General features: G+C 45.2%; 224 protein-coding genes, 3 pseudogenes and 1 riboswitch (2 of these 228 running past the window's edge). Of the genes and pseudogenes, 169 read left to right on the top strand and 58 right to left on the bottom strand.

What is annotated here, in order from left to right; all coding sequences use genetic code 11:
• Positions 1-107 carry the final stretch of a GNAT family N-acetyltransferase gene (locus tag V5G21_RS08070; protein ID WP_011248734.1) on the top strand. It extends 718 nt beyond the left edge of the window, so the window shows 107 of its 825 coding nt (coding positions 719-825); its start codon lies off the left edge, out of view; the stop codon is at positions 105-107.
• 273 nt (positions 108-380) lie between these two features.
• Here V5G21_RS08070 and V5G21_RS08065 read toward each other — a convergent pair whose 3' ends face one another.
• Complete coding sequence (locus V5G21_RS08065) at positions 381-2,507, bottom strand: transglycosylase domain-containing protein (RefSeq protein ID WP_011248733.1); 2,127 nt, start codon at positions 2,505-2,507, stop codon at positions 381-383.
• Between the two features lie 159 nt (positions 2,508-2,666).
• Between V5G21_RS08065 and speE the strand changes: the two genes are divergently transcribed.
• The 5 genes from speE to V5G21_RS08040 all read left to right on the top strand — a co-directional run bounded on the left by speE (position 2,667) and on the right by V5G21_RS08040 (position 7,292).
• A complete protein-coding gene (gene speE, locus V5G21_RS08060; protein WP_011248732.1) occupies positions 2,667-3,494 on the top strand; it encodes a spermidine synthase in 828 nt (275 codons plus the stop codon).
• Between the two features lie 11 nt (positions 3,495-3,505).
• On the top strand, positions 3,506-4,384 hold the full coding sequence (speB, locus tag V5G21_RS08055; protein ID WP_011248731.1) for an agmatinase: 879 nt from the start codon (positions 3,506-3,508) through the stop codon (positions 4,382-4,384).
• 115 nt (positions 4,385-4,499) lie between these two features.
• Positions 4,500-4,931 carry a DUF1934 domain-containing protein gene (locus V5G21_RS08050; RefSeq protein ID WP_011248730.1) on the top strand — a complete coding sequence of 144 codons (432 nt, stop codon included), beginning with the start codon at positions 4,500-4,502 and terminating at the stop codon, positions 4,929-4,931.
• A gap of 211 nt (positions 4,932-5,142) precedes the next feature.
• Entirely contained in the window at positions 5,143-6,813 is a 1,671-nt protein-coding gene (gene argS, locus V5G21_RS08045) for an arginine--tRNA ligase (protein ID WP_095316613.1), read from the top strand.
• Between the two features lie 2 nt (positions 6,814-6,815).
• On the top strand, positions 6,816-7,292 hold the full coding sequence (locus V5G21_RS08040) for a DUF456 domain-containing protein (RefSeq protein ID WP_011248728.1): 477 nt from the start codon (positions 6,816-6,818) through the stop codon (positions 7,290-7,292).
• Between the two features lie 112 nt (positions 7,293-7,404).
• On the opposite strand, the gene cls is transcribed toward V5G21_RS08040, so the two are convergent.
• A complete protein-coding gene (cls, locus tag V5G21_RS08035; RefSeq protein ID WP_063609736.1) occupies positions 7,405-8,601 on the bottom strand; it encodes a cardiolipin synthase in 1,197 nt (398 codons plus the stop codon).
• Positions 8,602-8,787: 186 nt separating this feature from the next.
• On the opposite strand from cls, the gene V5G21_RS08030 reads away from it, so the two are divergent.
• The 7 genes from V5G21_RS08030 to V5G21_RS08000 all read left to right on the top strand — a co-directional run bounded on the left by V5G21_RS08030 (position 8,788) and on the right by V5G21_RS08000 (position 17,376).
• Positions 8,788-10,869, top strand: a complete 2,082-nt coding sequence (locus V5G21_RS08030) for a (Fe-S)-binding protein (RefSeq protein WP_063609737.1) — start codon at positions 8,788-8,790, stop codon at positions 10,867-10,869.
• An 83-nt stretch (positions 10,870-10,952) separates the two neighbouring features.
• Positions 10,953-12,137, top strand: coding sequence for an acetyl-CoA C-acetyltransferase (locus V5G21_RS08025; protein WP_095254581.1), 1,185 nt, complete (start codon positions 10,953-10,955; stop codon positions 12,135-12,137).
• Positions 12,134-12,985, top strand: a complete 852-nt coding sequence (locus tag V5G21_RS08020; protein ID WP_095316612.1) for a 3-hydroxybutyryl-CoA dehydrogenase — start codon at positions 12,134-12,136, stop codon at positions 12,983-12,985. The genes V5G21_RS08025 and V5G21_RS08020 overlap by 4 nt, the downstream gene beginning before the upstream one ends.
• A complete protein-coding gene (locus V5G21_RS08015; RefSeq protein ID WP_063609740.1) occupies positions 12,978-14,120 on the top strand; it encodes an acyl-CoA dehydrogenase in 1,143 nt (380 codons plus the stop codon). The genes V5G21_RS08020 and V5G21_RS08015 overlap by 8 nt, the downstream gene beginning before the upstream one ends.
• A 69-nt stretch (positions 14,121-14,189) precedes the next feature.
• Entirely contained in the window at positions 14,190-14,816 is a 627-nt protein-coding gene (locus V5G21_RS08010) for a TetR/AcrR family transcriptional regulator (protein WP_095326598.1), read from the top strand.
• Positions 14,817-15,058: 242 nt separating this feature from the next.
• The gene (rpoE, locus tag V5G21_RS08005) at positions 15,059-15,565 is read left to right on the top strand and encodes a DNA-directed RNA polymerase subunit delta (protein WP_304527033.1); all 507 of its coding nucleotides are present in this window, start codon (positions 15,059-15,061) and stop codon (positions 15,563-15,565) included.
• Between the two features lie 206 nt (positions 15,566-15,771).
• Positions 15,772-17,376 (top strand): CTP synthase, encoded by a 1,605-nt coding sequence (locus V5G21_RS08000; protein WP_073304447.1) that lies wholly within the window; start codon positions 15,772-15,774, stop codon positions 17,374-17,376.
• Between the two features lie 113 nt (positions 17,377-17,489).
• Here V5G21_RS08000 and V5G21_RS07995 read toward each other — a convergent pair whose 3' ends face one another.
• Positions 17,490-18,008 (bottom strand): DUF2529 domain-containing protein, encoded by a 519-nt coding sequence (locus V5G21_RS07995; protein WP_338465454.1) that lies wholly within the window; start codon positions 18,006-18,008, stop codon positions 17,490-17,492.
• 159 nt (positions 18,009-18,167) lie between these two features.
• Here V5G21_RS07995 and V5G21_RS07990 point away from each other — a divergent pair, with 159 nt between their 5' ends.
• The 9 genes from V5G21_RS07990 to V5G21_RS07950 all read left to right on the top strand — a co-directional run bounded on the left by V5G21_RS07990 (position 18,168) and on the right by V5G21_RS07950 (position 25,805).
• On the top strand, positions 18,168-18,530 hold the full coding sequence (locus tag V5G21_RS07990) for a response regulator (RefSeq protein ID WP_011248718.1): 363 nt from the start codon (positions 18,168-18,170) through the stop codon (positions 18,528-18,530).
• Between the two features lie 234 nt (positions 18,531-18,764).
• The gene (gene fba / locus V5G21_RS07985) at positions 18,765-19,628 is read left to right on the top strand and encodes a class II fructose-1,6-bisphosphate aldolase (RefSeq protein WP_011248717.1); all 864 of its coding nucleotides are present in this window, start codon (positions 18,765-18,767) and stop codon (positions 19,626-19,628) included.
• 146 nt (positions 19,629-19,774) lie between these two features.
• Positions 19,775-20,425: a fructose-6-phosphate aldolase gene (gene fsa, locus V5G21_RS07980; protein ID WP_011248716.1), complete on the top strand. Its 651-nt coding sequence runs from the start codon at positions 19,775-19,777 to the stop codon at positions 20,423-20,425.
• Positions 20,426-20,509: 84 nt separating this feature from the next.
• Complete coding sequence (locus V5G21_RS07975) at positions 20,510-21,796, top strand: UDP-N-acetylglucosamine 1-carboxyvinyltransferase (RefSeq protein ID WP_011248715.1); 1,287 nt, start codon at positions 20,510-20,512, stop codon at positions 21,794-21,796.
• A gap of 32 nt (positions 21,797-21,828) precedes the next feature.
• Positions 21,829-22,794: a class II fructose-bisphosphatase gene (glpX, locus tag V5G21_RS07970; protein WP_073304449.1), complete on the top strand. Its 966-nt coding sequence runs from the start codon at positions 21,829-21,831 to the stop codon at positions 22,792-22,794.
• 220 nt (positions 22,795-23,014) lie between these two features.
• Complete coding sequence (rho, locus tag V5G21_RS07965) at positions 23,015-24,283, top strand: transcription termination factor Rho (protein ID WP_011248713.1); 1,269 nt, start codon at positions 23,015-23,017, stop codon at positions 24,281-24,283.
• 102 nt (positions 24,284-24,385) lie between these two features.
• On the top strand, positions 24,386-24,628 hold the full coding sequence (locus V5G21_RS07960; RefSeq protein ID WP_011248712.1) for a type B 50S ribosomal protein L31: 243 nt from the start codon (positions 24,386-24,388) through the stop codon (positions 24,626-24,628).
• Positions 24,629-24,688: 60 nt separating this feature from the next.
• Entirely contained in the window at positions 24,689-25,267 is a 579-nt protein-coding gene (locus V5G21_RS07955; protein ID WP_011248711.1) for a thymidine kinase, read from the top strand.
• Between the two features lie 115 nt (positions 25,268-25,382).
• Positions 25,383-25,805 carry a hypothetical protein gene (locus tag V5G21_RS07950; RefSeq protein WP_011248710.1) on the top strand — a complete coding sequence of 141 codons (423 nt, stop codon included), beginning with the start codon at positions 25,383-25,385 and terminating at the stop codon, positions 25,803-25,805.
• Positions 25,806-25,972: 167 nt separating this feature from the next.
• Here the strand turns inward: V5G21_RS07950 and V5G21_RS07945 are convergent, their stop codons facing one another.
• A complete protein-coding gene (locus V5G21_RS07945; RefSeq protein WP_095236344.1) occupies positions 25,973-27,292 on the bottom strand; it encodes an FAD-dependent oxidoreductase in 1,320 nt (439 codons plus the stop codon).
• A gap of 177 nt (positions 27,293-27,469) precedes the next feature.
• Between V5G21_RS07945 and prfA the strand changes: the two genes are divergently transcribed.
• From prfA to upp, 13 genes are all read left to right on the top strand, one after another.
• Positions 27,470-28,540, top strand: coding sequence for a peptide chain release factor 1 (prfA, locus tag V5G21_RS07940; RefSeq protein WP_011248708.1), 1,071 nt, complete (start codon positions 27,470-27,472; stop codon positions 28,538-28,540).
• Positions 28,540-29,406 carry a peptide chain release factor N(5)-glutamine methyltransferase gene (prmC, locus tag V5G21_RS07935; RefSeq protein WP_095254573.1) on the top strand — a complete coding sequence of 289 codons (867 nt, stop codon included), beginning with the start codon at positions 28,540-28,542 and terminating at the stop codon, positions 29,404-29,406. Before prfA ends, prmC begins: the two co-directional genes overlap by 1 nt.
• An 85-nt stretch (positions 29,407-29,491) precedes the next feature.
• Positions 29,492-30,121, top strand: a complete 630-nt coding sequence (spoIIR, locus tag V5G21_RS07930) for a stage II sporulation protein R (protein WP_011248706.1) — start codon at positions 29,492-29,494, stop codon at positions 30,119-30,121.
• Positions 30,122-30,175: 54 nt separating this feature from the next.
• Positions 30,176-30,625, top strand: a complete 450-nt coding sequence (locus tag V5G21_RS07925; protein WP_011248705.1) for a hypothetical protein — start codon at positions 30,176-30,178, stop codon at positions 30,623-30,625.
• 286 nt (positions 30,626-30,911) lie between these two features.
• A complete protein-coding gene (locus V5G21_RS07920; RefSeq protein WP_212929934.1) occupies positions 30,912-31,874 on the top strand; it encodes an L-threonylcarbamoyladenylate synthase in 963 nt (320 codons plus the stop codon).
• Between the two features lie 97 nt (positions 31,875-31,971).
• Positions 31,972-32,781, top strand: coding sequence for a ribonuclease E inhibitor RraB (locus V5G21_RS07915; protein ID WP_212929899.1), 810 nt, complete (start codon positions 31,972-31,974; stop codon positions 32,779-32,781).
• A 138-nt stretch (positions 32,782-32,919) separates the two neighbouring features.
• Complete coding sequence (locus tag V5G21_RS07910; protein WP_212929900.1) at positions 32,920-33,462, top strand: manganese efflux pump MntP family protein; 543 nt, start codon at positions 32,920-32,922, stop codon at positions 33,460-33,462.
• Positions 33,463-33,576: 114 nt separating this feature from the next.
• On the top strand, positions 33,577-34,008 hold the full coding sequence (locus V5G21_RS07905) for a low molecular weight protein arginine phosphatase (RefSeq protein ID WP_011248701.1): 432 nt from the start codon (positions 33,577-33,579) through the stop codon (positions 34,006-34,008).
• 11 nt (positions 34,009-34,019) lie between these two features.
• Positions 34,020-35,333 (top strand): methyl-accepting chemotaxis protein, encoded by a 1,314-nt coding sequence (locus V5G21_RS07900; protein ID WP_073304455.1) that lies wholly within the window; start codon positions 34,020-34,022, stop codon positions 35,331-35,333.
• 51 nt (positions 35,334-35,384) lie between these two features.
• Positions 35,385-35,834, top strand: a complete 450-nt coding sequence (gene rpiB, locus V5G21_RS07895) for a ribose 5-phosphate isomerase B (protein ID WP_063609281.1) — start codon at positions 35,385-35,387, stop codon at positions 35,832-35,834.
• Positions 35,831-36,376: a TIGR01440 family protein gene (locus tag V5G21_RS07890; protein WP_212929901.1), complete on the top strand. Its 546-nt coding sequence runs from the start codon at positions 35,831-35,833 to the stop codon at positions 36,374-36,376. The genes rpiB and V5G21_RS07890 overlap by 4 nt, the downstream gene beginning before the upstream one ends.
• Positions 36,377-36,605: 229 nt before the next feature.
• A complete protein-coding gene (glyA, locus tag V5G21_RS07885; protein WP_212929902.1) occupies positions 36,606-37,859 on the top strand; it encodes a serine hydroxymethyltransferase in 1,254 nt (417 codons plus the stop codon).
• A gap of 273 nt (positions 37,860-38,132) precedes the next feature.
• On the top strand, positions 38,133-38,762 hold the full coding sequence (gene upp / locus V5G21_RS07880) for a uracil phosphoribosyltransferase (protein WP_073304459.1): 630 nt from the start codon (positions 38,133-38,135) through the stop codon (positions 38,760-38,762).
• A gap of 21 nt (positions 38,763-38,783) precedes the next feature.
• On the opposite strand, the gene V5G21_RS07875 is transcribed toward upp, so the two are convergent.
• Positions 38,784-39,257 (bottom strand): GNAT family N-acetyltransferase, encoded by a 474-nt coding sequence (locus V5G21_RS07875; RefSeq protein WP_011248695.1) that lies wholly within the window; start codon positions 39,255-39,257, stop codon positions 38,784-38,786.
• Between the two features lie 189 nt (positions 39,258-39,446).
• On the opposite strand from V5G21_RS07875, the gene V5G21_RS07870 reads away from it, so the two are divergent.
• The 27 genes from V5G21_RS07870 (at position 39,447) to V5G21_RS07745 (ending at position 63,280) form a co-directional block, all read left to right on the top strand.
• Complete coding sequence (locus V5G21_RS07870; RefSeq protein ID WP_011248694.1) at positions 39,447-41,726, top strand: S8 family serine peptidase; 2,280 nt, start codon at positions 39,447-39,449, stop codon at positions 41,724-41,726.
• A gap of 358 nt (positions 41,727-42,084) precedes the next feature.
• Positions 42,085-42,309: an AtpZ/AtpI family protein gene (locus V5G21_RS07865; RefSeq protein ID WP_011248693.1), complete on the top strand. Its 225-nt coding sequence runs from the start codon at positions 42,085-42,087 to the stop codon at positions 42,307-42,309.
• A gap of 32 nt (positions 42,310-42,341) precedes the next feature.
• On the top strand, positions 42,342-42,707 hold the full coding sequence (locus V5G21_RS21420; protein WP_254120690.1) for an ATP synthase subunit I: 366 nt from the start codon (positions 42,342-42,344) through the stop codon (positions 42,705-42,707).
• Between the two features lie 39 nt (positions 42,708-42,746).
• Complete coding sequence (atpB, locus tag V5G21_RS07860) at positions 42,747-43,430, top strand: F0F1 ATP synthase subunit A (RefSeq protein ID WP_035205957.1); 684 nt, start codon at positions 42,747-42,749, stop codon at positions 43,428-43,430.
• Positions 43,431-43,502: 72 nt separating this feature from the next.
• Complete coding sequence (atpE, locus tag V5G21_RS07855) at positions 43,503-43,718, top strand: F0F1 ATP synthase subunit C (RefSeq protein ID WP_011248690.1); 216 nt, start codon at positions 43,503-43,505, stop codon at positions 43,716-43,718.
• 106 nt (positions 43,719-43,824) lie between these two features.
• On the top strand, positions 43,825-44,310 hold the full coding sequence (gene atpF, locus V5G21_RS07850) for a F0F1 ATP synthase subunit B (protein WP_011248689.1): 486 nt from the start codon (positions 43,825-43,827) through the stop codon (positions 44,308-44,310).
• Positions 44,307-44,852, top strand: a complete 546-nt coding sequence (locus V5G21_RS07845) for a F0F1 ATP synthase subunit delta (protein ID WP_011248688.1) — start codon at positions 44,307-44,309, stop codon at positions 44,850-44,852. The genes atpF and V5G21_RS07845 overlap by 4 nt, the downstream gene beginning before the upstream one ends.
• Before the next feature lie 34 nt (positions 44,853-44,886).
• Positions 44,887-46,401 carry a F0F1 ATP synthase subunit alpha gene (gene atpA / locus V5G21_RS07840; RefSeq protein ID WP_011248687.1) on the top strand — a complete coding sequence of 505 codons (1,515 nt, stop codon included), beginning with the start codon at positions 44,887-44,889 and terminating at the stop codon, positions 46,399-46,401.
• A gap of 33 nt (positions 46,402-46,434) precedes the next feature.
• Positions 46,435-47,301, top strand: coding sequence for an ATP synthase F1 subunit gamma (gene atpG, locus V5G21_RS07835; protein ID WP_011248686.1), 867 nt, complete (start codon positions 46,435-46,437; stop codon positions 47,299-47,301).
• A gap of 31 nt (positions 47,302-47,332) precedes the next feature.
• On the top strand, positions 47,333-48,745 hold the full coding sequence (atpD, locus tag V5G21_RS07830; RefSeq protein ID WP_011248685.1) for a F0F1 ATP synthase subunit beta: 1,413 nt from the start codon (positions 47,333-47,335) through the stop codon (positions 48,743-48,745).
• 68 nt (positions 48,746-48,813) lie between these two features.
• Positions 48,814-49,215, top strand: coding sequence for a F0F1 ATP synthase subunit epsilon (locus V5G21_RS07825; RefSeq protein ID WP_011248684.1), 402 nt, complete (start codon positions 48,814-48,816; stop codon positions 49,213-49,215).
• A gap of 363 nt (positions 49,216-49,578) precedes the next feature.
• Positions 49,579-49,770, top strand: coding sequence for a DUF1146 family protein (locus V5G21_RS07820; RefSeq protein WP_235360786.1), 192 nt, complete (start codon positions 49,579-49,581; stop codon positions 49,768-49,770).
• A gap of 91 nt (positions 49,771-49,861) precedes the next feature.
• Positions 49,862-50,620, top strand: a complete 759-nt coding sequence (locus V5G21_RS07815) for a YwmB family TATA-box binding protein (protein ID WP_011248682.1) — start codon at positions 49,862-49,864, stop codon at positions 50,618-50,620.
• Positions 50,621-50,661: 41 nt separating this feature from the next.
• Positions 50,662-51,960 carry a UDP-N-acetylglucosamine 1-carboxyvinyltransferase gene (murA, locus tag V5G21_RS07810; protein WP_011248681.1) on the top strand — a complete coding sequence of 433 codons (1,299 nt, stop codon included), beginning with the start codon at positions 50,662-50,664 and terminating at the stop codon, positions 51,958-51,960.
• A gap of 166 nt (positions 51,961-52,126) precedes the next feature.
• Positions 52,127-53,167, top strand: a complete 1,041-nt coding sequence (spoIID, locus tag V5G21_RS07805; protein ID WP_095254554.1) for a stage II sporulation protein D — start codon at positions 52,127-52,129, stop codon at positions 53,165-53,167.
• A 176-nt stretch (positions 53,168-53,343) separates the two neighbouring features.
• Complete coding sequence (locus V5G21_RS07800) at positions 53,344-54,204, top strand: M23 family metallopeptidase (protein ID WP_011248679.1); 861 nt, start codon at positions 53,344-53,346, stop codon at positions 54,202-54,204.
• Positions 54,205-54,320: 116 nt separating this feature from the next.
• A riboswitch (guanidine-I (ykkC/yxkD leader) is annotated at positions 54,321-54,417 on the top strand.
• A 52-nt stretch (positions 54,418-54,469) separates the two neighbouring features.
• A complete protein-coding gene (locus V5G21_RS07795; RefSeq protein WP_011248678.1) occupies positions 54,470-54,817 on the top strand; it encodes a DMT family transporter in 348 nt (115 codons plus the stop codon).
• A gap of 1 nt (position 54,818) precedes the next feature.
• Positions 54,819-55,133: a DMT family transporter gene (locus V5G21_RS07790; RefSeq protein ID WP_011248677.1), complete on the top strand. Its 315-nt coding sequence runs from the start codon at positions 54,819-54,821 to the stop codon at positions 55,131-55,133.
• 179 nt (positions 55,134-55,312) lie between these two features.
• Positions 55,313-55,600, top strand: coding sequence for a sporulation transcriptional regulator SpoIIID (gene spoIIID / locus V5G21_RS07785; RefSeq protein WP_011248676.1), 288 nt, complete (start codon positions 55,313-55,315; stop codon positions 55,598-55,600).
• A gap of 170 nt (positions 55,601-55,770) precedes the next feature.
• On the top strand, positions 55,771-56,775 hold the full coding sequence (locus tag V5G21_RS07780; protein ID WP_011248675.1) for a rod shape-determining protein: 1,005 nt from the start codon (positions 55,771-55,773) through the stop codon (positions 56,773-56,775).
• A gap of 12 nt (positions 56,776-56,787) precedes the next feature.
• Positions 56,788-57,585, top strand: a complete 798-nt coding sequence (locus V5G21_RS07775; RefSeq protein WP_011248674.1) for a flagellar hook-basal body protein — start codon at positions 56,788-56,790, stop codon at positions 57,583-57,585.
• A 13-nt stretch (positions 57,586-57,598) separates the two neighbouring features.
• On the top strand, positions 57,599-58,387 hold the full coding sequence (locus V5G21_RS07770; protein ID WP_035205900.1) for a flagellar hook-basal body protein: 789 nt from the start codon (positions 57,599-57,601) through the stop codon (positions 58,385-58,387).
• A 21-nt stretch (positions 58,388-58,408) separates the two neighbouring features.
• Positions 58,409-58,771: a DNA-directed RNA polymerase subunit beta gene (locus V5G21_RS07765; RefSeq protein WP_011248672.1), complete on the top strand. Its 363-nt coding sequence runs from the start codon at positions 58,409-58,411 to the stop codon at positions 58,769-58,771.
• A 75-nt stretch (positions 58,772-58,846) separates the two neighbouring features.
• Entirely contained in the window at positions 58,847-60,361 is a 1,515-nt protein-coding gene (locus V5G21_RS07760; protein ID WP_035205963.1) for a spore germination protein, read from the top strand.
• 15 nt (positions 60,362-60,376) lie between these two features.
• Positions 60,377-61,477: a GerAB/ArcD/ProY family transporter gene (locus V5G21_RS07755; RefSeq protein WP_082111935.1), complete on the top strand. Its 1,101-nt coding sequence runs from the start codon at positions 60,377-60,379 to the stop codon at positions 61,475-61,477.
• Positions 61,470-62,546, top strand: a complete 1,077-nt coding sequence (locus V5G21_RS07750; RefSeq protein WP_011248669.1) for a Ger(x)C family spore germination protein — start codon at positions 61,470-61,472, stop codon at positions 62,544-62,546. Before V5G21_RS07755 ends, V5G21_RS07750 begins: the two co-directional genes overlap by 8 nt.
• 110 nt (positions 62,547-62,656) lie before the next feature.
• Positions 62,657-63,280 carry an FMN-dependent NADH-azoreductase gene (locus tag V5G21_RS07745; RefSeq protein ID WP_011248668.1) on the top strand — a complete coding sequence of 208 codons (624 nt, stop codon included), beginning with the start codon at positions 62,657-62,659 and terminating at the stop codon, positions 63,278-63,280.
• Between the two features lie 75 nt (positions 63,281-63,355).
• On the opposite strand, the gene V5G21_RS07740 is transcribed toward V5G21_RS07745, so the two are convergent.
• Complete coding sequence (locus V5G21_RS07740; protein ID WP_011248667.1) at positions 63,356-64,114, bottom strand: alpha/beta hydrolase; 759 nt, start codon at positions 64,112-64,114, stop codon at positions 63,356-63,358.
• A 123-nt stretch (positions 64,115-64,237) separates the two neighbouring features.
• On the opposite strand from V5G21_RS07740, the gene fabZ reads away from it, so the two are divergent.
• The 3 genes from fabZ to V5G21_RS07725 all read left to right on the top strand — a co-directional run bounded on the left by fabZ (position 64,238) and on the right by V5G21_RS07725 (position 68,156).
• A complete protein-coding gene (fabZ, locus tag V5G21_RS07735) occupies positions 64,238-64,666 on the top strand; it encodes a 3-hydroxyacyl-ACP dehydratase FabZ (RefSeq protein ID WP_011248666.1) in 429 nt (142 codons plus the stop codon).
• 174 nt (positions 64,667-64,840) lie between these two features.
• Entirely contained in the window at positions 64,841-67,507 is a 2,667-nt protein-coding gene (locus V5G21_RS07730) for a YhgE/Pip domain-containing protein (RefSeq protein WP_251225828.1), read from the top strand.
• Positions 67,508-67,616: 109 nt separating this feature from the next.
• A complete protein-coding gene (locus V5G21_RS07725) occupies positions 67,617-68,156 on the top strand; it encodes a GNAT family protein (protein WP_338465451.1) in 540 nt (179 codons plus the stop codon).
• On the opposite strand, the gene V5G21_RS07720 is transcribed toward V5G21_RS07725, so the two are convergent.
• Both V5G21_RS07720 and V5G21_RS07715 read right to left on the bottom strand, forming a co-directional pair.
• Positions 68,143-68,634, bottom strand: a complete 492-nt coding sequence (locus V5G21_RS07720; protein ID WP_251225829.1) for a DinB family protein — start codon at positions 68,632-68,634, stop codon at positions 68,143-68,145. The two genes, V5G21_RS07725 and V5G21_RS07720, sit on opposite strands and share 14 nt — an antisense overlap.
• A gap of 80 nt (positions 68,635-68,714) precedes the next feature.
• Positions 68,715-69,527 (bottom strand): arylamine N-acetyltransferase, encoded by an 813-nt coding sequence (locus tag V5G21_RS07715; protein WP_011248662.1) that lies wholly within the window; start codon positions 69,525-69,527, stop codon positions 68,715-68,717.
• Between the two features lie 339 nt (positions 69,528-69,866).
• On the opposite strand from V5G21_RS07715, the gene V5G21_RS07710 reads away from it, so the two are divergent.
• Positions 69,867-71,120, top strand: a complete 1,254-nt coding sequence (locus V5G21_RS07710) for a peptidoglycan-binding protein (RefSeq protein ID WP_011248661.1) — start codon at positions 69,867-69,869, stop codon at positions 71,118-71,120.
• A 146-nt stretch (positions 71,121-71,266) separates the two neighbouring features.
• A complete protein-coding gene (locus tag V5G21_RS07705) occupies positions 71,267-72,511 on the top strand; it encodes a DNA polymerase IV (protein WP_011248660.1) in 1,245 nt (414 codons plus the stop codon).
• 57 nt (positions 72,512-72,568) lie between these two features.
• On the opposite strand, the gene V5G21_RS07700 is transcribed toward V5G21_RS07705, so the two are convergent.
• The 4 genes from V5G21_RS07700 to galE form a co-directional block, all read right to left on the bottom strand.
• Entirely contained in the window at positions 72,569-73,795 is a 1,227-nt protein-coding gene (locus V5G21_RS07700) for a hypothetical protein (RefSeq protein WP_073304463.1), read from the bottom strand.
• A gap of 71 nt (positions 73,796-73,866) precedes the next feature.
• Positions 73,867-74,139: a GNAT family N-acetyltransferase gene (locus V5G21_RS07695; RefSeq protein ID WP_011248658.1), complete on the bottom strand. Its 273-nt coding sequence runs from the start codon at positions 74,137-74,139 to the stop codon at positions 73,867-73,869.
• Positions 74,140-74,162: 23 nt separating this feature from the next.
• Entirely contained in the window at positions 74,163-75,080 is a 918-nt protein-coding gene (locus tag V5G21_RS07690) for an LCP family protein (protein ID WP_035206001.1), read from the bottom strand.
• A 316-nt stretch (positions 75,081-75,396) separates the two neighbouring features.
• Positions 75,397-76,413 carry a UDP-glucose 4-epimerase GalE gene (gene galE / locus V5G21_RS07685; protein WP_011248656.1) on the bottom strand — a complete coding sequence of 339 codons (1,017 nt, stop codon included), beginning with the start codon at positions 76,411-76,413 and terminating at the stop codon, positions 75,397-75,399.
• Between the two features lie 145 nt (positions 76,414-76,558).
• On the opposite strand from galE, the gene V5G21_RS07680 reads away from it, so the two are divergent.
• The 3 genes from V5G21_RS07680 (at position 76,559) to V5G21_RS07670 (ending at position 79,678) form a co-directional block, all read left to right on the top strand.
• Positions 76,559-77,818: an FtsW/RodA/SpoVE family cell cycle protein gene (locus V5G21_RS07680; protein WP_035205980.1), complete on the top strand. Its 1,260-nt coding sequence runs from the start codon at positions 76,559-76,561 to the stop codon at positions 77,816-77,818.
• Positions 77,819-78,569: 751 nt separating this feature from the next.
• Positions 78,570-79,007: an HIT family protein gene (locus V5G21_RS07675; RefSeq protein ID WP_035205982.1), complete on the top strand. Its 438-nt coding sequence runs from the start codon at positions 78,570-78,572 to the stop codon at positions 79,005-79,007.
• A 200-nt stretch (positions 79,008-79,207) separates the two neighbouring features.
• Positions 79,208-79,678 carry a nucleoside deaminase gene (locus tag V5G21_RS07670; protein ID WP_011248653.1) on the top strand — a complete coding sequence of 157 codons (471 nt, stop codon included), beginning with the start codon at positions 79,208-79,210 and terminating at the stop codon, positions 79,676-79,678.
• A gap of 263 nt (positions 79,679-79,941) precedes the next feature.
• On the opposite strand, the gene V5G21_RS07665 is transcribed toward V5G21_RS07670, so the two are convergent.
• Positions 79,942-80,430, bottom strand: a complete 489-nt coding sequence (locus V5G21_RS07665) for a tetratricopeptide repeat protein (RefSeq protein WP_035205984.1) — start codon at positions 80,428-80,430, stop codon at positions 79,942-79,944.
• Between the two features lie 30 nt (positions 80,431-80,460).
• Positions 80,461-81,384, bottom strand: coding sequence for an LCP family protein (locus V5G21_RS07660; protein ID WP_035205986.1), 924 nt, complete (start codon positions 81,382-81,384; stop codon positions 80,461-80,463).
• Between the two features lie 297 nt (positions 81,385-81,681).
• On the opposite strand from V5G21_RS07660, the gene V5G21_RS07655 reads away from it, so the two are divergent.
• From V5G21_RS07655 to V5G21_RS07645, 3 genes are all read left to right on the top strand, one after another.
• On the top strand, positions 81,682-82,383 hold the full coding sequence (locus V5G21_RS07655; protein ID WP_011248650.1) for a YveK family protein: 702 nt from the start codon (positions 81,682-81,684) through the stop codon (positions 82,381-82,383).
• 21 nt (positions 82,384-82,404) lie between these two features.
• Positions 82,405-83,100, top strand: coding sequence for a CpsD/CapB family tyrosine-protein kinase (locus V5G21_RS07650; protein WP_011248649.1), 696 nt, complete (start codon positions 82,405-82,407; stop codon positions 83,098-83,100).
• Positions 83,101-83,163: 63 nt separating this feature from the next.
• The gene (locus V5G21_RS07645; RefSeq protein WP_011248648.1) at positions 83,164-83,934 is read left to right on the top strand and encodes a tyrosine-protein phosphatase; all 771 of its coding nucleotides are present in this window, start codon (positions 83,164-83,166) and stop codon (positions 83,932-83,934) included.
• A gap of 449 nt (positions 83,935-84,383) precedes the next feature.
• Here V5G21_RS07645 and V5G21_RS07640 read toward each other — a convergent pair whose 3' ends face one another.
• The 5 genes from V5G21_RS07640 to V5G21_RS07620 all read right to left on the bottom strand — a co-directional run bounded on the left by V5G21_RS07640 (position 84,384) and on the right by V5G21_RS07620 (position 89,596).
• Positions 84,384-84,833: a hypothetical protein gene (locus tag V5G21_RS07640; protein ID WP_095236368.1), complete on the bottom strand. Its 450-nt coding sequence runs from the start codon at positions 84,831-84,833 to the stop codon at positions 84,384-84,386.
• Entirely contained in the window at positions 84,834-85,628 is a 795-nt protein-coding gene (locus tag V5G21_RS07635; protein WP_095254537.1) for a DUF3100 domain-containing protein, read from the bottom strand.
• Between the two features lie 57 nt (positions 85,629-85,685).
• A complete protein-coding gene (locus V5G21_RS07630) occupies positions 85,686-86,537 on the bottom strand; it encodes an NAD(P)-dependent oxidoreductase (protein WP_095254535.1) in 852 nt (283 codons plus the stop codon).
• 9 nt (positions 86,538-86,546) lie between these two features.
• Complete coding sequence (locus V5G21_RS07625; protein ID WP_212929910.1) at positions 86,547-87,998, bottom strand: aldehyde dehydrogenase family protein; 1,452 nt, start codon at positions 87,996-87,998, stop codon at positions 86,547-86,549.
• Between the two features lie 83 nt (positions 87,999-88,081).
• A complete protein-coding gene (locus tag V5G21_RS07620; RefSeq protein WP_035205997.1) occupies positions 88,082-89,596 on the bottom strand; it encodes a helix-turn-helix domain-containing protein in 1,515 nt (504 codons plus the stop codon).
• A gap of 233 nt (positions 89,597-89,829) precedes the next feature.
• On the opposite strand from V5G21_RS07620, the gene V5G21_RS07615 reads away from it, so the two are divergent.
• The 11 genes from V5G21_RS07615 to V5G21_RS07565 all read left to right on the top strand — a co-directional run bounded on the left by V5G21_RS07615 (position 89,830) and on the right by V5G21_RS07565 (position 99,888).
• Positions 89,830-90,939, top strand: coding sequence for a modification methylase CeqI (locus V5G21_RS07615; protein ID WP_338465450.1), 1,110 nt, complete (start codon positions 89,830-89,832; stop codon positions 90,937-90,939).
• Positions 90,936-91,058 (top strand): hypothetical protein, encoded by a 123-nt coding sequence (locus V5G21_RS07610; RefSeq protein WP_257006153.1) that lies wholly within the window; start codon positions 90,936-90,938, stop codon positions 91,056-91,058. Before V5G21_RS07615 ends, V5G21_RS07610 begins: the two co-directional genes overlap by 4 nt.
• 58 nt (positions 91,059-91,116) lie before the next feature.
• Positions 91,117-91,239, top strand: a complete 123-nt coding sequence (locus V5G21_RS07605) for a hypothetical protein (protein ID WP_338465449.1) — start codon at positions 91,117-91,119, stop codon at positions 91,237-91,239.
• Positions 91,240-91,840: 601 nt separating this feature from the next.
• Positions 91,841-92,836 (top strand): hypothetical protein, encoded by a 996-nt coding sequence (locus V5G21_RS07600; RefSeq protein WP_338465448.1) that lies wholly within the window; start codon positions 91,841-91,843, stop codon positions 92,834-92,836.
• A 146-nt stretch (positions 92,837-92,982) separates the two neighbouring features.
• A complete protein-coding gene (locus V5G21_RS07595; protein WP_179290702.1) occupies positions 92,983-93,138 on the top strand; it encodes a hypothetical protein in 156 nt (51 codons plus the stop codon).
• Between the two features lie 302 nt (positions 93,139-93,440).
• The gene (locus V5G21_RS07590; protein ID WP_035206138.1) at positions 93,441-94,874 is read left to right on the top strand and encodes a 6-phospho-beta-glucosidase; all 1,434 of its coding nucleotides are present in this window, start codon (positions 93,441-93,443) and stop codon (positions 94,872-94,874) included.
• A gap of 257 nt (positions 94,875-95,131) precedes the next feature.
• Positions 95,132-95,959, top strand: coding sequence for a BglG family transcription antiterminator LicT (gene licT / locus V5G21_RS07585; protein WP_095236373.1), 828 nt, complete (start codon positions 95,132-95,134; stop codon positions 95,957-95,959).
• A gap of 132 nt (positions 95,960-96,091) precedes the next feature.
• Complete coding sequence (locus V5G21_RS07580; RefSeq protein WP_035206139.1) at positions 96,092-97,978, top strand: beta-glucoside-specific PTS transporter subunit IIABC; 1,887 nt, start codon at positions 96,092-96,094, stop codon at positions 97,976-97,978.
• Positions 97,979-98,278: 300 nt separating this feature from the next.
• A complete protein-coding gene (locus V5G21_RS07575) occupies positions 98,279-98,707 on the top strand; it encodes an Rrf2 family transcriptional regulator (RefSeq protein ID WP_035206143.1) in 429 nt (142 codons plus the stop codon).
• 63 nt (positions 98,708-98,770) lie between these two features.
• On the top strand, positions 98,771-99,412 hold the full coding sequence (locus tag V5G21_RS07570; protein WP_035206144.1) for an NAD(P)-dependent oxidoreductase: 642 nt from the start codon (positions 98,771-98,773) through the stop codon (positions 99,410-99,412).
• A 59-nt stretch (positions 99,413-99,471) separates the two neighbouring features.
• Positions 99,472-99,888, top strand: a complete 417-nt coding sequence (locus tag V5G21_RS07565) for a gamma-glutamylcyclotransferase family protein (protein WP_011248621.1) — start codon at positions 99,472-99,474, stop codon at positions 99,886-99,888.
• Positions 99,889-99,979: 91 nt separating this feature from the next.
• On the opposite strand, the gene V5G21_RS07560 is transcribed toward V5G21_RS07565, so the two are convergent.
• From V5G21_RS07560 to V5G21_RS07535, 6 genes are all read right to left on the bottom strand, one after another.
• The gene (locus V5G21_RS07560) at positions 99,980-101,332 is read right to left on the bottom strand and encodes an aminotransferase (protein ID WP_302467584.1); all 1,353 of its coding nucleotides are present in this window, start codon (positions 101,330-101,332) and stop codon (positions 99,980-99,982) included.
• Complete coding sequence (locus V5G21_RS07555; RefSeq protein WP_035206146.1) at positions 101,329-102,573, bottom strand: Zn-dependent hydrolase; 1,245 nt, start codon at positions 102,571-102,573, stop codon at positions 101,329-101,331. Before V5G21_RS07555 ends, V5G21_RS07560 begins: the two co-directional genes overlap by 4 nt.
• Positions 102,560-102,808: a hypothetical protein gene (locus tag V5G21_RS07550; RefSeq protein ID WP_035206148.1), complete on the bottom strand. Its 249-nt coding sequence runs from the start codon at positions 102,806-102,808 to the stop codon at positions 102,560-102,562. The genes V5G21_RS07555 and V5G21_RS07550 overlap by 14 nt, the downstream gene beginning before the upstream one ends.
• 63 nt (positions 102,809-102,871) lie before the next feature.
• Complete coding sequence (hydA, locus tag V5G21_RS07545) at positions 102,872-104,287, bottom strand: dihydropyrimidinase (RefSeq protein WP_035206149.1); 1,416 nt, start codon at positions 104,285-104,287, stop codon at positions 102,872-102,874.
• A gap of 50 nt (positions 104,288-104,337) precedes the next feature.
• On the bottom strand, positions 104,338-105,597 hold the full coding sequence (gene preA / locus V5G21_RS07540; RefSeq protein WP_035206150.1) for an NAD-dependent dihydropyrimidine dehydrogenase subunit PreA: 1,260 nt from the start codon (positions 105,595-105,597) through the stop codon (positions 104,338-104,340).
• A gap of 11 nt (positions 105,598-105,608) precedes the next feature.
• Positions 105,609-106,955: an NAD(P)-dependent oxidoreductase gene (locus tag V5G21_RS07535; RefSeq protein WP_011248615.1), complete on the bottom strand. Its 1,347-nt coding sequence runs from the start codon at positions 106,953-106,955 to the stop codon at positions 105,609-105,611.
• Positions 106,956-107,189: 234 nt separating this feature from the next.
• Between V5G21_RS07535 and V5G21_RS07530 the strand changes: the two genes are divergently transcribed.
• A complete protein-coding gene (locus tag V5G21_RS07530; protein WP_035206151.1) occupies positions 107,190-107,702 on the top strand; it encodes a hypothetical protein in 513 nt (170 codons plus the stop codon).
• A 330-nt stretch (positions 107,703-108,032) separates the two neighbouring features.
• Here the strand turns inward: V5G21_RS07530 and V5G21_RS21415 are convergent, their stop codons facing one another.
• A complete protein-coding gene (locus V5G21_RS21415; protein WP_367576454.1) occupies positions 108,033-108,092 on the bottom strand; it encodes a putative holin-like toxin in 60 nt (19 codons plus the stop codon).
• A gap of 294 nt (positions 108,093-108,386) precedes the next feature.
• Positions 108,387-110,828, bottom strand: coding sequence for an excinuclease ABC subunit UvrA (gene uvrA / locus V5G21_RS07525; protein WP_035206152.1), 2,442 nt, complete (start codon positions 110,826-110,828; stop codon positions 108,387-108,389).
• Positions 110,829-111,042: 214 nt separating this feature from the next.
• Here uvrA and V5G21_RS07520 point away from each other — a divergent pair, with 214 nt between their 5' ends.
• Positions 111,043-111,774 (top strand): MerR family transcriptional regulator, encoded by a 732-nt coding sequence (locus V5G21_RS07520; RefSeq protein WP_035206154.1) that lies wholly within the window; start codon positions 111,043-111,045, stop codon positions 111,772-111,774.
• A 141-nt stretch (positions 111,775-111,915) separates the two neighbouring features.
• Here V5G21_RS07520 and V5G21_RS07515 read toward each other — a convergent pair whose 3' ends face one another.
• From V5G21_RS07515 to V5G21_RS07505, 3 genes are read right to left on the bottom strand one after another with little or no spacing between them, the layout of a single operon-like run.
• The gene (locus V5G21_RS07515) at positions 111,916-112,782 is read right to left on the bottom strand and encodes a carbohydrate ABC transporter permease (protein WP_011248612.1); all 867 of its coding nucleotides are present in this window, start codon (positions 112,780-112,782) and stop codon (positions 111,916-111,918) included.
• Between the two features lie 17 nt (positions 112,783-112,799).
• Positions 112,800-113,744, bottom strand: coding sequence for a carbohydrate ABC transporter permease (locus V5G21_RS07510; RefSeq protein ID WP_211182984.1), 945 nt, complete (start codon positions 113,742-113,744; stop codon positions 112,800-112,802).
• 6 nt (positions 113,745-113,750) lie between these two features.
• Entirely contained in the window at positions 113,751-115,079 is a 1,329-nt protein-coding gene (locus tag V5G21_RS07505; RefSeq protein ID WP_035206156.1) for an ABC transporter substrate-binding protein, read from the bottom strand.
• Between the two features lie 266 nt (positions 115,080-115,345).
• Between V5G21_RS07505 and pxpB the strand changes: the two genes are divergently transcribed.
• From pxpB to V5G21_RS07485, 4 genes are all read left to right on the top strand, one after another.
• The gene (pxpB, locus tag V5G21_RS07500; RefSeq protein WP_011248609.1) at positions 115,346-116,071 is read left to right on the top strand and encodes a 5-oxoprolinase subunit PxpB; all 726 of its coding nucleotides are present in this window, start codon (positions 115,346-115,348) and stop codon (positions 116,069-116,071) included.
• A complete protein-coding gene (locus V5G21_RS07495) occupies positions 116,068-117,084 on the top strand; it encodes a biotin-dependent carboxyltransferase family protein (RefSeq protein WP_035206158.1) in 1,017 nt (338 codons plus the stop codon). Before pxpB ends, V5G21_RS07495 begins: the two co-directional genes overlap by 4 nt.
• A 91-nt stretch (positions 117,085-117,175) precedes the next feature.
• Positions 117,176-118,387 (top strand): NRAMP family divalent metal transporter, encoded by a 1,212-nt coding sequence (locus V5G21_RS07490; RefSeq protein WP_035206159.1) that lies wholly within the window; start codon positions 117,176-117,178, stop codon positions 118,385-118,387.
• A 13-nt stretch (positions 118,388-118,400) separates the two neighbouring features.
• Positions 118,401-119,162, top strand: coding sequence for a LamB/YcsF family protein (locus V5G21_RS07485; protein ID WP_035206160.1), 762 nt, complete (start codon positions 118,401-118,403; stop codon positions 119,160-119,162).
• A 203-nt stretch (positions 119,163-119,365) separates the two neighbouring features.
• Here the strand turns inward: V5G21_RS07485 and V5G21_RS07480 are convergent, their stop codons facing one another.
• Positions 119,366-119,734, bottom strand: coding sequence for a MerR family transcriptional regulator (locus V5G21_RS07480; protein ID WP_212929919.1), 369 nt, complete (start codon positions 119,732-119,734; stop codon positions 119,366-119,368).
• A gap of 108 nt (positions 119,735-119,842) precedes the next feature.
• Here V5G21_RS07480 and V5G21_RS07475 point away from each other — a divergent pair, with 108 nt between their 5' ends.
• The 5 genes from V5G21_RS07475 to V5G21_RS07455 all read left to right on the top strand — a co-directional run bounded on the left by V5G21_RS07475 (position 119,843) and on the right by V5G21_RS07455 (position 125,844).
• Positions 119,843-120,481, top strand: coding sequence for a nitroreductase family protein (locus tag V5G21_RS07475; protein ID WP_212929920.1), 639 nt, complete (start codon positions 119,843-119,845; stop codon positions 120,479-120,481).
• A 266-nt stretch (positions 120,482-120,747) separates the two neighbouring features.
• Positions 120,748-121,755, top strand: a complete 1,008-nt coding sequence (locus V5G21_RS07470) for a LacI family DNA-binding transcriptional regulator (RefSeq protein ID WP_011248602.1) — start codon at positions 120,748-120,750, stop codon at positions 121,753-121,755.
• A gap of 116 nt (positions 121,756-121,871) precedes the next feature.
• Positions 121,872-123,368 (top strand): glycoside hydrolase family 32 protein, encoded by a 1,497-nt coding sequence (locus tag V5G21_RS07465; protein ID WP_011248601.1) that lies wholly within the window; start codon positions 121,872-121,874, stop codon positions 123,366-123,368.
• Position 123,369: 1 nt separating this feature from the next.
• Entirely contained in the window at positions 123,370-124,773 is a 1,404-nt protein-coding gene (locus tag V5G21_RS07460) for a sucrose-specific PTS transporter subunit IIBC (protein WP_011248600.1), read from the top strand.
• 147 nt (positions 124,774-124,920) lie between these two features.
• Positions 124,921-125,844, top strand: a complete 924-nt coding sequence (locus V5G21_RS07455; RefSeq protein WP_011248599.1) for an ArsR/SmtB family transcription factor — start codon at positions 124,921-124,923, stop codon at positions 125,842-125,844.
• A 114-nt stretch (positions 125,845-125,958) separates the two neighbouring features.
• Here the strand turns inward: V5G21_RS07455 and V5G21_RS07450 are convergent, their stop codons facing one another.
• Positions 125,959-126,675, bottom strand: coding sequence for a 3-ketoacyl-ACP reductase (locus V5G21_RS07450; RefSeq protein WP_011248598.1), 717 nt, complete (start codon positions 126,673-126,675; stop codon positions 125,959-125,961).
• A 217-nt stretch (positions 126,676-126,892) separates the two neighbouring features.
• Between V5G21_RS07450 and V5G21_RS07445 the strand changes: the two genes are divergently transcribed.
• From V5G21_RS07445 to V5G21_RS07420, 6 genes are all read left to right on the top strand, one after another.
• Positions 126,893-128,242 (top strand): TRAP transporter large permease subunit, encoded by a 1,350-nt coding sequence (locus tag V5G21_RS07445; protein WP_011248597.1) that lies wholly within the window; start codon positions 126,893-126,895, stop codon positions 128,240-128,242.
• A 10-nt stretch (positions 128,243-128,252) separates the two neighbouring features.
• Complete coding sequence (locus V5G21_RS07440) at positions 128,253-128,486, top strand: hypothetical protein (protein ID WP_011248596.1); 234 nt, start codon at positions 128,253-128,255, stop codon at positions 128,484-128,486.
• Between the two features lies 1 nt (position 128,487).
• Positions 128,488-129,126, top strand: coding sequence for an S-adenosylmethionine--2-demethylmenaquinone methyltransferase (locus V5G21_RS07435; RefSeq protein WP_011248595.1), 639 nt, complete (start codon positions 128,488-128,490; stop codon positions 129,124-129,126).
• Between the two features lie 120 nt (positions 129,127-129,246).
• The gene (locus V5G21_RS07430) at positions 129,247-130,110 is read left to right on the top strand and encodes a MurR/RpiR family transcriptional regulator (RefSeq protein ID WP_035206169.1); all 864 of its coding nucleotides are present in this window, start codon (positions 129,247-129,249) and stop codon (positions 130,108-130,110) included.
• 27 nt (positions 130,111-130,137) lie between these two features.
• Complete coding sequence (locus V5G21_RS07425; protein WP_035206170.1) at positions 130,138-131,010, top strand: NAD(P)-dependent oxidoreductase; 873 nt, start codon at positions 130,138-130,140, stop codon at positions 131,008-131,010.
• Between the two features lie 264 nt (positions 131,011-131,274).
• On the top strand, positions 131,275-133,026 hold the full coding sequence (locus V5G21_RS07420) for a glycoside hydrolase family 2 protein (protein ID WP_011248592.1): 1,752 nt from the start codon (positions 131,275-131,277) through the stop codon (positions 133,024-133,026).
• Between the two features lie 95 nt (positions 133,027-133,121).
• Here the strand turns inward: V5G21_RS07420 and V5G21_RS07415 are convergent, their stop codons facing one another.
• Both V5G21_RS07415 and V5G21_RS07410 read right to left on the bottom strand, forming a co-directional pair.
• Positions 133,122-133,580: an ASCH domain-containing protein gene (locus V5G21_RS07415; protein ID WP_011248591.1), complete on the bottom strand. Its 459-nt coding sequence runs from the start codon at positions 133,578-133,580 to the stop codon at positions 133,122-133,124.
• A gap of 38 nt (positions 133,581-133,618) precedes the next feature.
• Entirely contained in the window at positions 133,619-134,080 is a 462-nt protein-coding gene (locus V5G21_RS07410) for an Rrf2 family transcriptional regulator (RefSeq protein WP_011248590.1), read from the bottom strand.
• Between the two features lie 218 nt (positions 134,081-134,298).
• Here V5G21_RS07410 and V5G21_RS07405 point away from each other — a divergent pair, with 218 nt between their 5' ends.
• The 14 genes from V5G21_RS07405 (at position 134,299) to pucE (ending at position 149,396) form a co-directional block, all read left to right on the top strand.
• Complete coding sequence (locus V5G21_RS07405) at positions 134,299-134,703, top strand: HIT family protein (RefSeq protein WP_011248589.1); 405 nt, start codon at positions 134,299-134,301, stop codon at positions 134,701-134,703.
• A 107-nt stretch (positions 134,704-134,810) separates the two neighbouring features.
• Positions 134,811-135,803 (top strand): ABC transporter substrate-binding protein, encoded by a 993-nt coding sequence (locus V5G21_RS07400; protein ID WP_011248588.1) that lies wholly within the window; start codon positions 134,811-134,813, stop codon positions 135,801-135,803.
• Positions 135,804-135,865: 62 nt separating this feature from the next.
• Entirely contained in the window at positions 135,866-137,794 is a 1,929-nt protein-coding gene (gene fhuB, locus V5G21_RS07395; protein WP_244153292.1) for a Fe(3+)-hydroxamate ABC transporter permease FhuB, read from the top strand.
• Positions 137,795-138,191: 397 nt separating this feature from the next.
• Entirely contained in the window at positions 138,192-138,956 is a 765-nt protein-coding gene (locus V5G21_RS07390; protein ID WP_095316496.1) for an ABC transporter ATP-binding protein, read from the top strand.
• 4 nt (positions 138,957-138,960) lie between these two features.
• A complete protein-coding gene (locus V5G21_RS07385; RefSeq protein WP_011248585.1) occupies positions 138,961-139,830 on the top strand; it encodes an ABC transporter permease in 870 nt (289 codons plus the stop codon).
• Between the two features lie 30 nt (positions 139,831-139,860).
• Complete coding sequence (locus V5G21_RS07380; RefSeq protein ID WP_179289621.1) at positions 139,861-140,904, top strand: ABC transporter substrate-binding protein; 1,044 nt, start codon at positions 139,861-139,863, stop codon at positions 140,902-140,904.
• A gap of 474 nt (positions 140,905-141,378) precedes the next feature.
• On the top strand, positions 141,379-142,173 hold the full coding sequence (locus V5G21_RS07375) for an ABC transporter ATP-binding protein (RefSeq protein WP_095236407.1): 795 nt from the start codon (positions 141,379-141,381) through the stop codon (positions 142,171-142,173).
• The gene (locus V5G21_RS07370) at positions 142,173-143,036 is read left to right on the top strand and encodes an ABC transporter permease (RefSeq protein WP_035206179.1); all 864 of its coding nucleotides are present in this window, start codon (positions 142,173-142,175) and stop codon (positions 143,034-143,036) included. The genes V5G21_RS07375 and V5G21_RS07370 overlap by 1 nt, the downstream gene beginning before the upstream one ends.
• Before the next feature lie 19 nt (positions 143,037-143,055).
• Positions 143,056-144,036: an ABC transporter substrate-binding protein gene (locus V5G21_RS07365; RefSeq protein ID WP_095236408.1), complete on the top strand. Its 981-nt coding sequence runs from the start codon at positions 143,056-143,058 to the stop codon at positions 144,034-144,036.
• A 148-nt stretch (positions 144,037-144,184) separates the two neighbouring features.
• Entirely contained in the window at positions 144,185-145,189 is a 1,005-nt protein-coding gene (locus tag V5G21_RS07360; protein WP_095326632.1) for an XdhC family protein, read from the top strand.
• Complete coding sequence (pucB, locus tag V5G21_RS07355; RefSeq protein ID WP_073304510.1) at positions 145,186-145,800, top strand: xanthine dehydrogenase accessory protein PucB; 615 nt, start codon at positions 145,186-145,188, stop codon at positions 145,798-145,800. Before V5G21_RS07360 ends, pucB begins: the two co-directional genes overlap by 4 nt.
• On the top strand, positions 145,767-146,660 hold the full coding sequence (gene pucC / locus V5G21_RS07350) for a xanthine dehydrogenase subunit C (RefSeq protein ID WP_095326633.1): 894 nt from the start codon (positions 145,767-145,769) through the stop codon (positions 146,658-146,660). Before pucB ends, pucC begins: the two co-directional genes overlap by 34 nt.
• Positions 146,635-148,884: a xanthine dehydrogenase subunit D gene (gene pucD, locus V5G21_RS07345; RefSeq protein WP_095326634.1), complete on the top strand. Its 2,250-nt coding sequence runs from the start codon at positions 146,635-146,637 to the stop codon at positions 148,882-148,884. Before pucC ends, pucD begins: the two co-directional genes overlap by 26 nt.
• Complete coding sequence (gene pucE, locus V5G21_RS07340; protein ID WP_035206188.1) at positions 148,851-149,396, top strand: xanthine dehydrogenase subunit E; 546 nt, start codon at positions 148,851-148,853, stop codon at positions 149,394-149,396. Before pucD ends, pucE begins: the two co-directional genes overlap by 34 nt.
• Before the next feature lie 234 nt (positions 149,397-149,630).
• Here pucE and V5G21_RS07335 read toward each other — a convergent pair whose 3' ends face one another.
• Positions 149,631-150,872, bottom strand: a complete 1,242-nt coding sequence (locus V5G21_RS07335) for a pyridoxal-phosphate-dependent aminotransferase family protein (protein ID WP_035206189.1) — start codon at positions 150,870-150,872, stop codon at positions 149,631-149,633.
• A gap of 36 nt (positions 150,873-150,908) precedes the next feature.
• Positions 150,909-152,141: a Zn-dependent hydrolase gene (locus V5G21_RS07330; protein ID WP_095294294.1), complete on the bottom strand. Its 1,233-nt coding sequence runs from the start codon at positions 152,139-152,141 to the stop codon at positions 150,909-150,911.
• 172 nt (positions 152,142-152,313) lie between these two features.
• On the opposite strand from V5G21_RS07330, the gene V5G21_RS07325 reads away from it, so the two are divergent.
• From V5G21_RS07325 to V5G21_RS07295, 7 genes and pseudogenes are all read left to right on the top strand, one after another.
• A complete protein-coding gene (locus V5G21_RS07325; protein WP_095254480.1) occupies positions 152,314-153,978 on the top strand; it encodes a PucR family transcriptional regulator in 1,665 nt (554 codons plus the stop codon).
• Between the two features lie 83 nt (positions 153,979-154,061).
• A pseudogene (gene pucL / locus V5G21_RS07320) lies at positions 154,062-155,551 on the top strand (factor-independent urate hydroxylase).
• Positions 155,548-155,886 carry a hydroxyisourate hydrolase gene (gene uraH, locus V5G21_RS07315; RefSeq protein WP_011248570.1) on the top strand — a complete coding sequence of 113 codons (339 nt, stop codon included), beginning with the start codon at positions 155,548-155,550 and terminating at the stop codon, positions 155,884-155,886. Before pucL ends, uraH begins: the two are co-directional and overlap by 4 nt.
• Positions 155,887-156,301: 415 nt before the next feature.
• Positions 156,302-157,753, top strand: a complete 1,452-nt coding sequence (locus V5G21_RS07310; protein ID WP_338465445.1) for a YfcC family protein — start codon at positions 156,302-156,304, stop codon at positions 157,751-157,753.
• A 22-nt stretch (positions 157,754-157,775) separates the two neighbouring features.
• Positions 157,776-159,134, top strand: a complete 1,359-nt coding sequence (gene allB / locus V5G21_RS07305; RefSeq protein ID WP_338465444.1) for an allantoinase AllB — start codon at positions 157,776-157,778, stop codon at positions 159,132-159,134.
• Between the two features lie 2 nt (positions 159,135-159,136).
• Positions 159,137-160,297 carry an amidase gene (locus V5G21_RS07300; RefSeq protein WP_304527075.1) on the top strand — a complete coding sequence of 387 codons (1,161 nt, stop codon included), beginning with the start codon at positions 159,137-159,139 and terminating at the stop codon, positions 160,295-160,297.
• A 229-nt stretch (positions 160,298-160,526) separates the two neighbouring features.
• On the top strand, positions 160,527-161,273 hold the full coding sequence (locus V5G21_RS07295) for a DUF2071 domain-containing protein (RefSeq protein ID WP_338465443.1): 747 nt from the start codon (positions 160,527-160,529) through the stop codon (positions 161,271-161,273).
• A 207-nt stretch (positions 161,274-161,480) separates the two neighbouring features.
• Here V5G21_RS07295 and V5G21_RS07290 read toward each other — a convergent pair whose 3' ends face one another.
• Together V5G21_RS07290 and V5G21_RS07285 are read right to left on the bottom strand one after the other, a co-directional pair.
• Positions 161,481-161,855, bottom strand: a complete 375-nt coding sequence (locus V5G21_RS07290; protein ID WP_035206198.1) for a DUF2512 family protein — start codon at positions 161,853-161,855, stop codon at positions 161,481-161,483.
• Between the two features lie 36 nt (positions 161,856-161,891).
• Positions 161,892-162,407, bottom strand: a complete 516-nt coding sequence (locus tag V5G21_RS07285; protein WP_338465441.1) for a DUF3231 family protein — start codon at positions 162,405-162,407, stop codon at positions 161,892-161,894.
• Between the two features lie 334 nt (positions 162,408-162,741).
• Between V5G21_RS07285 and V5G21_RS07280 the strand changes: the two genes are divergently transcribed.
• Positions 162,742-163,947, top strand: a complete 1,206-nt coding sequence (locus tag V5G21_RS07280; protein WP_011248563.1) for a prolyl oligopeptidase family serine peptidase — start codon at positions 162,742-162,744, stop codon at positions 163,945-163,947.
• A gap of 177 nt (positions 163,948-164,124) precedes the next feature.
• A complete protein-coding gene (locus tag V5G21_RS07275; RefSeq protein WP_073304529.1) occupies positions 164,125-166,068 on the top strand; it encodes an elongation factor G in 1,944 nt (647 codons plus the stop codon).
• A gap of 461 nt (positions 166,069-166,529) precedes the next feature.
• Here the strand turns inward: V5G21_RS07275 and V5G21_RS07270 are convergent, their stop codons facing one another.
• Positions 166,530-167,492, bottom strand: a complete 963-nt coding sequence (locus tag V5G21_RS07270; protein WP_338465440.1) for an SDR family oxidoreductase — start codon at positions 167,490-167,492, stop codon at positions 166,530-166,532.
• Between the two features lie 245 nt (positions 167,493-167,737).
• On the opposite strand from V5G21_RS07270, the gene V5G21_RS07265 reads away from it, so the two are divergent.
• From V5G21_RS07265 to V5G21_RS07245, 5 genes are all read left to right on the top strand, one after another.
• On the top strand, positions 167,738-168,511 hold the full coding sequence (locus tag V5G21_RS07265; protein WP_073304533.1) for an alpha/beta fold hydrolase: 774 nt from the start codon (positions 167,738-167,740) through the stop codon (positions 168,509-168,511).
• 138 nt (positions 168,512-168,649) lie between these two features.
• Positions 168,650-169,162: a GNAT family N-acetyltransferase gene (locus tag V5G21_RS07260; protein WP_035206209.1), complete on the top strand. Its 513-nt coding sequence runs from the start codon at positions 168,650-168,652 to the stop codon at positions 169,160-169,162.
• A gap of 208 nt (positions 169,163-169,370) precedes the next feature.
• A complete protein-coding gene (locus V5G21_RS07255; protein WP_011248558.1) occupies positions 169,371-170,195 on the top strand; it encodes a purine-nucleoside phosphorylase in 825 nt (274 codons plus the stop codon).
• Between the two features lie 275 nt (positions 170,196-170,470).
• Entirely contained in the window at positions 170,471-171,433 is a 963-nt protein-coding gene (locus V5G21_RS07250) for a helix-turn-helix transcriptional regulator (RefSeq protein ID WP_338465439.1), read from the top strand.
• 74 nt (positions 171,434-171,507) lie between these two features.
• Positions 171,508-172,137 carry a type 1 glutamine amidotransferase family protein gene (locus V5G21_RS07245; protein WP_338465438.1) on the top strand — a complete coding sequence of 210 codons (630 nt, stop codon included), beginning with the start codon at positions 171,508-171,510 and terminating at the stop codon, positions 172,135-172,137.
• A 387-nt stretch (positions 172,138-172,524) separates the two neighbouring features.
• Here the strand turns inward: V5G21_RS07245 and V5G21_RS07240 are convergent, their stop codons facing one another.
• Genes V5G21_RS07240 through V5G21_RS07225 form a run of 4 tightly spaced genes read right to left on the bottom strand, consistent with a single transcriptional unit; the run spans position 172,525 to position 175,888 of the window.
• Positions 172,525-173,268, bottom strand: coding sequence for an ATP-binding cassette domain-containing protein (locus tag V5G21_RS07240; protein WP_011248555.1), 744 nt, complete (start codon positions 173,266-173,268; stop codon positions 172,525-172,527).
• 12 nt (positions 173,269-173,280) lie between these two features.
• Entirely contained in the window at positions 173,281-174,048 is a 768-nt protein-coding gene (locus V5G21_RS07235; protein ID WP_011248554.1) for an ABC transporter permease subunit, read from the bottom strand.
• Between the two features lie 15 nt (positions 174,049-174,063).
• A complete protein-coding gene (locus V5G21_RS07230) occupies positions 174,064-175,062 on the bottom strand; it encodes an aliphatic sulfonate ABC transporter substrate-binding protein (protein WP_035206214.1) in 999 nt (332 codons plus the stop codon).
• Positions 175,055-175,888, bottom strand: coding sequence for a VOC family protein (locus tag V5G21_RS07225; protein WP_338465437.1), 834 nt, complete (start codon positions 175,886-175,888; stop codon positions 175,055-175,057). The genes V5G21_RS07230 and V5G21_RS07225 overlap by 8 nt, the downstream gene beginning before the upstream one ends.
• 419 nt (positions 175,889-176,307) lie before the next feature.
• On the opposite strand from V5G21_RS07225, the gene V5G21_RS07220 reads away from it, so the two are divergent.
• Positions 176,308-177,132, top strand: coding sequence for an isocitrate lyase/phosphoenolpyruvate mutase family protein (locus V5G21_RS07220; protein ID WP_338465436.1), 825 nt, complete (start codon positions 176,308-176,310; stop codon positions 177,130-177,132).
• Positions 177,133-177,154: 22 nt separating this feature from the next.
• Here the strand turns inward: V5G21_RS07220 and V5G21_RS07215 are convergent, their stop codons facing one another.
• The 3 genes from V5G21_RS07215 to V5G21_RS07205 form a co-directional block, all read right to left on the bottom strand.
• Positions 177,155-177,793 carry an SdpI family protein gene (locus tag V5G21_RS07215; protein ID WP_011248550.1) on the bottom strand — a complete coding sequence of 213 codons (639 nt, stop codon included), beginning with the start codon at positions 177,791-177,793 and terminating at the stop codon, positions 177,155-177,157.
• Positions 177,790-178,062, bottom strand: coding sequence for an autorepressor SdpR family transcription factor (locus V5G21_RS07210; RefSeq protein ID WP_011248549.1), 273 nt, complete (start codon positions 178,060-178,062; stop codon positions 177,790-177,792). The genes V5G21_RS07215 and V5G21_RS07210 overlap by 4 nt, the downstream gene beginning before the upstream one ends.
• A gap of 160 nt (positions 178,063-178,222) precedes the next feature.
• Positions 178,223-179,125 carry a LysR family transcriptional regulator gene (locus V5G21_RS07205; protein ID WP_073304537.1) on the bottom strand — a complete coding sequence of 301 codons (903 nt, stop codon included), beginning with the start codon at positions 179,123-179,125 and terminating at the stop codon, positions 178,223-178,225.
• 120 nt (positions 179,126-179,245) lie between these two features.
• Between V5G21_RS07205 and V5G21_RS07200 the strand changes: the two genes are divergently transcribed.
• A complete protein-coding gene (locus V5G21_RS07200; protein WP_011248547.1) occupies positions 179,246-179,908 on the top strand; it encodes an O-methyltransferase in 663 nt (220 codons plus the stop codon).
• Between the two features lie 137 nt (positions 179,909-180,045).
• Here V5G21_RS07200 and V5G21_RS07195 read toward each other — a convergent pair whose 3' ends face one another.
• On the bottom strand, positions 180,046-181,503 hold the full coding sequence (locus V5G21_RS07195) for an alanine/glycine:cation symporter family protein (protein WP_011248546.1): 1,458 nt from the start codon (positions 181,501-181,503) through the stop codon (positions 180,046-180,048).
• A gap of 249 nt (positions 181,504-181,752) precedes the next feature.
• Between V5G21_RS07195 and V5G21_RS07190 the strand changes: the two genes are divergently transcribed.
• From V5G21_RS07190 to V5G21_RS07155, 8 genes are all read left to right on the top strand, one after another.
• Positions 181,753-182,496, top strand: a complete 744-nt coding sequence (locus tag V5G21_RS07190; protein WP_035206217.1) for an SDR family NAD(P)-dependent oxidoreductase — start codon at positions 181,753-181,755, stop codon at positions 182,494-182,496.
• A 325-nt stretch (positions 182,497-182,821) separates the two neighbouring features.
• Positions 182,822-183,295: a PH domain-containing protein gene (locus V5G21_RS07185; protein ID WP_011248544.1), complete on the top strand. Its 474-nt coding sequence runs from the start codon at positions 182,822-182,824 to the stop codon at positions 183,293-183,295.
• A 165-nt stretch (positions 183,296-183,460) separates the two neighbouring features.
• Complete coding sequence (locus tag V5G21_RS07180; RefSeq protein WP_035206219.1) at positions 183,461-184,060, top strand: TetR/AcrR family transcriptional regulator; 600 nt, start codon at positions 183,461-183,463, stop codon at positions 184,058-184,060.
• A 197-nt stretch (positions 184,061-184,257) separates the two neighbouring features.
• Positions 184,258-185,298, top strand: coding sequence for an NADH:flavin oxidoreductase (locus V5G21_RS07175; RefSeq protein ID WP_035206220.1), 1,041 nt, complete (start codon positions 184,258-184,260; stop codon positions 185,296-185,298).
• A gap of 511 nt (positions 185,299-185,809) precedes the next feature.
• Positions 185,810-187,234, top strand: coding sequence for a spore germination protein (locus V5G21_RS07170; RefSeq protein WP_011248541.1), 1,425 nt, complete (start codon positions 185,810-185,812; stop codon positions 187,232-187,234).
• Between the two features lie 7 nt (positions 187,235-187,241).
• Positions 187,242-188,345, top strand: a complete 1,104-nt coding sequence (locus tag V5G21_RS07165) for a GerAB/ArcD/ProY family transporter (protein ID WP_011248540.1) — start codon at positions 187,242-187,244, stop codon at positions 188,343-188,345.
• Positions 188,342-189,466 (top strand): Ger(x)C family spore germination protein, encoded by a 1,125-nt coding sequence (locus tag V5G21_RS07160; RefSeq protein ID WP_011248539.1) that lies wholly within the window; start codon positions 188,342-188,344, stop codon positions 189,464-189,466. The genes V5G21_RS07165 and V5G21_RS07160 overlap by 4 nt, the downstream gene beginning before the upstream one ends.
• Positions 189,467-189,699: 233 nt before the next feature.
• Entirely contained in the window at positions 189,700-190,800 is a 1,101-nt protein-coding gene (locus tag V5G21_RS07155) for a tetratricopeptide repeat protein (RefSeq protein ID WP_095317105.1), read from the top strand.
• Positions 190,801-191,467: 667 nt separating this feature from the next.
• On the opposite strand, the gene hag is transcribed toward V5G21_RS07155, so the two are convergent.
• Positions 191,468-192,376 carry a flagellin Hag gene (gene hag, locus V5G21_RS07150; protein WP_011248537.1) on the bottom strand — a complete coding sequence of 303 codons (909 nt, stop codon included), beginning with the start codon at positions 192,374-192,376 and terminating at the stop codon, positions 191,468-191,470.
• A 704-nt stretch (positions 192,377-193,080) separates the two neighbouring features.
• Here hag and galU point away from each other — a divergent pair.
• From galU to V5G21_RS07090, 12 genes and pseudogenes are all read left to right on the top strand, one after another.
• Complete coding sequence (gene galU, locus V5G21_RS07145; protein ID WP_011248536.1) at positions 193,081-193,962, top strand: UTP--glucose-1-phosphate uridylyltransferase GalU; 882 nt, start codon at positions 193,081-193,083, stop codon at positions 193,960-193,962.
• Between the two features lie 20 nt (positions 193,963-193,982).
• A complete protein-coding gene (locus V5G21_RS07140; protein WP_338465435.1) occupies positions 193,983-194,657 on the top strand; it encodes a sugar transferase in 675 nt (224 codons plus the stop codon).
• Positions 194,658-194,711: 54 nt separating this feature from the next.
• Entirely contained in the window at positions 194,712-195,944 is a 1,233-nt protein-coding gene (locus tag V5G21_RS07135) for an oligosaccharide flippase family protein (protein WP_338465434.1), read from the top strand.
• 357 nt (positions 195,945-196,301) lie between these two features.
• A pseudogene (locus tag V5G21_RS21410) lies at positions 196,302-196,472 on the top strand (hypothetical protein); the annotation flags it as partial.
• Positions 196,473-196,492: 20 nt separating this feature from the next.
• Positions 196,493-197,710, top strand: coding sequence for an O-antigen ligase family protein (locus V5G21_RS07125; protein WP_338465431.1), 1,218 nt, complete (start codon positions 196,493-196,495; stop codon positions 197,708-197,710).
• Positions 197,703-198,173: a PssD/Cps14F family polysaccharide biosynthesis glycosyltransferase gene (pssD, locus tag V5G21_RS07120; RefSeq protein WP_338465430.1), complete on the top strand. Its 471-nt coding sequence runs from the start codon at positions 197,703-197,705 to the stop codon at positions 198,171-198,173. The genes V5G21_RS07125 and pssD overlap by 8 nt, the downstream gene beginning before the upstream one ends.
• Positions 198,170-198,655 carry a glycosyltransferase gene (locus V5G21_RS07115; protein WP_338465428.1) on the top strand — a complete coding sequence of 162 codons (486 nt, stop codon included), beginning with the start codon at positions 198,170-198,172 and terminating at the stop codon, positions 198,653-198,655. The genes pssD and V5G21_RS07115 overlap by 4 nt, the downstream gene beginning before the upstream one ends.
• Positions 198,655-199,659: a hypothetical protein gene (locus V5G21_RS07110; protein ID WP_338465427.1), complete on the top strand. Its 1,005-nt coding sequence runs from the start codon at positions 198,655-198,657 to the stop codon at positions 199,657-199,659. Before V5G21_RS07115 ends, V5G21_RS07110 begins: the two co-directional genes overlap by 1 nt.
• Before the next feature lie 4 nt (positions 199,660-199,663).
• Entirely contained in the window at positions 199,664-201,046 is a 1,383-nt protein-coding gene (locus V5G21_RS07105; protein ID WP_338465426.1) for a sugar phosphate nucleotidyltransferase, read from the top strand.
• Between the two features lie 18 nt (positions 201,047-201,064).
• Entirely contained in the window at positions 201,065-202,390 is a 1,326-nt protein-coding gene (locus V5G21_RS07100) for a UDP-glucose/GDP-mannose dehydrogenase family protein (RefSeq protein ID WP_338465425.1), read from the top strand.
• Positions 202,391-202,483: 93 nt separating this feature from the next.
• Positions 202,484-202,795 carry a DUF3784 domain-containing protein gene (locus V5G21_RS07095; protein WP_011248523.1) on the top strand — a complete coding sequence of 104 codons (312 nt, stop codon included), beginning with the start codon at positions 202,484-202,486 and terminating at the stop codon, positions 202,793-202,795.
• A gap of 248 nt (positions 202,796-203,043) precedes the next feature.
• Positions 203,044-203,250, top strand: coding sequence for a hypothetical protein (locus V5G21_RS07090; RefSeq protein ID WP_011248522.1), 207 nt, complete (start codon positions 203,044-203,046; stop codon positions 203,248-203,250).
• 147 nt (positions 203,251-203,397) lie between these two features.
• On the opposite strand, the gene V5G21_RS07085 is transcribed toward V5G21_RS07090, so the two are convergent.
• Both V5G21_RS07085 and V5G21_RS07080 read right to left on the bottom strand, forming a co-directional pair.
• Entirely contained in the window at positions 203,398-204,012 is a 615-nt protein-coding gene (locus tag V5G21_RS07085; RefSeq protein WP_011248521.1) for a DJ-1/PfpI family protein, read from the bottom strand.
• A gap of 267 nt (positions 204,013-204,279) precedes the next feature.
• Complete coding sequence (locus tag V5G21_RS07080) at positions 204,280-204,873, bottom strand: NAD(P)H oxidoreductase (protein WP_011248520.1); 594 nt, start codon at positions 204,871-204,873, stop codon at positions 204,280-204,282.
• A 214-nt stretch (positions 204,874-205,087) separates the two neighbouring features.
• On the opposite strand from V5G21_RS07080, the gene V5G21_RS07075 reads away from it, so the two are divergent.
• The 7 genes from V5G21_RS07075 to V5G21_RS07045 all read left to right on the top strand — a co-directional run bounded on the left by V5G21_RS07075 (position 205,088) and on the right by V5G21_RS07045 (position 211,164).
• Positions 205,088-205,474, top strand: coding sequence for a winged helix-turn-helix transcriptional regulator (locus tag V5G21_RS07075; protein ID WP_011248519.1), 387 nt, complete (start codon positions 205,088-205,090; stop codon positions 205,472-205,474).
• Positions 205,475-205,923: 449 nt separating this feature from the next.
• Positions 205,924-206,307: a YwqH-like family protein gene (locus V5G21_RS07070; RefSeq protein ID WP_011248518.1), complete on the top strand. Its 384-nt coding sequence runs from the start codon at positions 205,924-205,926 to the stop codon at positions 206,305-206,307.
• On the top strand, positions 206,300-206,572 hold the full coding sequence (locus tag V5G21_RS07065) for a YwqI/YxiC family protein (protein WP_011248517.1): 273 nt from the start codon (positions 206,300-206,302) through the stop codon (positions 206,570-206,572). Before V5G21_RS07070 ends, V5G21_RS07065 begins: the two co-directional genes overlap by 8 nt.
• A 144-nt stretch (positions 206,573-206,716) precedes the next feature.
• Positions 206,717-208,546 carry an LXG domain-containing protein gene (locus tag V5G21_RS07060; protein WP_011248516.1) on the top strand — a complete coding sequence of 610 codons (1,830 nt, stop codon included), beginning with the start codon at positions 206,717-206,719 and terminating at the stop codon, positions 208,544-208,546.
• Positions 208,547-208,972: 426 nt separating this feature from the next.
• On the top strand, positions 208,973-209,407 hold the full coding sequence (locus V5G21_RS07055; RefSeq protein ID WP_142237530.1) for a hypothetical protein: 435 nt from the start codon (positions 208,973-208,975) through the stop codon (positions 209,405-209,407).
• Between the two features lie 69 nt (positions 209,408-209,476).
• Positions 209,477-210,355: a DUF6612 family protein gene (locus V5G21_RS07050; RefSeq protein ID WP_011248514.1), complete on the top strand. Its 879-nt coding sequence runs from the start codon at positions 209,477-209,479 to the stop codon at positions 210,353-210,355.
• A 155-nt stretch (positions 210,356-210,510) separates the two neighbouring features.
• A complete protein-coding gene (locus tag V5G21_RS07045; RefSeq protein WP_095317121.1) occupies positions 210,511-211,164 on the top strand; it encodes a hypothetical protein in 654 nt (217 codons plus the stop codon).
• Positions 211,165-211,458: 294 nt separating this feature from the next.
• Here the strand turns inward: V5G21_RS07045 and V5G21_RS07040 are convergent, their stop codons facing one another.
• From V5G21_RS07040 to V5G21_RS07030, 3 genes are all read right to left on the bottom strand, one after another.
• Entirely contained in the window at positions 211,459-212,967 is a 1,509-nt protein-coding gene (locus tag V5G21_RS07040) for a PH domain-containing protein (protein ID WP_011248512.1), read from the bottom strand.
• The gene (locus tag V5G21_RS07035) at positions 212,967-213,458 is read right to left on the bottom strand and encodes a PH domain-containing protein (protein ID WP_011248511.1); all 492 of its coding nucleotides are present in this window, start codon (positions 213,456-213,458) and stop codon (positions 212,967-212,969) included. Before V5G21_RS07035 ends, V5G21_RS07040 begins: the two co-directional genes overlap by 1 nt.
• Positions 213,459-213,879: 421 nt before the next feature.
• Positions 213,880-214,695, bottom strand: a complete 816-nt coding sequence (locus V5G21_RS07030) for a CPBP family intramembrane glutamic endopeptidase (RefSeq protein ID WP_011248510.1) — start codon at positions 214,693-214,695, stop codon at positions 213,880-213,882.
• A 143-nt stretch (positions 214,696-214,838) separates the two neighbouring features.
• Between V5G21_RS07030 and V5G21_RS21405 the strand changes: the two are divergent.
• Positions 214,839-214,948, top strand: a pseudogene (locus V5G21_RS21405) (IS3 family transposase); the annotation flags it as partial.
• Between the two features lie 934 nt (positions 214,949-215,882).
• Here V5G21_RS21405 and V5G21_RS07025 read toward each other — a convergent pair.
• From V5G21_RS07025 to V5G21_RS07010, 4 genes are read right to left on the bottom strand one after another with little or no spacing between them, the layout of a single operon-like run.
• Entirely contained in the window at positions 215,883-217,199 is a 1,317-nt protein-coding gene (locus tag V5G21_RS07025) for a 6-phospho-beta-glucosidase (protein WP_011248507.1), read from the bottom strand.
• A complete protein-coding gene (locus tag V5G21_RS07020; RefSeq protein WP_011248506.1) occupies positions 217,192-217,497 on the bottom strand; it encodes a hypothetical protein in 306 nt (101 codons plus the stop codon). The genes V5G21_RS07025 and V5G21_RS07020 overlap by 8 nt, the downstream gene beginning before the upstream one ends.
• 58 nt (positions 217,498-217,555) lie before the next feature.
• A complete protein-coding gene (locus V5G21_RS07015) occupies positions 217,556-218,824 on the bottom strand; it encodes a PTS sugar transporter subunit IIC (protein WP_095316519.1) in 1,269 nt (422 codons plus the stop codon).
• A gap of 24 nt (positions 218,825-218,848) precedes the next feature.
• Positions 218,849-219,157 carry a PTS sugar transporter subunit IIB gene (locus V5G21_RS07010; protein WP_011248504.1) on the bottom strand — a complete coding sequence of 103 codons (309 nt, stop codon included), beginning with the start codon at positions 219,155-219,157 and terminating at the stop codon, positions 218,849-218,851.
• 186 nt (positions 219,158-219,343) lie between these two features.
• Here V5G21_RS07010 and V5G21_RS07005 point away from each other — a divergent pair, with 186 nt between their 5' ends.
• Genes V5G21_RS07005 through V5G21_RS06995 form a run of 3 tightly spaced genes read left to right on the top strand, consistent with a single transcriptional unit; the run spans position 219,344 to position 221,672 of the window.
• Positions 219,344-219,682, top strand: coding sequence for a PTS lactose/cellobiose transporter subunit IIA (locus V5G21_RS07005; RefSeq protein ID WP_011248503.1), 339 nt, complete (start codon positions 219,344-219,346; stop codon positions 219,680-219,682).
• A 3-nt stretch (positions 219,683-219,685) separates the two neighbouring features.
• Complete coding sequence (locus tag V5G21_RS07000; RefSeq protein ID WP_095293848.1) at positions 219,686-220,771, top strand: DUF871 domain-containing protein; 1,086 nt, start codon at positions 219,686-219,688, stop codon at positions 220,769-220,771.
• A gap of 4 nt (positions 220,772-220,775) precedes the next feature.
• Positions 220,776-221,672, top strand: a complete 897-nt coding sequence (locus V5G21_RS06995; protein ID WP_338465424.1) for an N-acetylglucosamine kinase — start codon at positions 220,776-220,778, stop codon at positions 221,670-221,672.
• Positions 221,673-222,366: 694 nt separating this feature from the next.
• On the opposite strand, the gene V5G21_RS06990 is transcribed toward V5G21_RS06995, so the two are convergent.
• Entirely contained in the window at positions 222,367-223,242 is an 876-nt protein-coding gene (locus V5G21_RS06990; protein WP_035202484.1) for a LysR family transcriptional regulator, read from the bottom strand.
• A 526-nt stretch (positions 223,243-223,768) separates the two neighbouring features.
• On the opposite strand from V5G21_RS06990, the gene V5G21_RS06985 reads away from it, so the two are divergent.
• The 7 genes from V5G21_RS06985 to V5G21_RS06955 form a co-directional block, all read left to right on the top strand.
• Positions 223,769-223,915 carry a hypothetical protein gene (locus tag V5G21_RS06985; protein WP_179288204.1) on the top strand — a complete coding sequence of 49 codons (147 nt, stop codon included), beginning with the start codon at positions 223,769-223,771 and terminating at the stop codon, positions 223,913-223,915.
• Between the two features lie 53 nt (positions 223,916-223,968).
• Complete coding sequence (locus V5G21_RS06980) at positions 223,969-225,549, top strand: ABC transporter substrate-binding protein (protein WP_051881135.1); 1,581 nt, start codon at positions 223,969-223,971, stop codon at positions 225,547-225,549.
• A gap of 70 nt (positions 225,550-225,619) precedes the next feature.
• Entirely contained in the window at positions 225,620-226,537 is a 918-nt protein-coding gene (locus V5G21_RS06975; protein ID WP_011248498.1) for an ABC transporter permease, read from the top strand.
• An 11-nt stretch (positions 226,538-226,548) separates the two neighbouring features.
• Positions 226,549-227,472, top strand: coding sequence for an ABC transporter permease (locus V5G21_RS06970; RefSeq protein WP_011248497.1), 924 nt, complete (start codon positions 226,549-226,551; stop codon positions 227,470-227,472).
• Between the two features lie 43 nt (positions 227,473-227,515).
• Entirely contained in the window at positions 227,516-228,508 is a 993-nt protein-coding gene (locus V5G21_RS06965; RefSeq protein WP_011248496.1) for an ABC transporter ATP-binding protein, read from the top strand.
• Entirely contained in the window at positions 228,505-229,539 is a 1,035-nt protein-coding gene (locus tag V5G21_RS06960; protein WP_011248495.1) for an ABC transporter ATP-binding protein, read from the top strand. Before V5G21_RS06965 ends, V5G21_RS06960 begins: the two co-directional genes overlap by 4 nt.
• Before the next feature lie 50 nt (positions 229,540-229,589).
• Positions 229,590-230,686: the 5' portion of a M20/M25/M40 family metallo-hydrolase gene (locus tag V5G21_RS06955; RefSeq protein ID WP_095293852.1), read on the top strand. It continues 115 nt past the right edge of the window; only the first 1,097 of its 1,212 coding nucleotides appear in the window; the start codon lies at positions 229,590-229,592; its stop codon lies off the right edge, out of view.

The raw sequence follows: 230,686 nt of genomic DNA, 5'->3' as shown, positions 1-230,686 counted from the left end.
AAACGGTATGGCTGGATGTCGTTTGCACGAACGAAGCGGCTCTAACGTTGTATCATACATGCGGTTTTACTGAGGTCGGTTCCCAAACATACTATACATTAAAATAGATTGGCGCAAATGGTCGTAGCTGCGAGCGTTTGTCGATGCCCTCACTCAGACTGATAGAAGCTGAGAGCTGCACAAACGTGCAGCTCCCAGACTGTAGACAAACGCTCGCATACTTCGTCGTTTACCTCACTCATATGCTCATGAACCCCCGTTCTATTCGCATCTTCCCTCGGCTGCACTCCTCGTCTGACAAGCGTTTTCTATCAGTCTGAGGGCGGTTATCGACTTTGTCGACAACCTCAGAGCTGCACAAACGTGCAGCTTCTTTTCGCTTATTCAGTGGCGGGACTCTCTTCACCTTCATCAAGAATGGTTGGCCCAGAGGGATCACTCGGGTCACCGTCTTCAATGCTAAACCATTTAAAGAAACGTTTGAAAAAGCCTGGATCTTTCGTTTCTGGCTCTTCTTGTAAGTCTTCGGCTGCCTCTGGCTCAGCGCAAGTATTTACAGGAGCAGTTCCTGCTAAAAAGTAAGTCGTGCGGCCATTAGGACAGGCGTCGCTCGTTAACAACCCAGTGTGGGGGTCAATGTCAACGGCTTCAACCCCTGGCGGTTCTTTAAACGGAAGCTTTAGTTCATTGGCCATCGCTGCTTCCATAAAGTCCGCCCAAATCCGTTTCGAGATTTGCCCTTCAACCGATTGATTGATGTCTTTGTCTTTATCAAAACCAACCCACACAGCAGTAACAAGCTGTGGTGTATAGCCAACCATCCAGCTGTCCCGAGGTGTTGATCCAGATTTTCCGGCTGTCGGGTGCGTTAGCTGTGCGGCTACGCTTGCACCGGTAACCGATGTGTAGCTGTTTAGCGCCGGTTCAAATACGCCGCGCAACATGTCGGTCAGCACAAAGGCTGTATCTTCACGGAGGACTTGGCGGACAGGCGGTTTTTGTTCGTAGACTTTGTTTCCCTCGCCGTCACGCACTTGGCGTATGAATACCGGTTCCCGTTGTTTTCCTCCGTCGGCTAAAGCCGCGTAAGCATTGGCGATATCGAGGACGGTGACAGGTTGTGCCCCTAAAGCAAGGGAAGGGCGGTTTTCAAATGTACCGAGTCCCAGTTTTTCAGAGACATTTACTAGTTCGTCTGTCCCAATAGACAAATGCGTTTTCATCGCATAAATATTGTCTGAGTAAGCGATGGCTTCAAGCATTGTAATAAAATCATTGGCGTAAATGTCGTTGTAGTTACTCGGAGCGTAGTCTTCTCGGCCATCATCATAGGAAAAGGATGTCGCTTCACTTAAAAACGTCGATACGGGCGTAAAACCGTTCTCGAGTGCAGCGTAATACAAAAAGGGTTTAATGGTCGACCCAGGGTTGCGCATGGCCTGTGTAGCGCGGTTATAGGAACTTTCATTGTAATCTGTGCCGCCGACAAGCGCCTTTACTTCCCCATTGCGTGGGTCCATGGCGATCAGGGCGACTTGCAGCCCGTTGTCGGGCATATGCTTTTCGACCAAATCTTCGGCCTGTTGCTGCAAGGCGGGATCAAGCGTCGTCTCAATGATCAGTCCACCTGTGTCAACGGCCGCTTCGTCCATTTGCGCTTCATTGTGTAGCAGCGCTTTAACATGGTCTTGAAAATAAGGCGCGATTTCTTCTTCCTCTTTATCAGCTTCGTCCGCAAAAACCAGTTTTTCCGCTTTTGCTTTGTCTGCTTCTGCCTCCTCAATCATGCCTTCCCCAACCATGCTATCCAAAATCAGCTCTTGCCTGCTTTTCGCTTTTTCGAGATCATTCAATGGCGAATAGTAGCTTGGTCCTTTCGGAATGCCTGCAAGCATTGCCGCTTCTGCCAATGACACGTCTTTTGCCGATTTCCCAAAGAAATGCTGTGCAGCTGCTTCAACTCCATAGGCGCCATGCCCATAATAGACGGTGTTTAAGTAACCAGCTAAAATCTCGTCTTTTGAAAAATTCATCTCCAAACGGAGTGCGTAAAGCAGCTCATTCCATTTCCGCATATAGGTTTTTTCGTGGCTCAAATAAAGGTTACGTGCGTATTGTTGCGTAATGGTGCTCGCCCCTTGTGCTTTTGAGCCAGATTGCAAATTGGCAAGGAGCGCTCCGCCGATTCGTTTAAGGTCAAAGCCGTAATGGGAGTAAAACTTTCGGTCTTCAATCGCGATTGTTGCTTGCAACAAATAAGGTGACATTTCTGTTAGCGGGAGAGAAAAGCGGTTTTGACCGGCTTCTTCTTTCCCCATAACCGTTCCGTCTGCCGCCAAAAACTGTGTTGTTTGCACGGCGTCAATTGGTGGGGGGCCTTGCATGCGCGTATAAGATAATAATAGAATAATGCCTAACGCGATGACGATAAGAGAAAGCAACAAAAGCCGCCAAATAAGCCTGATTTTGCGAAAGCGTTTCCGCTTTTTGCGCGTAACTGTCTGCATGACTTTTCATCCTTTCCCCGGCAACTTGTTTAGTATACAGTTTGGGAAAAAAGCGGTTTTTTTAAACCTTGTTGTCTTTGCAATTCGTAACGCATCCGCTATACTTGCTTTGGGCGTAAGGAAAATCATATGCCTAGCGAGATATGAGAGGTGACAAGCATGGAGTTTTGGTTTACAGAAAAACAAACAGAACGATTTGGCATTACGATGAAGATAAAACGGACGCTTCACACGGAGAAGACAGACTTCCAACAGCTTGATATGGTGGAAACGGAAGAGTTTGGCAACATGTTGCTTCTTGACGGCATGGTAATGACGACAGAAAAGGATGAATTTGTTTACCATGAAATGGTGACACATGTCCCTTTATTCACGCACCCGAACCCGAAGCATGTCCTTGTAGTAGGTGGCGGCGACGGCGGGGCGATCCGAGAAATTCTTAAGCATCCTTCTGTTGAAAAAGCGACGTTGGTCGATATTGATGGGAAGGTCATTGAATACTCGAAAACCTATTTGCCGACAATTGCCTGTGCTTTAGAAGATGAACGTGTTGACGTGAAAGTCGCTGACGGGTTTATGCATATCGCCCAATCAGCAAATGAGTATGACGTGATTATGGTCGATTCGACGGAGCCTGTCGGACCAGCTGCTAAACTGTTTGAGCGTGGGTTTTATGAAGGGATTTCCAAAGCGTTAAAAGAAGATGGCATTTTTGTTGCGCAAACGGATAACCCATGGTTCCATCAGGAACTAGTGTCTAATGTGTACAAAGACGTAAAAGAGATCTTTCCGATTACCCGTTTGTACACCGCCAATATTCCTACCTACCCAAGCGGCATGTGGACGTTTACGATCGGTTCTAAAAAACACGATCCTCTTGCTGTAGAAGCAACGCGCTTTCATGATGTCCAAACGAAATATTATACGCCAGACATCCACCGTGCCGCGTTTGTGCTGCCGAAATTCGTCCAGGACTTACTTAAATAGGAGGCTTTTACATGCGATTTGACGAGGCATACTCAGGCAAAGTGTTTATTATGAGCCGCGCCAGTTATGAAGAGGCAGATGCCGTCATTTACGGCATGCCGATGGACTGGACCGTTTCCTTTCGTCCAGGTTCCCGTTTTGGCCCGGCGCGGATCCGTGAAGCTTCCTTAGGGCTTGAAGAATACAGCCCCTATGCCGACAAGCATTTGGAAGAAATCAACTATTTTGATGCAGGCGACATTCCTTTGCCATTTGGCAATGCAGCGCGAAGCCTAGACATTGTGGAGGAATACGTTGATTCCCTTTTAGCAGATGGCAAGTTCCCTCTAGGCCTGGGCGGCGAACATTTGCTGTCATGGCCGATTTTTAAAGCGATGTATCGGAAATATCCCGACTTAGCGATCATCCATATTGATGCCCATGCTGACTTGCGCGAACAATATGAAGGCGAGGCGCTATCCCATTCTACGCCGATTCGCAAAGCGTGTGAGCTAATTGGAGCCGAGAACGTTTATTCATTTGGCATCCGCTCAGGCATGCGTGAGGAATTTGCTTACGCAAAGGAAGCAGGTATGCATCTCTATAAATTTGACGTGGCAGAGCCGTTAAAAAACGTGCTGCCCCATCTATCAGGGCGGCCCGTTTACATTACGATTGACATTGATGTATTGGATCCGGCACACGCGCCTGGCACAGGCACAGCCGAAGCTGGGGGGATTACGTCAAAAGAGCTGCTCGAAGCGCAAATGCTGCTCTCCCAAGCAGACATTCAAATTGTAGGCGCTGATCTCGTGGAAGTAGCACCAGCTTATGATCCGACTGAGCAAACAGCCATTGCTGCCAGCAAGTTTGTGCGTGAGATGCTTCTCGGTTGGGTGCATAAAAGATAAAGAAACAAGAGATGCAGATTGCACCCCGTCCCTAAACCCAGTAAAATAGGAAAAAGAACGCGCTTCGCGGATTTGTGTGCGGCTAGCAGATCATATAGAATGGATGTTTTGATGAATGAAGCGAAAAGTGAAAATCTCTTTTCAAACTACAACATTTATACAAGGGCAACAGCCGGATGCGTTCTCGTTTGATACGGAAGGCGACCTTTATATAAAAGGGAGTGCCTCGTATTTGCGCTTTAAAGAAACACATGCCCATAAACAGGATGTATTTTCAACGATGAAATGGGACGGCCGCGAGCTCATGCTAATCCGGCAAGGGACGATCATTATGCGGCAAAGTTTTCTTGCAAAAGAAGAAACGTATGGACGGTATGTCACGCCTGAAGCTTCATGGGAAACAAAAGCGCGGACAGATACATTGCTTGTGCAGCTGCCGACAGGAGCTAAACAAAAGGGCAGAATTTATGTGCGCTACCAATTCTTCTTGCAAGGTCAGCTAACGGGAGAGCATGAAATCCGATTGGCAGTCGAACGAATCGAATAGGTCAGAACAGGATAATACAAGGAATGTGCCAATCATCCTTGTATTTTTTTGCTCTGAAAGGCAGAAGCCCTTGAAGCTCGTTGCCTGATTCGGCTAAACTACGGATAGACAAGTCGGTTTCAGCCATTTTCTAATCCATAGCGACAAACGTGGATGGGGAGCACTTGATGGAATGAATACCAATTAGAGACAAATAAGGAGCCTATGAAGAATGAACCATATGGAACGCAAAAAAGAACAGTTGCGCGTGGAAGTGCGCCGTGCCGTTTTACAGGCGGAACTTGCTACAGAATCAGAAGTGCCGTCTGTCCTTTTGGAAGCGCCAAAGGACAAAGCGCATGGCGACTTTGCCACGAATATCGCCATGCAGCTTGCGCGAATCGCTAAAAAGGCGCCGCGGGCTATTGCAGAAGAGCTAGTGGCCAACTTTGACCGTAAACAGGCAGGCATTGAAAAAATCGAAATCGCTGGCCCTGGCTTTATTAACTTTTTTTTGGATAATGGCTATTTGCGTGAGTTGATCCCGCAAGTCCTCACTGAAAAGGATGACTACGGCAGCAGTGACGTGGGGCAAGGCGAGAAAGTGTTAATTGAATTTGTGTCAGCCAATCCGACAGGAGACTTGCATTTAGGCCACGCCCGTGGGGCTGCAGTCGGCGACACAATCGCCAATATTATGGATAAAGCCGGCTACAAAGTGTCACGGGAGTATTACATTAATGACGCAGGCAACCAAATCGAAAACTTGGCAGCTTCTTTAAATGCCCGCTATTTACAAGTGCTCGGAGAAGACCAACCAATGCCGGAAGACGGTTACCACGGCCAAGACATTATTGATATTGCCAAGCAGCTTGTCGACGAAGCGGGCGATCAATATCGCCAACTCGATGAAAAAGAGCGGTTAGCATTCATGCGCGACTATGGCTTGAAAAAAGAGCTTGAAAAAATTAAACAAGATTTAAACGCATACCGCGTTGAATTCGACAAATGGTTTTCTGAGACGTCTCTTTATGAATCGGGGCAAGTCGAGCGGGGGTTGCAAGTCCTTAAAGATAAAAATGAAACATACGAAAAGGACGGGGCGACATGGCTACGCTCAACTGCTTATGGCGATGACAAAGACCGGGTGCTTGTGAAACAAGACGGCACGTATACGTACTTAACGCCAGACATTTCGTACCATCTTGATAAATTTGACCGTGGGCATGACCGTTTAATTGATGTGCTAGGTGCCGACCATCACGGGTACATTCCAAGAATGCGGGCGGCAATTCAAGCGCTCGGTTATGATCCGGCTCGGTTTAACGTACAAATTATCCAAATGGTAAGCCTGTTCCAAGGCGGCGAAAAAGTCAAAATGAGCAAGCGCACGGGCAAAGCGGTGACGTTGCGTGAATTGATGGAAGAGGTTGGCGTTGATGCGACACGGTATTTCTTTGCGATGCGTAGCCCAGATACTCATCTTGATTTCGATATGGACTTAGCTGTGTCAAAGTCAAATGAAAACCCTGTTTATTACATTCAATACGCACATGCACGGGTATGCAGCATTCTTCGCCAAGGAGAAGAGCTAGGCATCCCTTATAGTGCAAACACGGATTTGTCGCCGATAGCAAGCGAAAAAGAATATGAGTTGCTAAAAGCAATTGGCGAGTTTCCTGGTGCTGTGGCAGAAGCTGCAACAAAGCAAATTCCACAGCGCATTGCTAATTATGCCTATGATTTGGCGCAAGCGCTCCACAGTTTTTATAATGTGACGCGCGTCATTGATACAGAAAACAAGGACTTGTCTGCAGCGCGTTTGGCATTGATGAAAGCGACGCAAATGACTATTAAAAATGCGCTCACCCTGCTAGGGGTGGAAGCGCCAGAGAAGATGTAGCCATGGATACATTATGGTGGCTGGTGATTGCCGTTTTTTTCATTGCCAGTTTTGTTGGTTTAATCGTACCGATTATTCCCTCTGTCCTCGTGTTATGGGGCGGTTTTCTCGTCTATGTGTTTGCTTTAGAGGGCAGCTTGAGCGTTGTGTTTTGGGTAGGCATGGCAGTGCTTACTGTGTTCTTGCTTGTCGTTGACTTGCTTGCCAACATGGCGTTCGTCAAGCGGACAGGCGGTTCTAAATGGGGGGAACGGGCAGCGTTGGTCGGCGTTATTGTTGGTGCATTTGTTGTTCCGCCGTTCGGTTTGATCATCGTCCCGTTTGTGCTTGTTCTCATAGCCGAACTCTTGCAAAAGCAGCCGTTTGAAAAGGCAGTACGAATCGCATTCGCCTCTTTTCTCGCTTTTATAAGCGGCACGCTTGCTAAAGCGGTTGTCCAAATTGTAATGATTGCCTGGTTTTTGATTGAAGTACTCTAGCAGCTGGGCCAAAAGAAAGAGTGGCAACCACCTTGTATGGTGGTTGCCACTCTTTTTCGATTATGGTTGGCTCGTTTTATCCTAGGGCGTACGTTACTGTTCAAACGTGCGGTCACAGCAATGGTGAAAGGGGGGCTGCGGTAACTTCTTTCACACGGTCAAGGAGTGGGCGCTTCTGGAGCTGTTCGATTGTAACAGTCATGGAAGCGTGCATATCAGCATGGAGCACAGCGAGGACTGTTTCAATAAATGTCTGGTCATGGGTTAAGCATGACATTTCATCGTTTAGATGAAAACTGCGTTTATCGATATTCGGCGTCCCCACTAAACATGTAGATTGATCGGCTACTACCGCTTTAACATGATAAAATCCTCGATAATAGTGGTAGACAAGCACACCTGCCTGTAGCGCTTCAATTACATAAGGAGTGGCCCCATGCTTAACAAGGGGATGATCTGCTTTTTCAGGGAGGATTAAGGAAACGAAGACGCCTCTTTGCGCCACGTCAATGATGGCATCCATTACGGCCCGTGTCGGGATAAAATAAGGGCTGCCGATGATTAAGCTGTTTTTAGCGCTACGAATAAGCTTAAGCAGTGTTTGTTCAAACTCCGTCCCTTGTGTGCTTATAAACTGCAATGTTTGGCTACCCGCTTGTAAGACTGGGAAAAACGATCTTCGTTCAATATGTTTGCCAGTCGCCGCTTCAAAGTCAGCCAAAAATTGTGTTTGAATGGCACGGCTGCCTTCACCCGTTATACGGACATGAAAATCGCGCCAAAAGCCAAAAAAGGGATTGCGCCCTAAATATTCATCGCCGACGTTATAGCCGCCTAAGTAGCTTGTATGACCGTCGATGATAGCAAGCTTGCGGTGGTTGCGGCGGTTCCAGGAAAAGAAAAACCATGGGCCGCGCACTTTCGCTGCCATTTCCACATCAACGCCGGCAGCCCGTAATTGCTTTTTTGTCCCACGTTGGAGCTTGCAGCCAAATTGGTCAATGAGTAAGCGTACGTCTACCCCTGTTTCTGCTTTAGCGATCAGTTCATCTACCATTCGTTTTCCGATATAATCATCGCGAAAAATATAAAACTGAATATGAATGTGTTTATTTGCCTTGCGGATGTCTTCAAGAAGCCTATCGATAAAGTCTTCACCATTTGTGATCAATTCAATCTTGCTTGCAAGAGGGCCTGTTGAAGTGGCTTGCGATTTTTTCCGAAGTGCTCTGAGGCCCAGTTTGTAATCGAAATAAAGCCAAACGCCAATCACAACCACTAAGGCGAGAATCGTAATGAGGATATTCATAAAAGACCTCCTGGCAACAAGTATTGTCTATAGCTTTTCCTGAATTAGGGTGGTCATGCAAAAGAAAAAAAGTTCATCTGACTGAATGCTCATTCATAAAGATTGTGTTATACTACGCTTAAGAATAGGCGGTAAAGTCGTTTTCCGCACAATAGCTTAAATAGAATATACAAAGGAGGGGTCTTTATGGGCGGTATTAGTACGGGATTGCTTGTAGCAAATTGGATATTGTTCATTTTTGTAACCGGTTACGCCGTTTATTTGTTTGCTTCCCTTGTTGTCACGCGTATTCGTTTTATACAGCTTGGCCAAAAAGCAGAGTTTGATAAAACGATGAAGGAACGGCTTAAGGCCGTTTGGATCAACGCATTTGGTCATAAGAAGCTTATGAAAGACAAAAAAAGCGGCATCATCCATTTCATGTTCTTTTATGGTTTTTTGCTCGTGCAAATCGGAGCGATTGATCTGATTTGGAAAGGGTTAAACCCTGGCAGCCATTTGCCTTTTGGCGCTCTTTACCCGTATTTCACTCTGTTTCAGGAAATCATCGTTGCGATGATTTTAGTAGCGGTTGTTTGGGCTTTTTACAGGCGCTACATGGAAAAGCTCGTCCGCTTAAAACGAGGTTGGAAGGCAGGGCTCGTCCTTATATTTATTGGCGGCTTAATGGTATCAAAGACGCTGGCAAAAGGGTTTGAAATCGTGTGGCACGGAAAAAGCTTGACAGCGTTTGAGCCCCTTGCTTCAGCAGTAGCGTTCTTGGCTAGCTGGCTTCCTACTGGCGCGGCTGCTAGTTTATTTTTCATATGTTGGTGGGCCCATCTGTTGTTTTTATTAAGCTTCCTTGTTTATGTGCCACAATCGAAGCACGCCCATTTAATTGCAGGACCGGCCAATGTCTTTTTAGGGCGCACACACAAAGTCGGGCGCCTTGCGAAAATAGATTTTGAACAGGAGGACGCCGAAGAATTTGGCGTTGGCAAAATTGAAGATTTTAACCAAAAGCAGTTGCTTGATTTGTACGCTTGTGTGGAATGCGGGCGCTGCACCAATATGTGCCCTGCGACAGGCACTGGGAAGATGCTGTCGCCGATGGACTTGTTGTTGCGCATGCGTGACCATTTAACCGAAAAAGGGGCGGCGATCACATCAAGGACGCCGTGGATGCCTGCGTATGCTTTTGCCAATACTCGTGCAAATACGCTGGCAACTGAAAGCGCTCAAGAAGCCGCAGCAGGTTACGATGTGCGTCTAATTGGCGATGTCATTACTGAAGAAGAGATTTGGGCGTGCACGACATGCCGGAATTGTGAAGACCAATGTCCAGTCATGAATGAACACGTTGACAAAATTATCGACTTGCGCCGTTATCTTGTGCTCACAGAAGGAAAAATGGACCCTGAAGCACAGCGAGCGATGCAAAACATTGAACGCCAAGGAAATCCGTGGGGCATTAGTCGAAAAGAACGGGAAAACTGGCGTGATGGCCGTGAGGATATTGAAGTGCCGACCGTAAAGGAATTAAGCAAAAAAGGGGAGACGTTTGAGTATCTGTTCTTTGCTGGTTCAATGGGTGCCTATGACAACCGCAGCCAGAAAATTGCCCAGTCTTTTGCAAAACTTTTAAATGTAGCCGGTGTTTCTTTTGCAATCATTGGCAATAAGGAGAAAAATTCAGGCGATACACCGAGGCGCCTTGGGAACGAGTTTTTGTTCCAAGAACTTGCAAGCGCTAACATTGAACTGTTTAAAAAACATGACGTCAAAAAAATCGTAACGATTGATCCTCACGCATACAATACATTCAAGAATGAATACCCAGAATTCGGCTTGGATGGTGTCGAAATTTATCATCATACCGAACTTCTTGCCAAATTGTTGCAGGAAAATAAATTGACGCCGACGAAAGAAGTGAATGAAACCGTTGTCTTTCACGATTCGTGTTATTTAGGACGTTACAACGATATCTACGATCCGCCACGGGAAATTCTAAAACAAATTCCTGGCGTACGTATTGTTGAAATGGAACGCAACCGTGAGTCAGGCATGTGTTGCGGCGCTGGCGGAGGGATGATGTGGATGGAAGAAGACAAAGGACAACGGGTAAATGTCGCTCGTACAGAGCAAGCGCTTGCTGTTGCTCCGTCTGTCATTGGCAGCGCCTGTCCATATTGTTTGACGATGCTTAGCGACGGCACAAAGTCCCTTGAAAAAGAAGACCAAGTGCTCACACTTGATGTGGCAGAATTATTGGAGCGGGCTATTTAAGGATAAAAACGAACAAGAGGAGCGAAAGCAAATCTTGTTCAAAAATAAAAATGAGCGAGCGTTCGCTCAGGAGGGTGAGCAACATGAAAACAGCTATTGTCAGTGGAGCGAGGACGCCAATTGGAAAAATGGGAGGCGTGCTTTCACCATTAAAAGCCGCCGAACTTGGTGGCATTGTGTTAGAAGAGGCATTGAAACGGGCGCAAGTGAATGCAGAAACAGTCGATGAAGTCATTATGGGGCAAGTGTTGCAAGCAGGGGCTGGCCAGCTTCCATCGAGGCAAGCAGCACATGCGGCCGGCATTCCATGGCGTGCAAAAACCGAAACGATCAACAAAGTATGTGCTTCTGGCATGAGGGCGGTAACCCTTGGCGACTTGTCTATTCGCGCAGGCGAAGCGAGCACAGTTCTCGCTGGTGGAATGGAGTCGATGTCGAATGCTCCTTATTATATGAAGAAAGCACGATTTGGGGCACGAATGGGCGATACGACGTTGCTTGATGGAATGATTTATGATGGGCTGACCTGTTCGTTTAACGATGTGCATATGGGCGTGTATGGGAATAGGACGGCAAACGAACTAAGCATTAGCCGCGAGGAACAGGATCGCTGGGCTGCTAGGAGTCAAGAACGTGCTGTCGCAGCAATTGAAAGCGGTATCATTAATGAAGAGATTGTTTCTGTTTCGGTAAAAGGCAGAAAAGGGGAAACCGTTCTTGTTCGTCAAGACGAGGCGCCGCGCAAAGGAACGACCGTTGATAGCCTTGCTCAACTTAAGCCGGTTTTTGGGAAAGAGGGAACGATTACGGCAGGCAATGCCCCAGGCGTCAATGACGGTGCCTGTGCATTGCTATTAATGGAAGCTGCACAAGCAGAGAAACAAGGCAAGCCAATTTTGGCAACGATTGAAGCCCATCACCGCCTTGCCGTCGAACCATGGGACTTTCCGAAAACACCAGGCCTGGTTATAAGCGAATTATTGGAGAAAACAAAGTTAACTGTTGCGGATATAAGCCGGTTCGAAATCAATGAGGCGTTTGCAGCAGTGGCTTTAGCAAGCAACCAAATAGCTGGATTAGATGAAGAGAAAGTCAATGTCAACGGAGGCGCGGTTGCTTATGGGCACCCAATTGGCGCAAGTGGCGCTCGAATCTTGCTAACGCTTGCTTATGAATTGAAGCGCAGCGGGGGCGGTTATGGGATAGCTTCGATTTGCAGCGGCGGTGGCCAAGGCGATGCCGTATTGTTACATGTGAAAGGGGAATGAGCATGAAAACGTTGATGGTCATTGGCGCCGGGCAAATGGGAGCGGGTATTGCCGAAGTGTTTGCTGCCAAAGGGTTTAACGTGCTCCTGCATGACCGGGAGCTTGAGCTGGCTGAAAAAGGGAAAGCTGGGATCAAGCAAAGGCTCGAACGTTTAGTAGCAAAGGGATATACCGAAGAGCAAGATGTACAACAGACACTGACGCGAATCAAACCAATCGCCGATATTGCTGCATGTGCCGATGCTGAGTTGGTCATTGAAGTAGCAACGGAAAACATGGAAACGAAAAAACACCTATTTAAACGTGCAGACGCTCATGCCCGAGAAGGGGCAATTCTTGCCAGCAATACTTCTTCATTATCGATCACTGAATTGGCAAGCGTTACGAAAAGACCGGAGCATGTTATTGGTATGCATTTTATGAATCCAGTGCCGCGCATGAGGCTAGTAGAAATTATCCGCGGCTTGCAAACATCAGACGCCGTCTATCAACAAGTGCTGGAGCTGACAGAGGCATTAGAGAAAGTCGCTGTCACGTCGCAAGATTATCCAGGGTTTATTGCAAACCGGATTTTAATGCCGATGATTAACGAAGCGATATACACCCTTTATGAAGGCGTTGCTTCTGCAGAAGACATTGATACCGTGATGAAGCTTGGCATGAACCATCCAATGGGCCCGCTTACACTTGCTGATTTTATTGGCCTTGACACATGTTTGGCGATTATGGAAGTACTCCACCAAGGCTTCGGCGACAGCAAATACCGGCCTTGTCCATTGTTGCGTCAATATGTGCAAGCAGGCTGGCTAGGTCGAAAAACGAAAAGGGGGTTTTTCGTGTATGAATAGCCTTCTATTCTCGGAAGAGCAGCAAATGATGCAGAAAATGGTACGTGAATTCTCCAATGACGTCATTGCCCCCGTCGTCGAAGAAATGGAAGAGTCACAATTGTTTCCACGGGATGTACTCAAGCAAATGGGGGAGCTTGGGCTAATGGGTGTTCCTGTGCCTGAAGAGTTTGGCGGCACGGGAATGGACTTTGTTTCTTATATTATAGCCGTACATGAAGTATCTAAAGTTAGTGCAGCAATTGGCTTAATTATGAGCGTTCACACATCCGTAGGAACGATGCCGATCGTAGCGTATGGGACAGAAACACAAAAAAAGGCATATGTTCCAAAGCTTGCTACAGCAGAAGCGATTGGTGCTTTTTGTTTGACTGAACCAAATGCAGGTAGTGATGCGAGGGCGCTGCAAACTCGTGCAGTCAAAAAAGGCGAAGGATATGTGCTTAATGGTTCGAAAGTATTTATTACAAATGGCGGTGAAGCAGACACATACCTTGTCTTTGCTGTCACCGATGCTGACAAGGGGGCTAAAGGCATTTCTTGTTTTATCGTTGAGGCTGGCACCCCAGGCTTAATTGTCGGCAAAAAAGAACGGAAGCTCGGCTTGGCAGGTTCGACAACGACTGAAATCATTTTTGAAGATTGCGAAGTTCCACAAACACAAATGCTTGGCGAAGAGGGGCAAGGGCTAAAAATTGCCTTGAGCAACTTAAATGCAGGGCGAATCGGCATTGCCGCCCAAGCGCTTGGCATCGCTGAGGCGGCCCTTGAGGCGGCTTGCACGTATGCCAATGAACGAAAGCAATTTGGCAAAAAGCTCCTTAACCATCAAGGCTTGGCGTTTAAATTGGCGGATATGGCTACAGAAACAGAGGCGGCAAAGCAATTAACCTATGCAGCGGCTCGACTTAAAGAGGCAGGAACGCCATGCGCGAAAGAAGCGTCAATGGCAAAGCTATTTGCTTCGCGGACGGCTATGGATGTAGCGACAAAGGCGGTTCAAGTCTTTGGTGGCTACGGGTATATGAAGGAGTATCCAGTAGAACGTTATTTTCGAGATGCAAAGGCGTGTGAAATTTACGAAGGAACAAGCGAAATCCAGCAAATGGTTATAGCTAGGCAATTCGAAAAGTAGCCTAGTTCTCAGGAAGGGCAGATGGTATGATAGGAGGAAGACGAGTATGCACCGGGGAGTAGGTTAAATATGTCGAAAAAATTTGTGCCATCAATGGTAAAAGACCAGCAGTTAATTAAAAAAAGACGCGAACAAATTATTAAAGGCGCTGTCCGTCTCTTTATCGCAAAAGGGTTTCACCGGACAACGACAAGGGAAATTGCCAAGGAATCGGGCTTTAGCATCGGCACGTTGTATGAATACATTGGAACGAAGGAAGATGTTCTTTACCTTGTGTGTGATGCCATTTATGATGAAGTGACAGAACGTGTCCGCACGCAACTTCATACAACTGGAACGGCGCTAGAACGTTTAATTACGGCAATCCGCGCTTATTTTGCCGTCGTTGATGACATGCAAGAAGAAGTGCTTGTGATGTATCAAGAAACAAAGTCGTTGCCAAAAGAAACATTGCCTTACGTCCTAAAAAAAGAGCTAGAAATGGTTGAAATCATGACGGAGCTCATAGCTGAATGCGTAAGTGAAGGCGAACTTAACATTTCCGAAAATGAAAGCCGCCAACTTTCCCATAACATTTTAGTAATGGGGCAGATGTGGACGTTCAGGCGCTGGGCTGTGCAAAAAAGCCAAACGATCGAAGCCTATACAAATCAGCAAATTAAGCAACTGCTCGGCGCTTATCTCGTTAAGCGGTAGCGCACGACGACGGATGCGAGCGTTTGCCTACAGTCTGATGCCGCCATCATAGACGTGGCGGCTTTTTACTCGTTCATTCTATTCTGCTCGATTTGCTCTATTCTTCTCCTATCCATAAGATTGGCGCTAGCATTAACAGGGAAATATGTTTATAATGGGACGTATGATTTTAACTACGAATGGCTTACAATAAAAGTAGCGTGATTAAATTGGGTAAATGTGGAAAGGACGTGTAGACTTTGGTGGATTTGCAATCCTTGACAAAAGAAGAGTTGAACGAAATGTCAATGGTAGAAGCCGCTTTTATTGTAATGGCAAACAAGCGGCAGCCTTTTAACTTTTATGATCTCCTTGAAGAAGTCGCTAAGCTAAAAGGAATATCAGAAGCAGAAATGGATGAGCGGATTTCATTCTTATATACAGATTTAAACCTGGACGGGCGCTTTTTAACGCTTGGCGATAACACGTGGGGTTTGCGCTCTTGGTATCCTCATGAACAAGCGGAAGAGGAAATTACACACTCTGCTAAACCAGCCAAACGTCGCAAATCAGGCGATGACGACGGGGAGGAAGAGTACGACCTTGTCGACGAGCTTGAAGAGGATGAGTTTGAAGACTTGGAAGATGAACTGGACGAGTTGGCTGATGAAGAGGACCAGGATGGCGAACGGGATGACTATGACGAGAAAGATGATGCGCTGCCAGGATTTGACGAGGAAGACGGTCAAACGCTTGATGAGGAAGATTAATAGTAGAACTTGACTTCTTGATCTGTTATCGGTAAAATCATTTTTGGGCTTCACATGAGCGTAGATAATGAACATGAATACAAACAAAAGGGGCGCCCCAGCCATGCTGGGTGAGGTGCCGCTTTTGTTTTTTTTATGATATAGCAAAACGGACAGAAGAGCAGACATCGTAAGCATCCCCTGACAAATTCAAAGGAGGAGTCAATATGGCAGCGAAGTATATATTTGTGACAGGCGGAGTCGTATCATCACTTGGAAAAGGGATTACGGCAGCATCACTTGGCCGGCTTTTGAAAAACCGCGGCTTAAAAGTGACCATCCAGAAATTTGACCCATACATTAACGTCGACCCTGGGACGATGAGCCCTTACCAGCACGGGGAAGTTTTTGTTACTGACGACGGTGCCGAGACGGACCTCGATCTAGGCCATTATGAGCGCTTTATTGATATTAATTTAAGCCAGAATTCAAATATTACAACAGGACGCGTGTATTCGACTGTTTTGAAAAAAGAACGCCGTGGCGATTATCTTGGCGGAACAGTTCAAGTTATTCCCCATGTTACCAATGAAATTAAAGAGCGTGTTTTCCGGGCAGGACGGGAAACAGGGGCGGACGTTGTAATTACGGAAATAGGCGGGACCGTTGGCGATATTGAAAGTCTGCCTTTCTTAGAAGCGATTCGCCAAATTAAAAGCGATGTCGGTATGGAAAATGTCTTGTATTTGCATTGTACGTTGATTCCTTACTTAAAAGCAGCGGGGGAAATGAAGTCAAAACCGACGCAGCACTCGGTTAAAGAGTTACGTTCCCTCGGGATTCAACCGAATGTCATTGTCGTTCGTACAGAACGGAAAGTGCCGCAAGATATGAAGGACAAAATTGCCTTATTTTGCGACATCAAAAAGGAAGCTGTCATCGAAGCATGGGATGCTGACACCCTTTATCAAGTGCCCCTTGATTTGCAAGCGCAAAACCTTGACCAAATTGTTTGCGACCATTTGCAGCTAAACTGCCCTGAAGCAAACATGACGGAGTGGAAAGAACTTGTTAACCGGGTGAGTCATCTTTCTGAAAAAGTACGTATTGCGATTGTCGGAAAATACGTCGAGCTTCAAGATGCCTACTTGTCGGTTGCCGAGGCATTGCGCCATGCAGGTTATCATGTCGATGCCGATATTGACATTGATTGGGTGTATGCAGAGCAAGTAAATGATGAAAATGTCGACGAGCTATTAAATAAAGCAGACGGCATTCTCGTGCCAGGGGGTTTCGGTGATCGCGGCATTGAAGGGAAAATTACTGCTATTCGTTATGCCAGGGAAAATAAAGTTCCGTTTCTCGGCATTTGCCTTGGCATGCAGCTTGCTTCTGTGGAGTTTGCGCGTACGGTCCTCGGTTTGAAAGGGGCCAACTCTGCTGAAATAAATCCACAAACGCCTTACCCAATCATCGATTTGTTGCCAGAGCAAAAAGACGTTGAAGACTTGGGCGGTACACTTCGTTTAGGGCTGTACCCTTGCAAACTCCAAGAAGGGACTGCAGCCCGTGCAGCGTATGGCGAAGAAGTCGTTTACGAACGCCACCGCCACCGCTATGAGTTTAACAATGAATATCGGGAACAAATGGAGAAAGCAGGTTTCGTCTTTTCAGGGACAAGCCCTGACGGACGTTTAGTGGAAGTGATCGAGGTGACGGACCATCCGTTCTTTGTGGCGAGCCAATTCCATCCGGAATTTGTTTCCCGCCCAACTCGTCCGCAACCGCTCTTCCGTGAATTTGTTCGTAACGCACTTGCAGCACAAGCTTAGTCATCTCGTTGACCGTTGGTGAGCGAGGAAATGGCTGACATATACGAGAGTGTTTGTCTACAATAGGAGGATTGGCCATGCGGCCAATCCTCTTTTTTTATGGAATGCGCGAGTCAGCAGTATTCTTCAAGAATGTCATGGATAACAAACTTTAGCCCATGGTAGAGGTAAAGGCCCGCAATGACCCCTGGATGACCGATACGTTTTCCCGTTTCATCAGGAACGAGCCCCCCTTTAACACCCGTATCAAGAAACAAATGAGGCGGAGCAAGGCTTGCTGTGCTGGAGGCGTGGCGTGAGGAAACGACAACAGCGGCTATTCCAGCTTGTTCGCAGGCTTTGAGAGCTGCTTGCACACCCTCATGGTTGAGGCTTGGCGCAAACAGCAGACACCGATCTTGTCCAGACAGCGTGCCTTCTTTAGGGAAAGGAGCGGTCCCGGGCATCGATTCATATCCTGTAAAAGCAGCCAATTCGATTGCTTCCATTTCCGCAAACCCCTTTATATAAACGTTCCCTTGTGCGATAATGGCTTGTGCAAGCAGGCGCCCGGCGTCTTCAAGGTGCTCCTCTTGCGTTTCATTGATTGATTTGATTAAGCCGAAAAGCTGTGTGGAGAATATTTTCAGCATGAAAGCCTCCTAATTTTAGAGCATACGTTGTTCGTGCTTTTGTTTTCATTTTATTGACCAATTTCGCAGATTGCAAATAAATTAGAGGGAAAAGCGCGAAATAACGCGAATCATTAACAAAAAAGAAGAATTCTCAGAAACCAATGAAGGGGGCATAGTATGAGTCATAAAGTGCTTATAGTTGATGATCAATTCGGGATACGTGTATTACTGACAGAAGTATTGCAAAAAGATGGATACGAAATGTTTCAAGCTGCGAGCGGGAAAGAAGCGTTGGCGATCCAAGAGGAAGAGGAAATCGACATTGTCTTGTTAGATATGAAAATTCCAGGAATGGACGGTATTGAAATTTTAAAGAAACTAAAAGAAAAGCAACCAGGGATTAAAGTCATTATGATGACAGCATATGGTGAACTAAATTTAGTAAACGAAGCGATGGATCATGGCGCGGTGAGCTACATGGCTAAACCATTTGACATTCAAGAAGTCCGGGCAACGATTCGGGACAATCTTCAAGCCTAGGAACGTTTGTATTGGTATCGCTTACTTTTAAAAACCATTTCTTTCTTAAGTCAATTTTAAAGAACTTATGCTATAATGGAGGCGACCTAAGGATTGCGGCATAGGCGTGGGCTTGATTTTGGCCCGTTTTTATTGGCCAGAATACATAACTTCTTCCGGAAGAGGTTAGCTTAGAAAGAGAATGCTTTATATGATTTGACCACCCCTATGCAGACGAATTTAAGGAGGACAACCATGCCTTTAGTATCTATGAAAGAAATGCTAAACAAAGCAAAAGCAGAAAAGTATGCGGTCGGGCAGTTTAATGTGAACAACCTAGAATTTACGCAAGCGATTTTGCAGGCGGCAGAAGAGGAAAAATCACCAGTCATTCTTGGTGTATCTGAAGGGGCTGCTCGTTACATGGGCGGTTTTAAAACTGTCGTTGGATTGGCGAAGAATTTAATGGAAGAATACAACGTAACCGTGCCTGTTGCTATTCACCTTGACCACGGTTCAAGCTTTGAAAAATGCGTGGAAGCGATTCATGCTGGCTTTACGTCTGTCATGATCGATGGTTCTCATTACCCATTGGAAGAAAATATCGCCCTTACGCAAAAAGTAGTGGACGTTGCCCACGCCCTTGGCGTATCGGTTGAAGCAGAACTTGGCCGAATTGGCGGCCAGGAAGATGACTTGGTTGTCGACGATGCAGAAGCTGCTTATGCCATTCCAGAAGAGTGTAAAGAGCTTGTTGAAGCAACAGGCGTAGATTGCTTCGCGCCTGCACTTGGCTCTGTCCACGGCCCTTACAAAGGCGAACCAAACCTTGGATTTGACCATATGAAGAAAATTGACAGCCTCGTTGGCATTCCTCTTGTCCTTCACGGCGGCACAGGCATTCCAACAAAAGACATTCAAAAGGCGATTGAGTTTGGCCACGCCAAAATCAACGTGAACACGGAAAACCAAATCGCTTCTGCCAACGCAGTCCGGGAAACGCTTGACGCCAAACCGGAACTGTATGATCCGCGTAAATACCTTGGCCCAGCTAGGGACGCCATTAAAGCAACGGTCATTGGCAAGATGAGAGAATTTGGTTCTTCGAACAAAGCGTAAACAATTCGAATAAAAGCAGTCGCAGGGACTGCTTTTATTCTCATTTTTGATTGTAACCGTTTTTTTTTATTATGACCCGGCCAAATCATCCACTACTTAGCACATAAAATGAGTATGATTGCTTTTAATAAGGAGGCTTTACCAAGATGAAATTCTTCGTAGATACAGCAAATATAAATGAAATTAAGGAAGCAAATGAACTTGGTATTTTAGATGGAGTAACGACCAACCCTTCACTTGTCGCAAAGGAAGGCGTTGATTTCCATGAGCGCATTGCCGAAATTGCAAAGCTCGTTCCAGGAAGCGTTAGCGCAGAAGTCATCTCCTTGGATGCGGAAGGCATGATTGAAGAAGGGAAAACGCTTGCCGCCATTTCAGAAAATATTACGGTTAAAGTGCCGATGACAGTGGACGGCTTAAAGGCGGTAAAAGCATTTGCTGAACTAGGCATTAAAACGAATGTAACGTTGATTTTTTCAGTGCCACAAGCTTTGCTTGCAGCCCGTGCTGGCGCTACATACGTTTCGCCATTTTTAGGGCGTTTAGACGACATCGGCCACGATGGGTTGCAGTTAATCTCTGATATTGCTGACATCTTTTCAACTCACGGGCTGCCAACGCAAATTATTGCTGCATCTGTTCGCCACCCTGTCCATGTGAGCGAAGCTGCAAAACGTGGTGCCCATATTGCGACTATTCCATTGAACGTCATTAAACAGTTGACAGGGCATCCCCTTACAGATAAAGGGATTGAAAAGTTTCTTGCGGATTGGAACAAAGAGAATGTCGAAAAATAAGGAAACTCGTACTTTTTTAGCGGACTCTGGCTATACTGGATAAAGATATGCGCGTTTGATCCAGTGAAAAAGGAAGGGATTGCAATGCAAAAGCTTTTGATTGAAGGCGGCCATACATTAGAAGGCACGGTGTCGATCAGCGGTGCTAAAAACAGCGCTGTAGCCCTTATACCTGCGGCGATATTGGCAGACAGCGCGGTTGTCATTGATAACTTACCGGTCATTTCAGATGTAGACTTATTGGCAGAGCTTCTTCGCGAAATTGGCGGGGACGTTGATTTAGGCAATCAAACAATGACCATACATCCAGAAAAGATGGTAGCGATGCCGCTTCCTAATGGCAGAGTAAAAAAGCTGCGAGCTTCGTATTACTTAATGGGTGCGATGCTCGGCAAATTCAAAAAAGCCGTTATTGGCTTACCGGGCGGTTGCAATTTAGGCCCGAGGCCGATTGACCAGCACATTAAAGGATTTGAGGCCCTTGGCGCACAAGTAACGAATGAGCAAGGCGCGATTTATTTGCGTGCTAATGAGCTTCGAGGCGCAAAAATTTATTTGGACGTCGTCAGCGTGGGGGCGACGATTAACATCATGCTTGCTGCCGTTCGGGCGAAGGGCCGAACGATCATTGAAAACGCGGCAAAGGAACCGGAAATTATTGATGTGGCGACGCTGCTTACGAGTATGGGAGCGAAAATAAAAGGGGCAGGGACCAATGTGATTCGAATTGACGGTGTCGATCATTTGCAAGGATGCCGCCACTCGATCATTCCTGACCGGATTGAAGCAGGGACGTACATGATTATGGCGGCGGCCATGGGCCGGCGTGTCCACATTGACAATGTGATCCCGACGCATCTTGAGTCGGTTACGGCTAAATTGCGGGAAATGGGAACGACTGTCGAAGAGTATGATGACCAGTTGATCATTAGCGGTATGGATCCAAAAAAAGGTGTTGATATAAAAACACTTGTATATCCAGGCTTTCCGACTGATTTGCAGCAGCCATTTACAAGCTTGTTAACGAGCGCAGAAGGCACAAGCATTGTAACAGATACCATTTACGACGCCCGTTTTAAGCATGTCGATGAACTAAGACGCATGGGGGCAAGTGTTAAAGTGGAAGGGCGTTCTTCGATTGTGAATGGCAAGTCGTCTTTGCAAGGGGCGAAAGTCAAGGCAAGCGACTTGCGTGCCGGAGCGGCATTAGTCATTGCCGGATTAATGGCTGAAGGCATTACTGAAGTATCAGGACTTGAACATATTGACCGAGGTTATGAACATCTCGAAACGAAGTTGACAAGACTAGGCGCGAAAGTATGGCGGGAAGAGCTGACAGAGGAAGAGCTTGAGCAAGTGAAGCAATCATAACGATTTTTGCTCGAAATGTGGAGGGAGATAGAGTGGAACGTAGTTTATCAATGGAGCTTGTCCGAGTAACTGAAGCAGCAGCGCTAGCTTCTGGGCGTTGGATGGGCCTTGGCAATAAGGAAGAAGCGGACCGTGCGGCTACGGAAGCGATGCGCGATGTGTTTGACACGATCCCGATGAAAGGGACAGTCGTAATTGGGGAAGGGGAAATGGACGAGGCGCCGATGCTTTATATTGGCGAAAAGCTCGGCAATGGCTATGGCCCACGTGTGGACGTGGCCGTCGATCCTTTAGAAGGGACAAACATTGTCGCATACGGGCAATGGAACGCACTGGCTGTTCTTGCAGTTGCTGACCACGGCCATTTGCTTCATGCGCCTGACATGTATATGGACAAGCTTGCAGTAGGACCAGAGGCTGTGGGGAATGTCGATATCGATGCTCCAGTCATCGATAATTTAAAGGCGGTAGCCAAAGCTAAGAACAAAGACGTAGAAGACCTTGTCGTCGTCATTTTAAACCGCAAGCGCCACGAGAAGCTCATTCATGAAGTGCGCGAAGCAGGGGCCCGCATTAAATTGTTGCCTGACGGAGATGTGGCAGCTGCTGTTAATACCGGTTTTGACGATACGGGCGTCGATTTGCTAATGGGTTCTGGCGGCGCCCCTGAAGGTGTCCTTGCAGCGGCAGGGTTGAAATGCCTTGGCGGTGATTTTCAAGGAAGGCTCTTGCCCCAATCGGATGGAGAACTTGAGCGCTGCAAACAAATGGGCATTGAGGATACAAGCAAGCTGTTTCGCATGGAAGACTTGGTGAGCGGCGATGATTGCATATTTGCGGCAACGGGTGTAACAGACGGTGAATTGCTGACAGGTGTACGCTACAAAGGCACAAAAGCGATTACACAGTCGTTAGTCATGCGAGCAAAATCAGGAACTGTACGCTTCGTTGACGGTACTCATAGCATGAAAAAGAAGCCAAAACTCGTCATTCGCTAACAATATAAAAGGGAAGGGCGCGATTCTTCCCTTTTTTGATTGATTATTTTCAGCAACTATGGTTAAAATAGGATTTAGCAAGCCTTTATCCCTTCTTGTTTAAGATGTACTCTCCATAGACCTTCCTTATGTTTATCCAATCGTAGTGGAATTTAAAAACAGCATTATAGGCGGGCGCTTTCTGCCTTATTTTATTTACAAAAAAGTGTGGTGGCCTTATATGAGCTTAAATATTGCTGATTTAGAGAGCATGACATTGAAAGAATTATATGAACACGCAAAAGCGTTTAAAGTCTCTTATTACAGCAAACTAACAAAACGAGAATTAATTTTTGCTATTTTAAAAGGGCAAGCAGAACAAGATGGGCTTTTGTTTATGGAAGGTGTCCTTGAAATTATCCAAAGCGAAGGTTTTGGTTTCTTGCGCCCAATCAATTATTTGCCAAGCACAGAAGACATTTATATTTCTGCTTCGCAAATCCGCCGGTTTGACTTGCGTAATGGCGACAAAGTTTCTGGCAAGGTCAGACCTCCAAAGGACAATGAGCGCTACCATGGCTTGCTCCATGTTGAGGCGGTCAATGGTGAAGCTCCAGAGACATCCCGTGAACGTCCCCATTTCCCTGCGCTCACACCTCTTTATCCTGAACAAAAAATTGATCTTGAGTCAAAGCCGGGACGAATTTCTTCACGCATTATTGATATGGTTTCGCCAGTCGGATTTGGCCAACGTGGCCTCATTGTCGCCCCGCCAAAAGCCGGCAAAACCTCTCTAATGAAAGAAGTCGCAAATAGCATTGCCGAAAAGCATCCCCATGTGGAACTAATTGTATTGCTAATTGATGAGCGCCCTGAAGAAGTAACCGATATGGAACGCTCCATTGATGGTGAAGTGGTCAGTTCGACGTTTGATGAAGTCCCAGAAAACCATATTAAAGTAGCGGAGCTTGTCCTAGAACGGGCAATGCGCTTAGTCGAACATAAAAAAGATGTGGTTATTCTCATGGACTCGATTACTCGGTTGGCACGGGCCTACAACCTTGTCATCCCACCGAGCGGTCGCACACTCTCAGGTGGCATAGACCCTGCCGCGTTTCACCGTCCGAAGCGCTTCTTTGGCGCAGCGCGCAATATTGAGGAAGGCGGCAGCCTGACGATACTAGCGACTGCCCTTGTTGAAACGGGTTCACGGATGGACGATGTCATTTATGAAGAATTTAAAGGGACGGGCAATATGGAACTGCATCTTGACCGCCGCCTCGCTGAACGCCGGATCTTCCCGGCTATTGACATCCGCCGTTCAGGAACGCGGAAAGAAGAGCTGTTAATGCCGAAATCGCAGTTGGACAAATTATGGACGATCCGTAAAACAATGAATGAGTCTGCTGATTTTACAGACCAGTTTATCCGCCGCGTTAAAGAAACAAAAACAAATATTGAGTTCTTTGAGGCAATGGAATCGGAAATGGCAGGAAAAAAGCGGAATTGACTTGGACAAACTTTAGGTTGCAAACGGTCTGTTGACTTGATATAATTTCGATTATGTGAGAACTCTGTTTCGAAGAGATTCAGGGCAAAAGGAGATGAAATCATGAAACCAGAAATCCATCCAACTTACCAAAAAGTTGTATTTATGGATACAAGCACGGGCTTTAAATTTTTGACTGGTTCGACTCGCGGTTCTAGCGAAACGATCGAATGGGAAGACGGCAATACGTATCCGTTGATTAAAGTCGAAATTTCTTCTGATTCCCACCCATTCTATACAGGCAAACAAAAACTTGCCGATGCAGGTGGCCGTGTCGATCGCTTCAAAAAGAAATACAATCTTTAATAAGAAAAATGCGTGATCATCAGGCAAGAGTCTCTTGCCTGTTTTTTTATGGAGGGGCTTATGGCACAGCTTTTTTTTAAGTATGGCGCAATGAACAGCGGAAAGTCGATTGAGATTTTAAAAGTGGCCAACAATTACGAGGAACAAAAAAAGCCAGTTTTGATTTTTACATCAGGAATGGATACACGGGATGAAGTCGGTTATGTGTCCAGCCGCGTCGGCCTTCGCCGCCGGGCAGTGCCAATTTTCGATGACACCAATATTTTTGATTATGTTGAAAGCTGCCGACAAAAGCCGTACTGTGTATTAATCGATGAAGTGCAGTTTTTAACAAAAGCGCATGTCCTCCAACTGGCCAATATTGTTGATACTTTAGACATTCCGGTAATGGGGTTTGGCTTAAAAAATGATTTTCGCAACGAGTTATTTGAAGGAAGCAAATACATGCTTCTGTACGCAGATAAAATTGAAGAAATGAAAACGATTTGCTGGTTTTGCCATAAAAAAGCAATCATGAATTTGCGTGTGGACGAGCAAGGCAAGCCGATTTATGACGGGGAACAAATTCAAATTGGCGGCAACGAAACATATTATCCCGTTTGTCGCAAATGCCACCAACACCCGCCTTTAACTGTATGAGATTATGCCCTAGATGAGCAAGATGTAAATCAACCTAAAAATGAATGTCTTTTTGTAGGCGTGGGACCCTAATGATGCACGCTTCTTTTTCGAAGCTGCACAAAGGGGGAGACGGATGAAGTCGGCAACAGCAGGGATTGCAATCGCTCTTTTGCTCGCTGGATGTTCAAACGCCAATTTCAGCTCACAGCACATCCAGCATGACAAACATTACGGACAAGGTGCTTTTGGTCCAGGCCCACTTAATTTTGAGCATATGAAACATGAAACGTATGATCCGCGCCTAACGAATATTGGCACAAGCTATCGAGACGCAAGTGTGCCTCACCGTACGCTTGCCGACGATGCTGCGCAAGTGGAAGGCATTGTCGAGAGTCAAGGATTTCGTTCTGGCGCCGCGATTGTCAACGGCGGTGATGTTTACGTAAAAGCGTACCCGTCACCATCCTGGAGCAAAGAACAAACGAGCAAGAGGATGGAGAAACTCAAACGTGCATTTGAGGCAGAAATCCCTCGCTATCAAGTCCATGTCCGTTAAAGAGGAGCGCAAAGCCATTGGCTTTGCGCTTCAGCCTGTAGACAAACGCTCGCATACTTCGTCGTTTGCCTCACTCATATGCGTTGAAACGGTCGTTTCATGCGCAAGAAAACCGCTGCTCATGAACCCCCGTTCTATTCACATCTTCCCTCGGCTGCACATAATTGTTATGGCCGGCGCCTGGCTGTTTGTTGCAACGGGTCCCATACACTGTTAAAAGGAGGGGAATACCCTAAATCAAGTTCTTCGAGATCTTGCATGGTCATGCCATGGTACAATGCGGTCGCAAGGACATCGCAGCGTTTGTCGACGCCTTTTGTCCCGATGAACTGGCCGCCTAGGACGACGCCCGTTTCTGCATGGAACTGAAGGCGTATATGGATCGTTTCGTTTGTTGGGTAATAGCCAGCAACATGGGGAAGCTTGGCTTGCACGCATTTGTAAGGATAGCCGATTTCCTCGATTTCACGGGAAGACAAACCAGTACGTGCGAGCGCTAAGTCAAAGAACTGGTAAATTTGCGTCCCGACAATTCCCATGAAGACGCGTGTGTTCCCACACATGTTCAGGCCAGCGATCCGCCCTTGCTTATTCGCATGCGTGCCAAGGGGGTAATACATGTCTTTGTTGATTAGACGGTGATACTGCGTTGCGCAATCGCCTGCTGCATAAACGTCTGGCACATTTGTTTCCATATAGCGGTTCACACGAATGGCGCCGTTGTTGTTGAGGTGAATATCGGTATTTCGCAAAAAGTCGGTATTTGGACGAACGCCGACCGCAACAATGACGATGTCGGTGGGACATTCAGTCAAGTTGGTGCGTATGCCAGTAACGTGGCCGTCTTTGTCGCCGCTAAAGCCAATGATTTCGTGATTTAACTCAAGCTCGATCCCCTCATCAATGGCTTTCTCATGAATATAATCCGCCATTTCCTTATCAAAATTCATCGCCAGCCGCTTGGCCCGTTCCAAAATCCTTACATGGTGGTTCGCTTTAGCGAGATTTTCAGCTACTTCCAGCCCAATCGAACCACCGCCGATGACGGTTACGGTTTTCTTTTCCGTACCGAGGGCAGCAATTATTTTTTTTGCATCTGGAATGGTTTTTAATGTATAAATCCCTTTTAAATCGCCGTTTTCCCAGTCTGGAATGACAGGGCTCGCCCCTGAGGCGATTAACAGTTTGTCGTAAGGAAGGCAAAAGCCATCCCCGGAAACCGTTTTTTGTTTCGTATCAACCGCCTTTACCTCATGGTTAATGCGGGCGTCGATGCCATGCTTGATGCGATAGGTGTCGGCATCCCGGGCGATAAGTTTGCGATCTGATTCAATTTCGCCACCGATCCAGTAGGGCAAGCCACACTGGGCGTACGAATAATGTTCGCCTCTTTCCAATACAGTAATATCGGCTTGTGCATCTTTGCGAACGAGCTGCATGGCTGCGCTCATTCCAGCTGCATCGCCGCCGATGATGATATATTTCACATAAATCCCGCCTTTTCTGTGCATGGTTTTAATGAAAACGGCCTTTTGAACAAAGTACAAATAGTATTCCCGCAAACCGAATGAACAAACCGCGTTGTCCCTTAGCTAGATTGACCGTTAATGAAGGCGTATACTATAATGGGGAAGGAGTGCCGCAATGAAGAATGAGGTGACGTCGTGTTAGAACGATTGCAAGCAGTAGAAGATCGTTATGAGTACTTAAACGAGCAATTAAGCGATCCCAATGTGATTAGCAATGCAACAAAATTAAGAGAATACTCAAAAGAACAAGCACAAATAGAAGAAACCGTACAAACGTATCGACAATATAAACAAGTCACAGAACAATTGGCAGATGCAAAAGCGATGCTCGAAGAAAAGCTCGATGATGACATGTATCAAATGGTAAAGGAAGAGCTGGATGAGTTGAGCGAGCGAAAGGCCGAATTGGAAGAACGCTTGAAAATTTTATTGTTGCCAAAAGACCCGAATGATGACAAAAACGTAATTGTCGAAATTCGCGGTGCTGCTGGCGGCGACGAGGCACAGCTTTTTGCAGCTGACCTTTACAAAATGTACCACCGCTATGCTGAAATGCAAGGCTGGAAAACAGAAGTCATTGAAGCCCACGCGACTGAGCTTGGCGGCTACAAAGAAATTATCTTTATGGTCAATGGCAGCGGCGCATATTCAAAGCTTAAATACGAAAATGGCGCGCATCGCGTACAACGGGTGCCGCAAACGGAATCAGGCGGCCGCATCCATACATCGACGGCGACGGTGGCCGTGCTTCCAGAAGCAGAAGAAGTGGAAATTGACATTCACGAAAAAGACATCCGCGTGGATACATTTGCATCGAGCGGCCCAGGTGGGCAAAGCGTCAATACGACAATGTCAGCCGTGCGCTTAACCCATTTGCCGACAAATACAGTTGTTTCATGCCAAGACGAAAAATCGCAAATTAAAAACAAAGAAAAAGCGATGAAAGTCCTCCGCGCCCGTATTTTTGATAAAGTTCAGCAAGAAGCGCAAGCAGAATACGCGGAGTCCCGCAAACTTGCCGTCGGTACAGGCGATCGCTCAGAGCGAATCCGTACGTATAATTTTCCCCAAAGCCGTGTAACGGACCACCGCATCGGTTTAACGCTGCAGAAACTTGAGCAAGTTTTGCAAGGCAAGCTTGATGAAATCATTGATGCCCTTGTAGTTGCCGATCAATCAGAAGCAATGAAAAAGGCAGAGGAATAATGGCGATTACGATTCACGAAGCTCTTCGCTGGGCTTCGTCTTTTTTGCAGGAAAACGGAGTTGAACCTACAGCAGGGGAATGGCTATTGCGGCACCATGGGAACATGGAACGGGCCAAACTATTGGCAAGCTTAAGAGACCCCCTCCCAGAACCAGTTTGGCAAGCATTTAAACAAGATGTGGCCGTCATGGCTTCAGGGGTTCCTGTCCAGCACGTACTCGGCTATGAACAATTTTATGGGCGGACGTTTCTCGTTAATGGCGACGTCCTTATTCCTCGCCCAGAAACAGAAGAGCTTGTTGCGCTCGTGCTTAATAAATTAAAGCCTGGCCCTCAAGCCATCCTTGATGTCGGTACGGGCAGTGGGGCGATTGCGCTTACGTTAAAGCTAGAGCGACCCGATTGCTATGTAACCGCGACTGATATTTCCGAGAAAGCGCTAGACGTTGCCCGGGAAAATGCCCAGCGGTTAGGTGCCGACATAACGTTTGCCAAAGGCGATTTACTAGCGCCAGTAGCAGGAGCGGTATTTGATGTCATTGTGTCCAATCCCCCCTATATTCCGTATCGTGATCGGGACAGCCTTGCGGTCCATGTGCGTGAATTCGAGCCGGAAATGGCATTGTTTGCTGAAGAAGATGGGCTAATGTTTTATCGGCGGCTGGCGGAAGAAGTGCCCGCTTGCATCCATCCGCGCTCATTGGTCGCAGTCGAAATTGGCGCTGGCCAAGGCGAAGCGGTTCAAGCGTTGTTTGCTGCCGCGTTTCCCTTTGCTGATATAAACATTGTCTATGACATAAATGGGAAAGACCGGATTGTGTTTGTTTCTGGCAATCTGGGACGGCAAGGCCATAATATTGATTAGCGCTCCTTCTGTTTTTGTCGAATGATTTTGTGTTTAAAACGGCCTTTTCCTGACCAACATTGGTAAGGAAAGGGCGGTGCAATCAATGAAACCAAGAGCTATTATGTATCTATTAATCTCTTTATTTGTAGGTTTAATGAGTTGGGAAGCACAGAATGCACAGGCGGAAGGCGCCTATCATGGACAAGTTTCTGCGGATGATGCTATTCGCTTACGGATATTAGCCAATAGCGACTCGATTGCCGATCAAGCAATAAAACGGGAAATTCGTGACGAAGTAAATGCCGCTATTGGAGAATGGATCGGGGAAATGGCAACGATGGACGAAGCTGCTGCTGAAATTGCTTCACGTGTTCCTGAGCTTGAAGCGATCGTAGCAGAGCAGCTAGCAGCAAAAGGCGTCGACCAAGACTATTCCGTTGCGTTTGATAAAGAGGTTGCCTTTCCAACGAAGCTGTACGGAAACATGGTATACCCTGCTGGACTGTACCACGCTGTCCTGATTACATTAGGGGAAGGTCAAGGCGAAAATTGGTGGTGTGTACTGTTTCCGCCATTATGCTTTTTAGACATGGACAATGGCGAAGCGACCAATACAGCGGCAGAAGGTAGCAATAGCGACCAATACAGCGGCACCGAGGAAGCTGCCGAAGTGGAAACATCGTTTTTCTTTGTAGAATGGTTTGAATCGATCTGGGATCGGTTATTTGCCTAATAGGCATATTTGTACAAGCCCTCTCATAGGATGAAGTAAAAGGAGGGGGCGGAGATGGCTTTTACCGTTCGAAAAATGGAAGAAACAGACCTGCTGGCTGTTCAGGCATTATTTGCCCGGATGCAAACCAAACAACCCGTAACGTTAGAAGACCCATTGATTGTCGTAGAAAATGACGCAGGCGAATTGATTGCAACAGTGGGCCTGGAAAAAGCCACTATCTACGGTTTGCTCCGGACCATGGTCATGGACAGCGCAAAAATGAGTTCAAGTGCATTGGTTGAATTTATCCAAATGGCGCTAGCCTATGCGCAAACAGAAGGAGTAGAAACCGTGTTTGCTGCCAGTCAAGGCAACGCCACATTATTTGAACTGCTCGGCTTTAAACGTCAAGAAACCGATGCCATACCAAATGAAATAAAAGAAATGGAGCACTATCAAACGGTAGTGGAACAGGATGGCGTTTCCATTTGGGCTTATGTTTGTTCGCCTTTTTCTTCCTAACTGTGGATTTGTGGATAAGGATTGTGAATAGTTGAGTCAAATAAAATAAAAATAGCGCTCTATTAACTTATGAACAGGTTATCCACAGGTGTGGGTAACCTGTTTTCGGCAGCTGACTTTCTGTTTTGATAAATGAGACTATAAGGGATAACCATTGACATAAAAGGATTTTTTCGATTTGATTAATGTGGATGGAAAAGCGAGAGGAAGGCGAACACGAGTGAATTATAAACAGACGAAACAATGGATTGTGGATAAGGAACAGGATTCTGGCGAAAAAACCGAGATGATTCAAGAAGCAGCTCTGTGGATAAAACAAAATAAGCTGATTGCTTTCCCAACCGAAACGGTCTATGGGCTTGGCGCCAATGCCCTCTCATACAAGGCGGTCGCACAAATATTCGCAGCAAAAGGGCGGCCTAGCGATAATCCACTGATTGTCCATATTGGCGACAACAGCCAGTTGGACAAGCTGGTCAAAACGATTCCGGCAAACGCCAGCAAACTCATGGCAGCTTTTTGGCCAGGAGCGTTAACATTAATTTTAGAGGCCAAAGAAGCCATTGCTGAAAATGTAACAGCCGGACTATCAACTGTCGGTGTTCGCATGCCTTCCCATCCCGTTGCTTTAAAGTTGTTACAGGAATGTGGGCTGCCCGTTGCAGCTCCGAGTGCCAATGTGTCTGGCCGTCCTTCGCCGACAACAGCGGCACATGTAATCGCCGATTTAGACGGCAAAATCGACGGAATCGTCGATGGGGGAGCGACGGGCATTGGCCTTGAGTCAACTGTGCTAGATGTATCGAAACCGACACCCATGCTTTACCGACCAGGCGGCGTGTCTGTTGAGGAAATTGAAGCGGTCATCGGCAAGGTCGACATTGATCCAGCCTTGGAGACGGCGGACAGTGCTCCAAAATCGCCGGGGATGAAATATACCCATTATGCACCAAATGCAGAAGTAATACTTGTTGACAGTGACGACACCATCCATCATTTAGTGGCGGAAGCGAAAAAAGAAGGGCGAAAAGTCGCTGTGTTCGCAACGACGGGAACGGCCGATTATAAAGCCGATATTGTTCGCCGGGGCGAGTCGCTTGAGCATACCGCTCATATTTTGTATGGCGTTCTTCGCGACTTTGACGAACAAGGAGCAGACATCATTTATGTAAAAACCGTTCCTACTGAGGGAGTCGGCCGCGCGATTATGAACAGGCTCGAAAAAGCGGCAGGCGGCAAAAGGGTGTAGCATTTAGTTTGTGAAAATGCCTTTGTTGGCTAAATAGACTGTCGGCTGACTACCGCTTATGGTATGATCAGGAAAAGGGTGAGTACGGAGGGGAAAGATGGCAAGGTTTGAGGCAAAGATGAACTACTCTACGTTTGTAGAGAAAGAAACAGACGTAATATACGGGACGATACAAGTAAGGCTTGCACGTGAGGAATGGGACGTTCCTTATTATATTGTATCCGATGACGTATTTGCCCATGAACGAAGAGAGTTTGACGGGCGAAGCGAATTACAAGAGATTTTAGATATGATTTCGTTTTTTTATAACGAAACAGATGCAGAGCTCGAGAGTGTGGTGATTTTGAAGCCGTTTCCTGAAGCGATTGCAGCCACCGAGTCATTTTCAGATTGGCTTGAAGAGTGGCAGCGCTATTTTCACTTAAGCGGGTTGAAAGATGTAGGCTATATTCATGATGTGGCCCGTCCTGATGCTGACGCGATCGCTCAAATCTTAGAAGACCATGGTTTTGAAAAAGAACTTATGTCTGAGGACGAAAACAGAGCCTTCTATTTTTACTCGACAGCATTGCCTGTCCCTGTTGACTTCCCGAATGACGAGGAAGGCATCGTTTTACAACAGTTAAAAAATGCTGGCTGCGATTTGGAGAAACCACGGGAAGTAGAATTCATATTATTAATTGAGAATAAACGAATGGCGAAGAAAGCAGCGAGGCTAGTGAGCCAACATGGGTTTGAAACAAGCCTCCATGAAGAAGAACAAGGCTATGCCCTTTCCTGTACATTAGAAATGGTGCTAACATACAAAGCGGTTAAAGCGAAATTAAAGGAACTCGAAGACTTGACAACGGAGTTCGGCGCTGTTTTGGATGGCTGGAGCGCCATGACGGATGAAGTAGAACAATAATCAAAGATGAAAGTCTGTTGCTATAAGCGGCAGGCTTTTTTTCTGTTCCTTTTTAGACAACCGCTTTCAGCTTGTCTAAAATTTCGCAGGCGCGCATATGTTCAAATAGCATGTTTTTTGCGAAAGAGGGGATAAACAATGCATGAGTTTGTGACGATATGTATAATGGCGGCAGCTTTAGGGATGGATGCCTTTTCTGTGGCGCTCGGTATGGGCATGTTGAAGTTGTCAGGCAAGCAAATTTTCCGAATCGGCTTGACAATTGGTTTGTTTCATGTGGCCATGCCCCTCGCCGGAATGGCTGTAGGAAAATGGCTTTCAGGCCACTTTGATGTCATTGCGACTTATATTGGCGGGGGCTTATTATTGATAATTGGTGTACAAATGGCGCTAAACGCATTTTCTGACCATGGAGCTGAAGGATTGAAGCCCGCTGGTTGGGGTTTGCTTCTATTTGCTGTCGGTGTCAGCCTTGACAGCTTTTCTGCCGGACTGTCATTCGGCATTCTTGGCACAGAAATGTATGTGACCGTCGGAATGATCGGAACGATGAGCATGGTGATGTCATGGATTGGCTTAATCGTTGGCTCTCATTTTCAAAAGTTTTTAGGTGCATATGGCGAGCTGCTAGGCGGCCTGGTGTTGATTGGCTTTGGCTTAAAGATTATGCTTCCCCTCTAATGCCAAGGGAACGGCCGTCCCGATGTTTCCATAGCGTAATGGTGGAGCGCGTTTAACCCCCAAAAGCAGATATGGTAGACTAAAACAAACGACTTTGGGAGGAAAAACGACGAAATGAAAAAACGTGTATTGGTTGTATGCACTGGGAATACATGCCGCTCGCCGCTTGCGGAAGCGTTTTTAAGAAAAGAAGGGAAAGGCGCCTTCGAAGTACGCTCTGCTGGTCTTTTTGCTCATGCAGGAAGCGGGCTTTCGAGCGGCTCTCAATATGTACTTGAAAAAGAAGGCTTATTGTACAAGCATGAAGCGAAGCAAGTCACTGCAGAATTAATCGATTGGGCTGATATCGTGTTGGTCATGTCACAAAGCCATAAAGCACAGCTTGAAAGCATGTACGAGCATGTAGAGGTGCAAACGCTGAAAGAAGCTGCTGGCGAAACAGGTGACATTTCCGATCCATTTGGTGGCTCTACAGAAACGTATGAAAAAACCGCCGCGGAAATTAAAGCGGCCGTATTAAAATTTATTGAAAAAAACGAAGCATAGAGGGTGACGATGTGGAAGGGAACGGTGTCGGCAGAACATATAAATTCAGCATTCGCAAAAAGTTAGTAGTAGGAGTCAGCGCAGTAGCCGTTGTAACATTTGCCTGCAGCGCGTTTATTTTATATTTCCTGGCTGATTATCTCGCGCAGGCGATGTCCATTGACCCTCGGTTGGTGATACCGTTAACTTTATTTGTCGGTGTCATTTGGAGCGCCATTTTTGGCTATTTGCTTGCTCCCTTTATTACAAAACCTTTAAGCGAATTGGAACGGGCTGTCACACAAGCAGCTGCTGGTTCTGTCAATACATCTGTAAAACTTTCCAAATCGGATGACGAGCTACGGGCTCTAGGGATTGCTTGCAATGACATGCTTGCCAGCTTAAAGCAAATGACTTCGGACATTGAGGTGAATTTTGTCGAAACCGATAAGCGTGTCAAACAGCTTGCTGATGCTACGGAGCGATCTTCGAGCCAAGGTAATCAAATTGGTTTAACGATGGCAGAGATCGCCAGTGGCGCTGAAGCCTCTGCAAAGGCAATTCAGGAAACGGCAGCCACCTTAGAAGATACGACGCTTATGGCGACAGAAATGAAAGCAAAAGCAGACTCCTCAAAAGGCCAAGCCGAAGAGATGGTTGCTACTCTCGAAGAAAGCCGCAAACGGACAGATTCGCTCGTGAACGGAGTGGGCGAGCTATCAAAAAAGCAAGAGGCATCTTTGCAGTCTGTCCGCCGTTTGGAACAGCAAGCGGCGGAAGTAGAAACAATCGCTAGTTTCGTTGGCTCGATCGCCAAACAGACGAATTTGCTCGCTTTAAATGCGTCAATAGAGGCGTCAAGGGCTGGCGAACATGGCAAAGGCTTTGCCGTAGTTGCTAACGAAGTGCGAAACCTGGCAGATGAGTGCGGCCGTGCTGTCGCTTCTATAGGGGAATTAATTGCTGCCATCCAAGAAGAAATGCAGCAAACGGTGGCCGATATTGAAGCGCAAGCAGCGGTTGCCCGAAAACAGAGAGAGGAAAGCGAACAGACCACTGCAGCAATTGCCAAGATGGAAGCGTCTGTGAAAACGGTAGCCGCATTAATTGGCGAAGTGTCGCTATTGTCAGACAAGCAGCGGCAATCGATCAAGGAAAGCTCATTAAAAACACAGGAAGTGGCAGCGATTGCAGAAGAAACATCTGCCGGAGCAGAGGAAGTCGCCGCGATGACAGAGGAACAAAGCCAAGCTTTAGAGGAAGCAGCAAAGCTATCCTTTGACTTAGCGAATCAAGCCAAGCAATTGAAGACAACGATTGAAAAGTTTACAATAGAATCAACCTAGTAAAAGCGTCGATATAGGACGCTTTTTTTAAACCAAAAGGAGTGTCCAACAATGAAAATTGCGATTGCTTCAGACCACGGTGGAACAAGGCTTCGTGCAGAGATTACAGCGATGTTAGAGGAAATAGGGCTTTCCTATAAAGATTTTGGCTGTGATTGTGAAGGTTCTGTCGATTACCCGGATTATGCCCTTCCTGTCGCAGAAAAAGTGGCGCAAGGAGAGTTTGACCGCGGCATTTTAATTTGTGGGACGGGCATCGGTATGTCAATTGCTGCCAATAAAGTAAAAGGCATACGTTGTGCCCTTGTTCATGATACGTTTAGCGCAAAAGCGACAAGACAGCATAACGATACAAATATGATTGCATTAGGGGAGCGTGTCATCGGCCCTGGGCTTGCTGTTGAAATTGTTCAAACATGGCTCGGGGAAGCGTTTGAAGGCGGACGCCACCAGACGAGAATCGGCAAAATTGCTGCTTATGAAGAGAAGGCAGGCTTATGACGGCGAGAAAAACGAGCTTGATTGATTTGCTTAGTGAGTTTACAAAGGAAGCGCCTCCTTTGGCGGGAAAACTTTTTGTTGTTGGTGCATCGACAAGCGAAGTGGGAGGCGGCCGGATCGGCAAACAAGGTTCAGAAAAAATTGCGGCTGAACTATATGACGCTTTCGTTCACTTTAGCAAGGAAACAGGCGCTCATCTCCTTTTCCAATGCTGTGAACATTTAAACCGTGCTTTAGTGGTTGAGCGTGCCATTGCCCATGCCCACCGGTTCACAGAAGTAGCGGCTGTACCTGTACCTCGGGCTGGCGGTGCTATGGCTGCGTACGCCTATAAGCATATGCAAGACCCTGTTCTAGTTGAACAAGCTGACTGCGACGCTGGGATTGACATTGGCGATACATTCATCGGCATGCATTTAAAGCCGGTCGCTGTACCTGTGCGCGTTTCAGCAAATTCATTAGGCAGCGCCCACGTAACGTTTGCCTATTCTAGGCCGAAATTAATTGGCGGAGAACGGGCCCGCTATTCCCTTAAACATTAGCGCTATCAAGGCCGCGGCGATCGGTTGTCAGGAAGCGTCGCTGCCAGTACAAACAATGAAACGCAAATTGCAACGTCCTTTTTTAATGGAAAGGGATAACGGTTGAAACTGAATAAAAGAAAAAAATCGCTTATTATCTTCCGGAAAAACCTATTCTTTTAGCGATATATACGATAAAATGAAAAGCAATTAGACTAAAAAACGAATGTTGTGAGAGGGGCAGGGTATGATGGAACATTTAAAAACGCAAGATCCAGCCGTATTTGAAGCGATTCGCCAAGAACTTGGCCGGCAACGAGACAAAATTGAATTGATTGCTTCAGAGAACTTTGTCAGCGAAGCGGTTATGGAAGCGCAAGGCTCGGTCTTGACGAATAAATATGCAGAAGGCTATCCTGGTCGCCGTTATTATGGTGGCTGCGAGTATGTTGATATTGCTGAAGACGTCGCGCGCGACAGAGCGAAACAACTTTTTGGCGCCGCATATGTTAATGTTCAGCCGCATTCTGGCGCACAAGCAAACATGGGCGTTTATTTTACTATTCTCGAACATGGAGACACGGTGCTTGGCATGAACTTGTCCCATGGTGGCCATTTAACGCACGGCAGCCCAGTCAATTTTAGTGGCATTCAATACCGTTTTGTGGAATACGGCGTCCGTGAAGACGACAAGCGCATTGATTACGATGCCGTTAGAGAAGCAGCCAAGACGCACCAGCCTAAATTAATTGTAGCTGGAGCAAGTGCTTACCCCCGTGAAATCGACTTTAAAAAATTCCGGGAAATTGCGGATGAAGTTGGCGCTTATCTTATGGTAGACATGGCCCATATTGCTGGCCTTGTCGCTGCAGGCCTCCATCAAAACCCTGTGCCTTACGCCCATTTTGTCACAACAACGACTCATAAAACGTTACGTGGCCCACGGGGCGGCATGATTTTGTGCAATGAGGAGACGGCAGAGGAATTTGGGAAAAAGCTCGATAAGTCGATCTTCCCAGGCATTCAAGGCGGCCCGCTTATGCACGTGATTGCCGCAAAAGCGGTTGCCTTTGGAGAAGCATTGTCAGATGAATTTAAAACGTATGCCAAGCAAATCATTGCCAATGCAAAGCGCCTTGGCGAAAAGCTTCAAGCGGAAGGCGTGGACATCGTTTCTGGTGGCACGGATAACCATTTGCTGTTGCTTGATTTGCGTTCCTTGCAATTGACCGGCAAAGTCGCTGAAAAAGCGTTAGACGCCGTCGGCATTACAACCAATAAAAACGCAATTCCATTTGATCCTGAGAAACCATTTGTAACGAGTGGCATTCGAATTGGCACCGCCGCTGTTACATCGCGTGGCTTTGGGGAAAACGAAATGGATGAAATTGGCGAACTCATTGCACTGACGCTCAAAAACATCGACAATGAAGAAGCGCTAAACAGCGTCCGTTCACGTGTTGCCGCATTGACAAAAACATTTCCGATGTACCCAAATTTGTAAGTTTTAGCAGCCTTCTTGTACAAGAAGGCTGCAGACCGTAGACAAACGCCCGCATACGTCGTCGTTTGTCTCGGTCATATCCTCATGAACCCCCGTTCTATTCGCATCTTCCCTCGCCTGCACTCCTAGTCTGTCAAGCGTTTTCTATCAGTCTGTCATTTTTGTCGGCAAATCGTGTGTTTTTGAACTTTCACTTGAAGGAGAAAGGGGTCTTCATGTAAAATCAATCAGAGTGTGTCGAAAAATGGCGATATAGGAAAAGGAGTGTAAGCGATGGGAAAAGTGCATGTTTTGGATCACCCGCTGATTCAGCATAAGCTATCTTATATTCGTGACAAGCATACAGGTACAAAAGAATTCCGCGAGCTCGTTGATGAAGTGGCCGCTTTAATGGCGTTTGAAGTGACCCGTGATTTGCCTTTGGAAGCTGCAGAAATCGAAACACCTGTCGGCCCAGCTAAAGTGAAAAAGCTGGCAGGGAAAAAATTAGGTTTGGTTCCGATTTTGCGCGCAGGGATCGGCATGTCAGAAGGGATTTTGCGTATGATTCCTGCTGCTCGTGTCGGCCATGTCGGCTTGTATCGTGATCCTGAAACGCTAAAGCCCCATGAGTATTATGTAAAGCTACCGAATGATGTTGAAGAGCGGGAATTGCTTGTCATTGATCCGATGTTGGCAACAGGTGGTTCTGTCGTTGAAGCAATCAATAGTTTGAAAAAGCGCGGTGCAAAAAGCATGCGTCTCATTTGTCTTGTAGCTGCTCCTGAAGGCGTCACTTACGTACAAAAGGAACATCCTGATGTCGATATTTACTTAGCTGCGCTTGATGAAAAGCTAAATGAAAAAGGCTACATTGTGCCAGGACTTGGCGATGCTGGCGATCGGCTGTTTGGCACAAAATAACGAACGAGTAGTCGCCCACATTCATGCATGGCGGGAATGTGGGCGCTGCTTTGTGGAAAAGTCGATTTCATAGCAAGGAAAGCCTTGCCCCTCTTGGTGGACAGGTTCATAGCCGAGCTTTTCATAAAAAGCGGACGCGCTGAAAGAAGCATGCCATTGCAGCCAAGTAGCCTGGCGTATGTGCGACCAACGAAGAACGCCTTTAAATAATTGCCGTCCTGCGCCTTTTGCTCTGTGTTCAGGAAGGACATACAATTCCTGGAGGCGGCATAGCTTCGTGCCGGTACGTAAATGTACGCCAAAATCTTGTGCCCACACGTAGCCGATTAATTCGTCTTGTTCTTCGGCGACGGCAATGTAATGATGTGAATCGTTGGAGTATCGCTTAAACCGGTGCTCTAAACGATGTTGGTCGTCTGGGCTTCCTTGTTCCTTCATTAGTTTGCATACAGATGGTCCATCGTGTTGGACCGATTCGCGAATGAGCATATTCATTTGCGTTCCCTCCAAGTTTATTTATCCACATAATCCTCTGAATTACCCACAGCAATTATTAGTTATCAACAGAACAACATAATTTTATCCACAGTTGTAAACATTCTATGCACAATAAACGCTTTCCTGCATAGCGAGCTGCGTATAGACACATACTACACGTTACGACACGCAGTAGGGGAGATCATAATGAAACGAGTGCAAGCTTGCATACTGCTGGTTATATTAGGTTTTTCAGGACTTATTCCGCATGTGGCGGCTGCCGAAACCTATCCTGTTACGCCAAGGGCGACGGAAACCGTGTCCGACGAGCAGCAAAGCGGCAGGCGAGTGGTCATTGTATCGGCGAAAGGGAATGTTGACAACGCAGTAGAGCAAGTAAAGGATGCGGTTCCTTCAGCCAAAATTAGGCATGTTTTTAAAGTAGTTTACGGAGGATTTTCGCTAGATTTATTAGAAGAAGACATTGATGTATTAAAAAAATTAGACGGGATTGCCCGTGTTGATGATATTGCTATTTACCAGCCAAGCCTTGAAAGCAGCATTCCATTTGTGGGTGCAGGAAAAAGCGATAAGCGCCACTTAGGGCCAGGAGGGGAGGCATTGACTGGCAAGGGCGTCAAAGTCGGCGTCATTGATACAGGAGTGGATTACGAACATCCTGATTTGCGCGCCAATGTAAAAGGTGGTTACGATGTTATCGATGAAGATGAAGACCCAATGGAAACAAAAGCGGACCAAGGAGAGCCGACTTTCCATGGAACTCACGTTGCTGGCGTTATTGCCGCCAATGGCCGCATAAAAGGAGTTGCTCCTGAAGCAGAAATTTATGCTTACCGCGCCCTTGGGCCAGGTGGGCAAGGGACGACTGAACAAGTGTTGGAAGCGATTGAAAAAGCGGTTGCCGATGGAGTGGACGTTTTGAATTTGTCACTTGGAAATACGGTAAATGGACCAGATTGGCCAACTAGCCTTGCTTTGGATCGCGCAGTTGACAAAGGCGTAGTCGCTGTGACTTCAAGTGGCAACAGCGGGCCAAATATGTGGACTGTCGGTTCACCTGGGACTTCGGCGAAAGCGATCTCTGTCGGTGCCTCTCTCCCGCCAGTGGAAATTCCGTATATGACATTGACGAATGAAAAGGAGCGCCGGCTTGAATTAACGCCACTCGTTGGCGCAAAGCCATGGAAGCTTAAGCGTGACATTCCCGTTGTCGAAGCGGGACATGGACTTGTTTCTGATTATAAGGACGTTGATGCAAAAGGAAAGCTCGTTTTAGTAAAAAGGGGTCGTTCTACTTTTGCTGAAAAAATGGAGACAGCACGAAAAGCGGGGGCAACTGGGATTTTAATTTACAATAATTTAAAAGGAAGTTTTGCAGGGGGCGTTATGCAGTCCGTTGACTTAATCGGGGCAAGCCTAAGCAAAGAAGACGGCGAATGGCTGCTTGAACAACTGGACCATTCAAAAAAAGAACTGTCCGTGCGCACTGGCTATGAACAAAAGCAAGACTTGCTGGCGTCGTTTAGTTCGAGAGGGCCGGTTACTGAAACATGGGAAGTGAAACCCGATCTCGTTGCTCCAGGAGTGGCGATTCAGAGTACTGTACCAAAAGGTTATTTAGGCTTAAATGGAACGAGTATGGCCAGCCCCCATGTGGCAGGGGCGGCGGCTCTTTTGATCCAACAGCATCCAGACTGGAACCCTGAACAAGTAAAAGCGGCTTTAATGAACACAACGAAGTGTTTAGTCGATGAACAAGGAAGGGAGTACATGCCCCACGAACAAGGTGCTGGAAGGTTGCAAGTAGACAAGGCGCTCGAAACGAAGACACTTGTCTACCCGAGTTCGCTAACATTCGGCACTTGGGAAAAAAAAGCACCACGTACAAAAAGGGAGCTAACGGTCACGATTGAAAACATGGAAAGCAAAGCGAGAGTGTACCATATTGTTCCACCGCTTGGAGAGTTGGATGGAATTGAGTGGGAAACCCCTTTTTCGGTAACCGTTGGTCCCAATGAAAAAAAGCAAGTGACACTCGCTGCTGACATTGATCCGGCGCTTTTGCAAGAAGGGCTCCATGCCGGCACGGTCGAAATTACAGGCGGGAGCGACACGATCCGCCTTCCGTATGTGTTGTTTATGGAAGAGCCGAATTACCCGCGGGTGATGGCCTTTCAATTTGTCCATGGAGATGCTAAAAATAGTTATTACTACGAGTACTATTTGCCAGGAGGGGCAGAAGAATCAGGGATTGCCTTATTTGATCCCGATACGTTTGAATTTGTAGATGTCCTAGTCTCCCACGAACATTCTGAGCGTGGAATGGTAAGCGGCGAGCTATCTGATTTAAATGTGGCTCCAGGCCGATACAGAGCGTTAGTGTTTGCGAAAAGTGAAGGCGTAAAAGACACAATCGAGGCGTTCATTGATGTCGGGGAGCCGCCGCTTTTCCCAAAAGAAGGCTAATACATGAAAAAAACCGCATTCTCAGGCGGTTTTTTTCGTGTATTTGGACATATGCAGAGCGTTTTGTCAATCGGTTATCGTTCTTCCAGCAGGTGAATTGCAACACAATCGCCATTTTTAATGTAGCGGATAGGGCAAAAAATGCCTCTATGCATATAGGTAGCGCTTTATTTGGGAAATCTCAAACAATACTATGACAGTTGTGTGAACAAATCGAGGCTCTTTCATAACTCTTGTGATTTCCTTGTAAAATTCGTTGACACGTGGGGGTGGCTATTGTACGATTATAAGGGTCCTCATGATAAGGGTTACATGTGCGTTATGAATGGGTTTGCAATATGCGATGGAGGTCGTTTCATTGTCTAAACCAAACCGGAATCCGATGCGTGCGTTTGCGCTTGTGTCCATCATCACTTCCTACGTTATCGGTGGTGTTGTTGGCGGGTTATTTCTTGGACTTTGGCTCGACAAATTGTTTGGGTTAGAACCCCTTTTTTTGATTATTTGCTTGTTAGCTGGCCTAGGGACTGGTACATATGGCATTTATAAAGCGGTTCAGCCATTTTTAGGAGACGATCAATAGTGCCGGAACCGAAAAGCCTTCTAAAACAGCAAATGTGGCATTATTCGTGTATAGTTGGATTTATCAGTCTCATTTTCGTCATAGGTTCTATCTTTACACCACTCCAAACGATTTTCCTCGGCCTTTTATTAGGCGTCTCTGTCAGCTATTTGAATTTGTGGATCACTTACCACAACGCAAGCGTCATAGGAACGAACGTCGCTCCGTCGAAACGACCCTTTATGGTTTTCGCGGGATTGGGATTTGTGTTTCGACTCATCTTTGCGTTCATAGCGATTTGGCTGGCTCTTCAATTTCCAGAAAACATCCATATTGTTGCGGTTGTGGTTGGGCTAGGGCTGCTATACGGTGTGATGATGGTCGACATGTTCATAAAAGCTCTCATACGAAAGAGGTGAAATAGTTTGCCGGAACATCATCAATATCAATTTGAATTCATGGGTTTGCTCTTTAATGGGACAACCATGATAACGACGACGATTGCAATGGCCATCGTGGTGATTATTACAGTCATTGGCTGCCGCAAATTGGCTATGCGTCCGACTGGGCTTCAAAATTTTATCGAGTGGGTAGTGGACTTTTGTCGTGGAATCATTAAGGCGAACATGGATTGGAAAGTGGGCGGCCGTTTTATTGTCCTCGCGTATGCGCTGCTTTTCTATGTGTTTGTTGCTAATATGATGGGGATTCCATTTGAATTAGTAACAAAAGAAGGCCATAACGTTTTTTGGAAATCGCCGACGTCTGATCCGGTTCTAACACTGACAATGGCTGTATTTATTGTCGTTTTGACCCATATTTATGGAATCATGGTGACAGGCCCATCCACTTATGGGAAAAGTTGGTTTACACCAAAATGGTTTTTGTTTCCATTTAAAGTGATTGAGGAAGGGTCAAATGCGTTAACTCTTGGCATGCGACTTTTTGGGAATATTTATGCGAAAGAAATTCTTATGCTTCTTCTCGTTTCGTTAGGAACGACAGCGGTTTATTGGGGCATCTTCGCTTTTGTGCCGCTCATTGTGTGGCAAGCATTTAGTATTTTTATTGGTTCATTGCAAGCGTACATTTTTGCGATGTTGGCAATGGTGTACATGTCCCACAAAGTGGAACAACATTAATTTCGTGATTCTCGCTCAATTTCAGAGCATTAGTTACTATAAAAATTTAAACCTTAAGGGAGGATTTATCTAATGACAGAATTAGCGATTGGGATTGCAGCAGGTCTTGCAGCAATCGGGGGAGCAATTGGCGTAGCCATTATCGTTAAGGCAGTAATTGAAGGAACTGCACGTCAACCAGAACAACGCGGTACGCTACAAACGCTCATGTTTATTGGCGCGCCACTTGCAGAGGCCGTTCCGATTATTGCGATCGTTATTGCGTTCTTACTCTTCTTTATGGGGTAACGCAAACATTTTATAGTTTGACTAGAGGGGCGACAGTGTTCTACAAAACAGAACCTCTCGCCTTTATTTATGCAAGGACGATTACTTCTGCAAAAGGGGTGTAAACATGGTCATCGAATGGGGCACAGCCCTCTACCAACTATTGGCATTCGCTGTGTTGCTTTTAATTCTTTCTAAATTTGCCCTCAAGCCGCTTCTTGGCGTCATGCAAAAACGGCAAGATATGATTAATGAGCAAATTGATTCAGCGGAACAAAACCGCAAGGAAGCTGAAAAACTGCTTGCAGAACAGCGGGAAGAAATGCAAAAGGCGCGAGTCGAAGCGCGTGAACTGATTGAAAATGCAAAAAAAGCAGGCGAACAGCAAGGGCAGGAAATGGTCCGCGCCGCCAAAGAAGAAGCACAGCGCATTCATCAGCAAGCGTTGGCGGAAATCCAAAACGAAAAAGACCAGGCTGTAGCCGCTCTTCGCGAACAGGTTGCGTCTCTCTCTGTCTTAATTGCACAGAAAGTTATTGAAAAAGAACTTGACGCAAGCGAGCAAGACCAGCTTGTCCAAGAGTATCTTAAACAAGCGAGCGAAGAGCTATGAGCAACAAGGCAGTAGCAAATCGTTACGCTGTTGCTCTTTTTGAGTTAGCGGAAGAAAAAGGGCAAACGGATGTGTTTGAACGGGAGCTTGAACTGGTACAGGAAGTGTTTGAAACGACGCCTCAATTAGAAACGGTGTTAGCCCAACCTGGGCTTGCTGCTGATAAAAAGCAAGCGCTCCTTCGGGATGCGTTTCAGGCTCATCTAAGTCCAGCAGTGATGAATACGATCAATTTGCTAATGGAACGGGGCCGTTATTCAGAAATCGTGGGCCTCGCTGGTGAATACAAACAATTAAACGATGACAAAAAAGGAATTGCTGAAGCAACTGTTTTTTCGGTTAAGGCGCTTTCGGACAGTGAAAAGAATCAAATTGCTGCCGTGTTTGCCCCAAAAGCTGGAAAACGGGAACTGCGAGTTGTGAATGTCGTCGATTCTGCTTTAATAGGCGGATTAAAAGTTCGTGTAGGCGACCGTGTCTTTGACGGTAGCATCCAAGGGCAGCTGAAACGCCTCGAAAAGCAATTGGTAGCAGGACAATAAGAACGTTAGAAACTGTCAGTTAGGGGTGAAACGAATGGCAAGCATTAAAGCGACAGAAATTAGCTCGCTCATTAAGCAACAGATCGACCAATTTGAAACAACGGTCAATGTGCAAGACGTAGGGACTGTTATTCGCGTCGGGGACGGTATTGCCTTCGCTCACGGGCTCGACAATGTCATGGCCGGCGAGCTACTTGAGTTCTCGACTGGGGTAATGGGAATGGCCCAAAACCTGGAAGAAGACAGCGTTGGGATTATTATTTTAGGTCCGTATACAGACATTCGTGAAGGGGACGAAGTCAAACGGACTGGCCGGATTATGGAAGTACCAGTAGGAAGCGAGCTTCTTGGCCGCGTCGTCAACCCGCTTGGCCAGCCTTTAGACGGCCTAGGACCAGTGCATACAAGCAAAACGCGTCCAATTGAAAGCCCAGCTCCAGGGGTAATGGCACGGAAATCGGTCCATGAACCATTGCAAACAGGGATTAAGTCGATTGACTCCATGATTCCAATTGGCCGTGGACAGCGGGAATTGATTATCGGTGACCGCCAAACAGGTAAAACGGCAATTGCTATTGATACGATCATCAACCAAAAAGACCAAGACATGATTTGTGTGTATGTAGCGATTGGCCAAAAAGAATCAACCGTTTCAGGTGTAGTTGAAACGCTTCGTCAACGGGGCGCCCTTGAGTATACAATTGTCGTCTCTGCAAGTGCGTCTGACCCTGCGCCATTGCTTTTCTTGGCTCCGTATACAGGCGTATCCATGGCAGAAGAATTTATGTATAACGGCAAGCATGTCCTTGTCATTTATGATGACTTGTCAAAACAAGCAGCTGCTTACCGGGAAATGTCATTGCTCCTTCGCCGCCCGCCAGGTCGTGAAGCTTTCCCAGGGGATGTTTTCTACTTGCACTCCCGCTTGTTAGAACGTGCTGCGAAATTGAATGATGACTTAGGAGGCGGATCCATTACCGCGCTTCCATTCATTGAAACACAAGCCGGCGATGTTTCTGCTTATATTCCAACAAACGTTATTTCAATTACAGATGGACAAGTGTTCTTACAGTCCGACTTGTTCCACTCAGGCGTTCGCCCAGCAGTAAACCCAGGGATTTCTGTATCCCGTGTTGGTGGTTCTGCACAAATTAAAGCGATGAAAAAAGTAGCGGGAACGCTGCGTCTTGACTTGGCTGCATACCGGGAACTTGAGGCGTTTGCCCAATTCGGTTCTGACTTGGATGCGGCAACGCAAGCTCGCTTGAACCGTGGTGAGCGCACAGTTGAATTGCTGAAGCAAGATTTGCATCAGCCGCTTCCGGTTGAAAAGCAAGTAGCAATTATTTACGCGCTGACGAAGGGCTATTTGGATGATGTGCCTGTGGCTGATTGCCGCCGGTTCGAGTCTGAACTATTCACATATCTTGAAAGCAACAACAATGAATTGCTTGAGCATATCCGCACAACGGGCAATTTGCCTGAAGAAAGCGATTTGAAAGCAGCAATTGAAGCGTTTAAGAAAGGTTTTGTCGCTTCTAACGAATAGACGATTAGTTTTGCCCAGAAAGGCGGTGAACAAATGGCTTCTTTGCGCGACATTAAAAACCGGATAAACTCAACAAAGAAAACGAGGCAAATTACAAAAGCGATGCAAATGGTTTCAGCGGCTAAGCTGAACCGCGCCCAAGAAAAAGCGCAATCGTATGAAGTGTATGCCAAAAAAATGCGCGAAGTCGTTGGCAACATCGCTCAGGCAGGCAGTGATACAAGCCATCCGATGCTTGAAGAACGTCCTGTGAAAAAGACAGGTTATATTTTGATGACATCGGATACCGGCCTTGCAGGCGGCTATAATTCCAGCTTGCTGCGCGATATGATGAAAACCATCAATGAACGCCACGCTTCTGAAGACGAGTATGCGATTATCGTTCTTGGCCGCATCGGCCGCGACTTGCTGCGTACCCGGAAACAGCCGATCATTCAAGAGATGGTTGAGGTCCCTGACCAACCAACTTTTAATGATGTAAGCGGGTTGGCCAAGTCTTCGGTTGAAATGTTTGCCGACGGTGTATTTGATGAATTGTATATTTGGTATAACCATTTTGTGTCACCGATGACGCAACGGGTTACTGAACAAAAACTGCTGCCTCTTGCTTCTGTAAATGAAGGCGACGAGACAAGCAGCACCAGTTTATACGAATTTGAGCCGTCGGAACAACAAATTTTGGAGGCCGTTCTTCCACGTTATGCAGAAAGCTTAATTTATGGCGCTCTTCTTGACGCAAAGGCAAGTGAATTCGGCGCGAGAATGACAGCTATGAGTGCAGCTACTGATAATGCTTCTGCATTAATTGATGAATTGACGCTGTCCTACAACCGAGCGCGTCAAGCAGCAATCACACAAGAAATTACCGAAATCGTTGGCGGTGCAGCCGCACTCGAATAAAACAAATGCTTATTAGTAGGAGGGAAAACGAATGTCAACAGGCCGTATCATTCAAATTACAGGGCCCGTCGTAGACGTGAAATTCCCAAGTGGGCAGCTACCGGAAATCAATAACGCATTGACAGTCAACCAGCAAGGCGCAGCTGATGGCGCCGTTGATGTGAAAGTGACGTTAGAAGTAGCGCTTCACCTTGGAAACGATACAGTCCGCACGGTAGCAATGGGTTCAACTGACGGGCTTATGCGCGGAACAGAAGTCCTAGATACAGGCGGTCCTATCTCCGTTCCTGTTGGAGAAGCAACGCTTGGCCGTGTTTTTAATGTATTAGGTGAAGAGATTGACTTACAGGAGCCTGTGGCTGAGGGGACGCGTCGCGATCCAATCCACCGCGAGGCGCCAAGCTTTGAAGAACTGACAACGACAACTGAAATTCTTGAAACCGGCATTAAAGTCGTTGACTTGCTTGCTCCATATACAAAGGGCGGAAAAATCGGCCTTTTTGGCGGTGCAGGTGTAGGGAAAACGGTCTTAATCCAAGAACTAATCAACAACGTTGCTCTTGAGCATGGCGGTATCTCCGTATTTGCAGGCGTAGGGGAACGGACCCGTGAAGGAAATGACCTTTATCATGAAATGAAAGACGCCGGCGTCATCACTAAAACAGCGATGGTGTTTGGCCAAATGAACGAACCGCCTGGCGCCCGTATGCGTGTCGCTTTGACTGGCTTGACAATGGCCGAGTATTTCCGCGATGAACAAGGCGCAGATGTATTGTTGTTCATTGACAACATCTTCCGGTTTACGCAAGCTGGTTCGGAAGTGTCGGCTTTGCTTGGGCGTATGCCTTCAGCCGTAGGTTATCAGCCAACGCTTGCTACCGAAATGGGTCAGTTGCAAGAGCGTATCACATCGACGAAGAAAGGTTCTGTTACATCGATTCAGGCGATTTATGTACCTGCCGATGACTATACAGACCCAGCTCCGGCGACGACATTTGCCCACTTGGATGCTACAACAAACCTTGAACGTAAATTGACGGAACAAGGGATTTATCCAGCAGTGGACCCGCTTGCGTCAACATCGCGTGCCCTTTCGCCTGAGATTGTCGGTGAAGAGCATTACAATGTTGCCCGAGGCGTGCAACAAACGTTGCAAAAATATCGGGAACTGCAGGATATTATTGCGATTTTAGGGATGGAAGAACTGTCTGAAGAGGATAAATTGATTGTAGCCCGTGCTCGCCGAATCCAGTTCTTCCTCTCACAGAATTTCCATGTCGCTGAGCAGTTTACAGGACAGCCAGGCTCTTATGTGCCGGTTAAAGAAACAATCCAAGGCTTTAAAGACATTCTTGCAGGCAAGTACGACGATCTTCCTGAAGACGCGTTCCGTCTCGTTGGCCGTATTGAAGAAGTCGTTGAAAAAGCCAAGCAAATGGCGTAAATCAATGCACAAGGAAACGGCTTTATCTGTTTCCTTGTCGCCTGATTGCCGACAGAGGAGGGGTACACGTGGCAACGATACAAGTCAGTGTCATCACGCCTGACGGGGCTGTCTATGAAGGAGATGCCGAATTGGTTGTCGTTAAGACAGTGGAAGGCGAACTTGGCATCAAAGCAAAACATATTCCGCTTGTCAGTCCGCTTGCTGTAGGCCCTGCTCGGTTCATCAAAGAAGGGAAAGAAGAACAGGTCGCGGTTTCGAGCGGTTTTGTAGAAGTCAGGCCAGACCATGTCTCTATTCTGGCCGAGGCGGCCGAACGTCCCGAGCAAATTGACACCGAACGTGCCCGAAAGGCAAAAGAACGTGCCGAGCAGCGGTTAGCAAGTGAGCATGTTGACAGAAAGCGGGCGGAAGCAGCCCTTCAACGTGCGATCACAAGAATGGATGTCGCCAAACATAAAGGCGCATAAGCTGGCAACATGTAATCCAACGTAAAAATGTCAAAAATCCCGTGAAATCGTTTAAAGATTAGCGGGATTTTTGACATTTTTTTATTGAAAAACCGGTTATAAAACATAGCAAAAGTGGTATGAAAACGTTAATGGGGCCTCTTTCAACAATTGCTTCATTTTGTGACAAAACGTTCAAAAATAAACTATGTAAAATCGGTAAATCGGGACGTTAATCGCTGGCTTTTTTGAAACAAATCCGTTATGATGGTTAATGGATTGCAATCGTTTGGCTTGACAAGTGCTTGACTGCAATCAACAGCAAGAAATGGGGTCGTTTTTTTGACGGACGGATTAGGTTTGGGAGCATTCATACATATTGTCGTGAATCTTCTTTGTCTTGTAATCGCTTGGTGGGCTCTTGAGTCGTTTCGCTTCGATCTGTTCGTTAAAAATCCAAAAAGCAAACAAGCTGCGTTGCTTCGAGTCATGTGTGCGATTGCTCTTGGTACTTTAGTCGCTCGCTTTCTCCTTGATTACTTTCAAGCAACACAACTTTTGCCCTATTTATTTTAGTGAAAAGAACCCTCATCTTTCATGTATGCATTTTCTCCAAAAGGTAAAAATGGTACTAATAAGACCATGGCGTTAAAGGGAGAGAACGTACATGCAAAAGATGATAAAAGCGGGTTTTTTAGCGTTTGTGATTGGGATTTGCGGTGCAATGGTTTTTGCGCCACTCCATGAAAAAAACAAGGATCAATTGCTTTTTGCGAAAGCAGAAGCGATGCTCGAATTAGCGAGACAGGAACAATTGCATGTCATTAGTTGGCAAGTTCGAGCAAAAGGAAATGAAGAAGTCGTTCATTCTAAAGGCGAGTATGAGCAAAAGGTCGATGCCTTTGCAGCCGAGCATCCAACTTTTGAACGGCAACCTTTGGAATCAAATCAGGACAGTTGGAGTGAAGTGTTCATTCAGGATAGGGGGAACGGCCTGCAAGAAGTCGTTAAGTGGCTTGCTGTAAAGGACGAAGGCCAAATCATCCTGATGAAGTCGTACGAGCTTATAGCGAGTGCCGAAGAATCCGTTTTCGATCAAGCCCTTTTAAAGGAACGCCTGAACCGTTTGGAAATGGAGTCAGCTTTGCTTTTTTACCAATTGACAGCTGAAACAACCACATTAAATGACGATTCGTTGTTCGCAACTGGCAAACGTTACATGGAGCAGCTTGGGGCAACAATCCAAGAAGTGCTGAAAGAAGAAACGTTTGTGTCTTTGTCTGCGTACAATAATGAATGGGACACTGGAATTGCTTTAGAAAACGGAAACAACATGAATGTTCAAGTTGCCTTGAGACAAAACCCAGACTTGGGCCAGCAGACAAGAGTAACTTTAGGAACGCCTATAATTACGACTGAATATTGATAATATAGAAGAGAAAAAATACTGACGCGGAGGGGAATACGTTGGAAAAAATCATTGTCCGTGGCGGCAACAAGCTGCACGGCTCCGTGAAGGTAGAAGGCGCAAAAAATGCCGTTCTGCCTGTCATCGCAGCATCGATATTAGCTGAGCGTGGTGCAAGCATCATTGAAGAAGTGCCATCACTTACAGATGTATATACAATGAAGGAAGTATTAGCGAATTTGAATGTGGGAGTCGAATATGAAAACGGCCGTTTTGCCGTTCGTGCAGACCGCCCACTAAAAACCGAAGCTCCGTTTGAATATGTGCGCAAAATGCGTGCCTCTTTCTTAGTGATGGGCCCGCTTTTGGCACGTGTAGGCCGTGCGAGAATCGCATTGCCAGGCGGTTGTGCCATCGGTTCACGTCCTATCGAACAGCATCTCAAAGGGTTTGAAGCGATGGGAGCAACGGTTGAAATCGGAAATGGCTTTATTGAAGCACGTATTGATGGAAAACTCCAAGGAACAAAAATTTATTTGGATTTCCCAAGCGTGGGGGCAACAGAGAACATTATGATGGCTGCTGTTTTGGCAGAGGGAACAACCATCATTGAAAATGTCGCAGAAGAGCCGGAAATTGTCGATTTGGCCAATTACCTTAATGCCATGGGTGCAAAGGTTCGTGGTGCAGGGACCGGCGTTATTCGCATTGACGGCGTAGACGCTCTCCAAGGAGCCGTCCACTCCGTTATACCTGATCGGATTGAAGCAGGCACTTTTATGGTGGCGGCTGCTATTACAGGAGGCAATGTGTTTGTCGAGGGAGCAATTGCTGAGCACATGCGTCCCCTTGTTGCCAAAATGCGTGAAATGGGTGTCGATATTATTGAAGAAGAAGCAGGTCTGCGGGTAATCGGCCCTGAACAGCTTAAGGCTGTTGATATTAAAACGATGCCACATCCAGGTTTTCCAACAGACATGCAAGCGCAAATGATGGCGTTGCTTCTTCGGGCAGAAGGCACGAGTGTCGTTACGGAAACTGTATTTGAGAACCGGTTTATGCATGTAGAGGAATTCCGTCGCATGAACGGAAACATTAAAATTGAAGGTCGCTCAGCAATTGTATCTGGACCGACAAGTCTACAAGGCGCGGAAGTCGGAGCAACGGATTTAAGGGCTGGTGCAGCGCTTGTGCTTGCGGGACTTGTTGCTGACGGGTATACACGTGTAACGGAATTAAAGCATTTGGATCGTGGATACGTCAATTTAACTGAGAAATTGAAAGCACTAGGCGCAGACATTGAGCGTGTGGAAGAGCATCAAGAAAATGAGTCCTTGGAAGCAGCTGAACTAATCTAAACTATTTCCGGGGAAATGGTCGAATATCGTCAAGAAAGATTGTTTGCCATTATGGAGTATGTCACATTTGCTGACATACTGTCTATGGTCGACAATCTTTTTTGCATACATTTCTGGGGCAGACGTTCATAGACTATAGTGTTGGAACAAATAATGGAGGTCTGCCATGAAACGGATAATCCTATTTGCAGCAATGCTGATCGTCATTGTGCTAATCGTTCCCACTGTAATGGTTGCACTTGTAAAAGACGGCGAAGATTTAACCGAGTCAGCTTTTGGACTAGCCCCGATCGAGAAAAAACAAGAAGCAGGACAAACAGAAGTACGCTCTGAGCAAGTTGCAGCGAAAGACACCAATGGACCTGACATCGCCGTTTATCGCTCCAACGCTGAAGCGGTCGAACAAATCGCTTTGGAAGATTACGTAATGGGTGTGGTAGCGTCTGAAATGCCGGCTGACTATGAAGTGGAAGCTCTTAAGGCACAGGCGTTAGCCGCAAGGACATTTGCTGTCGCGCAAATGAAAAATGGCGACAAAAATGGGGATGTTCCACAAGGGGCGTTAGTAACAGATACAGTTGCCCATCAAGTCTATCAAAGCAAAGATGAATTAAAAGAGAAATGGAAAGACGCGTTCGACTCAAACTGGGAGAAAGTCGAAACGGCAGTACGGGACACGAGCGGGGAAATTATGACGTATGATGGTGAACCAATTACTGCCTCCTTTTTTTCAACAAGCAATGGTTTTACCGAAAATGCCGAAGATTATTGGGAACAAGAAGTGCCTTACTTAAAAAGTGTACCAAGTCCATGGGATAAGCAATCTCCTCGTTTTGCTAATGAAACAGTCATTCCTATAAGTGAATTTGAAGCTGCTTTAGGGATCACACTCCAAAATGATGGTTCAATTGGCACGATTGAAGCGAGAACAGCAGGCGGACGAGTGGAGACGGTAACGTTTGAAAATAAAACATTGTCAGGCCGAGAAGTCCGGGAAGCGCTTGAACTGGATTCATCTGATTTTTCATGGCATGTAAGCAATGGCCAAGTCGTCATACAAACGAAAGGTTGGGGACATGGCGTTGGTATGAGCCAATACGGAGCAAATGGGATGGCCCAAGAAGGAAAAACGTACAAAGACATTGTCCAATATTTCTATAAAGATGTCGAAATTGAAAGCATGGACGAACTTGTCCCGACTAGCTAAACATGCAAGCCGATTGCAACACGATTCATAGAGTAGAAGCCAGCAGCCTGTGAACAAGGGCTGCTGGCTTTTTCGGCAGCGGTGGTGTGGCGCGAATAGCTTTGGAAAAATTTTTTCCTTTGCCATGTATATATTTCTAGCAAAGTGCTCAGAATGGTTGGCAGAGGTGATGAGAAATGAAAGAAGAAAAAAATTCTTCTAAAAAAGTCGATATCCAAAGTTTTATGCGCAAACGTTGGGTTATGCCTGCTGCTTATTTGGTTGTTGGCGCCGGTCTCTTAAGTGCTGTTTTCTTTTTGCAAAATGGGGAGGATAGCGCAGATCCGGAAGAAATGCCAGTGCAAGAGCAGGAAAATCGGCAAGATGAGCCAACTGTTCCTGTTAATGTCGGTAATGAGACATTGCATATGCCTGTGGCGAACGAATCTGATTTTGAGCAAGTAGGGTTCTTCTACGATCCAGAAGCCGATGCACAAGAGCAAGAACAAGCGCTTGTATTTTATGACAATGTTTACCGCCAAAATAAAGGGATTGATTTAGCAAGCAAAGACCAAGAAACGTTCCCTGTTCAGGCGGCAATGAGTGGCACAGTGACGAAAGCGATGAAGGACTCTGTCCTCGGTTATGTAGTTGAAGTCGATCATGGCAACGGCATCACCACTCACTACTCTAGTCTAGAAGGCATTGAAGCCGAACAAGGCGCAGAAATTAGCCAAGGCGATGTAATCGGAAACGCTGGAAGCAATGTGTATGATGAGGAAGCAGGCGTGCATGTTCACTTTGAAATCCGCAAAGACGGAGTGGCCATGAACCCTTACGATGCGTTTAACAAATCACTAGAAGACATCAATGATGCGTTTCCTTTAGGCGAAAAGGATAAGAAAGGCAAAGAGAACGAAGAGCCTGATGAAAATGACAAAGCCAAAGAAAACGAAAAGGATAAAGCCAAGGAAAACGAAAAAGACGGTGACTCTAAGAAAGATAAAGACGAGAACGACAAGCCGGCTGAAAATAAGCCAAATGAGATCGAAGAATAAACCTTTGAGCGCCTAAAAAGGTGCTCTTTTTGTTTACTGTTTTTATGCTCCTTGATGTGCAGGACTTTGTTCTTGAGAGGAAAGCCACTCCGTGCTAGACTAGAGTAAAATGATCGCACAAATGCGCCTAGGGTTCCGCTTCATTTGTAAGGGCTGGTCCGAGAGGTGCACACGGCGTCTGCCGTGACACGGAGGGATAAAAGCCCGGGAGACATTCTATGAATAGCTCCTGGGCTTTTTGTGTGCGTAAGAAGTGGAGGAACAAATGAGTAAACACTGGATATTCATTGTGGTGGCCGCCTGTTTTGAGATCGGCTGGGTCATCGGGCTGAAACATGCTTCAACGATGATGGAATGGGGTTTAACCGTAGTGGCGATACTTGCAAGCTTTGTCCTGCTAATTGCCGCTACAGCAAGGTTGCCTGTTGCGACTGCCTATGCCGTTTTTGTCGGGCTAGGCACGGCAGGGACGGTTATTGCCGAAACTCTCCTGTTTGGTGAGCCATTCGAGCTAGTCAAGGCACTATTAATCGGTTTGCTATTAACTGGCGTCATCGGCTTAAAACTGGTTACGCCAGGGGAGAAACCTAAATCGGAAAAAGGAGTAAGTTGAGATGGCTTGGGTGTATGTGATTGTGGCTGGTTTGTTAGAGATGTTTGGATTGGCGATGATGAACCGTTTTAAGATCGAAAAGACGCTGTTGCCATTGGGGTTGCTTGTCATTGGTTTTTCGGCAAGTTTCTTCCTTTTGTCACTCGCAATGGAAACATTGCCTATGGGCACAGTTTACGCTGTGTGGACGGGAATAGGGGCTTTTGGAGGAGCGGCCATTGGCATGTTTGTTTATGGCGAGCCGAAAACCGCTTCAAGGATTTTTTTCATTTTCCTAATATTAGGTTCGGTCATTGCTTTAAAAGCAGTTAGTTAACCAAACGAACATGTAGCCTTGTTATCTTTTGTACACTTGATAAGCGTGAGCATGGAAATGAAAGGAAGTAGGCCAAAGAGTCAAGAAATGAAGCTTGACCTATGAAAAGATGGTATAACAAGGACGCCTCCCTAATACACTTTACCAATCACCCATACAGAATTAGGGAGGCGAGTCGTGTGCACGATTACATCAAAGAGCGAACTATCAAGATTGGCAAGTACATTGTTGAGACGAAAAAAACGGTGCGAACCATCGCAAAGGAATTTGGCGTCTCAAAAAGTACTGTACACAAGGATCTCACCGAACGTTTGCCGGAAATCAACCCAGAGCTTGCAAATGACGTAAAGGAGATACTTGAGTACCACAAGTCCATTCGCCACTTGCGGGGCGGTGAAGCGACAAAAGTCAAATACAAGAAGACAATTGAAGTGGGAGACCAGCCAATCGTAAAATCACGGCAATAAAATTTCGACAAATTCTTCTTTTCTCCTGTGTTTATGGTACTATTTATACTAGGCATATGTGCGCGTTTCAATTAACCTATACGTTTGTTCGATACATACTTAAATTCATCTAGGCGCACAACTATTCGTTACTATTTACACGTTAAGGAGAATAAGGAGGAAATCGATGTATGTTTGGCCGTGATATTGGAATTGACTTAGGGACAGCGAATGTGCTTATTTATGTGAAAGGCAGTGGGATTGTATTAGATGAGCCTTCTGTCGTTGCTCTTGATACGACAACAAACCGCGTCCTTGCTGTTGGAGAAGAAGCGTTTCGCATGGTTGGACGGACACCAGGAAACATTGTAGCCATTCGGCCGATGAAGGATGGCGTCATTGCAAACTTTGAGATGACAGAGTCAATGTTAAAGCACTTTATGGATAAAATTCAAGTAAAGGGTTTTCTTTCAAAGCCGCGGATTTTAATTTGTTGCCCTACGAATATTACGTCAGTTGAGCAAAAAGCGATTCGCCAAGCAGCGGAAAAGAGCGGCGGAAAGAATGTCTATTTGGAAGAGGAACCAAAAGTGGCGGCCATAGGAGCTGGGATGGATATTTTCCAACCGAGCGGCAATATGGTCGTCGATATAGGTGGCGGCACAACGGATGTAGCAGTGTTATCGATGGGTGATGTTGTCACCGCCTCTTCCATCAAGGTGGCAGGGGATCGTTTTGATTCTGACATTTTATCGTACATAAAAAAAGAATACAAACTGTTAATTGGAGAGCGAACATCCGAAGAAATAAAAAAGCAAGTGGCTACTGTTTTTCCTGGTGCACGTTCAGAGGAAATGGATATCAGAGGTCGCGATATGATAAGTGGCTTGCCGCGTAACATCACCATTTCGACGAAAGAAATTGAAAAAGCACTAGTCGAGTCCGTTGAATACATTGTCCAAGCAGCTAAGCAAGTATTGGAAAAAACACCTCCTGAGTTGTCTGCCGATATTATTGATAAGGGCGTAATGTTAACAGGGGGCGGAGCGCTGTTGCATGGGATGGATACGTTGCTTGCAGAAGAGTTAAAGATCCCTGTATTAATTGCAGAGGAGCCAATGCATTGCGTGGCTAGGGGAACAGGCATTATTTTAGAAAACTTGGACAAGATGTCCAGTAAAAAAGTTCAGTTGTAAAGGAGGAACGGGATGTTAAAAGGGCTATATACAGCAACAAGTGGAATGCTTGCTGCCCAATACCACCAAGATATGCTAGCCAATAATTTAGCCAACGCCCAAACGCCTGGCTATAAAGCAGAGCAATCGGTTTCCAGGGCCTTTCCGACGTTTTTAATGGAAGCGCAAAGTGTTTCTAAGGCAGGCACTGTGCAAAAACAAGGGCTTGGCAGTTTAGCAACAGCCGTTTATTTGCAGGAGCAACAAACGAATGCCCGGCAAGGCGATATTCAAGAAACAGGCAATACGACTGATTTAGCGCTTCTCCAAACGGGACTTGAGGAGAATAACGCTGTCTTTTTTGCTGTGATGACGGAAAATGGTATACGGTATACACGCAATGGCGACTTGCAAGTGGATAGCCAAGGGCGGCTAGCAACTGCAGGGGGGCATTTGCTCCAAAGCACAGAAGGCGGGCCGATTCAAGTCGACTCAGAGGCTTTCTCAGTCGATGAAAGTGGAGCTGTTGTCGTGGCTGGCGAAAACCGGGGTACAATAGAAATCGTATTAGCTGACGACACCAATGAGTTGGAACGGGAAGGCGATGGCTTGTATATGCTGGAAAATGGAGAGTTGCCAAGCGCCCACGGCAATCCAGACATTGATTTTTCGATTCGCCAGGCAGCGATTGAACGCAGCAACGTTGACACAGCAGCATCCATGAATGCTATGCTCAGTGCTTACCGATTATTTGAAGCGAACCAAAAAGTGGTGCAGGCATATGACCAAAGTATGGACAAAGCAGTTAATGAGGTAGGACGTTTAACATAGGGGAGGACGATCAATGAGTATTGGGCATACAGCCGCAGCTACGCTTTCACAGCTGCAAGCAAAGATTGACACGATTTCGAACAATATGGCCAATGCGGAAACAACGGGCTTTAAACGGCGGTCTGCTTCGTTTGCGGATGTTTTGACTTCAGAGTATTTGAACCAACCAAATGAAAACAGACAGACGCCCCATGGCTTGCGAGTCGGCACAGGCGCGAAGTTAGCACAAACGCAAATTCAGTTAGAACAAGGTACGTTACGTGAAACAGGACGCGGGCTCGATTTTGCCTTGACCGAAGCGGATCTCTTCTATAACATTGAGACCGTAGCAGGTACGAGGCTTACGCGTGATGGCACGTTTTACTTTTCTCCACAGGCAGTAGGCAACGGGTTGGAACTCGTAACGAGCGACGGCAACCGTGTGCTTGACAGCGATGGAGAAGCAATTGTCATGCCAGGGGATACGGTTTCCTTGGAATGGAGGGACGGCAATTTGTTTGCTCAACTGCGTAACGGAGGCGAACAGCAAGTTGGTTCTTTTGCGCTAACACGTGTGTTGCGACCGCAAACACTTGAATCTGGAGGCAACAATTTGTATGTTCTTCCAGAGCTTCCAGGCGTTTCAGAAGAAGTGGTGGCCGCAGACGAGCATATGAAACAAAACATGCTCGAACAAGCCAATGTCGATTTAGGCTTGGAAATGGCTGAATTGATGGAGACGCAGCGCCTATTGCAATTTCAAGCGAGGGCTTACTCGTTTGCAGATGATATGGCTGGTCTAGCGAACAACATTCGCCGTTAATGGAGTGAGGAGGTGGCGTGCTTGGCTCAAGACGGACAAACCAAAAAAGCAGATGAGCCTTTGCAACAAGGCGAGGAACCATACGATGTTGAAACAGAGCAGGCAGCTGGACGCCTTGATGTGTCGCCGAATGCCACCCCTGATAAAACAGACGACCCGATGGAAGAGCGAGAAGAAAGGCACGCCGCTGATCTCTATAAACGTGAACGGATTCGCCTGTTCCCTATTTGGCTGCGCCTGATTGTCGTGATGGTGCTGGCAGGTGCATGTTTGCTTTGTGGGCTTGTCATTGGTTTTGGCGTCATAGGCGAAGGGGAGAATATGTGGGATGTCCTCGATCCCGACCTTTGGTACCGCATCATCGATAATATTCAAGGAGACTGAGAAAAACGCAGTCTTCTTTTTTGTATGAATACGACCCTCCTTCGCATACTAACAGAAAAAGAAGGGGGTGTCCGTTTGCCGTTTTTTTTACATAAGAAAAAGAAACAGCCGACATTTCCTGTACTAACTACTCTTGCGGAAGTTCTGCAAGCGGCAAAGCAATCAAGCGATTTTGTGGAACAAGTGGAAGCAAGTAAGGATAGGGAGCCGATTCATGTCTACTATTATCAATCTTTAATAGACATGGAGCGCATTGCCCCAAATGTGCTTCATCCCCTTAAACAAGTCGACGGCATTTCCAACAAAGCATTAAAAGAAGCATTGTATAGCGCCGAGGTGGAACAGCTTGAGGACGCAATGGAAATAGAAAAGCGGCTATTAAAAGGGAGCGTACTTATTTCTTTTAAGGAAAAGGGAGCATGGCAAAACTGGTTAGTTGATTTGGCTTACATGAAAGGCCGGGAAATGAATGTCCCTGAAATAGAATTCAGTGTATTTGGCTCGAAGGAATCATTTATTGAAGCAGTGGAAACGAATCTAGCGTTGCTGCGCAAAAGAATCCCTTCGTCCGATTTGCATATGGTTAAATTCGTCGTTGGAAGCGAAACGAAAACGGACGTATACGTCATCTACTGTGCCTCGATTGCCAATAAAGAAAATGTCCAAACGGTGAAGCAACGAATCAAAGGCTTGCAAATTGATCAAGTTCCCGACTCATCAACGATTTTACAAGTGATTCAAGATAATAACAATTCAGTTTTCCCGCAGCTCGTCGATACAGAACGACCTGATCGGACGGCGGGGGCATTGCTTGAAGGAAAAGTAGCCGTGCTCGCAGATGGATCTCCGCAAGCATTGCTTGCCCCGGTGACGGCGCTTGAATTTATTGTCGCCTTTGAGGATTATTTATTATCTTGGCATACAGCCTCTATGCTCCGGATTATCCGGATAGGCGCAGTTTTGTTTTCCATTTTTGCAACGCCGTTGTATGTGGCGGTATTATCCTACCATCCGGAAATGATTCCCCAGGATTTGTTTGCGACACTTGTCGTCTCACGCACTGCGGTGCCGTTTCCGCCCATTATAGAAGCGTTGTTTTTAGAAGTAACGATCGAACTTCTTCGCGAAGCGGGAGCAAGACTGCCCACAAAAATTGGCCAAACCATCGGCATTGTCGGCGGGATTGTTATCGGGACGGCAGCAGTAGAAGCCGGGTTAACGAGCAATGTCTTATTGATTATTGTGGCTCTCGCTGCCCTTGCTTCTTTTACTATTCCAGTCTATCGCATGGGCACGACGATTCGGATTGTCCGCTTTCCGTTTATATTGGCTGCCCAAATATGGGGATTGATCGGCATTGCCATTATGTTGATCTTTACTCTGTGCCATCTGCTTTCGCTGACCTCTTTAGGAAGGCCGTATATGGAGCCGATCTATCCATTTTCCTTCAAAGACATGAAAGACTCTGTCATTCGTTTACCGATTTCGCAGCAAACGATGCGTCCTCGTTTTTTGCAAGCAAAGCAGCAAAAGCGTTTCTTCCCGAAACACAACCGACAGCAAAAGCCTGATATTGATGACGGCTATTAAAGGAGGAAAACGATTGTGGCTACTGAACTGCCAAGCAGCGTAAAAGTCCCTCCGTACATGGCGTTTTTTCTTGTGCATGGTATGCAGGTCGGCGTAGGCATCCTCGGCTTTTCACGCTATATTGCTGATGTAGCTGGCTATCGAGCATGGATTGCCGTTCTGCTTGCCGGGGCGGTGAACCAACTCATTATTTGGATGGCTTTTCGGATAATCAGCAAAGCGGAGAGCGGGGATCTCTATGGGGTGGCGAAGCAAGCGTTTGGAAGGTGGGGCGGCGGGCTCGTTGTGTTTCTGTTTGTCTTCTATTTCGCAATGCTGGCAGTCGTCGTGTTGCGAACTTATATCGAAGTCATCCAAGTATGGATTTACCCAGAATTGATGACTTGGTCAATGGCACTGATCATTTTATTGGTGGAGTACTATGCGATTGTAAAAGGGTTTCGGGTAGTGGCAGGTTTAAATTTTATATTTGTGCTTATACCGACCCTTTTATGGCCAACTGTGCTGCCCGTACTTGAATTTGCAGAGTGGTACCATTTGACCCCTTTGTTTGACACTACGTGGAAGAAACAAATAGAAGCAGCGCTCCTGTTGACGTTAAGTTTTTCAGGTGCAGAATTGCTGCTTGTGTACGCGCCTTTTTTAAAGAAGGGCAAAGGACTACAACTTTCAGCCCATTTAGGTTCAGCATGTACAACGCTCGTCTACTTGCTCGTTGTATTTGTCACCTTTCTTTATTATAGCCACGAACAATTGACGCTCACCATTTGGCCTACGCTAAGTGCATGGAAAGTCGTGTCTCTCGTCTTTATTGAACGGATCGAGTATTTGTGTATCGCGATATGGCTGACTGTCATCTTTCCAAACATTGCCCTTGCGATTTGGGCAAGCAGCAGGCTATTAAAACAACAGCTCGGTGTTCGGCACCGCACGACGGCAAAAGTGGTTGTTTTTCTTGTGTTTATCGCCACCATTCAATTCGATACGCGCAGAGCGATCAATGCGTTGAACGATGGAATGAATTATGTCGGTCCGCTTTTTATTTTCGGTCTTCTTCCACTTTTATGGGCTGTCAGCTTGTTTTTGAAAAAGAAAGGGGACGCTTCCCATGTATAAGGCCTTGAAAGTATCTATGCTGGCGCTTCTCCTTTTCTTGCCCCTTTTCTCCGTCGTAACGACAAGGGTGATCGATGAGCTCCAATTGATCTCGGTCATTGGCTTTGATAAAGGGGGAGAGGGCGCTATAAAAGGGACTGTTAGCTTGACCTCATATTCGGTTGAAGAAGCAACGAAAAATACGGCGCTGTCAGCGGAATCTAATTCGACGCGAGCGCTCCGGCTGAAATTTAACAGCATGTCTTCCCGTCCACTCCATGGAGGGAAAATATCATCGATTTTGCTAGAAGACCAGTTAGCGGAAGGCGGCATTTTTGATGTGCTTGATACGTATTACCGCGATCCGACTGTAGCAACGAAAGCGTATTTGAGTGTGACCAATGGGACAACGCAGGGGCTCCTAAATGTGCAATTCCCATTGCAATCTGAAATTGGCGCCTATTTAAAAGACATGCTCGACCATAACATTACACAAGGCAACTTGCCGCAATCGAATATGCACTTGTTTATGAGGGCTTATTTTGAAAAAGGCCATGACCCGTTTTTGCCGTACCTTTCCTATAGCGAGCGAAATTTGCAAGTAGATGGAATAGCTCTTTTTAAACAGGACCGTTTAATTGATACACTGAACTTAGAAGAATCGTTTTTGCTTAAGTTATTAACGGATGGTTATCAAAGCGGGGGCGTGCTTGAAGTGCGAGTGGATGAGGGCAAACATGTCGCCGTTTTGCGTGAGCTGCGCTCTGATGCTGATGTGCATGTTGATTTAAAAACACGGACACTATTCATTGATGTCGGATTGCGGACACGACTTAGTGAATACTCAGGCGGGCTTTTGGAAGAAGAGAAGTTGCAACATATTACTTCAGAAACAAATGCTTCCTTGCAGGAAGGAATGAAGCAGCTTTTGCAAAACTTGCAGGAAAAAGAAGTAGATCCAGTTGGTTTTGGCGCCAGACAGATCGGAAAGAATGGGCTAAACGAAGAAGAGTGGTACCAGCTATATAGCACGCTAGCTGTCGATGTTCGAGTAAGTACCCACATTGTGGAATCTGGTGTCAGCCAATAACAGTTTCAAAAAGGAGACTGACGATCAAAAAAGTGCCTACTAGACGATTAAAATGGAAGGTGTACAATAGTACATGCGACAATTATTCGTAACTAGGAGGAACTTGTAACATGGCAACAGTGTTAATGATAAATGCAAGCGACCGTCTTGAACAAGGCGTGAGCGTGAAAATGTATAATCAATTTTTGAATTCGTATAAGGAAGCCCATCCTAATGATACAGTGGAAGAGCTCAACTTGTTCGCTGAAAAACTTCCTTATTACGGGAATACAGCAATTACCGGCCAATATAAAAAAGCGCAAGGCGTGGAACTGACTGGCGAGGAAAAAGAAATCGTGGAGACGATTGAACGCTATCAAGAACAGTTCCTGAATGCTGATAAAGTCGTCTTTGCCTTTCCATTGTGGAACTTCACAGTGCCTGCACCGCTTATTACGTATTTGTCCTATCTTGCGCAAGCAGGCAAGACGTTCCGCTATACGGAAACGGGCCCAGTTGGACTCGTTGGTTCTAAAGAAGTCGCTTTGTTAAATGCCCGTGGCGGCGTTTACTCGAACGAAGAGATGGCAGCTTTAGAAATGGCGGCAAACCTTGTTCGGACAACGATGGCATTCTGGGGCATCACTCAACCAGTAGAAGTCATTATTGAAGGCCATAACGCCGCCCCGGACCAAGCAGATGCGATCATTTCTGAAGGCTTGGAAAACGTTAAAAAAGCGGCCGTTGCCTTTTAATAGAAAACATGCGCCAGTTGCCAGTCAGGCAACTGGCGCTTTTTCAATTATGCCCTGTATGCGCCGCGTGCCCCTTTATTTCAATAACCCATCTTTTCGCAACGACAAAAGCCAGTTGTCGATGCAACGATCCCAATAATCCCATGTATGGCCACCTGGCCCTTCAGAATAGACTAAAGACGCGCCTACTTGCCGGGTCTCCTCTAGAAAAGAGGTATTTATATCATACAAAAAATCCTCCGTTCCACAATACTGGTACAGGTGCGGGAGTTTGATTTTTTCGGCGATGCTTGTTTTCAGCAAAGCGATTAAATCGCCCCCTGATTGATGGAGAGAAAGGGATTCGCCAAACACGGCTTTCATATGGGGGATTCTCTCCGGGATAGGTGCTTCCAATAGACTTTTTAAATCAAGGGCGCCTGAAAAGCTAGCTGCGGCCTGAAAGCGCTCAGTATTGTGAAGCGCCCATTTGAATGCGCCAAAACCGCCCATCGACAATCCAGCAACAAACTGGTCTTCCCGTTTGTCCGAGAATGGGAAAAGCCGGGCAAGCCGCTCAGGCAATTCGTCTGCTAGAAAGGTGAAATAAGGGCTACCGTAAACCATATCGGTATAAAAGCTCAAGTCGACATTCGGCATGACAACAGCGATTTGCTCTCGAATTGCATAACGCTCAATGCTTGTTTGCCGCAGCCAGGCAGAATGGTCGTCGCTCCACCCATGAAGCAAGTATAATGTTTTGAAGGGCGGCGGCGCTTCATCGGGCAAAATGATCGCCAAGCTTGTTTGTTTTCCTAATGTTTGGGAATGAAACTGCATCGTTATGAGAGCCATTAATTAAACGCCTCCTTAACCTAATTATAGCCTATTTGAAATCGCTTTCATAGAGGGGTGCTGCCGATAGCCAGGCAATATGGTAAGATAAAGCGGGAAAGATTCGAAAGAGGAGGCGATCCGATGTTAACGGTTGAAGAAATTAAAGCCCTTATCCCCCACCGCTACCCGTTTTTGCTTGTTGATAAAGTGATTGAGCTTGAAGCGGGCAAACGAGCGGTCGGCATTAAAAATGTTACGATCAATGAAGAGTTTTTTAATGGCCATTTTCCCCATTATGCGGTGATGCCTGGTGTCCTTATTGTTGAGGCACTGGCACAAGTGAGCGGAGTGGCAATCGCAAAAGCGCAGGAAGGAACGAACAAAGTCGGCTTGTTTGCCGCCATCGACGGCTGTAAATTTAAACGCCCTGTCCGGCCTGGAGACCAACTGCGGTTAGAAACTGAGATTACGCGTGTAAAGGGCCCGATTGCCAAGGCGACTGGAACGGCCTACGTCGATGGAGAAGTGGCCGCACAAGCAGAAATGACGTTTGCCTTTAAAGACGTCTAGGAATTTTACATCTTTTTTGTTGTTCTTTCAGATGCGATTCAAGAGAACAAACCCTTGCCGTACAAGGGTTTGTTCTCTTTTGTACTCTTCGTGGATAAATATTGTCTATTTTGAGTCGCTCATGTATGATTAGGAAATACTAATGTTACTGATGGAAGGAGTAAGGTGGTTTCAATGAAGCAAATTAGCCAAATTATAAAACAAGATTTGCGCAATTTAAAGCGCGTTCCGCTTGTTGCGCTTTTGCTTGTTGGCTTGGCATTCTTGCCGTCATTATATGCTTGGTTCAATGTCGCTGCTTCTTGGGACCCTTATAGCAACACGAACCAAATCAAAGTGGCCGTTGTGAACGAGGATGCTGGCGCCGAAGTCAACGGAGAACAGTTTAAAGTCGGAGATGAGCTTGTTGAAAATCTCAAAAAGAACGACAAAATGGGTTGGACGTTTGTCGATCGAGCCACGGCGGAAGAAGGAGTCAAAAAGGGCGATTATTACGCAAGTGTGTATATAGGCAAAGATTTTTCCGAAAAGTTGACGAGTGTTCTTGACGGGGAGCCAGCCGCTCCTGAAGTTCGCTATACAGTCAATGAAAAACTGAATGCGATCGCTCCAAAGATGACATCAGCAGGAGCTTCTGCGATTGTCGAGGAAATTTCCGAGCAATTTTTAGAAGAAGCATCTACTGCTTTGTTTACGGAATTTAACGAGATTGGCGTTGAACTTGAGAATGAATTGCCAACGATTCGTAAAATCGAAAACAATATTTTTAAGCTAGAGGAACGGTTTCCAGAAATCAATGAGCTAGGGGAAAAGGTGCTTGAACTTCAAAACGACTGGCCGGTGATCAAGGAAAAAGTCGAAAGCGTCATCGGGATGACGGAACATTTTTCAGACATAAACGAAGCAGCTGGGTACGTATTGGAGATTGAAGAACGATTGCCGGAAATCCATACGCTTAGCGAGCGCCTCGCCCAGTTGGAAGAACGGATTCCTGAAATAGAGGCGGCAGCGGACAAACTTGTAGAAATTGGCGGCCACTTTGGCGAAGTGGAAGAGCAAATAGAGGAAGCGCTCGAAATCGTTCAGACAGCCCAGGAAGCAATTGGGCGCGCTCAGGAGGCGCTGCCACATGCTGCGGAAATGGCCGGTCATGCACAAGATTATTTAGAAGGCGCCCAAAATGTTCTGAATGAAGTAGAAGGGGCGATCGATCCTCTTGTTGATGTGATCAACCGGCAAGCAAGCTTTGTCGAGCAAGGCGCAAACGCAGTCGAGGCCGCTCTGTCAGGCGATTCATCGGACGCGCTTTTGGAACAGCTTCGTTCAGCCAATGAGGTGCTTGCTGCAAATGGGCAAGCATTAACGCAAGCGATCAACTTTCTCAGTGAATTAAATGAACCATTGCCTGGAAAAGAGCTAAGTCCGGCAATTGAGTCCCTTTCCGAAGCACGAGACAAAACGAGCAGTTTGCAGGAAAACGTTCAATCCGCCATCGCTACATTGGAGGCAGGAGGAGAGCTTGATTCACAAACGGTAGAGTCTTTAAGAGAACAAGCGCAAGCGACGGCTCAATCTGCCCAACATGTTCAACAATACTTAGCGAACGGCGGGGCAGACGTCATTAAAGGGGCCGTTAGCCAATTAGGCCAGGCGGCTGAGGATGCAGGCGACGATTTGGCCGCTGCTGAAGAACGCCTCCCTGATTTAGAGGAGATGTTAAATCAAGCTTCAGCGATTAGCGTAACAGGCGAAGAACAACTCAACAATTTGCTGGAAGAGTTGCCTGCCATTGAAGAGCGTGTCAATGAGGCGATTAACTTAGTTGAAAATGGACTGCCAGAAGTGATTGCGACCATTAAGGGCATCAACTCGTTTATGAGCAATGATTTTCCAGCAATTGAGGAACGAATTCATGAGGCCGCCGATTTTATTCGTGACGATTTGCCATCATTGGAAGAAGAATTCTCTGAGATGGCAGAAAAAGTTGAGGAAGCTCTTCCTGAATTTGAAGAAGCGTTAAACCATATTGCTACATTTGTGAATGGGGAATTGCCAGGATTAGAGGAGACCGTTGGCGAAGCAGCTGACCGCATCCGCGAGTTTGAAGAAAACACCGATCTTGAAGAATTGATTGGATTGTTGAAAAACGATATTGAAAAAGAGAGTGCGTTTTTCGCAGAACCAGTCAAACTAATTGAGGATCAATTATACGCCGTTCCAAACTACGGGTCAGCCAATGCGCCATTCTACACAGCCCTTTCTCTGTGGGTAGGCGCGTTGCTGTTGGCGAACTTGTTAAAAACCGATGTTCACCCAGTTGATATGAGGGAAGAATACAAGGCGCACCACGTTTATCTTGGCCGCCTCGTGCTGTTCTTGTTAGTCGGTTTCTTTCAAGCGCTCATTGTGAGCATTGGCGATCTCCTTGTACTTGGAGTCTATGCAGCCCATCCCGTTTGGTTCGTCGTGTTTTCCGTACTGGTTGGTTCCGTTTTTATGACGATTGTTTATACGCTAGTGTCGGTTTTTGGTAATATCGGTAAAGCGTTGGCCATTATTTTTATGGTGCTGCAATTATCAGGTGCCGGAGGAACGTTTCCAATACAAGTGGCACCGCCATTTTTCCAAGCGATCCATCCGTTTTTGCCGTTTACGTATGCGATTAATTTGCTAAGGGAGGCAGTTGGGGGAATCGTCGCTGAAGCAGTCTGGATCAATATTGGCGTGCTTGCCCTCTTTCTTGTACTCGCTCTGCTGTTCGGCTTGTTGTTGAAGAAGCCACTTGCCGAGCGAATGCAAAAAACAACGGAAAAATCCCGGTCGAGCCGGATGATTGATTGATTTGAGCAAAGGAAGTGGGAAACCCCTTCCTTTGCTTTTTTTAACGAGGTAGTTTCCTTTAGCAATGATTTCTAGGTATAATAGAAAAGCATAAAAGGGGAGAGGACAAATGAGGATAACTGGCACTACCGTTTACTTAAGGCCTGTGCAAAAAAACGATATGAGTAGCTTTTTTAATGCAGTCCAAGATGAAGAAATACGCTATATGACTGGCACAACAAAGACATTTACAATGGAGCAATTGTATGAACACTATGAGCGAATGACCAATGATGAGCATCGCTTTGATTTTGCGATTTGTTTGCTCCATAGTGATGAGGTGCTTGGCGATTTATCGATTTTAGAAATCGACGAGACCAACCAAAAAGCCGGGTTTAGAATTGCCTTGCATCATCAACATGTTTTAAATAAAGGGTACGGAACAGAAGCAATCCAATTAGCACTTCGGTTTGCCTTTGAGCAACTTAAACTAAACCGGCTACAATTGGAAGTATTCTCTCATAACAAAAGAGGCATAAAAGCTTATGAAAAAGCAGGTTTTAAAATAGAAGGCGTATTGAGACAGTCTCTTTATCTGAATAATCAATACTCAGACGAGATCATTATGGCAATGATACAGACCGATTACAAGGATCTTAGAGATACTTGAAAAAAACATAATCGGTCGGCACGCCTGTTAGCCCCAGTTGCCGCAGCATTGCCGTGATGTTGCCGCGATGGTAAGTACCATGGTTGGCGACATGGAAAACGAGGTCTTCTAATGGACAAACCAACTTGCCGAACCGTCGGTGTTCAATTTCAATCGGCCGGCTAAGGTCGTTAGCTGCGAAAAATTGTCTAAAGTTTTGTGCTACTTCTTGGTAAGCTTCCTGATAAACGGCCAAAGAGGCACCAGCCACTTGCTTGCTTTTTTCGGTTTTTATTTCGACGATCTCGTTAAAATTTTTTCCCTGCATGACATTAAGCCAGGTAATGTCTGCTGTGTAAATATGGGTAAGCACTTCCGCTATTGAAGAAAACACGCTCGTTACTTGACGCGTTAACATTCCTTCTTCCTGGGCGCTCAGGTGGGCAAAAACTTGGTTGTTCGCCCATACGTGGTAATCATATAATTGGCTCGCGTTCATACGTCCAGCTCCCTCTGTTAATTGACGCTACATACTAATTCGTTACGGGACTTCAAAAAACCTTCTCACCGCATGCCGTTTTAGGCTTGTTTAGCAAAAGGGTCAATTCCGATTTTAGTGAGTGCAGCGATTGCTTGCCGAACAGGCAAATTTGGCAAGTTAAACTCATTGGCCAGCACGTCTTCAATGGCTTCAACGGAAGAGAGGGTCGTCGTTGTCCGTTCACCATTGCTTTTACTAATCGTAAAGCGGTTATTAACAAGCGAGACGCTTCTTTGTTGGTGAAGCTGGTACAATTGGCAACGCAACAGCCCCATGAATGTCGCTGTTGGCTGATAAGAAGCAGAAACGAGCCCTTGGAAATCAGCGATTTGGTAGCTTTTCTCCTGTTGAAAAGACCACGTTTTTCCAGTCTGTGCGCCATTCAGGTAGCGTTTGTAATCGAATAACCGATCTTCTCTCGCGGTAATCGCAACGACATCATTGCCAAATGTGCGTTCTGTTTTTGGCAAGTGAAGAGGCACTGCTTCAAAGAATGGGGCTGCTGCGCCACAATCGACGTAATAACGAGTGCCGTCGAGCAATACGATTATGCCCATGTGTTCGCCGCCAAGCATAGCCAGTTGGCTGTTAAAACCGAGTTGGTTCAATAAAAGATGGACGTTTCCGTTCATTGAATAACAAGTTCCGCCAGCATCGAGTGTGCGGCGCGCTTGAAGAAACTCATTTACAGAAGGCAATCCTTCCATCCCGTTTAGCCAACGGGTCAATTTGCTCATGTTCTCAAACGGGAATGTTTGCAAGTGGGCTGTACAAATCGCATTGAGAAAAGGGAGTGAAGGCGGTTGCCGTTCTAATCCCAATAGCTGCAAATAGACTTTTGACTCGGCCATTTTTAAATGACCTCCTTTTTTATTTTAGCGTAACAGGACATGCCTTTAGCGTCTTCAGCTTTTTGGTGCAGTCGCCCCTCCGTCTTTTGGCTGAGAAATCCGATTAAGAAATTTTCCCAACCTGTGCCTGAAAAGCGGGAAAAGCCCGCCCAGTCTTGATTTTTACATAAAAGGATAGAGGGGTAAGCACTTTTGTAATATTACATTTCAATTACATCGGTAGTCCAGCCGCCATATTTCGTTTAAAATTTACATTCCATAGCCGATATAATTCACGAAGACAACATTCTGTCGAAAAAGGAAAATGAATGGAAAATCACTTTAGAAGGAGGCATTTTCTTGGCACAATCTACTTTCAATAAAGTGCTGTTCTCTTCTGCCGTTGTGGCGGGTATTGCCGTAGTCGCCCCACAAGATGCAGATGCAGCGCTCGGCGACCGTACACTCCGTCAGGGCATGTCTCATCCCGATGTGACTGAACTGCAAAATGCTCTAAAAGAAAAAGGGTTTTTTACATACGGCACTGCTACAGGCTATTTTGGCACCCATACTAGAGATGCAGTAATTGCTTACCAAAAAGCGAATAACCTTCTTGTTGACGGGGTTGCTGGCCCACAGACGCTAAGTTCTTTGACAGGAGCGGCTGTATCAGCACCGAATAACAATGGGAATAAAACGGCTGATACGCAGCCATCCAGCAAGACAAGCCTTCTGCGTGTAGGTAGCCGCGGCGGCAGTGTGACAGCGTTACAGGAGGATCTACGAAAGCTCGGCTTCTTCAACCAATCTCCTACTGGCTACTACGGCACGGTAACGCGTGATGCGGTGCGTGCTTTCCAACGGGCGAACAACTTGCAAGCTGATGGGATCGCTGGACCAGCCACACAAGCAGCGCTTAAAAACGGCGGTAATCGTGCTTCAGAAAATGATACACCTTCAAAAAGCAAGCCTGCTTCGTCAACGGGCTCGCTTCGTCTTGGCGATCGCAACAGCCAAGTGACCGATTTGCAAAATCAGCTGCGCTCCCTTGGCTACTTTAATCAGAATGCAACAGGCTATTATGGTGAGGTGACCCGTTCGGCTGTGCGTGAATTCCAAAAAAACAATGGTCTGTCCGCTGATGGGATTGCTGGGCCGCAAACATTTGCGAAACTTAGCAACAGCCCTGCCCCTGTGAACAAAAACCAAACGGTAAACAACAATCAACCTGCTCAGACGAACCAAAACGCAAGCGGACTTGTTTCAGGCTTGATCTCTAGCGCACAGTCGGCCATTGGCGTCCCGTATGCTTGGGGAGGCACTTCTATGTCTGGATTTGACTGTAGTGGATTTATCCAATACATTTTCCGGCAAAATGGTGTTAGCGTTCCTCGAACTGCTTCGGAACAATGGAATAAGGGAACATCCGTTAGTTCACCGAGTGTAGGCGATGTTGTCTTTTTTGAAACCTATAAAGCCGGCCCTTCTCATAATGGCATCTATATAGGCGACAATAAATTCATTCATGCTGGCTCTTCCCGGGGAGTTGAAGTTGCTGACATGAACAATAGTTACTGGAAACCAAGATACTTAGGTGCTAAGCGCCTTCATTAAGAATCAGGCTTTTGCCTGGTTCTTTTTTTGCTCTGACAATAGGAGAGCAATGGCAAAAAATACCGAACGTCTATTCGTTTTTTCTCTTGAATAGGGAACGCACATTCGCATATACTAGAATCAGAACACAGGGGAGGGCAACAAACATGAAGCGGGCAAATGTCATTTTTCTTGTTGATATGGAATCGTTTTATGCGTCGATCGAACATGCGGCCAATCCCCAGTACGATGGGCGCCCCCTTGTCGTTTCTGGGGACGTGAATCGGAGAAGTGGCGTCATTTTGGCGGCATGCCCATTAGCAAAGGCTAAGGGCGTCCGAAATGCTGAGCGCTTATTTGAGGCGCAGCAAAAATGCCCAGACTTAGTTGTTGTGAAACCACATATGCAGCGCTACGTTGATATTTCCCTACAAATTTCAAAAATTCTTGGCACGTTTACCGATTTGGTTGAGCCCTATTCGATTGATGAACAGTTTATGGATGTGACTGGGAGCCAAAAGTTGTTTGGCCCCCCTTATGAAATAGCAGAAAAAGTGAAGCAAGCCATTATGGACCGATTTGGCGTAAAGGCAAGAGTTGGCATCGGCGAAAACAAAGTATTGGCAAAACTAGCATGCGACAATTTTGCCAAGAAAAGCAGTGAAGGGATTTATTGGCTTAGAAAAGACAGTCTTGATCTTGATTTGTGGTGCTTGCCGATTGAAAAACTGTTTGGCGTTGGCCGGAAAATGAGCGTCCACCTTCGCAATATGGGGATTCGAACGATTGGTCAACTGGCGCAAACGGATGGCGCACGGATAAAGAAACGTTTTGGCGTCCATGGCCAAGTTTTATGGATGTCAGCCAATGGCGAAGATTACTCACCTGTAACAAGAGCCGCCCATGCCCGTCGTAAAGGGTATGGAAATGGGATGACGCTGCCTCGGGACTATGTGAAAAAGGAGGACATTTGTGTCGTGTTGCTTGAGTTATGCGAGGAAGTATGCGCGCGTTTGAGGCAGGATGGCTGGATGGGGAGTACGGTTTCCCTAAGTGTCAATGGTGCCGATTTCGTTGAAAAACGTGGGTTTCACCGGCAGTATACGATTCCTTTTGAAACCAACATTACAATGGAAGTATACGAAGCGGCGTGCGCGTTGCTTGAACGGTTTTGGGACGGTTATCCAATCCGCCGTTTAAGCATAGGTGTGAGCAACTTGCAAAGTGACCAAAATTGGCAGCTTAGCTTATTTGACGACAATGCGAGCAGAGATCGTCTGTCAACGATTGGTTATGTGATGGACGGCATCCGCCAAAAATATGGGAAGCTCGCGATCCAGCGTGCTTCTTCGTTGCAAAAAGCGTCACAGCTTCGAGACAGAAGCCAAAAAATTGGCGGCCATTATAAATGAGCCGTTCAAAAAAGCTCCCCGTGCTAAGAAGCGGTCGGGAAGCTTGATGTTTTCGCTTTATTTCACTGTTTGCTTTTCTGTAGCCGTTGCAAGGCAGGCAAGAAGTTGTTCCAAGACAAGGGAATCAATTGCTTGTTCGCTTGTGTGGACCGATAAATCAAGAATACGACCATCTGCCAGTTCTTTAATGAGCGTGATACTGCTAAATTCATCTTCACTGTTCGCGTCGGCGAAGGCGTAATCATACCAATCGAGAGCATCGGTTAGCGGCCACTTGATTTCTGTGCGTGCAGAACGGAGCGCATTAATGTGCATATCGGCAGGTACGTCTGGATGGGCGAGGCCGATAATAATGGAAATCGGCGCAAACAGTTGGTTTTGTTCATTCCAAAAACTATAAGACTGGTCCCCTAAACGACGCATTTGGTAGCCTTCAGGCAATTGGATCTCAAGTGTGTCAAACAGCACAAAGGTATGGGCAAGAACGGAATGGGCTTCCCCGTCATAGAAGAATGGCACTTCCGCAACTAGGCTTTCTTCAGGCGTGTTTGCTTCGGCGCTAGGCTTGCCACTTAATTTTTGAGCTAAAGGAACGGTAGCCAAGTCCTCATCAATAGAATGCTCGCCTTTGTCGCTTTCATGATTAGCAGAAACGAGAATCGCGTGGAACAAGCTGACCGCTTCTTCATAAGCTTCGCTGTCCTGTTCCCTTAAATCGGCAGGCAAAGAGAGCGCAGCTACATACATATGATCTCGTTTTTCATCAAAGCGGACAAGACGATGAACGATGCCATGGCTGTCATCAACGGTCAAATAATAATCAAAACCAAGCTCAGGAAACCAATGTGTATCAATTTCCACAGGCTCGCTTTCGTTGGAACGAAGAGCAAGTGTTGTGTAATCATGGCGCAACGTCCAATCTTTATCGGAAGGGAGCGGCTCCGTGCTGACGGAAACTTGAAAAGAAGGATCTTGGTCCGACACAAAAGTTAGCATATTGGCTGTTTCAACGACTTCAAAGCCCTCTGGTACTAAATAGGTTTTATCAAACGGAGCTGTTGCTGCCCGAGCGGAAAGGATGTCGGTTTTATCCCCGTTGACAACTGTCAACGCTTGTTCCTCTGGCTGTTGTTCCTCAGAGGCATCATTGCCTTGGGAAACATCGTCCTTATTGGGAGCGGGGCTCGCTTCAGGGGCTTGGCAGCCAGAAAGCAATATAGCAGCAAAGAGGCCGAAACCGCTTAATGTTCGCAATGATCGGCGAAGAAAAGGGTGTATCCTCATTGACTGTTCCTCCATCATCATTTGTTGACTGTCCCATATTCTAACACGAAAGAGAGACTAGAACGAGAAAATCATGTAATCGCCAACTCTTGGTATTCAGGATGTTTATCAAACTCGGCTTTCGCAAACGGGCAAATGGGATCGATTTTTTTGCCTTGTTTTTTCATATCGGCTACGAAAGAAGCGACGAGTTTTGCGCCAATGCCTGATCCACGACTATCAGGATCCACAAAGGTATGGTCAATGACCATATGGGTGTCTTCTTCAAAAAAGGTTAATTCGCCCACTGTTTTTCCCGCTTCTGTCTTAAACGAGTAACGTTTAGGTTGTTTGTCAATATTCATGCTATCTCCTCGTTTTATGGCGTTTAATCAATTGTTAAATGAGTGCGCAACTCATTGCCAATGCGTTCTACTTCTTCCTGTGGCAAGACCGCGAACCAAAGGCCGTCGACTGTCTCCTCACGGTAAGCCACATCGAGCTGCTTAATCGACTGTGCGGCAGGGCGATAAGCAGAAACATAATGGAGCATTTCTGTAAGTGTCAAATCCGTTTCGATGGCATCGCTAAGGGATTGTAGAAACGCAGGGATGTTCGCCAAGTTGCCAACTTGCAAACCTTTAGTGATGGCGCTTTCCATGACGTCGCGTTGACGGCTTGTCCGACCTGCATCCCCGGCAGGGTCCTCTTTACGCATCCGTACATAAGCAAGGGCTTTTTCGCCATTCAGTGAGAGTGTTCCTTTTGGGAAATCGTATCCATCGATCGAGAAGCTTTTTTCATTAACCACGGAAACACCGCCAAGGGTATTAATGACATCAACAAAGCCGTCCATATCAACGGCAATATAATGGTCGATAGGAATATGAAGCAGCTCCTCAACCGTTTGCACCATTAAATCAGGCCCTCCATAAGCATGGGCATGGTTCAGCTTATCGGCCATGCTACGGCCAGCAATCTGGACTTTCGTATCCCGTGGGATGCTTACAAGCTTAACCGATTGTGCTTTGGCATTGACCGTTGCTACCATTAGTGCATCTGAACGGCCATAGCCGGATCCAGCGGTTTTATCAATGCCGGCAATTAGTAAGGCGAGTGGTTCGCCTGGCTCTGCGGTGGCCTCCCGCTTTTCAGAAATGCCCCCGTTGTCGATTCTGCTATGAAGAGGGGTATGCATGTTGTTGTTGGCATGTAAGACAGCTTCATATATGGAATAGCCAAAGCCAACAAACAAAAGCAAGCCGACCGCCAAACAAGCAATGACTCCTTTTGTGTACGAGTTCATCAAAAAACGATCCTTTCCAAACGTCTTTCTTACCATACCCGCTTTCAGAAATAAGCAAGCTGCAAATGTGTATCCTTAGTCTCAACGGAAGTCACGGGGTGTATACGGGCAATTGAAAACACGTATGAAAAGCATAGCTTTTTGTGTGGGCATTTACGTTTAGCAACAGGCTGCTAGGCATATCGGTCAATATCGATAATAGCTTGCTCTGTTTTGTTATTCAAGCTATTTTCGGTTGAGGCGGTTTGGTTCAATCTGGAAATGGAGCCTTCCCTATGAAAGGCTCCATTTCCATTTAACAACGATTGACCTTTATTTACTTGCTTTCAAGCTGTGCTTTGCGGTGGACTTGCCAACGCCAAGAGTCTTCACACATTTCTATAAGCGTCCGCTTTGCTTCCCACTGAAGTTCAGTTCTTGCTTTCGTGGGATCGGCATAGCTGACAGGGGCATCACCTGGACGACGGGGGCCGATTTTTTTCGGAATCGTGATGCCAGTCGCTTTTTCAAAGGCGTCAACCACTTCAAGAACGCTGTAGCCAGTGCCTGTTCCCAAGTTATATGCTTGCACACCTGTATATGTTTCGATTTTTTTGAGCGCTTGCAAGTGGCCCAAAGCAAGGTCAACAACATGGATGTAGTCGCGGATGCATGTCCCATCTTTTGTCGGGTAATCATCGCCAAAAACAGACAGTTGTTCACGCACGCCGGCAGCAACCTGGGTAATATAAGGCATCAAATTATTTGGGATCCCGCTTGGCTCTTCGCCAATCAGGCCGCTTTTATGGGCGCCGATTGGGTTAAAATAGCGTAGCAGTGAAATGCGCCAGTTGTTATTAGAAGTCGCTAAATCACGTAGCATGTCCTCAATAATGATTTTGGTATTGCCGTAAGGGTTGACGGCTTTTAACGGCGCGTTTTCTTCAATTGGAACTTGTTCAGGCAATCCGTACACGGTTGCTGATGAACTGAAAACGAGTTTGTATACACCATATTTTTCCATCGTTTTGCATAATTGAATCGTGCTGCCGATGTTCGTTTCATAATAATGAAGCGGTTTTTCGACCGATTCGCCGACAGCTTTTAAACCGGCAAAATGGATCACCGCTTCAATGTTGTTTTCAGCGAAAACCGTTTCTAAACGAGAGGAATCAAGCAAATTAATGTCATAAGTCTTCACTTTTTTGCTAGTAATTTCTTCAATGCGGTTAACCGTATCAGGTCCGCTGTTGGAAAAATTATCAACTATGATAACGTCATAGCCTTCTGTTAAAAGTTCAACGCAAGTGTGGCTGCCAATGTAGCCGGCACCGCCTGTAACGAGAATGGACATAGTATCCCTCCACGGTATACAAAGTAAGTGTTATTCACTCTAGTATACCAGAAATGCAAAAAACAAAATATAGAAGAAAGAACGAACAATCTTGAGGAAAAAGCATGATAAAATAAAAGAAAAATCCCGGGGGCTGAATCGATCAATGGAGCAAGAAAAATCATGGCGCGATAGGATTGACTATACGCTCTTGTTTCTCGTGTTTGTGTTAGGTTGTCTGAGTATCATGGCCATTTACGCAGGCACAACCACCCAGTTTTTCAGTGCTGAAGACTATGAAAAGTATCGCCATGTGTTTGCCCTTTCGCAAGCAAAATGGTTTTTAATCGGATTCGTATTAATGGTTGTCGTAATGCTAGTAGACTATGAATATTTAAAACGCTTGACGATTCCTATTTTTGCTTTTGGCATGATCTTGTTGCTATGGGTGCAATTTTTTGGGGTTGAAAATAAAGGCGCCACGCGTTGGATTGGCATTAATGGCACGCCGATTTACCAGCCTTCAGAAGTGATGAAAATCATTCTTGTCCTCACGCTTGCCCATTTAATCGTCGTGCTGAATCAACGATATTCCGAAAAAGGGCTCAAAGCCGATTTAAAAAAGCTCGGCTGGCTTGCTGCTTTTGGGATCCCGCCTTTCTATCTTGTCTTAAAGCAGCCAGACTTGGGAAGCGCACTTGTCCTTGCTGTCATCATTGCCACTGCCATTCTTATGGCCAATGTTTCCTATAAAGTACTAGCCAGTTTGGCCGCACTTGCAGGGGCAGGAATCGCTTTTCTTTATTATTTGCTTTTAAACCATATTGAACTGATTACAAAATATGTGTTAGAAGAACACCAGCTTGTGCGGATTCTCGGGTGGCTATACCCAGAGGAGTATGCATCAGGTTATGCAATGCAAACATTAAATGCGACACGAGGCATTGGCTCCGGCCAATTGACGGGAAGCGGCTTCTTAAATAGTGTCCAAGCCGCTAATGCTTCCACGCCTGAACTCCATACCGATTTTATTTTTGCCGTTATTGGGGAGGAATTTGGCTTTCTCGGTTCGACTGTTGTCATTTGCGTCTATTTTCTACTTATTTATCGCCTGATTATGCTCGCTCACTCATGCAATGACTTATACGGAACATCAATCATTGCGGGCATTGCTGGCATGTTGACGTTTCAAATTTTCCAAAATATTGCCATGACCATTGGGCTGATGCCTGTCACTGGCATAGCGTTGCCTTTCCTTAGCTATGGAGGCAGTGCGCTCATGACGAATATGGTTGCCATTGGCATTGTTCTCAATATTGGCATGAGGCAAAAAACGTATATGTTCAAGTCAACCAGTGAAGTCGTCGACTCAGACAAAGGGACGCTTATCCCGATGAAAGGAAAACGATTCAAGCTGCCTCTCTAGGTTCGCCCGTCCCCTATAAAGCAACAAGGCTTCCTCGCGTTTGTAAGGGGAAGCCTTGCTTAGTATTGAGGGCGCCAAACGAACCTGAAGTTTCATGAGGAAATTAAGTTGATTCATGCTCTTCTGTTTGAACGACCTGATGCAAATAGAGTTCTTTTCGCTTGCTGAATCAATACAATGCGCCAATAAGAAGAATCGCCGCGGCTAACGCGAATATAAAACGGGCGCCAAATAAATCGGTCAAAAAACCAAAAAGAAGAGTTGAAAGACCAAATGAGGCGAAGCCGGCAGCTTCCTGGGCAGAATATACTCGATCCAGCTCTTTTTCGGGGACAATTGATGCATGGCGACGATGTACAAGAAGGCCGCTTCTTATTTTGAGACGTTTTATTGCAGTTCTTCTGTTATTATACTTGAAAAGAGCATTATAGGCAGATGAAATGGGTTCTTTAAAATGATGTTGCTTTATGAATGTCCTGCATGTTCATGAAAGAATAGACGAAGGCTTGGTTGTCTTCTCTGGTATTGTCTCTTACATTTAAATCAGGCCTTTCATATCGATCTGAATCAAGGACTTGATTATTTGCTTCGATCTATTAGTTGAAACGAAACGTTTAAGGAAATATACAGAAGGGAGAAACTAATGAACGAACGACTTTTTACTTATTGATCATAAAGTAAAAGAATAGAGTTTTCATTTTCGGAAAATGAATGTAGTAAAAATCCTTTTGTACAAGGATGGGTGTTAAAAATGGATAGTGCTGAATGTTTAGGGTGTAAATTAGCTAATAATATAGAGTTTGTTTATAAGGTTTATGAAAATGATTTCGTATCCTGTATATTGGATCACGATCCATTTAATAAAGGACATGTACTAATATTGCCAAAAGAACACTTTGAAGAATTGGATCAGTTAAATAGGAAAACTGCAAATATAATAATTGAAACTTCTCAGATTATATCCAAGGCTATAAAAGCACTATATAAGCCAGACGGAATTACAATATGCCAAAATGGAGGTGTTTTTAGTGAACTAACTCATTTTCATATGCATGTTGTACCTAGGTATATCAATCAATCGTTTGCTCCTTTTTATTCAGAAGAACCATTCCAGAACAGCAAACTGAAGAATGAGTTGTTTGATACGCATAAAGAGCTAGAAGATAAAATCAACCGGTTAATTATGTAAGAAAAACAAGCGCATAGAAATTTAACAACTATAGATGTAGATTTTCCTTTTAATACGTTGAATGAACCTTTTTAAACAAAAAGAGGAATAGAGATCTCCTTATTTTTATTTAAGAAATAAGAAAGTCACTTCTTTAGTAATATAAAAAAGTTCCATCTGAATTGCTTAACAAAGAAATTAAAAAGAGAGGAGAGGCGACGATGGATCATTCCATGTATTTAGCCAAAACGATTCACCTAGCAGCTGAAAGCATTCAAAGCGGGGGTGGTCCTTTTGCGGCGATCATTGTGGACCCAAATGGAGCGATTATTGGCCAAGGCACTAACTCTGTGACGAATGACAATGACCCGACGGCACATGCAGAAGTGGTGGCAATTCGAGATGCGTGCAACACAATTAACGATTTTCAGCTTGAAGGATGTACGCTTTACACAAGTTGTGAGCCATGCCCGATGTGTTTGGGTGCGATTTATTGGGCTCGGCCAAAGGCGGTCTATTTTGCAGCAACGCAAGAGGACGCAGCAGCAGTCGGATTTGACGATGCGTTTATTTACAGAGAAATTGAAAAACCTTATAAGGAGCGGACAATTCCGTTTTATGCGTATGAGATAAACGAGAAAAAGCGCCCGTTCCAAATGTGGGAAGCTCTGGCTACAAAAACCGAGTATTAACTTGCCACATCAGTTGTCAGGCAAAACGCTTGTCAGTTGAGGCAAACAAATAAAACTAAAGGCTAATGCCGCCAATTAGGCGGTTTTTTTGTACTCTCATCAGAATCTTCAATTCATTAATAGACGATTTCCACTTGAAATCCCCTTTGAGCTAAAAAGAGCACAAGGGAAATCCCTTTTTTCAAAAAGGATGCACTTACGGGCGAAAAGAATGAGAGAAAAAAATGCGCTCAAATGAGATTACATTTGAGCGCATCTGGCCATTACTGATCCCAGATTGTATCAAGTTTATCTGCGTAAAAACGAATCGCTTTTTCATAGCTCTTTAAGGCAGTGTCATTTGTCGTATCCGCAATGGTATACAAAAGCTGTTCCATTGCTTCACTGTGCTTGCTGTTGTTGTATAAAGCCATTGCTAAAAAGACTTGCAGTGGTTTACTGTTCGGAAAGAGCGAGCAGCCTTTGCTTAACGTTTTTTCGGCCTTGCCATACTCGCCAAGTACACGGTATGTGCTGCCGAGGCCTAAAAGGGCGCCTTCTAAATCATCGCCTGATAACCCTAAGGCAATCGCCTGTTCATAATGAGGGACAGCTTGGCGCTCTTTCCCTAGCCGATCCAGGCTAGATGCATAGTAGTAGTGGGAAAGAGGGTCATTGGGCTGCTCGGCAAGCAAAGCGGCAAATGTTTCTTGCGAAGCTTCCAGCTTGCCAGCTGCTTGTAAAGAGAATGCTTTTTTTGCTAATGGATGCATTCCATCCCCTCCTTCTATAAAGGAATCGACTTATTCGAGTCCCAAATGTGACAGCATTTCATTTCGCACGCGGGCTTTTTCTTCGTCGCTGACAATGGCGTACCAAATGCCGTCAATCGTTTCCCCTGTATAGGAAACTTCGATTTGTTCGGTTGAACCGAGAGCAGGGCGATATTCAGACTGGTAGTCCCACATGACATCTAATGATAAATCTGTCCGGACAGTGGTGCCGAGCACATCTAGAATCTCGCCGACTTTTGTAATCGAGCCGAGAGAGGCGGACTCTTGCATGAGGGCGTCAATAATGTCTCGTTGTCGGTTTGCTCGTCCGGCATCACCGCGAGGATCGTCATAGCGCATACGTGTGTACTTAAGCGCCTCTTCCCCGTTTAACTCAATCGTTCCTTCTGGGAAATGAGAACCATCCATCTCAAACTCAAAATCATTGTAAACCGTGATGCCACCAAAAGCATCAATTAAACGTTCAAATCCAGCCATATTGATACTAGCGTAATGGTCAATTGGTATGCCATACGCTTCTTCAATCGAATCAATCAGCATTTGTGCGCCGCCATATGCATGGGCATGGTTGATTTTCTCCACCGTGCCGCGGCCAACAATCTCTGCTCGGGTATCACGAGGAATGCTAAGCATTTTCGTTGTCCCTTCTGCCGGGTTTAACGTTAGTACCATAATCGAGTCGGCTCGGCCAACAACTTCGTCTTCGCGGCCTTCCGTTAAATCCACCCCAGTGAGAAGAATCGACATTGGTTCTCCGACTTGAAGGCTAGCGGGGCGAAGCGGAGAAGCGCCTTCGCGGTTTGGAAGAGGGTCATACATTTCATTGGCTGTATGGCGAATGTCGTTGTACAAATAGATACCGTAACCAATCACGCTCAGAAACAGGAGCCCGAAAAGAAGGGCAATGACTTTTAAAACGGTTTTCTTTTTCATAATAAGAATAACGCCTTTCTAATTGAAGATATGGAATTAGGCAACTACTTTCTTAATAGGATAATTAATTTACTACCATTCCACAAGCCTATCTTTTTGTATTTTTAAGTGAAAAATAAAATAAATAGAATCGGGTTATGGGTCACGGTGCTAAAGACCTACTAATTGACGGAAAAGTAAGATAACGGAGGACTAAAGTTTCTTTGAGATAAGCTAGATTTCAGGGTAATTTCTTTGCAAATTATGATATAATTCGTAAAGAGTCAGGGAAGTGACGTCTAGGAGGTATATAAACAAATGGAAGAAACCATAAGTTTGAAAGAAATCTTTCAAACATTGAAACAAAGATGGCGGCTCCTTGTGGCCATTCCGTTCTTTGCTATGCTTGTGAGCGCGATTATTAGCTCGTTTGTACTGACGCCTATGTACGAACGGTCTACACAGCTTCTTGTGAACCAGGCCGTTCCAGAAGGGCAACTAAACCAGCAAGTCGTCCGTAACAATCTTGAACTAATCGATACATATAGCGAGATTATTAAAAGTCCAAGAATTTTAAATGAAGTCATTGAGGCTGAAGGGCTTGATATGACTTACGGCGATTTAGAAGCGGCCGTTTCTGTTGGCAGCCAGAGCAACTCACAGGTGGTGACGATTACGGTCGAGTCAGAAAGTCCAGCTGATGCCACACTTTTGACGAATAGCATTGCGACTGTATTTCAAGAGCAAATTCCCGATATTATGAGCATCGACAATGTGAGCATTCTGTCGGAAGCAGAAATAGGAGAAGACCCAACGCCGGTCAGCCCAAAACCGTTGTTAAATATTGCGATTGCTTTTGTTGTCGGGCTTATGGCAGCAGTCGGTTTGGCCTTCTTGCTTGAATACTTGGATACAACAATAAAAACAGAAAAAGACATCGAAAACATCATTGATTTGCCTGTGCTTGGCGCGGTCTCCAATATGGACAGCGTTGATGCGGCTGCAAAAAAGACGTCTTAGATTTTAGGAAGCAGGTGACTTATGGCACGTCTAACACGCGCGAAGAAAAAGCCAGTCCAGAAAAAACGGCAACTGATTGCCGATGTAAATCGACGTTCACCTATTACTGAACAATACCGTACGATCCGGACGAACATTGAATATTCGGCAGTTGACACGGAAATTAAATCGCTGCTTGTCACATCTGCCGGCCCTGGGGAAGGGAAGTCAACCACCGCATCGAACTTAGCCGTTGTCATCGCCCAAAATGGGCAAACGGTTTTGCTTATTGATGCAGATATGAGAAAGCCGACGGCTCATTATACATTTGGGCTCATGAACAACCGTGGGTTGACGAATGTGCTGACACGCCAACAAAAGCAGGACGATGTGATTCAGGAAACAAACGTCGAGAATGTGTCCCTGTTGACTTGCGGCCCGATCCCACCTAACCCGGCAGAATTGTTAAACTCCAAAATGATGGAGCTTGTATTGCAAGAAGCAAGAGAAAAATTTGATATGGTTATTTTGGACACGCCTCCTGTCATGGCTGTTGCCGATGCGCAAATCCTTGCCAACAAAGTCGATGGTACCATCATTGTTACATCAAGCGGCAAGACGGACAGGGAGCAGTTGCAAAAAACGAAAGAAAACCTCGTCAAGGCGAATGCTCATTTGCTTGGCGTTGTGTTAAACAATAAACCCATTGATGATACAACCTATTATTATTACAAATAACGAAAAAATCGCGATTGCTTTTGCCAGTTGAGCCAGCTAGCATGATGAAAGGAGGGGAAGCAAATGATCGATATCCATTGCCATATTCTCCCTGGTCTAGACGATGGGGCGCAAACAAGCGAAGATAGCTTGGCGATGGCTCGCGAAGCTGTAAAAGAAGGGATTTCTGAAATCATTGCCACCCCCCATCACCAACACCCGTCTTTTCAAAATGATGGTTCTTCCGTCCGTAAAGCAGTAGATGCCTTAAACAATGATTTAGAGGCTGCAGGCATAGAGTTAATCATTCGGCCTGGGCAAGAACTCCGCCTTTATGGCGAAATGACTCAGGGACTGGCTAGCGGGAGCGGTCTTGCACTGGCCGACAGCAAATATGTACTGATTGAATTCCCGAGTTCAGAAGTGCCGGCTTATGCGGCAAGGCTGCTTTATGAAATTGGCAGTGAAGGGTATATTCCTGTGATCGCCCATCCAGAACGGAATAAAGTATTCAAGGAAGATCCAGATAAGCTCTATGAACTGGTGAAAAATGGCGCTCTTACCCAGCTTACGTCTTCCAGCGTGACAGGCTACTTTGGCAAGGATATTGCTACCTTTAGCAGAGAGCTTGTCGAAGCCAACCTTGTCCACGTGCTAGCTTCAGATGCCCACAATTTAGTGAATCGCACATTCCGAATGCAGGAAGCGTTCCACGTATTGGAGGAACACTACGGCCGAGACCTTGTTTACAGCTATCAAGAGAATGCCCGGCTTATTGCGGAAGACAAGCATGTGTACCTTGAGCCGCCAGAACGGGTTGTCAAAAAACGAAAAAAATGGCTAGGTTTGTTTTAAGAAAGAAGTTGCTTGACCAATAGAAGCGCTTGCCAGACGAGGGAAGATGTTAATAAATTGAAGGGACAGGAGCAATGATGTTCTTGTCCAGGAAATTTCAAAGCATCTGAGCGCGGTAAAGGGAAATGTTTATCTAGAAGCTGCCTTTAATTGCAGCTTTGAGGTTGTCGACAAAGTCGATAACCGCCCTCAGACTGATAGAAAACGCTTGTCAGACGAGGAGTGCAGGGGAGGGAAGATGCGAATAGAACGTGGGTTCATGAGCATATGACCGAGGCAAACGACGAAGTATGCGAGCGTTTGTCTACAGTCTGGAAGCTGCCTATAGTGGCAGCTTTTTTATGCATAAAAAAGCCGCCGGAATGTCCGACGGCAGGTGGGGGATACGTGTTAATTAGTATATCCACTAACGAAACGTCTATACATGGGAATCGCTATTTTTGCCATTTTTAGATGATTCCTTGATAACGCAAGACGATTTCAGCGATAATCGCTGAGCCGATTAGTGTACCAAAAAGAACGAGCAAACAAACGACCATTGCTTTCCAACCGATCGCCGCAAAGTCAGCCCATGAACGGCCTATGGCAATACCGGCATAAGCGAGTATAGGCGTGGCAATAGAGAGCAATTGGATGTGGGCTGTGAGCTCAATGACGATTGGGCCCCACGGCGTCTCGGGTAAAGACAATATAATGCCGATGACAATGATATAAACGACACTTGGAATAGGGAAAGGCAGCAACTTTCCAAGAGCTTGCCCAACACAGGCAATCACGATTAGAAGAAGCATGCCAAAGGCAGCCTCACCAGAGAATGCTTGGTAGCCAAGCCAATTGCCAATAAACGCAACAAGACCAACAATAAAGAAGAGCATAAACGATTCTTGGATGGACTTCATCTATGGTCTGTCTCCTTTCCAACGCCTAAACAGCGCATACAACTTTTCTGTTAACGGCAAGGCAATGAAGACGCTCACAAATAAACCAGTGCCATAGGTGAGTAGGTTGCTTGCGCCAGCGAAAGCGATAATTTGCGTCTCAAACTCTGGGTAAGCAGCAATAAGCGCCCCGCTTGCTGCTGCCATCATACTGCCGCTGCCAACTCCAGCAGCCATCGCCAACGATAAAGGGTGGAGTGGGGTGAAAGTAGCTAAAAAACCAGAAATAAGTCCATAAAACAGAGCGCCAAAAACAGTGCCAAATACGTAAACGGTTGTAACCCCTTTGCCTTCTGGAGAGTCAAAGCCGAACTTGTCATAAATAATCCCTAAATTGGGCTCTCGTCCGATAGAGTGGGTCATGCCAATGCTTTCCCGCTTCATTCCTAGCAGCAAAACGGCAACGGGCAGTGCTAAGAAAATGGTGCCGAAATTGCCGATTTCTTGTAAAAGCAAGGCGGGACCAGCAGCAATCACATTTTTCAAGTCTGGCCCTATAGTGACGCCGATTTTGGCGATCAGGAGCGCTACACTGAGCGTAATGATTGGCTCTGCATGTTTGGACTGTGTTTCTTTCACGAGTGGCGTGAAATACAAGGCTAACCCGAATACAAGGGCAAACAGCATCGGCAAGAGCATGATCATTCCTGCTCCTAAGCGAATTTCAATCACGCCAATCATTTCAGCAACGACAACAATGCCTAAGACGAGTAAGTGAAGTCGCCAGTCGGTGAGGAAACGTTTTTGTTTATTCATAGTTCCCGCCTTTCTTATGAATAGGGAAATCGATGGTGCAGAATCATTTCCAGGTAATTAATAAACAGCAGTGGCGTCTTTATCGCCTTTGCCTTGATGGAGCGCTGAGCGGTAGAGCTGGTTGACAGTGCCAGCAGCATGCTGGGGTTTGCGCGAATCTTGCGACAATGCCATGTAGAGTTCAAGATCTTTAGCCATATGCTTTAAGTAGAACAACACATTGTCGTATGAGCCGGAAATTAAATTTTCCCCAAAAACGTCAAGGACGCGATTATGGCCAGAACTTTGTTGGATGATTTGGGCAAGAAGCCGTCTAGATACGCCATGGTCGCTAGCAACCGCCATTGTTTCGCTCAGCAGCGTCGTAATCCCGGCAACAAGCATGTTGTTGCACAGTTTGACCGTTTGCCCGGCCCCAGAATCGCCTACATACAGAATGGTATCGCCGAGTATGTCAAGTAGCGGTTTTACACTGAAGTAAGCTTGTTTGTCGCCGCCAACCATGATTGTTAGCGTTCCGGCCTCAGCTCCAGCAGGCCCCCCGCTGACAGGGCAGTCTAGGTAATGAATTCCTTTGGCAGCAGCGGCTTTTTCCATCGCTAATGTCGTTTGCACATCTGTCGTGCTCAGGTCTAATAAAAAGCCACCCGTTTGTAAATGACAAAGCACGCCTTCTTTGCCTGCAACGGTGTCGGCAACTATGTTCGGTGAAGGGAGAGATAGCAAGACATACTTTGCCTTTTTTGCTACAGCAGCGCTGTTTTCCACAAAGCATGCTCCTTGTTTTTCCAATGGTTCTCGCCATTTGGACATGTCGTCATAAATATAAACGGTATAGCCGGCGCTCAAAAGGGACGTAGCCATCCCTTTTCCCATGGCGCCACAGCCAATAAGACCAACTGTTTTCATCACTACCTCCTAAGGTTTAAGATAGACTGCTTTTGTGTCAACCCAAAAGTCAAGGGCAGTGCTTCCTTGTTCCCTCGGCCCAATACTCGAATTTTTCTTGCCGCCAAAAGGCAATTGGTTTTCGTAGTGATTGGAAGGGATGTTAATATGAGTCACTCCTGTTTCAACTCGGCGGACAAATTCATGGGCTTTTTGCAAATTGGTTGTATAAATGGCCGAAGAGAGACCAAAATCTGTCTGATTGGCGACGGTGATCGCTTCATCAAAAGAATCGACTTCCATTATCGCCACGACGGGAGCGAACACTTCCTCTTGGGCAATGGTCATCTCTGACGTAACGCCGCTTAGCACGGTCGGCGCGACGAAGTAGCCTTTGTCTTTTCCTTCGCCGAAAAGGCGCTTGCCTCCGCATTCTAGCTTCGCTCCTTCTTTAACAGCAATGTCCACATAATGGAGGTACTTTTGAAGCTGCGCCTCATTGGCAACAGGGCCATTTTCTACATTTTCATTAAACCCGTCGCCAACACGAATGGCAGTTGCTTTTTCGACGAGTTTAGATGTAACCGTTTTGGCGATGTTTTTAGGCACGATGACGCGAGAGGTTCCTGTGCAGCTTTGCCCGTTGTTCAGCAAGCCGCTTATGACGATTCCAGAAACAGCTTTATCCAAGTCGGCATCCTCTAAAATAACGGTCGCGTTTTTTCCGCCCATCTCCGCCTGCATTTTTCCACCTCGGTTTGTAACGGATCGGCCTAATCGCAAACCGACATCGGAAGAACCAGTAAACGAAATCGCTTTTAATGTTCGATTTTCGCCTAATTCTTGTCCAACTTTGTCGCCGTCGCCAGTGACAAGATTCAAAACGCCTTTTGGTGTTCCGGCCTCGATAAGCAACTCAACGAGCCTCGCGGCAATTTGGACAGTATCATTATGGGGCTTGTAAACAACTGTATTTCCTGCAATTAAAGCAGGGGCAATTTTATAAATCCCGATGCCTAAAGGGAAATTAAAAGGGGTAATGACGCCAACAGGACCGAGTGGCTCTTTGATCGTATAAGCAAATGTCTCGGGATTGCCTGCAGGCACAGTCTCTCCTGCCAGCCTATTGGCGGCGCCGCTAAAATGTTTGAGTGCTTGAATGGAGGCATCTACTTCTTTTCGAGCGGCGGCCATCGTTTTTCCAACTTCCTTTGTGATGATTGCCGCCAGCTTCTCCTTTTCTGCTGCTAATAAAGGCATTAATTGATAAAGGACATCTGCCCGTTCAATCGCGCTTTTGTTTTTCCAGTTAGGAAAAGCGGCAGCGGCGCTCTTAATGGCGAGCCGCGCATCTTCTGCTGTAGATGCTTGATAGGCACCAAGGATTTCCTCGTAGTTGGCAGGGTTGCGGCCATAAAAGACATTTCCTGAAATAGACGGTTTCCATTCGCCGTCAATGTAGTTTAAATATGTTTGCACCATATGTCGATCACCTCAACTTGTGTTTGCTTGTCTATGATTATAATATTCTGACGAAACAAACGGGATATGGTGGGCTACATGTTTTAGGGCGTTTCTGTGTGGCCGTCCACATACAACTCATAAGCAATCATGAGTTGTAGCCACTGTCTTTCATTTTGAAAGGAAATGTCTAGTACTTGCTCGATCCGTTTCACTCGTTGATAGAGCGTGTTGACGTGGATGTGCAATTGTTTAGCCGTTTGTTGCCGGGCACCTCGCCCGTTTTCGATTAATGCCGCAAGAGTGGCAATGTAATCAGGTTCTAGGTCGAGGAGTGGCTGTAAATAGTCAATTACAAAATCGCGCTTCGTCTGTTCGTCTAAAGAAGGCCAAAGCCTGCGGCAGCCAAGGGTTTGATAACGAACAAGAGGGGCGTCGCTTTTCATTTCAGCAGCAAGCACCGCTTCCCGGTAAGACGAAGCGACGTCGGCAATCATCCTTGGGCGGCTTAGGCCGACAACTAGATGATAGTGGCGCTGCAAATAAGTCGCAAGCTGATCGATATAGGCACAAGAAGAAGCAAGGACGACATAACGCCCTTCGTAAACAGAAAAATGCCCATTTGGGAAGTAAGCTTGGACTGTTGTTTCAATTTGGCGAGTAAGCGCAATGTTGTCGCTAACACCGCCTGCAAGCACGAAACAATAAATAGGGGCGCGGGACAAGGATTCTACAGAACGATAGTCTCCATTCAATAGGTCTTGGAACGCGCAATTGCGCCTGTGAAGCCCTTGTTCATAATCGTCATATTGTTTTTCTAGCTCGCTAGCAAGCATTAACGCAGCAAACTCAAGGATGTTCCGGTCGACCACTGATAAAGTCGCCAATGGCTGCCGGGGGCGAAGGTAACCGAGGCGTTTTCGCTTGCGTATGATCGGAATCGCTTCGTCTTCCTTCACACTCGCTTCAATCGTGCAAGGTGTGTGCACAAGCTGTTCCAACCGGGTAAGGACATGCTCCAGCCCCCCGTCATGCAACGATTGTGCAAGTGTTTCTTTTGCATCGCTATAGGCAAGTGCCTGATGCAAGCGGACGTTCTCAATCGCCAGTGCTGCCTGGTGGGCGAGTCCGAGAGCAATGGCAACGTCTTTTTTATGAAATGGGATGCTGCTTGAATAGCGATTTAATGTAAATGTGCCTAGACAACGGCCATTGGACAGGAACGGCACATTAATGGAGCTCGTAACATCGAGTTTGTAGGTGCCTTCGCGAAACCATTTCCAGTTTTCTGGTGAGATGTTGGCCATTTTTCGCTTAACATCATGCTTGCCGAGGCAAAGGTACGGTTTTTTGCTGAGAAACACTTTGCCCGTCAACGATTCACCGGGTTTAAAAGCGAGCTGCCGCAAACTTTGTACAGAGACGCCTGTGCCTGCGCCAAGCCGAAGCACCTTTTGGTTCTCGTCGTATAAATAGACGATCGCCATATCCACATGAGGGATAAAGGCATCAACGGTATCAAGCAATAAACGAAGAATGCTCTGCTCATCGCTTGCTTCGGCTACCAATTGATTAAATTGAACGAACACCGTTATGTCGTTTGCCTGTCCAACTTTCATTTTCACGACCTCCATTCATAGAAAAAATAGATGATTCTAATTTTACTTGATTCACTCTCCTTTTAGTAGAGTCGTCGTGTATCTTCCTATCGTAATAGTAAGTGTTGTTCGTTGTTGGGCTTTCGTTCTTCTTTTTTCGCGATGTTGGGAAAACGGCCAACATGATATACAATTTTAAAATGATTGGATATAATCAGGATAAGTTACCAATTACTTCCGAAAGGTTGGTGCCTATGGCTTCTTCTATTTCACCTGAAAAATTGGGCGCAAAAATTGTTGAATGGTACAGCTGTATCGTCTCTCGTGAGGTTGAACAAGCAGAAGAATATAAACAGGAAATTAGCCAATTGGTCAATCAGCTAGAAAGATCCGACGAAAAAGTGTTGTCCTATTACTCGCTTGTTTTGTTTCGCCATCAGCTACTTACGGAAGATGTGCAACAAAAAAGGGTTGAACCAACGAGCCTCCAGGCAATCAATGTAGAGAATACGGTTTATGATGGCTTGTTGGCGTTTCTATATTATTTTATGAGTGGGCAATATGAGTTTTATGAAGGGCGGTATCAATCAGCACTTCGCCTATATAAGATCGCTGAACAGAAAATTGACCACGTTCACGATCAATCAGAGAAAGCCGAATTTTATTTCCGTTTAGGAGAAAGTTATTTTCGCATTGACCAATATACATTTGCTGTTTCTTATCTTGAGCAGGCAATTGATTTGTTTGAGGAACAACAATTTTATTTGGAACGGATTTTAAATTGCAAGTTGCTTTTAGCAGCAATAAAAACAGAACTGAGCCTGTTTGACGAGGCTGAACAAGAATACCAATCGGCACTTGCTGACGCAACGCCTTATCCAACGACGCACGCTCTTCTTTTAAGGGCACTAGGGCTGAATCGAGTCCGCCAAAGAAAGTTACATGAAGCGGAAATGTATTTTGCTGAAGCGCTAATGATTGGTGATCATGCGAAAAGTATAGAAGGGCTTAAAACAAAGGCTAACCTAGCCAATGTTCGCTTACGACAGAATGCCAACAATGAAGAAGCAATTCGTTTGTTACAAGAAGCAAAAGCAGGAGCGGCAGCCATTTATCTCGAAGAATGTATGGTACGCTGTGCCATCACGGAAGCATTGTACATAAACGAAGGGAGGGACGAGCGACTTACAAGTGAGTTGCAACGACTATTGGAGCGAGAATTTTACACTGAGTATTCAGAACTAGCAGAAGAGATTGCTGAATACTATAAACAACAATCGTTGCTTGAAAAGGCCTTTTATTACATGAAAGAAGCGCTTCATTACCGTACTAATATGAAAATGATAGGAGTTGAACAGCAATGAAACGAATATTCCGTCTGGTATTGCTTGTCTGCTTTATTTTTGTTCCGTTTGTGGATGGAGCCAACGCAGAAACATCTACTCCGATTGAACCACAAGAAAAACCAGGCACGGCAACATAACGAAGAATTCTTTCAACCGTCCTAATATGAAAATCTTAGGGTCAGGAGCTGAACAACAATGAAACGAATCATCGCCATGATCGTAATCGTCTGCTTTATTTTTGTTCCGTTTGTGGATGGAGTCAAAGCAGAAACGCCTACCCCAATAGAAACACAAGGTAAGCCAGGCACGGCGACATAACGGAGAAATTCCTTTATAAAAAACACTAATGCCTAAGCGTTAGTGTTTTTTAGAATATTTTTTTCGCTAAAGCCTCTGCTTTTTCTGTAAGTTTTTTTAGATCACTCGGTTTGCTTTGTTGAATCATTTCAACCTTCTTGAAATTAATTTGAGCCACTAGTGCTGCTTAATTAAATCCTATTGTTCACAATACTGCCGGTTCCATATTCTATGTCCAATGCGTTTTTTCATCCTTGTTCAGCATCTCCATTGGCAGAAACAGGGTAAGAACTGCAGGGTCTACCCGTTAAAATAATTAACCCAGTGCGATTCCCTAAATTGAGTTCACTACAAACAGGCGACTTTTCCCAAGATGAAAGCAGGAGTCAAATTATATTTACGCCTTGCCTTTATGTACAAAGAGAAAGTGTATCCGGAAAAGCCCATCGTCACACTGAAAACTGAAGCGCAAAGTTTTATACAATTCTAGTGGGACTTAACTATGAAATTAGCTTTAATTATAAAATTTTTATAAAATTTCTCGCGTTTTTGTTACTTATCGTCTACTTCTATTTATATTAAAAATATGTAATAAAAAACAAAATATGAAAGGAGTAATGAAATGAAAAGATTGGTAGTTGGATCATTGCTTTGCGCCGTATTGTATTTAGCGGAGGGGGAAGCCTTCGCAAAGGAGTATGCTTTAGAAAACGTAAATGGAATAGATTTCTCAGATGAAGAGATAGAACAACTATTTTCTCTAGCGTTCACTAAAGACGAGATTTTAAACATGACAGAAGATGAATGGAATCAAAATAAGAATTTAGAAGGATTTGAAACTGTTGAGGTAGAACAATACTTGAAAATAACAGAAACTGTTCCAGAAGGTTTTGAAGAGACGATTTTAAGTATAGAAACTGGGGACCCTGAGACAGAGGAGTCCTCACTCATTCAAAGAAAATTGCAAACAAGCATTGACTCTGTCATTGAAACAGAAATTGAACTTATAAGTAAGGAAGAGTTTGAGAGAGAGTCTTTGAGTGGGAGTGAATATCAAGTAAGCGCCAATCCAACTAAAAGTACATCCTATAAAAAAATGACGACTTCAATTACAAGTTTAGGGAATAAAAAATATCGAGTTAAGAATAATATAACTTGGACCAAGATGCCATCAATGCGCATGACTGATGTTAATGCAGTTTCAATTAGGTCTTCAGATGTTCGACCAGTAGGCGGAGAGTACGGTAAACAAACATGGAAGTACAAAGTTACACCTCGAACACATTATAAAACGGGTAGTGCAGAATATAAGTCTAGTAGCAATAAATGGAAGTATCAAGCATCAGGATACAGCCTTAAGCAAAACTTAAAAAATGACTACAAAGACCGCCTCAGTCAACAATCATATCAGGTTGTTGAACTGAATTTGTATATGTATTATACAATTCAACAAGACGGCAAAGCTTCATATATTGATGCTTACGGTGGTTATGCTCATCGTACTAACCCTGCGAATGCTTCCATCGGTATCTCGACAGGCGGATTATCTTTGAGTGTCACACCATCAGGATATTTCTCTCATCATCCAACTACACACGCTGCATTAAAAGTAAGATAAAACCTGACATTATAGTCAGGTTTTCAAATTTGACCATCAATACTTGATCTATTCGTATCTTCCCACATGTGATGCAACAACTGATAAGTGTCTAAGTTTTAAATTAATATTGTTATAATAAGGTTATTTAGGAGGCATCGGTTATTATGAAAGAATTGATCGCGACTATTTATTTATTGGCTGGGATTTACGGTTTATTTTTCACACACAATAACCCACACATCATTATTCCGATACTATTCTTTGTCCTTAGTGGGTATTATTTCTTGCAGCATTATTCAATCAAACAAGGAGAAAGCTAGCTTCACAAAGTACATGCATCTTCGTGAACAAAATAACTGCCGCTTTCCAACCGATCGTAACGAATGTCCAAAAAAAGAGACGGACAGATCGAAGCTTAGCGGGCAACAACTGCTGAGGTCGTTTGGCAAGTTGACTTTCCAAAAAGGAAATGGTAGCTTTATTGTAAGTGAATAAGATTTCTAAGGGATGTTACCTTTTGGGCATAACCTAGACTAATGTGCGTGCATGATCGATGAACGCCTCTTAGTCTAGGTTTTTTATTTGCCTTAAACATCTTCACTGCACAAAAGGAGTGTGTCTTATGTCAAATTATAAATTTCCTGACGGCTTTCTCTGGGGTGGCGCCATTGCCGCCAATCAAGCGGAAGGCGCCTATTTGGAAGGCGGCAAAGGGTTAACGATTGTTGATTTGTTGCCGACTGGCGAACAAAGAAGAGCGATTATGGAAGGGTACGTCCAGTCACTGATTCCTGAAGAAGGGGTTTACTATCCTTCCCATGAAGGGATTGACTTTTACCACCGCTATAAGGAAGATATTAAGCTATTTGCAGAAATGGGGTTTAAAGCACTGCGTGTCTCCATTGCTTGGGCTCGTATTTTTCCGACTGGTGAGGATGAGGAACCAAACGAAGATGGGTTACTGTTTTATGATCGCTTATTTAATGAGCTTTTGGCCCATAATATTGAGCCAGTCGTGACACTTGCACATTTTGACGTGCCTGTTCATTTAATTGAGAAATACGGCAGTTGGAGAAGTCGCAAACTGGTAGGCTTGTTTGAGATGTATGCCAAAACCGTGTTTACCCGCTATAAAAATAAGGTAAAATATTGGATGACATTTAATGAGATTAACATGCTGCTTCATTTGCCTTTCCTTGGGGCAGGACTTGTCTTCAAAGAAGGAGACAACAAGCAGCAGATTCAGTATCAGGCTGCCCACCATCAATTAGTTGCCAGTGCTTTGGCTGTAAAGGCATGTCATGAAATCATTCCAGACGCAAAGATCGGCTGCATGCTGGCGGCAGGGTCTTTTTATCCGTACACTTGCAACCCTAAAGATATTTTCAAAGGAATGGAGAAAGACCGTGAATCTTACTTCTTTATTGACGTTCAGTCTCGAGGCGAATACCCTCCTTACGCGATGCGGTTTTTCAAAGACAACCAGTTGGACATTGCCATGGAGCCGGGGGATACGGAACTATTAAAAGCACACACGGTCGATTATATAGGTTTTAGCTATTATTCCAGCCGGACAACGAGTACAGACCCAGAGGTAAACAAAAATCAAACAACCGGAAATGTGTTTGGTTCTATCGTGAACCCGTACCTTGAAAAGTCGGAGTGGGGATGGACAATTGATCCGCTAGGCTTTAGAATTACGGCCAACCAATTGTATGACCGTTACCAGAAACCTTTGTTTGTTGTTGAAAATGGGCTAGGGGCTGTAGACGAATGGAATGAAGAGGGCCAAATTGATGACAGCTATCGAATCGACTATCTTGGCAGTCATCTTGCTGCGTTGGGAGAAGCGATTAAAGATGGCGTCGAAATTATCGGTTATACGAGCTGGGGCCCAATTGACATTGTCAGTGCTTCATCTGGCGAAATGAAAAAGCGTTACGGCTATATTTACGTTGACCGCGATAATGAAGGCAACGGCACGTTAAACCGCGCTAAAAAAGCAAGCTTTGATTGGTATAAACAAGTAATAGCAACGAATGGCGAAAGCTTGTAAGAATAAGCAAAACCGGGGACATCCATTTGTAGGAAATAAAACAATGGATGAAAGCGTTGACGGGTTTGTTAGATATTGTTACAATCAAAAATAATTAGATTTTCTTAGGATTGTTACTGTTTCGCAGGCAAAACCTAAGTCATCGATGATAAGGGGAACGAGTGAGCCTTTTTTTACCCTTTTATCTATGGATGGCTTAGGTTCTTTTATGTTCTGTATAACCCATGATGAAAAGGAAAGAAACTTGGTGAGGAATCATGAAAATAGCGAAAGTCATTAACAACAATGTCATAAGTGTGATCGAAGATGGTGCAGAACTTGTTGTGATGGGCAGAGGGATTGCCTTTCAAAAGAAAGCAGGTGCAGAAGTCGATCAAGACAGAGTTGAAAAAGTGTTTGCGTTAAAAGATACGCAAACGAAAGACAACTTTGAAATGCTTATGCGTGAAGTGCCGATAGAGTTGATGACTGTAGTCGAGAATATTATCAATTATGCGAAAGACAAGCTTGGCAAATCCTTGAATGAAAATATTTATGTATCTTTAACAGACCATATTAATTTTGCGTTGGAGCGGCATAAAAAGGGCGCACAAATCAAAAATGCCCTGCTCTGGGAAATCAAGCAGCTGTATAAAGATGAATTTGAGGTTGGGTTAAATGCCTTGAAGCAATTGGAAAAAATGTTCCATGTGTCCTTACCAGAGGACGAAGCTGGATTTATTGCAATCCACATTATTAATGCTGAAATGAATGAAGATGTTTCCAATACAATGAGCATCACAAAGTTTATACAGCAAATTATCAACATTGTTAAGTACCATTTTAATATGGAATTTGAAGAGGATTCGTTAAATTATTTTCGCTTTATCACTCACCTGAAGTTCTTTGCCCAACGCGTATTCAAGGGAACCCATTATCAAAGCAATGACGATTTTCTTTACATCATGATTAAGCAGAAGCATAAAGAAGCAGCACAATGTACCGAGAAAATTAAGGAATACATCATCAAAGAATACCAGCATGAACTCACCAATGAAGAAATGCTTTACCTCACTCTTCATATTGAAAGAGTAGTTAATCGATAATACGTTCATAGCGATAGGATTGTTACTGGCCAGCAGGCAAAACCTAAGTTGTGAAAATGCGGGACTTTTTTGTCGTGCGTTTTCATGGCTTGGGTTTTTTATATTTATAAACTATTGATTAGGAGAATGAGCATGAACTATGAAAGCCTTGCAAAAGACATCGTCGCATTAGTTGGTGGCGAAAAAAACGTAAAGTCATTAGTCCATTGTGCGACGCGGCTTCGTTTTACATTGCATGACCATGCAAAAGCAAACAAGATGAAGCTAGAGCACTTAAATGGGGTCATTGCCGTTAAAGAAAGCGGCGGGCAGCTGCAAGTAGTCATTGGCAACATGGTGCCCGAAGTGTATCAAGCGATTGGAAAGACAAGCTCTATTTTGGACGATGCCAAAAAAAGCAGTGCATCTTCTTCAGAGGAGAAGAAAGGAAATCCATTTGGACGGGCAATCGACGTCGTCGCCAGCATTTTTGCGCCGTTGCTCGGTGTTATGGCTGGAGCCGGTATACTCAAAGGTTTGTTGCTAATTGCCACCAATTTTAACTGGTTAGAACAGACAGACTCGACGTATGTGATTCTTTTTGCCGCTTCAGATGCCTTGTTTTATTTTCTTCCTGTCCTGCTTGCCGTTACAACAGCGAGAAAGTTCGAAGGGAATGTATTTACGGCCGTCACCATTGCAGGCGCCTTATTGTATCCTTCAATCATTGAATTGACCAATGCGGAGACGTCTGTAGGCTTTTTCGGAATCCCGGTTACGCTGATGACCTATTCATCAACCGTTATTCCCATTATATTAAGTGTCATTGTCATGTCTAAGTTGGAAAAGCTGTTCAACAAATTCATCCATCAAAGCATTAAGAATTTCGTCACGCCACTGCTCCTTTTAGTCATTATGGTTCCGTTGACGCTTATTGTGTTCGGGCCGATCGGCGTTAACGTTGGCAACGCGATTGCGGATGGGCTTCTGGCTGCATTTTCTTTTAGTCCATTAATTGCAGGTGCGATTCTTGGTGCAAGTTGGCAGTTGCTCGTTATTTTTGGCGTTCATTGGGGACTGGTTCCTGTATTTATTAACAATGTTGCTGTATATGGACAAGACGGCATCAAACCGGCTGCCACTGCTTCCGTCTTTGCACAAACTGGAGCAGCGCTTGGGGTATTTTTAAAGACGAAAAACAAGCGGCTGAAAGCTCTTGCTGGTTCATCGACGATTACGGCTTTATTCGGAATAACCGAACCGACTGTTTATGGTGTAACGTTGCCGCTGAAACGTCCATTTATTGCCGGCATCATCGGAGGCGCTGTTGGGGGCGCGATCATTGGACAAGCAGGCACAAAAGCATTTGCATCAGGGGCACCGGGTTTACTGACATTGCCGATCTTCTATGGTCCAGGCGGAGAAGGCTTTTTCGGGTTAATCCTTGGAATTACCACTTCTTTCGTGATTTCTTGTGTGCTGACTTACATTCTTGGCTTTAAAGATCCAGTTGACGAAGAAGAGCAAGCAGCAGAAACACCACAGCAAACTACCACAGAGGCTATTGCTGACGAGGAAATCCTCAGTCCGCTCGAAGGAAAGGTTGTCCCACTATCTGAGGTGAATGATCCAGCATTTGCTTCAGAGGCAATGGGCAAAGGAATCGCGGTTGATCCGTCTAGTGGTAGAGTGGTAGCGCCAGTAAACGGGAAAATAACAGTAGCTTTTCAAACCAAACATGCGATTGGACTCGTTTCCGACCAAGGCGCAGAAATCCTGATCCATGTCGGCTTGGATACGGTGCAACTTGACGGAAAACATTTCTCTTCTTATATCAAGCAAGGGGATGAAGTGAAGGTTGGTGATCTTCTTGTTGAGTTCGACATTGCCAAAATCAAAGAAGCCGGCTATCAAACAGTTACACCTATTATTATTACAAATACAGGAAATTACCAAAATGTAGAACCGGTTCAAGTGGAAAGTGTGCACGAACAAGATACTTTGCTTAGCCTGGTTGCGTTTGAAAGTAACAAAGCATGATAACGGCAAAAAAGGCCATCTCCAGATGGTCTTTTTGTTGGTTTTGGAATCGGAAATTTGTTCATCTATTTATTTATTGGCTGGGATTTACGCTTTATTTTTCACACACAATAACCCGCACATCATTATTCCGATCCTATTTTTTGTCCTTAGTGGGTACTATTTTTTGCAGCATTATTCAATTAAACAAGGAGAGAATAAGTCTGATTAAAATACGAATTCCAGTTGATTCACTAAAGTGTAGATGCTTGATTTCTTCTAGTTTTGTAACTATAATGGTTACAAAGGGGTGATTCGCGAATGAAAATTAGCTCTCGATTTTCGGTAGCGGTCCACATCGGCGCGCTCCTTGCAACTGAGCGGACAGCCGTTTTGACATCCGAATGGATGGCTGCAAGTGTCAATACAAACCCTGTTGTTATACGCCGCATTTCTGCTCAATTAAAAAAAGCAGGAATTATTGAAGGGCGTAGTGGCACAGGCGGAGCCAAGCTGGCAAAAGATCCAGACGAGCTGACATTGCTCGATTTTTACCAAGCCGTCCAAGTTGTTGCTGACAATGAGCTGTTTCATATTCATAGTGAGCCCAATCCTAATTGCTACGTCGGCGCCAATATTCAAGGGGTGCTCGAAGTGATGTTAGGCAAAGCACAGCGGGCCATGGAAGAAGTGTTAGCTAGCATGACGCTTGCAGATGTGCTTGCTAGTTTTCCTGGAAAAATCCATTAGGATTTTTTCTGTTTTAAATGTACCTATTTCGATTACGAAAATAAAAAAGGAGAGATTGATTGTATGAAAACAGCCGTTATAGGAGCCACAGGGAAAGCAGGTCAATTAATTGCACAGGAATTAAAAAAACGGGGCCATCATGTAACAGCGATTATCCGCAATAAAAGCAACCTCACTGCTAATGTGGATGATGTTATTGAAAAGAATGTCAACGATTTGACGGCAACAGATGTGATGCCGTTTCAGGCCGTTATCAATGCAATTGGCTTCCCGCCTGAACACTCAGATCAACACGTAACAGTTGGCCGTCATCTGATCGCTATTTTTAGCGAGGTGAAAACGGCTCGGCTGCTTGTTGTCGGTGGTGCTGGCAGTCTATACGTTGATAAAAACCATAGCCGGATGCTTAAAGATATGCCTTCATTTCCAGATATTTTTAAACCGATAGCTGAAGCGCAAAGCAAAAACCTTGCTGACCTTCGGGACGTCAAAACGTTTGATTGGACGTTTATTAGCCCGGCAGCAGATTTTCGTGTAGATGGAGGCAGAACAGGCACTTATACAAAAGCGAGCGAAGAATTAACAACGAATAAAGAGGGCAACAGTTACATTAGCTATGCTGACTTTGCCATTGCCGTCGCCGATGAAGTGGAGCAAGCTTCCGTATTAAAAGGCCGTTTTACCGTTGTAGGTGAAGAACTGTAATAATACCAGATTTTTTTGAAGAAACCGTGTAACAAGCTGTCAGAATAGGGTGTGGTGTGATGCAAGGAAGAAACAAACATCGCCTATTCGTTTATGGCACATTGCGAAAAGGCGGCACAAATGACCATTACTTGCAGCAAAGCGAGTTAGTGGAGGACACATGTTGGATCATAGGGGAAATGCACAATACGCCATTTGGCTATCCAATTGTCCGTTTTCGTGGACAGGAGAAAATTAGAGGCGAGCTTTATGCGGTCACAAGCGAGGAACTCATCCGTATTGACGAATTGGAAGGCTATAACCCTGAAGGCAAAAGTGAAAATGAGTACGAGCGTGTCGAATGCACTGTCTATACAGACGAAAGCGAGACAAATGCTTACACGTATATCGCTGGAATTGGTTTCGCGAATATCAATGAACCGATCGTTGGCGGGGATTGGCTCGGTTTTTTGGCAGGAAAGAAAACGGAACGCTGACATTTGAAATGCATTTCCTTGCTGTAAAGGGTGCCAATAGGAAGGCAGATGTGGAAATAGGCGAGCAAACGCGCTCGCCTTAGATTGATGCTTAAGCAAATGTACGCAGAACGCTGGACACGGTATCAATGAGAAAAGCTAAATCTTCTTCGCTAGAAGTGAGTGGTGGGGCGATAATTAAAACATTGCCTCCTCCTGGAATCGTGTCGCTGTTTTTGCCGATGATCAGCCCTTGTTTTTGGCAAGCGGTTACAATCGCTTTCATCGTATCGTCATCAGCTGGCTCCTTGGTCTGTTTATCTTGAACAAGTTCTATGCCGTAAAGGAAGCCAATTCCGCGCACTTCGCCGACAATCGAAAGTTGTTCAAGTTGTTTCAATTTGCCAAGAACGGTATGGCCTAGCGTTTCGACTCGATTGACAATCTGTTCACGCTCAATAATATCAATCGCTTTTAACGCGACCGCGCAAGACGCCGGGTGTCCGCCGTAGGTGGAGATGTGGCGGAAATGGCTGGTCTCGCCTTTTCCATCGAATGCTTGATATACATTTTCGGCAACGCACGTAGCGCCTAGTGGGAGATAGCCGCTCGTAAGCCCTTTTGCCAGTGTGATAATGTCAGGTTTGAAATCGTCATCGCCATGCATAAAGCCGAATAGCTTGCCGGTCCGGCCGAAGCCAGAGACGACTTCATCTAAAATGAGCAAGACTTGATAGCGATCGCAAATGTCGCGGACACGTTTGTAATAGTCGTTTGATTGAGGGTAAATGACGCCGCCGCCGGAAATAATCGGTTCCATTATAAACGCGGCGATTGTTTCAGGGCCTTCCCATAAAATCGTTTGTTCAAGAAAATCAGCGGCCCGTTGGTCGTCTTCCGCAGCAGAGCCAAAGCTTGATCGATAGGCGTAAGGCGGTGGAATATGCAAAAAGCCAGGCAAAGCAGCGTCGTACTTTATTTTGCGATTTGCTTGGGCCGTAGCCGCAAGGGCGCCAAGGGAGTTGCCATGGTAGCCGCGATAACGGGAAATGATTTTTTGTTTTTCTGGGGAGCCGGTTTGCTTATGGTATTGGCGCGCGATTTTAAAGGCCGTTTCGTTCGCGTCAGAGCCGCCGTTGGCAAAAAAGGTGCGAAACCCGCCACCAAGCAAAGCGGCTAATTTTTCAGCCAGAGCGATCGCTGGCTGGTGGCCAAGGGAAAGGGGAAAGTAGGCAAGTTTGTTCATTTGCTCAGTCGCTGCTTCAATGATTTCCGTTTGCCCATGACCAAGATTTAGGCACCATAGCCCAGAGACTCCGTCCATGTAGCGGTTGCCATTTGTATCCGTAAACCACGACCCTTCACCTGAATCGGCGATAAGAGGCGCGGCCCCTGGACGTTGCATCGCATGCCAGACATATTGCTCGTCTTTTTTAGCCAATGTCGGTTCCATTCCAGTGTTCACTGTTTAATCGCCTCCTCGTGCATCGTTCGTTTCAATGCCGTTTCCAATAGGACATTGACGCCCTTTTCGCAGTCCTCCCAAGAAGTCCATTCTTCCTCAGCGTGACTAATTCCTCCCCGGCTTGGAACAAAAATCATGGCTGTCGGGACAAGGGAAGAAATAAATTGAGCATCGTGGCCAGCGCCGCTCACCATGCGTTTACAAGGATAGCCGAGTGCTTTAGCCGATTCTTCTACTTGGGCGACGAGGCTGTTGTTAAACCAAACCGTCTCTCGGCTCCATCGCTTTGTTGCCTGACAAGGAAGGGAGCATGCTCCGGCGACTTCCTGAATCACAGTCTCTACTGCGGCCAGTACCGCTTCGTCTTGATGCCTAGCTTCAAGAGTGAAGACAGCACGGCCAGGAATGACTGTATGGATGTTCGGAAACACATTAAAGCGTCCGATCGTATAAACGAGCGTGTCGTCTAACGGTGCTAGCTTTTCGTGGAAAGCGGTCATGCAGGCGTTGGCTGCGGTAAGTGCATCATGACGCATCCGTTGCGGCGTTGTTCCAGCGTGGTTGGATTTTCCGCAAATCTCGATTTCGTAACAAACCATGCCCACAACGCACTCAACGGCGCCAATGGTTTGCTTTTCTGCTTCTAAAACTGGTCCTTGTTCGATATGCAGTTCTAAAAAAGCGCTTGCGTCCGTCAGCCGATGGTGGGCCGAGCCAGCAAAACCACTCGCCGCCAGAGCCTCTCCAAAAGAAACGCCATCTTGGTCTGTTGATTGCAACATTGCGTCTTTGCTAAATTTTCCAGCCAAAATCCCTGATGCCATCATCGAAGGCTCAAAACGGGCGCCTTCCTCGTTGGTGAAATTGATCAGTCCGAGGGGCACATTTAATTCAAGCTTATGTTCGACTACTGTGCGTAGCACTTCTAAGGCACCTGCAACACCGAGGACACCATCGAAACGCCCTCCTTTTTTTACCGTATCAAGGTGGGAACCAAGGTAGACGGGCGGGACATCGCGCTGTTTTCCTGGAATTACACTGTACATGTTTCCGAGATCGTCCGTCGTTACTACAAGCCCGAGCGCTTCACATTGCTGGCGCAAATAAGCCCGTGCTTGCTGGTCTTCTTCAGACAGGGCAAGGCGTGTGACGCCATTGTTGCCTGTTGCCCCAAATGCTGCGAACGCTTGGAGCGTTTGTTTAAGCCGCTCGTGATTGACTGTTAGCTTATTGGTGTTCATGGGCATTGCCTCCTTGGCTAGTAACGGTTTGCCAGGCTTGCCTTTTACAAAAAAGGGTTGAAGCATATTTACGTGCGTTGGCGTTTGCTGCTAAAAAGGTTTTGGTTGTCCCTGCTTTCGTGAACAATACCGTGGAGCCGTTTAAGTGATCGGAAATCGATGCAATTTTATAGCCGTCTGCGATAAGCGCATCAATTGCTCCTTTTTCTTTTTGAAAGTGGGTATGTTCCGCCATCAAACCTCTCCTTTCGACATCGCTTGTTCATGTTTGCGGAATAAATGGGCAAGTGCCCACATATCAGCGCTGGCCTACTAAATCGTTCGTCCATAACTCCCCATAGCGCGCCCGTTTTAGAAACGCTCCTTCTCCTGGAGTGCCGACATAGGTTTGATCACGGACGATAACTTTTCCCCGCGACAGCACGGTCCGCGGCGTCCCTTTTACGCGCATTCCTTCAAAGGCGCTGTAATCTACAGCGAGGTGGTGTGTACGAGCTGACAGGACACGCTCTGCTTGGGGGTCAAACAAGACGATGTCTGCATCGGCTCCGACAGCGATGCAGCCTTTTTTCGGATACAGTCCGAACAGTTTGGCTGCCCGTGTTGAGACGAGGTCCACAAACTCGTTAAGGCCGATGCGCCCTTTGGCTACGCCTTCTGAATACAGGAGCGAAAAGCGGTCTTCAATAATAGGCCCGCCATTTGGGATTTTTGTAAAGTCGTTAACGCCCAAGTCTTTTTGGCCAGCGAAGTCAAACGAACACTGGTCGCTGCCAATGGTTTGCAATGCCCCCGTTTTTAGCGCCTTCCAGAGGGCGTCTTGGTGCTGTTTTTCCCGCAGCGGCGGCGACCATACATATTTCGCTCCTTCAAATCCAGGTTTTCGCAACATGCTTTCATCAAGCACTAAATATTGCGGGCATGTTTCGCCCCAAATGTCTGCCCCTTGCTTACGCGCTTCGGCAATTTGTTGGACGGCCTCTTGGCAAGTGACATGGACCACATAAAGCTGCGACTGTGCAAGGGAGGCGAGCTGGCAAGCACGCCCGGTCGCTTCTCCTTCCGCTTCAACAGGGCGAGTGAGAGCGTGGTAAATAGGCGCCGTTTTTCCTTCTTTCAACGCTTGCTTTGTTAAATAATCAATGACGTCGCCATTCTCGGCATGGACCATAACTAAAGCGCCTAGTTCTTTCGCTTTTGTGAGCGTCTCAAATAGAGTGGCATCATCGGCTTGGAACACATGCTTATACGCCATAAATACTTTAAAAGATGAAATGCCTTCCGTTGAGACGATTGCTGGCAATTCATTGAGCACAGCTTCGTTGATTTCACCGATCATTAAATGGAAGCCGTAGTCAATGGCTGCTTTTCCTGCTGCTTTTTTATGCCATGCTTCTATTGCCGTATGCAGCGGCTTTTCTTTCTCAGTCAGGCAAAAATCAATGATTGTCGTTGTGCCACCATAGGCAGCCGCAATCGTTCCTGTTTCAAAATCGTCTTTTGTGACAGTGCCTCCAAACGGCATGTCCAGGTGTGTATGGGGGTCAATGCCGCCAGGAAAGACAAAGCAGCCGCTTGCATCGATGATTTCGTCTACTCCTTGAACAGCCAATTGTTGGCCAATTTGCGCAATCGTTTCACCTTCGATCAACAAGTCAGCTTTATACGTATCAGAAGCAGTCACGATCGTCCCGTTTTGTATAAGTCGTTTCATTGTTTTCCCCCTACCATCTCTTTTTTCGGCCGCTTGTGTTTAAGCTCGGTTCAGTCATTGGCTATAGCAGCCTGCCGTTCATTCCAAGACATTGGCGGCAGCCCGTTCGGTTTTGGCACCATGGCAATCGCTCCCTCTACTGGGCAAACAATGGAGCACAAGTTGCAGCCAACGCATTCGTCTTCATCGACTTTCAAGTAAGGAGCACCGTTCTCGTCTGTATAGCGGCCAATGCATTGGTGGGCCGTATCTTCACAGGAGATGTGGCATTTGTTGCAGTTAATGCATACATCCCGATTGATTCGAGCAACGACTTGATGGTTTAAATTGAGGTTGCCCCATTCAGAATAGCGATGAACCGATTGGCCAACTAATTCTTGCACGGAAGCAAGCCCTTTTTCCTCTAAATAGGCGGATAGCCCATCAAGCAAATCTTCGACAATGCGAAAGCCGTGGTGCATGGCAGCGGTGCATACTTGCACGTTTGAAGCGCCCATCAGCAAAAATTGCACCGCATCTTGCCAAGTAGCAATGCCGCCAATTCCTGAAATCGGTATATTGACATTCGGATGGCGGGCACAATCGCCAAGCATATGCAAGGCAATGGGCTTAACAGCTGGGCCGCAGTAGCCGCCATGAGTGCCTAGGCCATCGACATTCGGTATCGTTTGCCAAGTGTCGATGTCGACGCCGGCCAGGCTGTTGATTGTGTTAATCAAACTAATGGCATCTGCGCCTCCCTGAGCAGCGGCCTCGGCCGTGGCGGTAATATCAGTAATATTTGGCGTCAGTTTGACGATAACAGGTGTCGTTGCCACTTCTTTTACCCAAACGGTTTGCTGTTCAACGAGCGCAGGCACTTGGCCAGAGGCCGAACCCATGCCTCGTTCCGCCATGCCATGGGGACAGCCAAAATTTAGTTCAAGACCGTCCACTCCTACTGCCTCGACGCGTTTGACAATCTCATGCCATTTTTCCTGTTTAGGTTCCACCATTAATGAGGCGACAATGGCATGGTTGGGGAAACGTTTTTTTGTATCGGCGATTTCTTGCAAATTAACATCCAGCGGGCGGTCTGATATCAGTTCAATGTTATTAAAACCTGCCACGCGCTTGCCATTGAAGTGGAGGGCAGCGAAACGGGAGGTGGAGTTCATAATCGGTTCGCCAAGCGTCTTCCAGACGGCCCCACCCCAACCAGCCTCAAACGCCCGCTGCACTTGATAGCCAGAGTTGGTCGGCGGAGCGCTGGCAAGCCAAAATGGATTAGGCGATGTAATGCCAGCTAAATTGCTAATGAGGTCAGCCATCGAATTCCTCCTTATGCGCTCGTTTCAGCCCGTTGGCTGCGTCGTTTTTTATCAATTGCGTACGCCACTTGCTTTCCTTGTTCGGCAGCCGCAACTACCATTGCTTCACCTTGCCCTTGGCCGAATATCGCGTCGCCGCAGGCAAAAACGCCTTTTACAGATGTTTCATAGTGATGGTCAATTGAAATAACACCGTTGTGTGTAGCAATGCCAACATCTTCGAGCCAACGATGGCGCGCTTGCCCAATCGCTTTAATGATAAAGTCTGTTTTGATGACAAATGTCGCTCCTGTTGGAATCGGTGTTCTTCGTCCGCTTTCATCTGCCTCAGTCAAAGCCATTTCGGCGCATTTTAAAGCCGTTACGCGCCCTTTTTCATCACCAAGTACAGCGATAGGAGAGACAAGCCAGCGAAATTCAACGCCGTCTTGTTTGGCAAACTCATATTCAAATTGGTAAGCAGTCATTTCTGCTTCTGTGCGGCGATACAGAACTTTGACGTTTTCCGCCCCTAAACGGACAGCGCATGTCGCTCCATCAATCGCTGTGTTGCCGGCGCCGATGACAACGCCTCGCTTTCCTTGGAATTGTTGGGGCAACGTGGTGGACTTCGTTGCCTTTACAAGATCAATGGCATCATAAACGCCATGAAGTTCTTCGCCGGGAATGCCGAGAGGGGGCACGTTTGCCATGCCAACCGCTAAAACGACAGCATCAAAGGATTGCTGTAGCTCTGCAAGAGAAAGGTCGACTCCAATACGCGTGTTTGTCTGAATGGAGACGCCGAGAGACTTGACCTGTTCGACTTCCCATAAAGAGATGCGCTTTGGCAGACGGAATGAGACGATCCCGTACGTATCAAGGCCGCCGGCTTCCGTTTCTGCCTCATAAACGGTTACCGCATAGCCAAGCAAAGCAAGCTCCCGCGCGGCAGATAACCCTGCTGGCCCTCCGCCGACAACCGCTACTTTCTGTCCGTTTCGTTTGCCCGCTGTAAACAATGGTTTCTCGTTTTGGATCGCCCAGTCAGTCGCATAACGCTGCAATTTGCCGATCATAATCGGTTTCGATGTCTGATTCAGGACACACGCGCCTTCACATAGTTCTTCCGTCGGGCAAACCCTGGCGCAACTGGCTCCGATCGGGTTAGCCTCCATGATCGTCCGAGCGGAGCCTGTCAAATTATTTGTTGTGATTTTTTGAATGAATGAGGGGATGTCAATTCCGGTAGGACATGCAGTAATGCATGGTGCATCATAGCAATAAAGGCACCTAGTTGCTTCATCTGTCGCTTCTTGGGTGGATAATGGCGGTTCGACTTCTTGGAAATTCAATGGGATGGATTCCGATCGTTCCATATAATAGCCTCCCTTTTGTGACAGTACCAGTTAGGCACAAGCTGGTATTTAAATAACTATATGATAGAAATAATTGAAAATCACTGTTATCGTTAGATTTTCTATCCAATTCCGAATGAATTGGACAAAGTGGCTTCTTCTTTTAAATGGAGAACAGCATCGAGGCAGCCAATCCGTTTAGGTACGTGTATAATAGAAGGAACGAATGATAACTTTTACAAAGAGGTCTTGTCGATGAACTCATTCTTAAAACGTGTGCGGCTTGCAGTGCGACTTCCGCAAAGACAGGCGGTGTTCCAACTGAACAAAGAACGGATCGGCGTCCCGTTTTTATATGTTGGTTTGCTGTCAGCCCTTGTTTGTATCCCATTGTCTATTGAGACATTTTTACAGTCCGAAGGAATTATTGCCGATTTGGCGTTGCCTATGTTCCTTGTCTATTTTGTGTTTGTGTATTTTCCGTTATTTGCCCTTTCCGTTTACAGCCTTATAGCGGTTGTGACGGCATTGGCAAGGGCGATCGCGCTAGCGGCTAAACGGAAATTAACGTTTTTAATGCTTTATAAAATCGCTTGCTTTGCGGCAACGTTGCCGATCCTAGGTTACGGTGCGTGCTTGCTCGTAAATGAGGATTGGGCTAAAATCTGGGTTGGAATCAGTATCGTGTTTATACTCGTGCTTTTAATTCGGCTCCTTTTCCATTATCCACAGGCGAATAAAAGCAAGTTACATAAACAAATGAAATAAAAGTACACAACGTTGGACTGTGTGGTCGATAAAAAACGTTACTAATAAGCTAGCCTCCCATCTGTACAAACAAGAAAGGGAGCTTGGTCATTTAATGAGTCTCCCTGGTTAACTTACAACCTAAAAGAGAATGGTTGTAAGGGTGGAAACGGAATTTACAACAAGGTTTTCATTTCCTGAAAAAAAGGGTATACTGGTCATAATAAATGAGTAAAGTAAAAAGACTGAAGGTGTTCCAGCACCTTCAGTCAAATAATAGCTCGGTTCCCTGCAAGGGGGATCGGCCGATGGTTACGAATAATCCACCTGAGCCGCTAACTCAAGGGTGGATTATTTTTTGTGGTTGTGAAATGACAGCAATGCAACGATCAGTAGCCCGAACGTCAACATAAGGGAAATTCCTTCAAATACTGTCATACAGCAACACCCCCTTTCATGGGAGTGTGCCGACCACCCTTGAGTAAACCGTTATGCTATTATTCTCAAATTATAGCACGTTTTTCCATTAGTCTCTATTGTTCGTAGCCTCTTTTAGAGACTGTCAGTTAAACATATTGCATGGAAAGGGGATTCCCTTTACTAGCTAAATTTCTATCTTTCTGTAACGGCAATCGATGCCTGAAGCCCTGTAGCGAACAAAAAAAGAAGCTCACAACATGGTCCGTGTGAGCTTCTTTTTGGTCGTTACAAATAAGGAGCTAAAAAGGCACCAGTAAATGAGCTTTTTTCGCGAGCAATGTCTTGTGGCTTTCCCATGGCAACGACTTTCCCGCCAGCGTCTCCTCCGCCAGGCCCCATATCAATCACCCAGTCGGATGCGGCAATCAATTCTGTTGTATGTTCGACCACGACGACGGTATTGCCTGCGTCAACGAGCTTTCCAAGTAAAACGAACAAGTTTTCAATATCAGAAGGGTGCAAGCCCGTTGTCGGTTCATCCAGCAAGTAAAGGGTATGGCCTGTTGTCTGTTTGGCCAGTTCCTTTGCCAGTTTCAACCGCTGTGCTTCACCGCCGGATAGCGTTGTGACTGGCTGGCCCCATTGCAAGTAGCCAAGGCCGACTTCACAAAGGAGCTGGAGCAGCGCTGTTAATTTTTTTTGGCCGTCAAATAGCGCTAAACTCTCTTCGATCCGTAAGTTTAGCATGTCCGCAATGGTATAGCCGCTAAATGTTACGGCAAGTACGTCCTTTTTAAAGCGTTTGCCGTGGCAAACGGGGCATTCTACTTGCAAGTGAGAAAGGAAATGCATGTCAACGGCAACTTGGCCAAGTCCTTCACAACGGTCGCAGCGTCCGCCTGGCGTATTAAATGAAAAGCTTTTTGCGTTTAATCCACGTTCTTTTGCGATGGGCAATGCGGCAAATCGTTTTCGGAGATAGGCGAACAAGTCCATGTACGTTGCGACATTGGAACGCTGCATCCGGGAAAGGGGCGCTTGGTCTACGCGAATGATCGCGTCAACTTGTTCAAGCCCGCTAATATGTGGGCAGCCTTCAAAATGGGACGGAGTCGCCTCGGCGAGAACATCGAAAACAAGTGACGATTTGCCTGATCCCGAAACGCCTGTGACTGCGGTTAATGTTTGCAATGGAAAAGAGGCGGTGACGTCTTTTAAGTTATGCTTGTTGGCTTTGTGAATGGTGATTGTTTTCCCATTTCCCGGCCGCTTTGCCCCTTGCAGGCGGCGCTCGCGTTTTAAATAAGCACCTGTAATGGAAGCCTGTTGATTCATTAGCTCGGCCAACGTTCCTTGGCCGACGATTTCTCCGCCAAACCGCCCTGCGGCCGGGCCCACATCAATGACATGGTCCGCTTCAGCAATGACACGTGCATCATGTTCAATAACGAGTACGGTATTGCCTAAGTCGCGGAGCTGCTTCATAATATCGACCAGCCCATCTGTGTCTTTAGGGTGGAGTCCGGCTGTAGGCTCGTCCAATAAATACAAGACGCCTGTGAGACCCGAGCCTAGGATCGAGGCGAGGCGAAGCCGTTGAGCTTCTCCGCCTGAAAGTGTGACTGAATTGCGATCGAGAGACAAATAGCCAAGGCCGATGCGGATTATACGCTCCACTTTGACAGACAAATCATGGAGAACGGTATGAAGCAACGAGTCACCAGCTTGTTGGTAAAAACGTTGCACGTCGCCAATCCATTCGTGTAGATCATGAATGGAGCTTTTGCAAATGCTAGGCAGTGTTCGGCTGCAGACGGTGACTTCCCTTGTTTCCTTTTTTAAGCGCTCGCCTTTGCAACTTGGGCAATCTTGCAGGATAAAGTAAGCAGCCTCGCCTGACTGCCCGTTCTTTTCTTGGTAGCGGCGCCACATGCCAGTCATAACACCCTCGAATTTGCCTTTGCTTACAGTTTTAGGCGGTTTTGTATGGGGGAAATGGCGTGCAAACGCGTCGCTTTCTACGCCGTGGAAAAGCAAGTCGAGTTCAGCTTCGCTATAAGCGTTGAGCGCTTTATTTCCGCGAATGTCGAGTTCATAATAGCGCCCCGCTGCTTCAAGGATAGCTGTGTAATATTGCCGGACACTATCGTACCAGAAGGTGACAGCGCCTTCTTCAAGGCTTTTGTCCATCTGGAAGACGGCTTCTTTGTTGATGTCTGTCACCGTGCCGAGGCCGCTGCATGAAGGGCAGGCACCGCTTGGTGTATTGAATGAGAACGCTGCTTTTGTTAACGGTTCATGGACACGGGCACAGGCAGGGCAATGGATTGCCTCTTGCTCGTCGACAGGCGGTGGGATCAGTGTTTGACAGTCTAGGCACCGTCTTTCGCCTTTCTTTTGAAAGATGAGACGCAAATACGTATACATATCCGTCACCGTGCCAACTGTTGAACGAGGATTGCGATTGGTGCGGTGCTGATTGACGGCGATGGACGGGGACAGGCCGTCGATTGAATCAACATCTGGTTTTTCGAGTGACTCTCCTGATTCCCCGTTCGATTCCATGTATTGGCGTTGGCATTCTCGTTGCAACAAGTCAAGTGCCAGTGTCGACTTGCCCGATCCAGAGGGGCCAGTAACGACGACAAACTGATGCTTTGGAATATCGAGTGACACGTTCTTTAAGTTATTTTCCCGTGCGCCGCGAATGCGGATCATATCCTTCATGCAAAAACCTCCTTAAATGGTTGTGCCCTTTTAGAGGGAGCAAGTTTTATTCTATAACAGTCATGCAAGTGATAATGTTTGAAGAAAGTTTCTCCCATGTAAAGCGATTTTCCGAAAAAAACATTATGGTAGCACTTTAAGGATTTGTAAGAAGGTTTGCGGGAACGTTGGCCAATTGGTATAGTGAAAACACGAGTTTGCAAGGAGGGCATCAATGAAGCATTACCGACCAATTGATATTGCGCGTGAACTGAACATTAGCACGAGTGCACTCCGCCATTATGAGTCGTGGGGGATTATTCCACCGCCAGAACGGGCGGCCAATCAGTACCGCCTTTATACGAATGAACATCTCGCCTATTTCCGTTGTCTCCGCGCTATGATTCCTGGTTTTGGTTTTCCGTTGACAGCAAAAGTGCTCCGTGCCGTCCAGAATGGCGACGTGGACAAGGCTTTTTGGTTTGTTAGCGGAGAACAGGCACAGCTGTACAACGAAAAAACGGTCGCAGAACAAACGCTTGCCTTGCTCCGCAATCCAGATTTATCGCCAATTGAAGGGAAGAAGTTAAAAAGCCATATGACGATTGGCGAGGCTGCGACACTGACAGAAGTCCCTCCTTCGGCTATCCGCCATTGGGAAAAAGAAGGGCTGATTCATCCAGGCCGTCATCCCGAAAATGGCTATCGTTTGTTCACGCCCATGCATATCCGCCAAATTTTATTGATTCGCACGATGCGCCGGACCGTCTATTTTCTTGAAAACATAAAAAAAGTGGTTCACGCCCTTGAACATCACAGTGTGGAAGAAGCACAGAAAATGACGGAACAGGCATTGTCTACACTCCACCAACGCAACCGTGACCAATTTTGGGGCATCCAAAAACTAATGGCGCTCTGCCATGAAGTGGGGCTCATTAAAGAAGAGTGGAAAAATTTTTATTTTTAGCGTGCGTCGGAAGCCTGGAATCGAGGAATGTAGATGCAGGGAAAGGAGAGGGCTTGTCGCTTAATGGAAAGGTGTTCGATTAAAAAAGCAGGGGAGAGCAGTTGGCCGAAAACGTATAAAGCCAGCTCTCTCCCTGAATCTTTATCCTTTTGTCCCTGAAATGACGACACCTTGGATGAAATATTTTTGCGCCAAGAAGAACAAAACGAGCGGTGGTATGACGGCCATCACTGAGGCGGCCATCAAGAGCTGCCACGGTGTTGCTGCATAAGCAGCGGTAAAATTGGCGAGCCCTAACGAAAGCGGATACAAATCTTGCGTGTTCAAATAAATGAGCGGTCCGATCAAGTCATTCCAGCGAAACATAAATTCAAGAATGGCAGCCGTAGCCATTGCCGGAAACGACAGCGGCAAAATGATGCGGAAAAAAATCGTAAAGTAGCCGCCGCCGTCGATAGTGACAGCCTCGTCTAATTCTTTTGGCAACCCCATATAAAACTGGCGCAACAAAAAGATTAAAAAGGCGCTGCCAGCCAGCATGGGAACGGTTAATGGCAAGTAAGAGTCGACCCAGCCAATTTTATTGAACAGCAAGTATTGTGGGATCATCGTTACTTGTGGCGGCAACATCATCGTGCTAAGCACGATGGCAAATAAAAATGTTTTTCCTCTTGCGCGGAAGCGGGCAAAGCCAAAGGCAATGAAGGCAGAGAAGAACACAGTGCCGCAAACGGTGACGATTGTGTACCACGTTGTATTCCATAAATAGGTGCCAAAAGGGTGGTTTTGAAACACCTCTACGTAATTGCTCCAATTCCAGTTATTCGGCAGCAAAGACAGTGGCTCTGAAACAATTTGTTCCAGCGATTTCAGCGACGTAAACACCATCCATAATACAGGGAACAAAAAGAAAGCAAGGCCAAGGGCTAATGCAGCGTAAGTGAAAACTTTACCGGCGGTGGACAGCTCCCCAGGCGCGTAATTGGTTTTGCGAAAGATTCCTTTCATCAGAAAGCCTCCTTTCCTTACTTGTCATATTCATAGTGGACCGATTTTCTTGACACATAAAGGGACAAGAACGTCAACGCAAAAATGATTAAAAACAAAATCCATGCTTGTGCAGATGCGTAACCGATGCGATTTTGGAAAAAGGCCGTTTCAAACAGATAGTAGACGTAAAAGTAAGACATCCAGTCGGGGCCGCCATCCGTGATGACGTAAGCTTGGGTGAAAATTTGAAAGGAAGAAATGAGCGCGATGATCCCGTTAAAAAGAATCACAGGCGATATGAGCGGCACAGTGATATTGCGGAATCGCCGCCATGCCCCGGCACCATCAATGGCCGCCGCTTCGTACAATTCTTTTGGCAGCTGTTGCAGGCTCGCTAGAAAAATAATCATGGTACTGCCGACTGCTGTCAGCTGCATAAGCACGAAGGAAGGAATGACGGTATAAGGGTCAGTAAACCAGCCAGGCCCTTGAATGCCGAATAGTTCATATAGAATGGAATTGACGATGCCAAATTGGGGGTTTAAAATCCACATCCATAAAAAAGCGACGGAGACGCCAGAAATAATCGAAGGGGCATAAAAAAATGTGCGGAAAAATGCTTGCCCTTTTATTTTCATGTTTAGAAGCATCGCCAATCCCAGTCCAACGATCATCGTAAATGGAATGGCAAGCGCTGCATAAGCGAATGTCACAAACAGCGATCGATAAAAGAGCGGGTCGGAAAAAAGGTTGATGAAGTTTTGCAAGCCGACAAAAGTGGCTGTGTCCATGATGGCATAATCGGTAAAACTAAAGTACAGCGATGCAAGAATGGGTCCGCCAATAAATAGCAAAAAGCCGACGAGCCAAGGGGAAATAAACAGCCAAAAATACTTTTCTTCACGCCGTGCCCCAATCGATACGGTTTTGTTTGCTGGCTTTGACAACGCTCTTGGATAAGTTGGTTGTGCCACGATCATCCCTCCTTAATAAGTTAGCGCCTTTAAATTGTTCTGAAGCTCTTCCAGTCCTTCCTCTACGCCTTTGCGCCGGTCGTAAATAGCATTAACGGTCATGTTTTGGTGCTTCATGATAGGCGCAAAATTAGAAATTAAGTGGTTGTCTGTCGGGCGTCCATATTTGAGTGCGCCTTCATCTGCTTTGCGCAAATCATCCACTGAAATGCCTGTTCGCTCGGAAATCAGTTCATACCAAAGTTCTTTCAATTCGCTATGAGCGGGGCTTTCTAACGTCATTTCGACCATCCATTTAGCAGCTTTGTCTGGGTCCATTAAAAATTTGAGGAATTCCCATGCTTCTTCTGGATGCTTGCTGCCTTCGCTAATTGACCACGGGTCGACGTAAAGGGGAATTTGCCGGTCTTCGTTTGTATAAGGATAAGCTGCAAGCCCCCAGTTTAAGTCAGTATTAGCGTATTGGCGTGTCCCCCAACCGCCTTTCATGACCATGCCGACGCGCCCGCTTAAAAATGGGTCACTTAGTTGCGCAAGTGCGGCCACTTCGCTTTGCGGCGGCATCACTTCGTGTTCGTTAATCAAATCGTACCGTGCTTGGATGGCTTCGTAATTGCGTGGGTTGGTTGTCACAGTCGGCTCGACTAGTTCTCCTGTTTCATACGTTTCCTCAGCAAATAAGTCGCCGCCAAACATCCATGCATCCCGGTTAGGGGAATTGTCATTCAAAATCCCGTAAACGCGCTGGGTCGGCGGCAGATCGTTTTCCGTAATTGCTTTTGCTGCTTCAATCATTGCGTCCCAGTCCCAGCTTTTATCTTCCCAGTCGGTCGGCGGCGGTTCGATGCCAGCCGCATCAAACAAGTCACGATTGTAGTAAAGAAAAGAGCCCATCGATAAGATCGGTAGCCCAAAAGTTCCTTCCTCTGTGCGGTAAATTTCCAACAATGTTTCGTCAATGCCTTCTACCACTTCTGGATCTTGCTCGATATAAGGCGTTAAATCTTTTAAAGCACCTAGCTTATGGTAACCACCAAAGCCAGAATCAGCCCAGTTTGGCGACCAAACGTCTGGAACATTGCCGCCAGCAATCATTGTTTGCAACTTTTGGTCAATTTCCCCTTGTGGAATCGTCTGTAAGCGGACTTTAATTCCAGGATGCTCTTTTTCAAACTCTTCAATGACCCGGTGCTCCCATTTAATTAAGTTTGGGTCGCTGCGGACAAGCCATGTTAGTTCGACTTCGTTTGTTGTCACTGCCTCTTCATTCGCACAGCTTCCAGTGGCCAGCAACGGCAGCAGCAACGGCATAAAAAGCAGCGGTTTAACCGATCTTTTCATGAAAGTCCCTCCTTAGTTAATTGTAAACGCTTACATTGATGAGTAAATGGTTCGCTTTCCCTTTGCGAAATCCTTCCTTGTTGCTACACAATCCTGAAACGAATGACTTCATTATTTATATGCATGAGGTTGTCTGTTGATGTTAAACCAGTTTAGTCATCGTTTTGTGTAGCTGAATCGCTTTTTTGCTAAGGGCAAGAATGATATACTATTTTGAAACATCTGCGAATGCGAGGCCACCGCTGCAAATGAGGGAGTGAGAGCAAATGCGTGGACAACACCTGCAATTTTATCCTTTAAGCGAAGGAGCGTTGACGGTATCGTTTGCCACTGGCATTCGTGATACAACCAATACGCGGATAAGACAGTTGATGAACGACTTGGACAAGCGTCGTTTTCCTGGCTATATTGAAGCAGTCCCAAGTTATACGGGAGTAACGGTATTTTTTGACCCTGCCCACGTTGCTGGCGCAGCCATGAAAGGGAGCAGCATTTGTGAAAAAGTGGAATGTTGGCTAAGGGAACGGATTGATGCTTTAGGGGAAAGCGAACAAGCTTCACCTGGAAAAACGATTGCCATCCCAGTATGCTATGGCGGCGACTATGGGCCAGATATAGCCGCGGTTGCTGCCCATAATCATTTAAGCGTCGAGGATGTCATCAACAGGCATTGTGCTGGTGACTACCTCGTTTATATGATCGGATTTGCCCCTGGTTTCCCGTTTCTCGGCGGGATGGACCCGGCCATTTCCGCGCCAAGACGAAAACAGCCCCGAGCGGTGATTCCTGCTGGCACGGTTGGTATTGCCGGTGGCCAGACCGGTGTCTATCCACTAGAAACGCCTGGCGGGTGGCAGCTTATTGGCAGAACACCGCTTGTATTATTTGACCCTGAGCGCAAGCAACCAAGCTTGCTTGCTCCAGGAGATCGCGTCCGGTTTGAGGCGATTTCAGCGGAAACATATGAACACATGAAAGAGGCGGGACGATGAGCATTTCGATTTTAAAAGGGGGATTGTTGACGACGGTTCAAGATCTTGGCCGCAAAGGTTATCTCCATCAAGGGGTGGTTGAAGGCGGGGCAATGGACAAGCTAGCTCTCCGCAGTGCCAATCTTGCAGTTAAAAATGAAGAAGGCGCTGCTTGCTTAGAAATGACACTTCTCGGCCCTACGATTCTATTTAAACAAGCGAGTCTCATTTGTGTAGCGGGAAAAGGAATGACCCCCTACATTGAAGGGAAACCATACCCGTTAGGAGCGGCCATTTCTGTCCCTGCTGGCCAAGAGCTTACTTTTAAAACGGCCAGGCAAGGAGCAAGGGCTTATTTAGCGATCGCCGGTGGAATTGATGTGCCTGCTGTTCTAGGAAGCCGGAGTACCTATTTACGTGCCAAGCTTGGTGGATTCGAAGGAAGGAAATTGGAAAAAGGTGATCTTCTCCCGATTGGAAAGGTTGCCAAGCATCTTGCCCCTTTACTAAAGAAAGCAGATAAGCAAGGTTGTCCCCTTGTTTCGAATTGGCATGTGAATGGTTCATTGAGCGATTCTGTATCTTTGAGTGAGAACGTTGTCCGGGCAATTCCTGGCAGCCATTTTTCAATGTTTACAAAAGAAAGCCAAACGAATGTGTTTGATATGTCTTTCACGATTCAAAACAACTCCGACCGAATGGGCTATCGCCTTCAGGGAGAAGCGCCGCTCTTACGTGAAACAAAGGAGGAGTTGTTGTCTGAAGCTGTCACGTTTGGGACCGTACAAGTGCCACCTGATGGCGAGCCGATTGTACTAATGGCTGACCGGCAGTCAACAGGTGGTTACCCTCGAATGTTGCAAGTCGCTGCTGTTGATTTGCCCAAGCTTGCGCAAATGCGGCCAGGGGATGCATTTTCTTTTGAAAGAATAACTTTGGAAGAAGCGCAATATTTATTTTTGCAGCAGGAAATGGCGATGCAACAACGAAAGGTTGGAATCACGCTAAAATGGACGGAATGGCTTGCACGATAAGTAAAAAACGACAAACGGCAGAAGCGTTGTAGGTTGCTGCACATTCATTTGACAAATCATCACAAATTGAAATGAAAGGCCCGATGTTTAAATGGAAAAACGATTATCTGAAAAGGAGCGCAGCCGGTTTTTGCGCGGTGCTATTTTCTTAATGGCTACTTCGGCAATCGGGCCCGCTTTTTTAACGCAGACGGCGAGCTTTACGGAAACATACCTTGCTAGTTTTGCATTTGCGATTTTATTGTCGCTCCTTATTGACATCGGTGTGCAAATGAATATTTGGCGGGTGATTTCCGTTTCAGGCAAGCGTGGACAAGAAATAGCGAACAACTTGCTGCCTGGGCTTGGTTATGTGATTGCCGGTTTAATTTTGTTCGGTGGTTTTGCCTTTAATATTGCCAATATTGGCGGTGCTGCCTTAGGGTTAAATGTCCTTTTTAACTTGCCTTTAAGTGTAGGCGGCCTCATTGCCGCCGCATTAACAATCGGGCTCTTTTTAGTTAAGCGCTTTGGCCCGATTATGGACCGTGTCATGCAAATATGTGGTGTAGTGATGCTTGTCATGGTTGGTTTTGTTATGGTGCGGACAAGCCCTCCTTATCAAGAGGCGCTTATAAAGGCATTTGTACCAGACGACGCTTTGGCGTTGCTATTGCCAATTGTGACGATTGTTGGCGGAACGGTCGGAGGCTATATTTCTTTTGCTGGCGGGCACCGCCTTATTGATGCCGGGATTACTGGAAAAGAAAACGTCCACTTTGTCGGCAGGGCAGCATCGCTTGGCATTGTCACGACAATCATCATGCGCACATTTTTGTTTCTCGCAGTGCTCGGCGTTGTGTCTGCAGGTTTTAGCCTCGATGCAAGCAATCCAGCAGCAACCGCATTTTTGGTCGTTCTAGGCGACACAGGCTATTATATGTTCGGGCTGGTTCTGTTTGTTGCCGCCATTAGTTCTGTCATTGGCTGTGCGTACACAAGCATTTCATTTTTACGTTCATTCCATCCACTTTTCTCTAAATATAATAGCGTGTTTATTGCCGGATTTATCGCGATCTCGGCAAGCATTTTTTTAACGATCGGCCAGCCGGTTACGTTATTGATTGTGGCTGGTGCTTTAAATGGATTGATCTTGCCAATCGTATTGACGACAATCTTAATCGCCTCACGCAAAAAAGAAATTGTCGGCGACTATCATCATCCCACGCCATTATTGGTTTTCGGGGTGGTTACCGTACTTGTTACTGGAGCGGCAGGGTACATCGCATTAGAAGGCATCGCTACGTTATGGACTAGCTCATAAGGAGGAGACATTGATGAATGCCATTGATCTAAATAGCGACGTAGGCGAAAGTTACGGCGCCTACACGATAGGGAACGATGAAAAAATCATGCCTTACATTTCATCAGCCAACATTGCTTGCGGATTCCACGCAGGCGATGCCCATGTGATGAGGGAAACGGTTGCACGTGCATTGGAACATAGTGTCGCGATTGGCGCACACCCAGGCCTTCCTGACATTGGCGGTTTTGGGCGTAGAAACATCGACATTTCCCCACAAGAAGGGTATGAACTGGTCGTATACCAGATTGGCGCTTTATGGGCGATTGCGAAAGCGCAAGGAGGCAAGCTCCATCATGTCAAACCACATGGCGCTTTATACAATATGGCTGCCGCTGACCAAGCACTAGCTGAGGCAATCGCCAACGCCGTTTACGATGTTGATCCCAATTTGGTCTTTTATGGACTGGCTGGAAGCGCCCTAATTGCTGCTGGGAAAAAAGTAGGGTTGAAAACGGCAAGCGAAGTGTTTGCGGATCGCACGTACCAAGCAGATGGCAGTCTAACATCAAGGCGTGCCCCGAACGCTCTAATAACCGATGCAAAAGAAGCGTCTGAACAAGTGCTGCGGATGATACAGGAAGGAAAAGTGCGGACACAGCAAGGCACCGATGTAAAGATTGACGCACAAACCGTTTGTATTCACGGAGATGGCGCACATGCGGTCGCATTTGCCGAGCAGCTCAAAGGAGAGCTTGAACGCCATGGCATTACTGTAAAAGCAGGAAACAGCTAACGGCGAATAAGAGAACAGGCGAACATGAAGAGAAAGGCATGCTACTGGAAAGGCTGCTTTTCTCTTTTACCACTATGAGATGACTTGTTGAGTGACACGGAATTGGTAGAAGAACATCTCTTCAACCACTCCAAAGCCAGTGAATTAAAGTTTTACAATGTCTGCTTGAAGGGTTTATCTTGTTGTAAGGTTGGTTGTAAATGCTAATCCAACTGACCGAACCCTTTTTCACATGAGATATCTGAGGCGAGGATGTCGTAAAGATATTGCTTAGACTGCTCTAATTTCCTTTGTGCTTCTTCGATTTCCTCAATTTTCGCTTGGAGTATGCGAGTATGCTCTTCCTTTGTAAATCCGTTCCGCTCAATCATCGACCTCACTTCACCAATGGAAAAGCCAACTGCTAAGAGCGTTTTGACGACTTGAAGGTGGTGGATGATTGTTTCATCATAATGGCGATAATTATTTTCGTCCCTGGTCACATAATGTTCCGGAACGATGCCCATTTTTTCGTAGTAACGGATGGTCGAGATGGGCAAATTTAACGTTTTGGCGACTTCGCTAATTTTCATGATCAATCCCCCTGCTTTTTTCTTGCTATGAAGTATACTTTATAGTTTAGGATTTTTGTAGTGAAGTGCTTAATGCTTCACTAAATTCAGGAAAAGTGAGGGATACCGATGTCATCTACATTAAAAAGCAACGACTTTATGCAAATTATCAAGGGGCGCCGTTCGATTCGGACGTATGACTCGACTTATAAAATACCAAAAGAGGAGCTCCTACGTATCATTGAGGATGCTGCGTCGGCTCCATCTTCTGCGAACTTGCAGCCTTGGCGTTTGGTTGTAGTCGATAGTGATGAAGGCAAAGAAAAGCTTCGTCCGCTTGTTAAATTTAACACAAAGCAAAATGATACTTCATCGGCAATGTTGTTAGTGTTTGCGGACTTTAAGTCCTATGAAAATGCCGAGTACATTTTTAATAAAGCGGTGGATGAAGGGAAGATGCCAGCGGAAGTTCGCGACCAGCAATTGGCCGCCATTCAGTCCCATTACCCAACATTACCGAAAGAACAGATCAACGATGTCATTAAAGTGGATAGTGGCTTGTTTGCGATGCAACTCATGCTCGTCGCAAGAGCATACGGATATGACACAAATCCGATTGGAGGCTTTGAGGCCGATCAACTAGCAGAGGCTTTTGCGTTAGACCCAGAACGATACACGCCTGTGCTAATTCTTTCAATTGGAAAGGCGGCAGAACAAGGCTATGACTCTGTTCGTTTAAGTCCAGAGCAAATTACTTTTTGGAGATAGAGAAGAGTAGAGGATCCATACTTACACTTCGTTTTCAAAGATAAAAAAAGAAGCACTGTTCTTAGTGAACAGCGTGCTTCTTTTTTTATCTTATTGCTCTCGGAGATCCAGTAGATCTTGGTGATAGCCTCGGTTTGCTCTCATCTGCCTACATGTTATATTTAAGGAAGGAGAGATAGTTAGGAAAGGGAGAGCAAAGTGTATAGCCAAATCGAAACGATTCCAACAGGAGGGCGGGCAAGAAACAGGCCAGCTGGAGGGAGCGAATGAACATTACAATTGCAGACATCGCCAAAATCGCAGGGGTAGCCAAAAGTACGGTATCTCGCTATTTAAATGGTGGTTCGGTCAGCGATACGACAAGGCTTAAAATTGAACAAGTAATCAAGGAAACGGGATACATTCCGAACTCGTTCGCACAAAGCTTAAAAGCAAAGAAGACAAGCATCATCGGTGTGATCGTCCCCCGGCTTGATTCTTTCTCAGTGGCACAGACTGTTACGGGTATGGAAGAAGAGCTTAGAGAAAATGGCTACCAGATGCTTATCATTAACACAAACCAGGATTTATCCCGTGAAATTGAGGCCTTATATGACTTAGCAAGGCAAAAAATATCAGGGATCGTCCTATTGGCTACTCAAATTACCGATTTTCATTTGGCGGCCATTAAGGAGATCGGCATTCCTGTTATTTTTCACGGCCAGCAGCATCCGGACGTCCACAGTATTATTTACAATGATTATGCAGCAGGGTACGAGATCGGTCGCTACATTTTGTCTAAAGGGCATAATCGTATCGCCTATTTAGGTGTAACGGAACAGGACGTAGCGGTAGGCGTTGAGCGGAAGTGCGGCTTCCAAAAAGCGCTGAAGGAGCAAAGCGGCGCCACGGCTCAGTTTTATGAGAGCGGCTTTAAGGTTGCGGCTGCGGTAGAAGCGGCTTCAACGATTTTGGACGGTTCTGGGCAGCGTCCAACCGCCATTGTGTGCGCCACAGACAGTATTGCACTCGGCGTTATGAAGGCGGCCCATATGAAAGAATGGCGAATTCCAGAAGATCTTTCAGTAACGGGCATTGGTGGGTATGACGTGACGGAAGTGATACACCCAGGACTCACGACGGTGAAATATCAATATGCGGCAGGCGGGCGTTTGGCCGCACGGCATATTATAAAACTTGTTCACGATGAGCGTGTTGACCGCCTTACAGTCCTGCAATGTGAATTAATAGAGCGTGAAAGCGTTGACAACAAGAGTATACATCGATTATATTAATTATGGAACCGGTTCCGAAGAGGTACAGAGGCTTTGGAACTGTGTTCATTATTTTTTCACCTTATTGGAACCGGTTCCTAAAAAACGACAGAATAGATCAGCAAGGGAGAAGAAGGATGGACAGAGAACAGAAATACCGCCGCCTAGAACAGGCTTCTCCTGAAGAAATCGCTGCTTTGCAAAAGCAGGTGAAGGAAAGCGAGTGGAGGCAAACCTATCACATTCAGCCTGTTACCGGCTTGCTAAACGACCCTAACGGTTTTGCTTATTTTGCAGGAGAGTATCATCTTTTTTATCAGTGGTTTCCTCTTGGAACGTACCATGGGCTCAAGTACTGGTACCATACGGCCTCAAAAGACCTTGTCCATTGGCGCAATGTTGGGAAAGCGATCGCGCCTGATACGTCTTTTGACTCCCATGGCGTTTACTCAGGAAGTGGCATCGTCAAAGACTCACAATTGCATTTAATGTATACAGGGAATGCTAGGGACGAGAATTGGAACAGGCAAACGTCCCAGTGCATCGCTGTAATGGATGAAAATCGAGCCGTTTCAAAATGGGAGAAGCCTGTCATTGATCAAGTTCCAGCAGGATATACAGCCCATTTTCGTGATCCGAAAGTGTGGAAGGACGACGATATGTATCGCTGCGTCATCGGCACTCAGCGGAATGACTTCACAGGCACTGCCGTCGTGTATGAGTCGCCTGATTTGTTGGAATGGCGATTCGTTGGGGAGATGGGCACCAACCTGAATGATTTCGGCTATATGTGGGAATGCCCAGATTATTTCGAGCTGGACGGACAAGGTGTTTTCTTGTTTTGTCCCCAAGGCTTAGCCCCTGAAGGCGATCGCTTTTTGAACCTGTATCAGTCGGGCTACGTCACTGGCAAGCCTTTGAATCGAGAAACGCTTGTTTTTAGCCATGGCTGCTTTCATGAGCTGGATAGAGGGTTTGATTTTTATGCGCCACAAACGATGAAAGATATGCAAGGGCGGAGAATTATGGTCGCTTGGATGGGGCAGCCGGAGATTGGCTATCCAACAGACTCCCACGGTTGGGCACATTGTTTAACTTTGCCGAGAACATTGGAGTTATGCGACGGCAAATTGCTACAGAAGCCAGTAGTAGAACTACAGAAGCTGAGACAAAAGCGAAGCGACGTACAGGATACGTTAACGAATGAAGCAAAAACGTATGATGGCATTGCCGGCGCCGCTTTTGAGATGATCTGTACATTTGATCCACTCGAGGCCGAAGCCGTCGGAATTGAAATCCGCTCCAGTGAAAAAGAGCGTACCGTTATTACTTATAATACCGTTATGCAGAAGGTAACAATGGATCGTTCAATGGCAGGAGAAATAATCAACAGTAGCTACGGGGCGACTCGGTCCTGCAGGCTAGTGGCAGAACAGATTCAATTTCACTTGTTTGTCGACACCTCTTCAGTCGAATTGTTTATCAACGACGGCGAAGAAGTGTTTACAAGCCGGATTTTTCCACAGCCCGACAGCAAGGGAATCCGTTTTTTCGTAAACAAAGGCAATGCCCACTTAAAAGCTACCAAGTGGGATTTGACTCATGCGGGAAACGATATAGAAGGGAATGAATGATATGGGAGTAGACAATCGGGAAATTGCCAAGCAGGTCATTGAAGCCGTCGGCGGCAGAGACAACATTGCTTCCTTTGCCCATTGTGCGACACGGCTTCGCATTATGGTCCACGATCAACAGAAGATCGACGAGAAAAAAGTAGAAAATATCGCCAAAGTGAAAGGCGCGTTTTTCAACTCTGGCCAGTACCAGATTATTTTTGGAACCGGCACTGTCAACCAAGTCTTTGAAGCGATTGAGAGCTTAGGCGTGGAAGGCACAAGCAAAGACCAACTAAAATCAGAAGCAAAAAAGACGGGCAATGTATTTCAACGAGCGATCCGCACTTTTGGTGATGTCTTTGTACCGATTATTCCAGTATTGGTGGCAACAGGATTGTTCATGGGCCTCCGCGGCCTGCTCACACAAGAAACGGTGCTAGCTTGGTTTGGCATGACGCCTGTCGATATTTCGGCCAATTTTCTCATGTTCACAGAAATATTAACAGACACGGCGTTCGCATTTTTGCCTGCCTTGGTAGCCTGGTCGGCCTTTAGAGTTTTTGGAGGCAGTCCGGTGCTCGGTATTGTTCTCGGATTGATGCTCGTAAACCCGGCACTACCGAATGCCTACAGTGTTGCCAACGGCTCCGAGGAAGCGCTTGTTATGTTTGGTTTCATACCTGTGGTCGGCTATCAAGGTTCGGTTTTGCCTGCATTCTTTATCGGGCTTATTGGCGCAAAGTTTGAGCGCTTTTTGAGAAAGCGGATTCCTGAAGCAATCGATTTGATCGTAACGCCGTTTTTAACATTGCTGGTCATGATTACACTCGGTCTGTTTGCCATTGGCCCGATTTTTCATTCGTTTGAAGAAGTCGTCCTAAACGCGACAACCTATTTGCTGGGTCTGCCGTTCGGGATCGCTGGGCTCCTAATCGGTTTCTTCAATCAAATTATTGTGGTTACAGGTGTTCATCATATCTTTAACTTTTTGGAAATCCAACTTCTCGAACAAACGGGAAGCAATCCATTCAACGCGATCGTCACAGCCGCAATAGCGGCACAAGGCGCAGCCTGTCTTGCCGTCGGCCTGAAAACGAAAAACAACAAATTAAAGGCGCTTTCCTTGCCTTCTTCGTTCTCGGCCTTTCTCGGCATCACAGAGCCGGCTATATTCGGCGTAAACTTGCGGTATGTAAAGCCGTTCGTCATGGGCTTAATCGGCGGAGGCGTTGGGGGCTTTATGGCTTCAATATTCCAGCTAAGTGCAACGGGGATGGCCATCACAGTCATTCCAGGCACGCTATTGTATTTGAATAGCCAGCTTCCACTCTATATTTTGTGCAACGTAACAGCGATCGTCATTGCCTTCGTGCTCACTTGGCTGTTTGGCTTTAACGATAAGATGCTGAGCGACAAAAAATAATAGGCTAAACAAAACGGATTGTGGATGCAATCCGTTTTACTTTCGGATTTTTACTTAGCCGTGAAGCAATAAAGAAGCTAAAAAAGCTATGGAAAAGGAGGCTGGATCCGTATATGCTAAAATGAAAGAAACTGGAGGTGTCGTTTTTTGCTAGAGTTGTCCATTCATGAACCAGTGAGATTGCGCAAGGTGTGCCATGCGTTGTCGACGGATGTCCGCGTCCGCATGGTTGAACTACTAAGCAAGGAAACATATAGTGTGCATGAGTTAGCTACCCTCATCGGCATCCCGATTTCTACAGCGGCTTCCAACGTGAACGTCCTACAAGAGGCAGGGCTCATTTTAACCGAACTGCGCCCAGCTAGCCGCGGTGCCATGAAAGTGTGTACACGCAACTTTGATGACATCCATATTGCCTTAAATGATGGTGGCCAAAGGACTGAAAAGCGCACATACGAAATCAATATGCCAATTGGGCACTATGTTGACTTTTCTGTTACGCCGACATGCGGCATGGCAAACAGCGATGGCGTCGTTTTAAATGAAGACGATCCTGTCCAATTTTACCATCCAGACCGTTCAACTGCACAAATGATATGGACGAGGACTGGCTTTTTTGAGTATAAATTTCCGTTTGCCCTAAAACCAAAACAGAAAATAGCCAGCTTGCTGTTTTCCTGTGAGTTGTGTTCAGAAGCGCCTAACTATGATCATGACTGGCCGTCTGACATTACCGTTTGGATAAATGGCGTTGATATTGGCACATGGACAAGCCCAGGGGACTTTGGCGACCGTCCAGGTAAGCAAAACCCGCCAACTTGGTTTCACAATACGAGAACACAATATGGCGCCCTTAAAACGTGGACGGTGACGAAAAAACAAGCGTTGCTTGACCATTTGCCTATTAATCCAGTCACGATTGCCGACTTGCAACTAGAGGATCATCCTTGCATTACGGTTCGTATCGGCATTAAGGAAAATGCGCTCCATAAAGGCGGCATCAATTTATTTGGAAAAGAGTTTGGCGATCATCCCCAAGACTTGAAATTAGTCATTGAATTTGACGAGTAGAGGCGGGACAAAATTAGCCAAGAAGTGGAAAGAAAAGAAGTACGCTCATCCGATGAGCGTACTTCTTTTTTCTCGTGTAACTGAAGTGATGACCTAGCCTTCCTGTTGATGCTCTTAAGGGTTGTTAGACCAAAGTCCGGCATGCTTTAGAACGACACGAGGATGAAGCTTGAGTTGAGCGACCATGAAGTCTGCTAAATCCTCTGGTTGCATGACTTTATCGGGATTGCCATCCGTTAAGTTCAAATCCTTCGCCATATCTGTTGCTACTGTACTTGGTGTGAGAGTGGTCACACGAATATTTTTTTTGCGAACTTCCATCATTAGTGATTCACTAAGGCCAATCACTGCTGCTTTAGAGGCTGTATAGGCACTCGTAACCGGCGCACCTTTTTGACCTGCAGTTGAGGAAATGTTAATGATGTCACCTGAATTTCGCTCGATCATTTCAGGTAATACTGCACGCGTTGTGTAATACACCCCTTTCACATTCACATCGATAATATCGGTCCATTCTTCGGGAGTTAAATCCATAAATCCGCCAAACTTTGAAATACCCGCGTTGTTTACGAGGATATCGATGGCCCCAAGCTCCTCACGAATCGCTGCTACTGCTGCAGAAATAGAAGATAAATTGGCAACATCGGCTGTTGCGAGCGCTGTTTTCACGTCGTATTGTGCCAAATCGTTTTGAGCCTTCTGAAGGTTTTCTAGCGTACGGCCAACAAGACCAACATGGACTCCTTCTTTCGCAAAAGCCTCGGCTGTAGCGCGGCCAATTCCACGTCCCGCTCCTGTAATAAGCGCCACTTTTCCTTTGATTGATTGCATTCTGCCACTTCCTTTTTTAATATGGTCAATCTGTATTTTATCGAAAAGCAAAGTCGGATGCGAGCTATCCGTTTTTCGAATGGGCGATAAACCTCCGCAATAAAAATCAATGAATGCGTTTACATAAAAAGCGTTTCATGTTAGACTAACGAACATGTAATATTCATTACTATTTAAAATTAAAAAGTAATATTTTATACTGAAAGGGGCTGATTATATGGGTACAGCCGTTTGGGCGCTACTATCATTCATTGCCATTGTTTTGTTCTGGGCTATTTTTACAAAGCGAAATATTGGAGAAGCCATGATACTTGGATTCGTCGTTACCCTAGTTTTTTCAGGAAGTCAAGCATTTGAGCTATTTCTTCCTAGCTTAATGAAAGGGCTCACACACTCGGTCGTTTTTGCATCTCTGGCGTTTATTTTCATGGCTCAATTGATTAATTACACGGGATTAATTGGAAGAATCATTCAAATTTTGAACTCCCTGATTGGTCGATTGCCAGGTGGAGCAGCGTACGTCAATACGTTTGGATCAGGGCTTTTTGCTCTAGTTGCTGGATCTGGATCTGGTATTGCTGCGACAACTGGTTCGATTACAATACCGTGGATGGAGCGTTCTGGCTGGAGGAAAGAGCATGCGGCATCGATCGTAGCTGGAAACTCAGGCTTTGGTAGTATTATTCCTCCTAACTCCACCATGTTTATTATGTTAGGATTTACCCCCGTTGCCGCAACCGTTGGGCAAGGTGATTTATTTATCGCTTTATATATAGCCGGTCTATATGCATTGATTCATCGGGTTGTCGTTGTGTTTATTATGACGAAGAAATACAACATACAGTCTGTGCATCCTAATTTAATTCAGCCAATAGGTAAATCGTTCTCAGAAGGCTGGACATCTTTACTCATTTTTTTAGGGATTATCCTGCCGTTAATTATTCATTTTGGTCCGCTTGCTAAATGGTATGCTTCCGTTGAAAGTGTTGGGGAGACGGCGATGAATGCCATGTCGTTCATTGTTTGGGTTCCAGTATTTATGATCGTTTTTACATTAATAGTAGGTCGAAATCACTTGCCTAAAGGAAAGAGCCAATGGGTAAAGTTTTTTGAAGACACTGCACCATCCTATTACGTAATTGGCCCTGTTTTAATTTTTACATTTGCGACAAGTGCGGTTTTAAATGAAATTGGTTTAACGGAACAATTGCAAACGTTAATGATGTCATTTGCTGTACCAAAATGGCTCATGATCGCTATCGTTGGAATCATTATTACGTTAGTTGCGACTCCCCTTGCTACATCAGCAACGATTGCCACAATTGGTCTCGCCTCGTTTGGCGCGTTAACGGCGGTCGGTGTGGATCCACTGTTGGCCGTTGTTACCATCATGATGTTTGGTGCGACAGAAGGAAGTACGCCAACTTCAGGCCCCATTTATGTAGCAACAGGTATGGCAAGGGTGGGACCGGAAAAAACGTATGTCCCCTTGCTAATTTATTACACGATTCCATTAATGATTATCAGCTGGTTAATCGGTATGGGTATTATCCCTATACCATTGTAGGAGGGGTATGATGAGAAAAATAATTCTAATGATTTTTATTATGTCAGTCTTTTTATTTACATTGCTTGGTGCTGTGTTAGTGTTTGGGCAAATGATTGGTCTATTTGCATTAAAAGGAAGTTGGGTTGTAGGGTTAGACGAGCATCTAGCTAGCATTGTTTATTTTATGACATCGATTGCAGCGTTTTCTGGATATTTGCTTTCTTACTTTAAAAAACCTAAACGAAAGGAAGGGGAGAGTTAACATGGGAAATATAGAGAAAAATCAGGCGCCAGAAGTGCTGCCTGATGACTGGGTAAAGAGAGCCAAAAAATTAAGCACAACCTTAATAAGTGATGGCATGGATATTCCGGTTGAAATGAACCACTTAATTAAACCATTCAACATTGATCGTGTTTTAGTAGGTTCAGCTGTAACCATTGAGGTTGAAGACGGCGACAATCTTGCCGTGCATCATGCTATTTATCATTCTCGACCAGGCCATGTGTTAGTTGTTAGTGCAAATGGAAATGAAAAAAGAGCGGTTATTGGAGAACTTATGGTGGCTGCAGCAGATGCTCTACAGCTCAATGGCTTTATTATTGATGGACTGATTCGAGACGTTCAGACGCTGTCTACTTCTTCTTTCCCTGTATTTGGCCGTGGTGCGATACCAGCTGGCCCAACCAAAAACGGGCCAGGCGTCATAAACCAACCAATAAACTGTGGAGGGTTAAAGGTTGAGCCAGGAGACTTTGTTATGGGTGATGCGGACGGCGTCATTGTGTTACCAAGGGCCAATGTAGAAAACGCGCTTCAATTAGCAGAGGAAAAAGCGAAATATGAAAAGGCGCGACTAGAAAGTATAGCTAATGGAAATATCAAACCAAAGTGGCTAGAGTAGATAAGTTGGCGCGGATGAAACTGTGATTACGCTGAACTCTTTGCAAGGATAATAGACACTCTAAGCGAAGTTAGATATGCTTTTTAGAGACTTTATTATTCTTTAGGAGTTGGCCTAAACATGAAAAATCCTTTGGAAGTATTAAAAGAGAGTGCTGGTTCGCTACCGAGATCTCAAAAGCTAGTCGTTGACTATATGATTGATCATTATTCGGAAGTTGGGTTTATGACAGTTGGCCAGTTATCCAACAATGTCGGAACAAGTACAACAACGGTGATGCGTCTGATGTCTAACATAGGTTATTCAGGCTATTCGGCCTTTCAAAAGAGCCTACAAGCTCATTTAAAGGAAGAGGCTGCCCCACAAATTAGATTAGAAAAAAACTTGAAAAATCTTTCTCATAATGAAAGTTGGTTGCATCATTATGAGCTGCAACTGGAACAAATCCAAAAAGCAAACCAATTGAATGTTGAAACCAACCTTAATGAAGCGGTCAAATTGATCTGTTCGGCTTCACAAATCTATTGTACAAGTGTTCGAAGCGGATTGCCGGTAGCGCAATATTTAACTCACAATTTAAATAGAATGCTAGGAAATACAAAGTTAACACTTGCAGACTCAAGTGACTGGGTGGACGATGTCATTTCCTTTACGGAGAACGATCTACTGATTGTTGTGAGCTATGCTAGATATGGAGAACGTCTACTCCATTACGCTGAGCAAGCTAAGAAAAAAGGGGCAAGCGTCCTTGCCATAACGGATAAATTTTCTTCGCCTTTAAGTTCATACGCAGACCTAGTTTTTGCCTGTCCAGCTGATAGCATAGCCTCTCACAACTCAATCGTTTCTTCTATATTTATAGTGGATTACCTGATCGGTTCCCTTTCTCTTGAGAAGACCGAATACATTTCCAAACGCTTAAAGGAAGTAGATAGCATACTGACCCAAATGAACTATCATGTTCAAAAGAAAATAGATAAATAAGGTCTTTAACGTAGAAAGGTGATAATAATGAAGGTAGGTTTTTTAGGCTTTGGAGAAGCAGCCTATGAATTATCCAATGGTTTAAGAAAAGAGGGGCTCAAGCATATTAAGGCATATGACGTTATGATTAGCCATAAGACGGCGGGCGCCCTAATAAAAAAACGTGCAGAGGAAGCGGATGTTCAACTAGTGGCGAGTGTTAGAGAGCTTATTACAGATATGGATGTTCTCTTTGTGGCTGTACCGGCCAGCAAGGCGCTGGAGGTCAGTTTAAATATTCGGTCTGAATTAAAAGGAGAGTCTTTCCTTTATGTAGACGTATCTGCCTCCAACCCTTCCATAAAACAAGAGATTGAAAAGGAGTTAGAAAAAGTAAACATCCCTTTTGTTGATGCGGCTATGCTAGGTCCCTTACCGGTGTATAAACACAAAGTCCCTATCTCTGCGAGTGGTAACGGCATCCAGGAGTTTATCGACAAAATGACACCTTACCATATGAATATCTCTGAAGTTGGAAGTAAGGCGGGGGATGCTTCCGCCATTAAGTTAATTAGAAGTATATTTATGAAAGGGATTGTCGGTCTCTATTTGGAGACATTACAAGCTTCTGAAACGTACAATGTGTCTCAAGAAGTACTCAGCTCGTTAGCTGAAACGATGGATAGCCATAACTTTATGGATACATTAAATCGCCTTGTGACTAGTAGTGCCATTCATGCCGAAAGAAGAGCGTATGAACTTCAGAACTCCGTTGACATGCTTAAGGAAGTCGGAATCAATTCAGATTTAACCAAGGCGGCTAAAGAAAAACTGGTCGAACTCTCCGAGATGGCTGCTGTTCATCTGCAAGGGGAGAAGCCTGCGAATTGGAAAGACGTTTTAAACTATTACCGTGCCTAAAACAGGCTTTCATTTTTTATAAACTCAATGAAGACGCCCTCGTCCAATTCAACCACCCATTCAAACCTATAAATCATACCCGAAGAAAGCCGCCCATCAGGGCGGCTTTCTTTACCGAAAAATATTGACAATGAAGATAGGGAAGCGTATGATCTACCTAAACAAAAAATATGTTTGTAAACATATTTTTTGATATTAAATGCTGCGATTGGTTGAAAGCGCTTTATTTAACTGGAGATAAAAACCCGAAAGGAGTGCTGGCAAATGGCATGGGCAGACAAAGCATTTCCGCGTCCAAAACTCGTGCGCACACACTGGATCGATTTAAATGGCTCATGGGATTTTGAATTTGATGACCAAAACAAGGGTGTCTTCGAAAAGTGGCAGTTGAAGAGCGCATTTTCCCAGAAGATTCGTGTGCCTTTTTCTTATGAATCGCCGGAAAGCGGCATTGGCGAGACTGCCTTTCACCCTGTGGTATGGTACAGCCGAAACATCACCATTCCAACTGAACAAAAAGGCAAACGTGTTCTGCTTCATTTCCAAGCAGTTGATTATCGAGCAACTGTATGGGTCAATGGGCAAGTTGCAGGTGAACATGTTGGCGGGAATACTGCGTTTTCTTTTGATATAACACCGTATGTGAAACAAGGGGAAACACAACAGATTGTTGTCAGGGCAGAAGACAGCGAAAGCACATCCCAACCACGAGGGAAGCAACGGTGGACCGACGAAAATTTCGGCTGCTGGTATGTACAAACGACCGGGATATGGAAAAGCGTATGGCTGGAGTTTGTCGCTGATACTTATTTAAAAAACGTTGCAATTACACCGGATTTTGACAAACATGCCGTTCAGTTTGATTATGAACTAAATACGGCCAATGTTAAGGGGCTGCAAATCGAAACCGTCGTTTCTTTCCGAGGAAAAGAAGTGCGCCGCCTGTCTTTTTCTCCTGAAAGCTGCAACTTGAAACTAACAGTTGATTTAGACGCTGACATCCATGAATGGAAAGTGGCCCATTGGACGCCAGAACATCCTCACTTATACGATGTGGCGTTTACTGTTTATCAAGACGGAGTAGCGGTAGATGAAGCTTTTTCTTACTTCGGTTTGCGGAAAATTTCGACGAAAAATGGCCAAGTGCTTTTAAACAATCGCCCCATCTATCAGAAATTGATTCTAGACCAAGGCTATTGGCCACATACGCACTTGACAGCGCCATCGTTAGAAGCGCTTGAACAAGATATTGACGCAATTATTGCGATGGGGTTTAATGGCGTGCGCAAACATCAAAAAATTGAAGACGAACGGTTTTATGCTTTATGTGACCAGAAAGGTTTGCTCGTTTGGGCAGAGATGCCATCTGCTTATACCTTCTCCCGAGAAGCAGTGGGCGCTTTTACGAGCGAATGGCAGGAAGTCGTATGCCAGCTTGCCCATTACCCATCCATTATCGCCTGGGTCCCCTTTAATGAGTCGTGGGGCATCAAAGACGTGTTAAAAAGCAAACAACAACAAGCATTGACTGAAGCGATTTACCATTTGACAAAGTCGATAGATGAGACGCGCCTTGTTATTGCAAATGACGGTTGGGAGCATACCATTTCTGATTTAATCACGCTTCACGACTATGAAGAGTTTGCTGAAGCGTTTCTGGCAAGATATGAGGACAAAGACGCGCTCTTAAGCAACCATTACCCTCATAATCATGACAAGTATCCATTCGCCGAAGGCTACCACTATAATGGCCAGCCTGTTTTAATCAGTGAATATGGCGGCATTGCTTTTAAGTCGGAAGACGGCTGGGGGTACGGCAACCAAGTCGCAACGAAACAAGCGTTTCTGCAGCGCTATGAAGCGATTACCGATGCGATAAAAGCACTTCCTTATGTATCCGGTTTTTGCTATACGCAAATTACAGACGTTCAGCAAGAAATCAACGGGTTGCTTGATGACAACCGAAAGCCGAAATTGGATTTAACCGACATAAAAGCGGTGAATGACAAAATGTAAAAACATGTGGAAGGAAGACGAACGAAGCAAAGTCAACATCGCAACCATAGAAAAGAAGCTGGTTTTTCTATTAAGAAAGCCAGCTTCTTTTCTTTTTAGCGCCGATACACGACTTTAAACTGTTCGCATAAAACCGGAATTTTAGGGTGGAAGGCAAGCCCGTGAGTTTCAAGCTCCTGCGTAAAAAACGGTTCGTGCACATCTTGCCAATAAGCAAGGGAGCGGTCTCCTTCTCCTTCCAAAAAAGCATGTTCTTCTGTCACTTGATTGTAAGGAATGACCGTGACAGCCGTTGTCATGATCACAGCGACAGCTTCCCCTTTGCCGTTAAGCAGGACATGATGCTGACCAACTTTTGGCAGCGATTCTTGCTCCAATTCATACAGCGTGTAATTGGAAGAAGTAGCTGTTTTCTTCCCGGCTAGTACGAGTTCAGCTAGCTCATCGGCCATTTCTTCCGTATTGCCGAATGCCCAAGCTTCATAGTGATCTGGCACATTTTGAGAACGGCTTTTAAACGATTGCCACAATGCTGCAGCTGAACGATCTTCCATAATGATCCCTGCTTTCTTCTTCTAGGTGTGAATACGGATTAAGGTGTGAGTGGCTCTTCTTGGCCAGCGATTTTGAACAGCGCATACAAATCGGCCTTGTTTTCGAGAAAATCAGCTAGTGAATATTGGTCAAGGACCTGGAAGAAGGCATGCTGCGCTTTAGCTAGTGCTTCTTTTAATTTGCAGCTATTCGAAATTAGGCAGTTGTTGTTGTCACGAAAGCATTCAACGAGTTGAACATCTTCCAGTTCGCGCACTAACTTGCCAATATTGATATCAACAGGCTTGTGGGCAAGGGCAATGCCGCCATGCTTACCGCGAATCGTGTGGAGCACGCCTTTTCTGCCGAGGTCATGGATGACTTTTTGTAGGTGATTCAATGAAATGTTGTAGACTGAGGCAATGTCTTTCACTTGTGTACGTTCGCCATCTGGCAAACTGCCGACATAGAGAAGTGCTCTCAACGCGTAGTCAGTGTAAGTCGTTAATTGAATGGCCATCACTCTCCTTTTCACACACTATTAGAATAGCATATTTCCGTAAAAGGGCAGGATTTTTTGAGAATGGTAGCAATAATCAAATTCTTTTTTGCTCCATTCGTATACAAGAAGGAAGACGGTCCTATAAGGAATAACTAAACAATAGACTATTGCCAAAGCCATCCACATTACGTAGGCTGAAAGTTAAAAACTTTAAAGCGAGGGAGATGTATATCCGAATGACGTGTTTATTTTGTGCCATTGCCAATAAGGAAGTAAAAAGTCATATTGTGTATGAAGACGAACAAGCTATCGCTTTTCTAGATATTCAGCCAATCAACCCAGGACATATGCTTGTCATTCCAAAAAGGCACCAGGAAGCACTCCATACGCTGGGAGAACAGGAATATATCGATGTCATGAAAGCAGTTAGGCGCTTAAGCAAACAGGTGGATGATACGCTCCGACCTAAGAAAGTCGGCGTTGCCATTGCCGGTTTTGACCAAGCCCATCTTCATGTTCATATTGTCCCGATGCACGCGTACCACGACTTAACGCCGAGCAAGTATCTTGACAAAAGCATTGCTGTTGCGAAGGAAGAAGAGCTTATAGCGATGAAACAGCTGTTAACTATGAACAAATAGGCAGTTCTCGACCGATTTAATTGTAAAAAGGCTTGCCGATTTCTGTCGAAGCCGTTATATTGTTATTGAGAATGAAAATTGTTATCAACAAAAGGAGCAGAATAGATATGAAAAAGAGGCATGTATTTGTCGCTGCCAGCGCGTTTATGTTATTAGCGGCATGTAATAGCAGCAACGAGGGGAACGGACAAGAAAATACATCAAAAGACGGCAATAGTGACACAGGTTCCATCACGGTTACGGACACACAAGGAGAGCAAACGTTTACAGAACCGGCTAAGCGTGTCGTCGCCCTTGACTGGACGTATGTAGAAAATTTATTGGCCCTTGGTGTCCAGCCAGTTGGAGTGGCTGACGTCGAAAATTACCATAAATGGGTAGATGTCCGCGAAGAGCTTTCAGACGATGTCGTCGATGTAGGCTTGCGGACGGAGCCTAATTTGGAGGCTATTGCCCAATTAGAGCCGGACCTCATTATATCAGCAAATTATCGTTCTGAAAACATTGAAGAGGAACTGAAAGACATTGCGCCAATGCTCATCTTTGATCCTTATCCTGAAGAAAGCAAAGGCATTACCCATTACGAAGAAATGGAAACGACATTCCGCGAAATGGCAAAAGTGGTAGACAAAGAGGCGGAAGGGGAAGCCATACTGGCTGAACTCGATGAAAAATATGAAGAAGGCAAGGAAAAAATCGAGTCTATGGATCTCGAGACGAGAGATTTCGTGTTGACGATGGCTTATACCGATAACCAAGCGCCTGTGTTCCGCTTATTCAATCCGAATGGAATGGCGCCAGCAATTTTAGAGAAGATTGGCTTAAACAATGCCTATGATTCAGGAAGCTTTGAGTTGTACGGGTACGCTACGACGGGGGTAGAGGAGCTGCTTTCAGTCGAGGACGCAAACTTCCTTCATATCGTCCAAGACGATGATGGCTTATTTGAGGAAGGGCTGGCAAACAATGCAGTATGGAATGACTTGAATTTCGTAAAGGAGGGCCGGGTTTATGCCCTTGGCGGTGACACGTGGCCGTACGGTGGTCCTCTGTCGGCAATGACGTTGATTGACCGCACCGTTGAAGCATTAGACCAGTAAGCATGAATGAACAAGGCAAGAGCGTTTTTTATTCTTTTTTTCTTTTAATAATAGGCCTTTCTTTGTTGTTGGTGATTTCCGGCCTTCATTTAACGCAAGGACAAGCACCGTTTACACTAAAGGAGCTTGTGCTTGGTTTATGGGAAGGAGATGACCGTATTCAAAGCGTCGTTTTTGGCATCCGCATGCCAAGGGTCGCTGTCGGTTTATTGGCTGGCGGCGCTTTGGCAATGGCCGGCTTGGTCCTGCAAACGCTGACGAAAAACCCACTTGCTTCGGCGGGGACGCTTGGCATTAATGCTGGTGCCTATTTTATGGTCGTAGCTGCAGCTGTTTTTTTTCCAGGCTTAAACAGTTCGTACCCATTTATTGCGTCTTTTCTCGGCTCTGCATTCGCAGCGCTTCTTGTCTTCTCACTTGCTGGACGGGCAATGGATCCCGTCCGCGTTGCTCTGACGGGGATGATTGTCTCTCTTTTGTTTGCGGCTGTGACGAGCGGGTTGCAGCTTATGTTTGAGCAAGAGACAAACGGCTTGTTTTTGTGGGGGGCAGGCACATTGATCCAGAATGACTGGTCTGGATTCCGGTTTGCACTCCCGTTCATCGTTTGTGCCGGCTTGCTTTTGCTTTTATTAGGAAAACAATTTGACTTATTGCTTTTAGGGGAAGAGGCTGCTGCTGGCCTAGGTGCATCTATCCAGCGGATCAAAGCAGCTGGATGGCTGTTGGCCATCATGTTGGCGGCTGCGACAGTAAGCGTCGCTGGACCAATTGGCTTCATTGGCTTAATGGCGCCACACATTGTCCGGATGCTCGGCATTCGCGGCCATCTGCAGCAGCTCATCCATGCCTTTGTGTGGGGCGCCTTTTTGCTCATCGCTGCAGATGTACTGGCTCGGTTCATTCAGCCGGGAAGTGAAATCCCTGTTGGCGCGATCACTGCTTTAATAGGCGGACCGTGGCTGATGTACTTAGCTTACCGGACAGGAAAACGCTATAAAGGGCAGAATCAGACGCTGCGTGGGAATCGAAGCAAGCTGTCGTTTCCTTGGTTGATTACAAGTATGGTGGCAGCTTTGCTCGTGGTGGCGATCGGTGCACTTGCGTTCGGCGGCGGTAGCTTTTACAGTTTTCCGGAAATGGTATCAGGAGCCCTTTTCGATACAGTCACGGTGCAGTTCCGTTGGCCGCGGGTGCTTGTTGCCTTTCTCGTTGGTTCGTTGTTAGCCCTTTGCGGCGTTTTGCTGCAAAGTGTGCTCCGCAATCCACTTGGCGACCCGTCGATTTTGGGAATTACTTCTGGCGGTGGCGTCGGCGCCCTGTCTGTTATAGTGCTGTTTCCGTCACTATCGTTTGCCTGGGTGCCTGTAGGGGCAGCCACCGGCGCGGGACTGGCGATCGCTATTATTCTGTTAGCGACGAAACGATCGAATTGGGAACCCATTTCTTTGGCGTTAATGGGCGTCGCCGTCTCAGCGATGGGGTCAGGCATCATTCAAATTTTAACTGTCAAGGCAGGAGTTGGCGTTGCGCCTGTCCTTCTCTGGTTAGCAGGAAGCACCTACGGGATGAATTGGCAGGATGTCTGGTTTCTCGCTTTCGTGCTGATCGCGCTCGTTCCTATTTCTTACTCGTTTTCCCGTCAACTTGATGTTCTCGCCTTAAACCAAGAAGTATCGGTTACGCTTGGCTTGCGTATTCAGCTTGTCCGTGTCCTCGTCTTGCTTTTGGCCGTTGGCGCTGGAGCAGCCGCGGTGGCCGTAGCAGGGGCGATTAGTTTTATTGGCCTTCTTGCTCCACACGCTGCTAGGGGAATCGTTGGCGTCAAAACCCGTTTCGTTGTCCCTGTTTCCATGTTGCTAGGCGGCATTCTCCTTGTGACAGCTGATTTGCTAGGCAGGCTTGTCCTTTATCCGAAAGACATTCCGTCTGGTTTGCTCGTTGCGATCATTGGCGCACCTTATCTGTTATATATTATGAAAAAATTGTAGGTAGTTAAAGTTGGCTAAAAAGGGATCAGCCCGTCTTGGTAACCAGGCGGGCTGATCCCTTGTTATTTACGGAAAGACTTCTTTATCCTGATCGTTAACAACTTGCTCAACGTTTTGGCTGCTTGTTTTTCACCTTCCCTCACGGAAGACACCAACAAAGCTGTCATTCTTTCTCACATATCCTATCACTGTTGGGACAGCAATCTTTAGATCAATTAGTTGTATTAAACAAGGGAACACTTAAAAGATTAGCTGTTATGAACAATGACTATTTAAATAGCGTTGTTATAATTCAATTTGAATCAACTCCGTTATTGTCGGCTGGTGCATAGAAATGAAAATAGATTGGAACGAGGCAAAAAGTCGAAATAAACTGAACAAGGAAGAGGGGATCTAGTTGAGTTTAGTGATAAAACAAGTCAATAAATCGTACCAATCAAATGACGCAACAAAGCATGTCTTAAAAAACGTAAGCTTTAGTGCAGGAGAAAATGAATTTGTGTGCATACTCGGCCATAGCGGTTGCGGCAAGTCGACATTGCTTAATTTGATTGCAGGGTTTTCTAGCCAAGACGAGGGAATCATTGAAGTAAACGGAAAGCCGATTGAAGGTCCGAGTAAGGAACGGGGCGTGGTTTTTCAAGAACATGCTTTATTTCCTTGGTATACCGTGATTGAAAACATTGCACTTGGACCGATTTTGGGAGGACAACCTAAGGCTAAAGCTTTGGAAATGGCTTTCGAATATTTAGTGCTTGTCGGGTTAGCAGAATGTGCAGATCAATACCCAAGCCAACTGTCAGGCGGGATGAAACAAAGGGTTGGGATTGCGCGGGCATTAGCGAATAAACCCCGTATTCTATTAATGGATGAACCGTTTGGAGCGCTTGATATTTTGACAAGAGAGACAATGAGAAAAGAGTTGTTATCGATTTGGATGCAGCTTCAGACGACGGTTCTTTTTGTTACACATAGTATTTCAGAAGCTGTCCATTTAGCTGACCGAATTTTAGTAATGAAAGATGGGGAGATTAAGGCGAATATTGAAGTCCCATTAAGCCGGCCAAGAGATGAGGAAAGCACCACGTTTTTAAGGATGGCCAAAGATATGCAAGCCTTGTTGTCGGCAGATAATCAGAAATTGAAGGCATTAGGAGGATAAATCAATGTCAGCAATGGGAAGTCCGAATATGCAGTCAGCGACAATGAATCATAAAGGCAGCGCAAAAAGAAAGCACTGGCTCGATCAAGATCGTTTGTTTCGTGGTATGACGGTTATTGGTTTCTTTCTATTATGGCAAGTTGTAGGGATGTTAAATGTCCAAATGGAGTGGATGAATCCGGCGTTTTTGCCAACGCCAGTGAATGTCCTTGAGGCAGTCTTACATCTCCACAACCAAGGTGTGTTATTCACTCATATCTGGTCCAGCACGTGGCGGTTGCTATTAGGTTTTGCACTTGGGGTTGTACTTGCGGTTATGCTCGCTTTTATGATTGTAAAATTTAAGCTTGTACAAAATATAGTCGAGCCATTCCTAAATATGGTTGGCCCAATCCCTCCATTTGCGCTGTTACCGATTTTTATTATTTGGATGGGAGTTGGAGAACTGCCAAAATTGACGTTAATTACATATGCAACCGCTATTCCAATGATTGCTTATACTGTTGACGGCATCCGCAATGTCAATCCGCTTTTGATTCGTTCGGCGCTATCGCTTGGTGCGAACCAATGGCAAGTGTTTAAAAAAGTCATTTTGCCTGCCTCGCTACCGCCAATATTCGTAGGCATGCGTGTCACATTGGCCATTTCTTTTTCAGCGATGGTCGTAGCTGAAATGATTGGTTCGTATTCAGGGTTAGGCTATTTGATTATTGATTCGAGAAACTTTTTTCAAATGGATAATATGTTTTTGGCGGCAGCTTTAATTGGTGTGCTTTATTCGATCTTTGCTTTTATTCTCGGGCAAATGGAAAAGCGGTTGTTTAAGTGGAAGCAAGGCACACAAATCAATGATGCAGTAACGAAAACGAGGTAAATGAGTGATGGAAGAGTGGGGGAATCGAGAATGTTGAAAAAGGCAAAGCGGGTATCCAATGGCGCAGGCATAGCGCTCGTAACGGCAGCGCTATTAAGTGCTTGTGGGAATGGGAATGAACCAGCTGGTGTGGGCACAAATGAATCCAGTGACTTAGAAACAACAGATATAACGTTGTACGGCGTTGTCGATACACAAGTCTCCGCACAACAGATTGTTGCAGATAAAATGGGTTTTTTTGAAGATGAAGGATTAAATGTAACAAATCAAATTGTTCAATCCGGACCAGACATTGGCCCTCTAATTGCTAGCGGGGATGCGCAAGCAAGCTTTGAAACAACCATTACGAATATTACATTAAAGGCTTCCAATGTAGACAATGTTATTGTTGCTCCAATGGCGAATATTTCTGGTACACAGGCGGTGATTGCCCACCCCGATTTTGAAGTGGGCAGTGCAAAAGATTTAGAAGGGGCGACAATAGGGATGGTCCAAGGGGCGGGCGTAACGATTGCCCTGCAAAACATGGCTGATGAACTTGGTGTTGATTTAGATACGGTGAACTTTATTAACATGTCGCCTACGGATCAAATTGCCGCGCTGGACAATGGGAACATTGATTTAATGGCAGCTTGGGAGCCGTGGATTACAACAGGAGTAGAACAAGGAGCAACGTTTTTATTTAGCGGAAACGTTTCAGAACTTCCTGGAGCAGAAGGGGAAGTTGATTGGATGCAGTATTATTCGACGTTCCAGGTGACAGAAGAGTTCTTAGAGGAAAACCCGAATACCGTCAAAGCCCTTTTGCGCGCTCTTTTGCGAGCAACAGAATATATCAATGAAGATCGAGAAGGCGCGTTAGACATCATGGATGAAGCAATACAGCATTTGCCACGGGAACAAATTGCCGAGATCATGGAGCGCAACGAGTATGCCATGGATGTAACTGAAGACCTAAAAGAAGGTTCCGACGTGATTGGCGAACATTTATTGAATATGGACAGTATTAACCAACAGCCAGAGTTTGAACAATATACGAACTTTAGCTTGCTTGAAGAAGTATTAGCTGAATAAGGAAAGCCCACGCGGACGGATACCTTCCTGTAGCGTGGGCTTTTTCTGAAAAAAGCTGCAGCAACCCATCAGTCTATAGCTCATGCCGATGTGTAGCGTTTAAGAGTAATAAAAAGAAACAAAATAGAAAGCGTTTGCGTGATGATGTGCAAACAACAATGATCTGTTCGCCCGTTGCCCCATGCTGAAAAAGCTGATTTAATCTGTGAAAAAACCTTACACATTTTAGGTAGGATCTACGAATCGGTGATTCCACGAAAAACGCCAATGAAAGGATCGCTGTGCGGTTTTATTGTTCCACACTAGACATCGAAATACCCCCCTTTTCCAACAAAATGATAGTTAACGATAGATTATTTAGTTAATTTAAACAATGACGCACGCCAGTAAAAACACTACTATTGCCTATAACAACAAACCAACAAACTTCAGCAATTGCGACATAGTCTTGCATAACAAAAGGGGGCGTTTTGTTTGGATCGACGAGAAAAAGAACTAGTTGCCTTTGACCGAGTTGGCAAAATGTACAATAACGGTACGGTTGCTTTACATTCGTTTAATCTCCAGATTAGAAAAGGAGAATTTGTCACTTTTTTAGGGCCGTCCGGTTGCGGAAAATCTACAGCATTGCGGATGGCGGCAGGGCTTTCCGAACCAACGGATGGAGAAGTAACGGTGTTTGGCCAGTCGCCAAAACAAACAATCAAAGAGACCACTAACGTCGCTTTTGTTTTCCAAGAGCCAACGTTGCTGCCGTGGCGTAAAGTCATTGACAACGTCGTGTTGCCTCTTGAACTGAGAGGCGTGAGCAAAAAAGAAGCGCGCCGCGAAGCACAGCGCGTGCTAGAGATGGTCGGGCTAACCAAACACCTTTATTCGTATCCGCGGCAATTGTCCGGCGGCATGCAAATGCGTGTATCGATTGCCCGGGCATTGGCAGCAAAACCGAAATTGTTATTGATGGATGAGCCATTTGCCGCTCTTGATGAAATCACTAGACAAAAATTGCAAGTCGAGTTATTGGAAATTTGGAAAAAAGAAGCCGCGACGATTTTGTTCGTCACACACAATGTGTTTGAAGCTGTCTTTTTGTCTACGAAAATAGCTGTGCTTTCAAGCAGCCCAGGACGGCTTATAGAAGTGATTGATGTCAACTTGCCAAGCCCTCGGAGGTTGGAAGACCGGACATCAGAAGTCTATAACGATTATGTTGAACAAGCGAGTAAGGCACTTGAAGAAGGTTCGAACAAACAGAAGGAGGGAGCCTAATGCCAACAACGACGATCCAGCAGGCAAAAAAGCCAGTTGTTTCTAAGCGCTCCCCGCAGCGAAAGCCTCAATTGGCAAGCAATCGTTTTACCCGCTATTTTTTAGGTCCAATTATAGCCTTTATCGTGTTTGTTTCTACCTGGCAGCTGATTCCGCTTATGCTAGGCATCCCTCACTATATTTTGCCAAAGCCGACAGACGTTGTCGCCTCTGCGGCGAGTCAGTGGCCACTATTGTCTGAGGCAGTCAGCGTCACTGTCGTCGTTTCTGCTATTGGTTTTTTGCTTAGTGCTGTGATTGGCGTAGGCATTTCGATCTTGCTGGCAAGCTCAAAAGTGATTGAGCGCAGCATTTACCCATACGCAATTATTTTGCAGACGTTGCCTGTGGTAGCTATTGCCCCCATTATTGTCATTTGGTTTGGAGCTGGTTTTAATGCGATTGTCGTTGTCTCGTTTTTAATTGGTTTCTTTCCAATTGTTTCAAATACCCTCATGGGCCTTAATTCGGTCAATAAGCAAATGGACGAGCTATTTTCTCTTTATAACGCGTCAAAATGGCAGAAAATGTGGAGGCTTCGTGTACCGGCAGCACTGCCGTTTATGATGGCGGGTTTGAAAATCTCTGCTACTTTATCGATTGTCGGCGCCATTGTCGGCGAATACGTCGCTGGCGTCGGCGGAGGGAAAGGAGGAATTGGCTACGCGATAACGGTGGCAGCCATTCAAGTGAACACGTCCTTTATTTTTGCACTGGCCATTTGCGGCGCTATTCTCGGCATAGGTTTTTATTTGGCAATGAGCCTTTTGTCGAAAGTAGTCCTTGGTTCGTGGCATGAATCTTCCATCAAACAAGACCTTTAAAGAAAGCAGGGAAAACAACATGGAAAATCGACAAAAACGTTACCGGTTGCTGGCTTTGTCGCTTTTAGGGGCAGCGGTTTTGAGCGGCTGTGGCGGTGAGGCGACAGGAGATGGGCCAAAAGAAGTGAAGCTAGTCTTAAACTGGTTTCCAAAAGCGCAGATGGGCGGTTTCTTTGCTGCTCAGTCACAAGCGTATTACGAAGACAACGACCTTGACGTTGACATTGAACCAGGTGGCCCTGAAGTCTCGGCTATTCAAATGGTGGCGGCAGGCCAAGCCGAGTTTGGCTTAGCCCATGCTGACCAAATTTTAATCGCAAGGAACCAAGGCATTGAGCTAGTAGCGCTAGCGGCGAGCTTGCAGGAAAGCCCGCAAGCACTCATGTTCCATGAAGGGCATGGGACTGACAGCTTTGCCGACATCAACGGTCGGACCGCTTATATTGAGCCAGGCATTCCATATTGGGATTATTTGAAATCACAATATGACTTAAGCGACGTGACCGAACTTGCTTACAATGGCCAACATGTTAATTTTCTTGAAAATGAAGAAGCGGTGACGCAAGCGTTTTTAACGTCAGAACCGTTTTTTCTTGAACGGGAAGGAATTGGCACAGAAACGTTATTGATTTCAGAGGCAGGCTACAATCCATATAATGTCGTTTTATTTGTCACTAAAGACTATTTAGATAGCAACAAGGAAACGGTTGAGCGCTTTATGGAAGCGTACACGGCTGGTTGGGACTATTACAAGGACCATGATGAGGAAGTGAACGAAGTCATCCATGAGGCGAACGAAAACATCGCTTTAGAAGAACTTGCGTATGAAGCAGAAACGCAATTCGAATTTGTTTTTGGGGGCGATGCAAAGGAGAATGGAGTCGGGTTTATGACAGAAGAACGTTGGGGAGATTTGATCCACCAGCTCGTCGAAATCGGTCAATTGCAGGAAACAGTCGATCCAAATGAAGTTTTCACGACTGAGTTTTTGCAGCACTAGATTAGACGGGGAGAAGATCTAACAACTCCATTTGCAAATGGGCCGTGAATGGTTAAACTGATTGGACTCAGAATCCAAAAAAGGGGGGATGGTGGCGGTGTTGTTCGCCGGTCTTCTCTTTTTCGTACAGTGAAGGGGGTGCAGATAAATGGAAAATATGCATGACATCATCAGTCGGCTCGACAAGACGAACCAACGAACAATGCTGGCAACGATTATCGCTGTTGATGGCTCTGCTTACCGCAAAGAAGGGACAACGATGCTAGTGGAAGAAGACGGCACTAGAACCGGCCTTTTAAGCGCTGGCTGCTTAGAGGAGGATATTAGCGCCCGCTTTGCTTCTGTTTGGGCGCAAGGGCCTATGGTTGAGCGCTATAATATGCGCGCCCTTGACGATGCTTCCTGGGGACTAGACGGCAGTGGCTGCAATGGTGTTGTTGATGTGCTATTGCAGCCGGTGAACGATACGTTGCTTTCATTCCTGCGTAAAACAGGGCAGGCTCTAGCGAGAGGGCAAACGGTAGCGCTTATCCGCAGCGAGGATGTAAGCCAATATCTTTGCCAGACAGAGTCTGGGGAAATGTTTGGCGTTTGGAATGGGGAGAACCCACAGTTGGCAGGGGTTGAAAAAAGCGGCGTTATTTACAGCACTAGCTTAACGAAAAACCTATACCTCCAAGTGATACGGCCAAAGCCAAGGCTGTTTGTGTTTGGCGCCCAGGCTGACGCCAAGCCGCTCGTGCAGTTTGCTGCCAAAGTCGGCTTCAGCGTCCATGTGGTCGATTGGCGCCCCGCTCTCTGTACAAAAACTCATTTTCCTGATGCTGATAAACGTATCATCGGTTTTCCTCATGAAGTCATTCCAACGCTTTCTTTTAAACAAGACGATGCCGTCCTGCTTATGACCCACCACTTTCAACGGGATCAAGAAATTGTATCCCACTTGCTTGATGTCCATCTTGCCTATTTCGGCATCCTTGGTTCAAAAGCACGTACGGCTCGTTTGCTAGCAACCGCTCACGTGCCAGAGGGAATCCGCACACCGGTCGGCTTGCCAATCCGAGCGGAAGGGCCTGAAGAAATTGCGGTTAGCGTTGTCGCCGAATTGATCCAAATGGTAAAAGCAGAACAACGGATACAGGCGCTAACATGAAGACGGTCGCCATCTGCCTTGCTGCTGGCCAAAGTGCACGAATGGGCGAAAACAAACTAGCGCTGCCCCTTTTGGAAACTACTGTCGGCAGCGCCAGTTTAAAAACGGCACTTGGCACAGATGTCGCTAAAATCGTCGTCGTTATCGGCGAAAAATACGGGCATACAAGCTGGCTCGACCCGAAACTGCTCGCTGATCGCCGTATCATGCTCGTCTGCTGCCGAAAAGCGGCAGAAGGCCAAGCGGAATCATTGAAATGTGGACTTGAAGTAGCTGGTGCCCTAGGCGCTTCTGCTGTGCTGATCCTTCTCGCCGACCAGCCGTTTTTGCCTGCGTCTGTCATAAAAAGCGTGTTGGCTACAGCAAAGAGGAGGCCCGATGCCACGTCAGTCTCCGCCTGCTATAAAGGCAAACAAAGGCCGCCAGCGTTATTTCGCCAGTCGCTGTTTGTAAAGCTGCATGCCCTTGCTGGCGACGAAGGTGCAAGGGCGGTTTTGCGCAAGGACAAAAGCAGCCTGGCTGTCCCTGTTGCTGTTGCGTCTGCGTTTTTCGATATTGATACAAAGGAGGATTATCAATGGGCTTGCCGCCATTTGCAGAAGTGGAAATGAACCAGTATCCGCCTGTGTCTATGCCAACGACAGTCGAGCAAGCATGGGCGGAGGCGCAAAAGCCAGGCTCGACCTTCGTCGCGGGTGGAACGATTGTACAAATGCGGAGGGAACAAGGATTTGACATGGGCAACCGCTTTGTTTCTTTAGAGCAAATCCGTCGTTTGAAAACAATGATAGAGACCGATACCGCTATCTATATTGGTGCTTTTGCGACGCTAGCCGAATGTTTGAATAGCAAGATGGTCGCACAAGAACAGCCCCTGCTAGTGCAGGCGCTTGCTTCTATTGGCGCTCCTGCAGTGCGAAATCGCGCTACACTTGGGGGCAACATCGTATACGGCAAAGGCGATTCCATTCCAGCGCTGCTTGTGCTGGAAGCGAACGTCGTTTTATATCACGATGGATTGGCGACGATGCCATTGTCGGAATGGCTTCAGCAAAAGCCAAACGCCCTTTTAACAGAAGTGGAGATTGGCAAATGGCCAGACATGACGCAACGTTTCTGGCTATATGAAAAGGTCGGGCGCCGTGAAACATTTACGGCATCATTAGTGACGGTTGCTGGCGTTGCAGTCCTTGATAACGATCAAACCATTAAAGAACTGAAGTTAGCCGTCGGTGGCGGCGAAATGGTGCCGCACCGACTGCTTGAGATGGAACAGCGCCTTATCGGGAAGCCACTTACGAATGAGTTGCTTGCCGACGTCTACCAGTTTATTAAGCAAACGGGCACACTTGTTGGCACGCCCTTTGCGACGGAAACGTATTTGCGGATGGTGCTCGCAAACCAGATTGTCTCGTTCGTCGATGGCTTGAGAGGGGGAAGAGGAGATGGAAAAACGAACGATTCGTTATGATGGCATTCCCAAAGTCACTGGTTCGCTCCACTATTTAACCGACCTAACGTTTAGGGACACGTTGTATGGCAAAATTTTGCGCAGTCCCTACCCCCATGCGCGCATTCTCTCCATCCATACGGAGAAAGCCAAACAGTTGCCGGGAGTCAAAGCGGTACTCACTTATGCGGATGTGCCTGCGGTCAATGGCTATGGCATCATTGTTCCAGACCATCCCGTTTTTTGTGATACGCATGTCCGTTATGTAGGTGACGCGGTGGCCGCTGTCGCTGCTGTATCGGTGGAAGTAGCAAAAGCAGCGTTGGTGTTAATTGAAGTGGAGTATGAAGAACTCCCTGTACTTGACTCTCCTGAGAAAGCGTTAGAACCGCAAGCAATCAAGCTCCATCCAGAAGGCAACATTCTCCATGTTGCCCATCATCAAAAAGGCGACATTGGCCAAGGGTTCGCGGATGCGGCGGCGATTGTTGAGGAAACGTATGAATTGCCGAGGCAAATGCATGCCTATATGGAAACGGAAGGAGGGACAGTCGTTCCGGAAGCGGACGGGGGTATAACCGTATATATGGGAACACAGCATGGGTTTAAAGATCGCTTTCAACTAGCACGGATTTTAGGTATACCAGAACAACAGATTCGCATTGTCTCAAGTCCGATGGGCGGGTCCTTTGGTGGCAAAGATGAGCTCAATCTCCAACCTTACGCAGCTTTACTCGCCTTAAAAACAGGGAGGCCAGTTAAAATTCACCACACGCGAATGGAATCAGTGCGAGCAGGGCTCAAACGCCATCCGATGAAGATCACTGTGCGCACGGGCGCCGACCAAATGGGCTGCCTTACTGCCCATCACGTGGAAATCATTGCCGATACTGGCCCTTACACGACACTGGGGCCAGCCATTCTTGATTTCGCCGTAGAGCATGCGGTTGGCCCTTACCGGATTCCACATGTCCTCGTTAATGGAAAGTCGGTGTTTACGAACAACGCCAATGCTGGTGAATTCCGTGGTTTTGGCGGCAACCAAATGACGTTTGCCCTTGAAGGACAAATGGACCGCCTTGCTGACAAGCTCGGAATGTGCCCGGTAGAACTGCGGCGCCGTAATTTGCGGCGTGCCGATGATTTAGGCCCTTTAGAGCAGCGAATTGTTCCGACCGATGGCGCACGCCTTGTGTTGGAGCGACTTGCAGAAACAACGATGAGGGAACATACGACATCGTCTCGTAAACGAGTCGGCACAGGCTTTGCGTTAACAATGCACGGCGGTGGGTTAGGGTACGGACGTCTTGATCGCGGTGGAGGTCGGCTTTGCTTGACAAAAGAAGGAAAAATTGAGGCTGCCTTTGGTTTTGAAGAAGCCGGCCAAGGAATTTTAACAGTGATTGAAACGATGATGCTTAAAGCGTTTCAGTGCGGGCGGAGCGATCTCGACATCCAAATTGGTGACACAGGCCGTGTGCCGCCCACAGGCTCGACGACAGCTTCTCGGGGCACGAGCATGGTATGGACCGCAATCGAACGATTGAAAGAGCCTTTTATAAAGGCGTTGCTGGACCAGGCGATGCGGGCAACGGGAATAGAGGAAAAGCGGTTGCAACTCGGTGCGGGTGGCGTTTACGAACAGGGGACATTGGTTATCGACTATAAAAGCCTGGCCCGCTTTAGTGAAATGCCTCTCTGTTTAGAAACATCGTTTGATTTTCCAACTTCTCCTGATCCTACAGAAGGCGGCCACTACTTGTACACGTTTGCCGCTGTAAAAGCAAAAGTAGAAGTCGATCGGATCACCGGCCGAGTCCAAGTACTCGATTTAAAACAGGCCGTTGCCGCAGGCCCTGTCGTAAATGAACTCGGCTATAGGGGGCAAATCGAAGGCGGCGGCGTAATGGCGCTCGGCTATGCCTTGATGGAAGAAGCGATCATGGAACAAGGCAAGTATGCGACTGAAAATTTTGATACGTACATGATTCCTAGCATAAAAGATGTGCCGTTTGACATGGAAACAGAAGCCATTGAGACATTAGAGCAAGGGGATTGCTATGGGCCAAGAGGCGTAGGCGAAATTGGCACCGTTGCCGTTGCACCGGCCATCGCTAAAGCAATCCATCAAGCTTGCGGCTGTTGGGTGGCGAAGTTGCCGGTTTCGCCAGAACGTTTGCTGGAAGCGATGGAAGAGAGGGAGGAGGATTCATGGCATTCACACGTGCTAACAACCGAAAAGTAAGCCTGACCTTTCAAATCAATGGCCAGACGAGGCAAGTGGAAACATACGCTAGCGTGAGGCTGGCTGATGTGTTGAGAGAGGAACTAGGCTTGACTGGCACAAAAGTGTCATGCGGCATTGGCCGTTGCGGTGCCTGCGCCGTGCTTATGGATGGAAAAGTGGTCAATAGCTGTTTGCTCATGGCGTTCCAAGCAACGAATGTCGAGTTGCAAACGATTGAAGGAATTACCGCTTCTGCCGAAAACGGGGTTGACCCTATGCAGCAAGCATTTTTAGAAGAAGGTGGCTTCCAATGCGGCTATTGCACCCCAGGGATGGTGGTCGCTGCTAAAGCGTTGCTGAATGAAAACCAGGCCCCGAGTGATGAGGAAATGGCCGAAGCATTGTCAGGCAATTTATGCCGTTGTACTGGCTACGCCGGTATTATCCGAGCCGTGCGGAAAGCGGCAAAAGGAAAGCAGGAGAGTGATGTCGAAGGGCCGAACAGTAGCGCGAAAAGGCTGCTCGAATAGAAAGAGATCGCGCTTTCTGAACGACAGGGAGGCGGTTGCGACAGTCGTATTTAGTCGTTTTACCCACTCGAAAAAACAGGCGCAGCCCGGTTACACATCGGGTTGGCGCCTGTTTTTCGCAAGCTTTTCGATTTATTCGGCATCGTCTTTGCAGAGAGGAGCTCGGTCAAATGGTGAATTCGCTCTCCCCATACGGGTGCCAAGCGGCTGACAGCGCCTTGGCCAACTCGCTGTTTAGGCCATTGCGGACTTTTCTGTTTGTTCGTAGTAGGAAAGCGCCGCTTGGACGGCTTTACCGGTTTCAATCTTTGTACCGTAATGGAGAAGCGCTGCCTCAAGTGCTGCGAGCACAAACAAAATGTTTTCCTTGCGACAGCTATAGCCCATTGTGCCAATCCGCCAGATTTTCCCATGGAGCGGTCCGAAAGAGCTAGCGATCTCTACGCCAAAATGGTGCAACATAAAGGCACGCACGCGATCAGCGTCAAGCCCAACAGGTACGCACACGCACGTCACCATTGGCAATTTGTGCTGATGGGAGACAAATAACTCAAGCCCCATTGCTGTTAGACCGGCAATAAGCGCTTTTTCATGGTAGGCGTGTCGCGCAAACCGGTGGGGGAGCCCTTCTTCCAGAAGAATCGCTAACCCTTTATGGAGAGCATACACCATGGAGGTTGCTTCCGTATGGTGGTTCAAACGCCTTGGACTCCAGTAATCCTGCAGCATGCCAAGGTCAAAATAGTTGCTGGCGACAACTGTCCCTCGCAGTGGTTCGTCCAAGTCGTCTTTGGTTGCAATTCCTTGTTCGACTTTTTTGCGGCGGGCAATCACTTCTTCCACTCGTTGATTGTACGTAATCGGTGCCATGCCAGCCGGGACGGACAAGCATTTTTGCGTGCCGCCGATAGCGGCATCAATGTGCCATTCATCGACTAAAACGTCGGTTCCCCCAATCGTAGCAACCGCATCAACAACAAACAGGCAACCTTGTTCACGGCAAGCTTTGCCGATTTGAGCGAGTGGTTGCATGCATCCAGTTGACGTTTCCCCATGGACACACGCGACAATGTTAGGCTTGATTGCGTGGATGTGGTTGATTACTTCTTCTTCGCTAAACACAGTGCCCCACGTACATTCGATTTTGTGGACATCGGCCCCGTAACGTTCGCAAATTTCTACAAGCAAATGGCCGAAACGCCCGTAAATCGGCACAAGCACACGGTCTCCTCGTTCAATTAAACTGGCGAGAACAGCCTCAATCCCTGAACGTGACGTCCCGTCAACGGGATAGGCCCACTCGTTTTCTGTTTGGAACAACTTGCGCAGTTGGTCCATCGTCTGGTTCATGATGTTCGTAAAAGCAGGGTCAAATTGCCCTAGAATCGGCATGCTCATTGCCTGCAAGACACGGGGGTCGACTTCTACCGGCCCTGGCGTCATAATCGTCCGCTTTGCTGAAAGGTACGTATCCATTGCAATTCTCCTTCAAAAACATTTTGCAGCTTTAAACTAATAGGCAAGCTTATACAAAAGGGCGGCAAGTGCAGATACGCCAGCTTCCAAATCTTCATCGGCTGTAAACTCCAATGGGGAGTGGCTAATGCCGCCTTTGCTAGGGACAAACAACAGTGCCGTTGGGCAGCAACTGCCGAAAATTTGCGTATCATGCCCGGCGCCGCTGTACATGTATTGGACTGGAAGCCCTGTTTTTTGCGCAGACTGGAAGGCCATTGCTGTAAGGTCTGCGTCCATCGCTACTGGAGCGACGTCTGCCCACTGGTCCACAGAGATGCCTAACTGGCTCGCTTGCTCTTGTTCATGGAAGAACGTCTCCATTTCCTCACAGTAGCGATCGAGCATGTTCGTGGAATGGTGGCGGATATCAAGAGAAAAGCTCACTTTGCCAGGGATGACATTGGCTGTATTTGGGAAGGCTTCAATTTGCCCAACGGTGGCGACAAACGCCTCGTCGATTTTCCTTGCTTTGTCTACTAAGCGGGTAATTAAGCGCGAAGCTAGTTCCATCGCATCTTTGCGCATGTGCATCGGCGTTGTGCCAGCATGGTTAGCAGCGCCTTCCACCGTTACCGTGAAACGCCTTTGTCCGACAATAGCCTTGGCAATGCCAATTTTGTTGCCGCTATGTTCCAACACTTGCCCTTGTTCAATATGCAATTCAATGAAACAGTCTATGTCTGTGCGGCGGGGCGCTTGATAATGGCCCTGGCCAAATCCGTTTGCGCGCATTGCCTCGCCTAAACTAATGCCTGATGCGTCAAGGAGTCCATCTATGTCCGCTTGCTCATAGCGTCCTGTAATACTGCCGGACCCCCAAAAGGCAAGGGGGAAGCGGCTGCCTTCTTCCTCGCAAAGAGAGACGACATCAATCGTTTTTTTAGGGCGGCCATAGCGGGACACAAGGCGTGAGACAGCAAGCAAGCTGCCGATAATGCCATAAGCTCCATCAAATTTGCCGCCGCTGGAAACCGTGTCAATATGGGAGCCAGTGACGATTGAGGCTTGTGAAGCAAGCGTTCCTTCGATCCGCCCATAAGCATTGCCGACATCGTCAAAGAAAGCATCGAGCCCCTTTGCTTGAAATAAAGAGAAAACGGCCTGTTGGGCTTCCAGCCAGGTTGGTGTATAAAGAAGGCGTGTATTCCCGCCGTCGCTCGTTTTGCCAAAGCGAGCAAGATAGTGAATATAGGCACTAGCTTGCTCTGTTTCCAAGCTGTTGATCATCGCAAATCGTACCCCTCGCTTTATTTTTTATGTCAGAAATGTTCCGAATACTTCTGTGTGTGACTGATTTTACTGGTAAGCTAACGATAAATCATTGGCAAATCTATTATTTTTTGCGGCGATATTTGTGCAGTTTGCCTAAGTGATGAGAACGGTAGAGGAGGAGATTCAGTTGAACATTTCCCAATTATTAGCGCTGCCTGCCTTTTCTGGCGCGCGGCTCGTGGCAGGAAAAGCGGGGACAGAGCGCAGTATTGAACATGTCAATATGATGGATGCCCCTGACATAGCTGGCTATTTAAAGGGCAACGATTTGCTTGTAACGACGGCTTACCATTTTAAAGATGACGCAAGCCAATTAGTTGAACTAATTGAAACGATGGCCGAAAAACGTTGCGCAGGTTTGGGGATTAAAGCGAAGCGCTTTCTCGGAAAAATACCTGAAGAAGCGGTGGCCATTGCCAATGCCCATGGGTTGCCTGTTATTGAACTGTCGGAAGAAATAGGGCTAGGGACAATTGTGAATCAAACGTTAAGCGCGATTCTTGATTTGCGCACTAATGAACTAAAAGCGGCAATTGAAGCCCATCAAACGTTCTCTGACCATATCGTTAGTGGAAAAGGGGTTGGTGAACTGTTAGAAAATGTAGCAAAAATCGTTGGCTGCTCTATCATGCTTCTTGATGAACGTTGCCAACTTGTCGGTACGACGCACGCATCGAGGACAATTGTATCGGGCCTCCAATATTTAAACCGGATGGGGTATCAGTTGTTTTTACCACAAACCGCCTATACACACCTTTCTATGATATCGGAAAAAGGACAAGTGGAAGTGTTGACAGTGTTTCCTGTAAGAACGAATAGACCAAAGCGGGCGATGCTCGTTATGTTTGGCCATATACCAGCACTTGAAAACGGTCATCTGTTAACAATTGAACAAGCGGTCAATGTCGTAGCTTTTGAGTTAATGAAAAACAACGCATTGCAACAATATACAAGAAGGGCGAAAAATGACTTCTTTTTGAACTTCATAAAGAAAGCGTATTCGTCTAAAAAGGAGACGCTAAATCGAGCACTGGAATTCGATTTGCACAATGACCAAAAATACAAATGTATTGCCGGACGACTCGATACGGAAGAAAAACAACTTGGCTTTAAACAAAGGCAAATTGAAATCGAAAAAGTGTTTGATTTTATTGAAGAAGAGTTGACCATTTTTCCGTTTGTATCTCATTTGTTTATCATGAATGACATCTGCCTCATTTTAGTAGAAGGGGAATCGGAAGAACTGGCAAGCGAAGAATACTCGCCGACATTGATCGCCTTGGAAATTATCCAAGAACGGGTAGCGGCCCATTTTGACCGGACGATTTCGTTTGGCGTCAGCAATGTATGCCATGAATTTTGGGATGTGATCGAAGCTCATGGTGAAGCCATTAATGCATTAAACTCCGGCCACCTGTCAGGAAACAAACAATTTGTGCAAACATACCAAGCAAAAGACATTTCAAAGCTGTTGCGGATGATTCCAAATGAAGACCTTGCTGAGTTTTGCGCTTATATGTTGCAAAAGCTATCAGATGCGCAAGTAAACGATTTAAGTTTACTACAGACGCTCGCTGTTTATTTGGAAACGCATTGTCAGATTTCTGAAACAGCGAAGCGTCTTTATGTCCATCGCAATACGATCATTTACCGTCTTGAAAAAATTGAAGAATTGCTCGGAAAAGACATCAAAGATCCAGAAACGACGTTGCATTTACGCTTAGCCCTTCGCATCCAGCAAATGCTTTCCGAACAAAGCAACTTGTTAGAACAGCCAAGCGTTGATCGATGATTTGGTTATTTCGCCTAATGACAGCAGACCGCCTTTTTCGTACGATTTGAAGGAATTCATTAGAGAAAAGAGGAGAGGCACTCGTGACGACGTTGGAAGAGCTCAATCAGGCCGATTGCGCCCGTTTTACAAGTATGCTTGGCCACCTTTTTGAACACTCGCCTTGGATTCCTAAGGAGGCGTGGGCTAGACGGCCGTTTGCCTCCATTTGTGATCTTCATCGGGAAATGGTGATGGTGGTAGAAGAAGCTACTTATGAAGACCAATTAAGTTTAATCCAAGCCCACCCCAGGCTAGCGGCGAGCGAAAAGGTAGGCGTTTCTTCAGCTGAAGAGCAGCAAGGCGCAGGTTTGGATGTTCTTAGCGAGGGGGAAGCACTCGCTTTTTCCCGATTAAACGATGTTTATGACAAGCGATTCGGTTTTCCTTTTGTGGAAGCGGTGAAGGGAAAAACAGCACAGCAACTATACGACTCTTTGGCAGAACGGATTAACAGCACGAAAGAGGCTGAATTTAACCGGGCGCTTGCTGAAATTTTTCAAATCGCGTGGTATCGCTTAGAAGCGTTCATCAAACAACAGAAAGGGTTGGTGTAGAAGTGGAAAATAAACGGACAATGTCTTATGGAAAAGGGAATGTGTTTGCCTACCGAACGTTTATGGAACCGTTAAGCGGGCTTCAGCCGATCCCTGAATCGGCATTTGCTGTTCGGGATAACACTGTTTTTGGCATCAATGTCACAGTTGAGGTCGGGGGAAACGCTTTTCTGTCGTCTTTTACAGATGGGGACAATCAAATGGTTGTCGCAACCGATTCTATGAAAAATTTTATCCAACGGCATTTAGCGACTTTTTCAGGACGGACCATTGAGGGCTTTATCCGTTATGTCGGGGAGGCTTTTCTAACGACTTACAGCCACATAGACTGGGTCAAGCTAACAGGCGAAGCCGTGCCTTTTGAAAATACTACGTATGCAAATGGCGAAGAATCAAGCACAAGTACACTCGTTTATAAGCACTCGCGCAATGAACGAAACGAAGCGTCGATTGAGCTCGTTCGCGAAGGAAACGGCTGGCAAATCAACAGCCAGAATAGCAGACTTCTTGACTTGCAGCTTGTTAAAGTGAAGGACAATTCATTTGTCGGCTTTATTCGCGATCAATATACAACGTTGCCCGAAGATTCCAATCGACCGCTTTTCATTTACTTGAACATTGGCTGGTCTTACGAAACGAACGATGATGCGCTAGGGGAGGAGCCGGCCCGTTATGTGGCTGGAGAACAAGTTGCCGATCTCGCTTCTTCTGTTTTTCATGAACTGACCTCCCCCTCGATTCAACACTTGATTTACCAAATCGGCTGCCGCATGTTAAAACGATTTCCTCAGCTGCAAGAAGTGACGTTTGAATCGCAAAACCGAACTTGGGACACAGTCGTGGAAGACATTCCCGAAACAGAAGGAAAAGTGTATACGGAGCCGCGCTTGCCATTTGGCTTTCAACGGTTTTCCGTTACAAAAGCAGATCTCGGCCCTCAAACCACGTTTACTAGAACCGAAACAGCGCGATTATGAGCGGCTTAACCACTCACGTTTTAGACATTGGCCACGGCGTTCCTGCCCGAGGAGTGACTGTCGCCCTTTATCGTCTCCAGAAAGGAGAGTGGAAAGCAATAGCAACAGCAGCAACCAATGCGGATGGACGAATCGATTCTCCATTTCTCACCGTCGAGCCGCTCCCTGGCGAGTACCAACTCGTGTTTCATATCGGAGAATATTATGCCAAACGAGAAGTAGAGACGTTTTTAAGCACCGTGCCTGTAAGGTTCGTCCTTTCTTCGCCCCAGGAACATTACCATGTACCGCTACTTGTGTCGCCTTGGGGGTATCAAACATACCGGGGTAGTTAAAAGGAAAACTTGTTTTCTGTGCTCATAAAGTTAGGATGATAGCTATTCCAGTTTGTTGACCGACTATTTTGAAATCGTTTGAATGTCCTTGTATGAAAGATACATGAATCTCTTTTAAGAGTATGTTTCATTTTGAGAGAAGCACATACTCGCTCACATGTCAGCTTTGGCGTTTTTCTCATTGACTTGTGCCAGGGTGCTAGCGCCACCTGGCAATTTTTTTGCCCTTCTTCTCTTTTTTGTGTAAACAATCCTAACAACAAAAGGGGCGGGTTCATCGAAATTCTTCGCTTTTCCCTATTATTGTTTATCTAATTGTTCCAACAAAACGCACATTGTTTAGCTGTTTTGCACAAAGATTTTTCTGATTTGTTGCGCTACAATGTGGAACAACATTTGAGTAAAGGAGAGAGCGATGGAAAAGCATATCCCACAGTCAGTTACGCCGGAACCGATGCCACAGCCAGAACCGCAGAAATCGAGGGGACGGATGCCCCATATTTATGTGTTGTTGTTTTTGATTAGCGGCATGTCCGCGCTTCTAACGTATGTCATTCCGGCTGGTTCATTTGAGCGGATACCTGGCCCAAATGGGCGGGAGACGATTGACCCTGACAGCTTTACGCAAATAGACGGGTCGCCTTTATCCTTTATGGACTTTATGCTTGCTATTCCTAGAGGGATGTCTGATGCAAGCGAGATTATCTTTTTTACCTTTATCATCGGTGGCATGTTTATGGTGCTGCGCCGGACAGAAATCATTGAGATTGGCGTCGACAGGCTTGCCCGCAAATTTAAACATAATAGTGTGTTGATGGTGCCTGTGCTGCTCACTTTGTTTGCGGCAGTGGCGACGACGATTGGCACGCCAGAACTATCGCTTGTTTATATTCCTGTATTGATTCCGCTCTTTATTTCGCTTGGTTATGATTCGATGACTGCGACGGCGATTGCCCTTGTTTCTACAGCTCTTGGATTTACGGCTGGAATCATGAATCCCGGCACAGTAGGAATTTCTCAACAAATTGCCGGCCTTGATACGTATTCAGGCTTTGGTTTGCGCTTGCTTGTATTTGTGGTCATTGTCACCATCGGCAGTTTGTATATTATGCGGTATGCGGCAAAAGTAAAGACTCGTCCCAAGAAGAGCTTGACTTATACAGAAGACAAACCGAAACGGCTCATGTACAAAGACGCGCTTAATCAACCAATGAAGCCGATCCACAGCCGGCAAATGGCTGCGATTGCGACGTTGCCAATTTTCTTTGCGATCCTTATTTACGGGGTGACACAGCTTGGCTGGTTTATGCTTGAAATGTCTGGGTTGTTTATTTTCATGGGCATTGTTGTAGGCCTGATTGCCGGGCTTTCGGTCACAAAGATTTGTGAAGCCTTTACGGAAGGGTTTCGCGAAGTGTTGATGGGGGCGATCATTATTGGCATTGCCCGGTCCGTTGCGATCGTTTTAGAAGACGGGCAAATTATGGATTCGATTGTTTATGGGCTCGGCATCGCCGTTGGCCAGCTTCCAAGCACACTAAGTGCCATTGGCATGATGGTTGTCCAACTGTTGATCAATTTCTTTATTCCTTCAGGGAGCGGGCAGGCGTTAGTAACAATGCCAATCATGGCGCCTTTGTCTGATATTTTGGGCGTCACTCGGCAAACGGCGATTCTCGCTTTCCAATTTGGCGATGGCTTTGCCCACGTGCTGTTTCCGACTTCCGGTTACTTTATGGCAGCCCTTGTTGTTGCTGGCGTTAGTTGGAACAAATGGGTCCGATTCTTTTTACCACTGTTTTTAATTTACATGGCCGTCGGCATGGCATTTTTAATTTATGCACAGTCGGTTGGCTGGACAGGCTAAGCAAACGAGAGGAGAACGGCAAATGCTCGATTTGTGCATTACTGGGGGACGAGTTGTGTTACCATCGGGAGTAGAGGAGACCGATGTCGGCATTAAAGCTGGCAAAATTGCCCGAATCGGTCCAATTGATGAAAAAGAAGCGCGTTGTATAATGAACGCAAACGGGCAATATGTTTTTCCAGGAGCTGTTGATACGCATGTCCATTTTTCTGAACCAGGAAGAACCGAGTGGGAAGGATTTTTCACAGGCAGCCGTTCATTAGCTGCTGGCGGTACAACGACTTATGTAGAAATGCCATTGAACGCTCTGCCAGCCACAACCAACCGCGCCAATTTGCAACGAAAGCTTGAGGCGGCCAAAGGGAAAAACTACGTAGACTACAGTTTTTATGGCGGGCTTGTGCCGACCAATCTCCACGAGTTGGCAGACTTGTCCGCCAGCGGCGTTGTCGCCTTTAAGTGTTTTCTCTCTCCATGTGGATCGGATATTCCAGGGGACTTTCGCAATGTCGATTTGAATGGCCTTCGCGCAGGCATGCGCTTATTAGCAGAAAAAGGGCAGCTCCTTTGTGTCCATGCTGAAGATCCAAGCATGATCAGTCAGCTTGAGGCAAAACTCCTTAGCCCAGTTGGCGCTGACGCTTATGTCGCTTCGCGGCCGGTTGAAGCAGAAGTAAAAGCGGTGTGCGACACGCTTGCTGCGGCGCGGGAAACGGGTTGCCGAATCCACTTTGTCCACATCAGTTCCGCCGCAGCAATTGAAGCAATTGAGCGGGCCAAAGAGGAAGGCGTCGATGTTACAGTAGAATCATGTCCCCATTATTTCTTACTGTCTGCTGAGGAGTTAGCGGAGCTTGGCCCACTAGCAAAATGCCAACCGCCACTTCGCCCGAAACAAGAACAGGCGAAATTGTGGGCTTGTTTGCTTGATGGTCAAATCGACTGGCTTGCTTCTGACCACTCGCCGTGTACGCCTGACTTGAAAGACGGCGATTTCCTTACAGCTTGGGGCGGCATCTCTGGCTGCCAAAACAACATCGATATCATGTTTGATGCGGCAGTCAAGCGGCGCGGCATGCCACCTGAGCAACTGGCTCGTCTCATTGCGACCAATCCGGCTAAACGGATGAACTTGCGAGAAAAAGGGGAAATTGCCATTGGGAAAGACGCTGATTTTGCGTTTGTGGATGATCGGCAAAGTTACACGCTCACAAAAGAGCAGCTTTACTATAAAAATAAGCATAGCCCGTATGTTGGCCGGACAATTGGCTGCAAAGTGACGCGCGTGCTTCTTCGTGGGCAAACGATTTATACAGAGGAAAAAGGCATCATTGGAAAACCGAGCGGCGAGCTGCTCCACTTCATTAAACAGGGGGGATGAAGATGAATTGGCACGCGTTTATAGACAAAAACATGAAGCGAGAAGGCGCGAAAGCTGGCATCCTTGCAGGAAAGACATTTGCTGTGAAAGACGTGTTTGCTGTGAAAGGTTACACAAACAGTGCTGGCAATCCTGATTGGCTTAAGACAGCGCAACCAGCAGACGCAGACAGCCCGAGCATCGCCAAACTTTTGGCAGCAGGTGCTGATTTGCGCGGCATGGCTGTCACCGATGAGCTCATGTACAGTTTGAATGGCGAAAACGTCCATTATGGGACGCCTGTAAACCCGTACGGCGCCGACCGCGTACCAGGCGGCTCTTCAAGCGGCTCAGCCGTAGCGGTAGCTGCTGAACTGACCGATTTTGCGATTGGGACAGACACAGGTGGATCGATCCGCATACCGTCATCCTATTGCGGCATTTATGGCTTTCGCCCAAGCCATGGCGCTGTCGACATAAGCGGGGTGATTCCACTTGCAGAAAGCTTCGATACGGTCGGTTGGATGGCCCGTGATGTCGAATTGCTAAAGGATATAGGGACTGTCTTGCTTGGCGATCAGACAGTGGAAGAAGAAGCGGGCGAGCAACTTTTGATTGATGAGGCGCTTGTGGGCATCGCAGAGCCTAACGTTCAAGCACTTGTCTTGCAGGCGGCGGATCGCCTCGGCGCTAAACCAATTTCCCGGTGGACATCCGACAGGATCGACGAAGGGTTTGAAACGTTCCGCCACCTTCAAGCACGGGAAATTTGGCGGCAACACGGCGAATGGGTACAAGCAGCCAAACCTGCCTTTGCAGCTGATATTGGAGCCCGATTCCAATGGGCCAGCACCCTTCCACAACAGGAACTGCCGCTCTACAAGGACAAGCAAACTGCAATGAAGCGCGCCTTTGCAGCTGACTTTGCGCCAAACGATATTGTGCTGTTGCCGACTGCCGCTGGTCCAGCCCCGAAAAGAGGCGGGTCTGGGCAAGAACTAGAAGCGATTCGGGCCAAGACGATGAAGTTAACGTCTATCGCTGGACTTGCAGGCTGTCCGCAAATCACCATTCCGTTTGCTTCAGTTGAAGGGCTGCCTATTGGGCTTTCGGCCATTGGCTATCCGGGCCAGGACCTTTTTTTGCTCTCTTGGGCCAATCGTTTATTTGGGGTTCATACATAATGGAAGTTTTTGAAGGTGAAGGGGTTCAAGTAGATGAGCATCCATCTTCTGAGTGTTTCATGCTTTTGCTACAAGGGTATTCACTGAAGGGGTTTTGTTATTGAAATCCTTGTAAGTGAATTTTTTTTGATGTGAACGTTAGAAAGGGGCCAAACTACATAGAGGAGGGGCAGAAGGAGACACAGCCCTGAATACTTCAGGCATTTAGCTGTACAAAGGAGATTGGGCCATGAACAACATAGCGGACAGGCTGCATTGTTTTGTTAAAAAGCAATGGATCATGGCGCAAACGTGGGAGCATGTCCTGTTTGCTCATTGGCAAGTATCGAAAACGCAACTAACGCCGCTGCTTCCTGCAGGGCTTAGCTTGGATTTGTATCAAGGCACTGCCTGGGTCAGTGTGTTGCCTTTTTATTTGAGCACATTACGCCCTCGGTTTTTGCCTCCCTTTCCAGGGGCGAAAGCATTCCCCGAATTAAACGTTCGCACATATGTTATACACGAAGGAAGACCAGGCATTTATTTTTTCAGCCTAGACGCAAGCCACTTCCTTGCTGTACAGATGGCACGCACGTTTTTTCACTTGCCTTATGTTCACGCAACGATGACGTTCACAGAACAACAGGAGTCGATCCAGTTTTGGAGCCGCAGAAACACGGAAAGCCAGGCTGAATGCACAGCGTCGTATTTTCCGATTTCGCAGCCAAAGCCCGCCGCTCCTGGCTCATTGGCGCATTGGCTCGTGGAAAGGTACAGGCTTTACACCTCATCCTCGAAGCATCTGTATTATCAAGATATCGACCATGAGCCATGGCAATTGCAAAAAACGGCTGCCAATGTGAAGGCGAACGAGGTAGCGCTCGCTGCCAACATCGATTTGCCAGTGCAAGAGCCGCTTTTCCATTATGCCAGAAAGCAAGATGTGCGGTTTTACCCGATGGGGAAATGCCAAACTATAAAGGAGTTGCCTAAATAGACAACTCCTCAGACTGTAGACAAACGCTCGCATACTTCGTCGTTTGCCTCGGTCATATGCTCATGAACCCACGTTCTATTCGCATCTTCCCTCGCCTGCACTCCTCGTCTGACAAGCGTTTTCTATCAGTCTGAGCGGGCGGTTATCGACTTTGTCGACAACCTTAGGAGTTGCCTAAATAGACAACTCCCTTGGGGGCTTGTGCTTTTATGAAGAGGACGTGCTTAATCGGTCTGAACCAATGCCTAATTTGGCCAAGTAAATATGGAAGAAGTATTCGCCGACGGCAATCGCAATGGCTGAAATGGCGGCAGCCCCTGCCATCGTTTTCGGTGCAATCGGGGTAAGTGCCATTCCTAGCCACCACACAATGAAAAAGGCAATGACCGAATCAGCGACAGTGGCCATTATGTTCGTGATTTTAGGCAAGATGAGAATGTCGCCTAAATAGGCAATCCCCACAAGAATGACTGTGATTATAAAGACATTCCCAAAGGACAGCCCAAAACCAAAACCTAGGAATAAGTAAAGGAGCACGAGTGTCATGATGCCTTTAACGGCTAATGCTTTTACATGTTTCATGGTGATTCCTCCTTCGTATACCTAAAAGTTATTCTATTACATGTCCTCATCAGCTGGTGGTTGGTGAAGAGGAGGAGGGACTAACCAGCCTTTTTCTTTTAGCAGTTGCAAAAACTTTCCTGCTAATGTCGCTTTTGAAGCATGAAATTGGCCAAACATGGCGGCGATGTCTTCACGAATAGACTGGCCCATGATTTTACTGCATGCCACGAGTCCCGCTGCAGTCGTAGCAGAAGCAGAGGCTGCTATATCAGCGTCCATAAAACGGGCGCCTGGTGGAATGTCATCAAGGTTTGCTTTTGGCGGTTCTGGTGCTGCTGGAGGGAGGGCGACGCCATTTTCCTTCAACAGTTCAGAAACTTGTTTAACTTCCTCTTTGCTTTGCTCCATGCATGTATGAAGCAGTTTCTTTAAATCGTCGTCGCCGACATGGTTTAATAACACCCCGTATTCGGCAATCATTTTGTTGCCTGCTAATACAAAGCCCCAGGCGCTGTATACTTCACCGTAATGCATAGGTTCTTCTTTAGGATTTCCACTTAAAATACCCACTGTTTTCTCTCCTTTCTAAGCTGTTTGTCTCTAACGTGTTTCATTTTCCACGATAGAATGCCCAACAAATAAAGGAGATATGTATACGAATAAGATTGTGGTGAAAACGATTTGGAAAGCTTTTGCATCAAGATGCGATCGCACCTCCCTACGAAATCACATACGACTTTGTCGCGATTTGTATTTGCCTTTTGGGCGTGTTTTATGAAATCATAAGCGCAAACGCAAACGACTCCGAACACATCTTATCGAATAAGGACAAAAAGACGAGTGATTCAGCGGTGGTTTTGCGATTACGAATAGGGGAAACTGAAGGAAAAGGAGGGCAAGCCCCATGCACGTTAAAAAAGGGAAGTTGGTCATCGTGATTGTTGCGGCAAGTGCTGTGGTTGCTGTGCTTTTTCTTATAAATAAGATGAACGAAAGCGAGTCTTCCATTGCCGGAGTCGATTTACTGACGGAAGTAACGTCAACAGGTGAGCAAGTCGTTGGAGCAGCGATTGAATACACGGTGCCGATTACGTCGACTAACTTATCTGAAACAAGCTATTCGGTACAAGCAATTAAAGGCGGCCATCATATTTCAAGAAACGTCGAACATGTTTACGTCGGCCAAGCGCCTGAACTTGGCAATCCTGTAAGTGAAGGGCATTATGTCATTATTGAATTTAGTGGAAACGACTTACATGGAGGCACGCTTAGTTGGAATGGCAGCAAGTATCAAAGCAGTCGCCCTACGCCAATGTATCGGATTCAGCAGGTTGAAGCGATCACCACCAGCGACGGGCAGCAGTTGCCGCCAACGAGCGACGAAGTCGTCTCAACTGGCGAACGCTCGCCTGTAGTTGAGTCTTTTTCTTATGAATCTTACCAAAATCAAGCGGGAGCAACGTTGCCGTACCGGTTATATGAGCCGAATCAAGAAGAGGGAGAACGCTATCCGCTCGTGCTTTTTCTTCATGGCGGCGGCGAGCGAGGCAACGACAACCAGATCCACTTGCTTGGCAGCGAAGGGGGAGTCGCCTTTGCCCGCCCAGATGTGCAAGAACAACATCCGTCGTTTGTGGTAGCGCCACAAGCCCCTTATGACCCTTCCGTACCTTTGCTTGAAGGGTGGACAACAGAACCAACGTATAGCATGGTGCTTGAGTTAGTCGAGTTGATGAAAGAGCGCTATCCAATTGATCCTGACCGTATATATATCCATGGCATGTCCATGGGAGGGATTGGAACGTGGAATTTCATTGAAACCAACCCTGACTTATTTGCCGGAGCGATTGCCATTTGTGGATACGGCCACCCTGAAAGGGCAGAGGCGATAAAAGATGTTCCCATTTGGGCATTCCATGGCGAGGATGACAAAATTATTGATGTGTCAGGGTCTCGCTTAATGGTGGAGGCGCTCGAAAAGGTAGGGGGCCATATTCGTTACACCGAATTTAAAACAGGAGAGCTGCGTTCCCCTCATTCAGCTTGGGGGCCGGTATACGAAGACAAACGGGTAATCGAGTGGTTGTATGCGCAATCGCGGGCCAACTAAACGAAAGCTCTTTACTGCCACTTTCCCGCAGTAAGGGGCTTTCGGTATTTCAAGATCCACATGCTATGTTATAATCGGACTATTCTAATAACAGGAGGCGTTTAAGTATGCGCAAAATGAACATGAAAAACCAATGGAAAGGAAAGAAACAAATGAATAGGAGCTGTTACAACTATTATGAAAACAATCAACATTGGGGTGTTGGCCCATGTTGATGCCGGCAAGACGACGTTAACCGAGCAAATGTTATACCAAGCTGGCGTCATCAAGGAAGCCGGTTCAGTCGATAAGGGCAACACAACCACCGATACACTTGCGATTGAAAGAGAACGAGGCATTACAGTCAAAGCAGCAGCCGTCTCTTTTTTCTGGAACGATGTAAAGGTGAATATTATTGATACGCCAGGCCATGCTGACTTTATATCTGAAGTCGAGCACGCGCTAACGATTTTGGATGGCGCCATTTTAATTGTATCCGCTGTCGAAGGCGTCCAAGCACAAACGCGTGTCTTGATGCAGTCGCTAAAAGCGTACCGTATCCCGACTGTATTTTTTATAAATAAAATTGACCGTGTTGGCGCCGACTATAAACGTGTCATTAAACAAATCAAGTGGTTGCTTGACGACCACATTTGCCCGATGTGCGAACAAACACAGGGCGACACGGCTTATTCCATTAAAGCCACTTGTCCGCAAACAGCTGGCTGGCTAGACGTTCTCGCGCTTCACAACGACGAGTTGTTGGCCGCTTATGTTGAAAATGAACCTGTAAGTGAAATGGAATTGCGGAAAGAGCTGTCGCAACAAACCAAAAAAGCAGTGGCTTATCCCCTTTTTATTGGTTCAGCAGCAAAAGGAGTTGGCGTTTCCGCCTTGCTTCACTCGCTTTCCCATTGGTTTAGCCACACAACAGAGGAAGCGTCGGAGCGGGATCTTTCTGGCATTGTGTTTAAAGTGACCGAGTTGCCTAACGGCGAACGGGAAGCGCTTGTCCGCCTTTACGAAGGAAGGCTAGTCGCTAGAAAAATGGTTTCAGTCATCCGTGCTGACCACCCATCCTTTTCGGTAAAAGTCAAGCATTTACAACAGTTAGAGAATGGCGGGCGGACTGGCGCTTCTGCCGTCAGTGCTGGCGACGTTGCTGTGTTGCGTGAGAAGTCTCTACAAGTCGGCGATATCCTCGGTAAGCGTGTGCCCCAAATGAAACGATTTGCGTTTAAAAAACCGCCGCTTCAAGTACAAGTGCACACTGACCGCAAAGAGGAGGCAATCGCCCTTCATCGGACATTAGCCCGTCTAGCAGCAGAAGACCCGTTTTTGCAATATACACAAGACGCGGCTACAGGCGACCACTTTATCCGCATATTTGGCCACGTCCAGCAGGAAGTGCTTTTGTCGGCGCTTAAAAATGAACAGGGCCTTTCCGTTTCCATGAGCGAGCCCCTTGTCGTTTGTATTGAAAAACCTTCAGGCGTTGGGGCTGCTGTCGAATGGATTGGTGAAAAAGGCAATCCTTTTTACGCCACTCTAGGCTTTCGAGTCGAGCCTGGGCCAGAAGGGAGCGGGCTCTCTTATCAACTCGAAGCAGAGCTTGGTTCGCTGCCACCTGCTTTTCAGCGAGCAGTCCGTGACACATGCCGAGTTGTATTGCAAGAAGGGTTAAAAGGCTGGGCGGTAGAGGATATCATCGTAACGCTCACCCATACAGGTTATTGGAGTCCTGTTTCGACAGCAAGGGATTTCCGCGGCCTGGCGCCATTGGTCTTAATGGAGGCGCTCCGGCAAGCAGGCACATCCGTCTATGAACCGTTAGAGAGAATCGAAGTGATTGTGCCAGAGCGTTTTTTAAGCACTCTCCTATCACGAATCGTCCAGCTAGGAGGAAACGTGTTAGAGCCAGCCTTCCACCAAGCCGGCGTCCTCATAAAAGGGACCATTCCTGTACGAACGGCAACCCGTTTAAAATCATCGATACACGCCCTTTCCGGCGGAGAAGGAATCTTAATCTCTAAGCCAGGCGGGTACGAACGGGTGGCAGGAAAGGCTCCCACAAAGGAACGGAGGCAGTTGAACCCATTAGAACGGACGAATTACTTGATGCGCTTTAGCCATACCATGTAGGTGCTATAAGTTGAAATCGTGCTGCTTGTTAAAACCGGCAAGGACAGCGAAAAACCCTTTCGCCTGAAAGGGTTTTTCGGATATTACGTTAAATTCTTAGAACGGACTAGCGTTCCTTGTTTTTAGGCATTTCCTATTTCCGTTGCCCAGCTTATTGTTTTTTTATAAAGTATTTTATAGCGAAATATATAAAAACAGCTATCCAAATAATGATTAGAAGATAATAGTAATCCTGGCTTACTAAAAGGATGCCTGCTCCTGCAATGAGTACAATCACCATATCTACTTTATTTGAGCTTTTTTTCTGCTTGCTTATGAACACTATGAGGAAAACAACGATGATGATAACAAATAGAGAAAAGATAGATACGTCCATATGATAACTCCTTTAAAAATACGTTCCAATACACGAACATTCTCTGCTTTTTTCTGTATTACAAGGAATCCCGAATGACCCCTCGTTATTGCGTATAAGCATTTAAAATAAAATCGACTTTATTCATTGAATGACGAGGAGGGACGAAATCCCTTTGTTGTTTAAACCACTTATAACTTCTTTCAAGCCCTTTTTCAAGGTTGATAGCGGGTGTTGGCAGGCCATCATTTGTTAATTTAGTAGTATCCATAAGATAAGAAACGTCACGAAAAGGGAAAAATTGCTTTGAACCAATCTCATTCTCTGTTAAAAATTTTTGCTCTACCTCTATTATTTTTGAAGGGCTATTCGTTATTTTCTTGAATGTACTCATCAGAGACTTCCAAGTGATGGTTTCTCGGTGGGCGAGGTTGTAACTTTGACAAACTGCATGACGATTCTCGAATGTAGCGAGAATCGTCCTAAGCACATCCGCAATGTGTATAAATTGAACTTTTGTGTTGCTTTCAGGAATAAGGATTGGGTTCCCTAAAGCCATGTTGTAGAAAAAATAAGCTTCTCTATATAGATTATTTCCTTCTCCATAAATGTAAGGAGGACGGAAAATGACAAATGGAATTTCATTGGCTTTGCTAATAAGAAAATCTTCTGCCTCTTTTTTGTTTAATCCGTACTTGCCCCAATGGGAATTTTCCCCTCTAGGACTATCTTCAAGAAAGATGGTATCACTCGGGCAATATACAGAGCCCGAACTTAAAAATAAATAACGTTCTAGCTTTGTATGATTCATTGAAAGAAATAATGTCTCTACATCCTCTTTATCGTATGCGGAGATGTCGACAATGTAATGGTATTGTTTGTGTTTAAGTGCTGCTGTCAAATCCGATCGTTTTTTTCTATTGCATTTTATATGGGTTGTATAACCTGAAATCGTTGATCTTCTTCTTCCTGTCGTCAAAAAATCAACTGAATAACCGAGGTTGATCAGTTGCTGAAGAAAGGCTTTCCCTACAAATTCTGTCCCGCCCATAACTAAAACTTGTTTCAAACAGCCCACCTCGATTTACTATTCGTAAAATGTATGTCCATTATATGATTGAAGGCAACCAGATACAATTCCAAAATAACCTAAAAGAAGGCTTTTTCAGCGTTTCCCGTAGCTCCAACAGGAAACACCCGATACGATTATCTATAAACCCTCCTATTCTCTAGAGCCTCGGTCCCATTCGATTCATGATTTTCCTGTCCTAATGGAAACGGTATACAGTATAATAGTAACAAGGAGGGCAATAGATGAATTTATTTATTGAGGAATTTGGTGACAAGCAAGCGCCAATGATGTTGTTTTTGCATGGCGGCGGATTAGCAGGATGGATGTGGGAGGAACAAATCGACTATTTTTCCCACTATCATTGTGTCGTTGTCGACTTGCCTGGCCATGGAAAGAGCGCCCATTTGCCCTTTTCGATCAAAAGTTGCGCTAAACAGCTAATTGAATTAATTGAAACGTATGCCCCAGGCAAGGAGACGGTGCTGGTCGGTTTATCTTTAGGGGCGCAAATTGGCCTTGAAGTGTTAAGCAGCCGTCCAGATTTAGTACAGGCTGCAATGATAAACAGTGCGAATGTTCGGCCGTCTCCAACATTGAAAAGATGGATTCGCCCTGCCATTCACATAACCTCTCCACTCGTAAAAAACAAATATTTTTCAAAACTCCAAGCAAAAGCACTTTATATAAGGGAGAAACATTTTGAACGCTACTATGAGGAAAGCTGCCAAATGAAAGCAGGTACGCTTGCGAACATAATAGAAGAGAGCGTGACCTACCAGTTGCCTTCTTCTTTCAAGGACGTGGAATCGAACGTGCTTATTGCGATTGGCGGAAAAGAAAAAGCCGTCATCGCCAAATCAGCCCAGCAAATTCTGAAAAGCAACAAGCATTGTATCGGTATTGAAGTACCAGGTGTAGGGCATGGCCTTTCTTTGGCGAAACCAGCTCTTTTTAATGAAATGGTGGACTGTTTTCTGGCTGGATCAGCCTTGCCAAAAGGGTGCGTCCCGTTATAAATATGTCAGTCTCGTTTAACAAGAGCTGCCAAGGGGCATCCATGTATATAAAACTGTGAAACCGCTTAAACTAAATAGAAGAGGGTTCATGCAAGAAAAGAGTATGCGTGAATTTTTAGCGCATGGAGGGACAGAGCTATGGAGATTACGATTAAGCACCTAACAAACGAGGCGTTGGCACAAGAAGCGCAAGAGCAGTTTGCGGCGAACGGGATCATGAGGAGAGAAGGCTATTTTCGGACATGCCTTGATGAAAACTACAATGGCGATCGCGTCACTGTTCTTGCTTTTTATCAAGGAACGCTGGCCGGGTGCGGCCATCTCTTGAAAAAATCGCCGTATGCCCAATTCCGTAATCAGCGCATTCCTGAAGTAAATGATCTTGTTGTTTTTCCGCCATATCGGCGCCGGGGTGTCGGCCAAGCCCTTATTCACGCACTCGAACAGCTTAGCCGTGATTTAGGCTATCAAACGGTTGGCCTTGGCGTTGGCTTGTATAAAGATTACGGAAGCGCTCAACGGCTCTATGCCCGGCTTGGTTACATTCCAGACGGTCATGGCATTTGTGCTGGGGGTGAGCCAATCGACGCTGGCAGTCATACGGTCGTCGATGATGAGCTGTTAATGTATTGGACAAAAAAGCTAAAGTAAGCTTTTCTACTATTCATCTATCAAGAACAAATGATACACGTACGGAGCGTTTTTCTCCCGTCTTGGAAGCCTAGACGGGCTTCTTTTTATATGAGCTTCATTTTTGAACGGGAAATGATGCTTCCATCTTGTTCGCTGATCGATTATGTTATACATAGTGTAGGCCATGGCAGCCGTAACAAATTTATCAATCATGGGAGGAACCATAATGGCATTATTAGAACAAATTAAGGAAGCAGCTGAATATATTCAAAGCAAAAGCAGCTTATCGCCGAATGTCGGAATCATTCTCGGTTCGGGGCTTGGAAATGTAGCAGACGAAATTGAAAACAAGGTTTCGATTGCCTACGAAGAGATTCCCCACTTTGCCACCTCTTCGGCCATCGGCCATGCGAACCAATTGGTGATGGGCACTTTAAAAGGCCAGACGGTTGTGGCGATGAAAGGGCGCTACCATTTTTACGAAGGGTATGATTTGCAGCAAGTCACTTTTCCAGTACGTGTCATGAAAGCACTTGGCGTGAACACGCTGTTGATTACCAATTCTTGCGGTGCTGTCAATACCGACTTTTCGCCAGGGGAGTTGATGCTTATTCGCGACCACTTAAACCTAGTTGGCACCAATGCGCTCATTGGCGAAAATGAAGATGCGCTTGGACCAAGGTTTCCTGATCTTTCGGAAGTCTACAGTTCCCGTTTGCGGCAAATCGCCAAAACCGTGGCAGCTGAACAAGGCACAACCCTTCAAGAGGGTGTTTATAGCTGGTGGAGCGGCCCTGCCTACGAAACGCCTGCAGAAGTGCGGATGATTCGCATTCTAGGTGGTGACGCGGTCGGCATGTCTACCGTTCCCGAAGCGACTGTTGCGGCACATGCTGGCATGGAAGTGCTAGGAATTTCCTGTTTAACAAACATGGCGTGTGGCATTTTAGAAGAACCGTTGAGCCATGATGATGTGATCGAAGTCGCTGGCAAGGCAAATGCCGCTTTTACCAAGCTTGTTAAAGGCGTTTTAGACCGTTTGCAGGCCTAATTTCCCACCGTTAGTCGGTCATTAGCGTAAAATGTTTCTAAAGTGGCTTTTAATTGTATAATATAAGAACAAGTACAGGATTGACAAGCGGCGAAGTTGCCTTATCAGTTGGTGTTTCGCCACGATATGTTTTTAAGGTTGAAAACCCCTACTCACCGGTAGGGGTTGATTTTATGGTAAAAAGAACATAACAATAGTCCATTAACGGGCCGATTGTAGAATATCGCAGTTAAACCTATGCAATAGAAATAAATTCCATGTAGAGGTGGAGTTGTATGCCAAAAATGGACAACATGCTAGCAATTCTATGGATGCTTAGTTCAGGTGAAAAAGTGACTGCAACACAAATTTCGGAAAAGTTAGAGATGAATATAAGAACGGTGTATCGCTATATGGATACACTTTCCACAAGTGGGGTGCCTATCATTTCAGACACAGGGCATTACGGTGGGTACACGTTATTGAATAAGTTTATTGAAGCCCCACTTTTTTTTGATTTTGAGGAGCAAACCTCCCTATTTCACGCTGCTGTTTTTGCAGAAGAAGCCGGATATTATGGAGGTGAAGCACTAAATAGGGCTACTTTAAAGCTAAGCAACTATTCAACGCAAGAGCAGGAAACAAAGATAAACCAACATTTAACCAGCCTTGAAGTAATAAGGCAATTAAGTTCCCTCTCTATGGAAGCTTTCTTAAAGGAATTGGAGCAGGCCGTAGCTAACGGATACTCTGTAAAAATTTTATACTATAAAAAAGGCGAAGAGCAATCAACGTATAGATTGGTTGATCCGTACAGGATTATATATTGGAATAATAAGTGGTATGTGATTGGATTTTGCCATCTTAGGAAGGACATCCGTAGCTTTAGAGTAGATCGAATGGAAAGTCTAATGGTGACAGAAAATAAATTTAACCGGCCCGAAAATTTTTCAGCACGTGACTTTTTTATGAAAAACCTCCTTCCAACTATAGAAGATAAAGAGAAGATGATGTCGTTAGTTATTAATGGAAATACAAGGATGTTGGATGATATGTGCCAACATTGGTTTTTAGGGCATTATTTACAAAAGCGGACTTCCAATCAAGCCGTATTTCTTCTTGAAAAAGAGATGATGTATTCATATGTACCTTATTTACTTTTGTCGTATGGCAAATCAATTCAAATTGTTGAGCCAATAAGTTTTAAGAAAAGACTTATTGAAGTTCTAACAGATCTAATAGAATTTCATCAAAAATGATAACTTCCCTGACGTTAGCTGTCAGGGAAGTTATCTTATAATAGCGATATCAATTGTGATGGGAGTGGTATTGGATGCGAGCAAAAGTTTATCTTTATGTATTTGATACAATGTCAGACTGGGAATATGGATATTTAATGGCGGAACTAAACTCAGGAAGATATTTCAAAAGGGATTTAGCACCTTTCAAAGTAATTACAGTAGGCGCTAATAATGAAATCATTACTACGATGGGAGGGTTGAACATAAAACCAGATATTTCCGTAAATGAGTGTATTCTTGAAAGCAAAGATCTTTTAGTTTTACCTGGAGGGAATACTTGGGGAGAAGATAGTCATCAACCGATCTTGAAAAAAACTGGCGATGCTTTAAAGCTTGGGACTATTGTTGCTGCCATTTGTGGTGCAACTGAGGGACTAGCGAATTTTGGGTACCTAGATTCAAGAAAGCATACAAGCAATGATTTAGAGTATCTTAAAATGGTTTGTCCTAGTTATAAAGGAGAAAAATTTTATGAAATGAGACCTGCAGTATCTGATGAGAATTTGGTTACTGCCTCAGGAGTAGCCCCTCTGGAATTTACGATGGAAGTACTGGAAAAATTAGATGTATTTGCGCCAGATACATTGCATTCATGGTATAACCTAAATAAAACTCATAGAGCTGAATACTTCTTTCAGTTAATGAATTCAATAAACGGATAAGCTAAAGATCAACTTAGCAGATTATATTAGTTTAAAAAAACGACCATGCTTTAGACGATGAAAAAATGTGGTTTTTGTATATTAGTTAAAAATATCGGAAGACTGGATGGAGCCGATTTACTGGAACGGTCTCGAAGGGAAGGGTAAGAAAGACGGAGACAACAAGCAGAACAGCGCCAAAGGGTTGGTCGTAGATAAGCTTCTCCCGTCGTCCTTTAAAACTCCAAATTTAGAATTACGCATTTAACATTTCTCTTCCAATACAACGGAGAATCACGGAAGTTGCTACTGTCGCGGAGGAGATGTTCCTATCTCTTTATAGACAAAACGTCTTGCAAAAACTAAAAAAGAGGAGGTGTCTAGTGATCTAGAACGCCTCCTCTTGGATTACTCCTTTTCCAAAATCCGCGAAGTTACTTGCTTTTCAAGTTCAATTAATTGTTTATTGGTCACATCTCTTGGCCTGCTCAAAGGATTTTCGACATCAAGGGCAATGACGCCTTCTTCAATTAATATAATGCGATCGGCAAGTTTAACGGCTTCGCGTACATCATGGGTGACAAGTAAGGCGGTAAACTGGTTTTCTTGCCAAATCGTTTCGATTAAGTCTTGCATCTCTGATCGAGTCAGCGCGTCAAGGGCACTGAGTGGTTCATCGAGCATGAGCAAATCAGGCTCCCTGATCAGGGCGCGTGCTAGGGCGACGCGCTGTTGCTGCCCGCCTGAAAGCGTGCTCGGCCATTCATTGGAAAAAGCTGATAAACCAACGGCATGGAGGACGCTCTCGCCTTTTTGCTGCCAATTCCCTTTAAGGCCAAGCCCGACGTTATCGATCACTTTTTTCCAGGGCAGCAAGCGTGAGTCTTGATACATCATGGTGATGCTTGCCTGTGACTTTTTTAATGTTGCCCCATTGAATAAAAGGTCGCCGCTGCTTGGTTGTTCTAAACCAGCAACGAGACGGAGCAACGTGCTTTTTCCACTTCCGCTTTTGCCGACAATCGCGACAAATTGCCCTGCTTCAATCGTGAGTGTAATATCCTTTATCACATTTTGATCACCAAACGTTTTTTGCAATTGTGCGATGCGGATTTCAACGCCGCGCTTTGTCGTTTGTTTTGCTATAGCCATAATCGTTCTCTCCTATTTCCGATAATTCGGATGCCAGCGAAGCGCTTTTTTCTCCCCGAATTGGGCGATAATGTCCGCCAGCTTGCCAAAAAGGGCGTAGATGATAATGGTAACGATAATAACCTCGGTTTGCATAAACTGCCGTGCATTCATGGCCAAATAGCCGATGCCGTCGCTTGTGGCAATGGTCTCAGCGACAATTAATGTCAACCACATCACTCCGAGGGCATAGCGGATGCCGACAAAAATGGAAGGCAACGCCCCAGGGAGGTAGACATGGCGGAAAAGCCCCCAGCCTTTTAGTCCATACATTTTCCCCATTTCAATATAGCCTCGATTGACGCTGCGGATGCCATGCAATGTATTAATGTAGATCGGGAACATGACACCAAGGGCAACAAGAAAAATTTTCGACGCTTCCCCGATCCCGAGCCAGACAATCACAAGAGGCAGCAAGGCGAGGTGAGGAATGTTGCGGATCATTTGTACAAACGTATCAACCGTGTAAAAGGACCACGTTGACCAGCCGTTCAAAATGCCAAGCAGGAGCCCGATTGCGCCGCCAATGAGTAAGCCGATGAACGCCCGATATAAACTGATTTGAACATGTTCTAAAAGCGTGCCTGAAACGACCAGCTCATAGAAGGACTCGAGCACTGATGTCGGCGCCGGAAACAAACTAGGGGAGACAATTTCAAGCATCGATATGATTTGCCAGATAACAAGGAACAACAACGGCAGCATCCAAGGAAGGATTTGTTTTTGAAATGTATTCGTCATGTTGGCACCTACTTGTTATTCAATGTTGTCTGTTGCCCATGCTGCATCAACAGGCATGATTTCGGAAACGTCGACTTCGTTTTCAATGAGGCCAATACGGTAATAATCATCTGCCTGTTTTTGCTGGGCAGCGATGATGTCTTCGTTGATATTTTCAACGCCATAGTCACGGCGATTCACGACAGTGTCCAGGATCTCTTTCTCAATTCCAATCATATTGGAGAGCAATTCGGCGACTTCATCTGGATTTTCATTGGCCCATTGATCGGAGCGGTTCGTTTCTTCTAGCAAAATTTGAATCAGTTCTGGCGATTCCTCGGCAAATTGCGGCGTGGAAAAATAGAATGTCCGATTCGGGTACCCTTCGACGTTGTGATCGAGTGTTTTTACGTCAAGGGTATGTTCGACTCCTGCGAAAAATGGATCCCACGAGGCCAGTGCATCGACCTCCCCAGTCTCAAGCGCAGAACGGCCTTGTGAGGCATCGCCCATATAACGAAAATCCACATCATCGGCGCTTAGCCCCTCAGCTTCAAGGGCAAGAATCGCCAAATAATGGTGGTTGCCTCCTTTCATTGCCGCAATGCTTTTGCCTTTTAAATCCGCCACTGTTTCAATGCCAGAATCAGACTTTACCATGATGCCGACGCCTTGTTCATGAGGAAGGCTAGCGCCGACATAAACGATGTCGCGACCTTGTGCTTGTGCAAAAATGCCAGGGCCATCAGCCGCGTTTCCATAATCAATGTTGTTGGTTGACAACGCCTCCATGACAGCGGTTCCTTGGTCGAATTCAATCCATTCAACCGATACATCCAGTCCTTCCTCTTCAATCCGCTCTTCTAAATAGCCACTTTCTTTCAGCACATTTAGCGTATTCCCAGTTTGGAAGCCAATGCGGATCGTTTGTGCAGCGTTTGCTTCGGATGGGGACGACGACTGGCTTCCGCACGCGGTCAAGATTCCGCCGCCTAGTAAAACAAAAGCTAGAGTTAGTATTGTTGATTTACGCATGTGTCTCTCCTCCGTTGAAAACATAATGCCCCCCATGAATCGTAAACAGTTCCGTTTGGCCAGAGCCTGTTAACATAAGCTGAAACGGCCGTTCGCCACGTTGCTCTAAAAACTCATTCACCGGCCCTTGCCCTTTTGGTTGGGCAAATTTCAAGTTCCCTCCAGGAAGCTGCAATGTGTAGATGTCGGCGTTTAGGCGTGGATCGTAAATCGAGCCTTTGTGTTCTAAGTCGAACCACTCAGCCCATTTAAAAGCCGTTTGCTTTGCATCGTGGACAGCCATAAGGAAGCTGTCGATTTTCCATTGGCCAGCAGAATGAGGGGCAACGACTTGAGCTTCCTTTAATTCGTTTAATCGCTCTTGGTCGGTTTCGTGCCAGTCAATAAAGAAGGGGAGGGGTAATTCGGATCCTTCTTCACCGACGAATAATAGCGACCATTCCAACAGTTTGCCATCAGGACGCTTTCGGCTAAGAGGCACTGGACCATTCACGTTTAAGCCTTTTTGCTTGAATGTTTGTGCGAGCTTATTTAAATCCCAAGTGCGCAAACAAATTTTCGCAAAACCTTCAGTAAATTCATCACGAACAATAGAGGAAAAAGGACTGTAGGCTACATCCTGTGCTCCTACTTTGTCAAAAAGGGCACGATCATCAATGCTTAAAAACTCAATATACTCCATGCCGAAATGAAGCAACGTATTGTAAGAGCCCCGTTTTTCATGACGACCTCCATAAACCGTGTGAAAGCCTTTATTAATAAAACGATCTTTCAGTGTGTGTGCATCATCCACATAGTGAATCACATGATCAAAGGCAAGAGCCATCTCCTTCACTCCTCTATTCATTTAGTAATCCTATTAATTTTATATGATTTATAATTTTAATAAATAAAGTTTAGGGGAAGGACCTCAGTGTGTCAACAACTTTTGTTTTACAGTTATGCAAGGAACTGTTTAGAAAAAAAGGGGGATTGCAAGTTGGTGAAAAAGTGAGAAGCAAAATCGGTGTGTAAGGGGCAAGAGTGTTGGGTGAGGAACGCAGATGTCTGTAAGCATGATGCTGGTCCATTCCAACAGCGGGCTTTGCCGTTGTGGTCGACGTCAAATCTACTACATGATGAAATTTTTACCCCTATGGAAACTAAAGGAAGTTTTATTTTGCGACATCGACACTTCGATGTTGATGGAATTCTCTAGCGTATACAATAGCGGTGATCATTAAAATGGAAAAAGGGGATCTGTCAATGAAACAACAACATGCGATCAAGGCAAAAACATTTCGACGTTTACACGAACAATCTTCCACTTTTGTCCTCCCTAATGCATGGGACGCAATGAGCGCAAAAATGTTTGAAGCTGGCGGTTTTCAAGCGATTGGAACAACAAGTGCCGGCATTGCGGCTTCCTTAGGTTACCCAGATGGCCAACAGCTGCCTCGCGCTAAATTGGTTGAGGTAGTAAGGAATATCGCCCATTCAGTAGCGGTTCCCGTTAGTGCCGATATTGAAGCAGGATATGGGCGATCCGTGGCCGAGGTGGTGCAAACTGTAAAAGAAGTTGTAGCGGCTGGGGCAGTCGGCATTAACATTGAAGATGGCACAGGCAACCCTAGTAAACCTGTCTTTTCGATTTCCGAACAAACAGAAAAAATCGCAGCGATTAAAGCTAGCCATACGCCCCTATTTGTGAATGCCCGTACAGACATCTATTGGCTAAAAATTGGCGATCCTTTATCCCGTTTCCAAGAAGCTGAAAAGCGTGCAATAGCTTACCAAGAAGCAGGCGCAGATTGTTTGTTTATTCCTGGGCTTACGGACAGGGAAGAAATACAAAAAATGAGGGCGGCCATTTCGATTCCGATCAATTTGTTGGTTGACTCGGAAATGCCCGCCCTCACGGAGTTGTCGACAATAGGAATTGAGAGGCTAAGTTGCGGCTCTGCCCCATTTCGGGCAACAGCTACTTTGCTCGCTGCTATTTGCGAACAGATCGTTCACGACGAAACGTTTTCCCATCTGACAAAGGATGTTCTTTCCTATAGCAGCATAACGAAAATCATGAGTCAGTAGATCGGCTACTGCTTTCAAGTGCCTAATGGCCGACGATGCGTTTATGAAGAATATACGAATAAACCATCGGCACGACTACGATTACAACAATGAGTCCAATGGACAATACCGCACTAATGTTTCTTGGCAAAAACGGTTCGATGATAAAAAGCAAGCCTCCGCCTATAAGCAAACGCCCACCAAGACGGTGTGTTTTTCGCCAAACTTCGTCATTGCTGATGGTCCACGGCGTTTTGATGCCGATAAACCAGTTGGGCTTAATCGTCTGCATGTAGTTTCCAAGAATGATAAAGAGGATGCCTACTGCAACTGGCACGACCCGATTGATTGAAACGGGAGCACCTATGCCTGAGAGGACCGTCACAATGCTAATCGCGAGAAAAAGGGCGATGAGCACGTTGCCGATAATCGAATAGGGCCGTGTGAATTTTCTATAGTTGTCTTTCTTCGGGTCTATGCGGGGCAAGTATAGCAACATCGCATAAACGGCGATCAGGATTCCATTAAGAAGCAAGAAGGCAGAGAATGTTGGAGCATAGCGGTCCACTTCTCCATTCACTCCCCAATGTACGGGCATTTCCGCAGGCAAGTGTTTATAAGCAAAAAGCCATACAGCGATAGAAATTATAATTGAAACAATTGGAAAGAGATGTTTTTTCATGGTTGTTTTCCCCCTTTTTCAAAAAAGCCCATTGTCCAGGAAAGCAGCTCCTGAAATACGGTTAAGTTGAGCGAGTAATAGACGAACTGGCCTTTTTTCTCGTCATGGACAAGGTGGGCAGCCTTTAACAGTTTTAAATGCTGGGAAATGCTTGGCTTTGACACTTGAAAATGGTTGGCAATCTCGCCAGCAGTTAAATCCTGTTCTTTAAGCAAATCAAGGATTTTTCGCCTCGTTGGATCGGCCAACGCTTTAAATGCTTCGTGCATCAGGGGCCTCCTTTCAAACACGGCACATTTAAGTAATTAAGAAATTACTTAAATACTTAACTAACCTAAGCATACAGGAATACTGCTTAATTTTCAAGTGTGTATCCCTATTGACAGGATGAAAAAAAGCGTTAATTAAACGTTTGTTTAATCGACAAGATCACTTGCCGTGCTTGAAACGTGTTCGTTTGCAATGGGAAATAAACCGTTGGACGAGTTCGTTTTGCTGCTCCTGTTTTCTTGTACAGATGGCAATGCTGTTGACGATGGGGACATGTTCAACATAGACGCGCGCTAAATCGCCTCGTTTTATATGTTCCTTCGCTACTAAAGAGGAAACGAAATTGATGCCAAAACCGGCCATCACAGCAGAAAGGGCTTCGTTCAATCCACTGAACTGCAAAGCAATCGTTGGCGGTTTTAGATGGTTGGCCTGGCATAACGTAAATAATTGCGCCCTTGTCGAGCTGCCTTCTTCGCGCATGACAAATGGTTCAATTACTACTTCCGCCAACGAGACTCGTTCATTGGCCAATCGATGGGAGGGAGCAGTGACAAACCAAAGCTCATCTTCTAGCCATTCATCCCAAACAAAGTCTTTCGCGCGTTTGTCGATGGTGCCAGCATATATCGCTATATCGGCTTTGTAACGGGCCAGTTTTTCAAATGCCTGTTGAGAATTGACCGTTTCGATTTGCAAATCGATTGTAGGATATTGGGCTTTGAATGCTCCTGCTAATTGTGGCAATAAAAAGTTTGCCGGAAGATATGTGGCAGCGACATGGATGTGCCCCGCGCCTACATCGCGAAATTGTTGAGCAAATGCTTCAATATGGGTTTCAACCGAGAATAACGTTTCTGCTTTGTCAGCAAGCTGTTTTCCAAATGGCGTAGGCACAATCCCCCTGCCGTCCTTTTGTAGCAAAGGTATGTTTAATTCCGCTTCAAACGCTTTTAGTTGGCTCGAAACAGCTGGTTGGCTAATGTGCAAAGCTTGTGCTGCTTTGGTGATGCTTCCCGTGCGCACCACCGTATAAAACAACCGAAGTCCGTGAAGATTCATTCCGTCACTCCCCGATATATAAATAATTGTTATAGATTCCTAAAAAAGATCGATTATTTTTATTGTTATGTTGAGTATACACTGGAATTGTAAGCAAAATAACGAAAAGGGGTTGGGAATGTGGAAAAGCAAACTTGGCAGCTCGTTGATTCGTATATGACGGAACGTTTGCGGATAGGGGATGAGGGTCTGGACGCTGCTTTAGCGAATAATCGCCAAAAGGGGTTGCCAGCTATTGATGTTTCGCCAACACAGGGGAAGCTTTTGACGCTGTTAGCAAGAATGAAAGGGGCCAAGCGCATTCTTGAAATTGGTACGCTCGGCGGCTACAGCACGATTTGCTTGGCACAAGGGATGTCAGACACGGGAAAAATCGTGACGTTAGAATATGAACCCAAACATGCTGCTTGTGCAAAGGAGAACATTGCTTTTGCCGGTTATGCCGATCAGGTCGATATCATTATAGGTCCCGCCCTTGAAAGCCTGCCTATTCTTCACGAACAGCAGCAATCGTTTGATTTTATTTTTATCGATGCCGATAAGCCTAACAATCCACATTACGTAAAGTGGGCGTTGAAGCTGGCTTCTCCTGGCGCGGTCCTTGTCGCTGACAACGTCATCCGTGACGGAGAGGTACTAAACCGCCACAGCACGGATCCTCGTGTCCAAGGCATCCGCACATTTGTAGAATTACTGGAGCAAGAGGAACGGATTGAGGCGACTGCGATCCAAACAGTAGGCGAAAAGGGCTACGATGGCTTTATTTTAGGGATTGTCCACTAATTGAACTGGCAATGAATCACAATAGAAGCATTAGGGGCGTTTTTCCTTTTAATAATGGTGACACACTCAAAAACAGCTAGCTTCAAGGCATTTGAAGCTAGCTGTTTCATGAAATGATTGACTAAAAGCGTGCGAACTTAACTAGCATTTTTGTCTGGCCCTTTCTCGTACGTTTCCCAGAATGTCGCATGTTGAATGCCCAACTTTTTAGGATCGAAAACAGGGTCAAGCCCTTGTTGTTTCTGAGCTTCATAATCCTTTAAGGCGATCATTGCTGGCTTGGCGAGCAGGACGATGGCAATGATGTTGATCCACACCATTAAACCGAGGCCAATGTCGCCAAGGAGCCATGCATTTGCAGCTGTTCGGTTGGCGCCGTAATACGTCGCTCCAAGCAACAGCAACTTAATGACAACCATTGGCCAGGCCGCATTGCGCCCGCGCATCAAATAGGCAATGTTTGTTTCGGCAATATAGTAGTAAGCCATAATCGTTGTAAAAGCGAAAAATAGGAGTGCAATCGCGACAAATCCCGTTCCAAAAGCAGGGAACACCTGGTTGATGGCTTCCTGTGTAAATTGAGGCCCAGCCTCAACGCCAGGAATCGCTTCAAACACATGCGTACCTTCTTCAGGCCCTTGTGTATTGTACATCCCTGTAAATAAGATCATAAAGGCAGTTGCTGAACAAACAAGCAAAGTGTCAATGTATACAGAGGCCGCTTGCACCAACCCTTGCTTAGCTGGGTGTGATACTTCGGCTGCTGCCGCGGGATGCGCGCCAGTGCCTTGGCCAGCCTCATTGGAGTAAACGCCGCGCATGACGCCCCAAGAAATAGCGCTGCCAAGCAAGCCGCCAAAGAGAGAGTCCATTCCGAACGCACTGCGAAAGATTAAGGCAATCGTTTCTGGTACAGCAGATAGGTTCATAAAAATAATGATGGCCGCCATCAACATATAGCCAATGGCCATAAATGGCACGATAAAAGCGGCGGTGTTCGCGATCCATTTAATCCCGCCAAAAATAATCAGCCCTAAAACCAATACAAGAAACAACCCAGTTGCCCAAGTCGGTATGCTAAAGGCATTATTGACAGCAGCGGCAATCGAATTGGACTGGACGCCAGGCATAAGCACAGACATCGCTACAAGGGCTGCGACTGCAAACAGAATCGCAAACCATTTTACGCCTAATCCTTTTTCAATATAGTAAGCAGGCCCGCCTCGGTATTGGCCATTTTGTTTATCTTTATAAATTTGTGCAAGCGTCGACTCAATAAACGCGCTGGAAGCGCCCAGAAAGGCAATCGCCCACATCCAAAATACAGCCCCTGGTCCGCCAAAATAAATCGCTGAAGCGACGCCAGCAATGTTCCCCGTTCCGACACGGCCTGCCAAAGCAACGGATAACGCTTGGAAAGAGGAAACGCCGGCATCTGATTTTTTGCCACTGAACATAAGGGTAAACATATCTTTTAGATGGCGGACTTGCAAAAATCTTGTTAGTAATGAAAAAATCAATCCTACACCTAATAATGTGTAAACGACTGGTGAGCTCCACAGCACATTATTAATAAACTCTAAGACCACGTCCACTGTACGTCCTCCTTAAATAAAGAGATGTTATTTAAATATTCCATGAATTTATCGAATTCTTATTTGATGGTCGGCTCCTTTCTTGGTTCAACTAAGTTATTTTCTTATAATAAACGGTATTGGCAAAGATGAAAAGAAGATCTTTGTGAATTTTGCGATTTGATTGGAAGATTTTCTGTCAGCCATTGACGCATCGTCCTTATTTGTTTTGGGAAGGATAACAGTACTGATCCAAACAGGAGGTTGCTTATGGTTGAACTAACCAACAAGGTCGTGATTATTACCGGAGGTGCGTCTGGCATTGGCCGGGCAGCGGTCGATGCGTTTTTGGCAAAAGGCGCAAAAGTGGTGATCGCTGATTTTAATAAGGAGACGGGAGAGGCTGCTGTTAAGGAATTAACAGATGCAGGCAAGCAAGTACTGTTTGTGCAAACCGATGTATCAAACGAACAATCGGTGCAAAATATGGTCGCTGAAACGGTGAAGGCCTATGAGCGCGTTGATATTCTTATAAACAATGCCGGTTTCGGTACAATGAGCCCGTCCCATGAAAGAACATACGAGGATTACGAAAAAATCGTGAAAGTATGCCAAGACGGCGTTTTTTTAGGATCGAAGCACGCGATTAAAGAAATGATTAAAACAGGCGGCGGTTGTATCATCAATACGTCGTCCATACTCGGCTCCGTCGCTCAGCCCGAGGCGCTGCCTTACAACGCTGCAAAAGGGGCAGTCAATACAATGACAAAATCGTTGGCAGTTGAATATGCAGACAAACAGATACGCGTCAACGCCGTAGCTCCTGGGTTTGTAGAGACAGCCGCCGTAAATAAGGAAGCGCTTGGCGACTTTTATGATGGCCTTGTCGCCAAACATCCAATAGGGCGGTTAGGAAAACCGGAAGACATTGCCCATGCGATGGTTTTTCTTGCCGAAAATGAATTTGTCACAGGTACAATTCTAACGATTGACGGCGGCTATACCGCTTTATAAGCAGAGAGAAACACCGTAAAGACAGCTCGAATCGGCTGCTTTAGGGTGTTTTTTGGCGGTCCTAAAACTACGCCAGACTATTTCACAGTAGCCCCTTCTTATATAACGTTAATAGTGTAATCATTTTACGTGAGGAAGAAATGAGACACATACTAAGAATAAGCAAAATAATAGGTCTAAAGGCATGGTTTCTATTTGCCGATTGGTTTGCGCTCAGGAGTATCGTACTGTTCAAAAGGCTACGCAAGTGCGTTAGACTAAAAGAAGGAAATGTTTAGCAAAATAGACGGTTGTTGATAGAAAAATGGGAAAAGGAGTTCAACCTATGCGCTACTACTCAAAACGAGATTGGGCCATGAAAGCCATTATTGCCGCGGTTTGGCTAATCGGGATTGCCGTACTCTTTTTTATGTACACAGACGATTCAGCAACATTCTTAATGATTTATGTATTTGGCCCAATGTTGGTATTCGGCCTTGTCTTAGTAACCGCATCAATCACGAATATGTATTATGAACTGCAAGAAGAAGGCTTGTATGTGAAAGCCGGTTTTTACTCTTATTTCTTTCCATATGAAACAATGGAAAGCATTCATCCAATAAAAGGCTTTTACACTCCTGGCGTTAAAGCCGCCATGGCTTTAACAGGCGTCGCCATCAAAGTCAACGACGGCAGAGAGTTAGTCCGAATTTCTCCAGACAACGAAGCCTCATTCCGCGCCGAGCTGATGGAAAAAGCGCCCCACGTAAAGGAAATTGATGAAGCCATTTCGCAAAGGGAGGATAAAAAATCCATTTAAATCTAGCATTGGATCTTCCGAAGAGGGACGAGCATATCGATTTTCTTGCGCTTTTTTGTGAAAAGCTCTTTTTTGATGACCTAGCCGAACCAGGAAACGATAAATGTTAACAGTGGGGAAAGCAAACTAATTGACTCCGCGGTCAAGAATGGATATGATACCTCCATGAGCAGACCAAGAGAATTTGATGTTGATCGTGCGCTGCGCCAGTCCATGGAAGTATTTTGGACGAAAGGGTTTAAAGCGACTTCCTATGATGACTTGACTAGCACGACGCAAGTGAAGAAACAAAGTTTGTATTGTGTCTTTAAAAATAAGCGCGAGTTGTTTTTACGTGCATTAGTGCTATACAGGGAACAGAGCATAGCGATGCTGGAGGCATTGGCCTCTCAGGAGGGGTCTCCTGTGAAAAAATTGGAGGCCATTTGCGAGGCTACGCTCTGTCAAAACGATGAAACGATGAGTCGAGGCTGCCTCATCGTCAATTCAGCCCTTGAATTTGGAACCGATGACGAGGAAGTCAATCGCGAGGTCGCATTGATGTTTAATCAGGTCGGCCGTGTGCTAGAGACGGTCATTCGCAGCGGTCAGGAACAGCAATTGATTACGTCTCGCCTTACAAGCAAAGCGCTTGCCCTTCACCTGAACAACGCTCTTAGCGGCGCGAAGATTATGGAAAAATCAGGTGCTCCCCGAGAACAGATCGCAGTGGTATTGCGTACAGCGCTTGCGCTTATGATGGCAGAGAATGATGGAAGCTTGTGAGTGATATATAACAACATGCATGTATGATACGTTGAATGCGTGCATGTCTTTTTTAGGAAAATTCTTGACTGTGTGGTCAAGAAGGCGTATAGACCGTATGGAAAAACGTGCGAGGGGGTGATACTTAAAAACATAGAGGGCATCAAATGATTGATTTTCTAGACTGTTCACATACAAAATGAAACCCGGAGGTAGTTATGACGAATTCAACGTCCGTTCAAGCTTTGTTCCAACCGTTTTCAATTAAAAATATGAATCTGTCCAATCGGATTGTGATGGCGCCGATGACTCGCCAATTTTCACCTGGAGGCGTTCCAGGGCCTGATGTGGCCGCCTATTACCGCCGCAGAGCGGAAAACGGAGTCGGACTAATTGTGACCGAGGGTACGGTCATTGAGCATCCAGATTCGTCGAATCAGGAAAATGTCCCGCACATCTATGGCGACAAGGCATTAAACGGCTGGGCCAACGTAGTGGCTGAGGTGCACAAAGCCGGTGGCCGGATCATCCCACAGATTTGGCATATGGGTGCTCGCGGCCATGTCGGCGACTATACGGAAAACGATGTCGCCGCCATAGTGGATGCTTTTGCGCAAGCTGCAGCGGAAGCGAAGCGGATCGGCTTTGACGGGATTGAACTGCACGGTGCGCACCAATATTTGATTGACCAGTTTTTTTGGGATCAAACGAACCCGCGCACAGATCGTTATGGCGGTGATATGGTGGAACGCACCCGCTTTGCGGTGGAGGTCATCGAAGCTTGCCGCCGCGCCGTCGGACCGGACTTTCCTATTGTGCTGCGCTTCTCGCAATGGAAGTCCAGTGACTATACGGCTAAATTGGCAACAACAGCGGCTGAATTGGAGCAATTTCTGGCACCGTTAACCGACGCAGGAGTCGATGTCTTCCACTGCTCCACTCGCCGCTTCTGGGAACCTGAATTTGAAGGGTCTGATTTGAATCTTGCTGGTTGGACTAAAAAGCTGACAGGAAAACCAACAATCACCGTCGGATCAGTTGGGTTGGACAGTGAATTTACGAAACTCTTCGCCGAAGGAAAGGGAGCAGGTGTCTCGAACATTAACGGGTTGATCGAGAAACTGGAACAGGGGGAATTTGATCTCGTAGCGATCGGTCGGGCATTATTAGCTGACCCTGCATGGGCAAGCAAAATCCGTGATGGCCGTATCAACGAACTGACGCCATTTTCGCCCGACGCGGTAAAAACACTTTACTAAAAGTAATCTTGCAACAACGAAGGAGCTGCGCCGCAGCTCCTTTCGCGTGAGTGGCGAAATTCTTCAAAGGGAAGCAATGAAGAGTAGCGTCAAGGGATCCACATTTAAATGTTCGATAAAGAATACGATCAAACATTCGATCTGACAGGGTTTCTCATATGAATAATAAGAGTCTGGCCGTACCTCCCACATATTTTGTTTTCGGTTGTTACGATCGGAGCTTCGCCAAACCAATTGTGCAGTCCGAACAGGAAAATAAACGACACCCGATCTTTAAAAGTGGATTACACCTTTTACGGAATGGGGGACTCCCGAATGTTTTCTGTACATGTTTAAACACGCCCTTTTTATGTTTTTTTGGCATGAACAAATTTAGTGGTAGGAGGCTTCGCTAATGTACGTCTTGGCCGCAATCAGCATTCATGCGAATCCAAGCCAGCCACCGATTGCCCTGCATAACAACCTATCCCACTTGGCACACTAACGGTATGAATAGCCGGAGGAGCCTTTTATGGATGTGTTTGGTGCCGATTATGAACAAAATAAGAAAAAATTGGTCGAGGAAATAGGCGATCAAGCCGACTTGACGATTAAATATGCGTACGCGACTTCATTGGATAAGCAGTTGACGTTTTTTTATTTCGGAGAAGCGGACATGCAAAGAATGGAGAGCTGCCTTCGCTACTTAAATGGGTTGCCAGCCGCTTATTTTAAAAAGAGGGGCAGCGAGGAGGAGTGGGCGAAACCATCGATTAGCTATGCGGAGTCTGTAGAACTGGATGTCAAAAAAGCGGTCAAATCGCTGTATTTGGATCGGGTCGTCTTGCTGGTGGAGGGCGTCCCGTTTGCGTATGTGTTGCAGTTAAAAAAGGGAATGAACCGCAACGTGGAGCAGCCGACAATTGAGCCGGTTATCCGCGGCCCGAAAGTGTCGTTTATTGAGGATGTTAACGCAAACATTGCCTTAGTACGCCAGTATGGCGATGACGAAAACCTCATTGTCGCTGAACATGTTGTCCATTATAAAAACAAACAAAAGACGATCCGCTACATTCACCATAAAGAAAAAACAGAGCCTGCTGTTGTCGAAGAGGTAGCCGAGCGCCTGAAGGGCATTCAACACGCCAACATTGAGGATTCTGGTAAAGTTGAAAGTTTTTTGAACAACTCGCCTTTGTACTCGCCATTTCCGCAAATCCAGACAACAGAGCGGGTTGACCTGATTTTAGGCGGCCTAGAAGAAGGACGTGTCGCCATCTTTGTCGACGGCTCGCCGTTTGCGTTTATGGTGCCCACCACGTTTGAACAGCAACTGCAAGCGGCGGACGATTATTATGAGCGCTGGATGATTAGCTCTCTCATTCGCATACTCCGTTACATAGCTTTATTCATTACGTTGTTTGTTGCACCTGTTTACATCGCGCTTGTGTCTTTCCATCAAGGGCTCATACCGGACGAACTGTCGCTCACGATCATGAATACACGAATGAACGTGCCCTTTCCAGCGGCTGGCGAAGTCGTCGTGATGACGCTTTTTATAGAATTATTGCGTGAGGCGAGTATTCGCCTCCCTTCTCCCCTTGGGCAGACAATCGGCCTAGTTGGCGGCGTTGTTGTTGGCCAAGCTGTCGTTGAGGCCCATATTGTCAGCTCAATCATGGTCATCATCATAGCGCTGACAGCGATTTCGTCTTTTGCCGTGCCAATGTATAACTTGAGCTTGTCTTTTCGGCTTCTTAGCTTTGTCGCCATCCTCTTTGCCTCAATGTTCGGCCTGTTTGGCGTCGTTTGCTTTTTTATTGCCCTTACCATTCATTTAGCAAGCTTGCATAACTATGGCGTCCATTATTTTTCGCTTAAATTTTCATTCAAAAAACATGGCATTTACGATGCCATCCTCCGTTTGCCGACTGTACTGAAGGATAAGAAGGGGTGAATTGCACTTGGCCAAGACGAACGTTTATATGCAGCGGACACTGACTAATGTCCAGTTTGCGGCAGTATTGATGACGACGCTCCTCGGTGTGGGTGTGTTAAACTTGCCGCGGACGATGACCGTTAACTTAAATACGGCTGATGGCTGGATCTCGGTCCTGATTGCTGGCATAGCCGTAAGCCTCATTTTTTTGTTTAATGTCTTTGCCTTCAAGTCTCATCAGGTTGACTCGATTGACGTTTTTATGGAGAGAGCGTTCGGCAAGTGGGTAAGCAATTTTCTTTGCATCGTGATTGCCGTTTACTTTCTCGTCCAGTCCAGTTGGCAAGTCGTGGCCATGAGCGAAATGATCCGCTATTTTTTGCTAGAAGAAACGCCCTATTATGTCGTCATTGGAATGATTGTCATTTTAAGCGCGTATGCCGTGTTTTACCCGTTTGCAACGATTGCACGCATCTGCTGTTTTTTTCTGCCGATTTCCCTTATTGTGCTCTTGCTTATTCTCGGGCTTAGTGCAGAGGAAGTGGATGTGTATCGACTACGCCCTGTCGCTCCAGAAGGGTTTGGTCCGATTTTCGCCAATGTAACAGAGGCGCTCCAAGCTTTTCAAGGTGCTGAAGTTATGTTGCTTCTCCTCGCTTTTCTCCGAACAGGCACAAAGCCTAAGAAAAGCGGTGTACTTGCGTTTTCAACGATAACAGTGGTCTACATGTTAATTTATGGAATTGTGGTTTCCTCTCTAGGTGTGGCAGAAGTAAAAACGCTCGTGTGGCCAACGATTGCCTTGACACAAGCTGCAGAAAGTGGAGCGTTCTTTTCTGGTCGCTTAAATTCTTTGCTGATTAGTACATGGACACTGCAATTTTTTACGACCATTGTGCTTGCCTTGTTTGCGGCAGTCCATTTGCTTGATAAACGACTGCCGATCCGTCGTGGCTATTTGTTGTTTGTATGCACTGTGCTTGTTTTTGCGATTGGCATACTGCCACAGACGTACTACCAAATTTCAATGGTAGGCAAGTGGGAACAGTATGCTTTTTTGACTATTTTTGCGGTATTGCCATTCCTTTGTTACCTCACGGTTGCCATCAAAAAGAAGGTGAAGGCATGAAATATAAGATCATCGCGCTACTTGGCAGTGTGCTGCTCCTTACAGGTTGCTGGGACCACACGAATATTGAAGACTACTCACTCGTCATGGGCATTGGGCTTGGGATTGATGCAGAGGAAAAGGAAAAGGTCGGCATGCTGACGCAATTGTATCTGCCTGTTGCTGACGCCAAAGGTGTTGCCGAGCTTTCTTTTCGAAACCTTTATACAAAAGGAGAAACGGTCTTAGACGCAACGCGGGAATTGGAGTTAATTGACCAAGGAATATTAAGCGACCATCAACTCGTGCTCGTGTTTCATGAGGATGCGTTAAGAAAGTGGCGGGCCGAAGAGCTGATTAACCAAAAAATCCGCGACGAACGGGCAAGGAGGGGCATTCGGATATTTGTCACTGAGGTGCCGTTGCAAACACTGTTTAAGTATCCAGTAGAAGCAAGAGTAGCACCTACATCGAAAATGTTGGACGCGCTTGCGCAAAACACCGACCGCTCTACAAAAGTACTACCGCCGGTCACACTTGGGACGTTGTCTGACAACATTAATCGTGGCTACACGATGATTTTGCCAAAAGTGACAGTGAAAGACGGAAACTTGGAGCTAGACGGAGGCCAAATTTTAAAGAAAGGCGTCCATCTAGCCGATTCCCTCTCCCCTGACCAAATAACTAGCTTAAACTGGCTTACAGGCGAGGTGAAAGCGGGCGTCGTGCAGGCTAAAGTGGATGGCTACCGAGTGGTATATGAAGTATTAAGCTCTCGGATAGAGTCTGTTAAAACAACGCTTGAAAACGACAAACTTACGATGGACATTTATGTAAAATCAGATGGACGCCTGGCGGAAAACTGGGATCCGAAAGAAAATACGTACGATCCAACGTATTTAAAGAAACTGGAAGGGCTATTTGAAAAAACGGTAGAAACACAAGTGGACCAAATCGTCAATGACATGCAAACAAAATACGAGGCCGCTCCCTTTAAGCTTGTTAAATATGTACGCGTACAGCAATACCCATTTTGGAAAAAGAATAAAGACAACTGGGATGAAGTCTTTTCAGAGGCGACAGTCCGCTTCCATGTTGATTTGACGATTACCGACTTTGGCATTAGGGGGAAAAGGCAATAAGTGTGAAAAAGAGGACGTGTTCGATAGAATCAAGTTGACATTTACGGAGAGGGGAGAACACGTTCAAGTTAATATCGTTCTATGTAAAGGCGAGAGAAGCTTAATTCACTATTATTCTACAAAGTGCGACAAAAACAGCTAATTGAATGATGTTGGGAAATATCCAAATTCCTTACAATTCGAGAAAATTCCATTTATAATAGAAAGCAACATACTTGGTTTGGGGTGATCGGATGTCTACGGTAGTGCAGGCGGAAAAAGCGGGGGCGAAAATCGTTGACTGGTATAGTTGCATTATTTCGCGGTCAATCGACCAAGCGATTCTCCTTAAAGAACAAGCCAGCGCCCTCGTAAAAAACATGGAGCCAAATGACAAGATTTTAGCGTACTATTCATTAGTCGAATTTCGCCATGAAATGCTGCTCAGACAAAACGCAGGAATGGAAGAAGAAGAACGGTTTTCGAAAATTGAACCTATCCTAGAGAATACAGTCGACCATTTACTCAAGTACCTCTATTATTTCATCAGTGGGCAAAATGAATACATCAATGAACGTTACAAATCCGCGATCAAACTGTTTAGGAAAGCAGAGCGTTTATTAGAGTATGTCGATGACGATGCAGAAGAGGCTGAATTTTATTATTACGCAGGAGCCGTTTGTTACCGACTAAACCAATACCCTTTTGCGACCTCATATGTTGAGCAAGCTAAAACGATCTTTGACAGTCTTGGGTATGTGGATAAGGGTTTGAACTGCCAAATCATAATTGCTGCAACTAACTCCGAAGTCGGAAAGTATGAAAAAGCGGATGAAATCTTAAAAAATGCTTTACAGCAAGCAGAAATGCACCTTGAAACGAAAGCGCTCATTCTTCGTACCCTCGGACTAAATGCAATACGGAAAAGGGAGTGGGAAGAGGCAGAACATTATTTCAAGTCCGCCTTAGCGATTAAGGAACACCGCCAATCACCAGTAAGCATGAAAAGCCAATACAATTTGGCCAACGTCTTATTTCGTTTACAGAGGGATTTGGAAGCGCGGGAGTTTTTTAAAAAAGCGGAAGTAGGCATTCTTTATTACAGAAATACAGAATATTCGGCTCGGTCTCTAGTCACAAAAGGGCTTTATATTGAAAATGGAAACTTGGCATTAGTCAATAAGGGCATCGATCTTCTAAGAGAACACTCTTTAGAGTTTGAAATTGCTGAAGTGGCTGAAGAGACGTCTGCTTACCTTGAAAAAGCAGGAAAATCACAAGAAGCATTGAAGTATATGAAAGTCGCTTACGAAGCAAAGCTAAATCAAAATGCACTGGGAGTTGATCAGGAATGAAAAAATTTCTTTTAACTTTAGTGATTGTACTTGCCTTTACCGGATTTCAAAGTTTACCAAATGTGACCCCAATTCAACCACATGATAAAACAGACATCGCTAGTTGATTTTTTAGCAAAGAACGTCTTAAGATACCACGGTTTAGTTTACAAAGCCAAGCACGAAAAATGCATTGGGGGTATACAGACGTGAAAAAACTTTTTTAACTTTAGTGATGGTATTTGCGTTTACTGGATTTCAAGACCTAACGCAGACAAGTGATGGGAATGTATTTCAACCAGATGACAAAGCGGATGGTGTTAGTTGATTTTTTAGAGCAAGAGAAAGCCTAAATAGCAAATGCCTGAGATACCAGTAGATTGAAGCAAAAGCATAAATCAATGGGGGTGGATCAGGAATGAAAAAACTTCTTTTAACTTTAGTGATAGTATTTGCATTTACTGGATTTCAAAGCCTGACGCAAACAAGTGATGGGAATGTATTCCAACCAGATGATAAAGCGGATGGTGCTAGTTAAGTAGCTTTTTTCAATACAAAACGAAAATGCCTGTTACGCTCTCCGTGGAAGCTGTTCTCGGGGCTCAGTATGTTAGAAAATACGCAGTATACTAAAAAAACAACACAGTTATAGAAAAACAGATGGCCGGATAGCCATCTGTTTTTTGTATTACCCAAGAAGTTGAAGCACTTGTTGTGGCGCTTGGTTTGCTTGAGCAAGCATTGATTGAGAAGCTTGGGAAAGAATGTTGCTCTTTGTGTATTCCATGATTTCTTTCGCCATGTCAACGTCACGGATACGAGACTCAGCAGCTTGAAGGTTCTCAGAAGAGTTGTCCAAGTTAGAGATCGTGTGCTCAAGACGGTTTTGCGCAGCACCAAGGCTAGAGCGTTGTTTTGATACTTGTTTGATCGCATTTTCAACAGCAGCTAGTTGTGTGTCAAAGCCTTCCTCATCTGTCGCATCTGGATCAGCAAACTTTGTCACATCGATATCGGAAATTTTTAATCCGTCATCGCCTTCAGTACCAAGTGCAGTAGCGCTCATGTCGCCGATTTCGATTGTAATCGTTTGTCCTTGGTTCGCACCAATTTGGAAAGTGAAAGAAGCAGGGGCAGAAGCGCCAGCATCATCTGTTGCGCCTTTCAACAAATCTTTGCCGTTGAATGCAGTACGGTCAGAAATCCCTTTGCTTCCATCAGTCATGCCACCGATTTCTTCTTTAAGCGAGTTGATTTCATCTTGGATCGCTTGAAGGTCTTCGTCTTGGTTTGTGCCTGTGTTTCCTGCTTGTACAACAAGCTCACGCATACGTTGAAGGATGCTGTGCGTTTCGTCAAGGGCACCTTCAGCTGTTTGGATAAGAGAGATACCGTCTTGTGCGTTACGGCTCGCTTGATCCAAACCACGGATTTGCGCACGCATTTTTTCTGAAATCGAAAGACCAGCTGCGTCATCCCCTGCACGGTTGATGCGTAGACCAGAAGAAAGCTTTTCTTGTGCTTTTGAAGCAGCACCTTGGTTGATGCCGAGTTGGCGATGAGCGTTCATCGCAGACAGGTTGTTATTGATGATCATAGTCGTCACACTTCCTTTTGTTTTTTGTTACCTCATCCTTGAGGATTTGTAGAAGCGCTGTGCTTCTAATTTTTTTATCGGATTGTCTGGAGAATTGTTTACAGGCTTTTGAGTATTTTTTTGATCAGACCTTAGTCTCATTTAAATTTATTCTCGAGAGGGAAAAGAGAGTAAGAAATTAATGCGTTTAAATGGCTAAAAGTAGCTTTTTCCAGCTTGAAAATAGATGAAATAAAAAATAAAATCTTTGTAATAAAGGTAGATGGAAGGTCTTTGGAAGTGGTAAAATAGTTTTGCTTGATGCATTCTGGCATTAATTTAATATATGTATTTATGCCTTCATGTCATATTTGTCTTTTTAAATAGACCAAAAGAATCGTTTTATGTCATGATCCTAAAAAAACCACAAAATCCTTTAAAGTTAGTGTATATTAGTCAATAATCGACATTTTTTAGCCGATATAAGTAGAATGGGTTCGGTTACGCCTTCTTTACCGTTATCAAGGAAGGTACTCGGCCATGCTAAGGGAAGCATTATTCCTTAGGCGCATGTCGCCGCCAGCATGGTGTGAGGGGAGGTTCGATGCCTCAAGGGCTAAGCCCAAAATACTAGAGCGAATTGAAAAGATAGAAAAACGCTTACATCCTTGGCGCGTGAGCCTTTTTCTATCTTTTTTATTTTGTCAACACGGAGGGATTCAATTATGTCAAAAGTAAAAAAAGCGATTATTCCAGCAGCTGGCCTTGGAACGCGCTTCCTGCCAGCGACGAAAGCAATGCCGAAAGAAATGTTGCCAATTGTCGATAAACCGACCATCCAATACATCATTGAAGAAGCGATTGAAGCTGGCATCGAAGACATCATTATTGTGACAGGCAAAGGAAAACGAGCGATAGAAGACCATTTTGACCATTCATTTGAACTCGAACAAAATTTGTTCAACAAAGGCAAACTCGACATGCTTGAAAAAGTCCAAGCTTCATCAAAAGTCGAACTCCACTACATCCGGCAAAAAGAACCAAAAGGACTTGGACACGCCGTCTGGTGCGCTCGTAAGTTTATTGGCAATGAACCATTTGCTGTCCTCCTCGGCGACGATATCGTTCAGGCAGAAACGCCAGGCCTCAAACAACTCATGAACCAATACGACCAAACCGAACGCTCTGTCATCGGCGTCCAACCCGTACCGGAAAACGAAACGCACCGCTACGGCATCATCGACCCAGAATCACAAAACGGCCGCCTGTATCGAGTATCCAGCTTTGTTGAAAAGCCAAAACAAGGCACAGCACCATCCAACTTAGCCATCATGGGCCGCTATATCCTCACACCAGAGATTTTTACGTTCCTAGAAAAACAAGAAACAGGCGCTGGTGGCGAAATCCAGCTAACCGATGCAATCCAAACATTGAACGAACAACAAAGCGTCTACGCCTACGACTTTGAAGGCAAACGTTTCGACGTTGGCGAAAAACTCGGCTTCGTCCTCACGCAATTGGAATTTGCGTTGGAGCGGGAGGAATTGAGAGAACCATTACTCCAGAAAATGAGGGAGTTCATTAGCGAAAAAACGGCGATTAACTAAGTAAGAATAGGGGGAACAAAATGGAGGCATCGCGCACTGAAGTCGTCCAACACAGATCGAGGAAGCAAGAAAAAGTAACAGTTAACGACTCGAAAGGCTACCTCTTTGCTAAACGCACCTTGGACATTGCCGCAGCAACAGCGGGGTTGATCATGCTTTCCCCGCTGTTTTTCATTCTTGCTATCCTCATCAAATGGGAAGATCCAAAAGGCCCGGTGATTTTCAAGCAAGTTCGTGTCGGACAAGATGGGAAAGAGTTTTATATGTACAAATTCCGCTCTATGGTCAGCAATGCAGAAGACCTGTTAAAAGATTTACTCGACAAAAATGAAGTGAGCGGGTTAATGTTTAAAATGAAAGACGATCCACGCGTCACAAAAGTTGGGAAATTTATTCGCCGGACAAGCATAGATGAGCTTCCCCAACTTTTTAACGTCCTTAAAGGCGAAATGAGCCTCGTCGGCCCGAGGCCGCCATTGCTGAGAGAAGTGGCTGATTACAATACATATCACAAGCAAAGATTGCTCGTAAAGCCTGGGTGTACAGGTGTTTGGCAAGTGAGTGCGAGGAATAATGTTGGTTTTGAAGAGATGGTGGAGATGGATTTGGAGTATATAAAAAATAGATCGTTGTTTTTTGATTTGAAAATTATTGTCACTACTGTTTTGGTAATGATTGGATCTAAAGCTTACTAAAGCATTAAAGTTCTGAAAGGAACATTGTTTAATTTTATGAAGAAGATACTTTGGATGATCTACGGACAAGGCGGAAGAATGGTCTTTCAGACATTCTATTTTTTGTTGTTAGCGGTAGTGTTAGGACCAACGGATTACGGGGCTTTTGTTATTGTTTCTTCGATCTTAATTATACTTGGACCTTTTTGTGGGATGGGCTTTAATAGTATTTTAACTAGAGATATCTCCGCAGGTAAGAATAATTTCCCAGAACTGTTTGGTTCTGCAATAAAAGTTACATTTTATAGTTATTTTTGTTTGCTATTAATCGGTGAATTTATCATTTTGCTGATTTTTGGTAATGAAAATAATTACGGTATTATTGCTTTGATGTTTTTAATTCTAAGTGTTGCGGATTTATTTTTCCTAAAGTTAAATGAAATGAGTGCTCAGATATACATAGCTAAGAATTATGTTAAAAGAGCTTCGCACATATTTAACTTTATAAGTTTATCAAGATTTTTATCCGTTTTTAGTATATTTCTATTCGCCAATAGCGAGAATGCCATGTTGATAATGTGGGTAATTACTTATTTTGCTTTTTCGTTGATATTATCGATAGTTGTATACATTGGTACTTTAAGAAAAGTAGAGAGCCCGGTTTTTTCAATTCCCTTAAAGATGTCGCAACTTAAAGAAGGAGTTTTTTTTTCAATAGGCTTGTCTTCTCAAGGGGTTTATAATGATATTGATAAGACGCTTTTAGGACGTTTTGAGTCCGCAAATGTTACTGGTCACTATGGCTTTGCTTATAAGGTCTTAGATGTGTTGTTTATCCCAGTTAAAGCAATATTAGCATTGACTTTCCCAATGTTTTTTAAAGTGGGGGAGAAAGAAGGCGTATATGGTACTTATAGGTTGGCAAAGAAAGTACTAATACCATTATTCTTTTATTGTATAGCTTCTGTAATAATTGCTTATTATTTCTTCCCAATTATTATAGAACTAGTTTTCCCTGCATACACCGATAGCATAAAGTATTTTACTCTATTATTACCGATAGTGGTATTAAGAGTCTTTCATTATGTTTTTGCAGATGCTTTAACGGGCGCTGGTTTTCAAAAAGAGAGAAGTTATGTGCAAATCTTTATTGCGGCTTTTAACTTCCTGTTAAGTTTCATCCTTATATTGACTTTTAGTATTTATGGTGCTATTTATGCAAGTTTAATTTCAGATGCCCTTATGCTTTTAACAATTTCTTTATTGCTTTTAAAGAAAGTTAAAAACGAAAAATCGAGGAATATTTAAATGAAAATAATTAAAGATTTTTGTATGGCAGTGTTAAATTTTGTAGTTCCTTTAGTGCCTATTCAATTTCTACGAAAAACAATGTACAAATTAGTTGGAATGAAGATAGGCAGAGATACTACTATACTTAGACCTGTTTATCTATATAACCCGTACTCAATAAAAATTGATAATAATTGTGCAATTAATGACCATGTAGTCCTTGACGGTAGAGGTGGTTTGGAAATTGAAGAAAAGGTTAACATTTCTCCTTACGTGAAAATATATACAGCTGAGCATGATCTTAATAGTCCTGAATTTGAGTATACGTCTAAAAAGGTAATTATCAAAAAATATGCGTGGATTAGTACAGGATCAATAATTATGCCAGGAGTAACCATAGGAGAAGGGGCAGTTATTGCAGGAGGAGCGGTCGTAACTAAAGATGTTGATGATTACACAATAGTGGGAGGTATTCCTGCTGTAAAAATTGGCGAAAGAAGTAGAAATTTAAATTATAACCCTAACTTTAAAAGGTATTTTCACTAAAAATTAAAGGTTGATTAGTCATGGCACTCTACTATTTATTAGTCATCTTAGTCTCTGCTTTTTCTTGGAGGCCTCTTTTTCCAGAGGTTGGCGGGGAATTTTTAACTGTTTTAAGGGCGTTATTATTAGTTGTAACCCTTTTTATAATTTTTCGCAGAGGTATTAGACTAAATGGTTTCTCTTATTTATGTTTTGTTTCAATTTTATTATTAACAATCTTTATGTTTCTACAGTTAATTAATTTGTCTAACGTTACATATTCTAACGTTAATGATGTTATTCTTGCATATTCTTCTTATCTTCTCATTTTTTTAACCCTATTAATAAAGATAAGTAAAAAGGAGGTTAATACTCTTTTAAAAATACTAATTTATTTACCTTTGATTAGTGTTTTTGGGGGGATTGTCTTTTCTTTTGTCACAGAGTGGTCCTTTATTAAAAATGAGTATACTGGGGTTTTCCGACTACAAGGAAGTAACCCTCCCGCCCATTTAGCTGAGTTAAGTTTTGTTGCAGTGATTACAAGTGTTTTATTAATTATTTTTAAAGAAAGAGCTCAAGATCTCTTTTTTACAAAAAAAAATACGATCCTGCTCCTTATAAACTTGTTAATAGTAGTGGGGACATTTACTAGAATAACTATTTTAGGAGTTAGCTTTATAATTGCGTTTTTATTACTGTTAAAAATAATTGAGGCGTTTAGAAAGAATAAATTCAATCTATTATATTTATCAATATCAGCTTTTCTTATCATTCCCATTATTGGAGTCAGTGTTGTTTCTTTTTTGATGTTAGTTCAACGCTCATCTATAGACGGTGATGGAATAAACACTTCAGGTAGGTACTGGGCGTGGAGATATTTTTTAGAGAATGCATTAGAACATCCTTTAGTCGGTAGAGGAATGGGTGCAAGTAATTCCTTGTACGAAGTTAACCCCCATAAAGAATTTGTAGCGCCTCATAATGAATATTTAAGAATGTTTCTTGAAGTAGGCACAATTGGGGTAGCTGTTTCGATAATTATGCTATTGCTGTTTGTTTATATTTTTTATATAAACGCAAAACGGGTAAAAGTATTGGATTTTAAATGGGTTTTGGTAATTTGTTTATCTATAGGCATAGTTGCGTACTATGATAATTTATTTGTTACTGTACATTTTTCAATGCCGTTTACTCTATTACTAATGTGTTTAATTAACATTATTGAAACAATAAAAAAGGGTGGAGTTAGTGAGTAAAAGAATTAGCCTTGTAAGCTCAACAGGCGGTCATTGGTCACAATTATTAGAGGTATACAAAGAAATCATTGGAAATGAAGAGATAGAGGATAAGAATGTAAAGGTAATTACTGAAAAAAATGATGTTAATAACACTACTAATTATTATTACCTAATACAACAAGACAGAAAAAATCGATGGTTTTTATTAATACTCTTAATGAACTTTTTTAAGTCTGTAGTTTATGTAATCAAATTTAGACCCCATTATGTTATATCTACAGGAGCAGGAGTTGTACTACCTTTCTTAATATCAGCGAAGATTTTTGGGGCTAAAATTATATTTATAGAGAGTTTTGCTAAAGTGAATAGTCCTACTTTAACGGGCAGAATAGTTTATAGGTTCGCGGACTACTTTTTTGTACAATGGGAAGAAATGCTTGTACATTACCCAAAAGCTATTTTTAAGGGGAGTTTGTATTGATATTAGTTACACTAGGTACCCAAAAGTTTAAAATGAATAGGGTTATAAGTGCGATAGATAAGCTTTACGAGAAAAAAGTGTTTAAAAAAGAAGAGGTTATTATACAAAATGGATATTCCAAGGAATCTCTTTATTTTAATTGTTATAAAATGCTAGGTCGAGAAAAGTTTGATGAATTAATAGAAAAAGCAGATATAATTATTTGTCATGGAGGCACTTCTTCAATAATTAGTTCATTAAAAAAACAAAAAAAGGTAATAGCAATACCTAGAGATGTCAAATTTAATGAGCATGTAGATAATCATCAGTTTGAAATTGTAAGTGTATTTCATGACCAAGGGTATATAGAAATGGTGACGGATGTCAAGGAGTTAGGAAAAAAACTAGAAGAAATCAAGGGCAAAAAGTTTAAAGTCTATGAACAAAAAGGGGACTTGGCCAGACATATAGTTAAAGAGATTGTATTAAAGGGGAGCCATTAATGAAAAAGAATGTTTTCTTAGTATGGACTAATTATCAGGCCAGGGTTGAGAATATTATTCCTGATTTGGAAAAATCCATAGGGGAAATAGAGTTATTTTATCGTGATCATAAGAATGCCAACAAAATTAGGAAGTTATTTAATTATATTCTCTTTTTCATCGCTGACTTAATGGTTTTATTTAAGAAAAAACCTAAAATCGTGTTAGTGCAAACTCCACCTTCTTTCTCTTTATTGGCTCCTATAGTTTATAAGTTTTTTTTCAAAAAAACTAAAATAGTTAGTGATACCCATAATGCTATGACTAGACCTCCTTGGTTAACTAGAGTGGGCACGTCTAAGTTTTTTAAATATGTAGATATAGTATGTGTTCACAACAGTATAGTGCTAAATAGTGTGATAAATGAACACATCTTTGAAGGTAAGGAAGTTTTAGTATTAGAAGACAAGACCAATAATGATTCTAGTTATAATAAAAAAACAAATTCCGATACTATAGAAGTATTCTTTCCTGCATCATTTAATTCAGACGAGCCTATATTAGAAGTAGTAAAATGCGCAGAAGAAAATCAGGATATTAAATTCACTTTAACTGGTAATGAAAGAAAATTAGAAGATAACTATGGAATAAGTTCTGAATCATTACCTTCTAATTTGAAAATAACAGGATGGTTAACAAATGACGAATATATGAAAAAACTAAAAAGTTGTGATGTTTTACTTGGATTAACAATATTTGACGATATACAAATGAGTGTAAGTAATGAGGGTCTTGGTGCAGAAAAAGTTATGGTTCTATCAAATAAAAAAGCTCTAAAGATGATTTACAGCGATGCTGCCATATATTCAGAAAATAATGCTGAGGCAATTGCACAGGCGATACGAACTGCCTATAAAGAGAGTGATAAATTACTAGAAAAAATAAAACGGGTCAAGCTTGAAAAGGAAGCGAGATTTAATAAGCAAATTAGGCATTTTGCTTCAACTGTAGAAAGAGGGGGGTAGATGTATGAGATTTGTCTTATTATCAGGTGGATCAGGTAAAAGACTGTGGCCTTTATCTAATGACAATAGATCAAAACAATTTTTGAAATTATTGAGGAGTGATTCTTACAAAGAACAGTCTATGCTTCAAAGAGTATGGAACCAACTAAGGGAAGTAGGGTATGATGATCAAACTATCGTTGCTACAAGCAATTCGCAAGTTGATATGATAATAAATCAACTTGGAAGAAATGTCCCGCTAATTATTGAGCCTGAACGTCGTGATACATTTCCGGCAATTGCATTAGCAGCTGCTTACCTTTACTCTATCCAAAAAATTTCTTTGAACGAAAAAATTGCAGTTATGCCTGTAGATCCTTATGTTGAAACCCCTTTCTTTCAAAAAATAAGTGATTTAGAACCTATAATGGATGAAACAGGAGCAGAACTTGGTCTAATCGGTGTTAAACCCACTTTCCCTTCTTCAAAATACGGGTATATTATTCCACTAAAAAACCAAAATGATGAGTATGTAAACGTCAGCCATTTCCAAGAGAAGCCGACTGAGGAGGAAGCAAAAGAATTGCTTTCTAAAAACGCTTTATGGAATGCTGGCGTTTTTGCATTTAAATTAGGAACGCTTATTGACATCCTTCTTGAGAAGGGACTTCCAATCCAATATAATGAACTGCTAAATCGTTATAGCGAACTGCCGAAAATTAGTTTTGATTATGAAGTGGTAGAAAAGCTAGAGCATATCGTGGCTCTTCCATACAAAGGGTATTGGAAGGATCTTGGTACTTGGAACACATTGACAGATGAAATGGCAACTAATTTGCTAGGTAAGGGTATGATTAGTCCTGATTCTGAAAACACGCACATTGTCAATGAGCTTGATATTCCAGTAGCTGCTCTTGGTGTCAAGGACATGGTTATTGCCGCAAGTCCAGACGGGATCTTGGTGACGGAGAAGTCGGCAAGTCCGCGAATTAAAGAACTACTAAAAGACTTTGACCAACGTCCTATGTTTGAAGAGCGCCGTTGGGGTTGGTACCATGTAATCGACCATGCGAGTTATGAGGATGGCCAGGAAATGTTGACCAAACGGATTTCTGTGCTGCCAGGAAAAAATTTAAGCTATCAATATCATGAGACACGCAATGAAGTATGGACCGTTATAAAAGGAGAAGGGGAGTTTGTGCTTGATGATAAGATAATACCGATTAAAGCGGGGGATGTGTTACGTGTTCCTGCACGGGCGAAACATAGTGTAAAGGCACTCACTGCTCTAGAGTTCATAGAGGTTCAAACTGGAAGAAACCTTGTGGAAGATGATAAGATCCGTCTATTTGAATCGTGGGAAGAAATTGAGGCGCATTGTGAGTTTGTTAAACTACAAGTAAAGTAATTGAAAGAAGGGTATCCTATGTCTTTTAAAAACATCGCCGTCGTCGGCACCGGCTACGTTGGCCTCGTAACCGGCGTTGCCTTGTCGGATATTGGCCATTCGGTTACGTGCGTAGACATTGATGAACAGAAAGTTGAATTGATGCAAAGCGGTGTTTCTCCCATTTATGAACCGGGTTTGTCGGAGCTAATGACGAAAAACATTAAAGCAGGTCGGTTGTCCTTTACGACTAAGCATCAACAGGCATTTGCAGGGGCTGATGCGATTTATATAGCGGTGGGCACTCCACAGAAGGAAGATGGCACGGCTGATCTTCGCTTTATTGAAGCTGTCGCAGACCATATTGCTGAGCACCTTACCCATTATGCAGTGGTTGTCACGAAAAGCACGGTACCGGTTGGAACCAATGATTACATTAAATCTTACATTGATAAGCATACGGATGTACCATTTGCTGTTGTGTCAAATCCGGAGTTTTTGCGTGAGGGTTCAGCGGTACATGATACGTTCCACGGTGACCGGATTGTCATCGGCGCCGACAGTGTGGTGGCAGGTGATTTGATTGAGGAAATCAACAAACCGTTTGGCATTCCTGTTTTTCGGACGGACATTCGCAGCGCTGAGATGATTAAGTATGCGTCGAATGCGTTTCTAGCCACCAAGATCAGTTTTGTCAATGAGATTGCCAATTTGTGCGAGAAATTGAATGCGAACGTAGATGATGTTGCGAGAGGCATGGGACAAGACAAGCGGATTGGCAATAAATTTTTAAATGCCGGGATTGGCTATGGTGGCTCCTGTTTTCCGAAGGATACGAGCGCGCTTGTGCAAATTGCCGGCAATGTGGAGCATGAATTTACACTGTTAAAAGCGGTCATTGAAGTCAATTATAAGCAACAACGCCTGCTTGTTGAAAAAGCGAGAGAACACTTTGGTTCGTTACGCGGTAAAACAATTGCAATGTTAGGGTTGGCGTTTAAGCCGAATACAGATGATATGCGTGAAGCAGCTTCCATCATTCTAGCGCAAGAACTTATTTTAGCAGGCGCCCGTGTTGTTGCTTATGACCCAATCGCCATGGAAAATGCGAGAAACGTGCTTCCCGCTGCTGTCGACTATGCAGACAGTGCGTTTGCTGCTATTCAAGGCGCAGATACGGCGTTTGTGGTGACGGAGTGGGATGAGATTTGTGCCCTCACGCCTGGAGATTTCAAAGCGAATCTAAAAGAACCGGTTGTGTTTGATGGGCGCAATTGCTTTAACATCGAAACGATGAAAGAAGCTGGATTGAATTACTATTCTGTGGGGCGTCCAGTTGTAAAGACGGAGAAAGAGTTAGTTTGAAATAAACCGCCTGTATGTCTAGCATGGACCGTACAGGCGGTTTAGCTTGGTCTGTTGGAATGTTTCTTCTGTCTAAGGGGGGAGGCATGCGGTATGATACTACTTCTTTTACTGATGGTTATTCTTTTCTTCGGAATATCCACTCTACTTTTCATTGGAAAAGGCGATTTTTTAATTGCCGGGTTAAACGCCATGAACGAAGAGGAAAAGGAGAAGATTGACACATTCAAGTTGAATAGGTTCATGGGGAAAATGATGTATGTGATTTCTGGTGGAATGCTATTGCTTTTTCTCTATCGTTTCTACAACTCTTCCCTTGTATTGGCGCTGGCTTTGTTGCTTCTCGTTGTACCGACTATTTTTATTGCTATTTTTACGTTCAACTTTGATCGCTTTCGAAAATAAGACAATAGCGGTCTAATCATTGCGTACGAATGATCCTACCTTACCTATACTTTAATGCCTCTACAGTCCTTTCAATATGGCTGAAATTAATTTTTTGTCTCTTTCCATTAGCCATTAAAAACACCCACCAAAAAGTTCCCTTCAAAAATTTTAAAACGGTACGCCGACAAGTACCAGAAACAACTGGATTATGTGATAGCTTTTCTCTATAGTCAGCTAATTTCATGATTGTAGAGGGAGGCTAGGCAATGGACGTATATTATATAAGACTTTCATTGGCGGAAATTAAATTGGACCTTCTTTCTTTTGCTTATCAGGCAGCGACCAGTGGATTTGATGAAATCGAGCATTCGGGAGAACAACTAACGGCCATCGTAAAAAAAGTTGATCAGTTGGACGAGGTTTTGGAACGTGTGATAAGGAAAAAGGAAATTGGGAAGATACGTGATGAATAAGAGCTTTCGAGCGAATGGTTTTTCGAGGTAAAACTTTATTAAACACCGTCTTGAGAGTACTAGAACACAACACCAATGCTATGCAAAAAAGCTAAATTCTCGATAAGGTGACCGGGAATTCAGCTTTTTCTTTCTTCTATGGAAGTGTTAGTCAAGTTCGATTGTATAAGCAGTCCGCCTAGCTGTCTCTGTGCCTAATCTTTTCCCAACGACGTGCAAGGCCATTTGAATCCCCGCTGAAATGCCGGCTGAGGTGATGACATTTCCTTCATCGACGTATTTAACGCCTCTTACGACTTCTACATCGGGAAAGTGTTTTTCTAACAAATTTAACGCAGCTCGGTTTGTCGTCGCTTTTTTTCCGTTAAGGATGCCAGCTTGTGCTAAGAAAAAGGCCCCTGTGCACACAGAAGCAATCGTCTTTTGCTCGTAGTTTTTTATCCAACGAATGATTTCTTCGTTATTCTGTACAAGCTGGATGGCTTTTAGAGGCCCTCCAGGAACAATGACCATGTCAAATGCGGGTGCATTTGAAAACGAGTAATCTGGCGTTACTTTTAATCCATTATGTACAGTAATTTGCCTCCCGTCTTGGGAAACGGTACTTACTGTAAAAGGTTTTTCCGTCAAGTTGTTCGTAAACATTCTTTTTACATCCTCGCTATTATATGTGGTTAGGTTGAAAACCTCATATGGCCCTGCGAAATCCAACGCATCCACATAATCGAATAGCAATATCCCGACATGCTCGTTTTTGCTCACGTTTAACCCTCCTCCCTTTATACTATACCCCGGTAGTGTATGAAAGCCAACCTTTTTATCATTCATCCCCAGCTTTTCTTAATCAAACGTTTAATTAAAGTGATCTAGGAAGGAATAAACGCTGTTTGAGAATAGGGGATAATCCAATTTAAAAAGAGCCAATGATGGCTCTTACTGGTTGTAAAACCGATTGTCCGTTGCATAAGCCTTTCCTACCCGCAATTCCACTGTTCGCTAAAATCAATATTCGGCATGGCTCAGGCAACTTTATTGAGTCGCAATCAGTTCATCCTTGCCATAATTTAAACCGAAGCGGTAAGCTTGATCGAGCAGCCTTTCGTAATGTTCTGGCTTTGAATCGAGTGTCTCATATAGGAATTCAACTTTGGAGTTGGAGATACCGCAATAATCGGCAATGCCTACATTGAGCAAATGCGTCATCTTTTCATCATAATCGCGCTTTTTCATCTGTTCTTTCGAAACGCCGGCCAACCCAAGCCATAACACATGCTGATGGTGAAGATGGCTCGAACCGTACGCAAACCCATTGTTAAAAACGCGATCAATATACCCCTTTAGCATCGCTGGCAAATGCCACCACCAAATTGGATAAATAAAAGCCAACGCATCATGCTTCTTTAACCGCTTTATTTCCGCTTCCACTTCAGGCGAGAAAGGCTGCTCCGCCACGGTCCAATCAGGTTCATCTATCCCTTTTAAAACAGGGTCAAAACCACTTTCATGTAAATCCAACAGCTCATACTCATGACCGGCGTCGGCTAGCCCTTGTGCGAAACGTTCAGCGACTTTAAAGGTCAAGGAATCCTTTCTTGGATGTGAAACAACCGTTAACACGTTCATGCTTATATCGTCACGACCTTTCTCTACAGCTCATGTATAGCCATCCATAATGGCTGATGCTATTATAAACAGTAAGAAAACGATCTGGAAGTACGTACTTTAAAGTGCTATAGGAACATCAAAGTACCCTAGGTGCATTTCATGGAAATAGACCTTTGGAATAAAAATGAGTGGTTGTTCCAAGCAAACTTTGCCTTTTAACGGAGGGGAAGAGATGGCTGAACAGACGGAAAATAGCAGTCAAAAGAAGTACCACGTTGGCGTGGAAGTGGCTTTAGAAGTAATGGGAGGCAAATGGAAGCCGTTAATCATTTACCATTTGATGACAGGGCGGAAACGGACATCTGAGCTTCGCCGGTTAATCCCTGGCATTACCCAAAAAATGCTGACTACTCAGCTTAGAGGCTTGGAAAAGGATGAGATCGTTACCCGCAAGGTTTATAATGAAGTCCCTCCTAAAGTCGAGTATGAGTTAACGCCCTACGGCTGGGGACTAAAACCCGCACTCGACCATTTATGCTATTGGGGAGAGGATCACCTAGAAAAGGTGTATGGAGACAAATCGAAAGTTTTGGCAGAATTCCAAAGCTGTATAGAGTAAATTCAGGAGTTTAGAAGATAGAAAAGCCTTCAATCGGAGGCTTTTTTCTTTGTAGAAAATGGAATGGTGGAAATAAAATGATGCTGTTTAATTCATGAAGGGAGAGTAGGTTTGTCCATAATAGAGTGGACACAATCACTGTTCGAAAACGATGAAGAAAAGTAAACTTACAGTTATTGAAAATCCAATTCATGACAAAAAGGGGGTTGTTTTATATCCACATTCTTATTTAAAATAGAGGGGTATGAAGCAATTTCCATTTAATAGAATGTAAGATTGTTAGCCGAATGTTATCAAATTGGTTACATGAAACGGCTGAAGTAGACAAAGCGCGAACGATGAAAAGAGCATGCTAAATCTATTTTACTGTCGTGTCTGTTGTCGTTTCACTATGAAGATGCAGCGCCTTCGACGAAAGGAGCGAAGGTAGGAAAGGAGAGGAAACAACGGTGCATGAACGAATTGTACGCCTAAAAAGCCGGAACAATGAATTAAGAGCTCGTGTGGGGGAGGCACAAGGAAATATAGAACGTTTGGAAACAGCGAGAACAACGATATCCGAAGAGAAGCCGAATGTCCAAGACAACCGTGAAACTTTGACACGCAAGGCTCTCGATGGCGATGAGTGGCGGGGAAATCGCAAAGAGGAGCACGAAGGGTTAAGGGATGACATCAAGGCGAAATTCGATGAGGCTGAAAGTCACATTGAGCAATTGCTAGAAGATATGAAGGCGAAGAAAGCACAGCTGCAATCGAGCATTGAGACGATGCAAAACACGATGATGTTGAACGAATTACTCATAAGAGAAGAGAGGGAAAAAGCCCGTGGCTGAGATCTTATTTGAAAAAAACGATGTAGAAGAGAAGTTCTCGCAATTGAAAAATGGCGCAAATGAATTTCCCGCCGACCTCGAACTTCCTTCTATTTCAACAAGTGAACTACGCACGGTTGAGCAATTCAAAGAAGTCGAAGAAATGTATCATGAACTGATCATCAGTTATATCGCTGCTCTGGGAAAAGGGGCAGAAACAGCATGGAATAATATCCAAACACTAGGGGAAGCGGATGAAGCCCTTTCGCAAAGTATGGGCTCCTAACACCTAGATGGACTCATTGTTTAAAAGTTGAAGGATCATCCTCATTCATTCACTGAAATTTCATCCTTTTGGATATTAAGAAATGGATGGAAACAATCAAAACCGTTCACATACAAATCGTTTTAAGAGGGAAGGAGGCCGGAAATGATTCTCGATACGAATGAACTGATCACGGAAATCGAACGTTCGATTGAACAAAAACGAGATCACCGGGACCAATTGCAAACGCTTCAATCTAAAGTAGAAGCCATCTGTCAGTTAGAAACCCTCCAAGGAGAGGGAGGCGCAGCGATCAAAGACTACTTCACAACGCTGCACTTGCCTGTACTATTATTCTTCCAACAGTTTATCGAAACGCATATTAGCCAGCTCGAGACGGTGAAAGACAACTTGCTTTCCTATGACGGCGATGCCAATACCCTTGTCCGGACAGAGTTTCTGAATGAAGTGAAGATGGATTTGAACCGTGTCATCAACTATACGAGAGACTCGGCGAACATCATTAACAGCGCATACGAATCGGTGAGTGATCTGATCCACACAGGCCGCTGGGAATCATCAGCCCTAACCGACAAAGCGAGAGAAGCGAGGGATCAGCTTAAAGACACGGAAGACCACTTAGAGGAAACCGACCAAAACAATCAAACCGTGCTCGAAACTTCCAAAGCCACGCTAGAACATCTCGAAGCCTTGGTGCGCAAAGTCGAAGGATGGACGACGAAAGAGGCGATGCTTTCTCAAACAACACTCAGCGATATTTCCGCCTATTTCCAGGAGGGCGAAGCCGTTCTTTCCCTGTTGGGTGTAGACCATATGAATGATCTACTAGATAAAATGCTAGTGGGGGTAGATGGGGAAGGATTAACAGATGTCGAACATGCACTGCTTTATCATTATCTTCATCGTGAAGTCATTCAGGGAGTAACGAGTCTAGTAAAAGAAGACACAGCAGGATTGCAAGAACGTCTGAACTATGAAGTGCTTGTCTCAGACGATGCATTAGCAAAAGAAATCATGATAATGGAGTTTTATATCTATGCGCCAGCAGTCAATCCAGCGCTATCTAACGACCCCGAAGAGCAGGCAATGATTCAGGCGTATACAAGTACGTTAAGAAACCATCAAGCTTCAATTGCGCATATAAGAAAGGATCACAACCATCTTGAATTAGAAGGAAACCCATTGCGCGCATTTGTAAGTAAATTGGAAGTGAAACAAGAAGGAAATGCGTCTGTGTCGATACATTCCCGTTTGGCTTTTGATCTTATGGGTTCCAGTGCAGCAATCCCCCACGCTCAATGGATAGAGAGAAAAGTGTCACCTGATGTAGATGAGGGAACGTTAAAGCAGCACGGAATGACAAAGGAAGCGTATATTAAGGAAGGTCACCATTTATTAGAGCCAGGGATCGTCCAATCGGCATCAGAAGTAACTCATTATAGGGGACAAAGTGCTGGTTTCGAGTTTGGCAGAATTCATAGGGAAGAGCGTGAGGAAGACCTTCAAAATTTCACAGCGAATTTTGTTATTGGAAAAGTGGTAGATGCAACCGTGGGAAAAGCGGTAGATGCAGCGGTCACTGCTATAAAAATACCTGGGTTTGTCATTAAAGCGGGAAATATTGTGATGATGGTGCCTGAGCACAACGCGGAAAAGAGCGAGGAAGAACGTCAAATTAATGGAGAAAAAACAATGGAAGCAGCTAAACTGTTGAAAATGGAGGTAACGGAGTCACAACGTATGGAAATGCGAGCTCAACCTGAGCCTGAAATCCAACTTCATCCTACCCAACACACAGAAGAGATATTAAAGAGGTGGGAAGAGAAGGCGGGTGAAATAGAAATGATTGAGTACCCTGTTGAGGCGGTTAAAAATAATGAATGGGATGAAGTGTATGATGCGTTATTAGAAATTAATTATACAGATGGTATTCGTCAAGAAGATTACGATTATATCCTTGGATCTAAAGATTAGTCGTTGGATTTTGAGCCTGTCTGGTATAACAACTAATCATTTGACTTGAATTCTTTGGCATAAGATCATCCAGAGCAACTATGAACAATTTTGAACAAACCAATGCACGAAGGCAAGTAAAGCAATACCAGGCTTTGTGGAATTGGCTTTAGACAACTGCACCTAAATTATCTTGAATGTGGCTTCTGTAACGATATCGTCATAGGTTGTTTCTCTGTTGCTCAAGATTCTGACATACAAGGTAGGGGGAGCTCTATCTTAGAGTATCACTATCTCGACCTATCAGTGTATCTTATTGAAATTTAGGTATCGTCCCATAGGACGTCAGAAAAGCAAGTTAAGTTTCCCGTTGTTTAAGGCAGAAAGAGTAGGTGAATGACTGTGAGCAAATATAGAAAAAAGATAGTTAATGGACTGACAATATGTATGCTAGTTTTAATTTTGCCAGGGTGCAATATAACTGAGAATGATCTTATTGGTGGCACTTGGGTAGCGACTTCAGGCTATATTGATGGAGAGGCAACGGGGGAGCCTGATTGTGGCCAGTTTGCTTTAGGAATGCGGTTTGTGGATGAAGAAACTCTTTATGTAGGGGAACCCGGTGAAGAAGAGGAGTTTGAATATGAGATTCGGGACGGAATAGATTATTACGGGGAAGAGCGTCGTTTCATTGAGTTTTTTAATGTTAACCGTAAAGAGGAGGCACTCAAAGAGAAATCCGAGGATGAAGTGCCAAAGGGAATGTATTCTTTTGGTTCGTTTGCGATTGAGAGAGGGGGAAAGGATGCCTTTGGAATGGAGACGAGGCCGGGGAAGTCAGAGGGAAAACATTGCTATATGGAACGCCAGGATAGTGAGTGACGTCCCTGTTCCTGCATGAAGCAATAAGGTTGGTTCATTAACGTTGAAACGAACGAAAGGACGATCCAGGTGAGAAGACGCGGACGGCACGCCTTTGTCTATGTATTTTTTGGACTGTTGACTTTTACGTCAGCGTGCGACACAGACGCGAAAGAGGATTTAACAAAAGAAGAAGCGATTATTGCGAAAACGATCGAGCAAGCAGAATCCGTTGATTCTTATACAGTAGAAGGAGGGGTATTGGAGGATTTTATATGGGAGGATGGGAGCACTGAATATAACTATCTTCTGGGCACAGTTTCAAGGATTGAATCCCTTCAACTCGCATACAATCAATATAGACAAGAATATAGTACTGGGGAAATAAAAACAACGGTGTTTACGGGTCAAATCTATCAAAATGAAGATGATGTTTATATAAATGTAGACGATGAGGGATGGAAAGCAAGGTCTGATCCTGATCGCTTTGAATATGAATACACCGATTATGAAGCGGCTATTACGTTTTTGGAGCATGTTGAAAATATTGAAGAAATGAGGATCGAAGAAACCGAAACGGAGTATGAAATTAGCTATGCCGAACCGGATGAATTTCTTTATCGGTTGAACGAGCCTCCTTCCGAGGCAACAAAAGATGGCATTACCTTTGAAGAGAACGGAAGTCCAGAGGTATTTCTCAGAATTAATAAAGGGGATTATACCGTGCAAGAGTTTACGACGAAGTTTTTTTATGAAGACAAGAACGGTGGAACAGCGAAAGGCATTACTACGTTGGAATCTCTTTTTGCTGATATCAACAAAATCGAAGCTGAGGACCTCGAAATTCCGGAGGAAGTAATTGAAGAAGCGGAGGCAAATGAGGAGGCGGGGCAGGAAGGGAAAAGCTTGTGTAGAAGGGGTTATTTGATGCCCCTTACTCTCGCCTTAAAACGGATCAATACATATTAACCTTGGCGTATTAAAGCTAAAGTTAAGGGCAGTATTCGTTTGTAAACTGGAGAAACAGGAGGAAGGCAGAAAGGACGATCCAGATGAGGTGAGGCGGAGGGCACGCCTTTGTCTATGTATTTTGGGGGTTGCCGATTTTTATGGCAGCATGCAGTATGAACGCTGAAGATGAGGACTTATCAAAAGTAGAAGCGGTTATTGCACAAATAATCGAGAGAGCTGAAATGGTGAACTCTTATGCTCTAGAGTTTGAAGTGCGTGATGATATTGCCTGGGGAGATGGAGACATAAGTTACACTCATTCCATGCTTTCAGGACTTTCATTTTCTAATCCTCAACGTGGGTATTACCAAATGAATGAGGTAGAAGGCAACGGAGAAACAGAAACTACTGTGTTTACAGACGAAATCTATGAAGATGAAGATGCAGTCTACGTAAACTTTAATCAAGAAGGATGGATAAAATCTGAAAGCTATAATAATTATAACGAGACAGGTTTTGAAGCAATGATTCAACTATTAAAGGAAATAAAGAATACGGAAGAGATAATTATTGAAGAAAACGAGAAGACTTTTGAAATCACCTTTCCTGAAATGGTTGAATTCTATGCACAGGTGCTTTCCGTAATGGAGAGTGATGCCTTTGTGGGGACTGGAGTTCCGGAAGCATTTATTAAAATTGACAAAGAAGACTATTCGGTTCGAGAGTTTACGACAAATTTTTTTATGATGCCAGGACAGGGAGCACATCAGAAAGAATGGTTACAATTGAATTTCGTTTTGATGATATCAACGAAATTGAAGATATAACAATCCCCGCCGAAGTCATTAAAGAAGCGGAACAAAACGAATAGCAAAAAAGAAGACGCGATACATAGGGAGTAAGGCTAACAGCCTGTTAGAAGAAGTCACTTGAAAGGTCAACCAATGGCGAAATCGCATCTCCGGCCAACAAAAAAACGCACCAAGTAGCGGGCATGGTGCGTTTTTCCGTTAGATTTAGTGGCTAGGCGATCCTGCCTACACTGTTATTTTTCAGAAGTTTTCAAGCATCACTCATTGATGTCTTTTCCTTGCAGGGGTTCCCCGCCGTATGTTTGCTCTCTATTCAACGGTAATGTCATTTTTTCGTCCTCTGTACCATTGTAAAAAGGAATGGGCGAGTTCGACCGGCACGTCATTGATTCCTGAATGGCGCACGGGGTTTCCTCGATTGGTTGTCTCAATCGAGGCGAGGCCCAACCTTTTTTGGAGGATGTTTCGAGTGATCTTTGCTTTAATGACTTTTTCTCGTTTTGAGACGAATAAAGAGGTCGTGAACGCGCCTGTTTTAAACTGGATAAAATGGTCGTTGATCGCATAGCGGGTATGGAAAAAATCGAACAACCTTGCGATCAATAGATAAACCAAAAGGGCTGCTGATACGATTATCCAGGACTGCTCTATATTGAAAATGGCAGGTTTAAAGTAAAATAAAGCACCGGTGGCAAGGAGCCAGAACCAACTTGGCCGCAATATGCGGAGCCACAAGGATTTTGTTGGAAGACGAGTCATTTCTGTTGTAATCGTGTAGGACGGTAACATGTCTGATATCATCTCATAGGCTTTGTTTACTGGGAGAAACGGATAGAGCGTATTTTTTTCGAGTGCCTCTTCTCCAGAACGCAGCCCACCGGCACTTGTTAGTTTGACTTCTGCGAGTCCGAGGAGTCTTTTTACCATGGACTGTTCTATTTCAATGGCTTGTACCTTGTCTTTGGAAATGGAAAAGGCCGATTCGTCGATAACGCCCCTGTTAATGTAAATGTGAGTGGCATCTGAAACGATTTCGTATTTTCCATACTTTACATACGTTCGAATAAGCCCAAAGATCGTCGAGACAACTATGAGCACGATGATGATGACGGCTACAATCCACCAGGAACTTGCTAGTTTGTTGATGAGTCCTTCTGTCGTATCTTCGACATGAAAAAGATCGTTGATTTTAAAATAAAATGAACCAATTAGAGGAATGAGCACCAAAAAACTTAAAGATGTAACAGATGCTTTTAGAATGTCTCTTTTTGTCGGTTGGAAATGAATCGTTCGCTCTTGATCGGGATCCCTGGGATGCGCTTCTTCGTCATTTGGATCATGTGATGGATGATTCCAATCCTCTAATTCCTCGTCAGTCGCCCTTTTGATGTGTGCTTCTATCTGTTCAGCTTCTGCTTTTGATAGAACTTCAAATTTTATATGGGCATTTTCCCCTGTCATCGCGATTTCAAAATGAATCGAAGTCCTTTTAAAGATGCGATGGAGGAACGAGGTGTGACGGTTGATGTTTTCGATTTTTGAAAACGGAATCGTTTGTTCGGTTTTGCTGAAAAGGCCTTTGTAAAGGTGGAAGGACTGCTCATCCAACTTGTATTTATGGGTCACCCATTTATAGATAATCGAAAAAAGGATCAATCCAACTATGATCCAGAAAGCCATTCGCCCATATTTAATGAAGGCAGATTCGGAACCGGCCATGACGACGTATAAATAAATGACAAAGAAAAAAGCATTTCGTACAAGGTTGATCAAGTGAAAAAGCATCGTATATGGAGAATAACGCTTGGCTTTTGTCATTACTCCACTTCCTTAATTCTTGCATATTGGGCAATTTGATTCCGCAACTCAACTGCCGCTTCTTTTGGCAATGCAGGTATGGTGTGAGACGATCCCATCGTTTCCACGGAAACGGAACAGAGGCCGTATTTTCTAAGAAGCGGGCCTTGCTCGGTTGCGACCGATTGGATTTTTGTCATCGGGACAAGCTCATGGGTTTCTTTTAATGCACCTGATTTTAGTTGCAAATATGCTTCATCGACATCATAGCGCCAATGTTTGTAAAGCAAGAAGGGGCGAATCACTGACCAAATCCAGCCGATAATCGTTAACACGGTCGCCCCGATTAAGAGCCATCCAACCCATTCTTTCCATAAAAAACGATCATCAAGGTAAAAAAGGATTCCTAAGATGATGAGAACGATCATATTTCCAATCGCGTCACTGATAAGCCAAACCTTGATTGCATCCTTCGATAAACGTTTCTGAGGTGCGTTTATGGGGATACTCAAACAATCACCACCTATATTCTATGCCTATTATACATCGCTTTAAGTGCCGGTTCATCCATCTCAATATGAGTCGCTATTTTCTATAAATTAAAACCCCTTGATAGGAAGTAGAATCAATTGTTTGTTTCCGAGGAAATGGACGTACTGGCCTTTTTTCTATCAATGGATAATTCTCTTGCAATGTCTGAGATTGTCATTCCATTTTTGTATGAAATTTTTTGGCGTATTAATGTCTTAAATGAAAATATCCCTATAATCTGTGTTGATTCGTAAGCACATTTGGCAAGAGACAGTTTAGTCATGCGAATGGATGTATTTAGCACAGTAATCTGGTAAAATATCATTTTCCACAAAAAAACACTCAGAATGTTTCACTTCTGAGTGCAATTGAAATCAATATATACTTTTTCAACAATGCGCCCTACTTCAGTAGACCGCTTAAATTATCATTTCTTTTTCTTTTATTTAACACGAGCAGGCTTGTAATGAGAATTAAATTAGCTATGGAAACAATAATACTGCCTTCAAATTTATATGTACCACCTGAAATCAACAAACTTCCTTGAAAAGTATTGATTAGAAGATTTGGATAATCACCTGCCAAAGAAACGCCACCCAATATAATTGCCCCAATTGTATTCCAAATGAAATGGATAATTATTGGTGCCACTATTGTTCCTGTATACTCTAAAAGTAACGTTACAAATATGCTCATCGAAATAACATTAATCACTGGGATCATACCTGCTTCAAATGCACCCCCATGCATCACGGTAAATAAAATTGTTGTTAAAATGGTTGCCACAATAACATTATATTTATGTTTCCATAATTGATATAAATACCCTCTTACCAACAATTCCTGCATCGCAACATTCAACAGTGATGCCAAAATCCAAATCCATATGTAATCAACACTGTTTTGACCCTGTATATTCATAGTTTTTGTAAGTAAGAAGACAGTTACTACGCTCCCTAACCACAAGACACCTAAAACAATACCTATTAAAGAACTTTTTAAGAATCTTGGAGCTACAGGAATTGTAATTTTACCCTTTTCTACAATAAAAACGAAGACAACTGACAACAAAACCACTACCACAAGGGGTGTAAACTCCCACCATAACCGTAAATACGCCTGACTGTTTGTATGTATATCAGGCGTAAATGATATTAGAATGGCCCAACTCATAAAAAATATAATGGTTTTTAAAATGGTACTGGCTAACTTTTTCATTATTAATTCCTCTTTTCTACCTAAGACAAACTGTGCAGTAATCTGGTCCGTTTGCTGAATATCATACTTTTAATAGCTTAACACAAAAACAATATTTCTCTAAAATGGATAGCAAAAAGTACTGAGGAGGAAGGGGAACCGTCAAAGTTAACCAAATGCCTGAACAGAAAGAACGGATTAAGAGACGTAAAGAAAACCAAAGACTTGCGATGGAGAACGATATTTTAAAGCGAGCAGTGCTAATCATGGGACGTGATCCGTTAAAATCGCGGAATCTACTGTATGGGGGGATTTCACAACATAAAAATAGACACCCCAAAGGATGCCTTGATTTAGAATAACCCCACTCTTGAAAAAGAGTAAAGTAGGATTAATAAGGTTTGGTTAGATTACCTTTGCCTATTGCCTAGTTTATTAGCTATTAATACATAAATAATTCCTAGCGGTGCAATAATTATAGTAAACACGTAAAGAATTGCGATTTTAAATACTTTCCACATCAAAAAAATCAGTAAGGGCAATTCTATAGAGATTCCCCCAGTCATTAAGGAGATGAGATCATCCCAAACAACTGTCGCAAAAGGAAATAGTACTAGATTTATTCCGCAGAATATTATTAACCCTAAACTTTGATTCCCATCTTGGATTTGCCAGAAAAGAAAAGTACATACTATGCTTATGATGTAGCTTTTTACAAGATATTGTCTATCAATACCGTTAAACAACCTTGCTAGAAACAAATCGTAACCCTCCCTTTTATCGCATAAATCATAATTTTATTATAGCATAAAATTTCCATTTTTCAACCAATAGATGGAAACCTTTACTTTAATTGTTTTAATAGAATTGATAAAAAAGTTCTCCTATTATCGTTGGTCTTTGCCCTGGTAGCATGCCGTAAAGCTCTTAGTGCACAAAGAAGAACACAAGCTTTTGCAACCCTTGTTAATCCGGTATAAACAAATTCCTTGGATAACAGATAAGAAAATTTTTCTCAGAGATCAAGAGGCAAACTATGAAAGTGTAGGCGGTAGGTTAACAAGAGAAGATCATTTTTTATTAACGAAAGTGCAGAACCTGTAAAAGAACCACAGCGTTCTGCACGTTATTTATAGGGAGGGGGCTTGTAGAAGGAAAGTGTTGTTAGGTGAAATCCTCCTTGCCTGAGAAAGGGGGAATCGTTACAACTATTGGAATTGGGGCAAATCCGTTTTGTGCGCTTCTAGCATCTCATCCAATATGTCTTTTGCCTTTACGTCGCTCGTAATTAGCGGGTTTATGCAAAGAGCCAGTAATGCTTGTTCATAAGAACCTGTTACGGCCGCTTCAATCGCTACTAGTTCAAATGATTTGATTTGTTGGATGAGGCCATTGATCGAGTAAGGAAGTTCCCCTATAGCTAATGGAATGGGCCCCTGCTTTGTGACAACGCAGTTAACTTCAACGACTGTATCGTTAGGGAGATTGGTAATCGCCCCTTCATTGCGGGTGTTGAGTGTTTGGACATCCCCTTTATCGTTGTAAATGGAAGAAATTAAATTACACGCAGCATCACTGTAATAGGCGCCTCCGCGTTTTTCGAGCTGTGGTGGCTTTATGTCAAGGTCAGGATCTTTATAGAGTTCGAACAATTCATCTTCTAATTGCTTAACGACTTCGGCGCGTGTCTTACCTTGTTTAAACTCTTCCAATTCCTTTTGTAAGATTTCGTTCGTTTTGTAATAATAGCGATGATACGGGCTCGGTATGCAGCCAAGCGCCTTCATAAACGCTTTCTCCCAAGGGAGTGGGATGATGTTTTTCATTGTTACTTCATGATTGGGATCTGTTACTAAGTCGATGACGTCATTCAATCTCGATTCACCGTTTACATGGACGTCAAGGCCGTAGGACATATGGTTTAGCCCAGCAAATGTAATCGTCAGTTGGTCAGGTGGGACGTCTAATAATGTCGCTATGGTCATTTTCGTGTTGATCGGTACATTGCAGACGCCGATGATTTTTTTGTGTTGACTATATTTCATGACCGCTTCTGTGACGATTCCAGCAGGGTTGGTAAAGTTGATGAGCCATGCATTTGGGCATAGTTCGTGCATTTGTTCGGCGATCTCTAATAAGACGGGAATGGTTCGGAGTGCTTTAAATAAACCACCTGCCCCGTTTGTTTCCTGGCCGATCATCCCGTGTTTTAAGGGAATGCGTTCGTCTTTAATCCGAGCCTCTAATAAGCCAACACGCATTTGCGTTGTAACAAAATCGGCGTCTTTCAATGCTTCTTTTCGGTCAAAGGTGGTATAAATAGTGATCGGCAGGCCCGCCTTTTTCACCATTCGCTTCGCCAAGTTTCCGACAATCTCTAGTTTTTCTTTTCCTTTTTCTATATCAACTAGCCACAGTTCGCGAACGGGAAGCTCTTTATGGCGTTTTATTAACCCTTCAACGAATTCAGGTGTATAACTTGATCCCCCGCCAATCGTTACAATTTTAATGCCTTTCTTACCCAAGCAGATCGCCTCCAAACACAAACGTCATTAATGCGCTCGTAGCAAAGCCGACAATAATGGCGATGCGTATTCTTTGTCTATTTAATCGTTTGTCCGTTGTTTTTCCGTCGATTTTCGTTAGCACAATGCCTATTCCAATAGCTGCAGAAATCCCTGCGCTTAGAAAGGCACTCATCGTTTCAGAAAGGTGAATGTATTTGAGTGGAATGGAAAGGAGAAGCATTCCAAAAAACAAAATCATCATAAAGACGAAAACACCTTTAGGGCTTATGCGAGGAATTAATCTTGATTGCTCCACAAGACAACCTCCTAATGACCTAATGAGGGGATCGGAAGGATCCCCTCAGGCCCGTATTTTATTGCTCTTCGTTTTGTTCCATCGCAAGCATTTTTTTGTCGTAGATTCGTAGAAATGGCAAATAAATCACGACAGATATGGAAAGGTTTACTAGGACAAGAATAATGGAACGCCAATCGCCACCTGTCGCTAAATAGGCGCCTATTGGGGCCGGGAGTGTCCACGGTGCTTTTATAAATGTAGGCGATACAAGGCCAACAGAAGTCGCTAAATAGGCAATGACGGCTGTAATGATTGGCGTGATAATAAACGGAATGACTAAAATCGGATTTAATACGATAGGTAAACCAAAAATAACGGGTTCATTAATATTAAAAATACTTGGTACGGCAACGGTTCTACCTAGACTTTTTAAATACTTGGACCGTGCAAAAATCAACATGACAATGACTAGGCCTAACGTTGCGCCGGAGCCGCCAATCCATATAAACCATTGATATAAAGGTTCTGGGGCGATATGCGGAAGTTCACTTGCGCCTGATGCGACGGCTTCGCCATTTTTTAATAAGTATGTTTCCCATAGTGGGCGGGCAACGGAACCGACAACAGACACGCCGTGAATTCCGAAAGACCAGAAAAATGTAATTAAAAATACGGGTACCAATACCCCAAATAAGCTATCGCCAGCTGTGACGAGTGGGACCGTTAATTTCTCCACAAGAGCGTGCAAATTGACGCCCATAATGATTGTAATAAGCGTCATCAGCATAATGACAATCGCGACAGGGATGAGCGCTTCGAATGAACGGCTGACGGACGCAGGCACTGCCTCAGGAAGCCGAATCGTTATATTTCTTTGTTTACATATCCTAAAGATTTCGACAGATAGAATCGAAACGATAATCGTGACGAAAAGCCCACTTCCACCTAGATATTGCATCGGCAGCACAAAGCCTAACTCTTCAACAACAGAGGGAGTAATGGTCAACAGCAAGGAAGCGACTGCGATTTGACCACCAGACAATGGGTCGACTTTATAAGATTGTGCTAAGTTATAGCCAATGCCGAACGCCACGTATAACGACATGATAAACATGGTCATTCGATAAGGGATTAAAATTTGGTCAGCATTTTCCGTCGCCCATTGAGTCATTCCCCACGATTCGGGCAACGGAGGGAACGCAATAATTAAGAAGAATGAACCGACGATAATAAATGGCAAGGAGGAGACAACTCCATCGCGTACAGCTAAAAGGTGCCGCTGTTCCGCGAGCCTTGCCATCGGGTTAGATACTCTCTTTTCCAAGAAATCAATGAATTTCCCCATGACGTTCGCCTCTCTTTTTCTTCTTTATTTCACTAATTCTTGAAGCGTTTTCAACAATGTCGGACCGCCTAGTGGTGTATAGGCTTGCGGTGGAATTGGCCCACAAGGAACCCCGTATGCATCTGCTTCTTTTTTAATGTTGTCAAAACGATGTTTGATTTGCGGCGCTACCATCACGACATCCCAGTTGTTTTCTAGCTCTGCTGCCACTTCACTTGAACCAATCGCTTTTACTTCCAGGGCTTGTCCATGTTTTTCTGCTTCTTTCTTCAGGGTGTTGACGACGATCGCGCTAGACATGCCACCTGAACATACAAACAATACTTTTGTCATTTCCAATCATCTCCTTCATGATTTTAAACTGTGAAGTTGTCTTTTGATTCTTTCTTGAAAAGGTTTTCACTTACATGTATTATAGGGTTAATGAAATAAAAATTCAATATAGTTATAGAGAAAAGCTAATTTAAATTTCGTATCATGTTTTTTTAATGAACGAAGAACATGTGAGGAGGAGTTTCGATGAACGTAGAGGTGGAAATATTCAACATGATTTCGAACGCTGGTGATGCAAAATCGATTGCTTATGAAGCGTTAAAATTAGCGCAAAACAACGATTTTCATTTAGCGAATGAGAAATTGGAAACAGCCAATAAAACGTTAGCAAAAGCACATAATACCCAGACAAAATTGATTCAAGCAGAAATCAATGGGGAGCATGTGGAACAGTCTTTGTTAATGGTCCATGCGCAAGACCACTTAATGGCAGCTATTAGCGAAATGTCATTAATTGAACAGATGATCGCCATTCTCCGCAGGGTAGCTCAATTAGAAGCGAGATCGGAAAGTGAGAGTGTGTAAAGCATGCAGCAGCTAGGGATATCGATTTATCCAAATCATTCAACAGCAGAAAAGGACAAACAGTATATACATGTAGCAAACCAATACGGGTTTACACGTGTGTTTACCTGTCTATTATCAGTAGAACAAGACAACATTTTAGCTAGTTTCCAAGAGACGATTCACTATGCCAAACAGCTTGGGATGGAGGTCATATGCGATATCAATCCACGTGTATTCAAGGATTTGGGTATTTCTTATGATGATCTCACTTTTTTTAAAAACCTTGGAGCGGATGGCATCCGGTTAGACCTTGGTTTTACTGGAAACGAAGAGTCAATGATGACGTTTAATCCTCATGGGTTGTTCATAGAAGTCAACATGAGCAATTCTACGAAATACATTGACAATATTTTAAGCTTCCAACCCAACCGCAATAAGTTAATAGGTTGTCATAATTTTTACCCTCATCGCTATAGTGGATTGTCTTATGATTTCTTTATAGAATGCAGTGAGAAGTTTAAAAAATATGGATTAAGGACGGCTGCTTTTGTCTCTTCACAGGCGGCATCGTTTGGGCCGTGGCCGATTGTCGAAGGGCTGCCGACACTAGAAATGCATCGTGGTTTGCCTATTGACGTTCAAGCGAAACATTTGTTTGCCACGCGGTTGATAGATGATGTCATTATAGGCAATGCCTACGCATCTGAAGAGGAACTTAAGCGTTTAAGCCAAATAAACAAGGCGAAACTGACATTTAATCTAGAACTCGTTGATTCCGTGAGCGATCTTGAGAAAAAAATTCTATTTGATGAACCCCACTTTTATCGAGGTGATGTTTCTGACTATATGATCCGCTCTACCCAAAGCCGCGTTAAATATAGAGGGGAAGCTTTCCCACCCCACAATACAACAGACATAAAAAGAGGGGATGTCGTCATAGAAAGTGAATTATATGAACAATATGCCGGTGAATTGCAAATTGCTTTAAAGGATATGAACAATTCTGGCCGGACAAACGTTGTTGCGAGAATCAGAGAAGAAGAGATTTTCTTAATTGATTCCTTAAAGCCATGGGACAAATTTGCCTTTTCAGAATGGGATGGGTGAGAAAATGTACGTGATCGGGCTTGACGCAGGCGGCACGAAAACACACGGGGCTGTAATCGATCAGGACCAAAACATTCATTTTTCGATCGAGACAGGGCCAGGAAACGTAGCTGTTGATAGCGAAAAAGCAAAAGAACATATAATGGCTGCCATACAAGCTTGTATACAAAGTAAGTACGGCAGTCTCTGTAAAGCGATTGTTTTAGGGATCGCTGGAATTGAAAAAGGGCATTTAAAAAGCGAATTTAAAACATTGGTTGAACAACACTTCCAATTGCCTGCATTGATGTTAAACGATGCCGAACTTGCGCTTTATGCCGTTCTCGAAGGCGAAAATGGGATACTGGCGATCGCAGGCACCGGCTCCGTATTGATTGGCAAAAAGGATGCAACGATTAAAATGGTTGGCGGTTGGGGGCATCTGCTCGGGGATGAAGGAAGCGCTTATCACATTGGAATACAAGCGTTAAAGCAATTAGCCTCGGAAATCGAGCAGGGGACCATTCAAACCAAATTGGCCAAGGCTTTGGCTGCTCAGTACCAATTACCCGATGCATCAGCGGTAAAGGAGTTTGTTTACTCTTCCACCAAAAAAGAAATTGCCGACATCGCCCTGTTTGTGTATCGACGTGCACAAGACGATACAGATGCAAAAAAACTATTGGAACAAGCAGGAGAAGAACTAGCCCAGCAAGCCATTCGGTTAGTTAAACAACTTGAATTAGAAACATCGTCGATCCCGATCATAGTAAAAGGGAGTTTATTAGAGAAAAACGAATTTGTGCGCCACCATTTTGCCGAAAAACTAAAACAATGTTCAGCTGACATTTCGATTGTTTGTAAAAGCCGACCAGCCGTAACAGGCGCTTTGCATGCATGGAAGATTTCAAGTCACCATTAAATAGGACCAACTTTTGTGCCTGGGCCGTTTCTTTAGAACGATTCAAGAGACAATGTTGAACCAAGGGAAAGGATCACCTAAACGAGGATAACGAACAGTCAAAGTGCGAACCCCAAGCGCACATAAAATCCCTAGATCACCCGCACCAAAAATGGCCTTAAATATGTGTTAAAATGCACAAAGATGTAATAATATGGTCTCATTTGCTGTGCTATGATAGGAAATAGAAGCGAAATCAATCGTTTTCGGTTGTTTATTTTCCGGAAAATGGGTAAATGTCGCTGTCGCACTCTTAGTGAGTGCGTGGATTGAAATGCATTTACCGAAATAATCTAGGTAGACATTTTCCAGTCGCACTCTTTGTGAGTGCGTGGATTGAAATGCGTAGTCCACAAACGGATCGCCCTCGGTAACTGTCGCACTCTTTGTGAGTGCGTGGATTGAAATAGCGCATCGGGGTCGCCAACCCACTTTTGGCCGCGGTCGCACTCTTAGTGAGTGCGTGGATTGAAATTATGAAGCCAGTCCTAAAAATTCGATAGGATTCACGTCGCACTCTATTTTGAGTGCGACGATGATCACTTCTACCTCTTGTTTGATTCCTTTCCTAACAAACCCATTTTCTTCTTGTAAAAGGTCTTTTGGATAAATGCAACTACCATTCCCGTGTGGAGAGTGCAAAATGGCGTAGCCATTAAAGCGAATGTGCTTTCTGGCGCAATTGGGTTGTAACGAATTGGACAAACGCTTTGACGACAGAAAGGTCGAGTGCGGAATTGGAATAGATTAACCACGTTTTTCTTAATAGTGGGTGGTTATCAATGGCAAGGATGCGGTTGTATAATTGGTCATGCGGACGAAGGGAAATTTGAGGGATGATTGCGTATCCTAAGCCATTGCGTACCATTTCTTTGCAAGTCTCGATACGGTCGACTTCCATCGTTACCATTGGTGGCTGGCTAAAATGATGGTTCCACCAGTCTTTGATCATATTATCAAAGATTGGATCGGTTTTATAGGATATCCTTCCAATAGAAGGGAGATCACCCATATGAATCTTATTCTTTGAAATTAAACACACATTTTCTTCGTTAAGAAGTATACTTTGTTCTTTCCATTCGTAGCTTCCACGGATAATGCCAATATGCACTTCTTTTCTTTCTAGTTTTTGTGATATTTTTGTACTCCAGCCAGTTGTAACGTTTACTTGTACATTGGGATAGACCGCAAGAAAATCTTTTAAAATCGTTGGTAATCGATAGTGGGCGAAATGACTGGAAACACCGATCCGTAAGTGGCCTTGGATGTTTCCGGCCATGTTTAGCAGTTGGTCTTTTGTTTTGGCTAATTCATTTAACATTTTCCTTGAATATTCGACTAAATACTCGCCTTCGCTTGTAAACTGCAGTCTTTTCGTTCCCCGTTTGGCAATTTCAACCCCAAACTCATTTTCCAAACTTCTTAGTCTGTACGTCAAGGCAGGTTGTGAAATAAACAATTTTTCGGCCGCTTTCGTTATGTTTTTCATTTCATATAATGTCTGCAACAGTTCCCAATCTTTTTCGTTCATTGCGGCCTCCCCTAATGTTTTTTGAAATATCTTTCATTTTACTTTAAAAAAGCAGAAACAAGAAGGGATCATATTGGACCGGGAAGAAAATAGATGACCTTTTGTAAGTGTGAGGCTTCTGATTTTCCTACCCATTTGATTTAGTTAGGCTTACTTTCAAGAAAATATGTGTAAGATTTCTTATCAAAAAATTTTTAAAAAGACGGATTACAGCGATTCGATAAGCGTCGATAACAGGGCTTTCGATCCCGCGTCTTTATTCAGTTATCCCACATTGTCTGCACCTCGTTTTTTGAAGGAATAAAACATACTTATTGAAAGCCATAGAATAAATTTATTTTATTTATCAATCTCTATTCCTTATAATCAGATGTAATTCAAAGGGGGACTGGTAGAAAGCGATTACAAAGGCGGAGGATCGCTATGTTTAATGAATGCAAAGACACATGCGAGCGAAGTGAGGATGGGGAAAAATATCGCCTATTTTTGGAAAATTTATTCAAGTTTCTTAATAGGGGGTGTTCTATTGGAGTTGAAAGGTGAAGAAATTCTCAAAAAGAAGGATCGGTGTATTCCTAACAACGTTGATGGACAAGTAAAAGACAACAATGGATGGAATGTTCTTTTTTTAAAACTAAGAAATACAGGGAGGGGAAGCGGAACAGGAGACTAATAATTTTAAAATTACATTCGATTCGTATTAATGTGTATAAAGGAGGGCTTATAGTGAAGCGACCATTCTTGATGCAAATGATGCCGATTGTCGTTGGAGGGCTTTTGCTGTCTGGCTGTATGACGAATGAAGAAAACATGACCACGGCTCCAGACGCTGGAGGGGAGGGAGGTGCCTCATCTAGCAATGATACCACGCTAACGATTGCCCAAGGCTCGGATATGGTTTCCTTTGATGTCCACGATCATAGCAACACGTCTACTGAAGCGATTCACGTCAATATGTTCAGCTATCTCGTCAAAAATGATGTGGAGGGTGAAGGCATTGTTCCTGATCTTGCGACTGATTGGGAATTGGTCGATGACGAAACGTGGCAATTTACGCTTAGAGATGATGCGGTGTTTCATAATGGCGATCCAGTCACAGCCGAAGATGTCAAGTTTACGCTTGAACGTGTCGCCAAAGACAATACGTTGCAAGAACATGAAAATTACCGCCAAATTAACGAAGTAGAAGTGATCGATGACCACACTTTCCTCATTCACACGAATGGACCGCAGCCAGTGATGCTCAATCGATTGTCACGTCTTGGATCAGGCATTTTGCCGAAAGACTATATTGAAGAAAATGGCTGGGATCATTTTCTACAGGAGCCAGTCGGGTCCGGTCCTTACCAATTTGTTGAATGGGTTCGTGACGATCGAGTCGTATTAGAGCGGTTTGATGATTATTTTGGCGGTGACGTAGCGGTGTGGGATCAACTCGTTTTCCGTTCGATCCCAGAGTCTTCTACTAGGGTTGGGGAAGTCATTGCGGGTGGTGTCGATATTGCCATGAATATTGCCCCAATTGACTGGAACCGGGTCAATGAGAACGAAGGCACGTCCATTGTCGAAGGGCAAACAAACCGAACGATGATGTTGGTTCCGAACCACCGTGAAGAATACCCGACTTCCGACCCGCTCGTACGGGAAGCGATTGATTTGGCAATTGATAATCAGGCGCTTCTCGACAACTTGATGGGCGGATCAGGAACCCCGACTTTGACACGAGTCAACCCAGGGAATTTTGGCGCAAATGAAGCGCTTCATGGCGAGTACCGCTACGACCCTGACCGTGCCAAGGAGCTATTGGAAGAAGCCGGTTATGGGGATGGGCTAGAACTGACGCTGCATTCCCCAGATGGGCGCTACTTGCAAGATCGGGAAACAACAGAAGTGATTGCCGGGATGTTAAGCGAAATCGGAATTGATGTAAAAATCGATTTCATGGAATGGAGCGCCTATGTCGACCTTCGTGATGCTCATGAACAGAAAGATTTATATTTGATTGGCCTTACTGGTTCATTGTGGGATGCGGCTCACCAATTGCGCCACCATACGTCGATGGTCGCAGAGGACCATATTGGCTACAGCAATGAAGAATTTGATCAGATCTATTTAGAGGCAGAAGTGAACATGGATGAAGCCGAGCGGGAACAACAGTACATTGATTTGCAGACGATGGCGGACGAAGAGTTAATCAATATTATGCTCTTCCAGCTGGATAGTTTTTACGCTGTCAATGATCGGATTCAGTTTGAGCCTCGTCTTGATGAAATGTGGAGAGTGGAGGAAATCACATTAAGCGAATAGGGATTGAAGGCTCGGAAGGAGGAAGGATGAAGACCTTGCCTTCATCCTTTTACTATCGGGGGTGGAACGATTGAGGAAGTATTTACTGTGGCGCGTTTTGCAAATCATACCGGTTCTCTTTCTAATATCGATTTTTGTGTTTGCCTTGTTGTACCTTGCTGGGGATCCCGTTGCGTTAATGCTTCCTGAGGATGCCACCCAGGAACAAGTGGATGCACTCCGGGAATCATTAGGGTTGGACCAGCCTTTTTATATTCAATACCTCTCCTTTGTTGGAGACGTGATACAAGGGGATTTCGGTTATTCTTATCGCTATAGCCAGCCAGCTTTGCCGATCGTGCTGGAAAGGTTGCCGGCAACGTTCGAATTGGCCTTTGCTTCGATGATTGTAGCTGTACTGATTGCCGTCCCTCTCGGCATTCTCTCTGCGACAAAGCGAAATACAGCACTAGATGTATTCATATCCGGTGCCTCGGTATTAGGAAAAGCGATGCCGAACTTTTGGTTGGGCATTATGCTCATTCTTATGTTGGCGATTACGTATCCATTCTTTCCTGTGTCTGGGAGCGGAAGCGTGGCTCATCTAATATTGCCGGCGATTACATTGGGAACAGGCTGTGCGGCAGAGATGACGCGTGTGTTGCGTTCAAGCATGCTGGAAACGTTAAACCAAGATTATGTGCGGACCGCAGTAAGCAAAGGGGTAAAGAACTTCTTTGTTGTTTATAAACATGCCTTTCGAAATGCACTGATCCCGTTTATTACGATTACTTTTTTGCAAGTATCGACACTTGTCAGTGGCGCCTTGATTACAGAAGTGGTCTTTTCCTGGCCGGGACTAGGGCAGCTCTTAATTCAAGCCATTAATGGACGGGATATGGCGGTTGTGCAAGCGACTGTTTTTATCGTTGCTTTTATTGTGATTGTTGTGAACCTGATGGCCGATGTGTTGTATCGGGTTCTTGACCCTAGGATTCAATTTGATTAGGAGGGGACCCCATGCAGACAGAACAACCGGTGAAGCATTTGCGCAACCATACGACCGAGAATAGGCTAGCCAACTGGACGCGTAGGTGGGCCAGGCTCCTATTTAAAAGCAAGACCGGAACCATTGGCTTGATCATCACAGGATTGATCTTCTTGTTGGCGATATTTGCTCCTGTTCTTTCTCCTTACCATCCCAATGTCCAAAACTATGCTGCGATGAATGTACCGCCAGTATGGTTGGAAGGGGGAATGAAGGAACATCTTTTGGGGACAGACAATTTAGGGAGAGATATGCTCAGCCGAATCATCTACGGCACACAGGTCTCGCTTTTAGTCGGGGTTTGTTCCGTCGTGGTAGCAGGGGCGATTGGCATGTTTTTTGGATTAATCGCTGGCTATTACGGAGGGTTCATTGACAATGTGCTCATGAGAATCGTTGATGCGTTTTTAGCCATCCCTAACGTCTTGTTCATTCTTGTCATCTTAGGCGTCTTATCCCCAGGGCTGCTGACTCTTATTTTTGTTATTGGATTGACGAACTGGGTCATTTATGCCCGGCTTGTTCGAGGAGATGTCTTATCCATTAAAGAACGTGAATTTATTAAAGCAGCGCGGACGATTGGAACGAAAAATCCGGTGATCATTTGCAAGCATGTATTGCCGAATGTAATGCCGTCCTTTATTGTGATTTCGACTTTGAGTGTAGCCACGACGATTGTCCTCGAAGCATCGCTCAGCTATCTAGGGCTAGGTGTTCAGCCGCCTACGGTGTCCTGGGGCGGGATGTTGTCGGCGGGGAGGGATTATCTGGCCACAAGCTGGTGGATTGCTACTTTTCCTGGATTAGCGATTATGATCACCGTTTTAGGGATTATCTTTTTAGGTGATTGGTTGCGGGATGTGTTGGATCCCCGTTCCCAAACGCTCCGTTCATAGTTTAAACGGCAGCCATTCAAGTTCTCATCTAGGAGGTTAGCGTATGGCACGACAGAACCGATTGTTAGAGGTAGAGAATTTAAAAACATACTTCCATACAGAAAACGGAACAGTCCCTTCTGTGGATGGTGTCTCGTTTCATGTGGATAGAGGGGAAACGGTGGCGATTGTAGGCGAATCAGGCAGCGGCAAAAGCGTGACGTCTTTTTCAATCATGGGTTTGGTGAGCCCACCAGGGAAGATTGAAGCGGGGCACATTCGTTTTGATGGAACGGAGCTTACTTCCCTGTCGGAACGGAAAATGCGAAAAGTGAGAGGCAATGAAATTGCGATGATTTTTCAGGAGCCGCTCACTTCCCTTAACCCGGTGTTTACGGTGGGCCATCAAATTTCAGAAGCGATTTTGCTTCACCAGGACACGAAAAAAGCAGAAGCGCGCAAACAAGGCATTGCTATGCTAAAACGTGTCGGCATTCCAAGAGCTGAACAAGTTTACCAGTCTTATCCACACGCTTTAAGCGGAGGGATGAGGCAGCGTGTCATGATTGCCATGGCGTTGTCGTGCAATCCGAAAATGTTAATTGCCGATGAACCAACAACTGCACTCGATGTCACGATACAAGCGCAAATTTTGCGGCTCCTTAAAAAGATTAGCAAAGAAGTCGATACGTCGATTATTTTGATCACTCATGATCTTGGTGTCGTCGCCGAACTAGTCGACCGCGTCATTGTTATGTATGCTGGCCAAATAGTCGAACAAGCCGATGTGTATACGATTTTTAAGGATCCAAAACACCCGTATACGCAAGGGTTGCTGGAAAGTACGCCTAAGATTCACGAACTGCATGATGAGCTCAAATCGATTCGTGGGGTTGTGCCCGTCCCAACAAACATGCCTACAGGTTGTCGTTTTCACCCTCGTTGTCCCCATGCGATGGACATATGCAAGGAAAAAGAACCGATGATGGTTGATCGTGATGGGAAAGCGCAAGTGCGTTGTTGGCTCTATGCTAGTGAGAAGGAGGATGTAGGATGATAAAGGAAGTCGCGAATACAAAGGAGGATGACACGCTTCTTGAAATCAAAGGGTTAAAAAAGCACTTCGATGTCACAAGAAAAATTTTTGCGAAAAAGAAAGACATTTTAAAAGCAGTGGACGGTGTTGACTTTATCGTAAAAAAGGGAGAGACATTTGGGATTGTAGGCGAATCGGGGTGCGGGAAATCGACAACTGGGAATATGATTATGCGTCTTGCCGATCCTACGGCAGGATCGATCCATTTTGAAGGAAAAGACTTGAGCAAGTTGGCCAAAAATGAACAAAGCAAGATGAAAAAAGACATTCAAATGATTTTTCAGGACCCTTTTTCTTCCTTAAATCCACGCATGAGAGTGTTTGAAATCATTGCCGAGCCATTACGGACACACAAAATAGCAACAGGAAAAGAATTGAAACAACAAGTGTATGAACTACTGGACGTCGTCGGCTTGGATCGCTCGTTGGCTAAACGTTTTCCCCATGAGTTTAGCGGCGGCCAGCGTCAGCGGATTGGCATAGCTCGCGCCTTAGCGTTGCGCCCCAAGCTTATTGTATGCGATGAACCTGTATCGGCGTTGGATGTTTCGATCCAGTCACAAGTGCTGAATTTGCTTTCAAAACTACAGAAAGATTTTGATCTTACCTATATTTTTATTGCCCACGGCCTCCCCGTCGTCAAACATATTAGTGACCGTGTGGCAGTCATGTACCTTGGAAAAATCGTCGAAACCGCAGCAACGGAGGAGCTGTTCAAGCATCCGAAACATCCGTATACAGAAGGATTGCTTCGCGCTATCCCTGTCCCAGATCCGACATTAAGAAGCTTGGATTCTGGGGAATTGCTAGAAGGGGATTTGCCAAGCCCCGTTAATCCACCAAGCGGCTGTCACTTTCGTACGCGGTGTCCTTATGCAAATGAGAAATGCAAAGCGGAGGCTCCTAAACTACAAGAAGTAGCAAAAGCCCACTATGTAGCATGCCATTATCCGTTGCAAGCGGGGCGCGGGGTCATCATGGAACATGCTTAAAGGGAGGAGCTTATAAGATGCGTTCTTACTAGAAAAGGGAGGTGCAAATCGTGCAACAAACGTATGAAGCATTGAAAAACGATCCCGCCATTCAACAAGGATTGGCTTTTATTGAAGAAGATGATGAACAGACACTTGCTGAGCAAGTCGCCATGACGGAAATACCAGCGCCACCATTCAAGGAAGCGGAACGGGCGGCGTACGTGCAACAGAAGTTCAGTGAATACGGACTAGAAGCAGTGCGGCGGGATAAGGAAGGCAATGTCATCGGCGCCTATAAAGGGGTGGGAGATGGGCCTGTAATCGTCCTTTCCGCTCATTTGGATACCGTCTTCCCCGAAGGAACAGACACGAAGGTAAGACGGGAACGAGACAGGTTGTGTGCCCCAGGCATTTTTGATGATACGAGAGGGCTTGCGGAAATGCTATCCATCATTCGCGCTCTGCATAGGACGAATGTAAAAACAAGCGGCACCATCCAATTCGTCGCCTCGGTAGGGGAGGAAGGAATAGGGGATTTAAGAGGTGTAAAAGCTTTTTTCGCTGACTCGCCGAACGTTGACGCCTTTATTTCTATTGACGGAACAGGTGTAGGGCATATCGTCTATGAAGGAACAGGCAGCTGTCGTTATAAAATCACATACTCAGCAACCGGCGGGCATAGCTATGGGGACTTCGGGCTACCAAGTGCGATTCATGCCGCTGGAAGGGCAGTTGCAGCAATTGCCGATTGCCGGCCGCCAACTGAACCAAAAACGACCTTTACGATTGGAGAAATTGCTGGCGGAACGGCAGTCAATGCGATTGCAAGCTCTGCTTCCTTTCACCTTGATGTCCGTTCGACAAGTCCACAAGCGTTGGAACAGTTGGAATCGACTTTCTTAAAAGCATGCAAACAAGCGGCTGAACAAGAAAATCGGCATTGGCAAAAGCACGATGTCACAGTCGATATAAAACGAGTCGGCGACCGCCCCGCAGGACGGCAAGATAAAGAGGCAACGATTGTGCAAGCTGTTGTTCAGGCAAGCAAGGAGCTAGGCATTGCTCCGACTTTGAAAGGGGCAGCGAGTACCGATTCCAATATTCCGATTCACTTAGGAATCCCGGCGGTCACTGTGGGACGAGGAGGAAATGGAGGAGGAACACA

Origin of the sequence: Shouchella rhizosphaerae (assembly GCF_036700015.1) — a bacterium.
GTDB classification, from domain to species: Bacteria; Bacillota; Bacilli; order Bacillales; family Bacillaceae_D; genus Shouchella; species Shouchella rhizosphaerae.
Note: the sequence above shows the minus strand (reverse complement) of the source record. Positions and strands in the feature narration are given on the sequence as shown.

Coding starts and splice junctions, on each gene's coding strand:
- V5G21_RS08065 (WP_011248733.1), bottom strand. CDS start 2,507: ATGCAGACAGTTACGCGCAAAAAGCGGAAACGCTTTCGCAAAATCAGG.
- speE (WP_011248732.1), top strand. CDS start 2,667: ATGGAGTTTTGGTTTACAGAAAAACAAACAGAACGATTTGGCATTACG.
- speB (WP_011248731.1), top strand. CDS start 3,506: ATGCGATTTGACGAGGCATACTCAGGCAAAGTGTTTATTATGAGCCGC.
- V5G21_RS08050 (WP_011248730.1), top strand. CDS start 4,500: ATGAAGCGAAAAGTGAAAATCTCTTTTCAAACTACAACATTTATACAA.
- argS (WP_095316613.1), top strand. CDS start 5,143: ATGAACCATATGGAACGCAAAAAAGAACAGTTGCGCGTGGAAGTGCGC.
- V5G21_RS08040 (WP_011248728.1), top strand. CDS start 6,816: ATGGATACATTATGGTGGCTGGTGATTGCCGTTTTTTTCATTGCCAGT.
- cls (WP_063609736.1), bottom strand. CDS start 8,601: ATGAATATCCTCATTACGATTCTCGCCTTAGTGGTTGTGATTGGCGTT.
- V5G21_RS08030 (WP_063609737.1), top strand. CDS start 8,788: ATGGGCGGTATTAGTACGGGATTGCTTGTAGCAAATTGGATATTGTTC.
- V5G21_RS08025 (WP_095254581.1), top strand. CDS start 10,953: ATGAAAACAGCTATTGTCAGTGGAGCGAGGACGCCAATTGGAAAAATG.
- V5G21_RS08020 (WP_095316612.1), top strand. CDS start 12,134: ATGAGCATGAAAACGTTGATGGTCATTGGCGCCGGGCAAATGGGAGCG.
- V5G21_RS08015 (WP_063609740.1), top strand. CDS start 12,978: ATGAATAGCCTTCTATTCTCGGAAGAGCAGCAAATGATGCAGAAAATG.
- V5G21_RS08010 (WP_095326598.1), top strand. CDS start 14,190: ATGTCGAAAAAATTTGTGCCATCAATGGTAAAAGACCAGCAGTTAATT.
- V5G21_RS08000 (WP_073304447.1), top strand. CDS start 15,772: ATGGCAGCGAAGTATATATTTGTGACAGGCGGAGTCGTATCATCACTT.
- V5G21_RS07995 (WP_338465454.1), bottom strand. CDS start 18,008: ATGCTGAAAATATTCTCCACACAGCTTTTCGGCTTAATCAAATCAATC.
- V5G21_RS07990 (WP_011248718.1), top strand. CDS start 18,168: ATGAGTCATAAAGTGCTTATAGTTGATGATCAATTCGGGATACGTGTA.
- fba (WP_011248717.1), top strand. CDS start 18,765: ATGCCTTTAGTATCTATGAAAGAAATGCTAAACAAAGCAAAAGCAGAA.
- fsa (WP_011248716.1), top strand. CDS start 19,775: ATGAAATTCTTCGTAGATACAGCAAATATAAATGAAATTAAGGAAGCA.
- V5G21_RS07975 (WP_011248715.1), top strand. CDS start 20,510: ATGCAAAAGCTTTTGATTGAAGGCGGCCATACATTAGAAGGCACGGTG.
- rho (WP_011248713.1), top strand. CDS start 23,015: ATGAGCTTAAATATTGCTGATTTAGAGAGCATGACATTGAAAGAATTA.
- V5G21_RS07960 (WP_011248712.1), top strand. CDS start 24,386: ATGAAACCAGAAATCCATCCAACTTACCAAAAAGTTGTATTTATGGAT.
- V5G21_RS07955 (WP_011248711.1), top strand. CDS start 24,689: ATGGCACAGCTTTTTTTTAAGTATGGCGCAATGAACAGCGGAAAGTCG.
- V5G21_RS07950 (WP_011248710.1), top strand. CDS start 25,383: ATGAAGTCGGCAACAGCAGGGATTGCAATCGCTCTTTTGCTCGCTGGA.
- prmC (WP_095254573.1), top strand. CDS start 28,540: ATGGCGATTACGATTCACGAAGCTCTTCGCTGGGCTTCGTCTTTTTTG.
- spoIIR (WP_011248706.1), top strand. CDS start 29,492: ATGAAACCAAGAGCTATTATGTATCTATTAATCTCTTTATTTGTAGGT.
- V5G21_RS07925 (WP_011248705.1), top strand. CDS start 30,176: ATGGCTTTTACCGTTCGAAAAATGGAAGAAACAGACCTGCTGGCTGTT.
- V5G21_RS07920 (WP_212929934.1), top strand. CDS start 30,912: ATGATTCAAGAAGCAGCTCTGTGGATAAAACAAAATAAGCTGATTGCT.
- V5G21_RS07915 (WP_212929899.1), top strand. CDS start 31,972: ATGGCAAGGTTTGAGGCAAAGATGAACTACTCTACGTTTGTAGAGAAA.
- V5G21_RS07910 (WP_212929900.1), top strand. CDS start 32,920: ATGCATGAGTTTGTGACGATATGTATAATGGCGGCAGCTTTAGGGATG.
- V5G21_RS07905 (WP_011248701.1), top strand. CDS start 33,577: ATGAAAAAACGTGTATTGGTTGTATGCACTGGGAATACATGCCGCTCG.
- rpiB (WP_063609281.1), top strand. CDS start 35,385: ATGAAAATTGCGATTGCTTCAGACCACGGTGGAACAAGGCTTCGTGCA.
- V5G21_RS07890 (WP_212929901.1), top strand. CDS start 35,831: ATGACGGCGAGAAAAACGAGCTTGATTGATTTGCTTAGTGAGTTTACA.
- glyA (WP_212929902.1), top strand. CDS start 36,606: ATGGAACATTTAAAAACGCAAGATCCAGCCGTATTTGAAGCGATTCGC.
- upp (WP_073304459.1), top strand. CDS start 38,133: ATGGGAAAAGTGCATGTTTTGGATCACCCGCTGATTCAGCATAAGCTA.
- V5G21_RS07875 (WP_011248695.1), bottom strand. CDS start 39,257: ATGAATATGCTCATTCGCGAATCGGTCCAACACGATGGACCATCTGTA.
- V5G21_RS07870 (WP_011248694.1), top strand. CDS start 39,447: ATGAAACGAGTGCAAGCTTGCATACTGCTGGTTATATTAGGTTTTTCA.
- V5G21_RS21420 (WP_254120690.1), top strand. CDS start 42,342: ATGTGGCATTATTCGTGTATAGTTGGATTTATCAGTCTCATTTTCGTC.
- atpB (WP_035205957.1), top strand. CDS start 42,747: ATGGGTTTGCTCTTTAATGGGACAACCATGATAACGACGACGATTGCA.
- atpE (WP_011248690.1), top strand. CDS start 43,503: ATGACAGAATTAGCGATTGGGATTGCAGCAGGTCTTGCAGCAATCGGG.
- atpF (WP_011248689.1), top strand. CDS start 43,825: ATGGTCATCGAATGGGGCACAGCCCTCTACCAACTATTGGCATTCGCT.
- V5G21_RS07845 (WP_011248688.1), top strand. CDS start 44,307: ATGAGCAACAAGGCAGTAGCAAATCGTTACGCTGTTGCTCTTTTTGAG.
- atpA (WP_011248687.1), top strand. CDS start 44,887: ATGGCAAGCATTAAAGCGACAGAAATTAGCTCGCTCATTAAGCAACAG.
- atpG (WP_011248686.1), top strand. CDS start 46,435: ATGGCTTCTTTGCGCGACATTAAAAACCGGATAAACTCAACAAAGAAA.
- atpD (WP_011248685.1), top strand. CDS start 47,333: ATGTCAACAGGCCGTATCATTCAAATTACAGGGCCCGTCGTAGACGTG.
- V5G21_RS07815 (WP_011248682.1), top strand. CDS start 49,862: ATGCAAAAGATGATAAAAGCGGGTTTTTTAGCGTTTGTGATTGGGATT.
- spoIID (WP_095254554.1), top strand. CDS start 52,127: ATGAAACGGATAATCCTATTTGCAGCAATGCTGATCGTCATTGTGCTA.
- V5G21_RS07800 (WP_011248679.1), top strand. CDS start 53,344: ATGAAAGAAGAAAAAAATTCTTCTAAAAAAGTCGATATCCAAAGTTTT.
- V5G21_RS07795 (WP_011248678.1), top strand. CDS start 54,470: ATGAGTAAACACTGGATATTCATTGTGGTGGCCGCCTGTTTTGAGATC.
- V5G21_RS07790 (WP_011248677.1), top strand. CDS start 54,819: ATGGCTTGGGTGTATGTGATTGTGGCTGGTTTGTTAGAGATGTTTGGA.
- V5G21_RS07780 (WP_011248675.1), top strand. CDS start 55,771: ATGTTTGGCCGTGATATTGGAATTGACTTAGGGACAGCGAATGTGCTT.
- V5G21_RS07775 (WP_011248674.1), top strand. CDS start 56,788: ATGTTAAAAGGGCTATATACAGCAACAAGTGGAATGCTTGCTGCCCAA.
- V5G21_RS07770 (WP_035205900.1), top strand. CDS start 57,599: ATGAGTATTGGGCATACAGCCGCAGCTACGCTTTCACAGCTGCAAGCA.
- V5G21_RS07750 (WP_011248669.1), top strand. CDS start 61,470: ATGTATAAGGCCTTGAAAGTATCTATGCTGGCGCTTCTCCTTTTCTTG.
- V5G21_RS07745 (WP_011248668.1), top strand. CDS start 62,657: ATGGCAACAGTGTTAATGATAAATGCAAGCGACCGTCTTGAACAAGGC.
- V5G21_RS07740 (WP_011248667.1), bottom strand. CDS start 64,114: ATGGCTCTCATAACGATGCAGTTTCATTCCCAAACATTAGGAAAACAA.
- fabZ (WP_011248666.1), top strand. CDS start 64,238: ATGTTAACGGTTGAAGAAATTAAAGCCCTTATCCCCCACCGCTACCCG.
- V5G21_RS07730 (WP_251225828.1), top strand. CDS start 64,841: ATGAAGCAAATTAGCCAAATTATAAAACAAGATTTGCGCAATTTAAAG.
- V5G21_RS07725 (WP_338465451.1), top strand. CDS start 67,617: ATGAGGATAACTGGCACTACCGTTTACTTAAGGCCTGTGCAAAAAAAC.
- V5G21_RS07720 (WP_251225829.1), bottom strand. CDS start 68,634: ATGAACGCGAGCCAATTATATGATTACCACGTATGGGCGAACAACCAA.
- V5G21_RS07715 (WP_011248662.1), bottom strand. CDS start 69,527: ATGGCCGAGTCAAAAGTCTATTTGCAGCTATTGGGATTAGAACGGCAA.
- V5G21_RS07705 (WP_011248660.1), top strand. CDS start 71,267: ATGAAGCGGGCAAATGTCATTTTTCTTGTTGATATGGAATCGTTTTAT.
- V5G21_RS07700 (WP_073304463.1), bottom strand. CDS start 73,795: ATGAGGATACACCCTTTTCTTCGCCGATCATTGCGAACATTAAGCGGT.
- V5G21_RS07695 (WP_011248658.1), bottom strand. CDS start 74,139: ATGAATATTGACAAACAACCTAAACGTTACTCGTTTAAGACAGAAGCG.
- V5G21_RS07690 (WP_035206001.1), bottom strand. CDS start 75,080: ATGAACTCGTACACAAAAGGAGTCATTGCTTGTTTGGCGGTCGGCTTG.
- galE (WP_011248656.1), bottom strand. CDS start 76,413: ATGTCCATTCTCGTTACAGGCGGTGCCGGCTACATTGGCAGCCACACT.
- V5G21_RS07680 (WP_035205980.1), top strand. CDS start 76,559: ATGGAGCAAGAAAAATCATGGCGCGATAGGATTGACTATACGCTCTTG.
- V5G21_RS07675 (WP_035205982.1), top strand. CDS start 78,570: ATGGATAGTGCTGAATGTTTAGGGTGTAAATTAGCTAATAATATAGAG.
- V5G21_RS07670 (WP_011248653.1), top strand. CDS start 79,208: ATGGATCATTCCATGTATTTAGCCAAAACGATTCACCTAGCAGCTGAA.
- V5G21_RS07665 (WP_035205984.1), bottom strand. CDS start 80,430: ATGCATCCATTAGCAAAAAAAGCATTCTCTTTACAAGCAGCTGGCAAG.
- V5G21_RS07660 (WP_035205986.1), bottom strand. CDS start 81,384: ATGAAAAAGAAAACCGTTTTAAAAGTCATTGCCCTTCTTTTCGGGCTC.
- V5G21_RS07655 (WP_011248650.1), top strand. CDS start 81,682: ATGGAAGAAACCATAAGTTTGAAAGAAATCTTTCAAACATTGAAACAA.
- V5G21_RS07650 (WP_011248649.1), top strand. CDS start 82,405: ATGGCACGTCTAACACGCGCGAAGAAAAAGCCAGTCCAGAAAAAACGG.
- V5G21_RS07645 (WP_011248648.1), top strand. CDS start 83,164: ATGATCGATATCCATTGCCATATTCTCCCTGGTCTAGACGATGGGGCG.
- V5G21_RS07640 (WP_095236368.1), bottom strand. CDS start 84,833: ATGAAGTCCATCCAAGAATCGTTTATGCTCTTCTTTATTGTTGGTCTT.
- V5G21_RS07635 (WP_095254537.1), bottom strand. CDS start 85,628: ATGAATAAACAAAAACGTTTCCTCACCGACTGGCGACTTCACTTACTC.
- V5G21_RS07630 (WP_095254535.1), bottom strand. CDS start 86,537: ATGAAAACAGTTGGTCTTATTGGCTGTGGCGCCATGGGAAAAGGGATG.
- V5G21_RS07625 (WP_212929910.1), bottom strand. CDS start 87,998: ATGGTGCAAACATATTTAAACTACATTGACGGCGAATGGAAACCGTCT.
- V5G21_RS07620 (WP_035205997.1), bottom strand. CDS start 89,596: ATGAAAGTTGGACAGGCAAACGACATAACGGTGTTCGTTCAATTTAAT.
- V5G21_RS07615 (WP_338465450.1), top strand. CDS start 89,830: ATGGCTTCTTCTATTTCACCTGAAAAATTGGGCGCAAAAATTGTTGAA.
- V5G21_RS07610 (WP_257006153.1), top strand. CDS start 90,936: ATGAAACGAATATTCCGTCTGGTATTGCTTGTCTGCTTTATTTTTGTT.
- V5G21_RS07605 (WP_338465449.1), top strand. CDS start 91,117: ATGAAACGAATCATCGCCATGATCGTAATCGTCTGCTTTATTTTTGTT.
- V5G21_RS07600 (WP_338465448.1), top strand. CDS start 91,841: ATGAAAAGATTGGTAGTTGGATCATTGCTTTGCGCCGTATTGTATTTA.
- V5G21_RS07595 (WP_179290702.1), top strand. CDS start 92,983: ATGAAAGAATTGATCGCGACTATTTATTTATTGGCTGGGATTTACGGT.
- V5G21_RS07590 (WP_035206138.1), top strand. CDS start 93,441: ATGTCAAATTATAAATTTCCTGACGGCTTTCTCTGGGGTGGCGCCATT.
- licT (WP_095236373.1), top strand. CDS start 95,132: ATGAAAATAGCGAAAGTCATTAACAACAATGTCATAAGTGTGATCGAA.
- V5G21_RS07580 (WP_035206139.1), top strand. CDS start 96,092: ATGAACTATGAAAGCCTTGCAAAAGACATCGTCGCATTAGTTGGTGGC.
- V5G21_RS07575 (WP_035206143.1), top strand. CDS start 98,279: ATGAAAATTAGCTCTCGATTTTCGGTAGCGGTCCACATCGGCGCGCTC.
- V5G21_RS07570 (WP_035206144.1), top strand. CDS start 98,771: ATGAAAACAGCCGTTATAGGAGCCACAGGGAAAGCAGGTCAATTAATT.
- V5G21_RS07565 (WP_011248621.1), top strand. CDS start 99,472: ATGCAAGGAAGAAACAAACATCGCCTATTCGTTTATGGCACATTGCGA.
- V5G21_RS07555 (WP_035206146.1), bottom strand. CDS start 102,573: ATGAACACCAATAAGCTAACAGTCAATCACGAGCGGCTTAAACAAACG.
- V5G21_RS07550 (WP_035206148.1), bottom strand. CDS start 102,808: ATGGCGGAACATACCCACTTTCAAAAAGAAAAAGGAGCAATTGATGCG.
- hydA (WP_035206149.1), bottom strand. CDS start 104,287: ATGAAACGACTTATACAAAACGGGACGATCGTGACTGCTTCTGATACG.
- preA (WP_035206150.1), bottom strand. CDS start 105,597: ATGGCTGACCTCATTAGCAATTTAGCTGGCATTACATCGCCTAATCCA.
- V5G21_RS07535 (WP_011248615.1), bottom strand. CDS start 106,955: ATGGAACGATCGGAATCCATCCCATTGAATTTCCAAGAAGTCGAACCG.
- V5G21_RS07530 (WP_035206151.1), top strand. CDS start 107,190: ATGAACTCATTCTTAAAACGTGTGCGGCTTGCAGTGCGACTTCCGCAA.
- uvrA (WP_035206152.1), bottom strand. CDS start 110,828: ATGAAGGATATGATCCGCATTCGCGGCGCACGGGAAAATAACTTAAAG.
- V5G21_RS07520 (WP_035206154.1), top strand. CDS start 111,043: ATGAAGCATTACCGACCAATTGATATTGCGCGTGAACTGAACATTAGC.
- V5G21_RS07515 (WP_011248612.1), bottom strand. CDS start 112,782: ATGAAAGGAATCTTTCGCAAAACCAATTACGCGCCTGGGGAGCTGTCC.
- V5G21_RS07510 (WP_211182984.1), bottom strand. CDS start 113,744: ATGATCGTGGCACAACCAACTTATCCAAGAGCGTTGTCAAAGCCAGCA.
- V5G21_RS07505 (WP_035206156.1), bottom strand. CDS start 115,079: ATGAAAAGATCGGTTAAACCGCTGCTTTTTATGCCGTTGCTGCTGCCG.
- pxpB (WP_011248609.1), top strand. CDS start 115,346: ATGCGTGGACAACACCTGCAATTTTATCCTTTAAGCGAAGGAGCGTTG.
- V5G21_RS07495 (WP_035206158.1), top strand. CDS start 116,068: ATGAGCATTTCGATTTTAAAAGGGGGATTGTTGACGACGGTTCAAGAT.
- V5G21_RS07490 (WP_035206159.1), top strand. CDS start 117,176: ATGGAAAAACGATTATCTGAAAAGGAGCGCAGCCGGTTTTTGCGCGGT.
- V5G21_RS07485 (WP_035206160.1), top strand. CDS start 118,401: ATGAATGCCATTGATCTAAATAGCGACGTAGGCGAAAGTTACGGCGCC.
- V5G21_RS07480 (WP_212929919.1), bottom strand. CDS start 119,734: ATGAAAATTAGCGAAGTCGCCAAAACGTTAAATTTGCCCATCTCGACC.
- V5G21_RS07475 (WP_212929920.1), top strand. CDS start 119,843: ATGTCATCTACATTAAAAAGCAACGACTTTATGCAAATTATCAAGGGG.
- V5G21_RS07470 (WP_011248602.1), top strand. CDS start 120,748: ATGAACATTACAATTGCAGACATCGCCAAAATCGCAGGGGTAGCCAAA.
- V5G21_RS07465 (WP_011248601.1), top strand. CDS start 121,872: ATGGACAGAGAACAGAAATACCGCCGCCTAGAACAGGCTTCTCCTGAA.
- V5G21_RS07460 (WP_011248600.1), top strand. CDS start 123,370: ATGGGAGTAGACAATCGGGAAATTGCCAAGCAGGTCATTGAAGCCGTC.
- V5G21_RS07450 (WP_011248598.1), bottom strand. CDS start 126,675: ATGCAATCAATCAAAGGAAAAGTGGCGCTTATTACAGGAGCGGGACGT.
- V5G21_RS07445 (WP_011248597.1), top strand. CDS start 126,893: ATGGGTACAGCCGTTTGGGCGCTACTATCATTCATTGCCATTGTTTTG.
- V5G21_RS07440 (WP_011248596.1), top strand. CDS start 128,253: ATGAGAAAAATAATTCTAATGATTTTTATTATGTCAGTCTTTTTATTT.
- V5G21_RS07435 (WP_011248595.1), top strand. CDS start 128,488: ATGGGAAATATAGAGAAAAATCAGGCGCCAGAAGTGCTGCCTGATGAC.
- V5G21_RS07430 (WP_035206169.1), top strand. CDS start 129,247: ATGAAAAATCCTTTGGAAGTATTAAAAGAGAGTGCTGGTTCGCTACCG.
- V5G21_RS07425 (WP_035206170.1), top strand. CDS start 130,138: ATGAAGGTAGGTTTTTTAGGCTTTGGAGAAGCAGCCTATGAATTATCC.
- V5G21_RS07420 (WP_011248592.1), top strand. CDS start 131,275: ATGGCATGGGCAGACAAAGCATTTCCGCGTCCAAAACTCGTGCGCACA.
- V5G21_RS07415 (WP_011248591.1), bottom strand. CDS start 133,580: ATGGAAGATCGTTCAGCTGCAGCATTGTGGCAATCGTTTAAAAGCCGT.
- V5G21_RS07410 (WP_011248590.1), bottom strand. CDS start 134,080: ATGGCCATTCAATTAACGACTTACACTGACTACGCGTTGAGAGCACTT.
- V5G21_RS07405 (WP_011248589.1), top strand. CDS start 134,299: ATGACGTGTTTATTTTGTGCCATTGCCAATAAGGAAGTAAAAAGTCAT.
- V5G21_RS07400 (WP_011248588.1), top strand. CDS start 134,811: ATGAAAAAGAGGCATGTATTTGTCGCTGCCAGCGCGTTTATGTTATTA.
- V5G21_RS07385 (WP_011248585.1), top strand. CDS start 138,961: ATGTCAGCAATGGGAAGTCCGAATATGCAGTCAGCGACAATGAATCAT.
- V5G21_RS07380 (WP_179289621.1), top strand. CDS start 139,861: ATGTTGAAAAAGGCAAAGCGGGTATCCAATGGCGCAGGCATAGCGCTC.
- V5G21_RS07370 (WP_035206179.1), top strand. CDS start 142,173: ATGCCAACAACGACGATCCAGCAGGCAAAAAAGCCAGTTGTTTCTAAG.
- V5G21_RS07365 (WP_095236408.1), top strand. CDS start 143,056: ATGGAAAATCGACAAAAACGTTACCGGTTGCTGGCTTTGTCGCTTTTA.
- V5G21_RS07360 (WP_095326632.1), top strand. CDS start 144,185: ATGGAAAATATGCATGACATCATCAGTCGGCTCGACAAGACGAACCAA.
- pucB (WP_073304510.1), top strand. CDS start 145,186: ATGAAGACGGTCGCCATCTGCCTTGCTGCTGGCCAAAGTGCACGAATG.
- pucC (WP_095326633.1), top strand. CDS start 145,767: ATGGGCTTGCCGCCATTTGCAGAAGTGGAAATGAACCAGTATCCGCCT.
- pucD (WP_095326634.1), top strand. CDS start 146,635: ATGGAAAAACGAACGATTCGTTATGATGGCATTCCCAAAGTCACTGGT.
- pucE (WP_035206188.1), top strand. CDS start 148,851: ATGGCATTCACACGTGCTAACAACCGAAAAGTAAGCCTGACCTTTCAA.
- V5G21_RS07335 (WP_035206189.1), bottom strand. CDS start 150,872: ATGGATACGTACCTTTCAGCAAAGCGGACGATTATGACGCCAGGGCCG.
- V5G21_RS07330 (WP_095294294.1), bottom strand. CDS start 152,141: ATGATCAACAGCTTGGAAACAGAGCAAGCTAGTGCCTATATTCACTAT.
- uraH (WP_011248570.1), top strand. CDS start 155,548: ATGAGCGGCTTAACCACTCACGTTTTAGACATTGGCCACGGCGTTCCT.
- V5G21_RS07310 (WP_338465445.1), top strand. CDS start 156,302: ATGGAAAAGCATATCCCACAGTCAGTTACGCCGGAACCGATGCCACAG.
- allB (WP_338465444.1), top strand. CDS start 157,776: ATGCTCGATTTGTGCATTACTGGGGGACGAGTTGTGTTACCATCGGGA.
- V5G21_RS07300 (WP_304527075.1), top strand. CDS start 159,137: ATGAATTGGCACGCGTTTATAGACAAAAACATGAAGCGAGAAGGCGCG.
- V5G21_RS07295 (WP_338465443.1), top strand. CDS start 160,527: ATGAACAACATAGCGGACAGGCTGCATTGTTTTGTTAAAAAGCAATGG.
- V5G21_RS07290 (WP_035206198.1), bottom strand. CDS start 161,855: ATGAAACATGTAAAAGCATTAGCCGTTAAAGGCATCATGACACTCGTG.
- V5G21_RS07280 (WP_011248563.1), top strand. CDS start 162,742: ATGCACGTTAAAAAAGGGAAGTTGGTCATCGTGATTGTTGCGGCAAGT.
- V5G21_RS07275 (WP_073304529.1), top strand. CDS start 164,125: ATGAAAACAATCAACATTGGGGTGTTGGCCCATGTTGATGCCGGCAAG.
- V5G21_RS07265 (WP_073304533.1), top strand. CDS start 167,738: ATGAATTTATTTATTGAGGAATTTGGTGACAAGCAAGCGCCAATGATG.
- V5G21_RS07260 (WP_035206209.1), top strand. CDS start 168,650: ATGGAGATTACGATTAAGCACCTAACAAACGAGGCGTTGGCACAAGAA.
- V5G21_RS07255 (WP_011248558.1), top strand. CDS start 169,371: ATGGCATTATTAGAACAAATTAAGGAAGCAGCTGAATATATTCAAAGC.
- V5G21_RS07250 (WP_338465439.1), top strand. CDS start 170,471: ATGCCAAAAATGGACAACATGCTAGCAATTCTATGGATGCTTAGTTCA.
- V5G21_RS07245 (WP_338465438.1), top strand. CDS start 171,508: ATGCGAGCAAAAGTTTATCTTTATGTATTTGATACAATGTCAGACTGG.
- V5G21_RS07240 (WP_011248555.1), bottom strand. CDS start 173,268: ATGGCTATAGCAAAACAAACGACAAAGCGCGGCGTTGAAATCCGCATC.
- V5G21_RS07235 (WP_011248554.1), bottom strand. CDS start 174,048: ATGACGAATACATTTCAAAAACAAATCCTTCCTTGGATGCTGCCGTTG.
- V5G21_RS07230 (WP_035206214.1), bottom strand. CDS start 175,062: ATGCGTAAATCAACAATACTAACTCTAGCTTTTGTTTTACTAGGCGGC.
- V5G21_RS07225 (WP_338465437.1), bottom strand. CDS start 175,888: ATGGCTCTTGCCTTTGATCATGTGATTCACTATGTGGATGATGCACAC.
- V5G21_RS07220 (WP_338465436.1), top strand. CDS start 176,308: ATGAAACAACAACATGCGATCAAGGCAAAAACATTTCGACGTTTACAC.
- V5G21_RS07215 (WP_011248550.1), bottom strand. CDS start 177,793: ATGAAAAAACATCTCTTTCCAATTGTTTCAATTATAATTTCTATCGCT.
- V5G21_RS07210 (WP_011248549.1), bottom strand. CDS start 178,062: ATGCACGAAGCATTTAAAGCGTTGGCCGATCCAACGAGGCGAAAAATC.
- V5G21_RS07205 (WP_073304537.1), bottom strand. CDS start 179,125: ATGAATCTTCACGGACTTCGGTTGTTTTATACGGTGGTGCGCACGGGA.
- V5G21_RS07190 (WP_035206217.1), top strand. CDS start 181,753: ATGGTTGAACTAACCAACAAGGTCGTGATTATTACCGGAGGTGCGTCT.
- V5G21_RS07185 (WP_011248544.1), top strand. CDS start 182,822: ATGCGCTACTACTCAAAACGAGATTGGGCCATGAAAGCCATTATTGCC.
- V5G21_RS07180 (WP_035206219.1), top strand. CDS start 183,461: ATGAGCAGACCAAGAGAATTTGATGTTGATCGTGCGCTGCGCCAGTCC.
- V5G21_RS07175 (WP_035206220.1), top strand. CDS start 184,258: ATGACGAATTCAACGTCCGTTCAAGCTTTGTTCCAACCGTTTTCAATT.
- V5G21_RS07170 (WP_011248541.1), top strand. CDS start 185,810: ATGGATGTGTTTGGTGCCGATTATGAACAAAATAAGAAAAAATTGGTC.
- V5G21_RS07160 (WP_011248539.1), top strand. CDS start 188,342: ATGAAATATAAGATCATCGCGCTACTTGGCAGTGTGCTGCTCCTTACA.
- V5G21_RS07155 (WP_095317105.1), top strand. CDS start 189,700: ATGTCTACGGTAGTGCAGGCGGAAAAAGCGGGGGCGAAAATCGTTGAC.
- hag (WP_011248537.1), bottom strand. CDS start 192,376: ATGATCATCAATAACAACCTGTCTGCGATGAACGCTCATCGCCAACTC.
- galU (WP_011248536.1), top strand. CDS start 193,081: ATGTCAAAAGTAAAAAAAGCGATTATTCCAGCAGCTGGCCTTGGAACG.
- V5G21_RS07140 (WP_338465435.1), top strand. CDS start 193,983: ATGGAGGCATCGCGCACTGAAGTCGTCCAACACAGATCGAGGAAGCAA.
- V5G21_RS07135 (WP_338465434.1), top strand. CDS start 194,712: ATGATCTACGGACAAGGCGGAAGAATGGTCTTTCAGACATTCTATTTT.
- V5G21_RS07125 (WP_338465431.1), top strand. CDS start 196,493: ATGGCACTCTACTATTTATTAGTCATCTTAGTCTCTGCTTTTTCTTGG.
- V5G21_RS07110 (WP_338465427.1), top strand. CDS start 198,655: ATGAAAAAGAATGTTTTCTTAGTATGGACTAATTATCAGGCCAGGGTT.
- V5G21_RS07105 (WP_338465426.1), top strand. CDS start 199,664: ATGAGATTTGTCTTATTATCAGGTGGATCAGGTAAAAGACTGTGGCCT.
- V5G21_RS07100 (WP_338465425.1), top strand. CDS start 201,065: ATGTCTTTTAAAAACATCGCCGTCGTCGGCACCGGCTACGTTGGCCTC.
- V5G21_RS07095 (WP_011248523.1), top strand. CDS start 202,484: ATGATACTACTTCTTTTACTGATGGTTATTCTTTTCTTCGGAATATCC.
- V5G21_RS07090 (WP_011248522.1), top strand. CDS start 203,044: ATGGACGTATATTATATAAGACTTTCATTGGCGGAAATTAAATTGGAC.
- V5G21_RS07080 (WP_011248520.1), bottom strand. CDS start 204,873: ATGAACGTGTTAACGGTTGTTTCACATCCAAGAAAGGATTCCTTGACC.
- V5G21_RS07075 (WP_011248519.1), top strand. CDS start 205,088: ATGGCTGAACAGACGGAAAATAGCAGTCAAAAGAAGTACCACGTTGGC.
- V5G21_RS07060 (WP_011248516.1), top strand. CDS start 206,717: ATGATTCTCGATACGAATGAACTGATCACGGAAATCGAACGTTCGATT.
- V5G21_RS07055 (WP_142237530.1), top strand. CDS start 208,973: ATGCTAGTTTTAATTTTGCCAGGGTGCAATATAACTGAGAATGATCTT.
- V5G21_RS07045 (WP_095317121.1), top strand. CDS start 210,511: ATGAACGCTGAAGATGAGGACTTATCAAAAGTAGAAGCGGTTATTGCA.
- V5G21_RS07040 (WP_011248512.1), bottom strand. CDS start 212,967: ATGACAAAAGCCAAGCGTTATTCTCCATATACGATGCTTTTTCACTTG.
- V5G21_RS07030 (WP_011248510.1), bottom strand. CDS start 214,695: ATGAAAAAGTTAGCCAGTACCATTTTAAAAACCATTATATTTTTTATG.
- V5G21_RS07015 (WP_095316519.1), bottom strand. CDS start 218,824: ATGGGGAAATTCATTGATTTCTTGGAAAAGAGAGTATCTAACCCGATG.
- V5G21_RS07010 (WP_011248504.1), bottom strand. CDS start 219,157: ATGACAAAAGTATTGTTTGTATGTTCAGGTGGCATGTCTAGCGCGATC.
- V5G21_RS07005 (WP_011248503.1), top strand. CDS start 219,344: ATGAACGTAGAGGTGGAAATATTCAACATGATTTCGAACGCTGGTGAT.
- V5G21_RS07000 (WP_095293848.1), top strand. CDS start 219,686: ATGCAGCAGCTAGGGATATCGATTTATCCAAATCATTCAACAGCAGAA.
- V5G21_RS06995 (WP_338465424.1), top strand. CDS start 220,776: ATGTACGTGATCGGGCTTGACGCAGGCGGCACGAAAACACACGGGGCT.
- V5G21_RS06990 (WP_035202484.1), bottom strand. CDS start 223,242: ATGAACGAAAAAGATTGGGAACTGTTGCAGACATTATATGAAATGAAA.
- V5G21_RS06970 (WP_011248497.1), top strand. CDS start 226,549: ATGCAGACAGAACAACCGGTGAAGCATTTGCGCAACCATACGACCGAG.
- V5G21_RS06965 (WP_011248496.1), top strand. CDS start 227,516: ATGGCACGACAGAACCGATTGTTAGAGGTAGAGAATTTAAAAACATAC.
- V5G21_RS06960 (WP_011248495.1), top strand. CDS start 228,505: ATGATAAAGGAAGTCGCGAATACAAAGGAGGATGACACGCTTCTTGAA.